This window comes from Streptomyces sp. TLI_185, from assembly GCF_003814765.1.
In the GTDB taxonomy this organism is placed as follows: domain Bacteria; phylum Actinomycetota; class Actinomycetes; order Streptomycetales; family Streptomycetaceae; genus Streptomyces.
Genome location: NZ_RKRB01000001.1, coordinates 343,994 through 573,213, shown reverse-complemented (window position 1 = coordinate 573,213; position 229,220 = coordinate 343,994). Strand labels below are relative to the sequence as shown.

General features: G+C 70.7%; 196 protein-coding genes and 8 pseudogenes (2 of these 204 running past the window's edge). 107 read left to right on the top strand and 97 right to left on the bottom strand.

The features are described from left to right. The 5 genes from EDD92_RS02565 to EDD92_RS02545 all read right to left on the bottom strand — a co-directional run. A protein-coding gene (locus EDD92_RS02565) for a helix-turn-helix transcriptional regulator (RefSeq protein ID WP_123970235.1) crosses the window boundary here: on the bottom strand, nucleotides 1–1,657 show its 5' portion. The gene continues 1,358 nt to the left of window position 1, outside the view; only the first 1,657 of its 3,015 coding nucleotides appear in the window; the start codon lies at nucleotides 1,655–1,657; its stop codon lies off the left edge, out of view. Between the two features lie 204 nt (nucleotides 1,658–1,861). Next, a complete protein-coding gene (locus tag EDD92_RS02560) occupies nucleotides 1,862–2,212 on the bottom strand; it encodes a UBP-type zinc finger domain-containing protein (protein WP_123962765.1) in 351 nt (116 codons plus the stop codon). After that, nucleotides 2,209–3,666: an ATP-binding protein gene (locus EDD92_RS02555; RefSeq protein WP_123962763.1), complete on the bottom strand. Its 1,458-nt coding sequence runs from the start codon at nucleotides 3,664–3,666 to the stop codon at nucleotides 2,209–2,211. The genes EDD92_RS02560 and EDD92_RS02555 overlap by 4 nt, the downstream gene beginning before the upstream one ends. Continuing rightward, nucleotides 3,663–5,339 carry an FAD-dependent oxidoreductase gene (locus EDD92_RS02550; protein WP_123962761.1) on the bottom strand — a complete coding sequence of 559 codons (1,677 nt, stop codon included), beginning with the start codon at nucleotides 5,337–5,339 and terminating at the stop codon, nucleotides 3,663–3,665. The genes EDD92_RS02555 and EDD92_RS02550 overlap by 4 nt, the downstream gene beginning before the upstream one ends. Nucleotides 5,340–5,468: 129 nt before the next feature. Then, nucleotides 5,469–5,822: a VOC family protein gene (locus tag EDD92_RS02545; protein ID WP_123962759.1), complete on the bottom strand. Its 354-nt coding sequence runs from the start codon at nucleotides 5,820–5,822 to the stop codon at nucleotides 5,469–5,471. 61 nt (nucleotides 5,823–5,883) lie between these two features. Here EDD92_RS02545 and EDD92_RS02540 point away from each other — a divergent pair, with 61 nt between their 5' ends. After that, the gene (locus EDD92_RS02540) at nucleotides 5,884–6,756 is read left to right on the top strand and encodes a universal stress protein (RefSeq protein ID WP_123962757.1); all 873 of its coding nucleotides are present in this window, start codon (nucleotides 5,884–5,886) and stop codon (nucleotides 6,754–6,756) included. A gap of 1 nt (nucleotide 6,757) precedes the next feature. On the opposite strand, the gene EDD92_RS02535 is transcribed toward EDD92_RS02540, so the two are convergent. From EDD92_RS02535 to EDD92_RS02525, 3 genes are all read right to left on the bottom strand, one after another. Continuing rightward, entirely contained in the window at nucleotides 6,758–7,993 is a 1,236-nt protein-coding gene (locus EDD92_RS02535) for a DUF4032 domain-containing protein (protein ID WP_123962755.1), read from the bottom strand. A 41-nt stretch (nucleotides 7,994–8,034) separates the two neighbouring features. Next, the gene (locus tag EDD92_RS02530) at nucleotides 8,035–8,781 is read right to left on the bottom strand and encodes an MBL fold metallo-hydrolase (protein ID WP_123962753.1); all 747 of its coding nucleotides are present in this window, start codon (nucleotides 8,779–8,781) and stop codon (nucleotides 8,035–8,037) included. Between the two features lie 172 nt (nucleotides 8,782–8,953). Then, nucleotides 8,954–9,580, bottom strand: a complete 627-nt coding sequence (locus EDD92_RS02525) for an alpha-ketoglutarate-dependent dioxygenase AlkB (RefSeq protein ID WP_123962751.1) — start codon at nucleotides 9,578–9,580, stop codon at nucleotides 8,954–8,956. 122 nt (nucleotides 9,581–9,702) lie between these two features. Between EDD92_RS02525 and EDD92_RS02520 the strand changes: the two genes are divergently transcribed. The 5 genes from EDD92_RS02520 (at nucleotide 9,703) to EDD92_RS02500 (ending at nucleotide 16,132) form a co-directional block, all read left to right on the top strand. Further along, on the top strand, nucleotides 9,703–10,329 hold the full coding sequence (locus tag EDD92_RS02520) for a TetR/AcrR family transcriptional regulator (RefSeq protein WP_123962750.1): 627 nt from the start codon (nucleotides 9,703–9,705) through the stop codon (nucleotides 10,327–10,329). A 56-nt stretch (nucleotides 10,330–10,385) separates the two neighbouring features. Next, on the top strand, nucleotides 10,386–12,056 hold the full coding sequence (locus EDD92_RS02515) for an FAD-binding dehydrogenase (protein ID WP_123962748.1): 1,671 nt from the start codon (nucleotides 10,386–10,388) through the stop codon (nucleotides 12,054–12,056). A 157-nt stretch (nucleotides 12,057–12,213) separates the two neighbouring features. Continuing rightward, the gene (locus EDD92_RS02510) at nucleotides 12,214–12,900 is read left to right on the top strand and encodes a FadR/GntR family transcriptional regulator (RefSeq protein WP_123962746.1); all 687 of its coding nucleotides are present in this window, start codon (nucleotides 12,214–12,216) and stop codon (nucleotides 12,898–12,900) included. Next, nucleotides 12,897–14,279: a hypothetical protein gene (locus tag EDD92_RS02505; RefSeq protein ID WP_123962744.1), complete on the top strand. Its 1,383-nt coding sequence runs from the start codon at nucleotides 12,897–12,899 to the stop codon at nucleotides 14,277–14,279. Before EDD92_RS02510 ends, EDD92_RS02505 begins: the two co-directional genes overlap by 4 nt. Next, nucleotides 14,276–16,132: a GMC family oxidoreductase gene (locus tag EDD92_RS02500; RefSeq protein ID WP_123962742.1), complete on the top strand. Its 1,857-nt coding sequence runs from the start codon at nucleotides 14,276–14,278 to the stop codon at nucleotides 16,130–16,132. The genes EDD92_RS02505 and EDD92_RS02500 overlap by 4 nt, the downstream gene beginning before the upstream one ends. Here EDD92_RS02500 and EDD92_RS02495 read toward each other — a convergent pair. Continuing rightward, nucleotides 16,087–16,446: a DUF488 domain-containing protein gene (locus EDD92_RS02495; protein ID WP_123962740.1), complete on the bottom strand. Its 360-nt coding sequence runs from the start codon at nucleotides 16,444–16,446 to the stop codon at nucleotides 16,087–16,089. The two genes, EDD92_RS02500 and EDD92_RS02495, sit on opposite strands and share 46 nt — an antisense overlap. Nucleotides 16,447–16,596: 150 nt before the next feature. On the opposite strand from EDD92_RS02495, the gene EDD92_RS02490 reads away from it, so the two are divergent. From EDD92_RS02490 to EDD92_RS02475, 4 genes are read left to right on the top strand one after another with little or no spacing between them, the layout of a single operon-like run. Then, the gene (locus EDD92_RS02490; RefSeq protein WP_123962738.1) at nucleotides 16,597–18,021 is read left to right on the top strand and encodes a M1 family metallopeptidase; all 1,425 of its coding nucleotides are present in this window, start codon (nucleotides 16,597–16,599) and stop codon (nucleotides 18,019–18,021) included. A gap of 41 nt (nucleotides 18,022–18,062) precedes the next feature. Then, on the top strand, nucleotides 18,063–18,827 hold the full coding sequence (locus EDD92_RS02485) for a L,D-transpeptidase family protein (protein WP_399181636.1): 765 nt from the start codon (nucleotides 18,063–18,065) through the stop codon (nucleotides 18,825–18,827). A gap of 16 nt (nucleotides 18,828–18,843) precedes the next feature. Further along, nucleotides 18,844–19,542, top strand: coding sequence for a response regulator transcription factor (locus tag EDD92_RS02480; RefSeq protein ID WP_123962734.1), 699 nt, complete (start codon nucleotides 18,844–18,846; stop codon nucleotides 19,540–19,542). Beyond that, on the top strand, nucleotides 19,539–21,365 hold the full coding sequence (locus tag EDD92_RS02475) for a cell wall metabolism sensor histidine kinase WalK (protein WP_123962732.1): 1,827 nt from the start codon (nucleotides 19,539–19,541) through the stop codon (nucleotides 21,363–21,365). Before EDD92_RS02480 ends, EDD92_RS02475 begins: the two co-directional genes overlap by 4 nt. A gap of 12 nt (nucleotides 21,366–21,377) precedes the next feature. Here EDD92_RS02475 and EDD92_RS02470 read toward each other — a convergent pair whose 3' ends face one another. Further along, nucleotides 21,378–21,638 carry a WhiB family transcriptional regulator gene (locus EDD92_RS02470; RefSeq protein ID WP_123962730.1) on the bottom strand — a complete coding sequence of 87 codons (261 nt, stop codon included), beginning with the start codon at nucleotides 21,636–21,638 and terminating at the stop codon, nucleotides 21,378–21,380. Nucleotides 21,639–21,748: 110 nt separating this feature from the next. Next, nucleotides 21,749–22,963 (bottom strand): saccharopine dehydrogenase family protein, encoded by a 1,215-nt coding sequence (locus EDD92_RS02465; RefSeq protein ID WP_123962728.1) that lies wholly within the window; start codon nucleotides 22,961–22,963, stop codon nucleotides 21,749–21,751. 110 nt (nucleotides 22,964–23,073) lie between these two features. Between EDD92_RS02465 and EDD92_RS02460 the strand changes: the two genes are divergently transcribed. The 3 genes from EDD92_RS02460 (at nucleotide 23,074) to EDD92_RS02450 (ending at nucleotide 26,992) form a co-directional block, all read left to right on the top strand. After that, the gene (locus tag EDD92_RS02460; protein WP_123962726.1) at nucleotides 23,074–23,781 is read left to right on the top strand and encodes a TetR/AcrR family transcriptional regulator; all 708 of its coding nucleotides are present in this window, start codon (nucleotides 23,074–23,076) and stop codon (nucleotides 23,779–23,781) included. 99 nt (nucleotides 23,782–23,880) lie between these two features. Next, the gene (locus EDD92_RS02455; RefSeq protein WP_123962724.1) at nucleotides 23,881–25,296 is read left to right on the top strand and encodes a DHA2 family efflux MFS transporter permease subunit; all 1,416 of its coding nucleotides are present in this window, start codon (nucleotides 23,881–23,883) and stop codon (nucleotides 25,294–25,296) included. Between the two features lie 16 nt (nucleotides 25,297–25,312). Further along, nucleotides 25,313–26,992: an MBL fold metallo-hydrolase gene (locus EDD92_RS02450; RefSeq protein WP_123962722.1), complete on the top strand. Its 1,680-nt coding sequence runs from the start codon at nucleotides 25,313–25,315 to the stop codon at nucleotides 26,990–26,992. Here the strand turns inward: EDD92_RS02450 and EDD92_RS02445 are convergent. Then, the gene (locus tag EDD92_RS02445; RefSeq protein WP_221268074.1) at nucleotides 26,950–27,435 is read right to left on the bottom strand and encodes a helix-turn-helix domain-containing protein; all 486 of its coding nucleotides are present in this window, start codon (nucleotides 27,433–27,435) and stop codon (nucleotides 26,950–26,952) included. The genes EDD92_RS02450 and EDD92_RS02445 overlap by 43 nt on opposite strands. 32 nt (nucleotides 27,436–27,467) lie before the next feature. Beyond that, on the bottom strand, nucleotides 27,468–28,391 hold the full coding sequence (locus EDD92_RS02440; RefSeq protein WP_123962718.1) for a LysR family transcriptional regulator ArgP: 924 nt from the start codon (nucleotides 28,389–28,391) through the stop codon (nucleotides 27,468–27,470). Between the two features lie 66 nt (nucleotides 28,392–28,457). Here EDD92_RS02440 and EDD92_RS02435 point away from each other — a divergent pair, with 66 nt between their 5' ends. Next, on the top strand, nucleotides 28,458–29,075 hold the full coding sequence (locus tag EDD92_RS02435; protein WP_030927487.1) for a LysE/ArgO family amino acid transporter: 618 nt from the start codon (nucleotides 28,458–28,460) through the stop codon (nucleotides 29,073–29,075). Nucleotides 29,076–29,169: 94 nt separating this feature from the next. After that, nucleotides 29,170–30,468, top strand: coding sequence for an MFS transporter (locus tag EDD92_RS02430; RefSeq protein WP_185123910.1), 1,299 nt, complete (start codon nucleotides 29,170–29,172; stop codon nucleotides 30,466–30,468). 278 nt (nucleotides 30,469–30,746) lie between these two features. Here the strand turns inward: EDD92_RS02430 and EDD92_RS02425 are convergent, their stop codons facing one another. The 3 genes from EDD92_RS02425 to EDD92_RS02415 all read right to left on the bottom strand — a co-directional run bounded on the left by EDD92_RS02425 (nucleotide 30,747) and on the right by EDD92_RS02415 (nucleotide 33,255). Beyond that, a complete protein-coding gene (locus tag EDD92_RS02425) occupies nucleotides 30,747–31,202 on the bottom strand; it encodes a cyclic nucleotide-binding domain-containing protein (RefSeq protein ID WP_123962714.1) in 456 nt (151 codons plus the stop codon). Between the two features lie 268 nt (nucleotides 31,203–31,470). Then, entirely contained in the window at nucleotides 31,471–32,958 is a 1,488-nt protein-coding gene (locus tag EDD92_RS02420; protein WP_123962712.1) for an aminotransferase class I/II-fold pyridoxal phosphate-dependent enzyme, read from the bottom strand. Nucleotides 32,959–33,045: 87 nt separating this feature from the next. Next, nucleotides 33,046–33,255 (bottom strand): hypothetical protein, encoded by a 210-nt coding sequence (locus EDD92_RS02415; protein ID WP_123962710.1) that lies wholly within the window; start codon nucleotides 33,253–33,255, stop codon nucleotides 33,046–33,048. Nucleotides 33,256–33,507: 252 nt separating this feature from the next. On the opposite strand from EDD92_RS02415, the gene EDD92_RS02410 reads away from it, so the two are divergent. The 5 genes from EDD92_RS02410 to EDD92_RS02390 all read left to right on the top strand — a co-directional run bounded on the left by EDD92_RS02410 (nucleotide 33,508) and on the right by EDD92_RS02390 (nucleotide 36,629). Further along, nucleotides 33,508–33,951, top strand: a complete 444-nt coding sequence (locus tag EDD92_RS02410) for an ATP-binding protein (RefSeq protein WP_123962708.1) — start codon at nucleotides 33,508–33,510, stop codon at nucleotides 33,949–33,951. Between the two features lie 176 nt (nucleotides 33,952–34,127). After that, complete coding sequence (locus tag EDD92_RS02405; RefSeq protein WP_123962706.1) at nucleotides 34,128–34,976, top strand: SigB/SigF/SigG family RNA polymerase sigma factor; 849 nt, start codon at nucleotides 34,128–34,130, stop codon at nucleotides 34,974–34,976. A gap of 25 nt (nucleotides 34,977–35,001) precedes the next feature. Next, a complete protein-coding gene (locus EDD92_RS02400) occupies nucleotides 35,002–35,235 on the top strand; it encodes a DUF5133 domain-containing protein (RefSeq protein WP_123962704.1) in 234 nt (77 codons plus the stop codon). A 94-nt stretch (nucleotides 35,236–35,329) separates the two neighbouring features. Continuing rightward, the gene (locus EDD92_RS02395; RefSeq protein ID WP_123962702.1) at nucleotides 35,330–36,169 is read left to right on the top strand and encodes a DUF1206 domain-containing protein; all 840 of its coding nucleotides are present in this window, start codon (nucleotides 35,330–35,332) and stop codon (nucleotides 36,167–36,169) included. Nucleotides 36,170–36,197: 28 nt separating this feature from the next. Next, nucleotides 36,198–36,629 (top strand): hypothetical protein, encoded by a 432-nt coding sequence (locus tag EDD92_RS02390; RefSeq protein WP_123962700.1) that lies wholly within the window; start codon nucleotides 36,198–36,200, stop codon nucleotides 36,627–36,629. Nucleotides 36,630–36,635: 6 nt separating this feature from the next. Here the strand turns inward: EDD92_RS02390 and EDD92_RS02385 are convergent, their stop codons facing one another. The 9 genes from EDD92_RS02385 to EDD92_RS02345 form a co-directional block, all read right to left on the bottom strand. After that, nucleotides 36,636–38,879, bottom strand: coding sequence for an FUSC family protein (locus EDD92_RS02385; protein ID WP_123962698.1), 2,244 nt, complete (start codon nucleotides 38,877–38,879; stop codon nucleotides 36,636–36,638). Between the two features lie 79 nt (nucleotides 38,880–38,958). Next, the gene (locus EDD92_RS02380; RefSeq protein ID WP_123962696.1) at nucleotides 38,959–40,332 is read right to left on the bottom strand and encodes an NAD(P)/FAD-dependent oxidoreductase; all 1,374 of its coding nucleotides are present in this window, start codon (nucleotides 40,330–40,332) and stop codon (nucleotides 38,959–38,961) included. 232 nt (nucleotides 40,333–40,564) lie between these two features. Then, nucleotides 40,565–42,472 (bottom strand): long-chain fatty acid--CoA ligase, encoded by a 1,908-nt coding sequence (locus EDD92_RS02375; protein WP_123962694.1) that lies wholly within the window; start codon nucleotides 42,470–42,472, stop codon nucleotides 40,565–40,567. Between the two features lie 124 nt (nucleotides 42,473–42,596). Continuing rightward, nucleotides 42,597–43,685 carry a glutamate--cysteine ligase gene (locus EDD92_RS02370; RefSeq protein ID WP_123962692.1) on the bottom strand — a complete coding sequence of 363 codons (1,089 nt, stop codon included), beginning with the start codon at nucleotides 43,683–43,685 and terminating at the stop codon, nucleotides 42,597–42,599. A 63-nt stretch (nucleotides 43,686–43,748) separates the two neighbouring features. Further along, nucleotides 43,749–45,959 carry a 1,4-alpha-glucan branching enzyme gene (glgB, locus tag EDD92_RS02365; RefSeq protein WP_123962691.1) on the bottom strand — a complete coding sequence of 737 codons (2,211 nt, stop codon included), beginning with the start codon at nucleotides 45,957–45,959 and terminating at the stop codon, nucleotides 43,749–43,751. Nucleotides 45,960–45,963: 4 nt separating this feature from the next. After that, nucleotides 45,964–47,325, bottom strand: a complete 1,362-nt coding sequence (locus EDD92_RS02360; RefSeq protein ID WP_123962689.1) for a maltokinase N-terminal cap-like domain-containing protein — start codon at nucleotides 47,323–47,325, stop codon at nucleotides 45,964–45,966. Between the two features lie 22 nt (nucleotides 47,326–47,347). Further along, complete coding sequence (gene treS / locus EDD92_RS02355; protein ID WP_123962687.1) at nucleotides 47,348–49,072, bottom strand: maltose alpha-D-glucosyltransferase; 1,725 nt, start codon at nucleotides 49,070–49,072, stop codon at nucleotides 47,348–47,350. 25 nt (nucleotides 49,073–49,097) lie between these two features. Then, nucleotides 49,098–51,065: an alpha-1,4-glucan--maltose-1-phosphate maltosyltransferase gene (locus EDD92_RS02350; RefSeq protein ID WP_123962685.1), complete on the bottom strand. Its 1,968-nt coding sequence runs from the start codon at nucleotides 51,063–51,065 to the stop codon at nucleotides 49,098–49,100. Between the two features lie 89 nt (nucleotides 51,066–51,154). Then, nucleotides 51,155–51,454 (bottom strand): DUF5133 domain-containing protein, encoded by a 300-nt coding sequence (locus EDD92_RS02345; protein WP_123962683.1) that lies wholly within the window; start codon nucleotides 51,452–51,454, stop codon nucleotides 51,155–51,157. 320 nt (nucleotides 51,455–51,774) lie between these two features. On the opposite strand from EDD92_RS02345, the gene EDD92_RS02340 reads away from it, so the two are divergent. Together EDD92_RS02340 and glgX are read left to right on the top strand one after the other, a co-directional pair. Further along, entirely contained in the window at nucleotides 51,775–52,287 is a 513-nt protein-coding gene (locus EDD92_RS02340; protein ID WP_123962681.1) for a pep a2, read from the top strand. Next, on the top strand, nucleotides 52,284–54,506 hold the full coding sequence (glgX, locus tag EDD92_RS02335; RefSeq protein WP_260326284.1) for a glycogen debranching protein GlgX: 2,223 nt from the start codon (nucleotides 52,284–52,286) through the stop codon (nucleotides 54,504–54,506). The genes EDD92_RS02340 and glgX overlap by 4 nt, the downstream gene beginning before the upstream one ends. A gap of 29 nt (nucleotides 54,507–54,535) precedes the next feature. On the opposite strand, the gene EDD92_RS02330 is transcribed toward glgX, so the two are convergent. Next, nucleotides 54,536–55,339 (bottom strand): VOC family protein, encoded by an 804-nt coding sequence (locus tag EDD92_RS02330; protein ID WP_123962679.1) that lies wholly within the window; start codon nucleotides 55,337–55,339, stop codon nucleotides 54,536–54,538. Between the two features lie 162 nt (nucleotides 55,340–55,501). On the opposite strand from EDD92_RS02330, the gene EDD92_RS02325 reads away from it, so the two are divergent. Next, a complete protein-coding gene (locus EDD92_RS02325) occupies nucleotides 55,502–55,837 on the top strand; it encodes an ANTAR domain-containing protein (protein ID WP_123962678.1) in 336 nt (111 codons plus the stop codon). 36 nt (nucleotides 55,838–55,873) lie between these two features. Here EDD92_RS02325 and EDD92_RS02320 read toward each other — a convergent pair whose 3' ends face one another. After that, nucleotides 55,874–56,668 carry a SigB/SigF/SigG family RNA polymerase sigma factor gene (locus tag EDD92_RS02320; protein ID WP_123962676.1) on the bottom strand — a complete coding sequence of 265 codons (795 nt, stop codon included), beginning with the start codon at nucleotides 56,666–56,668 and terminating at the stop codon, nucleotides 55,874–55,876. 237 nt (nucleotides 56,669–56,905) lie between these two features. Here EDD92_RS02320 and EDD92_RS02315 point away from each other — a divergent pair, with 237 nt between their 5' ends. From EDD92_RS02315 to EDD92_RS02300, 4 genes are all read left to right on the top strand, one after another. Then, nucleotides 56,906–57,358, top strand: a complete 453-nt coding sequence (locus EDD92_RS02315) for a MarR family winged helix-turn-helix transcriptional regulator (RefSeq protein WP_123962674.1) — start codon at nucleotides 56,906–56,908, stop codon at nucleotides 57,356–57,358. After that, nucleotides 57,355–58,215 carry an ATP-binding cassette domain-containing protein gene (locus EDD92_RS02310; protein WP_123962672.1) on the top strand — a complete coding sequence of 287 codons (861 nt, stop codon included), beginning with the start codon at nucleotides 57,355–57,357 and terminating at the stop codon, nucleotides 58,213–58,215. The genes EDD92_RS02315 and EDD92_RS02310 overlap by 4 nt, the downstream gene beginning before the upstream one ends. Next, on the top strand, nucleotides 58,175–59,035 hold the full coding sequence (locus EDD92_RS02305) for an ABC transporter permease (protein WP_099926237.1): 861 nt from the start codon (nucleotides 58,175–58,177) through the stop codon (nucleotides 59,033–59,035). The genes EDD92_RS02310 and EDD92_RS02305 overlap by 41 nt, the downstream gene beginning before the upstream one ends. Before the next feature lie 194 nt (nucleotides 59,036–59,229). Next, on the top strand, nucleotides 59,230–59,754 hold the full coding sequence (locus EDD92_RS02300) for a hypothetical protein (protein WP_099926236.1): 525 nt from the start codon (nucleotides 59,230–59,232) through the stop codon (nucleotides 59,752–59,754). Nucleotides 59,755–59,776: 22 nt separating this feature from the next. Here the strand turns inward: EDD92_RS02300 and hemC are convergent, their stop codons facing one another. Next, complete coding sequence (hemC, locus tag EDD92_RS02295; protein ID WP_123962670.1) at nucleotides 59,777–60,712, bottom strand: hydroxymethylbilane synthase; 936 nt, start codon at nucleotides 60,710–60,712, stop codon at nucleotides 59,777–59,779. A 326-nt stretch (nucleotides 60,713–61,038) separates the two neighbouring features. Between hemC and EDD92_RS49725 the strand changes: the two genes are divergently transcribed. The 5 genes from EDD92_RS49725 (at nucleotide 61,039) to EDD92_RS02275 (ending at nucleotide 66,461) form a co-directional block, all read left to right on the top strand. Then, nucleotides 61,039–61,215, top strand: a complete 177-nt coding sequence (locus tag EDD92_RS49725) for a hypothetical protein (RefSeq protein WP_185123909.1) — start codon at nucleotides 61,039–61,041, stop codon at nucleotides 61,213–61,215. Between the two features lie 1,213 nt (nucleotides 61,216–62,428). Beyond that, nucleotides 62,429–64,600: a SpoIIE family protein phosphatase gene (locus EDD92_RS02290; RefSeq protein ID WP_123962668.1), complete on the top strand. Its 2,172-nt coding sequence runs from the start codon at nucleotides 62,429–62,431 to the stop codon at nucleotides 64,598–64,600. A 132-nt stretch (nucleotides 64,601–64,732) separates the two neighbouring features. Beyond that, on the top strand, nucleotides 64,733–65,434 hold the full coding sequence (locus tag EDD92_RS02285) for a nucleotidyltransferase family protein (protein ID WP_123962667.1): 702 nt from the start codon (nucleotides 64,733–64,735) through the stop codon (nucleotides 65,432–65,434). Next, entirely contained in the window at nucleotides 65,431–65,712 is a 282-nt protein-coding gene (locus EDD92_RS02280; protein ID WP_123962665.1) for a BON domain-containing protein, read from the top strand. Before EDD92_RS02285 ends, EDD92_RS02280 begins: the two co-directional genes overlap by 4 nt. After that, entirely contained in the window at nucleotides 65,709–66,461 is a 753-nt protein-coding gene (locus tag EDD92_RS02275; protein WP_123962663.1) for a metallophosphoesterase, read from the top strand. The genes EDD92_RS02280 and EDD92_RS02275 overlap by 4 nt, the downstream gene beginning before the upstream one ends. A gap of 28 nt (nucleotides 66,462–66,489) precedes the next feature. Here the strand turns inward: EDD92_RS02275 and EDD92_RS02270 are convergent, their stop codons facing one another. Together EDD92_RS02270 and EDD92_RS02265 are read right to left on the bottom strand one after the other, a co-directional pair. Then, nucleotides 66,490–68,016 carry an FAD-dependent oxidoreductase gene (locus EDD92_RS02270; protein ID WP_123962661.1) on the bottom strand — a complete coding sequence of 509 codons (1,527 nt, stop codon included), beginning with the start codon at nucleotides 68,014–68,016 and terminating at the stop codon, nucleotides 66,490–66,492. Between the two features lie 89 nt (nucleotides 68,017–68,105). Next, a complete protein-coding gene (locus tag EDD92_RS02265) occupies nucleotides 68,106–68,426 on the bottom strand; it encodes a DUF3040 domain-containing protein (protein WP_185123907.1) in 321 nt (106 codons plus the stop codon). 125 nt (nucleotides 68,427–68,551) lie between these two features. On the opposite strand from EDD92_RS02265, the gene EDD92_RS02260 reads away from it, so the two are divergent. Together EDD92_RS02260 and EDD92_RS02255 are read left to right on the top strand one after the other, a co-directional pair. Next, nucleotides 68,552–69,028 carry an SRPBCC family protein gene (locus EDD92_RS02260; RefSeq protein WP_123962657.1) on the top strand — a complete coding sequence of 159 codons (477 nt, stop codon included), beginning with the start codon at nucleotides 68,552–68,554 and terminating at the stop codon, nucleotides 69,026–69,028. A 66-nt stretch (nucleotides 69,029–69,094) separates the two neighbouring features. Then, entirely contained in the window at nucleotides 69,095–69,574 is a 480-nt protein-coding gene (locus EDD92_RS02255; RefSeq protein WP_123962655.1) for a flavin reductase family protein, read from the top strand. A gap of 61 nt (nucleotides 69,575–69,635) precedes the next feature. On the opposite strand, the gene ligD (EDD92_RS02250) is transcribed toward EDD92_RS02255, so the two are convergent. The 3 genes from ligD (EDD92_RS02250) to EDD92_RS02240 all read right to left on the bottom strand — a co-directional run bounded on the left by ligD (EDD92_RS02250) (nucleotide 69,636) and on the right by EDD92_RS02240 (nucleotide 72,420). Further along, nucleotides 69,636–70,616: a non-homologous end-joining DNA ligase gene (gene ligD, locus EDD92_RS02250; protein WP_123962653.1), complete on the bottom strand. Its 981-nt coding sequence runs from the start codon at nucleotides 70,614–70,616 to the stop codon at nucleotides 69,636–69,638. Between the two features lie 97 nt (nucleotides 70,617–70,713). Further along, nucleotides 70,714–71,616 carry an SDR family NAD(P)-dependent oxidoreductase gene (locus tag EDD92_RS02245; protein ID WP_123962651.1) on the bottom strand — a complete coding sequence of 301 codons (903 nt, stop codon included), beginning with the start codon at nucleotides 71,614–71,616 and terminating at the stop codon, nucleotides 70,714–70,716. Nucleotides 71,617–71,670: 54 nt separating this feature from the next. After that, entirely contained in the window at nucleotides 71,671–72,420 is a 750-nt protein-coding gene (locus EDD92_RS02240; protein ID WP_123962649.1) for an SDR family oxidoreductase, read from the bottom strand. Between the two features lie 117 nt (nucleotides 72,421–72,537). Here EDD92_RS02240 and EDD92_RS02235 point away from each other — a divergent pair, with 117 nt between their 5' ends. From EDD92_RS02235 to EDD92_RS02225, 3 genes and pseudogenes are all read left to right on the top strand, one after another. Beyond that, entirely contained in the window at nucleotides 72,538–73,230 is a 693-nt protein-coding gene (locus EDD92_RS02235; RefSeq protein ID WP_123962647.1) for a TetR/AcrR family transcriptional regulator, read from the top strand. A 10-nt stretch (nucleotides 73,231–73,240) separates the two neighbouring features. Next, nucleotides 73,241–73,390: pseudogene (locus tag EDD92_RS02230) on the top strand (ferredoxin); the annotation flags it as partial. After that, nucleotides 73,387–74,572 (top strand): annotated as a pseudogene (locus EDD92_RS02225) (NAD(P)/FAD-dependent oxidoreductase). The pseudogenes EDD92_RS02230 and EDD92_RS02225, both read left to right, overlap by 4 nt. Nucleotides 74,573–74,575: 3 nt before the next feature. On the opposite strand, the gene EDD92_RS02220 reads toward EDD92_RS02225, so the two are convergent. After that, nucleotides 74,576–75,430: a DUF3152 domain-containing protein gene (locus EDD92_RS02220; RefSeq protein ID WP_185123906.1), complete on the bottom strand. Its 855-nt coding sequence runs from the start codon at nucleotides 75,428–75,430 to the stop codon at nucleotides 74,576–74,578. Nucleotides 75,431–75,570: 140 nt separating this feature from the next. Here EDD92_RS02220 and EDD92_RS02215 point away from each other — a divergent pair, with 140 nt between their 5' ends. The 4 genes from EDD92_RS02215 (at nucleotide 75,571) to EDD92_RS02200 (ending at nucleotide 78,918) form a co-directional block, all read left to right on the top strand. Further along, entirely contained in the window at nucleotides 75,571–76,251 is a 681-nt protein-coding gene (locus EDD92_RS02215; protein WP_123962645.1) for a response regulator transcription factor, read from the top strand. Between the two features lie 44 nt (nucleotides 76,252–76,295). Further along, nucleotides 76,296–77,786: a cell wall metabolism sensor histidine kinase WalK gene (locus EDD92_RS02210; protein ID WP_123970233.1), complete on the top strand. Its 1,491-nt coding sequence runs from the start codon at nucleotides 76,296–76,298 to the stop codon at nucleotides 77,784–77,786. Beyond that, a complete protein-coding gene (locus tag EDD92_RS02205) occupies nucleotides 77,783–78,298 on the top strand; it encodes a GerMN domain-containing protein (protein WP_123962643.1) in 516 nt (171 codons plus the stop codon). The genes EDD92_RS02210 and EDD92_RS02205 overlap by 4 nt, the downstream gene beginning before the upstream one ends. An 89-nt stretch (nucleotides 78,299–78,387) precedes the next feature. Beyond that, complete coding sequence (locus tag EDD92_RS02200) at nucleotides 78,388–78,918, top strand: MarR family winged helix-turn-helix transcriptional regulator (RefSeq protein WP_123962641.1); 531 nt, start codon at nucleotides 78,388–78,390, stop codon at nucleotides 78,916–78,918. A 13-nt stretch (nucleotides 78,919–78,931) separates the two neighbouring features. On the opposite strand, the gene EDD92_RS02195 is transcribed toward EDD92_RS02200, so the two are convergent. Further along, nucleotides 78,932–80,125 (bottom strand): MFS transporter, encoded by a 1,194-nt coding sequence (locus EDD92_RS02195; RefSeq protein ID WP_185124387.1) that lies wholly within the window; start codon nucleotides 80,123–80,125, stop codon nucleotides 78,932–78,934. Nucleotides 80,126–80,185: 60 nt separating this feature from the next. Between EDD92_RS02195 and EDD92_RS02190 the strand changes: the two genes are divergently transcribed. The 4 genes from EDD92_RS02190 (at nucleotide 80,186) to EDD92_RS02175 (ending at nucleotide 84,283) form a co-directional block, all read left to right on the top strand. Then, nucleotides 80,186–80,989 (top strand): helix-turn-helix transcriptional regulator, encoded by an 804-nt coding sequence (locus EDD92_RS02190; protein ID WP_123962638.1) that lies wholly within the window; start codon nucleotides 80,186–80,188, stop codon nucleotides 80,987–80,989. A gap of 31 nt (nucleotides 80,990–81,020) precedes the next feature. Continuing rightward, nucleotides 81,021–81,398, top strand: coding sequence for a DoxX family protein (locus EDD92_RS02185; RefSeq protein WP_030946497.1), 378 nt, complete (start codon nucleotides 81,021–81,023; stop codon nucleotides 81,396–81,398). After that, nucleotides 81,399–81,866, top strand: a complete 468-nt coding sequence (locus EDD92_RS02180; RefSeq protein ID WP_123962636.1) for a peroxiredoxin — start codon at nucleotides 81,399–81,401, stop codon at nucleotides 81,864–81,866. Nucleotides 81,867–81,943: 77 nt separating this feature from the next. Beyond that, nucleotides 81,944–84,283, top strand: coding sequence for a SpoIIE family protein phosphatase (locus EDD92_RS02175; protein WP_123962634.1), 2,340 nt, complete (start codon nucleotides 81,944–81,946; stop codon nucleotides 84,281–84,283). Here the strand turns inward: EDD92_RS02175 and EDD92_RS02170 are convergent, their stop codons facing one another. The 4 genes from EDD92_RS02170 to EDD92_RS02155 all read right to left on the bottom strand — a co-directional run bounded on the left by EDD92_RS02170 (nucleotide 84,284) and on the right by EDD92_RS02155 (nucleotide 87,366). After that, nucleotides 84,284–84,718 (bottom strand): cupin domain-containing protein, encoded by a 435-nt coding sequence (locus tag EDD92_RS02170; protein WP_123962633.1) that lies wholly within the window; start codon nucleotides 84,716–84,718, stop codon nucleotides 84,284–84,286. Nucleotides 84,719–84,846: 128 nt separating this feature from the next. Then, entirely contained in the window at nucleotides 84,847–85,857 is a 1,011-nt protein-coding gene (gene ligD, locus EDD92_RS02165) for a non-homologous end-joining DNA ligase (protein WP_123962631.1), read from the bottom strand. 6 nt (nucleotides 85,858–85,863) lie between these two features. After that, on the bottom strand, nucleotides 85,864–86,478 hold the full coding sequence (locus tag EDD92_RS02160) for a DNA polymerase ligase N-terminal domain-containing protein (RefSeq protein ID WP_123962629.1): 615 nt from the start codon (nucleotides 86,476–86,478) through the stop codon (nucleotides 85,864–85,866). A gap of 57 nt (nucleotides 86,479–86,535) precedes the next feature. After that, nucleotides 86,536–87,366 carry an aldo/keto reductase gene (locus EDD92_RS02155; protein WP_123962627.1) on the bottom strand — a complete coding sequence of 277 codons (831 nt, stop codon included), beginning with the start codon at nucleotides 87,364–87,366 and terminating at the stop codon, nucleotides 86,536–86,538. A gap of 96 nt (nucleotides 87,367–87,462) precedes the next feature. On the opposite strand from EDD92_RS02155, the gene EDD92_RS02150 reads away from it, so the two are divergent. Then, complete coding sequence (locus tag EDD92_RS02150) at nucleotides 87,463–88,527, top strand: LacI family DNA-binding transcriptional regulator (RefSeq protein ID WP_123962625.1); 1,065 nt, start codon at nucleotides 87,463–87,465, stop codon at nucleotides 88,525–88,527. Here EDD92_RS02150 and EDD92_RS02145 read toward each other — a convergent pair. The 4 genes from EDD92_RS02145 to EDD92_RS02130 are packed head-to-tail and all read right to left on the bottom strand — an operon-like array spanning nucleotide 88,490 to nucleotide 93,097. Further along, nucleotides 88,490–89,872: a glycoside hydrolase family 32 protein gene (locus tag EDD92_RS02145; protein ID WP_123962623.1), complete on the bottom strand. Its 1,383-nt coding sequence runs from the start codon at nucleotides 89,870–89,872 to the stop codon at nucleotides 88,490–88,492. The two genes, EDD92_RS02150 and EDD92_RS02145, sit on opposite strands and share 38 nt — an antisense overlap. Further along, on the bottom strand, nucleotides 89,869–90,723 hold the full coding sequence (locus EDD92_RS02140) for a carbohydrate ABC transporter permease (protein ID WP_123962621.1): 855 nt from the start codon (nucleotides 90,721–90,723) through the stop codon (nucleotides 89,869–89,871). Before EDD92_RS02140 ends, EDD92_RS02145 begins: the two co-directional genes overlap by 4 nt. Nucleotides 90,724–90,737: 14 nt before the next feature. Continuing rightward, on the bottom strand, nucleotides 90,738–91,691 hold the full coding sequence (locus tag EDD92_RS02135; RefSeq protein ID WP_123962619.1) for a carbohydrate ABC transporter permease: 954 nt from the start codon (nucleotides 91,689–91,691) through the stop codon (nucleotides 90,738–90,740). Beyond that, a complete protein-coding gene (locus EDD92_RS02130; protein ID WP_123962617.1) occupies nucleotides 91,688–93,097 on the bottom strand; it encodes an extracellular solute-binding protein in 1,410 nt (469 codons plus the stop codon). The genes EDD92_RS02135 and EDD92_RS02130 overlap by 4 nt, the downstream gene beginning before the upstream one ends. Nucleotides 93,098–93,266: 169 nt before the next feature. Here EDD92_RS02130 and EDD92_RS02125 point away from each other — a divergent pair, with 169 nt between their 5' ends. The 3 genes from EDD92_RS02125 to EDD92_RS02115 all read left to right on the top strand — a co-directional run bounded on the left by EDD92_RS02125 (nucleotide 93,267) and on the right by EDD92_RS02115 (nucleotide 96,620). Then, nucleotides 93,267–94,814 carry a GH32 C-terminal domain-containing protein gene (locus EDD92_RS02125; RefSeq protein WP_123970232.1) on the top strand — a complete coding sequence of 516 codons (1,548 nt, stop codon included), beginning with the start codon at nucleotides 93,267–93,269 and terminating at the stop codon, nucleotides 94,812–94,814. Nucleotides 94,815–94,898: 84 nt separating this feature from the next. Further along, nucleotides 94,899–95,450 (top strand): HEAT repeat domain-containing protein, encoded by a 552-nt coding sequence (locus EDD92_RS02120; protein WP_123962615.1) that lies wholly within the window; start codon nucleotides 94,899–94,901, stop codon nucleotides 95,448–95,450. Between the two features lie 195 nt (nucleotides 95,451–95,645). Beyond that, nucleotides 95,646–96,620 carry a TauD/TfdA family dioxygenase gene (locus tag EDD92_RS02115; RefSeq protein ID WP_123962613.1) on the top strand — a complete coding sequence of 325 codons (975 nt, stop codon included), beginning with the start codon at nucleotides 95,646–95,648 and terminating at the stop codon, nucleotides 96,618–96,620. A 9-nt stretch (nucleotides 96,621–96,629) separates the two neighbouring features. On the opposite strand, the gene EDD92_RS02110 is transcribed toward EDD92_RS02115, so the two are convergent. The 3 genes from EDD92_RS02110 to EDD92_RS02100 form a co-directional block, all read right to left on the bottom strand. Continuing rightward, the gene (locus tag EDD92_RS02110; RefSeq protein WP_123970231.1) at nucleotides 96,630–97,673 is read right to left on the bottom strand and encodes an LLM class flavin-dependent oxidoreductase; all 1,044 of its coding nucleotides are present in this window, start codon (nucleotides 97,671–97,673) and stop codon (nucleotides 96,630–96,632) included. A gap of 99 nt (nucleotides 97,674–97,772) precedes the next feature. Continuing rightward, a complete protein-coding gene (locus tag EDD92_RS02105) occupies nucleotides 97,773–99,278 on the bottom strand; it encodes a metallophosphoesterase (protein WP_123962611.1) in 1,506 nt (501 codons plus the stop codon). Nucleotides 99,279–99,573: 295 nt separating this feature from the next. After that, on the bottom strand, nucleotides 99,574–100,503 hold the full coding sequence (locus tag EDD92_RS02100) for an MHYT domain-containing protein (RefSeq protein WP_123962609.1): 930 nt from the start codon (nucleotides 100,501–100,503) through the stop codon (nucleotides 99,574–99,576). A gap of 834 nt (nucleotides 100,504–101,337) precedes the next feature. Between EDD92_RS02100 and EDD92_RS02095 the strand changes: the two genes are divergently transcribed. The 3 genes from EDD92_RS02095 (at nucleotide 101,338) to EDD92_RS02085 (ending at nucleotide 106,995) form a co-directional block, all read left to right on the top strand. Further along, the gene (locus EDD92_RS02095; protein ID WP_185123905.1) at nucleotides 101,338–103,341 is read left to right on the top strand and encodes an NACHT domain-containing protein; all 2,004 of its coding nucleotides are present in this window, start codon (nucleotides 101,338–101,340) and stop codon (nucleotides 103,339–103,341) included. Between the two features lie 470 nt (nucleotides 103,342–103,811). Beyond that, on the top strand, nucleotides 103,812–104,336 hold the full coding sequence (locus EDD92_RS02090) for a hypothetical protein (RefSeq protein ID WP_123962606.1): 525 nt from the start codon (nucleotides 103,812–103,814) through the stop codon (nucleotides 104,334–104,336). Nucleotides 104,337–104,601: 265 nt separating this feature from the next. After that, nucleotides 104,602–106,995 carry a M4 family metallopeptidase gene (locus EDD92_RS02085; protein WP_185123904.1) on the top strand — a complete coding sequence of 798 codons (2,394 nt, stop codon included), beginning with the start codon at nucleotides 104,602–104,604 and terminating at the stop codon, nucleotides 106,993–106,995. A 51-nt stretch (nucleotides 106,996–107,046) separates the two neighbouring features. Here EDD92_RS02085 and EDD92_RS02080 read toward each other — a convergent pair whose 3' ends face one another. The 4 genes from EDD92_RS02080 to EDD92_RS02065 form a co-directional block, all read right to left on the bottom strand. Then, nucleotides 107,047–108,246 carry a glycoside hydrolase family 64 protein gene (locus EDD92_RS02080; protein WP_123962604.1) on the bottom strand — a complete coding sequence of 400 codons (1,200 nt, stop codon included), beginning with the start codon at nucleotides 108,244–108,246 and terminating at the stop codon, nucleotides 107,047–107,049. Nucleotides 108,247–108,439: 193 nt separating this feature from the next. Next, nucleotides 108,440–109,195, bottom strand: a complete 756-nt coding sequence (locus tag EDD92_RS02075) for a dienelactone hydrolase family protein (protein WP_123962602.1) — start codon at nucleotides 109,193–109,195, stop codon at nucleotides 108,440–108,442. Nucleotides 109,196–109,317: 122 nt separating this feature from the next. Then, nucleotides 109,318–109,938, bottom strand: a complete 621-nt coding sequence (locus EDD92_RS02070; protein WP_180291921.1) for an L-threonylcarbamoyladenylate synthase — start codon at nucleotides 109,936–109,938, stop codon at nucleotides 109,318–109,320. Between the two features lie 9 nt (nucleotides 109,939–109,947). After that, nucleotides 109,948–110,445: an FBP domain-containing protein gene (locus EDD92_RS02065; protein WP_123962600.1), complete on the bottom strand. Its 498-nt coding sequence runs from the start codon at nucleotides 110,443–110,445 to the stop codon at nucleotides 109,948–109,950. A gap of 71 nt (nucleotides 110,446–110,516) precedes the next feature. Between EDD92_RS02065 and EDD92_RS02060 the strand changes: the two genes are divergently transcribed. From EDD92_RS02060 to EDD92_RS02050, 3 genes are all read left to right on the top strand, one after another. Then, complete coding sequence (locus tag EDD92_RS02060; RefSeq protein ID WP_123962598.1) at nucleotides 110,517–111,095, top strand: TetR/AcrR family transcriptional regulator; 579 nt, start codon at nucleotides 110,517–110,519, stop codon at nucleotides 111,093–111,095. Between the two features lie 16 nt (nucleotides 111,096–111,111). Further along, on the top strand, nucleotides 111,112–112,296 hold the full coding sequence (locus tag EDD92_RS02055) for a GDSL-type esterase/lipase family protein (RefSeq protein WP_123962596.1): 1,185 nt from the start codon (nucleotides 111,112–111,114) through the stop codon (nucleotides 112,294–112,296). 112 nt (nucleotides 112,297–112,408) lie between these two features. After that, nucleotides 112,409–113,944 (top strand): helix-turn-helix domain-containing protein, encoded by a 1,536-nt coding sequence (locus EDD92_RS02050; RefSeq protein ID WP_123962595.1) that lies wholly within the window; start codon nucleotides 112,409–112,411, stop codon nucleotides 113,942–113,944. 119 nt (nucleotides 113,945–114,063) lie between these two features. Here EDD92_RS02050 and EDD92_RS02045 read toward each other — a convergent pair whose 3' ends face one another. Continuing rightward, nucleotides 114,064–115,305, bottom strand: a complete 1,242-nt coding sequence (locus EDD92_RS02045; RefSeq protein WP_123962593.1) for a cytochrome P450 — start codon at nucleotides 115,303–115,305, stop codon at nucleotides 114,064–114,066. Nucleotides 115,306–115,623: 318 nt separating this feature from the next. On the opposite strand from EDD92_RS02045, the gene EDD92_RS02035 reads away from it, so the two are divergent. The 7 genes from EDD92_RS02035 (at nucleotide 115,624) to EDD92_RS02005 (ending at nucleotide 137,199) form a co-directional block, all read left to right on the top strand. Next, nucleotides 115,624–115,944, top strand: a complete 321-nt coding sequence (locus EDD92_RS02035; RefSeq protein WP_260326283.1) for an Lrp/AsnC ligand binding domain-containing protein — start codon at nucleotides 115,624–115,626, stop codon at nucleotides 115,942–115,944. Between the two features lie 62 nt (nucleotides 115,945–116,006). Then, nucleotides 116,007–116,243: a hypothetical protein gene (locus EDD92_RS02030; RefSeq protein WP_099926203.1), complete on the top strand. Its 237-nt coding sequence runs from the start codon at nucleotides 116,007–116,009 to the stop codon at nucleotides 116,241–116,243. A 316-nt stretch (nucleotides 116,244–116,559) separates the two neighbouring features. Beyond that, nucleotides 116,560–118,290, top strand: coding sequence for a fatty acyl-AMP ligase (locus tag EDD92_RS02025; RefSeq protein ID WP_123962591.1), 1,731 nt, complete (start codon nucleotides 116,560–116,562; stop codon nucleotides 118,288–118,290). A gap of 151 nt (nucleotides 118,291–118,441) precedes the next feature. Beyond that, nucleotides 118,442–132,778, top strand: a complete 14,337-nt coding sequence (locus EDD92_RS02020; RefSeq protein ID WP_123962589.1) for a type I polyketide synthase — start codon at nucleotides 118,442–118,444, stop codon at nucleotides 132,776–132,778. Nucleotides 132,779–132,841: 63 nt separating this feature from the next. Further along, entirely contained in the window at nucleotides 132,842–135,220 is a 2,379-nt protein-coding gene (locus EDD92_RS02015; protein WP_123962587.1) for a thioester reductase domain-containing protein, read from the top strand. Beyond that, complete coding sequence (locus tag EDD92_RS02010) at nucleotides 135,217–136,356, top strand: alpha/beta hydrolase (RefSeq protein WP_123962585.1); 1,140 nt, start codon at nucleotides 135,217–135,219, stop codon at nucleotides 136,354–136,356. Before EDD92_RS02015 ends, EDD92_RS02010 begins: the two co-directional genes overlap by 4 nt. Nucleotides 136,357–136,416: 60 nt before the next feature. Continuing rightward, nucleotides 136,417–137,199, top strand: a complete 783-nt coding sequence (locus EDD92_RS02005) for an alpha/beta fold hydrolase (RefSeq protein WP_123962584.1) — start codon at nucleotides 136,417–136,419, stop codon at nucleotides 137,197–137,199. A 5-nt stretch (nucleotides 137,200–137,204) separates the two neighbouring features. Here EDD92_RS02005 and EDD92_RS02000 read toward each other — a convergent pair whose 3' ends face one another. Continuing rightward, on the bottom strand, nucleotides 137,205–137,738 hold the full coding sequence (locus EDD92_RS02000; RefSeq protein ID WP_030946407.1) for a DoxX family protein: 534 nt from the start codon (nucleotides 137,736–137,738) through the stop codon (nucleotides 137,205–137,207). 166 nt (nucleotides 137,739–137,904) lie between these two features. Here EDD92_RS02000 and EDD92_RS01995 point away from each other — a divergent pair, with 166 nt between their 5' ends. Next, complete coding sequence (locus tag EDD92_RS01995) at nucleotides 137,905–138,426, top strand: hypothetical protein (protein ID WP_123962582.1); 522 nt, start codon at nucleotides 137,905–137,907, stop codon at nucleotides 138,424–138,426. A 31-nt stretch (nucleotides 138,427–138,457) separates the two neighbouring features. Here EDD92_RS01995 and EDD92_RS01990 read toward each other — a convergent pair whose 3' ends face one another. After that, on the bottom strand, nucleotides 138,458–139,021 hold the full coding sequence (locus EDD92_RS01990; RefSeq protein WP_123962580.1) for a hemerythrin domain-containing protein: 564 nt from the start codon (nucleotides 139,019–139,021) through the stop codon (nucleotides 138,458–138,460). A gap of 155 nt (nucleotides 139,022–139,176) precedes the next feature. Here EDD92_RS01990 and EDD92_RS01985 point away from each other — a divergent pair, with 155 nt between their 5' ends. Next, on the top strand, nucleotides 139,177–140,376 hold the full coding sequence (locus EDD92_RS01985; RefSeq protein WP_123962578.1) for an amidohydrolase: 1,200 nt from the start codon (nucleotides 139,177–139,179) through the stop codon (nucleotides 140,374–140,376). Nucleotides 140,377–140,560: 184 nt separating this feature from the next. On the opposite strand, the gene EDD92_RS01980 is transcribed toward EDD92_RS01985, so the two are convergent. Both EDD92_RS01980 and EDD92_RS01975 read right to left on the bottom strand, forming a co-directional pair. Beyond that, nucleotides 140,561–140,803: a hypothetical protein gene (locus EDD92_RS01980; protein WP_123962576.1), complete on the bottom strand. Its 243-nt coding sequence runs from the start codon at nucleotides 140,801–140,803 to the stop codon at nucleotides 140,561–140,563. Between the two features lie 39 nt (nucleotides 140,804–140,842). Further along, nucleotides 140,843–141,730, bottom strand: coding sequence for an SDR family NAD(P)-dependent oxidoreductase (locus EDD92_RS01975; protein ID WP_123962574.1), 888 nt, complete (start codon nucleotides 141,728–141,730; stop codon nucleotides 140,843–140,845). Nucleotides 141,731–141,802: 72 nt separating this feature from the next. Between EDD92_RS01975 and EDD92_RS01970 the strand changes: the two genes are divergently transcribed. Further along, nucleotides 141,803–142,741, top strand: a complete 939-nt coding sequence (locus EDD92_RS01970) for a LysR family transcriptional regulator (protein WP_123962573.1) — start codon at nucleotides 141,803–141,805, stop codon at nucleotides 142,739–142,741. Between the two features lie 71 nt (nucleotides 142,742–142,812). Here the strand turns inward: EDD92_RS01970 and EDD92_RS01965 are convergent, their stop codons facing one another. Next, the gene (locus tag EDD92_RS01965; protein WP_030946390.1) at nucleotides 142,813–143,028 is read right to left on the bottom strand and encodes a DUF4177 domain-containing protein; all 216 of its coding nucleotides are present in this window, start codon (nucleotides 143,026–143,028) and stop codon (nucleotides 142,813–142,815) included. A 115-nt stretch (nucleotides 143,029–143,143) separates the two neighbouring features. Here EDD92_RS01965 and EDD92_RS50800 point away from each other — a divergent pair. From EDD92_RS50800 to EDD92_RS01955, 3 genes and pseudogenes are all read left to right on the top strand, one after another. Continuing rightward, nucleotides 143,144–143,440 (top strand): annotated as a pseudogene (locus EDD92_RS50800) (IS5/IS1182 family transposase); the annotation flags it as partial. 378 nt (nucleotides 143,441–143,818) lie between these two features. After that, entirely contained in the window at nucleotides 143,819–144,097 is a 279-nt protein-coding gene (locus tag EDD92_RS01960; protein ID WP_123962571.1) for a hypothetical protein, read from the top strand. Between the two features lie 379 nt (nucleotides 144,098–144,476). Next, nucleotides 144,477–144,677: pseudogene (locus EDD92_RS01955) on the top strand (uracil-DNA glycosylase); the annotation flags it as partial. Between the two features lie 185 nt (nucleotides 144,678–144,862). On the opposite strand, the gene EDD92_RS49720 reads toward EDD92_RS01955, so the two are convergent. Together EDD92_RS49720 and EDD92_RS52035 are read right to left on the bottom strand one after the other, a co-directional pair. Further along, nucleotides 144,863–145,033, bottom strand: coding sequence for a hypothetical protein (locus EDD92_RS49720; protein WP_185124507.1), 171 nt, complete (start codon nucleotides 145,031–145,033; stop codon nucleotides 144,863–144,865). Nucleotides 145,034–145,203: 170 nt separating this feature from the next. Then, on the bottom strand, nucleotides 145,204–145,329 hold the full coding sequence (locus tag EDD92_RS52035) for a hypothetical protein (RefSeq protein WP_311736749.1): 126 nt from the start codon (nucleotides 145,327–145,329) through the stop codon (nucleotides 145,204–145,206). A 311-nt stretch (nucleotides 145,330–145,640) separates the two neighbouring features. Here EDD92_RS52035 and EDD92_RS01940 point away from each other — a divergent pair, with 311 nt between their 5' ends. Next, nucleotides 145,641–146,030, top strand: a complete 390-nt coding sequence (locus tag EDD92_RS01940; protein ID WP_260326282.1) for a GNAT family N-acetyltransferase — start codon at nucleotides 145,641–145,643, stop codon at nucleotides 146,028–146,030. Nucleotides 146,031–146,105: 75 nt separating this feature from the next. Here EDD92_RS01940 and EDD92_RS01935 read toward each other — a convergent pair whose 3' ends face one another. From EDD92_RS01935 to EDD92_RS01925, 3 genes are read right to left on the bottom strand one after another with little or no spacing between them, the layout of a single operon-like run. Continuing rightward, nucleotides 146,106–146,294, bottom strand: a complete 189-nt coding sequence (locus EDD92_RS01935) for a YbdD/YjiX family protein (protein WP_123962569.1) — start codon at nucleotides 146,292–146,294, stop codon at nucleotides 146,106–146,108. Further along, a complete protein-coding gene (locus EDD92_RS01930) occupies nucleotides 146,291–148,453 on the bottom strand; it encodes a carbon starvation CstA family protein (protein WP_123962568.1) in 2,163 nt (720 codons plus the stop codon). Before EDD92_RS01930 ends, EDD92_RS01935 begins: the two co-directional genes overlap by 4 nt. Before the next feature lie 59 nt (nucleotides 148,454–148,512). After that, the gene (locus EDD92_RS01925; RefSeq protein WP_123962567.1) at nucleotides 148,513–148,734 is read right to left on the bottom strand and encodes a DUF3311 domain-containing protein; all 222 of its coding nucleotides are present in this window, start codon (nucleotides 148,732–148,734) and stop codon (nucleotides 148,513–148,515) included. Between the two features lie 168 nt (nucleotides 148,735–148,902). Between EDD92_RS01925 and EDD92_RS01920 the strand changes: the two genes are divergently transcribed. The 4 genes from EDD92_RS01920 (at nucleotide 148,903) to EDD92_RS01905 (ending at nucleotide 153,713) form a co-directional block, all read left to right on the top strand. After that, on the top strand, nucleotides 148,903–150,465 hold the full coding sequence (locus tag EDD92_RS01920; protein ID WP_123962565.1) for a sodium:solute symporter: 1,563 nt from the start codon (nucleotides 148,903–148,905) through the stop codon (nucleotides 150,463–150,465). Then, nucleotides 150,462–151,091, top strand: a complete 630-nt coding sequence (locus tag EDD92_RS01915) for an RNA polymerase sigma factor (protein WP_185123903.1) — start codon at nucleotides 150,462–150,464, stop codon at nucleotides 151,089–151,091. The genes EDD92_RS01920 and EDD92_RS01915 overlap by 4 nt, the downstream gene beginning before the upstream one ends. After that, nucleotides 151,088–151,423: a hypothetical protein gene (locus tag EDD92_RS01910; protein ID WP_123962563.1), complete on the top strand. Its 336-nt coding sequence runs from the start codon at nucleotides 151,088–151,090 to the stop codon at nucleotides 151,421–151,423. Before EDD92_RS01915 ends, EDD92_RS01910 begins: the two co-directional genes overlap by 4 nt. A 142-nt stretch (nucleotides 151,424–151,565) precedes the next feature. Further along, nucleotides 151,566–153,713, top strand: coding sequence for an MMPL family transporter (locus tag EDD92_RS01905; protein WP_123962561.1), 2,148 nt, complete (start codon nucleotides 151,566–151,568; stop codon nucleotides 153,711–153,713). A 38-nt stretch (nucleotides 153,714–153,751) separates the two neighbouring features. Here EDD92_RS01905 and EDD92_RS01900 read toward each other — a convergent pair whose 3' ends face one another. Beyond that, nucleotides 153,752–154,261, bottom strand: coding sequence for a hypothetical protein (locus EDD92_RS01900; protein WP_123962559.1), 510 nt, complete (start codon nucleotides 154,259–154,261; stop codon nucleotides 153,752–153,754). 974 nt (nucleotides 154,262–155,235) lie between these two features. Here EDD92_RS01900 and EDD92_RS01890 point away from each other — a divergent pair. Beyond that, entirely contained in the window at nucleotides 155,236–156,063 is an 828-nt protein-coding gene (locus EDD92_RS01890; protein ID WP_260326281.1) for an alpha/beta hydrolase, read from the top strand. Between the two features lie 78 nt (nucleotides 156,064–156,141). After that, nucleotides 156,142–156,498, top strand: coding sequence for an SDR family oxidoreductase (locus EDD92_RS01885; RefSeq protein ID WP_260326280.1), 357 nt, complete (start codon nucleotides 156,142–156,144; stop codon nucleotides 156,496–156,498). Here EDD92_RS01885 and EDD92_RS01880 read toward each other — a convergent pair. The 3 genes from EDD92_RS01880 to EDD92_RS01870 are packed head-to-tail and all read right to left on the bottom strand — an operon-like array spanning nucleotide 156,476 to nucleotide 159,138. Continuing rightward, entirely contained in the window at nucleotides 156,476–157,126 is a 651-nt protein-coding gene (locus EDD92_RS01880) for a dihydrofolate reductase family protein (RefSeq protein ID WP_123962557.1), read from the bottom strand. The genes EDD92_RS01885 and EDD92_RS01880 overlap by 23 nt on opposite strands. 54 nt (nucleotides 157,127–157,180) lie before the next feature. Continuing rightward, a complete protein-coding gene (locus tag EDD92_RS01875; RefSeq protein ID WP_221268073.1) occupies nucleotides 157,181–157,846 on the bottom strand; it encodes a TetR/AcrR family transcriptional regulator in 666 nt (221 codons plus the stop codon). After that, the gene (locus EDD92_RS01870; protein WP_123962555.1) at nucleotides 157,843–159,138 is read right to left on the bottom strand and encodes a CdaR family transcriptional regulator; all 1,296 of its coding nucleotides are present in this window, start codon (nucleotides 159,136–159,138) and stop codon (nucleotides 157,843–157,845) included. The genes EDD92_RS01875 and EDD92_RS01870 overlap by 4 nt, the downstream gene beginning before the upstream one ends. Before the next feature lie 188 nt (nucleotides 159,139–159,326). Between EDD92_RS01870 and EDD92_RS01865 the strand changes: the two genes are divergently transcribed. The 6 genes from EDD92_RS01865 (at nucleotide 159,327) to EDD92_RS01840 (ending at nucleotide 167,545) form a co-directional block, all read left to right on the top strand. Beyond that, complete coding sequence (locus tag EDD92_RS01865) at nucleotides 159,327–160,085, top strand: ABC transporter ATP-binding protein (RefSeq protein WP_123962553.1); 759 nt, start codon at nucleotides 159,327–159,329, stop codon at nucleotides 160,083–160,085. Then, on the top strand, nucleotides 160,082–160,885 hold the full coding sequence (locus EDD92_RS01860) for an ABC transporter ATP-binding protein (RefSeq protein WP_123962551.1): 804 nt from the start codon (nucleotides 160,082–160,084) through the stop codon (nucleotides 160,883–160,885). The genes EDD92_RS01865 and EDD92_RS01860 overlap by 4 nt, the downstream gene beginning before the upstream one ends. Nucleotides 160,886–160,890: 5 nt before the next feature. After that, on the top strand, nucleotides 160,891–161,772 hold the full coding sequence (locus tag EDD92_RS01855) for a branched-chain amino acid ABC transporter permease (protein WP_123962549.1): 882 nt from the start codon (nucleotides 160,891–160,893) through the stop codon (nucleotides 161,770–161,772). Then, nucleotides 161,769–162,989, top strand: a complete 1,221-nt coding sequence (locus EDD92_RS01850; protein ID WP_123962547.1) for a branched-chain amino acid ABC transporter permease — start codon at nucleotides 161,769–161,771, stop codon at nucleotides 162,987–162,989. Before EDD92_RS01855 ends, EDD92_RS01850 begins: the two co-directional genes overlap by 4 nt. A gap of 5 nt (nucleotides 162,990–162,994) precedes the next feature. After that, nucleotides 162,995–164,272, top strand: a complete 1,278-nt coding sequence (locus EDD92_RS01845; protein ID WP_123962546.1) for an ABC transporter substrate-binding protein — start codon at nucleotides 162,995–162,997, stop codon at nucleotides 164,270–164,272. Between the two features lie 852 nt (nucleotides 164,273–165,124). Next, complete coding sequence (locus tag EDD92_RS01840; RefSeq protein WP_185123902.1) at nucleotides 165,125–167,545, top strand: SpoIIE family protein phosphatase; 2,421 nt, start codon at nucleotides 165,125–165,127, stop codon at nucleotides 167,543–167,545. 45 nt (nucleotides 167,546–167,590) lie between these two features. Here the strand turns inward: EDD92_RS01840 and EDD92_RS01835 are convergent, their stop codons facing one another. The 3 genes from EDD92_RS01835 to EDD92_RS01825 form a co-directional block, all read right to left on the bottom strand. Then, complete coding sequence (locus EDD92_RS01835) at nucleotides 167,591–169,207, bottom strand: cation acetate symporter (protein ID WP_123962542.1); 1,617 nt, start codon at nucleotides 169,205–169,207, stop codon at nucleotides 167,591–167,593. Then, nucleotides 169,204–169,662 carry a DUF485 domain-containing protein gene (locus EDD92_RS01830; protein WP_123962541.1) on the bottom strand — a complete coding sequence of 153 codons (459 nt, stop codon included), beginning with the start codon at nucleotides 169,660–169,662 and terminating at the stop codon, nucleotides 169,204–169,206. Before EDD92_RS01830 ends, EDD92_RS01835 begins: the two co-directional genes overlap by 4 nt. Nucleotides 169,663–169,815: 153 nt before the next feature. After that, the gene (locus EDD92_RS01825; protein WP_123962540.1) at nucleotides 169,816–170,868 is read right to left on the bottom strand and encodes an alcohol dehydrogenase catalytic domain-containing protein; all 1,053 of its coding nucleotides are present in this window, start codon (nucleotides 170,866–170,868) and stop codon (nucleotides 169,816–169,818) included. Nucleotides 170,869–171,010: 142 nt separating this feature from the next. Here EDD92_RS01825 and EDD92_RS01820 point away from each other — a divergent pair, with 142 nt between their 5' ends. From EDD92_RS01820 to EDD92_RS01790, 8 genes are all read left to right on the top strand, one after another. Next, entirely contained in the window at nucleotides 171,011–171,715 is a 705-nt protein-coding gene (locus EDD92_RS01820) for a TetR/AcrR family transcriptional regulator (RefSeq protein WP_221268071.1), read from the top strand. Between the two features lie 192 nt (nucleotides 171,716–171,907). Next, a complete protein-coding gene (locus tag EDD92_RS01815) occupies nucleotides 171,908–172,915 on the top strand; it encodes an NADP-dependent oxidoreductase (RefSeq protein ID WP_185123901.1) in 1,008 nt (335 codons plus the stop codon). A gap of 133 nt (nucleotides 172,916–173,048) precedes the next feature. Continuing rightward, nucleotides 173,049–173,525, top strand: a complete 477-nt coding sequence (locus tag EDD92_RS01810; protein ID WP_123962539.1) for a hypothetical protein — start codon at nucleotides 173,049–173,051, stop codon at nucleotides 173,523–173,525. Nucleotides 173,526–173,657: 132 nt separating this feature from the next. After that, a complete protein-coding gene (locus EDD92_RS49715) occupies nucleotides 173,658–173,822 on the top strand; it encodes a hypothetical protein (protein WP_185123900.1) in 165 nt (54 codons plus the stop codon). A 258-nt stretch (nucleotides 173,823–174,080) separates the two neighbouring features. Then, entirely contained in the window at nucleotides 174,081–175,646 is a 1,566-nt protein-coding gene (locus EDD92_RS01805) for a cellulose binding domain-containing protein (protein ID WP_123962538.1), read from the top strand. Between the two features lie 305 nt (nucleotides 175,647–175,951). Continuing rightward, the gene (locus tag EDD92_RS01800; RefSeq protein ID WP_123962537.1) at nucleotides 175,952–177,199 is read left to right on the top strand and encodes an MFS transporter; all 1,248 of its coding nucleotides are present in this window, start codon (nucleotides 175,952–175,954) and stop codon (nucleotides 177,197–177,199) included. 113 nt (nucleotides 177,200–177,312) lie between these two features. Then, a complete protein-coding gene (locus tag EDD92_RS01795; RefSeq protein WP_123962536.1) occupies nucleotides 177,313–178,071 on the top strand; it encodes a hypothetical protein in 759 nt (252 codons plus the stop codon). A 190-nt stretch (nucleotides 178,072–178,261) separates the two neighbouring features. Continuing rightward, nucleotides 178,262–179,332: a YihY/virulence factor BrkB family protein gene (locus EDD92_RS01790; RefSeq protein ID WP_123962535.1), complete on the top strand. Its 1,071-nt coding sequence runs from the start codon at nucleotides 178,262–178,264 to the stop codon at nucleotides 179,330–179,332. A gap of 75 nt (nucleotides 179,333–179,407) precedes the next feature. On the opposite strand, the gene EDD92_RS49710 is transcribed toward EDD92_RS01790, so the two are convergent. The 10 genes and pseudogenes from EDD92_RS49710 to EDD92_RS01750 form a co-directional block, all read right to left on the bottom strand. Continuing rightward, nucleotides 179,408–179,581 (bottom strand): hypothetical protein, encoded by a 174-nt coding sequence (locus tag EDD92_RS49710; RefSeq protein ID WP_185123899.1) that lies wholly within the window; start codon nucleotides 179,579–179,581, stop codon nucleotides 179,408–179,410. A gap of 41 nt (nucleotides 179,582–179,622) precedes the next feature. After that, a complete protein-coding gene (locus tag EDD92_RS01785; protein ID WP_123970223.1) occupies nucleotides 179,623–179,979 on the bottom strand; it encodes a PRC-barrel domain-containing protein in 357 nt (118 codons plus the stop codon). 95 nt (nucleotides 179,980–180,074) lie between these two features. Next, nucleotides 180,075–180,512: a VOC family protein gene (locus EDD92_RS01780; protein WP_123962534.1), complete on the bottom strand. Its 438-nt coding sequence runs from the start codon at nucleotides 180,510–180,512 to the stop codon at nucleotides 180,075–180,077. A 33-nt stretch (nucleotides 180,513–180,545) separates the two neighbouring features. Continuing rightward, nucleotides 180,546–180,989, bottom strand: coding sequence for a helix-turn-helix domain-containing protein (locus tag EDD92_RS01775; RefSeq protein ID WP_123962533.1), 444 nt, complete (start codon nucleotides 180,987–180,989; stop codon nucleotides 180,546–180,548). Nucleotides 180,990–181,236: 247 nt separating this feature from the next. Beyond that, nucleotides 181,237–182,609: pseudogene (locus tag EDD92_RS01770) on the bottom strand (IS1380 family transposase). 218 nt (nucleotides 182,610–182,827) lie between these two features. Then, nucleotides 182,828–183,607, bottom strand: a complete 780-nt coding sequence (locus EDD92_RS01765; RefSeq protein WP_123962532.1) for an SDR family NAD(P)-dependent oxidoreductase — start codon at nucleotides 183,605–183,607, stop codon at nucleotides 182,828–182,830. A gap of 1,076 nt (nucleotides 183,608–184,683) precedes the next feature. Next, a complete protein-coding gene (locus EDD92_RS01760) occupies nucleotides 184,684–185,718 on the bottom strand; it encodes an amidohydrolase family protein (protein ID WP_221268070.1) in 1,035 nt (344 codons plus the stop codon). Next, nucleotides 185,715–185,876, bottom strand: coding sequence for a hypothetical protein (locus tag EDD92_RS49705; RefSeq protein WP_185123898.1), 162 nt, complete (start codon nucleotides 185,874–185,876; stop codon nucleotides 185,715–185,717). Before EDD92_RS49705 ends, EDD92_RS01760 begins: the two co-directional genes overlap by 4 nt. Nucleotides 185,877–186,007: 131 nt before the next feature. Beyond that, the gene (locus tag EDD92_RS01755) at nucleotides 186,008–186,925 is read right to left on the bottom strand and encodes a LysR family transcriptional regulator (protein WP_221268069.1); all 918 of its coding nucleotides are present in this window, start codon (nucleotides 186,923–186,925) and stop codon (nucleotides 186,008–186,010) included. Between the two features lie 167 nt (nucleotides 186,926–187,092). Next, a pseudogene (locus EDD92_RS01750) lies at nucleotides 187,093–187,280 on the bottom strand (IS701 family transposase); the annotation flags it as partial. A gap of 177 nt (nucleotides 187,281–187,457) precedes the next feature. On the opposite strand from EDD92_RS01750, the gene EDD92_RS01740 reads away from it, so the two are divergent. Both EDD92_RS01740 and EDD92_RS01735 read left to right on the top strand, forming a co-directional pair. After that, nucleotides 187,458–187,670, top strand: coding sequence for an SDR family oxidoreductase (locus tag EDD92_RS01740; RefSeq protein WP_221268068.1), 213 nt, complete (start codon nucleotides 187,458–187,460; stop codon nucleotides 187,668–187,670). Nucleotides 187,671–188,319: 649 nt separating this feature from the next. After that, nucleotides 188,320–188,685 carry a hypothetical protein gene (locus EDD92_RS01735; RefSeq protein WP_260326279.1) on the top strand — a complete coding sequence of 122 codons (366 nt, stop codon included), beginning with the start codon at nucleotides 188,320–188,322 and terminating at the stop codon, nucleotides 188,683–188,685. An 87-nt stretch (nucleotides 188,686–188,772) separates the two neighbouring features. On the opposite strand, the gene EDD92_RS01730 is transcribed toward EDD92_RS01735, so the two are convergent. The 5 genes from EDD92_RS01730 to EDD92_RS01715 form a co-directional block, all read right to left on the bottom strand. Next, on the bottom strand, nucleotides 188,773–191,151 hold the full coding sequence (locus EDD92_RS01730; RefSeq protein WP_123970221.1) for a non-reducing end alpha-L-arabinofuranosidase family hydrolase: 2,379 nt from the start codon (nucleotides 191,149–191,151) through the stop codon (nucleotides 188,773–188,775). 185 nt (nucleotides 191,152–191,336) lie between these two features. Continuing rightward, nucleotides 191,337–192,122: a hypothetical protein gene (locus EDD92_RS01725; protein ID WP_123962529.1), complete on the bottom strand. Its 786-nt coding sequence runs from the start codon at nucleotides 192,120–192,122 to the stop codon at nucleotides 191,337–191,339. Beyond that, the gene (locus tag EDD92_RS01720) at nucleotides 192,119–192,649 is read right to left on the bottom strand and encodes a SigE family RNA polymerase sigma factor (protein WP_123962528.1); all 531 of its coding nucleotides are present in this window, start codon (nucleotides 192,647–192,649) and stop codon (nucleotides 192,119–192,121) included. The genes EDD92_RS01725 and EDD92_RS01720 overlap by 4 nt, the downstream gene beginning before the upstream one ends. A 143-nt stretch (nucleotides 192,650–192,792) precedes the next feature. Beyond that, nucleotides 192,793–192,930, bottom strand: coding sequence for a hypothetical protein (locus EDD92_RS49700; protein WP_185123897.1), 138 nt, complete (start codon nucleotides 192,928–192,930; stop codon nucleotides 192,793–192,795). A gap of 1,182 nt (nucleotides 192,931–194,112) precedes the next feature. Next, complete coding sequence (locus tag EDD92_RS01715; protein ID WP_123962527.1) at nucleotides 194,113–194,607, bottom strand: MarR family winged helix-turn-helix transcriptional regulator; 495 nt, start codon at nucleotides 194,605–194,607, stop codon at nucleotides 194,113–194,115. 90 nt (nucleotides 194,608–194,697) lie between these two features. Here EDD92_RS01715 and EDD92_RS01710 point away from each other — a divergent pair, with 90 nt between their 5' ends. Next, nucleotides 194,698–195,834 (top strand): ABC transporter substrate-binding protein, encoded by a 1,137-nt coding sequence (locus EDD92_RS01710; RefSeq protein WP_260326278.1) that lies wholly within the window; start codon nucleotides 194,698–194,700, stop codon nucleotides 195,832–195,834. A 205-nt stretch (nucleotides 195,835–196,039) separates the two neighbouring features. Here the strand turns inward: EDD92_RS01710 and hisD are convergent, their stop codons facing one another. Together hisD and EDD92_RS01695 are read right to left on the bottom strand one after the other, a co-directional pair. Continuing rightward, nucleotides 196,040–197,341, bottom strand: coding sequence for a histidinol dehydrogenase (gene hisD / locus EDD92_RS01700; protein ID WP_123962526.1), 1,302 nt, complete (start codon nucleotides 197,339–197,341; stop codon nucleotides 196,040–196,042). Nucleotides 197,342–197,369: 28 nt separating this feature from the next. Continuing rightward, nucleotides 197,370–197,558: pseudogene (locus EDD92_RS01695) on the bottom strand (oxidoreductase); the annotation flags it as partial. Between the two features lie 106 nt (nucleotides 197,559–197,664). On the opposite strand from EDD92_RS01695, the gene EDD92_RS01690 reads away from it, so the two are divergent. Next, a complete protein-coding gene (locus tag EDD92_RS01690) occupies nucleotides 197,665–198,357 on the top strand; it encodes a haloacid dehalogenase type II (protein ID WP_123962525.1) in 693 nt (230 codons plus the stop codon). A 184-nt stretch (nucleotides 198,358–198,541) separates the two neighbouring features. Here EDD92_RS01690 and EDD92_RS01685 read toward each other — a convergent pair whose 3' ends face one another. Beyond that, a complete protein-coding gene (locus EDD92_RS01685; RefSeq protein ID WP_123962524.1) occupies nucleotides 198,542–199,393 on the bottom strand; it encodes a helix-turn-helix transcriptional regulator in 852 nt (283 codons plus the stop codon). 85 nt (nucleotides 199,394–199,478) lie between these two features. On the opposite strand from EDD92_RS01685, the gene EDD92_RS01680 reads away from it, so the two are divergent. Beyond that, the gene (locus EDD92_RS01680) at nucleotides 199,479–200,270 is read left to right on the top strand and encodes an SDR family NAD(P)-dependent oxidoreductase (RefSeq protein WP_123962523.1); all 792 of its coding nucleotides are present in this window, start codon (nucleotides 199,479–199,481) and stop codon (nucleotides 200,268–200,270) included. 1,102 nt (nucleotides 200,271–201,372) lie between these two features. On the opposite strand, the gene EDD92_RS01675 is transcribed toward EDD92_RS01680, so the two are convergent. Continuing rightward, on the bottom strand, nucleotides 201,373–202,017 hold the full coding sequence (locus EDD92_RS01675) for a hypothetical protein (protein WP_123962522.1): 645 nt from the start codon (nucleotides 202,015–202,017) through the stop codon (nucleotides 201,373–201,375). Nucleotides 202,018–202,444: 427 nt separating this feature from the next. Beyond that, nucleotides 202,445–202,702, bottom strand: a complete 258-nt coding sequence (locus EDD92_RS50780; protein WP_260326277.1) for a hypothetical protein — start codon at nucleotides 202,700–202,702, stop codon at nucleotides 202,445–202,447. Nucleotides 202,703–202,874: 172 nt separating this feature from the next. Here EDD92_RS50780 and EDD92_RS01655 point away from each other — a divergent pair, with 172 nt between their 5' ends. The 3 genes from EDD92_RS01655 to EDD92_RS01645 are packed head-to-tail and all read left to right on the top strand — an operon-like array spanning nucleotide 202,875 to nucleotide 204,024. Beyond that, complete coding sequence (locus EDD92_RS01655) at nucleotides 202,875–203,459, top strand: transcriptional regulator (protein ID WP_123962521.1); 585 nt, start codon at nucleotides 202,875–202,877, stop codon at nucleotides 203,457–203,459. A 14-nt stretch (nucleotides 203,460–203,473) separates the two neighbouring features. Further along, nucleotides 203,474–203,662, top strand: a complete 189-nt coding sequence (locus EDD92_RS01650; protein ID WP_123962520.1) for a hypothetical protein — start codon at nucleotides 203,474–203,476, stop codon at nucleotides 203,660–203,662. An 8-nt stretch (nucleotides 203,663–203,670) separates the two neighbouring features. After that, nucleotides 203,671–204,024 carry a hypothetical protein gene (locus EDD92_RS01645; RefSeq protein WP_123962519.1) on the top strand — a complete coding sequence of 118 codons (354 nt, stop codon included), beginning with the start codon at nucleotides 203,671–203,673 and terminating at the stop codon, nucleotides 204,022–204,024. Here EDD92_RS01645 and EDD92_RS01640 read toward each other — a convergent pair. From EDD92_RS01640 to EDD92_RS01620, 4 genes are all read right to left on the bottom strand, one after another. After that, a complete protein-coding gene (locus EDD92_RS01640) occupies nucleotides 204,005–204,742 on the bottom strand; it encodes an alpha/beta hydrolase (RefSeq protein ID WP_123962518.1) in 738 nt (245 codons plus the stop codon). The two genes, EDD92_RS01645 and EDD92_RS01640, sit on opposite strands and share 20 nt — an antisense overlap. A gap of 601 nt (nucleotides 204,743–205,343) precedes the next feature. After that, nucleotides 205,344–205,667 (bottom strand): beta-galactosidase trimerization domain-containing protein, encoded by a 324-nt coding sequence (locus EDD92_RS50775; RefSeq protein ID WP_260326276.1) that lies wholly within the window; start codon nucleotides 205,665–205,667, stop codon nucleotides 205,344–205,346. Between the two features lie 410 nt (nucleotides 205,668–206,077). Continuing rightward, nucleotides 206,078–206,797: a GH12 family glycosyl hydrolase domain-containing protein gene (locus EDD92_RS01625; RefSeq protein WP_123962517.1), complete on the bottom strand. Its 720-nt coding sequence runs from the start codon at nucleotides 206,795–206,797 to the stop codon at nucleotides 206,078–206,080. 136 nt (nucleotides 206,798–206,933) lie between these two features. Next, entirely contained in the window at nucleotides 206,934–209,258 is a 2,325-nt protein-coding gene (locus EDD92_RS01620) for a sialidase family protein (protein ID WP_399185360.1), read from the bottom strand. Between the two features lie 462 nt (nucleotides 209,259–209,720). Here EDD92_RS01620 and EDD92_RS01615 point away from each other — a divergent pair, with 462 nt between their 5' ends. Together EDD92_RS01615 and EDD92_RS01610 are read left to right on the top strand one after the other, a co-directional pair. Next, nucleotides 209,721–212,696, top strand: a complete 2,976-nt coding sequence (locus EDD92_RS01615) for a glycoside hydrolase family 3 protein (RefSeq protein WP_123962515.1) — start codon at nucleotides 209,721–209,723, stop codon at nucleotides 212,694–212,696. Nucleotides 212,697–212,824: 128 nt separating this feature from the next. After that, on the top strand, nucleotides 212,825–214,207 hold the full coding sequence (locus EDD92_RS01610; RefSeq protein WP_123962514.1) for a condensation domain-containing protein: 1,383 nt from the start codon (nucleotides 212,825–212,827) through the stop codon (nucleotides 214,205–214,207). 275 nt (nucleotides 214,208–214,482) lie between these two features. On the opposite strand, the gene EDD92_RS01605 is transcribed toward EDD92_RS01610, so the two are convergent. Beyond that, a complete protein-coding gene (locus EDD92_RS01605; RefSeq protein WP_123962513.1) occupies nucleotides 214,483–215,268 on the bottom strand; it encodes an AraC family transcriptional regulator in 786 nt (261 codons plus the stop codon). A gap of 82 nt (nucleotides 215,269–215,350) precedes the next feature. Between EDD92_RS01605 and EDD92_RS01600 the strand changes: the two genes are divergently transcribed. Both EDD92_RS01600 and EDD92_RS01595 read left to right on the top strand, forming a co-directional pair. After that, nucleotides 215,351–216,169 (top strand): phytanoyl-CoA dioxygenase family protein, encoded by an 819-nt coding sequence (locus tag EDD92_RS01600; RefSeq protein ID WP_185123895.1) that lies wholly within the window; start codon nucleotides 215,351–215,353, stop codon nucleotides 216,167–216,169. Next, complete coding sequence (locus EDD92_RS01595; protein WP_123962512.1) at nucleotides 216,166–216,441, top strand: hypothetical protein; 276 nt, start codon at nucleotides 216,166–216,168, stop codon at nucleotides 216,439–216,441. Before EDD92_RS01600 ends, EDD92_RS01595 begins: the two co-directional genes overlap by 4 nt. Before the next feature lie 701 nt (nucleotides 216,442–217,142). On the opposite strand, the gene tnpA is transcribed toward EDD92_RS01595, so the two are convergent. After that, nucleotides 217,143–217,571 (bottom strand): IS200/IS605 family transposase, encoded by a 429-nt coding sequence (gene tnpA / locus EDD92_RS01590; RefSeq protein ID WP_123962511.1) that lies wholly within the window; start codon nucleotides 217,569–217,571, stop codon nucleotides 217,143–217,145. A gap of 26 nt (nucleotides 217,572–217,597) precedes the next feature. Here tnpA and EDD92_RS01585 point away from each other — a divergent pair, with 26 nt between their 5' ends. After that, nucleotides 217,598–218,728: an RNA-guided endonuclease TnpB family protein gene (locus EDD92_RS01585; RefSeq protein WP_185123894.1), complete on the top strand. Its 1,131-nt coding sequence runs from the start codon at nucleotides 217,598–217,600 to the stop codon at nucleotides 218,726–218,728. A gap of 73 nt (nucleotides 218,729–218,801) precedes the next feature. Here the strand turns inward: EDD92_RS01585 and EDD92_RS01580 are convergent, their stop codons facing one another. Continuing rightward, nucleotides 218,802–219,479, bottom strand: a complete 678-nt coding sequence (locus tag EDD92_RS01580) for a response regulator transcription factor (RefSeq protein WP_123962509.1) — start codon at nucleotides 219,477–219,479, stop codon at nucleotides 218,802–218,804. Beyond that, nucleotides 219,454–220,623 carry a sensor histidine kinase gene (locus EDD92_RS01575; RefSeq protein WP_260326275.1) on the bottom strand — a complete coding sequence of 390 codons (1,170 nt, stop codon included), beginning with the start codon at nucleotides 220,621–220,623 and terminating at the stop codon, nucleotides 219,454–219,456. Before EDD92_RS01575 ends, EDD92_RS01580 begins: the two co-directional genes overlap by 26 nt. A 180-nt stretch (nucleotides 220,624–220,803) precedes the next feature. Here EDD92_RS01575 and EDD92_RS01570 point away from each other — a divergent pair, with 180 nt between their 5' ends. Next, a complete protein-coding gene (locus EDD92_RS01570; RefSeq protein WP_123962508.1) occupies nucleotides 220,804–221,019 on the top strand; it encodes a hypothetical protein in 216 nt (71 codons plus the stop codon). Nucleotides 221,020–221,024: 5 nt separating this feature from the next. Next, nucleotides 221,025–223,208, top strand: a complete 2,184-nt coding sequence (locus tag EDD92_RS01565; protein WP_123962507.1) for an MMPL family transporter — start codon at nucleotides 221,025–221,027, stop codon at nucleotides 223,206–223,208. 233 nt (nucleotides 223,209–223,441) lie between these two features. Here EDD92_RS01565 and EDD92_RS50770 read toward each other — a convergent pair. Continuing rightward, nucleotides 223,442–223,686 (bottom strand): annotated as a pseudogene (locus tag EDD92_RS50770) (helix-turn-helix domain-containing protein); the annotation flags it as partial. Nucleotides 223,687–223,910: 224 nt separating this feature from the next. Here EDD92_RS50770 and EDD92_RS01555 point away from each other — a divergent pair. The 3 genes in view from EDD92_RS01555 to EDD92_RS01545 are tightly spaced (each overlapping or abutting the next) and all read left to right on the top strand, a layout consistent with a single transcriptional unit that may run on beyond the window. Beyond that, nucleotides 223,911–225,179, top strand: coding sequence for an aspartate aminotransferase family protein (locus tag EDD92_RS01555; RefSeq protein WP_123962506.1), 1,269 nt, complete (start codon nucleotides 223,911–223,913; stop codon nucleotides 225,177–225,179). Beyond that, nucleotides 225,176–228,067 carry an FAD-binding and (Fe-S)-binding domain-containing protein gene (locus EDD92_RS01550; protein WP_123962505.1) on the top strand — a complete coding sequence of 964 codons (2,892 nt, stop codon included), beginning with the start codon at nucleotides 225,176–225,178 and terminating at the stop codon, nucleotides 228,065–228,067. The genes EDD92_RS01555 and EDD92_RS01550 overlap by 4 nt, the downstream gene beginning before the upstream one ends. After that, on the top strand, nucleotides 228,064–229,220 hold the 5' portion of the coding sequence (locus EDD92_RS01545; RefSeq protein WP_123962504.1) for an NAD-dependent succinate-semialdehyde dehydrogenase. Its footprint extends 283 nt past the window's final position; 1,157 of the gene's 1,440 nt are visible here — the first part of the coding sequence; it begins with the start codon at nucleotides 228,064–228,066; its stop codon lies beyond the right edge, outside the window. Before EDD92_RS01550 ends, EDD92_RS01545 begins: the two co-directional genes overlap by 4 nt.

The following is a 229,220-nucleotide window of genomic DNA, read 5'->3' as shown; positions in this document are numbered from 1 at the left end:
CCGCCATGACATGCGTGGCCGCCGCCCACACCCAGGTCCGGGTCGGCGGCTCGGCGGGGATCATGGCGAGTGCCTCGCTGCTGTAGGCGAACGCGGCCGTCAGACTGTCGACGCTCATCAGATTGCCCGCCAGCGTGTACCGGACCCGGGCGGCGAGTTCGGAGTCCGCGTCCTGGCCGATGCCGGCGAGCGCGGCCCGGGTGAGGGACACCGCCCGGTGCGACTCACCGGCGTGCGCGGCCGCCGCCGAGGCGCGCAGTGTGAGCGTCACCCGGTCGATGCCGTCGCCCGAGGGCCGGGCCGCCGGGTCCACCGACACCCACAGGTCGAGGGCGGTCTCCAGGTGCCGCAGCTCCTCGGCGGGCGCGCCCACCCGGTCGGCGTGCCCGGCCGCCTCCAGGGAGGCGGCGAGCGCCTCGGCCAGGTCATGGCTCTCGCGGTAGTGATGGGCGCGCTCGGCGGCGCTCTCGGCGGGGTGCCCGCGTCCCGCGAGCAGCCGGGCGAACGCGCCGTGCAGCCGGGACCGTTCGCCGGGCAGCAGATCCGCGTAGACCGCCTCCCGGGCCAGGGCGTGCCGGAAGGCGTAGGTGTCGGCGTCGCCGGGGACCAGGAGCTGGCGGCCGATGGCCTCGCGCAGGGCCGCCTCCAGCTCGTCCTCGGGCAGCCCGACCGCCTCGCGCAGCAGGTCGTGCTCCACGCGCCGCCCGGCGACCGCGGCGGTGCGCAGCACCTGCTGGGCGGTGTCGGACAGCTGCTCGATGCGGATGAGGAGGACGTCGGCCAAGCCGCTGGGGACGCCGCCCGCCTCCGTGCCTGTGGCCGCGAGCAGCTCCTCCGCGTAGAAGGCGTTGCCCTCGGCGCGCTCGACGATCCCGCGGACCGTGGCCTCCGGCAGCGGGCGCTCCTGCAGCGCGCGCACCAGCCGGGTCACCTCGGCATCCGCCATGGGCCGCAGCTCCAGCCGCTCCACGGCCGGCAGCCGTACCAGCTCGGCCAGGAGCGGGCGCAGGGGATGCCGGCGGTGCAGGTCGTCCGCCCGGTAGGAGGCGAACACCGCCAGCCGGTGCGTGGGCGCACCTCCGGCCGGTCGCTGCAGGATGCCGCGGCTGAGCAGGAAGCGCAGAAGATCCCGGGAGGACTGGTCGGCCCAGTGCAGGTCCTCCAGGACCAGCAGCAGCGGAGCGATCTCCGACAGGTCGGCCAGCAGCCCCGCCATGCCCTCGAACAGCCGCAGCCGCCCTCCGCCACTGTCCGAACGTGTGGGGGGACCCCCCTCGTCCCGCGCCGCGTCCGTGCCCGCACCCCGCAGCCGGTCCACCACCGGATGCGCGGCCAGCACGTCCGCGAACCGCTCGTCGGCCGCCAGCGCGCCCAGGACCTCGGTGAACGGCAGATACGGCAGCCCGACGTCACCGAGGTCGACGCAGTGACCGGTGAGGACCGTCATCCCGGCCCGGGCGGCCCGCCCCGCGACCTCGTCCAGCACCCGCGTCTTGCCCACCCCGGCGTCCCCGGCGAGCAGCACGGCCCGGGCCTCCCCGCCCCGGGCACGCTCCAGCATCCCGGCGAGCCGGGCGATCTCCTCGTCCCGGCCGATCAGCGGCGTGGTACTGCGATTTCCCGGGGGACAACCCCCGGGCCCCCGGCCGGAAGGCATGTCGGCGGGGGTGATTGGTGCGGGCATCGCGAGGCAATCCTGAGTAGATATGGTCTACGGCACGGATCCATCCTGGCACGCGGCACTGACGTGCTTCTGTAACAGGGGCGCTGCAACGGCCCTTCAGGGGCGCGGGGAACTGCGCGACAAGCCACAGACAGCCCGCACCCGTCGCAGCACAGTCCGTCCCAACCCCTTAGGCCATCACCGCAGCTCCCGAGCCCAATCCTCCGGCACCCGCCCGGCAGGGCCCGGCGCCGGCTGGTCCGTGGGATGGCTCACCGGGGGAGCGAGGTCGGGCCCGGACTCGTACAGCTCGTTGGTGTCGAAGTCCCAGAACCAGCCCTCACCCGGCTCGAAACTGCGGATCACCGGGTGGCCGGTGTCCCGGTAGTGGGCGCTGGCGTGCTTGGCGGGCGAGTCGTCGCAACAGCCGATGTGCCCGCACTGCGCGCAGCGTCGCAGATGGAACCACCAGCCGCCGGCCGCGTCGCACTCGACGCACCCGTTGCCGCTCGGGGGGACGGCGGGGTCGATGCCGTTGGCACTGGTCATGCGGGCTCCTCCGGTGTGTCGTCGTCCGTCGCGGTCAGGGGGAGCAGGACCTGGAAGCGGGTGTCCCCGGGCTCGGACTCCACCTGGAGGGTGCCGTGGTGCTTGTTGACGACGATCCGCCAGGAGATGTCCAGACCCAGCCCGGTGCCCTCGCCCACCGGCTTGGTGGTGAAGAACGGGTCGAAGATACGGCCGCGGATCTCCTGCGGCACGCCGGGCCCGGTGTCGCGGAACTCCACCAGCAGCCGGTCGTGATCGAGAGCCGTCCGCACCGTCAACGTGCCCTCCCCGCCTGCGCTGTTGATGGCGTGGACCGCGTTGTCGATGAGGTTGGTCCACACCTGGTTGAGCTCGGCCGGGTAGGCCGGGATCTTCGGCAGGGTGCGGTCGTAGTCCTTGACGACCTCGATCCGCGGGCCGATCTTGCCCGACAGCATCAGCAGCGTGCTGTCGAGGAGTTCGTGGACGTCGGCGTTCTGGTACGGGGCCCGGTCGAGCTGCGAGTACTGCTTGGCCGCATCGACCAGGTGCGAGATACGCGTCGTGGAGTCCTCGATCTCGTCCATCAACAGCTCGGTCTCGACCGTGTAGTTGAGCCAGCCGATCGCCCCGGGCAGGATCTCCGGGTCCACCTCCGCCGCGACCTGGTCCAGCCAGTCGACGTCAAGACCGGCCTGCACGAACGTGGGCGCGAGCCGCCAGCCGTCCGGGATGCCGTGGTCGTCGAGCCAGTCGGTGAGGGCGTCCTCCCGGTCCGAGGCCTCCAGCGGGCTCAACGTCGGTGCCTTGGCGACGAGTTCGGCGGTGCGCTCCTGGACCTCGATGAGGTTCGCCAGGGCCTCGCGCGGATACGGGCCTGCGGAGATGACGCCCAGCTTGTGCCGCATCTTCGCGACCCGCTCGCGCAGCGTCGCGGTGGCCCGCACGGCCGCCGCCGCCGGGTTGTTGAGCTCATGGGTGAGCCCGGCGGACAACGAGCCCAGCGCCAGCAGCCGTTCCCGCTGCCCGATGGCCCGCTGGGTGCTCTTCGTACCGAAGAACAGCCCCTCCAGCAGATGCACCGCCATCGGGAACCACTCCTGCATGATGGCAGCGAACGTGTCGGCGGGCAGCACGAAGAACCGCGTCGGCTCCGTGACGCGCATCGAGTTGTTGTAGCCCTGCCGGACCCGGTCGCCGAGATACGCCTGCATGGCCCCCGAGTACACGCCGGGCTGCGAGGTGCGCGTCACCTCGACGTCGTCACCGCCGACCCGGCGGGACAGCACGACCGTGCCCTCGATCATCACGAAGAAGCAGGTGGCGGGCTCGCCCTCGGTGTACACGGGCCCTGCCTCGAACCGCTCCACCCGCCCCTCGCTGCACAGCCGCCCCAACTGCTCCGGGGTGAGCTTCTCGAACAGGAACAGCGAACCGATCTCCTGCGGGCTGCAGGGCATGACCTGCCCGCTCACGACTGCTCCAGATACCGGTGGACGAGCATCACGGCCATGGCTCCCTCTCCGACGGCGGACGCGACCCGTTTCGCGGACTCGGCGCGGGCATCGCCCGCCACGAACACGCCGGGAATGTTGGTCTCCAGGTGGTACGGCGGCCGGTCCAGCTCCCACTCCGCAGGCGGCCGCCCGTCCGGGGTCAGGTCGGGCCCGGCCAGGATGAACCCGTGCTCGTCGCGCAGCACCGTGCCGTCGAGCCAGTCGGTCAGCGGTGCCGCGCCGATGAACACGAACATCCACTGGGCGTCGACGAGTTCGGTCTCGCCGGTCTCCGTGTCGCGCAGGGTGAGCTGCTCCAGCCGGCCGGAGCCGTGCGCGGACTCGACGACCGTGCGGGCGCGCACCGAGATGTTCGGAGCCTCGTTGATCTGCTGGATCAGGTAGTACGACATCGACGCGGACAGGTCCGCCCCGCGCACCAGCAGCGTCACCGACTTGGCGCCCCGGGACAGGTACATCGCCGCCTGCCCGGCCGAGTTGGCGCCGCCGACGATGTACACGTCGTGGCCCTGGCAGGACGCCGCCTCGGTCAGCGCCGAGCCGTAGAACACCCCGCAGCCGGTCAGGTCGTTGCAGCCCGGCGCGTCCAGCTGCCGGTACGACACGCCGGTCGCCAGGATCACGCTGTGTGCGGCGACCGCCGAGCCGTCGGAGAACCGCACGGTCCGCGCGGCCCCGTTGACCTCGAGTCCCGTCACCTGGCGCGCGGTGAGGATCTCGGCGCCGAACTTCGCCGCCTGCCGCCGCGCCCGATCGGTCAGCTGCGCCCCGGACACGCCGTCCGGGAAGCCCAGGTAGTTCTCGATCCGCGAGCTCTGCCCCGCCTGCCCGCCGGTCGCCGACCGCTCCACGAGCACGGTCCGCAGCCCCTCCGAGGCCCCGTACACCGCGGCCCCGAGCCCGGCGGGCCCGCCGCCGATGACGACGAGGTCGTAGAAGTCCTCGGCCGGCGTGGTCGCCAGCCCCACCCGCGCGGCCAGCTCGGGCGCCTCCGGCTCGACCAGCGGCGTCCCGTCCGGGGTGATCACGAGCGGCAGCCGCTGCCCGTCCTGCCCGGCCGCCGCCAGCAGCCGCTGCCCCTCGGGTTCGTCCGCCGAGTACCAGCGGTAGGGCACCTGGTTGCGGGCCAGGAACTCCCGTACGTCCGAGGAACGCGCCGACCAGCGGTGCCCGACCACCTTGGTGCTGGGCACCGGCCGGAAGTCGCTGCAGCGCCACGCCTCCAGCAGGTCGTCCAGGACGGGGTAGAGCTTCTCCTCCGGCGGGTCCCAGGGCTTGAGCAGATAGTGGTCCAGGTCGACGACGTTGATCGCGTCGATGGCCGCGCTGGTGTCCGCGTACGCGGTCAGCAGCACCCGCCGGGCACCCGGATACACATCCAGGGCCTGCTCCAGGAACTCGATGCCGTTCATCTGCGGCATGCGGTAGTCGGCCAGGATCACGGCCACCAGGTCGCCGCGCAGCTTCAGCTCCCGCAGCGCGTCCAGCGCGGACTCGCCGGACTCCGCGCGCACGATCCGGTACGACTCGCCGTAGCGCCGCCGCAGATCACGGGCGACGGCCCGGGAGACTCCCGGATCGTCGTCGACGGTCATGATGACGGTCCGCGCTGCGTCGGACGCCTGTGCCATACGTCTCCCACCCCGAGTGGTCGGACTGACGGCCGGCGAGCCCTGTCGCAAAGGCAGTCACCACGCCGGCTCCCGCCCATCGTATGTTCGATCGTCCTGCTTCGCTCCGGTATACGGCGCGGCCCCCGTTCAGCGGCGCCTCGACGAGAGCACGCAGAACTCGTTCCCCTCGGGGTCGGCCAGCACCACCCACGGCTGCTCACCCTGTCCGACGTCCGCGTGCCGCGCGCCCAGTGCCAGCAGCCGGGCCACCTCGGCGTCCTGGTCGTCGGGGCGGAAGTCGAGATGGAGGCGGTTCTTGATGGTCTTTCCTTCCGGCACCGGGGTGAAGATCAGTCCCGGCAGGCGGTCCTTCTCGGGCCGGATCTCGTACTCGTCGGCCGCGTCGTTCACCACGACCCAGCCGAGTGCCTCGGTCCACCACCGTCCCAGCGCGACGGGGTCGGCCGCGTCGACGTTCACTTGCTCCCATTCCAAGGCCATGGCAGGAGCGTAGTGAAGACTGGGTCCGAGTGCCCTGACCACGAGACTGGGAGGCAGCCGCATGACCCGCCCCATCACCGCAGGCGTCGACGGAACCGAGGAGAGCATCGCGGCACTGCACTGGGCGGCCCGGGAGGCGGTCCGCCGGGGGCTGGCGCTGCGTGCGGTGCAGGCCTGGCGCTTCCAGCCGTACGAGGCGATCGACGCGGCGGACCCGGACACACAGGCAGGATGGGTCCGGGACGCGCTGGCCGAGGCCGTCCGGAGTGTCACCGCGCTCCATCCGGACCTCGACGTCACCACCGACGTCGTGGCGGGGGAGACGGTCGACACGCTGCTCGACGCGGCCGCGGAGGCCGAGATGCTGGTGCTCGGCTCACGCGGGCACGGGCCCGTCGTCGGCTTCCTGCTCGGCTCCGTCGGCCAGCAGGTGATCGCCGAAGCGACACGGCCCTTGGTGCTCGTGCGCGCGGGTGATCAGCCGACGGGCGAGGCCGCCGGACGTGAGGTCGTCGTCGGCCAGCAGGGCCAACCGGACGACAGCGCCGACACGCTGCGGTTCGCCTTCGAGACGGCGGCCGCCCGCGGTGCCACGGTCCGTGCGGTGCGGGCATGGACGCTGCCGCCGGTGTTCGCGTACAGCCCGGGCTCGATGCACCTCCTCGACGAGGCCGGCGGCCTCGAACCGTTCGAGACGAAGGCACTGGCCGCCGCACTCGAGCCCTGGCGGGAACGCTTCCCCGACGTGCCCGTGATCGAGCATCTGGAGATGGGCAGCGCGGGCCAGGTGCTGTTGTCGGTGGCCGGGCGGGCCCAGCTGATGGTCGTCGGCCGGCGCGCCCACCGCACGGCCGTCGGTGCGCGCATCGGCTCGGTGGCGCACGGCGTCCTGCACCACGCCAACTGCCCGGTGGCCGTGGTCCCGCACGCCTGAGTCACTCGGGGGTGACCGGCTCCAGGGTTTCGCGCGCCTTGGGCAGCACGTTCTCGATGTAGTCCTCGACCGCCGTGTCCAGCCCTATGTCGTGCTGCGCCCGCTCGGACAGGTACCAGCGGTGTTCGAGCAGCTCGTGGTAGATCTCCGCCGGGTCCATCGAGCCGCGCAGTTCGAGGGGCACGGCGCGCACGGTGGGCCGGAAGACGTCCCGTACCCACCGGTGGGCCAGTACCTCGGGGCGGGCCGCGAGGGGGTCGCCGGGCGCGTAGTCGTCCTGGGTGGCCATCCAGCTCTCCAGGTCGTTCAGCAGCCGCCGTGCCTGGTTCTCCTCCGCGTCCAGGCCCGTCAGACGCAGCAGCTGGCGCTGGTGGTGGCCGGCGTCGACGACCTTGGGCACGAAGGTGACGGTGTCGCCGTTGGTGGAGTGCTGGATCTGCATCTCGGCCACGTCGAAACCGAGGTCGTTGAGGCGGCGGATCCGACGCTCGATGTAGTGGTACTTGCCCGCCGGGTACACGGACGTGCGGGTCAGCTCCTGCCACAGGTCCCCGTAGCGGGCGCAGATCTCCATGCCGAACTCGACCGGGTCCACCGACGGGTGCAGCGCCCCGGAGGCCTCCAGGTCGAGGAGTTCACCGCTGATGTTCACCCGGGCGAGGTCCAGGTCGTAGTCGCGCTGCCCGCTGCTGAGCCGGGGGTGCAGGTCGCCGGTCTCGGCGTCCACCAGGTAGGCGGCGTAGGCGCCCGCGTCGCGCCGGAAGAGGGTGTTGGACAGCGAGCAGTCGCCCCACGCGAACCCGGCGAGGTGCAGGCGCACCAGCAGCACGGCCAGTGCGTCCATGAGGCGGTGCATGGTGGCCGGGCGCATCGTCGTCTCGAACATCGAGCGGTACGGCTGTGAGCCGCGCAGGTGCCGGGTGATCAGCACCGGCTCCAGCGGGTCGCCCTCCTGGTCGGCGCGTCCGGTGACCACGGCCAGCGGGTCCACCGCGGGGATGCCGAGCCGGTCCAGGTCGCGCAGCAGCTCGTACTCGCGCAGGGCGGGCCGTTCGGCGAGTTCCTTCACGGCGATCACCTCGTCGCCGGCGCGGGCGTAGCGCACGACGTGCCGGGATATGCCGCGCGGCAGTGGGACGAGGTATTCGTCGGGCCACTCCTCCAGGGGCAGGTGCCAGGGCAGGGCCAGCAGGAGCGCGGGGTGCTCCGGGTTCGTCGCGCTGATCTGCAGTGCCATGGCTCGCGTGTCCTTGCCTCGCGGGTGATCGTCACCTCACCTTAGAGGGCACGCTCCTTGGCCTGAAGTGCCGCTTCACGTACTGGACCGCAGTACAACGGGCCGTGCCCGGGCAGCAGCAGCTCGCCCTCCAGCGCGGCCAGGACGTCCAGCGAGGCCACGGCACGGGCCCGCTCGTGGTGGAACATGTCGGGCAGCAGCTGCGGCCCCTGGATCCGTGAGGTGGGGTGGCCGCTGGCCAGGGCGTCGCCCGAGATCAGCACCCCGGCGTCGGGCAGGTGGAAGGCCGCGTGGCCGTCGGTGTGGCCGGGCGTGTGCACCGGCACGGGGCGGCCCGGCAGGTCCAGCGGGCCCGCCGCCGGGAACGGCTCAGGATCGGCGACCGGCACATGGGCCGTGCCGCCGGAGCGAAGGGCGTGCACCGACCAGGGCAGGACGCCGGGCCGCCAGCTGTTCTTCACGACCTGCCCCACGGTGACCTGCTGCAGGAACTCCCGGCGTGCGTGCGGCACTTCCGCCTCGTGGAGATACACGGGTGTGCCGTAGGTGCAGCGCAGATACTCGGCGGAGCCCAGATGGTCGTTGTGCGCATGGGTGATCAGCACCGCCGCGACCGCCTCCGGTGCACCGCCCACCGCCGCCAGCGACGCGAGCAACTGCTCCCGGTCTCCGAGGTAGCCGGTGTCCACGAGGGTCATCTCGTCGCCCTCGGTGAGGATCACCCAGTTGGTGTTGCTGCCGTGTACCAGGTGAATGCCGTCGGCGACTTGCCGCACGTCTGCCTGCATGATTGCCCCGCGTGGTGAGGTCCCTGCCCGACGGCACCAGCAAAGCAGACCCGGCCCGGACCGGAAGCGGCAGGTCCGCGCCAATCTGCGGGCTCGGAGAGTGAGGGCTGCCTCCGGCACCGTCCGCCGGAGGCAGCCCCCTGCGCGCAGCCGAAGCGGCCGCCTCTCCGCCTCACTGCACGCCGTGCGGGCGGAACTGGATGCTGATGCGCGGTCCCGCCGCGCGTGTGGTCTTCGGGACGGAGTGCTCCCAGGTCCGCTGGCAGGAGCCGCCCATCACGATGAGATCGCCGTGCCCCAGCGGGCGCCGCACGCTCTCGCCGCCCCGCATCGGACGCAGCAGCAGATCGCGCGGCGCGCCCACGGAGAGGATGGCGACCATGGTGTCCTCGCGGGCGCCCCGCCCGATCCGGTCGCCGTGCCAGGCGACACTGTCCCGCCCGTCGCGGTAGTAGCAGAGCCCGGCCGTGGTGAACGGCTCGCCCAACTCGTCGGCATAGTGCGCGGACAGGGCGTCGCGCGCCTCGTCCAGCACGGGGTGGGGGAGGGCGTCGTCCGCTCCGTAGAACGAGAGCAGCCGGGGTACGTCCACGACCTGGTCGTACATCTTGCGGCGCTCCGCACGCCAGGGCACCTCGGCGGCCAGCTGTTCGAACAGGATGTCCGAGCCGCCGAGCCATCCGGGCAGGACGTCGATCCAGGCGCCGAGGCCGAGATGCGTCCGGCGGATCCCGCGGAGAGAGCCGAGACGCAACTCGTCGGTCTGGTCGAAGAGCGAGCCCTGGAGGTGCGTGGTCACAGATTCAGCGTACTCCTATATTCGAAAATCTGTTCCTATCGCGCTCGATCGGAGTGGCGTCGGGTCCACTTTCCGATACATCGATGTATCGGATACATTCTTGTATCGAACGGAGGTCGCAGATGACGACGGAGGAAACGCCCCCACGCGTGACCAGGCGCCGGATCCGCACACGCGCCAACCTCCTCGATGCCGCCTTCGCCGTGTTCGCCGCCAAGGGCTTCGGGCGGGTCTCCATCGAGGAAGTCTGTGAGGCCGCCGGCTACAGCAGGGGAGCCTTCTACTCCAACTTCGACAGCCTGGACGAGCTGTTCTTCGCCCTCTACCAGCAGCGCGCCGACCTCATCGCGGACCAGGTCTCCGGTGCCCTCGCCCTGGACGGGCCCGACCTGGACGTGCCCGCCGCCGTCGACCGCGTCACCGAAGTACTGCTCCTCGACCTGGACTGGCTCCTGGTGAAGACGGACTTCCTGGTGCACGCCGCCCGCGATCCGCAGGTCGCCGAGACCCTGCTGGAACACCGGTCGCGGCTGCGGCGGGCAGTTGCCGACCGGCTCGCCCGCGCGCGGGGCCTCGCCCAGCTGCCCGCCGTACTCGGCGACATCGACGGCGCCGCGCACGCTGTGGTGGCCGCGTACGACGGCGTCACCACCCAACTGCTGCTGGACAAGGACGTCGACAGCGCCCGCGGCTGGCTCAAGCAACTGCTCACCGCGCTGCTGACCGACGGCAGCGGCACCTCCCGATGAGATCTCCGAACGAGCCCCCTCAATCAGACCCCCCAACGAGAAAAGGAATCCTCGCCATGGATGCGGACGTCATCGTCGTCGGAGCGGGCCTCGCGGGCCTGGTCGCCGCGCACGAGCTCACCAGCCGGGGCCGCAGGGTCGCGCTGGTCGACCAGGAGAACGCCGCCAACCTCGGCGGCCAGGCGTTCTGGTCCTTCGGCGGGCTGTTCCTCGTCGACTCCCCGGAGCAGCGCCGCCTGGGCATCAAGGACTCCTTCGACCTGGCCTGGAACGACTGGCAGGGCAGCGCGCAGTTCGACCGCGTCGACGACGAGGACTCCTGGGCGGTGCGCTGGGCGCGCGCCTACGTCGAGTGGGCGGCCGGGGAGAAGCGGTCCTGGCTGGACGGCCACGGCATCAAACTGCTGCCGACGGTCGGCTGGGCCGAGCGAGGTGACCTGCGGGCGGACGGGCACGGCAACTCGGTTCCCCGCTTCCATGTCACCTGGGGCACGGGCACCGGCGTGGTGGAGCCGTTCGTCGACCACGCCAAGCAGGCCGCACGCGAGGGACTGCTCACCTTCCACCACCGCCACCGGGTCGACGAGCTGGTGATCGAGGGAGGCGCCGCCCGCGGAGTGCGCGGCACCGTACTCGCCGAAGACCGCTCGCCCCGGGGTGTCGCCTCCAACCGCGACGGCATCGGCGACTTCGAACTCACCGCCCAGGCCGTCGTCGTCACCACCGGCGGCATCGGCGCCAACCACGACATCGTCCGCCGCTACTGGCCCGAGCGGCTCGGCACCCCGCCCACGGACATGGTCACCGGCGTACCCGCGTACGTCGACGGCCGCATGCTCGACATCAGCGCCGAGGCAGGCGTCCGCCTGGTCAACCGCGACCGCATGTGGCACTACACCGAGGGCCTGCAGAACTGGGACCCGATCTGGCCCGGCCACGGCATCCGCATCCTGCCCGGCCCGTCCTCCCTCTGGTTCGACGCCCTCGGCCGCCGCCTGCCCGACCCCTGCCTGCCGGGCTACGACACCCTCGGCACCCTCAAGTACCTGCGCACCACCGCGGACATCGCGGACCACGACCACTCCTGGTTCATCCTCACCCAGAAGATCATCGAGAAGGAGTTCGCGCTGTCGGGCTCCGAGCAGAACCCCGACATCACCGCCAAGGACAAGGGCGCGGTCCTGAAGAACCGCCTGGGCAAGGGCGCCCCGGCCCCGGTCGAGGCGTTCCTGCGCAAGGGCGCCGACTTCGTGACCGCACCCACCCTGGAGCAACTCGTCACGAAGATGAACGAGTTGACGGACAAGCCGCTGCTCGACGCGGACGGCCTGCGCCGCCAGATCGAGGCCCGCGACCGGCAGATCGCCAACCCCTACAGCAAGGACTCCCAGATCCAGGGCATCCGCAACGCCCGCCGCTACATCGGCGACCGCCTCGGCCGGGTCGCCACCCCGCACCGCATCCTCGACCCGGCGGCCGGCCCGCTCATCGGCGTCAAACTCCACGTCCTCACCCGCAAGACCCTCGGCGGCATCCAGACCGACCTCGACTCCCGCGCCCTGGGCGCCGACGGCAACCCGATCGACGGTCTCTACGCGGCCGGCGAGGTCGCCGGCTTCGGCGGCGGTGGCGTCCACGGCTACAACGCCCTGGAGGGCACCTTCCTCGGAGGCTGCCTCTTCTCCGGGCGAGCCGCCGGACGGGCGGCGGCGAAGCAGACCGCCTGAGCCACGGACGCGCGGCAGGGGCGGTCGGGGAAACCCGACCGCCCCTGCCGCGTCCTCGCGTGAACAGCCCGCTGCTGCAAGGGGATTGACCGACGGACACATCCACTGCTTCAGTGGCTGAGCCACTCATCCACTGCTTCGCTGCGAGGAGGCATCCGTGGAGGCACTGCCCCGCGAGACGATCGTGGACGTTCTCGAGGCCCGGCTGCGCGAGGACATCCTGGCCGGACGCCATCCGGCGGGCAGCTACCTGCCCCCGGAGCGCCGGCTGGCCGACGGCTACGGCGTCACCCGCACCACCCTCAAACACGCCTTCGGCCGCCTCGTCCAGGCCGGTCTCCTGGAGACCCGGCACGGCGTCGGCACCAAGGTCCGCGACTACGCCCGGCTCGGCGGCGCGGACCTCCTGCCGATGCTCGTGCGGCACGACGCGCAATGGATCCGCGAGATCTTCGAAGTGCGGAGGTCCGTGGGCGCGCTGATCGCCGAGCGGGCCGCGGCCCGGGCCACCAAGGCGCACCACGCCGAACTGCGCCGCCTGCTTCAGGCCGTACGGGACGCGGACGGCGCGGACGCCGTGCAGCTGGCCGACGCCGAGGTGCACCGCGCCCTCGCCCGCGCGACCGGCAACCGGGTCTACGTCCTGCTGACCAACACCCTCTTCAACGCCTACCTCCCCGTCCGCGCCGCCCTCCGCGGGCCGTTCACCGACGCCGCAACCGCCCACGGACGCCTCGCCCCGGTGGTGGAGGCAGTGACGTCCGGCGACAGCCGTCAGGCCCACACGGCCGCCGACGCCTATCTGCGCGACACCGAGCGCATCATGCTGGAGGGGCCGGCATGAGGGGCACCTCGTTCACGGAGACCATGCTCGGCACGGTACGGCTCGACGGCCGGAACGCGGTTCGCCGCATCCGCCTCGACCTGCGGGCCCAGGCCGACGAGGTCCTGCGCCCGCACCGCACCACCCGGGCCCGGCTCAGCGGCCGTATACGCATCAGCGGACTGGCCGACGACCCGGACGCCACAGGCGAGTTGGAGATCTCGCCACTCGCCCGCCGCCGCATCCGCTACCGGGTGAACTTCACCGCCGACGGCCGCCGGTTCACCCTGGACGGCTGGAAGTCGGTGACCCCGCGTCATCCGGTGAAGTCGATGACCGTGCTGCCGTTCACGCTGTACGAGAACAGCGCACGGGCCGGCCAGGGCACCCTCCGTTTCCCCGTCACCACCGGGCTGGCGCCCTTCCTCCTGAGCTTCCGCTTTCCCCGGCAGGAGGACCCCGCCCAGTACCTCGCACCGCGCTGGGACGGCAGCCCCGGCCGCACCGAGGTCTGGTACACCACCCTGACCGACCCCACCACCGGCACCGGCATCTGGCTCCACCACGAACTGGTCTCGCCCGCCGACGGATCCGCACCCCACGCCCACGGCTGGGCCGCCGCCTTCCCGTCCGACGGAGAGGTCCGCCACGTCCGCTTCGGGCCCACCCCCTGGAACAACACCGCGCACGGATTCACAGCCGGCGGCGTCTTTACCGCCCCGGGGCAACTGACCGGAAGTGCGGGCGACTTCCACTGGAATCTTGCCGAACAGCCCCTGGCCGAGCCCCTGTTCACCTTTCCCCGCTGGTCCTGGCGGCACCCTCTGCTCCCCGCCGCCCATATGCTTCCGGCGGCCCGGGCCACGTACGACGGAACCTTCAGCGACGGACACCAGACGCTGACCCTGCGCGGCGCGCCCGGCGCCTCCGCGCGCATCCACGGCCACGGCAACGCCCGCCGCTGGGCGTGGCTCCACGCGGAACTGGGCGACGGCGATGTACTCGAGGTGATCGCCGCGGTGTCGACGCGGCCCGTACTGCGACGGCTGCCACCGCTTGTCTTCCTGCGCCTGAGGCACCGCGACCGCACCTGGCCGCGCCGGGCCGAGCGCTCCGCGGCGGGCCTGTTCGGCATCGGACGGTTCCGCGCCCGCATCGGACTGCCCGAGTGGACGGTGACCGGCCGCACGCTGCTGCGCCGCATCCGCGTCGAGGTCAGCCAGCCGGCCGAGCGCACCCTCACCCTGGACTACCGCGATCCCGACGGCGCCCCGGCGGTCTGCCGCAACAGCGAGAGCGCCGACGCGAAGATCCTCCTGGAACGCTGGTGGGGCCACTGGCGCACCGAAGCCTCGTGGGCGCTGCAGGGCACCGCACACGCCGAGGTGGGGGACCGGTGAACGGGCGCGGGATGGTCGCCGCCCTGCTTGCCGACACCGGGGACGAGGAGTGGCTCGCGCGGGTGCCCGGCAGACTCGACACGTTCCTGTCCGCACTGCCCGGTCCCGTACGCGCAGCGGTGCAGGCCGCCGCCACCGCCGTCGACGCCTACGCCGTCCTGCACAGCGGGCGTCGCCTGGCCGCCCTCACTCCCGGCGAGCGCGAGACGGTGCTCGACTCCCTTGTCGCGCGACCCGGACTCGTACCGGCGCTGGACCTCCTCAAGGTGCCCGTGCTGCTCGCCGCAGCCACCGAGCGAACACCCGCCCCACGGGCGCGGATTGCCCCCGAGGACCCGCCCCTGGACTGCACCCCGGCCGAGGAGTGGCCTGCGCGTGCCACCGCGGACGCCGTCGTCGTGGGATCGGGCGCCGGAGGAGCCGTCGCCGCGCGCACCCTCGCCCGCGCAGGACTCGCCGTCGTCGTACTGGAGGAGGGCGAGCACCACACCACGGCCTCCTTCGGCCGCCGCGCACCGCTGGACCGCTTCACCGAGCTGTACCGGGACGGCGGAGCGACCGCGGCCCTGGGCGATCCGCCGCTCCTGCTGCCGGTCGGACGGGCCGTCGGCGGCACCACCGTCGTCAACTCCGGCACCTGCTACCGCACTCCGGATCATGTCGTCGACCGCTGGAGCAGCCGCCACGGCTTCCACCTCGCCCAGGGGTTTCCGGCACGGCTGGACGAGATCGAACGCACCCTGCGCGTCGCCACCCAGCCCCTCGACGTCCTCGGCACCAACGGCCTGCTCGCCCTGGCCGGCGCCCGCCGACTCGGCTGGCGGGCCGGCCCGCTGCGCCGCAACGCACCGGGCTGCAAGGGCTCCTGCCAGTGCGTGGTGGGGTGTCCCACCGGCGCCAAGCAGAGCGTGCAGCTGTCCGTCCTGCCCGAGGCGTGCGCCCACGGTGCGCGCATCGTCACCGGCGCACGCGTGCTGCGGATCCTGCTCGACCACGACCGCCCGGGCCGGCCACGGGCGGCCGGCATCCGGGCCCGCCGGGCGGACGGCAGCGAGCTGGAGATCCTCAGCCCCCTGGTCGTCACGGCCGCGGGTGCCCTGCAGACCCCGCCGTTGCTGCGCCGCAGCGGCCTGGGCGGCCATCCCCGGCTGGGCCGCAACCTCAGTGTGCACCCGGCCACCAGCGTCGCCGGCCGCTTCATGCAACCGGTCACCTCCTGGGAAGGCGTCCTGCAGAGCACCGGCGTCGAGGAGTTGCACGACCGCGGGATCCTGATCGAGGCGACCGCGAGCCCGCCCGGCATGAGCAGCTTCGTCCTGCCCGGCGTCGGTCGCGCTTTGCGCCGTGAGCTGGAAGGGGCCGACCGGCTGGGGATCCTCGGCGCCATGATCGCCGACCGGCCCGGGGGCCGGGTCCTGGGCCGCGACCGCACCGTTGTCCGCTACCGCCTGCACCCCCGCGACGGCGCCCGGCTGATGACCGCCGTACGAGCCATGGCCCGCATCCTCTTCGCCGCCGGGGCGCTGGAGGTGCTCACCGGCATCCCACGGGCGCCGCGCGCCCGCACCCTCCCGGAACTCGACGCGCTGCTCACCGGGATCACCCCGCGCGATCTGCACCTGTCGGCCTTCCACCCGGCCGGCACGGTCGCCGCGGGCAGCGACCGCGAGCGGGCACCGGCCGATGCCGAGGGCCGGCTGCGAGGAGTCGAAGGCGTCCTCGTCACCGACGCCTCCGTCCTGCCGGGCTGCCCGGAGGTGAACCCCCAACTGAGCATCATGGCGGCCGCCCTGGCCGTCACCGAGACCTACTTGGAACGCGAACCCAGCAGCCGCACCAGCACCTCCGCATGACTCTGCTCGGGCTCCTTGGACGCGGTCAGCAGCGTCACGGGTCCCTTGGCCGCCAACTCCCGGACATGGCTGAGGAGTTCGGCCGCCTCCAGGGTGTCCAGCTCCGCCTCGTAACGGTCGGCGAACTCCTCGTACGACCCCTCACCCGCGTGATACCAGCGGCGCAGCTCGGTCGACGGGGTGAGGGCCTTGGGCCACTCGTCCACGTGCGCGGCGTCCTTGGACAGGCCGCGCGGCCACAGCCGGTCGACCAGGACGCGTACACCGTCGTCCGGCTCGGGCGGTTCGTAGACGCGACGCACGCGAACGCTCACGATCAAGCCTTTCTGGGTGGCGGGTGACGTCGAGCGTAGTGCGGAGGCTTCGGATGACGCCGTATCACTTGACCCAATTGAGAAGGAAACCGAGCCGGGCTGCCCATAACCTGGATTTGTGTGATCATCGGCCACCCCCCAGGAGCGCATGTGAGGCAGTCCAGCCGACAGTCCGTCAGACCCACCGCCGTCCTCCGCCGGGAGGCCCTGACCGCGACCGTCCCCGTCGCCCTCGCGGCACTGCTAGCCGCCGCCGGACCCGCGACCGCCGGCACGGGCGGCGCAGCGGGCGTCGGCGACCCGTACTTCCCGCTCGCGGGAAACGGCGGCTACCACGTCGACCACTACGACCTGACCCTCCGTTACGACCCGACGCGCCGTCACCTCGACGGCGCCGCCGTCCTCACCGCCCGCGCCACCCAGGACCTGACCCGTTTCGACCTCGACTTCAAGGGGCTGAAGGTCACCGGCCTGACCGTCGACCACGCGCAGGCGGAGTACCGCCGCGAGGGCCAGGAACTCGTCGTCACTCCGCCCCGCCCCCTGCACAAGGGCGAGGAGTTCCGCGTCACCGTCACCTACAGCGGCATCCCCAAGCAGGTCACGGACCCCGACGGCTCGGCCGACGGCTGGATACAGACCGACGACGGAGCCTTCGTCGCCGGGGAGCCGCAGGGCGCCATGACCTGGTTCCCGGCGAACAACCACCCCAAGGACAAGTCCTCGTACGACATCACGGTCACCGTCCCCGAGGGCCGCACCGCGGTCGCGGGCGGCGTCCTGGTCGGGCAGCGGACCGCGCACGGGCACACCACCTTCCACTGGCGCCAGATCGAACCCATGGCCGCCTACCTCGCCACCGCGACGATCGGGAAGTTCAAGGTCGAGCAGTACACCACCCGCGACGGCATCCGCGTCTACAACGCGGTCGACCCGCGCGAGGCGTCCGAGGCGGCGCCCGTCCTGAAGAAACTGCCCTCCGTCCTGGAATGGGAGAGCAAGCTCTTCGGCCCCTACCCGTTCCGCAACGCCGGGTCGATCGTGGACCACGCGCCGGACGTCGGGTACGCGCTGGAGACCCAGTCGCGCCCCCTGTACGACTCGGCGCCGGACCTGAGCACCCTCGTCCACGAGAACGCCCACCAGTGGTTCGGCGACTCCGTGTCGCTCACCACCTGGAAGGACATCTGGCTCAACGAGGGTTTCGCGACCTACGCCGAGTGGCTCTACAGCGAGCAGCACGGCGGCGACAGCGCCCAGGAGACCTTCGACGACCTCTACGCCCGCCCGGCGAGCGATCACCTGTGGGCGTTCCCGCCCGGCGACCCCGGTAGCGGCAAGAACATCTTCGACACCCCCGTCTACGAGCGCGGCGCCATGGCCCTGCACGAACTGCGCACCGCCGTCGGCGACCGCACGTTCTTCGGCATCCTGCGGGCCTGGGCGGCCGAACACCACGACGGGCACGGGACGACCGCGCAGTTCGTACGCCTCGCGGAGCGGAAGTCGGGCAAGGACCTCGACCACCTGTTCACCTCGTGGCTGTACAGTCCCGGGAAGCCGAACGAAGCCTAGAACCTGACGAGTTCCTCACATGTGTCGGTCACAGTCGATCCGTGATCATGAATAGACCCCGTGTCGCCCTGCTCGCCGCATCCCTGCTCCTCACGGGATGCGGCGGCGGGGCAGTGGCGTCGCCGGGCCACCCGTCCGGCGCCCCCACGGCCAGGACCAGCACACCGAACATCTCCACCCTCGCCCCGCCCTCGCCGGAGATGTCCGTCCAGGCCGCCCCGCTGCACCTGCAGGGCCTGGGGCCGAAGACACTGGCCGCGATCCCCGCCGACGCCCGCCAGACAGTCGTCGTCACCGGACGCGGCAGGAACTCCCCGCAGTCCACGGTCGTGCTGTACGAGCGCACCGCGGCCGGCTGGCGGGCCGGCGCGAGCTGGCCCGCGCACAACGCGCTCAAGGGCTGGTCCGACCACCACACGGGAGGCGACCTGCGCTCGCCCATCGGCGTGTACGGCCTCACCGACGCCGGCGGGCTGCTCGGCGATCCCGGCACCCGGCTGCCGTACCACCGCTCCGGCGCATTCACCTCACCCGGCACCGGCTTCGAAGGCGAGCCCCTCGCGGGCTCCTTCGACTACGTGATCGCCATCAACTACAACCGCGAGCCCGGCACTTCGCCCCTCGACTGGACCCGCCCCCTCGGCGCGGGCCGCGGCGGCGGCATCTGGTTCCACGTCGACCACGGCGGCCCCACCCACGGCTGCGTCAGCGTCTCCGAGCAGCACATGAAGGAACTGCTGCGCGCGCTCGACCCCGGCCTCCACCCCGTCGTCGTCATGGGCGACGCGAAGTCCCTCGCCCGCTGAGCCTAGGATCCGCCGCGTGTGCGCACATGTGCTGGTCGCCGAGGACGACGAGATGCAGGCCGAACTCATACGCCGCTCCCTGCTGGCGGAGGGCCACACGGCCACGGTGGTCCATGACGGCGGGGCCGCCCTGGCCGCCGCCCGCCGGCTCAGACCCGACCTCGTGGTCCTCGACCTGATGCTGCCCGTGGTCGACGGCTTCGGCGTGTGCCGGGTGCTGCGCGGGGGCGAGGAGGACATACCGGTGCTCATGCTGACCGCACGGTCCGAGGAGGACGACGTCCTGCTCGGCCTGGAACTGGGCGCCGACGACTACATGACCAAGCCGTACAGCCCGCGCGAGCTGATGGCCCGCATCCGTACCGTGCTGCGGCGCAGCGGCCGGACGGCCGGCGTGCGGGAGGATCCCGTCGTCCGCACGGCCGGGCTCGCCGTCGATCCGGAACGGCACGAGGTGCGCTGCGACGGCGTACCCGTGGAGTGCACACCGGCCGAGTTCCAGATCCTGCTCGCCATGGCGGCGGAACCCGAACGGGTCTTCACCCGGCGGCAGTTGCTGCAGTGCACCCGCGGTTTCGACCGGGCCTCCACCGAGCGGGCCGTCGACGTCCACATCATGAACCTGCGCAAGAAGATCGAGGCCGACCCGCGCCGGCCGGTGCGGCTGCTGACCGTGTTCGGGGTCGGCTACAAGCTCAGCGGCGGCCGTCCGTGAAGCGCCGCATCCCGCTGCGCAAGCGGCTGTTGGTGCGGCTGCTGATCGCGTCGGTGCTGATCGCGGTGTGCTCCGTGGCGGCGACGGCCTGGCTGGCCGTGGAGACCACCACCCGTGCCCTGCGCGAGGAACAGGGCCAGGACCTCGCCGACGACATGCGGATCCTTGCGGAGCTCAGCGGCTACGCGGCAACCCACCCCGACTGGAAGGGCGTCCAGGCCACCGTCCGGTCCCTGGCCGCCACCATGGGCAGGCGCATCGCCCTGACCACCGCCGAGCGCACCCTCATCGCCGACTCGGCGCGGAAGGGAACCTCGCTTCCCCTCGGTGCGGCCGCCACCGTCGACCCCCTGCACACCGACACCTACACCGAGACCGGTGCACAGCTGAGCGGGATCGATCCCCGTGCCGTGGGCCCCTACCGGCTCACCGCAAAGGAGCGCGCCCAGCTGAAGGCGGTCGCCGAGAAACAGCGGACGTGCTACCGCCGGTTCGGTGTCGAGACCAAGGTCGAGCAGAGCCCGAGCGGCCGCCCCGTGATCGTCGGCTCCGACGGCGGCCCCGCCCCCGACTACCCGACCGTGGACTGCGGCTACGGACTGCTCAGCGACCCCACAGGAACCGAGAAGAAGGCACTCGACGACCTGACCGAAGGCGCTCGCGCCTGTATGCAGCAGCACGGTCTGGGCCTCGGCAGCCCCCTTTACCTGATGCTCAATCCCACCGGCAAGGCCCCCGTGAGCCGGTACGCCATCGCCAAGTTCGCCAAGGCGGGCGACGCGAAGGCGATGAAGACGGCGCAGACCTGCAGCGACGACGCCCTGCGCGCCCAACTCGACCCGTATGTCGCCCCCGTGGCCGAGCTGTACCTCGGCGGCGACGACACCACCCCGCCCCGTTTCGACATGTCCCCGGCCAACAAGGCCAAGATCGTCGGTGCGGCCGGTCTCGTCCTCGCCGTCACCCTCGCCGTCACGGCCGTCGTCGCCACCCGGCTCGTACGGCCGCTGCGGGCGCTGACCGAGGCGGCGCAGCAGCCGCCGGACAGGCATGTGCGGGTGCCGGTGACCACGCGGGACGAGACCGGCATCCTCGCCGAGGCGTTCAACGACCTCACCGAGCGGCGCGCACGCCTGGAGGCCCAGCGCAAGGCCATGGTCAGCGACATCGCGCACGAACTGCGCAGCCCGCTGACCAACATCCGAGGCTGGCTGGAGGTCACCCGGGACGGCGTCGTCGACCCGGATCCCGCGCTGCTCGGCTCCCTGCACGAGGAGGCGCTGGTACTGCAGCGCATCATCGACGATCTCCAGGACCTCGCGGCCGCCGACGCGGGCACCCTGCGCCTGCACCGCGAACCGGTCAGCGCCGACGAACTGCTGGACCAGGTCGCCGCCGCCCACCGCGTCGCCGCCGACGCGGCCGGCGTCACCGTACGCACAGAGGACGACGGCAGCCCGTGGCTCGACGCGGATCCGGTGCGCATGCGGCAGGCGCTGGGCAACCTGGTCTCCAACGCGCTGCGGCACACGCCCGCCGACGGCACCGTCACGCTGGCCGCCCGCCGCGCCGGCGACGAGGTCGTCTTCACCGTGACCGACACCGGCACGGGCATCGCGCCGGAGGACCTGCCGCAAATCTTCGACCGGTTCTGGCGGGCCGAGAAGTCCCGCAGCCGCCGTACCGGCGGCAGCGGTCTCGGCCTGCCGATCGTGCGTCACCTGGTCGTCGCGCACGGCGGAACGGTGGTCGCCGAGTGCGAGCCGGGCGGCGGTGCCGTGTTCACCCTGCGGGTGCCGGGCGCCCCGGCCCCGGAGAGCTGAGCCGTCCCGCGGCTAGCCGTTGCGCGTCGCGGCGGCGCGCCGACGTCGCCTGCGCTGCATGGCGTGCCGTTCCGATTCGCCGGTGCCGCCCCACACGCCCAGGATCTCCCCGTGGCCCAGCGCCCATGCAAGGCACTGCTCCCGTACCGGGCAGCGGGCGCACACCGCCTTCGCCTTCTCGGTCTGCAACAACGCGGGGCCTGAGGTGCCGATCGGGAAGAACAGCTCGGGGTCCTCGTTACGGCACGCGGCCTGGTCTCGCCAGTCGTCCATGAAATGTCACCTGCGATCGAAGTCGTACGTGCCCTCGCGAATGGCTTACTCGGTTTCGAGTCACCTGTCGATGCGCGAGTGAAACGACGGAAATCACGCAGATACGGTGCTCATTGCTCGCGCATGCCCCACGGGGAGCCGTACGCGGTCAGCAGATCCAGGAACGGGCGGGCCGGAAACGCCTCCGGGCCGAGCACACCCGAGCCCGACCAGGCGCCGGTGGCGAGGAGTTCGAGCGCGACGACCGGATTGACGGCGGTCTGCCACACCACCGCCTGGCTCCCGTACTCCGCCATGGACCACTGGTTGTCGACCACGTGGTACAGGTACACCTCGCGCGGCGCACCCTCCTTGACGCCCCGCACCCAGGTGCCCGCACAGGTCTTGCCGTGCATCCGCTCGCCCAGCGTGGCCGGGTCGGGCAGGCACGCGGCGACGACGTCCCGGGGCGAGACGGCGACCCGTCCGGCGGCGCTCGGCACGGTGACCGGCTCGGTGCGGTCCAGGCCCAGCAGGTGCAGCGTCTTCAGCGTCTCGATGAACTCCCGGCCCAGCCCGTACTTGAAGGTGACCCGGCGCGCGTCCACCCAACGCGGGACGAGCAGCACCTCCTCGTGCTCCACGTTCACGCACTCCACGGGTCCGATGCCCTCGGGGAAGTCGAACACCTCCGGGTCGCTGAACGGCTCGGTGGTGAACCAGCCGCGGTCGGCCTCGTAGACCACCGGCGGGTTGAGGCACTCCTCGATCGTGGTCCAGATGCTGAAGGAGGGGGCGAAGTCGTAGCCGTCGACGGTGAGGTTCGCACCGTCGCGGATCCCGATCTCCTCGATCTCGTCGAAGAGTTCGTCGGCGGCGTACCGGGCGAAGACGTCCGACAGTCCGGGCTCCACACCCATGCCCACCAGGGCCAGCGCGCCCGCCTTCTCCCACTCCTCGGCCTGCGCGAACTGGTCGTCGCCGAGCTTGACCCCACACTCGGCATACGGCCGTTCGGCGTGCGGGTGCGACAAGGACATGGCCATGTCGAGGTAGGTGGCGCCGGCGGCGCGCGCCGCGCGGAACAGCGGCATCACGAAGCGCGGGTCGGTGGCGTTGAGGAGCACGTCGCAGCGGTGCCGGCGCAGCATCCCCGCCACTGCCGACTCGTCGCTCGCGTCGACCCGCTCGGCGCTGAACCGGCCGTCGTCCACGGCCGCGACCGCCGCCTCGGCCCGCGCCCGGTCGAAGTCGGCCACCACCATCGCCTCGAAGAACGAACGCCGGGCGGCGATCCGGGTGATGGCGGTGCCGACTCCGCCGGCGCCCACGAGCAGTACACGCATGACAGATCTCCCTGTCCGGAGGGTTGATGACGAGGGGCCCCGCCGGAGATACAACGCCGCCGGTTCGCGTAAGGTCAATGGCGTTGGCATAAGGGCCCGGGAGGTTTGTCATGCCCAAACCGGTGGTGCCCGAGGACAAACGGCGCAGGCGCCGGCCCACCAAGAGCGGCACGGTGCTGTCCGAGCGGCTGATCGTCGAGACCGCGCTGCGGATGCTGCGCGAACACGGCAGCGCGGGCCTCACCGCCCGCCGCCTGGGCCTCGCCCTGGACGCCGACCCGAGCACCCTCTACCGCTACTTCCGCGGCATGGACGAGCTCACCCTCGCCATCGGCGACGCACTCATCGGCCAGGCCCTCGACGGCTGGCGCCCGACGGGCGAGTGGCGGGCGGACCTGCGCTCCGTCGGCCTGCGCATCCACGCCGCCTACCTCGCCCACCCGCAGGCCGCGGTGCTGACCACGAGCCGGGTCACCGGCCGGGCCAACGAACTGGCCGCCGACGAGGCCGTGCTGGACGTCCTGCGCACCGCCGGATTCCCGCTCCCGGACACGGTGCGCATCTACCACGCCTTCATCGACCAGACCCTGGCCTTCGCCGCCCTCGACGCCGCCTCCCTCGCCCTGCCCAGCGCCGCCCTCCGCGCCGACGAGGACATGTGGCGCTCGACGTACGCCCGGCTGCCCCGCACCACCCACCCGCGGATCGCCGAGGCGGCGGCCCTGCTGGCGGCCCGCATGGTCGACAGCGCGTATCCGACGGCCCTGGAGATGCTGCTGGACAGCGCCGCGGCGCAACTGGCGGCACTGGGTTCCTGACGGGATCCGCCCAGTCGATTGCTTGATGCAAGTCACGTCTCTATAGTCGGTCGAGTCGATTGCATCAAACAATCGACAGCGCGGTGACGGAGGCGGAACATGGAGCGTCGCTGGAAGGTCCTTCTCGTCACCTCGGCCGTGGTCTTCATGGCCCTGCTGGACGTCACCATCGTGAACATCGCGTTCACCGACCTCGGGCGGTCGTTCCCGCACGACTCCCTTGCCGACCTGTCGTGGGTGCTGAACGGATACAGCGTGGTGTTCGCCGCCGCCCTCGTACCCGCAGGCCGCCTGGCCGACCGGTACGGACGCCGACGGCTCTTCCTCGCCGGCCTGCTGCTGTTCCTGGCCGCGTCCGTGGCCAGCGGCCTGGCCGCGTCGGTGCCGGTCCTCGTCGCGGCACGCGTCGTACAGGCGCTGGGCGCCGCGACCGTGCTGCCGACCTCTCTGAGCCTGACCCTGCCGGAGTTCCCGCCCGAGCGGCGCGGCACCGCGATCGCCCTGTCGACGGCCGCGGGCGCGGTCGCCGCCGGTGTCGGACCCTCGCTCGGCGGGCTGCTGGTGGACTGGCAGGGCTGGCGGGCGGTGTTCTTCGTCAACCTCGTCATCGGCCTGCCCGCGCTCGGGGCGGCCGCACGGCTGCTGCGCGAGAGCCACGAAGAGCGGGCGAAAGGCGTTCCCGACGCCCTCGGCGCGCTGCTGCTGGTGGGCGCCGTGGGCGGCCTCGCACTGGGCATCGTCAAGGGCGCGGACTGGGGCTGGAGTTCGGGCGGAGTGCTCGCCGCCTTCGGGACCGCCGCCGTACTGCTGCCGCTGTTCGTCGTGCGGTCCCTCGCGCACGCCACACCCGTGGCCGACCTCGGCCTGTTCCGCCTCCGCTCCTTCACCGTGGCCACCATCGGCACGTTCGTCTTCGGCGCCGGGTTCTTCGCCTCGCTGCTGTGCAACGTGCTGTTCCTGACCACCGTGTGGCACTGGCCGGTCCTGCGTGCCGGAGCCGCGGTGACACCGGGACCCGTGATGGCCGCCCTCATGGCTCCACTGGCGGGCCGGCTCACGGACCGGTACGGACCGCGCGTGGCCGCCGTGCCGGGCACCCTCCTCTTCGGCACCGGCCCGCTCCTCCTGGCCCTGACCGCCACGGCCGAACCGCACTACTGGCCGGTGCTGTTCCCGGCGGCGACGATCACCGGCGTCGGAGTGGGACTGTCCCTGCCCGCGCTCGGCGGCGCCGCCGTCCTGGAGCTGCCGCCGCCGAGCCTGGCCACCGGCATCGGCATGACGTCCGCCCTGCGACAACTGGGCGCCGTGGTAGGCGTCGCGGCCCTGGTCGCCCTCCTCGGCACGCCCGGACCCCAGGCCCTCGGCGGCTTCCGCCACGCCTGGCTCATGATCACCGGCGCAGGCTGGCTCGCCGCCGTCGTCTCGCTCGCCCTGGGGCGCGTCCGTGCACCGCGGCCGGAACCCGAGACGCCTGCCCGAGAGCGGACAGCGCCCCTGAACGAAGCACCATGACGTCGAAGGAGAGGTCATGAACGAGACCGACGCCCTGCGTCGTGCCGTGCGCTGGCCCGGCATACCCGACCGGCTGATCGCCGTGCTCGCCCAGCAGATGCTCGCGGCCCGCCAATTCCGCGAAGGCCACGACTACTTCACCGCCCTCAGCGCCGAACGCCCCGAATCGGCCCTGGCCGAAAGCCTGGCGGGCGTCTTCCAGGCCCGTCTCGACGGGCCGGACGAGAAGGCGATCGCCCGCCTCGACGCGGCCGCCGAACGCGGTCTCGGGCTGCCGCAGTACTTCAGGGGAACCGTCCTCGCGGGCTTCCCGGACTGCGCGGGCCGGGCCGACACGGCGATCGCCGACCTCGAGTTCGTGCTCGCCGTGCGGGACCAGTTCCCTGCCGGGTTCCTGCACTCCGTGCACGCCGCCCTGGCCCGTGCCTACGCCTGCCGGGGCCGTACGGAGGAAGCCCGGGCCGCGCTCGAGCGCCTCGGACACGCCCCCGACCTGTCACTCGTCACGGACTACCTGGTCAGCGCCGAGGACGGCCTGCGCATGACCGCACCGCGGCTCGTGGAAATGGCACCGGGCGTGCACGTCGCCCAGGGCTACGACCTCGCCGACTTCGCGTTCGTCGGCACGGACGACGGCATCGTGGCGATCGACGCGGCGAGCCACCCCCGGCACGTCGAGGCGGCCCTGCGTGATCTGCGGGCCGTCACCCGCGCACCGATCACCCATGTGATCCTCACCCATGCACACTTCGACCACATCGGCGGCCTGGAGGCCCTCGCCGGACCGGAGACCCAGGTCGTCGCCCAGGCCGCCTTCCCCGACGAACTCGCGCTGCAGGCCGTGAGCCCGCCGCCCTTCCCGTCCCTGCTGCCGGACGGGCAGGACCGCCGGCCGAACGTCGTCCCGGACCGGCTCGTCGAACAGCCCGAGGCCCTGTCCGTCGGCGGGCGTCGGTTCACGCTCATCCCCATCGCCGGAGGCGAGACCCGCGACGGCCTTCTCGTGCAACTGCCGGACGAGGGCGTGGTGTTCACCGGCGACATGTGCATGCCGTACCTGGGTGCGCCGTTCTTCGCCGAAGGCTCCGCCGAGGGGCTGTTCGACGCCCTGCGGACGGTCCGGGATCTGCGACCCCGGCTGCTGATCCACGGCCACCCGCCGCTGACCGAGAACTTCACCGCAGCGGCGCTGCCCGGCCTGCTCGCCGCACTGCGCGACCTGCACGCCGTCGTCGCGGACGACATCGTCGCAGGCCGCTCACTGACCGACGTGCTCGACCGCGACCACCTTCCCGAGGTGCTGCGCGGCCATCCGGCCGCGATCCTCCCGTACCTGGTCATGCGCGAGGGCTTCGTCCAGCGCCTCCATGACCAGAGGACCGGCTACTGGAAGGCGGACGGGGACGGTGTGGACCCCCTCGGCCGGGCGCAGTGGGCCGCAGCGCTGGATCTGCTGGCCGGCGGCCGGGCGCAGGCGTTCGCCGCGGCGGGTGAGGAACTGCTGGCGCGCGGCGAACCGGCCGCGGCGCTCAGGATCGTCGACTGCGCCCTGCTGAGCCACCCGGACGACACGGCGCTGGCCGGGCTGCGGGGACGGATCCTGCGCGCTCTCGTCGAACGGCACCAGCTCTTCAGCCCGTTCAGGTTCGCCTACTACGCGGGGCTCGCGGGACTGACCGTGGCACCCGCCGGCTGAGCACCGGGCCCGGGCTCCATGTCGCAGTCGTACGGTCCCAGCGGCTTCCCGCAGGCGGAGCAGGTGAGCCCGGGCCGGAGCCGGCCGCCGCAGCCGCGGTGCAGGACCATCAGCGGCGGCCCCTGAGGCGCCCGGTGCCCGTCCCCCCACAGCAGCAAGGACATGATCACCGGCCACAGGTCCAGGCCCGTCGCAGTCACCACGTACTCGTACCGCTCCGGCCGGGTCCGATAGAGCCGCCGCTCGAGAATCCCGGCCTCGCAGAGCTTGCCCAGCCGGTCGGAGAGCACGTTGTGCGCGATGCCGAGACTGCCCCGGAAGTCCTCGAACCTCCGCGTGCCGCGCAGCGCGTCCCGCACGATCAGCAACGTCCAGCGCTCACCCACCACTTCGAGCGACCGGGCGATCGAGCAGACCTGACCTTCGTACGTACGAGGAAGCACGCCCCCATCGTACGTCGATTGCATCACGCAAGTCAGTGAGGGAGGACGCCGCCGCGCAGTGCCCCGGCGGCCGCCTCCGTCACCGCCTCGGCCACCGCCGCGAGCGCCGGGGAGTCCAGCTTCCACTGCTGCCAGTACAGCGGGACGTCGAGGGACCGGTCCGGCGCGAGGTGCACCAGACGCCCGGCCCGCAGCAGCGGCTCGGCCTGCACCTCGGGCACCAGCCCCCAGCCAAGCCCCAGCGCGACGGACTCGGCGTACCCCTCCGAGGTGGGCACGAAATGCCGCACCGCACTCGCGCCCTCCGTGCCGCGCCGAAGCCTGCGCACGAAGGCGTCCTGCAGGTCGTCGCTGCGGTCGAAGGCCACCGTCGGCGCCACCGCCAGCGCCTCCGGCAACGGCCCGCCGAAGTGCTCGTGGGCGAAGTCCGGACTGGCCACCGGGACATAGCGCAGCCGTCCCAGCGCGCGCACGCTGCAGCCCGTGACGGGCTCGGCGGACGACGTCACCGCCGCCATCACCAGCCCCTCCCGCAGCAGTGACGCCGTACGGGTCTCGTCCTCACGGCGCAGCTCGAAACAGAGCCGGGGCTCGTGCCGCACCCGCGTCAGCGCCGGCAGGAGCCAGGTGGCCAGCGAGTCGGCGTTCACCGCGATCGAGACCCGGGTCGGCTCCCCGGCCCCGCTCATGCCGAGCTCCGCGCGCGCATCGCGCTCCAGCCGCGCCAGCTGACGGGCGAACCGCACGACGACCTCGCCCGACTCCGTCGGCCGCACCGGCTTGGTGCGCATCAGCAGCACGCGGCCGGTGCGCTGCTCCAGCGCCTTCACCCGCTGACTCACCGCGGAGGGCGTCACATGCAGCGCCGCGGCCGCGGCGTCGAACGTGCCCTCGTCCACCACGGCCAGCAGCGTCCGCACCTGGTCGAGGGGCAGCTCCGTCAGCTCTGTCTTCATAACTCCTAATGATACGTAAGAATCTTTAGCTGTACGTGGAGTGATCGTCTCCGTAGCGTCAATGCCATGACCAACGCTCTGACCGCCGCAGCCGCAGGCTTCGGCACCGGCCTCTCACTCATCGTCGCCATCGGCGCCCAGAACGCCTTCGTCCTGCGCCAGGGGATCCGCCGCGACGCGGTCCTCGCCGTCGTCGGCATCTGCGCCCTGTCCGACGCCGTCCTCATCGCGCTCGGCGTCGGCGGGGTCGGCGCCGTGGTGGTCGCCTGGCCGGGCGCGCTGACCGCGGTCGGCTGGATCGGCGGCGCCTTCCTGCTCTGCTACGGCGCCCTCGCCGCCCGCCGGGTGCTGAGGCCGGGCGGCGGCGCCCTGCGCACCGAGGGGGAGACGGCTGTCTCGCGCAGGCGGGCCGTGCTGACCTGTCTGGCGCTGACGTGGCTCAACCCGCACGTCTACCTCGACACCGTGTTCCTGCTCGGCTCGATCGCCGCCGACCGCGGCCCACTGCGCTGGACGTTCGGCCTCGGCGCCGCCCTCGCCAGCCTGTGCTGGTTCGCCGCGCTCGGCTTCGGCGCCCGGGCGCTCGGCCGCTTCCTGGCCAAGCCCGCGGCCTGGCGCGTCCTGGACGGCCTCGTCGCCGCAACGATGATCACGCTCGGCGGCCTGCTCGTCGTCAGGGCCTGAAGTCCACCACCTGAGACTGGGCGCCCGAACTGTCTTGCCGGGCTGGGATAGTGGGCCCCGGACCCGAAAGATGTATGGAGCAACCAGGAAGCCCGTGGACACCAGCGAGAGCAGCACCGAACCGCAGACACCGGACCCGGTCGCGGTCGACCCGCCTCGGCGCGGCTGGCGCCGCTGGGCCATGGACACCCGCCCGCTGCGCATTCCGGCCTACCGCCGGCTGTGGTCCTCGACGATCGTCACGGCGGTCGGAAGCCAGCTCACCGCGGTCGCCGTTCCCAAGCAGATCTACGACATCACCGGCTCCTCCGCGTGGGTCGGCGCGGCGAGCCTGGCCGGGCTGCTGCCGCTGATCGTGTTCGCGCTGTGGGGCGGCGCGGTCGCCGACAGCATGGACCGCCGCAAGCTGCTCCTGATCACCAACAGCGGCATCGCCGTCACCTCGCTGCTGTTCTGGCTCCAGGCCTTCACCGGCCTCGAGTCCGTGGCGGCACTGATGGTGCTGCTCGCGATGCAGCAGGCGTTCTGGGGTCTGAACGCCCCCGCGCGCAATGCCTCCATAGCCCGCTTGGTGCCCGAGGGCCAGCTGCCCGCCGCCAACGCCCTCGGCTCGACCGTCATGCAGACCGGACAGGTGGCCGGACCGCTGCTCGCGGGCGCCCTGATCCCGGTCGTCGGACTGCCGGAGCTGTACCTGATCGACGCGCTCGCCCTCTGCGTCACGGTATGGGCGGTCTACAAGCTGCCCTCACTGCCGCCCCTGGCGGGCTCGGCGACGCGACGCGCGGGCCTACGGGAGATCGCGGAAGGCTTCCGCTACATCTCCCTGCACAAGGTGCTGCTGCTGTCCTTCCTCGCCGACATCATCGCGATGGTCTTCGGCATGCCCCGCGCCCTGTTCCCCCAGCTCGCCGCCCAGACCTACGCCTCCTACGGCGAAGGGCTCGCCCTCGGCCTGCTGTTCGCGGCGATCCCCATCGGCGCGGTGCTCGGCGGACTGTTCTCGGGCACGTTCTCCCGGGCCCGCCGGCACGGCTTGATGGTGATCGGCGCGGTCGTCGCCTGGGGCGCGGCGATCGCCGGCTTCGGGCTGAGCGGCAACCTGTGGATCGCGGCTGCGTTCCTGGCCCTGGCCGGCGTCGCCGACATGGTCTCGATGGTCTTCCGCGGGGCGATCCTGCTGTCCGCCGCCACCGACGAGATGCGCGGCCGCATGCAGGGCGTCTTCACGGTCGTCGTCGCGGGCGGGCCCCGCCTGGCCGACGTCCTGCACGGCACCGCGGGCTCGGCCTTCGGCCCACGCACGGCCGTCGCGGGCGGCGGCCTCCTCGTCGTCGCGGTGATGCTGACCCTGGCCGCGGCGATCCCGGCACTGCGCCGCTACCGCATCTGACGTCGGGGCCGGGCCAGGGCCCGCCCGGCGGACCGGCTCGGCGTCGCGGGCCCCGGCGTGCGCTCCTGCACTGCCTCAAGGGCGTGGGGGCCCAGGCGGCGGCGTCGGTTGCCTACGCTTCGCGTCGCCCGCCGCGGCAGCGGCTGATGTCACAGCCTCCTCCGCCTTGCGGCTGCACGCCCTCCACTCTCGGCCTCGCTCGAGCGGGGCTCCATGACCCCGCTCGGGGCAGCCACGACGCGCAGTTCTCCACAGCCGACCTGATCCGCCGTACAGGCCTAGAGCACGCTGCGCCCGCGGCCCGCGTGCTGTTCCATGAGCTTGCCCCGGGTCATCTCCAGGCGGTGCGCGAGGATCTCCGCGACGCTGCGCACCAGCGCGAGCCCGAGCTGGGTGTCCTCCTCGCACAGCCGCAGCACCGCCGCCGCCTCGAACTCGTAGGCGCGGACGGGGCTGAAGGCCTCCGCGCCGAAGTCCCATTCGTGCGGCGGGAACAGCCAGGACCAGCCGAGCAGATCGCCCGCGCCGAGGCTCGCCACGGTCACCCGCTGCAGCGAGTTGACCCGCTGGTCGAGCGAGACCGCGCCCGAGCGGATGACCCAGAAGCGGTCGGCCCTGCCGCCCGCCTCGAAGATCCGGGTGTCCTCCGGGAAGGAGACCTCCTGCGCGAGCGTCATCAGGCTCTGCCGCTGGGGCGGGGGGAGGGCGGTCAGCAGTTTTATCGCTTTGGTCATGACGCGGGGCTCCTCGCCGGGGATCGGTTCCGGTGCTTTCCCTACGCCCATTTCAGCCGCTGCCGGCGCCCCGAGCACCTCGGCGGACAGCAGTTCCCGCCCAGAATCCCCAGGACATGAAAAAGCCCTGGCTGGACGGGGGAGGCCAGCCAGGGCCGTAAGCGGTGGCGTCGGAGGACGATACGGTCGACTCCGTCACCACGTATGGATGAACCGTAAACCATCTGCAGGTGTTTTGCTCACCCACAAGCGGGTCACGTGACCGGTTTCACTCCGTGGCCTCTTCCCCGGCGGCCACGACCCTGATCGTCTCGAGCTCCGGATCGCTGGGGTCCGGCAGGTACATTCCGGCCTCCAGGCCGGTGCGCAGGTAGCGCAGCACAGGTTCGGTGAGCCGCTCGCCGGGCAGTACGGCCGGGATCCCGGGCGGGTACGGCGTGATCATCTCCGCCGCGATGCGGCCTGCAGTCTCCCCGGTGGGCACGTTCTCCGCGGGGCCGAAGAAGGCGTCCCGGGGCAGCGCGGCCTGGGTCATGCGCAGCTCGGACGGCGACGGCACGTCCACCTGCGGGCCCGGTCCGAGTCCCGGCGCCGCGCGGGCCAGGTCCTTGAGCGCGGAGAGCAGTTCCCCGGTCGTCTGCCGGTCGTCGCCATGGGTGATCTGCGCGCCGATGCGGCGGTGGTCCACCAGATGGGCATCCAAGGCCCGCTGGTCCCGCAGCCAGTCCGCGGCCCGGAACCCCGTGATGCCGAGCTCGCCGATGTCGATGATCACCGGCAGCGGGTCGAAGTCGTCGGCCAGGCCCGGACCGCAGAAGTCCTCCCGGCCGTGGACGTGCATTCCGTCGATCTCCTCCACCGCGGCACGGACCTCGGCCGCGAGGTCCAGCGCGGCACCCATGAGCTCCTGCCCGTGCAGGGCCATCTGGCGGCGCCAGCCGTCGAGTCCGGCGTAGATCAGGACCGAGGGGCTGGTGCTGCCCAGCAGGTCGGCCCGCGTCTTCAGCAGCTCCGGCGGGACGAGGTCGCCGCGGAGGTGGAAGACGGAGCCCTGTTCCAGCCCGCTGCCCATCTTGTGGATGCTCGTCACACAGATGTCCGCGCCCGCGTCCATCGCCCACGTCGGCAGATCCGGATGGAACGGCAGATGGGCTCCCCAGGCCTCGTCCACGACCAGGGGAACGGAGCGCCGGTGGCAGACCTCGGCGATCGCCTGCAGCTCTGCGCAGGTGCCGTACGGCGTCGGGCTGGTGACCAGGGCACCCTTCGCGTCGGGGTGAGAGTCGAAGGCCGCCTCGAAGCCGTCCGCGGACGGAGGATGCGCGAGGTGGCGCTGAGCATCCCAGCGCGGCTCGACCCACACGGGCTCGATGCCGGACAGGATCAGCCCCGCCACGACCGACTTGTGGGCGTCCCGGCCGACCAGCAGCTTCTCGTGCGGTCCCGCGACCGCCAGCATCGCCGCCTTGACGGACAGCGAACTGCCGCACGTGGTGAAGAACGTGTGCTCGGCGTGCACGGCATCGGCCATCAGCTCCTCGGCACGGACCAGCACCCTCCCCCGGGTGAGCCGGTCGTCCAGCCCGCCCGATGCCAGCACGTCACCGAGGAACACCGCATCACCCAGCACCTCCCGTACGGCGGGGTCGGCGCCGCGGGCCTGCTTGTGGCCCGGCGGGGTGAACCCCAGCCGCCCACGGCGGCGGTACTCGACCAGGGCTTCCAGAACGGGCGCTCGGCTGTGATCGACTGTCATGCGCACCCGGGTTCCCGGCATGGGGCACGGCCAATCGGGCGCACACCGAGCCGTCGGAGCGGACGCCCGCCCTGTCCGCCGGCCCGGTCAGCCGGCTTTGCCCGGAGTCAGGATCTCGTCCAGCACCCTGAGGACGGCTTCGTAGGCAAGCGTCCGTACGGCGGCCTCGCGCGCCTCCGGCTCGTCCGCCCCCAGGCCCTCGCCCTGCGCCCGCCACCGGCGCTTCTCCTGCTGCGCGCAGGCCCGCGCACGCTGGATGCGCCGCAGTAGTTCGTCTGAGTCCACGACATCGGTCATGACATCCGCGTACCCCCCGATGGCCAAGGCACGTACTTTCGGCCGGGAGGTTTGGCGGGGCCCGCGCAGGTGAGCCGAACAAGGAGACCTGCGGTGCTCGCGCGGCGGCAGGCGACATCGCTGCGAACGGGCGGGGGAACAGCCGTGTCCGAGAGGCTCTTGCCCGGACTGCGGCGGCCGCGGGTGTGGCAGGGTCCGGCTTCCCTCCCGCGCACAAGGAGGCCGGTTCTTCACCGATAAGGGAGCCAGGCGATGTGCGAGGAGCACGGGACCGAATCCGCCCTCGGGCGACCGGGCGCACAGCGGACCGGACCGCCGCGCTCGTGCAAACCCGCCGAGGCGCGCAGGGCGGTCGAGCGGGCGGTCACCGAACGCTGCAGGGCCACCCACACCCACTGTGACGAGGAGGCTCTGGGGGACGCTCTGCTCGTCGCCACCGAGCTGACGACCAACGCGATTCTGCACGGCGGCGGAGTCACGGACTTCTGCGTCGACGTCCTCGGAACGGGCGTGCGCGTCTCGGTGAGCGACCGCAGCGACCGGCTGCCGATGACGAGGCAGCCCTCGGATCCGCGGCGACGGCAGCGCGTCGGCGGCCACGGCTGGCCCATCGTCTGCCGGCTGGCCCGCGACGTGCGCGTGTCCGAACTGCCCGCCGGCGGCAAGTGCATCACCGCCGTGGTCGCCTTCCGCTGAACGCCCTCCACGAGGCGGCGGCGTTTGTTCCCGCGAGGGCAGGGCATACGGATGTTCGTGCTTCGGACCGGAGGCGCGCCAGCGGGAGCGACATGGCTGCCCTGGGCCCTCCAGTCGGTCCGGGTGGCGGCGTTCCCGCGGTAGTCCCTGAAACCCTCGTTCAGGAGCGAATCCGCATGCTCATCGACATGTCGACAAGCAGTTCCGGCACGCAGGCCAAGACGACCGCATCCACCCGGCGGCACGACGACGCCCCCGACACGGCGGACCTCTTCGCCCGCCTTGTCACCCTGGAGGACGGCCCCGAGCGGGAGGCGGTCCGCGACGAACTCGTCACGGCCTGGCTGCCCATGGCCCACCGGATCGCCGGCCGGTTCCGCGACCGCGGGGAGTCCATCGAGGATCTCCGCCAGGTCGCGGCACTCGGCCTGGTCAAGGCGATCGACCGGTTCGCCCCCGAGCGGGGTGCCTTCGAGAGCTACGCCGTGCCCACCATCACCGGCGAGGTGAAGCGCCACTTCCGGGACCGGATGTGGGCCCTCAGGGTGCCCCGCCGGATCCAGGAACTCCGCAACAAGGTGCGGGTGGCCCGCCGTGAGCTGACCCAGACCCCGGGCAGTCCCGAGCCCTCCGCCGCCGACATCGCCGCCCACACCGGGCTCACCGAGGACGAGGTCAACTCCGGCCTGGAAGCCCTCGAAAGCTTCAGCACCCTGTCGCTGGACGCCGAGCTCTCGGGCGACGAGGACGGCTACAGCCTCGCCGACACTCTCGGCGCGGCGGACTCCGCCTACGACGTCGTGATCGACCGCGAGGCCGCCAAGGAAGGCCTGCGCCACCTGCCCGAACGCGACCGCGCCATCCTCTACCTGCGCTATTTCGAGGACATGACGCAGAGCCGGATCGCCGACCGGTTCGGCATCTCCCAGATGCATGTCTCCCGCCTCATCAGCCGCAGCTGCGCCCGGGTGCGGGCCGAGGCACTGGGGCAGTCGGCCGGCGACGGGCGGGCGGCCGCGGCTTGAGCGGCCCGCAGCGAGGAGGAGACCGATGCTGATCCCTCATCCGGCCGTTCTGCGAAGGCTTGTCGAGGAGTACGAGACCGCCCTGGCCGGGGAGGCCGAGCGCGGCGGCCGGGCGAGCCCACGGCTTCAGGACCTGGCCTACACCCTGTGCGTGTCGACCGGCACACGGAACGTGGGACGGGCCCTGGAAGCGGCACACCGGCTGCTCGCGGCCACGCCCTCGAACCGGCCGGAGGCGCCGGAGATCGGCATCCGGTGACATCGGGCATGGGCGACGTCCAGGTCGCCGGCCGGGCGGAGCGCGCCTCGGTCATCGGGAAGCACACCTGCCATACGGACCCCGGGAGGCGCACGTGAACTCCAGTGCCATGGCACGGAACGGCAGGCTCGGGGCCGAGCGGGCGGCGCGCGGCACGGTGACCGAGGGCGCCGCCCGGGCAGGACTTGCCGCGCGCGGCGTGATCTACCTGCTGGTCGGCGTCCTGGCGCTGAAGATCGCCTTCGGCGACGGCAGCCGGCAGGCGGACCGCGGCGGCGCCCTCGCCACGCTGGCCAAGCAGCCGTTCGGCGCCGTCCTGCTGTGGGCGCTCGGTCTCGGGCTGGCCGGCATGGCGGTGTGGCGGCTGTCGGAGGCCGTCTTCGGCTCGGTCGGCCGTGACGGCCGTACGCCACGAAAGCGGCTGCTCGCGGTCGTCCGTTGCGCCTTCTACGCGGTGGTCGCGTACTCGGTGCTGACGTTCGCGGCAGGCCCGCACGGCGGCAGCAGCCGCTCGAGTGACGTGCAGTCCCGCGACGTGACGGCCAGGGTCCTGGACCTGCCCGCCGGGCAGTGGCTCGTGGGCGCGGCAGGGGTCGGCGTGATCGTGGCGGGCGTGTGGATCGCCGCACGCGCGGTGCAGCGCGACTTCCACGAGCAGCTCAAGCTCGGTGAGATGTCCCCATGGGCCCGCCGGCTGGTGGATGTCACCGGCGTGGCCGGCGGCGCGGCGCGCGGCCTGGTGTTCGCCGCAGCGGGAACCTTCGCCGTACGCGCCGCGGTCGATTACGACCCGGACCGGGCCAAGGGGCTCGACGACACCCTGCGCTCGTTCGCCCGCACGCCGCTCGGTCCGTCGCTGCTCGCCTGTGTCGCGGCAGGTCTCGCACTGTTCGGGTTGTTCTCTTTCGCCCTGGCCCGCTGGAGCAGGGTCTGACACGGGCCACACGGGGAACACGAACCGGATGAGCGAATCCGAGTTTCCACCGGAGCACCGGCCTGTCGACCTCTACCTCGGTCTCCTGCGCACCCGGATGGACACGGAGGACTTCCGGCAGCTGCTGGACGTGGTCGAACCGGTCCTGCGGGCGATCGAGGAACAGCGCATGCCTTCCGTGGACTTCGCGCTCGGCGGGGACCGGGGGGAGGGGCTGTCCCAGGAGGTCCGCGACGAGGCCGCCCTGGTCATCGCCGCCGCCGTCACCGGACGGCTCGACAACGAGGTCGTCGAGATCGACCTCGAGGGGACCGGCCCGATCAGAGTGATCACCGATGCGGACACCGCCGCCGACCCGGTGCGGCTGGGGGAGATCGCCGACTACATCAGGGAACGGCACCGCCAGGACGAGGAGCTGCGCGGCATCGCCGAGGTGAGCGGTCTGCCCACCGACTTCTGAGGACGCTCACCGCTTCGGCGCCGCCACCGGCACCTTCAGCGGCCGGGCCAGGCCCACCACCGCCTCGTCGAGGCGCTGCAGATGCCGTAGCACCCGGTCGGTGATGCGGCCGTAGCGTGAGCCGCCGCGCAGATCGGACTCCAGGAGAGCGGCGATGCTCGCCCCTGTCTCGACCTCGACGGCGGCCCGCCCGTCCGCGACACGCGCGGCGATCATCCCGATGTTGCCGAGGATGCGCCGGCCGGCCCGCCGCAGCCGCGGATCCGCCGCGATCGAGGGATGCGTGGGCAGCAGCTCGGCCATCGCGGCCAGCGAACGCGCGTGGTACGCGCAGGTCTCGAGCAGCGCGACGACATAGCGTGCGGTGTTGCGCCGGGCCCGCAGCGGAGTGACCGGGTGGGTGAGCGGCTGGGTGGCGGTGCGCAGATCGGCCAGCGCCTGGTCGAGGTCGCGCGCCTTGTCGAGGAGCTCGGCCGGCTCCCCGCCGCTGAGCTGGTCGATGGCGGCCTCTGTGACGTCGGCGAGCCGGTCCAGGGTCGTGACCAGGAGGTCGTTGGTACGGCGGTCGGTGTGCACCGGCAGGACGAACGCCGCCGCGATGATCCCGCAGGCCGCGCCGAGCGCCGTCTCCTCCACCCGCAGCACCAGCACCGACAGGCTGTAGGTGTGCAGCAGCGTGTACAGCACGCCCAGCGCCGCGGTGACGAAGAAGGACATCAGCGTGTAGGACAGCGGGGCGGTGTAGAACATCGCGAACACGCAGAGCAGCACCAGCGCGAACGCGGTCCAGGTGTGCTGCCCGACCAGCCCCGCGAGCAGCAGACCGGCCACCACACCGAGCACCGTGCCCAGCAGCCGTCGGTAGCCCTTGACCAGGATCTCGCCGGTCGAGGCGGTGTTGATGAACACGATCCAGCAGGTCAGCACTGCCCAGTACCAGCGCTGGCTGGAGAGGAACTCACCGCCGACGATGGCCAGCGCGGATCCCACCGCGACCTGCACGGCAGCGCGCGTGGTGGGCCGCTGCAGCCCCGCCGGCGCCTCCTCGGCGGCCTCCTCGCCCGCGTCGATCGCCGCGTCCTCCGCGTCCAGTTCCTCGCGTGAGCGGGCGGTCGACGGCGTGTCGTCCGTATCGTCCTGCGGGCCGCCGAGCGCGATCCGCAGTCCGAGCACCGCCCGTGCGGCCTCGCCGACACCCCGGAACACGTCCTGGACGGCGGGGGAGGCCTTCGGCAGGTTCTCCTCGTCCCGGTATCCGAGCAGCCGGTTGCGCAGGTGGGCCAGACCGGTTCCCAGGTCCTCGGAGACGGGCCGCAGGACCAGCAGGCGCAGCGCCTCCAGATCGCGGCGCAGGGTCGCGGTCGACTCCTCCTGTACGGGCAGCCGGCCACCCGGCGGGACGGGCGCGCCCGGCAGGTGCAGGGTCAGGGTGTCCGCGCGCTCGGCGCTGCGGGCGGTCAGCAGCAGCAGCCCGAGGCGTTCGGCGGCGATCTCGGCGTCCGCGATGCGGCGCTGCACGAGCCGCGCCACGGCCTCGTCGGCGGTGCCCTCCTCCAGCCGCCCCTGGATCATCATGGCCGTCTCGTTCAGGCGGGCGGTGCCGTCGCGCACGTCCTGAAGCGCCTTGTCGATCTCGTCCGGCCCGGCGTCGAGGAGGGTGAGCTGTGCGGTCACCAGCTGCGCCAGGCGGGCGCGGAAGGCCTCGCGCAGCCGCTGAAGGATGCCCGCGGGCGTCTCGGGTACGAGCGCGAAGCGCACCACGGCGCTGGACGCGACGGCGACGGCGACGACGCCCCACAGCTGCGGCAGTGCCGACACGGTGGCCCCGACGAACAGGGACATGAAGTAGACCTGGAAGCCGATCAGCCCGAGCGCGGTGCCGCGGTCGCCGAAGCGGCGGGCGTAGACGGCGCAGAAGATGAGGGCGACGAAGAAGAGGTCACCGCCCACCACACGGGAGTGCAGCACCGCAGCCAGCGACACGGAGGCCAGCGCCACCGGAAGGCCCAGCGCGAGCGTGACGGCCTGCCGGCCGCGCTGCTTCTCCCGGATGGCGAAGGTGGACACCATCGCCGCGATGGCCCCCGCCACCAGATGGCGTACGTCGGCGCCCAGCAGGGAGAGCACGGCCAGCGTGAGGGCGATGGCGCCCACCGTTCTCAGGCCCGCTGCCAGACGCAGCAGGCCGGGATCGGAGGCCGCGACGAGATCGCGCAGCCGTGCCCGGACCGACCATCCCGCTGCCCTCACGCCGCCGTACTCACTCCCGCTTCACGTCATGATCCGGATCTCAGCATGACACGACGCGACCGGAGCGCCGCCACCCGGCTCACTCCATGCGGTCCGTCCCCTCGACGTGCGCCCGCACCTCGTCCGGCGTCAGATAGGCGTTGGTGTACTCGAAGTCATGCAGTTTGGCCGGCTTGCGGGCCTGGAAGCCGGTGCGGACGAAGTCGTCGCCGGCGAGCGCGTTGAGCGTCCAGTTCGTGGCGACGCGGACCTTGGCGACGTTGGTGCGCAGGGCCGCCCAGTGGTAGCCGCGGGCCGCTACCTGGGCGGGCAGGCCGCGCAGTTCGATGCCGAGCGGCTTGGAGACGGCGTCCGTGCCGCCGAGGTCCACGACCAGACCGAGGTCCTTGTGGACGTACGGCGTCAGAGGCTGGTTGCGCAGAGTCGCGATGACGTTGTCGGCGACCTTCTTGCCCTGCCGCATCGCGTGCTGCGCGGTGGGCGGGCAGACCGCCGCCGCCTCGTCCTTCGCCTTGTCGGGCACCGCGGCGGCGTCGCCGAGCGCGAACACGCCGTCGTGACCCGGCAGTTGCATCTCGGCGTTGACCGCGAGCCGGCCGCGCACGGTCTCCGCGCCGAGTGTGGCGATGAGGGGGCTGGCGACGACGCCGGCGGTCCAGATCAGGGTGCGGGTGGGGACCACCCGGCCGTCGGTGAAGGTGACCTCCTCGGGGCCCGCCTTCTCGATGGAGACGCCCAGTGAGACGTCGATGCCCCGCCGCTTGAGGATCTCCTGCGCACTGCGGCCGAGCTTGTCGCCCAGCTCCGGCATCAGCTTCGGGGCGATGTCGATCAGATGCCACTTGATCAGCGCCGGGTCGATGCGCGGGTAGCGCTTGACCGCGGCGTGCGTCAGCTTCTGCAGACAGGCGGCCGTCTCGGTGCCGGCGTATCCGCCGCCGACGACCACGAACTGCAGGCGCGAGGCGCGCTCCGCCGGGTCGTCGCTGGCGTCGGCCAGGTCGAGCTGGGAGATGACGTGGTCGCGGATGTAGGCGGCCTCGGCGAGGGTCTTCATGCCATAGGCGTGATCGGTGAGCCCCGGGATGTCGAAGGTGCGGGTGATGCTGCCGGGGGCCAGCACGATGTAGTCGTACGACTCGTTGACGATCTGGTCGGTGATGGTGCGGATGACGCAGACCTTGGCCTTCAGGTCGACGCCGATGGCTCCGCCCGGGATGATCCGGGTGCGGTACTTCTTGCTGCGCCGCAGCGAGACCGCGATCGACTGGGGCGTCAGCACGCCGGAGGCGACCTGCGGCAGCAGGGGCAGATAGAGCTGGTAGGCGAACGGCGTCACCAGGGTGACGTCCGCTTCGTCGGGCGCGAGTTTCCGCTCCAGCCGGCGTACGCACTCCACGCCGGCGAAACCTGCGCCAACCACCAGGATCCTGGGTCGTGTCACGGTGTTCATCCCTCTCTGCGGCTCCAGGCGGTCTGCATCCAACGCCCTACGCATGCCCTGGATCGCTGCGTGCACCACATCGATCCCACCGTGGCCTCAGCCGTTCCGCCAGCTGGGTGCGGCAGGCAGACGAACGCGTCGAGCACCACCATGCCCGTCCGCGTGCCGAAACGCACCGGTCAGGAGTGAACCTTTTGGATCACGTACTGCACCGGAAGTGGTGACGATGTGTTCAGCGTGTTCACCGGAACACGTTGTCCGCCTCGTCCCAGCTCGACAGCTCGTCCGGCACGGTCTGCCGGGGAGCGCGGGTGCGTGCCTGGTACATCGCGTCGATCTCGAACGCGTAGTGCCGCACGATCGCGTCCCGGCGCAGCTTCATGGACGGCGTCATGAGCCCGTTGGACAGGTCGAACTGCTCCGCCAGCACCCGGAAGACCCGGATCGACTCCGAGCGCGACACGGCGCTGTTGGCCGCGGCCACGGCCCGCCCGATCTCCTCCCGCAGCGCGTTCTCCTCGCGGGCCTCCCGGCTCGGCATGTCGCTCTGCAGCGACAGGGAACCGCGCCAGTACGCCAGAAACTTCGGATCCAGGGTGATCAGCGCCCCCACACAGGGCCGGTTGTCGCCCACGACGACCGCCTGGTGGATTAGCGGATGCATCCTCAACCGCTGTTCCAGGGCGGCCGGGGCGACGTTCTTGCCGCTGCTGGTGACGATGATGTCCTTCTTGCGGCCGGTGATCGTCAGATAGCCCTGCCCGTCGATCCGTCCGAGGTCGCCGGTGGCCAGCCAGCCGCCGCGCAGGACGGCACGCGTCGCCGCCTCGGCGTTGATGTAGCCCTGGAACACCGAGGGACCGCGGACCAGGATCTCGCCGTCCTCGGCGACGGCGATGTCGTTGCCCGGCAGCGCCTGCCCGACGGTTCCTGACATCTCCCGGCCCAGCGGCTGCGCGGTGACGCCGCCGGCGGCCTCCGTCAGGCCGTAACCGTCGTTCACGTAGATTCCGATGCCCTCGTAGAAGAGGGTCAGTTCACGGCTGAGGGACGAGCCGCCGGACGACGCCCGCATCACCCGGCCGCCGATCGCCGCGCGCAGCTTGCGGTACACCGTGCGCTCGAACAGGGCGTGCTGAAGCCGCAGATCGAAACCGGGCCCCGAACCACCGCCCAGCCGTTGCCGCTCCAGCGCCGCGGCGAAGTCCCGTGCCGTGTCCGCGGCCCGCTCGAACAGCGCTCCGCGGCCCGCCTCCTGGGCGACGCGCAGGAAGTTCTTGTAGATCTTCTCGAGGAGCGAGGGAACCGCGCAGAGATAGGTGGGGCGGAAGGAGAGCAGGGAGGCCGAGAGCGCTTCCTCGCTCATGTCGGGCTCGTGTGCCATCACCATGCCGCCGCGAATGCACAGGGTCTGGACCAGAAGGCCGTAGACGTGCGAGAAGGGCAGGAAGGCGAGCACCGAGGCCTGCTGCTCGCCCGGGGGGATCACGGTGTGGCCCCAGCCTGCCAGCAGCGTGTCGCAGGCGCTCGCCAGGTTGCGGTGGCTGAGCGCACAGCCCAGCGCCCGGCCCGTGGTGCCGGAGGTGTAGCTGATGGCGGCCGTGGAGTCCGGCAGCACGATGCGGCGCAGCGAGTCGACCGTGGCGAGCGGAATGAACCTCCCGCGCTCCCGCAGGTCGTTGAGCGCCCCCGCGTCCAACTGCCAGACGTGGCGCAGCAGCGGCAACGACCCGCACACGGAGCCGACCGTCATCACCGCCTGCTCGTCCTCCACCACCACGGCCACGCAGCCGGCGTCGCGCAGGACCCACTCGACCTGATCGCGCGAGGAGGTGGGATAGAGCGGTACGACTTCGGCACCGACCGCCCACAGGGCGTGGCTGAGCACTGTCCACTCGTACCGGGTCCGCGCCATGATCGCGACGCGCTGGCCCGGCGAAATCCGGGACGCGACCAGCCCCTTGGCCAGATCCACCACCTCGTCCCGCACCTCCACGGCGGTCAGCTCCTCCCAGGTGGTGGAGGACGGGGTGGGGCGGCGCGCGAGCATCGGCAGGGTGGGGTTGAGGGCTGCCGCGTCGAAGATGCTGTCGGCCAGTCCGCCGGTCAGGGGCGAGACGGTGGGGGGAGCGAGGGCGAAGTCGCGCATGCGCTGCTCCTGAGCTGTACGGAGGGTGACCATGCCGACGAGTTCCGTTGTCGACGGTGCTCGAATCTAGCCCAGGTGGGTGCGCATGGTGACCGGAACCTGCGAAGTTGCGGATCCGTGATGATCAGGTCTGGGTGTGGCGCACGCAGGCCGTGACGACCTCCCGCAGGTTGCGGTTGCGCGCCAGGAGTTCACGCTGAACCTGTGCGCCGGTGCCGTCTTTGAGCAGCCGGACGCAGGTCTCCCGGGCACGCTCCAGGTCGCCGGTGTCGGCGAGCGCGCCGTCGATGTGTTCCAGCAGCGCGCGCACCACGCTCTCGGCGGGCAGCCGCCGCATGGTCACGGGGTGCAGCAGCTCGGCGGCGAGACCGGAGCGCGCGGCCTGCCAGGCGGCCAGCCGGAGCAGGCTGACGCTGTGGTCGAGGGGCGGGTGGCCGGCCCACCACTCCCGCGCGGCGGTCTCCACGAGCCCTCGGGTGAGCGTGGCGACGAGGGCGGCCGTGTCGGCGTGCAGGCAGACGTCCGCGACCCGGACCTCGACGGTCGGGTACTGCCGGGACAGCCGTGCGTCGAAGTAGATCATCCCCTCGTCGAGGATCACCCCGCTGGCGACCATGTCCGCCACCCGGCCGTGGTAGCGCTCGGCCGACCCGAAGACCTCGGTGGGGCCGGCCGACGGCCAGCGCTGCCACACCCGGCTGCGATAGCTGTGGTAGCGGGTGTCCCTGCCCTGCCAGAACGGAGAGTTGGCGCTGAGCGCAGAGATCACCGACAGCCAGGGCCGGATGCGGTCGAGGACCGCGACGCCCTCCTCGTCGGAGTCCACGGAGACATGGACGTGACAGCCGAGCACGAGCTGCTGCTGTACGGCGATGCCGTACTGCTCCTCCATCCACTGGTAGCGGCTTCCCCTGGTGACGGACGGGCTGACGGGCAGGGGTGAGGTGGCGAGTGCGGCCACCGTGCACCCGATCTCCCCGGCGTGCCGGGCGGCCTCCCGGCGACAGCGCACGATCTCCGCGTTCAGGTCCGCCATGTCGGCCTGGGGATGCGTGTTGAACTCCAGCATCTGGTTGTACAGCTCTTTCTCGAACACGCCCTCGCACGTGTCGTCCCGCGCCGCACGAGCGAGCACCGCAGCGGACAGCGCCTTGGGCTCGCCCGTCTCCGGGTGCACGAGGAGGAGCTCCTCCTCCACTCCGACGGTGCGCACGTGATGCCGCCTTTCTGTGGCCGGGCTGCGGCTACGACGAGCACCGAGTACCCCGCCGACCGGTCACAGCAACGGAGCCAGCCAGATCGTGGCGAGCGGCGGCAGGGTGAGCGTGATCCTTCCCTCCTCCACCTTGACGTCGTCGGGGTTGGTGACGTCGCTGCCGCCGTAGCGCGCGGCGTCGGTGTTGAGGATCTCCCGCCAGGCGGGCACCTCGTCCGGCGCCCAGAGGTGGTAGTCGTGACGCACGACGGGGGAGAAGTTGGAGACCGCGAGCAGCGGGCCGCCGTCGGTGGCGAACCGCAGGAAAGCGAAGACGTTGTCCTCGGCTGCATCCCCCATCACCCACTGGAAGCCGCAGGGCCGGGTGTCCTGCTGCCACAGCGCGGGGGTGTGGCGGTAGACGGCGTTGAGGTCGCGCACCAGGTCCCTGACCCCGCGGTGGTCGGGCTCGGCACCGTAGCCGCGATCGACCAGCCACCAGTCCGGACCGTGCTCCTGGGACCATTCGGAACCCTGGGCGAACTCCTGTCCCATGAAGAGGAGCTGCTTGCCGGGGTGGGCCCACATGAACCCGAGGTACGCCCGGTGGTTGGCGCGCTGCTGCCACCAGTCGCCCGGCATCTTCGACACCAGCGCCTGCTTGCCGTGCACCACTTCGTCGTGCGAGATGGGCAGGACGTAGTTCTCGCTGTAGGCGTACACCATCGAGAACGTCATCTCGTTGTGGTGGTACTTGCGGTGCACCGGCTCGTGCTCCATGTAGCCGAGGGAGTCGTGCATCCAGCCCATGTTCCACTTCAGCCCGAAACCCAGCCCGCCGCTGTCGGTGGGGCGGGTGACCCCGTCCCATGCCGTGGACTCCTCCGCGATGGTCACCACGCCGGGTGCCCGTCGGTACACGGTCGCGTTCATCTCCTGCAGGAATGCCACCGCGTCCAGGTCCTCGCGCCCTCCGTGCACGTTCGGTGTCCACTGGCCCGAGTCGCGCGAGTAGTCCAGGTAGAGCATGGAGGCCACGGCGTCCACCCGCAGACCGTCGATGTGGAACTCTTCGCACCAGTAAACGGCGTTCGCCACGAGGAAGTTGCGCACCTCGATGCGCCCGAAGTCGAACTCGTAGGTTCCCCAGTCCGGGTGCTCGGCCCGCCGCGAGTCCCCCGGTTCGTACAGCGGATCCCCGTCGAACCGCGCCAACGCCCAGTCGTCCTTGGGGAAGTGGGCAGGCACCCAGTCCATGATCACGCCGATGCCGGCCCGGTGCAGGGCGTCGATCAGGTACTTGAAGTCATCGGGCGTACCCAGCCGCGACATCGGCGCGTAGAAGCCGGTGACCTGGTAGCCCCAGGAACCGGCGAAGGGGTGCTGGGCGACCGGCATGAACTCGACGTGGGTGAATCCCAGGCCGCTCACGTACGGCGGCAGCTGCTCGGCGAGTTGACGGTAGGTCAGCCCGTGCCGCCAGGAGGGGAGGTGGATCTCGTAGACCGAGAAGGGTGCCTCGTGCACCGGAAGGTCACCGCGGTGCGTCATCCACTCATCGTCGCCCCACTCGTAGTGCGAGGCGTGCACGACCGACGCCGTGTCGGGCGGGACCTGCGCGTACCGCGCCATGGGGTCGGCTTTGAGGAAACGGCCGCCGTAGCGGGAGGTGATCTCGAACTTGTACAGCGCGCCCTCCCCGATACCGGGCACGAACAGCTCCCACACCCCCGAAGCGCCCAGGGACCGCATCGGCAGGGCTGTTCCGTCCCAGCAGGTGAAGTCCCCGGCGACCCGGACCCCCTGGGCGTTCGGTGCCCACACGGTGAACCGGGTGCCGGTCACGCCCTCGTGTTCCATGGGCTCGGCGCCGAGCGCCTTCCACAGCTGCTCGTGCCGGCCCTCGCGGATGAGATGAAGGTCGAGCTCACCGAGAGCAGGCAGGAAACGGTACGGGTCGGCCGTCTCGTGCTCACCGTCCGCGTACGTCACGGCCAGCATGTATGCCGGGATCGCATCCAGCGGCAGTACGCCGGAGAACAGCCCGTCGCCCTCAGACGCCAGCTTCGCCCGCTTACCGTCGACGACGACGCTCACCGCGCGGGCGTACGGCCGCAGCGCCCGGAAGACGATGCCGCCCGGGACCGGGTGGGCGCCCAGCAGCGCGTGCGGGTCGTGGTGCCGGCCGGAGAGCAGACGTTCGCGTTCGCCGGGATCCAGGGCGGGCGCGGCCGCGCATCCGGCGGTGAGAGGTCCGGACGGCTCGGGCAGTGAGGTGTCACGCAGGGCCACGGGTTCAGCCTCCTCTTACGGCGAGACGCTCGATCGCCGCCATCGGTACGGGGAGCCAGTCCGGCCGGTGCCGGGCTTCGTACAGGACCTCGTACACGGCTCGATCGGTCTCATAGGCACGCAGCAGTCCGTGCTTCTTGCGCGGGTCCCAGCCGGCCCGCTCGGCATACCCCGCGCAGTAGGCCTCGCGGCAGCGGCGCGCCCACTCCGGGCGCCACGGGCGGCGCTGCCGGGCGGCGTAGTCGAAGGAGCGCAGCATGCCCGCGATGTCCCGCACCGGGGACTGGGTGCTGCGCCGCTCGGCGAGCGGTCTGGACGGCTCGCCCTCGAAGTCGATGACGAACCAGTCCCGGCCGGCCCGCAGCACCTGACCCAGGTGCAGGTCGCCGTGGATGCGCTGGGCGGGCGGCCCCGGGTCGCAGGCGACGAGCGCGCCGAAGGCGGTGCGCAGCCGGGGCACGTACGGGCGCAGCGCCGGTACACAGTGGGCCGCCGCGTCCAGGCGCTCGGTCATGGCCGCCGCCGTCCGCACGCTCTCGTCGTGCGCCCCGGCCGGGAAGGCGGCCGCCAGGGCGAGGTGCACCTCTGCGGTGGCCCGGCCCAGCTCGCGGGCCTGCACGGTGAACTCGTCACCGGCGGCGAGCGCCTGCAGGGCCAGCGCCCAGCCGTCGGAGGCATCGGGCAGGAACGGCTGCAGCACACCGAGCGTCGCCTCCTGCGGATGCGTGGTACGGAACCACGCCACGGGCGCCGGCACCCGGCCGCAGCCCTGCCCGGCCAGTGCTCCCGGCACCTCCAGGTCGGGGTTGACGCCGGGCTGCACGCGCCGGAACACCTTCAGGATGAACTCGTCGCCGTACACCAGGGAGGAGTTGGACTGCTCGGCCTCCAGCACCCGCGGCACCAGCCCGGCGGGCACATGCGCGGACGGATCGGCCTCGAAGCGCAGCGGGCCGGCCGCACCGGGCTGCCGCAGCCGCTCCAGGAGCAACTGCGCCGAGCGGGGGTCCTGCAGCGCGTCGTACACGGTCAGGCCGGCCAGCGGACCCTCCTCCGCCCTGCCGATCAGGGCCCGTCCGAGCCTCGGCGACAGGTGCCGGCGCACGCCGAGCAGCAGCTGGTAGCAGTCACCGGCCGGCGCGGCGCCGCTGGGCGCGGGCACGCCGCTCTGACCGGTGTGCACCAGCAGATGCAGACACCCGGGGAACAACTCCGTCATCGACAGCAGGCCGAGGTCCGTGACAGGCCGGTCCTTGCCCGCGAACCAGCGCTGCCGCGGCAGCCACTCGCGCAGCAGCCCGGCGAGCGAGGCCATCGGCCCGGCGGCGACGCTGGGTCTGGGGCGAAGCGATGCGGTCTTCGGCATGGTGACGCGTCCTTTCCTCGCCTCACGCTCGAGGTCGGCGGCCGATGCGGGATGCGACCCGGGTCAGCCGGAACCAGTAGAAGCCGTGGCCGGCGAGGGTCAGCAGGTACGGCAGCTCACCGATGGCCGGGAAGCGCACCCCGCCGATGAGCTCCACGGGATGGCGCCCGTCGTAGGCCCGCAGATCGAGCTCGGTGGGCTGCGCGAACCGGGAGAAGTTGTTCACGCACAGCACCAGGTCGTCGCCGTACTCCCGCAGGAAGGCCAGCACCGCCGGGTTGGAGGACGGGAGTTCCGTGTAGGACCCGAGGCCGAAGGCCGGGTTCTGCTTGCGGATCTCGATCATGCGACGGGTCCAGTGCAGCAGCGAGGACGGGTCGGACATCGACGCCTCGACGTTGGTGACCTGGTAGCCGTAGACCGGGTCCATGATGGTCGGCAGGAACAGCCGCCCCGGATCGCAGGACGAGAAGCCCGAATTCCGGTCGGGTGTCCACTGCATCGGGGTGCGTACGGCGTCCCGGTCGCCGAGCCAGATGTTGTCGCCCATGCCGATCTCGTCGCCGTAGTAGAGGATCGGCGAGCCGGGCAGGGAGAGCAGCAGGGCGGTGAACAACTCGATCTGGTTCTCGTCGTTGTCGAGGAGCGGGGCGAGCCTGCGGCGGATGCCGATGTTGGCGCGCATACGCGGGTCCTTCGCGTATTCCGCCCACATGTAGTCGCGTTCCTCGTCGGTGACCATTTCCAGGGTCAGCTCGTCGTGGTTGCGCAGGAAGATGCCCCACTGGCAGTTCGAGGGAATGGAAGGGGTCTTGGCGAGGATTTCCGAGACGGGGTAGCGGGATTCCCGCCGTACCGCCATGAAGATGCGTGGCATGACCGGGAAGTGGAATGCCATGTGGCATTCGTCGCCGCCGCTCTGGTAGTCGCCGAAGTAGTCGACCACGTCCTCCGGCCACTGATTGGCCTCGGCCAGCAGCACCGTGTCCGGATACATCGCGTCGATCTCGCGGCGGACGCGCCGGAGGAACGCGTGGGTGGCGGGCAGGTTTTCGCAGTTGGTGCCCTCGGCCGCGTACAGGTAGGGCACGGCGTCGAGGCGGAAGCCGTCGATGCCCAGGTCCAGCCAGAAGCGCAGGGCGGCCAGGATCTCCTCCTGGACGGCCGGGTTCTCGTAGTTGAGGTCCGGCTGGTGGGAGAAGAAGCGGTGGAAGTAGTACTGCCCGCGGACGGGATCGAAGGTCCAGTTGGAGACCTCGGTGTCGACGAAGATGATCCGCGCTTCCGGGAACTGCTTGTCGTCGTCGGCCCACATGTAATAGTCACCGTAGGGCCCGTCGGGGTCTTTTCTCGATTCCTGGAACCACGGGTGCTGGTCGCTCGTGTGGTTCATGACGAAATCGATGATCACGCGCATGCCGCGCTGGTGGGCGGCGTCGACGAACTCGACGAAGTCGGCGAGGTCACCGAATTCGGGCAGGACCGAGGTGTAGTCGGAGACGTCGTAACCGCCGTCGCGGAGTGGTGACTTGAAGAAGGGCGGCAGCCACAGGCAGTCGACGCCCAGCCACTGCAGATAGTCGAGTTTGGCGGTGATGCCCTTGAGGTCGCCGATGCCGTCGCCGTTGCTGTCCTGGAAGGAACGGACGAGGACCTCGTAGAACACCGCACGCTTGAACCACTCCGGGTCCCGGTCCTTGGCGGGAGTGTCCTCGAAGGTGTCCGGGACGGGCTGGTTGACGGTCATGTCGCTCTGAATCTCCGATCGGTGGCTACGCGGACGACTGCTGGACGTGGAGCACGTGTGCCGGGGCCCGCCCGGGATCCAGGCGCACATAGTTGGTTCTGCCCCAGTGATAGGTCTCACCCGTCAGTTCGTCGTGCGCGGACATGAATGCGTGCCACTCCAGACCGAGTTGCGGCATGTCCAACGAGACCGTGGTCTCCTGGGTGTGGTGCGGGTCGAGGTTGACGACGACGAGGACCGTGTCCCGGCCCGTGGTCTTGCTGTACGCGATGACCATGTCGTTGTCGGTGTGGTGGAAACGGAGGTTCCGAAGGCGTTGAAGGGCCGGATGGCGCCGTCGGATGGCGTTGAGCCGGGTGATCAGGGGGGTGATGGTGCGGCCCTCGCGTTCGGCTGTCTCCCAGTCGCGTGGGCGTAGCTGGTACTTCTCCGAGTCGAGGTATTCCTCGCTGCCCTCGCGCAGCGGGACGTTCTCGCACAGTTCGTAGCCGGAGTAGACGCCCCAGGTGGGGGAGAGGGTGGCGGCCAGGACCGCGCGCAGTTCGAAGGCGGGGCGGCCGCCGTGCTGCAGGAACGCGTGGAGGATGTCGGGGGTGTTGACGAAGAAGTTGGGCCGCATGTAGGCGGCCGCCTCGCCGGACAGCTCGGTGAGGTACTCGGTGAGTTCCTGCTTGGTGTTGCGCCAGGTGTAGTAGGTGTAGGACTGCTGGAAGCCGATCTGGGCCAGGGTGTGCATCATGGCCGGGCGGGTGAACGCCTCGGCCAGGAAGATCACGTCGGGGTCGGCGGCGTTGATCTGCGCGATCACCTTCTCCCAGAAGACGACCGGTTTGGTGTGGGGGTTGTCGACGCGGAAGATCCGCACGCCCAGGCCCATCCACACCCTGAGCACTCGCAGGGTCTCGGTGATCAGGCCGTCCAGGTCGGCGTCGAAGGCGATGGGGTAGATGTCCTGGTACTTCTTGGGCGGGTTCTCGGCGTGGGCGATGGTGCCGTCGGGGCGGTGGTGGAACCACTCGGGGTGTTTTTGGACCCAGGGGTGGTCGGGGGAGCACTGCAGGGCGAAGTCCAGGGCCACCTCCAGGCCGTGTGCCTGGGCCTGCTGGACGAACCAGGCGAAGTCCTCCATGGTGCCGAGCTGGGGGTGGACGGTGTCGTGGCCGCCTTCGGGGGAGCCGATGGCCCAGGGCACGCCGACGTCGTCGGGGCCGGCGGAGAGGGTGTTGTTGCGGCCCTTGCGGAAGGTGGTGCCGATGGGGTGGATGGGCGGCAGGTAGAGGACGTCGAAGCCCATGGCGGCGATCGCCGGCAGGCGGCGGGCGGCGGTGCGGAAGGTGCCGTGCGGCTGCTGTTCGGTTCCCTCGGAGCGGGGGAAGAACTCGTACCAGGCGCCGTACAGGGCGCGTTCGCGTTCCACCAGCAGCGGCAGGGTCTGTGAGGCGGTGACGAACTCCCGTAGCGGGTGCCGGGCCAGCACCGCGTCCACCTCCGGCGTCAACGCCGCCGCCAGACGGGTGGCGACCGGCAGCGAGTCGTCGCGCAACGTCTCCGCCGCCGCCAGCACCGCGGCACGCCCCGGACCCTCGGGCACCCCCGCGGCCAGCTTCTCGTGCAGGTCGCCGCCCTCCTCCAGCACCAGTCCGGTGTCGATGCCGGCCGGGACCTTGATGCGGGCGGTGCGTCGCCAGGTGGCCACCGGGTCGCTCCAGGCCTCCACCCGATACGTCCAGTGGCCCGCAGAGGTGGGCGTGACCTCGGCGCCCCAGCGGTCGGAGCCGGGGGCCAGTTCCCGCATCGGCGTCCACGGGCCGTGCTGGCCCTCCGGATCCGTCAGGACGACGTTGGCGGCGACCGCGTCATGGCCCTCGCGGAACACGGTCGCGGTGACCTCGAACGTCTCCCCTACGACCGCCTTGGCCGGGCGCCTTCCGCACTCCACCGCCGGGTGGACGTCCCGCACCGGGATGCGGCCGATGGCCGTAATCGAACTCATGGGTCTCACCTCCGCCGTGCTGGAGACCGGGCCGGTGGCCCGGTCGAGGGATACAAACTGCGACATACGCGTTGAGCCGCAGGGGGGATCTACCTCCCTGCGGCGAAATGCTGTTGTGCCTGCGGGGGCCCGCGCCGGTCGGCCGCACCCGTTCGGGGCCGCTCGTTCTGCTCCCGGAGATAGGCGCCCAGGGTGGACCCCAGATAACGCTCGGCGGCGTCCGCGGCCTCGCGGGCACAGCGCTTGCCCATCAGCACGCACAAGGTGTAACCCGAGTCCTCGAAGGTGGCGCGCACCGCGCGGTCGGAGGGAGACGCGAGCATGACGCGTTCCCAGGCCCGGTACCGCCGCAGTTGCCGGGCCACTTCGGCTTTGGCCGGTAGCAGCATGACGCTCTTCACTTTCTCCGGGGCTCGATCGCACGTCTCCCGACCGTCGGGCGGCGGCCGCGCGTGGGCACGCACGGATCCGTTACGGGTATCGAGGTCTTCACACATGGTGCACGGGCGGCGACTCAGCGTCTTGTTGGATCTTCAACTATGTCTGGCGGGCCTCCGTCACCCCGGGTACGCGCTCGTGTTGCACGAATGGTCTAGTTCACCCACTCTTGAGGTGACTCAGAAGCGATCAACGCTCACGCTTCGCGTTCGGGGCTCGTCCCACAGGGACGAGAAGGAGCGGGAGCTTCGCGGGTGAGGAGCCAACGAAGATGAAGACCGCAGTGCCCTGCTACTACCACCTCGATGTGGAAGTCAGCCCCGAACGGGTCGGACAGGTACGGCGCATCCTGGCCGCGCATCTCCGGCTCTGGGACCTCGAGACACTGGTCGAGCCCGTCTGCAGCGGCGCCGAGCTGCTGCTGAAGGCCATCGACGAGCACGCGACGGACAAGAACACCTCGGTCGAGATGTGGTGGAACGGACAGCATCTGATCACCGCCGTGGGGGAGAACGACTGCGATCTGCGCCCCGACCAGGACCTGCGGGCCTGTCTGCAGCGGATCGCCGCGATGAGCGACGGCTGGGGCTGCTGCGCCACGGACACCGGCAGCAAGGTCATCTGGTTCTCGCAGCGGGCCAGGGCCGGCGAACGGGTGCCCCTGGTGCCCCTGGCGCCCGCACCGAGCCTGCGCGAGGTGCTCCAGGTGCCCCGCGAGATGCCGGCCGTGGCTCTGGCCGGGCAGGTGCGCGAGCCGGACGGCATCCTGGAGGATGCCCGGTGACGGCGAAGCGCCGCCGCAAGCCAGGGGTGCCCGTCTGGAGCGGGCACCCCTACCCATTGGGTGCCTCCTACGACGGGAAGGGCACCAACTTCGCGCTCTTCAGCGAGGTGGCCCAACGCGTCGAACTCGTCCTCGTCGACGACGGCGGCGAGCGCCGCGTCCCGGTGACCGAGGTCGACGGCTTCGTCTGGCACTGCTACCTGCCGGACATCGGGCCCGGACAGCGCTATGGCTACCGCGTGCACGGCCCCTGGCATCCCCAGTCGGGCCACCGCTGCAACCCGGCGAAGCTGCTCCTCGACCCCTACACCAGGGCCGTTGACGGGCAGGTGGACAACCACGCATCCCTCTTCGAGCGCGCACCGCACGGCCGCTCCCGGGCGGACAGCGCCGGACACACCATGCTCGGCGTGGTCACCGACCCGGCCTTCGACTGGGGCGACGACCGGCCGCCGCAGCAGCCGTACGCCGACAGTGTGATCTACGAGGCCCATGTACGGGGCCTGACCCGCACCCACCCCGACGTCCCGCCCGAACTTCGCGGCACCTACGCCGGACTCGCGCACCCCGCGGTCGTCGAGCACCTGACGAAGCTGGGCGTGACCGCGGTGGAGCTGATGCCGGTGCACCAGTACGTCCAGGACGGAGTGCTGCAGGGCCGCGGCCTGTCCAACTACTGGGGCTACAACACGATCGGCTTCTTCGCCCCGCACAACGCCTACGCCGCCCACGGCACCCGCGGCCGGCAGGTCACCGAGTTCAAGTCGATGGTGAAGGCGCTGCACGCGGCCGGCCTCGAAGTCATCCTCGACGTCGTCTACAACCACACCGCCGAGGGCAACGAGAAGGGTCCCACGCTCTCCTTCCGCGGCATCGACAACGCCTCGTACTACCGTCTGGTGGACGGCGACTGGGGCCACTACTACGACACCACCGGCACCGGCAACAGCCTGCTGATGCGGCACCCCTACGTGCTGCAACTGATCATGGACTCGCTGCGGTACTGGGTCACCGACATGCACGTCGACGGCTTCCGCTTCGACCTCGCGGCCACGCTGGCCCGGCAGTTCCACGAGGTGGACCGGCTGTCGGCGTTCTTCGACCTGATCCAGCAGGACCCGGTGATCAGCAGGGTCAAGCTGATCGCGGAGCCGTGGGACGTGGGGGAGGGCGGCTACCAGGTGGGCAACTTCCCGCCGCTGTGGTCGGAGTGGAACGGCAAGTACCGTGACGCCGTACGGGACTTCTGGCGCGGCGGCGAGTACACGCTCGGCGAGTTCGCCTCGCGGCTGACCGGCTCCGCGGACCTGTACGCGCACAGCCGCCGCCGCCCCCGGGCCAGCGTCAACTTCGTCACCGCGCACGACGGATTCACCCTGCGCGACCTGGTCTCGTACAACGACAAGCACAACGAGGCCAACGGCGAGGGCAACCGGGACGGCGAGAGCGTCAACCGGTCCTGGAACTGCGGCGTCGAGGGCGACACCGACGATCCGGGCGTGCTGGAGCTGCGCGCCCGCCAGCAGCGCAACTTCCTGGCCACCCTGCTGCTCTCGCAGGGCATCCCGATGCTCAGCCACGGCGACGAACTCGGCCGCACCCAGCGCGGCAACAACAACGCCTACTGCCAGGACAACGAAGTCTCCTGGATCGACTGGGAGCTGACCGAGGAGCAGCGGGACCTCGCCGAGTTCACCCGTTATGTCATCGCACTGCGTGCGGCCCACCCGGTGCTGCGCCGCCGCCGCTTCTTCCGCGGCGAGACCGCGACCCACCCGCGCCAGCCGCTGCCGGACCTGGTGTGGCTGGCGCCGGACGCGCAGGAGATGACGGAGGAGGACTGGCAGCGCTCCGACGCACACTCCGTCGGCGTGTTCCTCAACGGCGATGCCATCGCCGAACCCGACCCCTGCGGCCGCCCCGTCGTGGACGACTCGTTCCTGCTCCTGCTGAACAGCTACTGGGAGCCGGTGGAGTTCCGGCTGCCGGACGTCAGGTACGGCGAACGCTGGACGACCCTGATCGACACCGCGGAGCCGCACGGGCCGCCGGACGAGTCGGAGTACAAGGCGAACACCGGGCTCCTGGTCGAGCGCCGCAGCCTGGTGCTCTTGTCACGCCCCTCCGTGCATCCCCCCAAGGGGCGCGGGGCTGCCGCGGGGCGCGAGCAACCACGACCGCGCCGCACTCGACCAACGACAGGTGCGGCACATCCGTAGTCGCCTGGCTGACCCGGCGGGGCGTCACCTCAGCGTTCGCGGCGCGAGGTGACCGTGAACTGCGCGCCGTCCGCATCGCGCAGCACCGCCTCGTCGCTGCCCTTCGACAGGACGCTGCCGCCGTGCACCTCGGCGGCCCGTACACAGGCCGCCACGTCCTCGACCGCGAAGTGGATCTGCCAATGGGGCCGGATGGTGGGGTCGGGCGCCGCCCCCAGCGCCCCGGACTCGATGCGCGCCACGATGGCGCCCTGGCTGCGCAGCACCACCTCGCCGCCCTCGTACTGGACCTCGCAGCCGCCGGGCCGCTTGGTGGCCCAGTCCAGTACCTCGCCGTAGAAGATCGCGGCGTCGAAGGCGTCGCGAGTGTGCAGTCTGATGAAGGTCGGGGCCGCGTGCCGCCATTTCTCCCAGTCGGCGATCAGCATCCCCTCCCAGATCCCGAAGGTCGCCCCGTCCCGGTCGGCCAGCAGTGCCGCCCGCCCCGGCGGGAACGAGATCGGGCCGACCGCCGCCGTCCCGCCCCGCTCCTGGGCCCGCGCCGCGGCCTCGTCCGCACTGGGCACGGCGAAGTACGGCGTCCATGCCACCGCCATCTGCCACATGTCGGCGACGGCGGCGATCCCGGCCACGGGTGTTCCGTCCACCATGGCCATCCGGAAGCGGTCGCCGAGTTTGGCGGAGCGCCACTCCCAGCCCAGCACGGCCCCGTAGAAGTCCTCGGTGGCGTCGACGTCGCGACTGGTCAGGCTCACCCAGCACGGCGCCCCGAACACGGAGGCCGAGGTGACGATGCGCGTCACGCCGCGCGGGCGTGAGGTGTCGTGGTTCATGGCAGTTGCGTCCTGGTCTCGTCGACCGGCGGCCACCGGTCTCGTACCAGTGTCCAACCGGAACCGCACGATGCGCCTGCCGAGTACCCCGTGGGTGGGGCCGAAACGGGTGCCGTGGCGGTCGCCGGTGGCAGCGGGCCGGGTGAGTGCCACTATGGATGAGTGGCACCGGTACCGCATGAACCTGCCGACGAGACGGATCGCATCTTCGCGCTGCAGGAAGAAGTCGATCAGCTGAAGGAAGCCGTCGTCTCGCACGCCGTCGTGGACCAGGCGATCGGGATGATGGTCGCGCTGGGCCGGGTGACGCCGGACCAGGGATGGGCAGTGCTGAAGGACGTCTCCCAGCACACGAACATCAAGCTCCGCAATGTCGCCGAACTCATTCTCATCTGGGGGCGCAACGGAGACCTGCCCCCGGAGATCAAGGCCGGGCTGGAAGACGCCCTGGACCGCTACGGCCCCACGCAGATCCCCGAGGCCCCACCGGAGCGGTGAGGCGACGGGGCCGCGTGCGGCCGAACGGTGCAACGCTCAGCCGGTCTCCGCGAGGAGTTCCGCACGGAGCTGGTTGCAGCAGCCGCTGAGCAGCCGGGAGACATGCATCTGCGAGATGCCGAGGTGCTGGGCGATGCGGCTTTGCGTCATGCCCCCGAAGAAGCGGAGATACAGGATGGTGCGCTCGCGTTCCGGGAGCGCTTGCAGGCAGGGTCTGACGGCCACCCGGTCGACGACGACGTCGTAGGCCGGATCGGGGCCGCCGATCGCGTCCGTCAGGGCGTATCCGTCGGTGCCGGGCATCTCGGCGTCCAGCGACAGTGCGGTGAAGCACTCCAGGGCTTCCATTCCGGTGCGCACCTCGCCCTCGCTCAGGTGCGCGTGCCGGGCGATCTCGGCGACGGTCGGTCTGCGCCCCGGGGTCGTCTGGGACAGGTCCTTGGCGGCCTGACGCACCCTGTTGCGCAGGTCCTGGACCCGGCGCGGCACATGCAGCGTCCACATGTGATCGCGGAAGTGCCGCTTGATCTCGCCGGTGATGGTCGGGACCGCGTACGCCTCGAAGGCGTGGCCGCGGGCGGGGTCGTAGTGGTCGACGGCCTTGACCAGTCCGAGGGCCGCGACCTGGTAGAGGTCCTCCAGGGACTCTCCGCGCCCCTTGAACCGGACGGCGATCCGCTCGGCCATCGGCAGCCAGGCCTCGACCAGTTGGTCCCGCAGCTGCCTGCGTTGCGGCCCTTCGGACAGCCGTGCAAGCCGGGCGAAGGCCTCGGCGGTGTCGGGGGCGTCGTCGTGCGGGTGGGGTTTCGTGCTGGCGCTGGCGACACGCATGATGCGCACCTCCCTGAGGCGGTGCATGGGGGGACGGGCGCCATGGGAGGTGCGGGTTCGGACCTGCGGAGACATCCGGGGCCCGACCGGCTCCCACGGACGTGCCTCCTGTCCGAAGCACTTCCTACTGATGCCCGGAATCTGCGCATCACAAACAAAGGAGACATTACGGACGGCCGTCGTGTGCTTGACCGTTCCTTGGGTTCATTACCTCTGCTACAGAGATAACCTGATGATGTGGAACCCGAGACCTTCCCGGACGAGCTGATCGACGCTCTCATCGGCGTCCAGCGACTCGTCCGGCGCCGCCTGCGCCCGCAGATCGCCCCGCAGCTGCGCGGCGCCGAGGTCGAGCTGCTGCGCCTGCTCGTCACCCGGCCCGGCATCGGTATATCCGACGCCGCCAAGGAGCTGTACCTGGCCGGCAATTCGGTCTCGACGCTGGTCAACCAGTTGTCCCGGCAGGGCTACCTGGTCCGCGAGACCGACCCGGCCGACCGGCGTGCCGCCCGGCTGATGCCGACATCCGCGGCCGAGGCCCGGCTCGCCGAGTGGCGCAAACGGCGCGGAGAACTCGTACGCGGCGGGCTGTCCCGTCTCGACGACACGGACCGCGAGGCACTGCGCACGGCGATCCCCGCCCTGCGCAGGCTGGCCGACACCCTGCACGAGGAGGCCGAGGAGACATGACGCGGAACGCCGACACCGGGCAGGCCGAGGCCGTCACCTGCACCGGACTCGCCTACGCCTTCGGTGAGACGAACGCGGTCGACGGACTCGAACTGTCGGTGGGCGAGGGTGAGGTCTTCGGCCTGCTCGGACCCAACGGCGCCGGAAAGACGACCGCGATCCGCTGCATCACCACCCTGCTGCCGGTCCCCGCCGGAATGGTTCGCGTGTTCGGCCACGACGCGGCCAAGGCCCGGATGGCCGTACGGCGCGTGCTGGGCTACGTGCCGCAGCAGCTGTCCGCCGACGCCGGACTCACCGGCCGCGAGAACGTAGCCCTGTTCGCCCGCGTCTTCGACGTGCCCCGCGCCGAACGCGCCGACCGCGTCGGTCAGGCCCTGGCGGCCGTCGGCCTCGGCGACGCCGCCGACCGGCTGGCCGGCACCTACTCCGGCGGTATGGTCCGCCGCCTCGAGCTCGCGCAGGCGCTGGTCAGCGCCCCCCGCCTGCTGATCCTCGACGAGCCGACCATCGGCCTCGACCCGATAGCCCGCACCGGAGTGTGGGAGCACATCAACGCCGTGCGCGCCGCCACCGGCATGACCGTGCTGGTGACCACCCACTACATGGACGAGGCCGACCAGTACTGCGACCGGGTCGCCCTGATGCACCGCGGCCGCATCCGGGCCCTCGGCACCCCGGACGAGCTCAGGGAGGGGCTCGGCGAGCGCCGGCGCGCAGCGGGCGCGGCGGCCACCGACCCGCTGCCCACCTTGGAGGACGTCTTCCGTGATGTCGCGGGCAGCGGACTCGACGAGCAGGCAGGAGGTTTCCGCGATGTCCGAAGCACCCGCCGCACCGCGCACCGCGTCGGCTGACCCCGCCGGCGCACCCGGCATCGACCTGTTGCTGCGGCCGCCCCGGCCGCGCGCAGGCTGGCGGCTGCTGCCCGCCCGCGTGATCGCGATGTGCGCCGTCGAACTGCAGAAGCTGCGCCACGACCGCACCGAGCTCTACACCCGTGCCGTGCAGCCCGCACTGTGGCTGCTGATCTTCGGCCAGACCTTCACCCGCATCAAGGCGATCCCCACCGGCGGCATCCCCTACGTGGACTACCTGGCACCCGGCATCATCGCCCAGTCCGCGATGTTCATCGCCATCTTCTACGGCATCCAGATCATCTGGGAGCGCGACGCCGGCATCCTGGACAAGCTGCTGGTCACGCCGACGCCACGCTCGGCCCTGATCACCGGCAAGGCGTTCGCGGCCGGAGTGAAGTCCCTGATCCAGGCCGTGGTCGTCATCCTCATCGCCGCGGTGCTCGGAGTGGCGCTGACCTGGAACCCGCTGAAGCTGCTCGGTGTCGCCGCGATCGTGATCCTCGGATCCGCGTTCTTCTCCTGCCTGTCGATGAGCATCGCCGGCATCGTCCTCAACCGCGACCGCCTCATGGGCTTCGGGCAGGCCATCACGATGCCGCTGTTCTTCGGCTCCAACGCCCTGTACCCCGTGTCCGTCATGCCCGGCTGGCTCCAGGCCGTCAGCAAGGTCAACCCGCTGAGCTACCAGGTGGACGCCCTGCGCGGCCTCCTCCTCGGCACCCATGCGCACGTGGCCCTCGACTTCGCAGTGCTGCTCGTGGCCGGCGCACTCGGCGTCACCGCGGCCTCCTCGCTCCTCGGCCGGCTGGCCCGCTGAGCGCCGCCCTCGGAACGTGATGTGCCCCACGCACATGTGCGCGTACGTGGGGCCTGTTCCGACCGTTGTTCCTGCGCACGGCTTGATCAGTGATCAAAGGGGGTGAATGCGCTGGCCACAGCGCATTCTGCTCATTTGACAGTGCCCTGAGCGCACAGATAGGAAGCAGCTCTCTGAGGTCGATGAGGTGGACTGTGTACGAGCCGAACGTGGTCGGGGACTGGCAGGAGTACGACGAGCATGCCGGCCTGCGTGTCCGCGTCCACCGTCTGGAAGCTGCCGAGCCCCCACGGGGACGGGACGACGCGGCGGCCGGGCTGACGTACTTCAGCCTCCGGGTCACCGTCGAGAACCGCGGCAGCCGCTCCTTCGGCATCCACCTCGAGGACGGCCAGATCGACGTGCGTCTCGGCCCCGACGGCGAGGCCGCGTTCATCGACTGGCGCAACTCGCAGTTCATCGAGGGCTTCGACGTCTACCCGCTGCGCCGGGCCACCGCCGTGCTGTACGCGGCCGGCCCGGACACCTGCCTCAGCCAGGTCGACGTGCAGATCCAGCTGCGGGTCGAGGAGGAGTGGGCCGACCGCCGGCTGTGGACGGGCGGCCTCGGCCTGCACGAGGAGCCCGTCGGCGCCCACACGAGTACAGGCCGGGACGGCGGCCTGGCGCACCAGGTCAGCAACTTCCTCCGGGACCAGGCCGAAGAGGGCACCGCCTGACCCCGCCCGTCCCGGAGCCCGCTCAGTGCGGGATGCCGTCGATGATCTCGCGGGCACCCTGACGCAGCAGCGCCACGGCCACCGACGTGCCCAGGGTGGCGGGGTCGAGCCGTCCGGCCCATTCGTGGGCGTTCAGGCGGGTCTTGCCGTCCGGGGTGAACACACAGGCCCGTAGCGACAGTTCGCCACTGGCTTCCACGCGCGCGTACCCGGCGATCGGGCTGTTGCAGTGCCCCTGCAGGACGTGCAGGAACATCCGCTCCGCGGTGGCCTCCTGGTGTGTGTGCGCGTCGCCGAGTGCGCTGACCGCCTCGATGAGCTCGCTGTCGCCCTCACGGCACTGCAGGGCGAGGATGCCCGCGCCGATGGACGGCATCACGGTGTCCGGCGACAGCACCTCGCTGATCACGTCCTGGCGTCCGATGCGTTCAAGACCGGACACCGCCAGCAGCAACGCGTCCGCCTCGCCGGCCGCCAGTTTCGCCAGCCGACGGTTGGCGTTGCCGCGGAACGGCACACATTTCAGGTGGGGATGGGTGGCGGACAGCTGGGCCACTCGGCGCACCGCGGAGGTGCCGATGCGGGTGCCGTCCGGCAGCTCGTCCAGGGTGAGACCGCGCGGGTGCACCAGGGCGTCACGGATGTCGTCCCGCTTCAGGAACGCCGCGAACGTCGTGCCGGCCGGAAGCGGCCGGTCGGCGGGCACGTCCTTGAGACAGTGCACGGCGAGATCGGCCTCGCCCGCGAGCAGCGCGGCATCCACCTCCTTGGTGAACGCCCCCTTGCCCTCCACCTTGGACAGGACACCCATCCACTTGTCACCGGTCGTCTTCACCGGCACGACCTCGGTGCGCACACCGGGATACAGGACCGCCAACTCGGTGCGCACACGCTCCACTTGGGCCAGCGCCATGGGCGAGTCGCGGGAGACGATGCGGATCATTTCGGGGACGGACATGCGGCCACGATAGACCGTCGCCGGAGGGTGTTTGACCGCTACCGCCCCATTGGGGAATCCGAATCACTCGGCAGGGATGACGGGTGCGCGCACGGCGGCCGACGACGCCCGGGCCTCCGGCCGTATCAGCAACGCGAGCGCCGCCGTGAGCAGCCCGCCGGCCGGGCCCCCGCCTGCGTCCACCTCGCCTCCCAGGAGGCCGGCTTCGTCACTTCGGAGCCTGTGCCCCTGCCGCGGACCACCGGCACGGAACAACCGTGTACGCGGGCATGGGAGCCGCCGCGGAGGGAACCCGCCCGGCCGTCCGGAACGAGGGAGTGGGATACATGCATGAGGAAGCGCGTCGGCCGCCGCAGCGCATGTGGGCCGTCCGGGCCCGTCACGACAGCGGACACGATGCCTCTGTGGTGGGGCGGTGGCCGGCGGTGGTGCGCAGCGTCATGACGGTGGCAGCCGCCGTCGTGGTCGTGGCCGCGCTGTGGGCGACGGCCGTGGCCCGCTGACAGGCTCTGCAACTGGCCCTGCGGGCCGTGGTCGAGGGCGACGCCGACGAGACGGAACTGGATACCCCGGTCGGCGACGAGGTGCTGATACCCCGCCGGCGTCCCCACCGGAGACCAGGCTCCCGGGACGGTGACTCTGCTCGTCTGTGAGCAGCAGGACGGCACCGAACCGGCGCCGGTGTTCACCTCGCAGGCCCGGATGCAGCAGGCGTTCCCGCGGGACTCCGAGCATCGCTCGATCCGGCTCGGCGCTCTCGCCCACCGCCGGCCGTCCGAGGAACCGGCACTGGCGGGGCAGGGGGTCAGGGAAGCGAGAACATCGCGCGCGCACCCAGCTCGACGGCCTCGTGGGCGAAGACGGGCCGGCGTCCGGCGCCTTGGTGAGGTCGTCCGCCGGCACGGTGGCGGCGCGTTCGATCGCGGACAGGCAAGAGCTGTCCCCGAGCGTGCACTGCGCCTCCGCCAGCCGGGCCGCCGTCGGGTCGCCGGCACACCAGGTGGCACGCACCGTCGAACCGCTCGCGATCGACACGGACGCGCCGCTGACGGGCAGAAGTGCCACGCAGGCGCGGCACAGCGCCTGGGGAACGTCGTCGAGAGCGAGGCCTTTTGCCGCGGCCGCCAACGTCTCGGTGACCCGCGCGCGTTCCTCGGCCTGGGACGGCTCCCTGTCACCGGGGTGCCGGTTGGCTTCATACGCCCTCGGGCCGCGGGGCTTATGCGCACCATTGCCGCACAATGCCCGGGTCTCGATGTCGTGCCGGACGAGTTCCCTGGCCCCCTGCACAGAACGGCATGCCGCCCGGCTGCCGCCGGCAGCACCGGTCGGCTCGCACGCGCCGCACCACCTGCGGACGTTCGTGCCGGCCGCGGAGCCCGCTTCAGACGTGCCCGGGGGAGCCTCCTGCCGTGCCGACGCCTCAAGGTTTCGGCCAGTCGCTGGGCCTGCAGGAGGAGGATGCCGTACGCCGAGGCCTCCTCGGGCTCGCCGAGGACCGAATCCGGCAGCTGCCGGTGCAGGCCGTCCATCGCCGCGTGCATCTCCCCGACAGCCTGCCGCAGAGCACCTTCCCGGTCCTGGCACCCGAGCGTGACGATCGGGCTCGCGGCCCCCGGTACGCCGCGCGTCCCCCGGGGGTCGGCAGCGCTGCCCGCTGCCCTTGCTTTGGGTGGATCCACCTGGGAACTCGTCGGATGTTCGACAGGAGGTGCTGTGAGCCAGAGCGACGCTACGGCGGATGTCGCACCCGAGTCGGTCGACACGGTGCTGCTGGACGTGGTCCGGGACTGCGGTGCGTCCAGGGGTCTGCTGTACGTCCTGCCGAGGAACGGTGACGCCCTGTGGCTGGTGGCGTTGACGGGGACCCCCCGAGAAATGGCCGTTCCGTGGACCCGGGTGGGGCTGGCGGACAGCATTCCGGTGGCGGACGCCGTGCGAGCCGGTCGCCTGGTCTGGATCGGCGACACGGAGGACATGGCCCGCCGCTACCCGCGCACCGCACTCGTGCTGCCGTACGCCTTCGCACTGGCGGCCGCTCCCCTCGCCGCCCGCGGCTCAGTCGTGGGCGGTCTGGTGCTGTTGTGGCCGGCCGCTCATCCGACGCGGCTCAGCGGCGCGGAGCGCGCGGTCATCGATGCCGGCTGCCGGCGACTGGGCCGCCTGCTGCACCACGCGGCGGACCGCAACGCTCTGCGCCCGCCCGGTGAACCGCGGATCCTGTCCCACCCCTCCCGCGCCCGTGCCCTGCGAGCCGAGGGGAGCGAGCAGGCGGCGTTCATCGCCCGGCTGCCGGGCGGTGCCTGCGCGCTGGACGACACCGGCCGGTTCACCTTCGTGACACCCGAGGCGGCACGCCTGCTCGGCGCCGACGCCGACACCCTGCTGGGCGCCCTGCCATGGGAAGCGCTGCCGTGGATGGACGTCCCCGAGATCGAGGATTCCTACCGGTCGACGCTGGTGAGCGAACGGCCCACGACCTTCAGCGCACTGCGCCCCCCGGACACCCGGCTGGTCTTCGCGCTCTACCCGGACCCGTCCGGCATCAGTGTGCGGATCACCCGCGGCGACCCGCGCAACGAACTGTCGCCGGGCGCGGCGAGTTCCCACAGCGCCCCCGCCCACCCCGCCGGGACGTCCGAATCCGGTGCACGTGGACCGAGCCGGGCCGGCTCCCTGTACCACCTGATGCACATGGCCGCCACGCTCACCGAGGCCGTCGGCGTCCAGGACGTGGTGGACCAGGCCGCCGACCAGCTCATGCCCGCCCTCGGCGCCACGGCCATGGCCGTCATGGCACCACGGGGCGGCAGGCTGAGAATCCTCGGCCACCGCGGCTACGACGCCGAGCTCATGGAGCGCTTCGACCGCATGCCCCTGAACGCCGACACGCCCGCCGTGCGCGTGATGGGGAGCGGCAGTCCGCACTTCTTCAGGAGCTTCGACGAACTCCGGCGGTCGTATCCCGAAGCCGTCCACTTCGACGACAAGACGTCCTGGGCCTTTCTCCCTCTGATCGCCTCGGGCCGGGCCGTCGGCTCGCTCGTCCTCGCCTACGACCGCCCCCGGCACTTCCCGCCCACCGAGCGTGCGGTGATCACCGCCCTGGCCGGGCTCGTCGGCCAGGCCCTCGAACGGGGCCGTCTCTACGACACCCAGTTCGCCGTGGCGCATCAGCTCCAGGCCGCGCTGCTGCCCCGGCAGCTTCCCTCCGTCCCCGGGCTGCGAGTCACCGCCCGCTATCGGCCGGCCGGCCACGGCGTGGAGGTGGGTGGGGATTTCTACGACCTCATCCGTCTGAACGACACCACCGTCGCCGCCGCGATCGGTGACGTCCAGGGACACGACATCGACGCGGCGGCCCTGATGGGACAGGTCCGCACCGCCGTACACAGCCAGGCGGCGGCCGGGGCCTCCCCGGGAGACGTGCTCGGCCGGACCAACCGTCTGCTCGTCGGCCTGGACCCCGGCCGGTTTGCCAGCTGCCTCTACGCCCACCTGGATCTGGGCCGCCACGCCGTGTGCCTGGCCAGCGCGGGCCACCCGCCTGCCGTGCTGCGGCACGCAGACGGCCACGCCGACGTCCTGAGCCCCCCTCCCGGGTTGCTCCTCGGCATCGACCACCAGGCCGACTACCTGGCGGCCGAGTTCCCCCTGCACCCCGGCTGTGTCCTAGTCCTGTACACGGACGGGCTCATCGAACGGCCCGGCGTCGACCTGGACGACGCCACCAACGCGCTCGCCGAACTCGTTGCACGCACGGATCCCGAAGACCCCGACGTCATGGCCGACACCCTCATCCGTCACGCCGCCGACCCCGACGACGATCTGGCCCTGCTCATCGTCCACCTCAACGGACCGGCGCCCGACCAGGCAGGGGGCGACTGACACCGCCCGCCGACAGGAGCACGGACCGTGTCGCGAAGGTGGCCCGTGGGTACCCGGACGTACACACGGGCAGGGGGCAGACGGATCCGCTCGTGCCCTGCCCCGACGCCGGGAATCGCGAAGGGAGCGCCCATGGTGCACGACGCGCACGGCGCGGCCCGCGCCGACGACTCGGGACCTCCCGGCCTGCGTCTTGCCCCGGGGGAGCCGTCGCCCGCTGCAGGGCCGGACGCGGACCTGCCCCGTGACCGTACTCAGGCGATCCTGGAGGCGACCAAACAGGTCGCCGCCCTCCTCAAGCAGAAGGAGCACAGATTCGCGCTGGCGGGAAGCGTGGCGGCCTACGCCCATGGCGTCAGCGGAAGGCTGCAGCACGACGTCGACTTCTGCATCCTTCCCGAGGACGCCGACGCCGTGGCGGCCACGCTGCGCGCGGGCGGTCTCACCGTCCACCATGCCCCGGAGGACTGGCTGCTGAAGGCGAGCTGCCTCGGCCAGAGTGTCGACATCATTTTCGAACTGTCCGACCACCCCGTCACCCCGGAACTGCTCGCACGCGCCCGGGAGTTGCCCGTCGACTCGGTCCACATGCCCGTGCTGTCGCCGACAGACATGCTGGTGAGCCTGCTGAAAGCGTTCTCGGAACACCACTGCGACTTCGGGGCCGTTCTCCCCGTCGCCCGCTCGCTGCGGGAGAAGGTCGACTGGCAGGAGGTACGGCGGACCTGCGGCGACCAGCCCATGCCCGCGGCCTTCCTCTTCCTCCTGGAGCGTCTGGACGTCATCGATTCCGAGCCGGAGCATCGAGCCGGAGCCCCGAAGGAACAGCCATGAGCGAGCACGCGGTCCATCCCTCCTCCGGCACCCCGGCAGGCCTCGACTACCGGGTCGCCCACCTGACCGAACGTTTCGCGGCCGGTCTCCCCGGCGAACTGGGCGTACGAGCCGAACTGCGCGGCGAGGCCGTCCTGCTCACCGGCACGGTCCCCTCGGCCCGGTGCCGTGAGGACATCATGCGCATCGCCCGCGAGGCCTTCCCGGACGTGCCGCTGCACTGCGACATCGTCTTGGCGCGAACCGCCCCGCCCGACGACGCGGAGGACCTCGTATGACCCGCGTGGCAGCCGTCGGGGACATCCACCTGGGGCCGGAGAGCCACGGTGTGCTCCGCCCCGCCTTCGAGACGCTGCCCGAATGCGCCGATCTTCTGCTGCTGGCCGGCGACCTCACCCGCCACGGCACACCGCAAGAGGCCCTGGTCGTCGCCAAGGAGGTCGAGGACCTGGCAGTCCCCGTCGTCGCGGTCCTCGGCAACCACGACCATCACGGCGGATGCCCGGACGAGGTGGCCGCCGTCCTCGAGGATTCCGGCGTACGGGTCCTGGAAGGGCGTTTCACCGTGGTGACCTGCGGGGACACCCGTGTCGGGATCGCGGGGACCAAAGGGTTCGGGGGCGGGTTCGCAGGCAGGTGCGCGGGAGAGTTCGGCGAGCCCGTCATGAAGGAGTTCGTCAGGTACTCCCGTCGGTGCGCGGACGGCCTGCGGACCGGGCTCCGGGAACTGGCCCGGGCGGAGTGCGACGTGCGGATTGCGCTCACCCATTTCTCGCCCGTGCCGGACACGCTGGCGGGCGAGCCTCTGGAGATCTATCCGTTCCTCGGCAGCTATCTGCTGGCGGAGGCGATCGATGCCGAGGGCGCCGACCTCGCCGTCCACGGACACGCCCATTCCGGCACCGAGCACGGGATGACCAGCGGCGGAGTGCAGGTGCGGAACGTGGCACAGCCGGTCATCCGGCGGGCGTTTCACGTCTACAACCTTCCGGTGCGGGAAGCGAACCGGGCAGCGGACCACGCGTGACCCGCGGTGAATACCGCAGGCGGGCATCTCAGATGTCCCGCTTCTCCAGCGGCCGTACGGCCGGGCCCTGCAGGATCCGCCCGTCCGGGGCGAATCGGGAGCCGTGGCAGGGGCATTCCCAGGCCTGTTCCGCGCGGTTGAACGCCACAAGGCAGCCGAGGTGGGTGCAGCGGGCCGACACCGCCTGCAGCTGACCGTTCTCGTCACGGTGCACGGCGCACTGCCGCCCGCCCACGCGCACCACGGCACCGCCGCCGCGCGGAATGTCCGCCGTCGGGGGCCCCGTCATCGCGGGCAGCCGGTCGCCGACGAAGTGCCGGGCCACATGCGCCTGGTGCTTGAGGAACGAGGCTCCCTCGCGGACCACGGAGACCAGACGGCGCGGATCGTAGAGACCGGCCCAGGCGACCTCGCGACCATTGATGAGATCGCTGAGCAGACGGCCCGCCATGATGCCGCCGCTCAGCCCCCAGCCGCCGAACCCGGTGGCCACGTAGGTGTGGCGGCTGCCCAGCCAGAGCGGGCCGACGAGCGGTACGGAGTCGGTGGCGTCGTTGTCCTGCGTGGCCCAGCGGTGGCTGATCGTGAATCCCGGGAAATGGTCCTCGGCCCAGGCGGAGAGCCGTGCGAATCTCTCCTCGACATCGGCGGTGCCGGGCGTGAAGTGCTCGCCGGTGACGATCAGCAGGCGTTTCCCGTCACGGTGCGGCGCGCTGCGCACGGACCGTGTGTTCTGCTCCGGCGTGATGTACATGCCGCGCGGCGCCCGCTCCTCGTCGATGGTCCCGGCCACGACCAGTTCGCGGCGCGGGGAGAGCCTGGTGAAGAGCAGAGCACGGTCGAAGACCGGGTAGTGGGTGGCGATCACGACCTCGTCCGCCCGCACCGACACACCCGGGTCCGTCGCCAGGACGCAGGGCTCGCTCTCCGTGAGGCCCACGACGCGTGTGCGCTCGTACACGGCACAACCCCGCCGGCGCATGTCCTCGACGAGGGCCAGCAGGTACTTGCGGGGATGGAACTGGACCTGGTCCCTCACCCGGACCGTACCGGCGACCCGGAAGGGCAGCTCGGTCTCGGTCACGAACTCGGCCGCCAGTCCCGCCTCCCGCGCCGCTTCCGCCTCCGCCTGCAGTTTTCCCACGAGCCGGGGCTGCTCGCCGTAGGTGTAGGCCGCGGCCTCTTCCCAGTCGCAGTCGATGCCGAGTTCGTCGACGATCTCTGCCGCGTGCCGGATCGCAGCACTCTGCGAGTCCGCGTACAGGCGTGCCCCCGTGGGGCCGCGGGTGCGGCGCAGGCGGTCGTAGGTCAGCGTGTGCAGAGCGGTCAGCTTGGCAGTCGTGTGGCCCGTGACCCCGGCGGCCAGCCGGTCCGCCTCCAGTACGGCCACCTTGCGTCCCTGCTGGACCAGCTCCCACGCCGTACTCAGACCCGCGATGCCACCGCCGACCACGGCGACCTCGACGGCGATGTCACCGGACGGCGGGGGAGCGGGTTCACCCGGCGGCGCCGACTCGAGCCAGTACGAGCCGTGGATTTCGGTGTCGGCGGTCATGACCGCCGAGTTCCCGCAGCCATGCCCCGGACACACGGAACCGCCCCCGAACGCCGTCCGTCGTGGAGCCGGGCGGCGCCGTGCGGAGTTCACAGCCACGAGGTGACGCGGTCTCCGCCCCCGCTCGGACGGCACAACAGCCGGAACGCCTGCAACACCGTGAAGGGCCAAAGCCCGGCGAAGCACCAGACGACGACCGGGTCCGCGGTGCGGATTCCCATGACGACGAGGAACAGCGAGCTGCACGCCAGCAGGGCCGCCGACAGCGGGAGCCAGAGCCGCGAGCCCGGGCGGCGGCGCATGACTCGGGCGAGGCGCCGGTCGCAGCTCAGTTCCGCTTCGATACTCCGCAGGGCAAGACGTTCGTGTGACGACAGCACGACATTGTCGGGGTCGGGGTGCTCAGCCATGACCCACGGAGTTCCCCGCACGGGCTGACCGACGCCTTTCCGGGGTACCCGGTGCCACGCACACGCGCAGGAGGCCGGTCGTCCGGCGCGGCCGGCCCCGGCAAGGAGCGGGCAAGGAGGCATCGATGGGCACGGTCAAGAAGGCAGTGGACGTGGGAGTTCCGCTGCACATGGCGTACAACCAGTGGACTCAGTTCGAGGAGTTCCCGAACTTCATGGAAGGCGTGGACGAGGTCAGGCAGCTCGACGACCGGCACAACCACTGGACCACCAGCATCGGCGGAGTACGGCGCGAGTTCGACACGGAGATCGTCGACCAGCTGCCGGACGACCGGATCACCTGGCGGACCGTCGGCGGCGACACGCAACAGCGGGGATCGGTCCGGTTCGAGCGACTGGACGACACGCACACCCGCGTGGAACTCATGATGGAGGTCGAACCCAGCGGGATCGCCGAGCAGAGCGCGGACGCGCTGGGCCTGATCGACCGGCGGGTGAAGGGGGATCTGCACCGCTTCAAGGACTACGTGGAGCACGAGGGCGGCACCACCGGCGGCTGGCGTGGCCGCATCCGTCCCGAGAACCCCGGCACACCGCTCTGAGGGGCGGGCTGCGCAGGTCCCGCCAGGGCTCGCCGGCTCGTCGACGAGGGTGAGGAGCGAGGAGACATGACGGACATCGACGCGTTCATGAGCCGGCTGAGTCCTGACATGTGTGTCGTCACGGCCGCGGCGGGCACGGAGCGGTCGGGCTGTCTGGTCTCCTTCTCCTCCCAGTGCTCCATCCAGCCGGTGCGGTTCGTGGTGTGGATCTCCAAGGCCAACCACACCTACCCCGTGGCCCGTGCCGCAGACCACCTGGCTGTCCATCTGCTCACCCGTGAACAGCATGAGCTGGCAGCGCTGTTCGGCGGGCAGACGGGTGATCGGACCGACAAGTTCGCGCACGTGCCCTGGACGCGCGGGCACGGCGGCTCGGTCGTCCTGGAGGAGGCCGCCGCCTGGTTCGTCGGCAGGGTCGAACAGTGCGTCGACGGCGGCGATCACGTGGGCTTCGTCCTCACGCCCGAGGACTGGGGCAGCCGCACGGACGGACCCCTGCTCCGGCTCGACGACGCCCGGGACATCAGCCCCGGCCACCCCGCCTGACGGCGTACCCACCGGGGGCTCAGAGCAGCCCGGGGCGTGACGGCGTGTCTGGTGGAGGGGCTCAGACGGAGTCGTCAGGGATGTCGGCCGACGCGTCCTCGGGTGCCAGGTCGGGCCTCAGCCGCAGCCAGGACGGCTGGCGCAGCAGTCCCGCCCGGGTGCGGGTGCTGTAGCGGACCTCGCCCACCAGCCGGGGCGCCACCCAGCGGGCCCCCGCGACCGACGGCACGGGATCGAAGGGGCACACGTCGGTCGCGGCGGCCCGCAGCAGTGCGGCGAGCTGCGACCGCTCGGCCTCGCTCCAGCCGGTGCCCACACTCCCGACGTACCGCAGGCGTCCCGCGGCCCGCTGCCCCATCAGGACGGCGCCGGGCAGCCCCGACAGCCGTCCCTTGCCGGGCAGCCAGCCGCCCACCACCACGTCCTCGCTGCGCATGTTGCGGATCTTGATCCAGGCCCGGGAGCGCACCCCGGGCTCGTACGCCGAGTCCAGCCGCTTGCAGACCAGGCCCTCCAGACCGTGCTCACGGGTGGCCTGCAAGGCCTGTTCGCCGTGCCCGACCAGCGCGGCCGGGGTGGACCAGAACGGTCCGTGGAGACCGAGCCGCTCCAACTGCCCGCGCCGCCGGGCATAGGGGAGCGCGGTGAGGTCTTCGCCGCCCAGATGCATCACGTCGAACAGGACGAGGTGCACAGGCGCCTTCGCTGCCTGGCGCGCCGCTTTGCCGGGTGTGTGCGCCAGCCCCATGCGGGGCTGCAGCAACTGGAAGTCGGCGCGGCCCCGTTCGTCCAGCGCCAGCACCTCCCCGTCGAGCACGGCAGGCGTCGCACCGAGCGCGTGGCCCAGCGGTCGCAGCTCGGGATAGGCGCCGGTGATGTCCTCCCCGGACCGCGCCCGCAGCCGGATGCTGCCGTCCCCTTCGAGGTAGGCCACCACGCGCTGGCCGTCCTGCTTGGTCTCGTAGGCCCAGCGGGAGTCCTGCGCGGCGGGTGGCAGGGACCCGGGTGTGGCGAGCATGGGCGGGATCAGGGGGAGCGTCACGGGGTCAGTTGTCGACGGCGTGGTCCGCCGCCATTCGCCCCGGCGGCCGGGTTCCCCTGAACGGCGCTGCCTGCGGGCCGGCTGGGAACGGCGCTGCCTACAGGCTGCTCGTCGGCGTCAGCAGGTCGTCGAGCCCCACCCTGCGGAAGAACTCGGCACGGACGCGGTCGGCCACGGCGGAGACGACCTCGCTGCCGTCGCGGCTGGGATCCACGTGAACCCGGAACGGCCGCCTGCCGGGCGGCAGTTCGACGGTCCGGACGACGGCCTCGGCCACCTCGGCGACATCGGCGTCCGGCGGTATCAGCCCGGCCAGCCGCACGTTCACGTCGTCCATCAGCGCCTTGTAGCGGGCGTCGTAGGCGGCGGCCCGCTCGGCGTCGGCCGGTGAGCCGGCGTGGGCGAAGTGGTTCGTGCCCGAGGTGAAGGCGCCCGGCACAACGATCGAGGTGTCGATCCCGAACCGTATGAGCTCGGCGGCATAGCTCACCGCGAGTGCGTCCATGGCGGCCTTCGCCGCGAAGTACGGGGCGAGGAAGGGCGGGCAGCCGCCGCGCGTGCTGGAGGAGCCGATCCACACGAGGTGCCCCTGCCCCTGCGCGCGCAGCCGGGGCAGGGCCGCCCGGTTGACGCGCTGGGTGCCGAGCACGTTGGTGTCGTAGACGTCCGCCAGCTGCCCCGGGGAGAAGGCCTCGGCCGGGCCCAGCACCATGTGTCCGGCGTTGTGGACCACGACGTCGAGGCGCCCCTGTTCGTCGACGACGCGGGCGACGGCCGCGTCCGCGCTGTCCTGCCGTGTCACGTCCAGTTCCACGGCCTGCAGGTCGACCGCGTGCTCGGCCGCGTGGGCGGCCAGGTCGGCGGCGGCTTGAGCGTTGCGGGCGGCGAGGGCGCGCATGCCCGCGTAGACCGTGTGCCCGCGCTCGGCGAGCGCGCGGACGGTGAGAGCGCCGAAACCGCTGGAGGCGCCGGTGACGAGAATGACCTTGCTGTCGCTCACGACTGTTCCTTTCGAACTATCGAACCTGGGCTTCTCGAAGGACGGCGCGCGCCGTCAGATGATGCCGCCATTGGCCCGCACCACCTGTCCGTTGATCCAGCGGCCCTCGGGGCCGGCCAGGAAGGACACGACGCCCGCGATGTCCTGCGGCGTCCCCAGGCGCTCCAGCGGCGGCTGCGCGGCCAGACGGGCGATCGTCTCCTCGTCCTTGCCGTCGAGGAAGAGCTCGGTGGCGGTGGGGCCGGGCGCCACCGCGTTCACGGTCACGTCACGGCCGCGCAGCTCCCGGGCGAGGATCAGTGTCAGCGCCTCGACCGCCCCCTTGCTCGCGGCGTAGGCGCCGTAGCCGGGGAAGGCGAGACCCACCACCGAAGTGGAGAAGTTGACAAGCGCTCCGCCCGGGCGCAGGCGGCGGGCGGCCTGCTGGTCGACGACGAACGTGCCGCGGATGTTGGTGTGGTACAGGGCGTCGAGCTCACCGAGGTCGAGTTCGGCGACGAGGGAGAGGGGCATCCGACCGGCCGCGTGCACGACCGCGTCGATGCCGCCGTAGGTGGCTTCCGCAAGGTCGAACAGGGCGGCCACCGCTGTCTCGTCGCCTACGTCCGCGCGGGCGGCGTACGCCGAGCCGCCTGCGGCCTCGATGGTCTGTACGACGTCGTCGGCCGCGTCCTTGTTGCCCGCGTATCCGACGACGACCGCGAACCCGTCGGCGGCGAGCCGCTCGGCTACCTGCCTGCCGATGCCGCGCGATCCGCCCGTCACGATCGCGACACGCCGACCCGTGGGGGACTGAGTGGTCATGGTTGCACCCTTCACTGTTAGCGCTGCTACGAATTGCTCGTATCGACGATAACACAGCTTCGTAGCGTTGATGCTGCCTATTTCGTATCGGCGCTACGGATGGCGTACGGTGGACGCATGGATGCGAGGGAAAAAATCCTGGAAGCGGCGACGGACCTGCTGGCCAAAGCGCCGGTCGCCGATGTCTCGACCCGCGCGGTGTGCGAGGCGGCCGGGGTGGGGGCGCCGATGCTCTACCGGCTGTTCGGCGACAAGGCCGGACTGCTGGCCGCCGTCGTCGACCGGGGCTTCGAGGAGTACCTCGCCTCCAAGCGGGCGGCGCGACCCAGCGACGACCCGGTCGCCGACCTCAGGAGCGGCTGGGACAACCACATGCGGTTCGCACTGGAGCACCCCAACCACTACCGCCTGATGTACTCGCCGGAGCTGACGGCCCCGCCCGCCGCGGCCCAGGAGGCGCACGCCTTGCTGCACGGGATTCTCGAACGCTGCGCCGCCGCCGGCCGGCTCACCGTCCCGCCTGCCCTCGCCACCCAGATGATCATGTCCGCCAATGTGGGGGCGGCCCTGTCGATGCTGACCAGGCCCGAGCAGTACCCGGACCCGCACTTCTCCGAGCGGCTGCGCGACAGCGTGCTCGGCTCGCTGACCCGCCCGGCCGGCACGGGAGAGCCGGGAGAGCCGGACAGCGCCGTCCCGGTCGCCGCCGCAACGCTCGCGGCCCGCCTGCGCGCCGCACACTCCCCGGTGTTCACACCGGCGGAGTCCGCTCTGCTGGAACAGTGGCTGGACAAGCTCTCCGCCGGCTGAGCCCGCAGCCTGCGGTGCTCAGTGCTCCGCCGCCGGCGACCAGGACGACGACGGCATCGCGGTCCTGCTGGAGGACACGCCCGCGCCCGAACTCCTCGACGACGTCAAGGAGGCCGTCGCGGTCTGCCCGGCCGCCGCGATCCGGCTGGTCGAGCAGTGAAGCGGATCGCCGTGGTGGGTGCCTCGGCCGCCGGACTCGCGGCGGCCGAGACGCTCCGGCGCCAGGGCTACGACGGTGCCCTCACCCTCGTGGGCGACGAGCGGCAGGCCCCGTACGACCGCCCGCCGCTGTCCAAGCAGGTGCTGGCCGCGGAGTGGCAGCCCGAGCGGCTGGCCCTGCGCCCGCCCGCCGACCTGGCCGCACTCGACCTGGACCTGCGCCTCGGTGTGGCCGCGACCCGCCTCGAACTCGCCGAGCGCACGGTGCAGTTGGCCGACGGCACGGAAGTGCCGTACGACGGGCTGATCGTGGCCACCGGCGTAAGTCCGCGCCGGCTGCCCGGTGCGGGCGCGCACGTGCTGCGCACCCTCGACGACGCACTCCTGCTGCGGGACCGGCTCGGGCCGGGGCTGCGCCTGGTCGTGGTGGGCGCCGGATTCCTCGGCGCCGAGGCCGCCGCCGTGGCCTGGCGGCTCGGCGCCAAGGTCACCCTCCTCGAACCGGCCCCCGTGCCGCTGGCCCACGCCGTCGGTGCCGAGATCGGCGCGATGCTCACCCGCGCCCATGTCGAGCGGGGCGTGGACCTGCGCTGCGGGGGCACCGTGAGCGAGGTGACGCACAACGGGGTGCGGCTCACGGACGGCGAACTCGTCGAGGGCGACGAGGTGTTGGTCGCCGTCGGTTCCCGGCCCAACACCGAGTGGCTGGAGGGCAGCGGGCTGGCCGTCGGCGACGGCGTGGTCTGCGACGAGTACTGCGAGGCCGCCCGGAACGTGTATGCGGCCGGTGACGTCGCCCGCTGGCACAACCCTCTGTTCGGTACGTCGATGCGGATCGAGCACCGCACCAACGCCGCCGAACAGGGCATGGCCGCCGCCCGCAACCTACTCCGGCCCGACGCCCGCAAGCCGTTCGCGCCGGTGCCGTACTTCTGGTCGGACCAGTACGACATGAAGATCCAGGCCTATGGCCAGCTGCGCGGGCACGACGAAGTCGCCGTCGTCGACGGGGACTTGGCCGAGGGCAGGTTTCGTGGCCGCGTACCGCACCGGCGACCGGGTGCGCGGTGCGCTTGCGGTGGGCATGCCGCCCAGGGCCCTCCGGCCGTGGCGGCAGGCGATCGCGGCCGGAGCCGCCTGGGGCGAGGCCGTGCGCACCGACGCGACCGTGACGCGGGCCTGACCCTCAAGGGGCGGCGGGGCCGGTGAGGTACCGTCCCCGCTCGTCGTACGGCCAGACGTTGGGCACACAGCCGTGCATGCCCTTGATCTGCTGCATCATCGCCGGGGCCGGCTCTCCCGGGCCGGGGCAGGTGACGTGGCCGTGTCCGAGGAAGTGGCCGACCTCGTGGTTGATGATCAGCGCGTGGTACGCGGTGACGTCCTTGGCGTAGACGGGGGTGGCGAGCAGCCAGCGTTCGAGGTTGACCATCACCTTGTGGTTGACGCTGCAGTTGTACCTGCCTTCGGTGTCCAGGCCTCCCTCGGCGCACTTCCTGTCCACCGTCCCGGGGGTCGCGACCCGTACCACGAAGTCGGTGGCGCCGCTGGAGACCCGCTGGAACGCCGAGTGGCCGTCGGCTGTCCAGCCTCGCGGGTCGGCGAAGATGCGCTCCACCTCCTTGGCGACGGAGGCGGCGGACAGGTCGATGTCGTCCTCGACCTCGACCCGGTAGCGCAGTGCCGTGCCGGTACCGGCCTTGGCGCTGCCGCCGGCCGCGGTGGTGAACGTGTCCGGCCCCGTGGCCGGGATCTTCGGGGCGGGCGGGGTGGAGGCGCTGTGGGACGGGCCGGGCGAGCTCGTGGCGGGGCGGGGTGAACGCGAGGGCTCGGAGCCCGGCTTCGCGTGTGCGGCGGATCGGGCCCGGTCGTTGTGCCCGTCGGCGGACGTCCAGCCCACGGCCGTGAAACCGGTCACGCTCAGGACGGTCAGCGCGGCCAGACCTCCCCACACTTTCGTCCTCGACCGACGGGCGGCGGCGTGCGAGACACCGTTCCGGCGACGGCGGCTGGGCGAGCGAGTTGCTTTGTGCGCGGTCATGGTCGTTCAGGTTGTGATCGATATGTGATCGAACCTGGCCCGAGCGATAACGAAAAGATAACGCCCTGTCGGCTGCGCCAGCATATGATCATCCGGTAACAGAAACCCGGTCGGCCGGGGGAGATGCCGATACTGAGCCCATGCCGCGAGTTCTGCTGATCGAAGACGACCGTGCCGTGCGGGAGGGCGTCGCCCTCGCCCTGCGCCGTCAGGGGCACGAGGTCGCCACCGCCGTGACGGGGGAGGAGGGGCTGGAGCTGGTGCGCTCCTTCCGGCCCGATGTCGTGGTGCTGGACCTGATGCTGCCCGGCATGCCCGGCCTGGACGTGTGCCGCGCGCTGCGTGCTCTCGACCAGACGCTGCCGATCATCATGGCCACCGCGCGGGGCGACGACGAGGACATCGTCGTAGGGCTGGAGGCCGGAGCCGACGACTACGTGGTCAAGCCCGTGCAGGCCCGGGTGCTGGAGGCGCGCATCCGTGCAGTGCTGCGCCGGGTGGCCGGCGCACCCGGCGACGGCGGCATACCCAAACTCGACAGCTACGGGGACCTGACCGTCGACCGGGCCGGCTTCTCGGTCACCCTGAGGGGTGCGCCGGTGGCGCTCGCCGCCTCCGAACTGCGGCTCCTGATGACCCTGTCCGCCTCACCCGGCCAGGTGTTCAGCCGGCAGCAACTCCTGGAAGCGGTCTGGGAACACAGCTACCACGCGGACGCGCGGCTGGTGGACGCCTGCGTCAAACGGCTGCGCGCCAAGATGGGCGAACCCCGCTACATCGAGACGGTGCGCGGCTTCGGCTACCGGTTCGCCTCCCTGTGACGCGCACACCGAAGGCCCGACGCGCGTTCGCGGAGCGCTTCCGGATGCCCCAACTGCGCGGTCTGCGCACCCGGTTGGTCGTCGCCTTCGCGCTCGTCGCCGCGCTCACCGCGACGACCACCGGCGCCCTGAGCTTCCGCGAGGCGCGCACAGGTCTGCTCCAGCAGAGCCAGGACACGGTGATCGCGCAGCTGCGCGCTCAGGCGAACCGGCTCGCCCCCGAGGTCGTCGCGCCGCCGAACGGGGCCGAACTGCGGCGGTTCGCGGCCGCCATGGCCGCAACCGACCCCTCCGGGACCTGGCGTGTCATGGCCACCTACCGCGGTCTGAGCGCGACATCCTTCGCAGGCGACCGGTTCGAGGAACTCACCCCGGCTCTGCGCAAGGCGGTGGACACCAGACTGGCCACCGTCTTCCAGCGGGTGAACAGCGGCGACCACACCGCGCTCGTCGTCGGCATGTCGGTCACCTTCGCCGGAGGCGTGGGCGACTCGGGCCTCCAGATCTTCCTGATCGTGGCCCAGACCAAGGAACAGGCGTACGTCGACGCCCTGGTCACCGCCATCGAACGGGCCACCGTGCCCGCCCTGGTACTGGCCGTGCTGCTGGCCCTGCTCGCCGCGCGCGGGGTGCTGAGGCCGGTGCGGGCGCTGCGCGGCGCCACCCGCAGCATCGCCGAGGGGCGGCTGGACACCCGGCTCGCCGTCGACGGCTCCGACGAACTCGCCGATCTGTCACACACGTTCAACGAGACGGCCGCCGCCCTGGAGGCGTCGGTGGCCGAACTGCGCGGCATGGAGGCCCGGGCCCGCCGGTTCGCCGCGGACGTCTCGCACGAACTGCGCACCCCGCTGGCCGCCATGTCCGCGGTCACCGACGTCCTCGACGAGGACGCCGCCCGCCTCGACCCGGACACCGCCACCGCGGTCCGGCTGATCAGTGAGGAGACCGTGAAGTTGGCCCGTCTCGTGGACGATCTGATGGAGATCTCCCGCTTCGACGCGGGCGCGGCAGTGCTGCACCTGGACGAGATCGACCTCGCCGAGTCACTGCGGCGCACCCTCGCCGCCCGCGGCTGGACCGGCCTGGTGGACGCCGAGTTGCCGCCGCCCGACGCACTGCGCGGGCGCGTCGACCCCCGCCGCCTCGACGTCGTCGTGGCGAACCTGGTCGGCAATGCCCTGCGGCACGGCGCCCGCCCTGTCCTGGTGCGTCTGACCGAGGCAGGACGGTCCGCAGTGGAGCGCCTGGCGGTCATCGAGGTACTGGACAGCGGACCTGGCATCCCGGAGGCCGTGCTGCCCCATGTCTTCGAGCGCTTCTACAAGTCGGACGCCGCCCGCACCCGCACCGAGGGCAGCGGCCTCGGCCTGGCGATCACCGCTGAGAACGTCCGCGTGCACGGCGGCAGCGTGCGCGCCGCCAACCGGCCGGAGGGCGGCGCCGTCTTCACCGTCGAACTCCCGCTGCACAACGAGCAGTTGTCGCAAGGGCAGGCCGACGGCGGCGCATGGGCACGAGGGAGCAGACCATGAGAGCCGGACGCCGATCCGCAATCCTGATGTGGCTCCCGGCGCTGGGCGCGCTCGCCTCCTGCGGCATTCCCACGACCGGCGTGGTGGAGGCGGGTGGACCCGCGAGCGGGGTCGCGCCGACGCTGCGGGTCTACTTCGTGGCCGACGGTGCGCTGCGGGGTGTGGACCGGAGCATTGCCGGACCGGTCGATCCCGAGTCGGCCGTACGGGTGCTGTTGAAGGGGCCGAACCGGGCGGAACAGGCCGCGGGCCTGTACACAGTGCTGCCGCCCGAGGCGTCCATGATGTCCCGGGTGACGGTGACGTCCCGCGAAGGCCGCGTGACGATCCGGCTGTCCGCCGTTCCGGGGGACTCTGGCGACCTCGCCGCGGCGCAGCTCATCTGCACGACCGTCGCGGCAGAGCGCGTCACCGCCCCGGGAGCCGACCCGCAGCCGGTGACCGTCACCGGGCCGGACGGGCTCGACATCCGGGGAACGGGAACACAATGCCCCGGCGGCCCGGGGGCGTAGTGCAGTCGGCGTCATGCGGCCGCAGCGCGAAGGGGAGACGCCCGCAGTGGATTACTTGAGTTACGCAACAAGATGGTAAAGTTGATCGCATGTCCACTCCACGGCTCCCCGAGATCCCCGACACCCCCGCCTCGGACGAAGTGATCGAGATCGAGCGTGCGCTCACCCGCATCACCTATCTGAGCACGCGCGCCCGGCAGCACGACCGGCTGATGGCCCTGGCCGGTGTACCGCTGGACCGGGCGGCCGTGGCGCTGCTGCGGCAGGTCGCCGATTCGGAGCCGCTGCGCCCGGGGGAGCTGGCCGCCCGGCTGGGAGTGGAGGCGTCCCACGTCACCCGCACCGTGCAGCAACTGCAGAAGTCCGGCTACGTCACCCGCGTCCCGGACCCCGACGACCGACGCGCCCAGCGCATCGAGCTGACCGAGGCCGGACAGCAGGCCATCGACCGCATCCGTGACGCCGGTTCGCGGGGCATGCAGGTGGCCCTGTCCCACTGGGAGCCGGAGGAACTGCGGCAGCTGGCCACCCTCTTCCACCGCATGGTCGACGACTTCCTCGCCGCCGCCGTCGAGGTGGAGGCGCAGGAGCAGACGACCGCGTCGGCGGGTACCGCCTGATCCGACGGCGGCCTCACGCCGAGGTCTCGCGGAAGCGTCCGCGAGGGGGCCGCCGCCCGGCCGCCGACTCCACCGCCGCGGCGGGCTCCCGCAGACCGCACAGCAGGAGCCGCCCCAGGGCGGGCAGCACGATCAGCGGGACCAGGGCGGCCCGCAATGAGGAGACGTCGGCAAGCGCCCCCAGGACAGGGGCGGCGAGCCCGCCGACGCTCACCGTCAGCCCCAGGGTGACCCCGCTCGCCGTGCCCGGCCGCCGCGGCAGGAAGTCCTGGCCGAGCGTGATGTGCAGCGCGAAGGGGACGTACAGTCCGGCCGAGGTGAGCGCCACGAACAGGTAGACCGCAGGGCCGGGTACCAGGATCACGCCTGCGACGGCCAGGACGGTCAGGGCGTACGACCGGCGCACCACCGCGACCCGCCCGAACCGGTCGGCGAGCCGGCCCCCGGCCACCGTGCCCAGCGCACCGCCCCCGTACAGCACGAACAGCGCCACCGTTCCGGCCGCCTCCCCGCCCCCCGCCCGCTGGCGGACGTAGAGCGAGACGAAGGCACTGAGCCCGACGAAGACGATCGAGCGGCACACGATCGCACCGGACAGCCGCAGGAACGAGGCCCAGTCGTCGCTGCCGGTGGATCCGGTCGCACGGGCGACCGCGCCGCCGTTTCCCGATGAGCGCACCGCGGCCGCGCACAGCGCCGCTCCCACCACCGCCGGAACGACCAGCAGGGGAGAAGCGCTCAGGCCCGAGGTGGCGACGACGGCCGCGACAAGCAGCGGTGCGGCCGCGAAGCCGAGATTGCCGCCGAGGGAGAACCAGCCCATCGCCGTGTTGCTGCCACCCGCGGCGGCGCGGGCCGCCCGGGCGGCCTCCGGGTGGTAGGCGGCGACACCGACCCCGGACACGGCGACCGCCGCGAGCGTCAGCGCGTACGAGTCGCCGACCCCGCACAGGGCCACACCGGCACCCCCGGTCAGCGCGCTGACCGGCAGCAGCCACGGCATCGGCCACCGGTCGGTGAGCACTCCGAACAACGGCTGCACCACCGACGACAGCAAAGAGGCGGCCAGGACGACGCCCGAGGCGGCGGCATAGCTGTAGGCACGCTCGGAGACGAAGAACGGCACGAGCGCCGCCACCGCCCCCTGGTACACGTCGACACAGGCGTGCCCGAGGGAGAGCAGGGCGATGGGACGGTTGCGAGGCATGGTCACCCTGCGATCGTCCCGGCGGCGGTACCCGGCCCGCTTTCGATAATCTGCCTACTTGTGTCGAACATCCGCCACTCGCCGAAGGCGCGCACACGCGCCCGGAGCCTGGCCGCCGGAGAGCGCATCGACGCACACCGGCACGACGAGCACCAGATCGTCTACGCCGGCTCCGGTGTCCTCGCCGTCACCACCGACGCCGGTACCTGGTTCGCCCCGGGCACCCGCGCCCTCTGGGTCCCGGCCGGCACCGTCCACGCCCACAGGGCCCATGGCCACCTCGAACTGCATCTGGTGGGCCTGCCCGCCGACGACAACCCCCTCGGCCTGGACGCCCCGACCGTCCTCGCCGTCAGCCCGCTGCTGCGCGAACTGATCCTCGCCTACACCCGCGACCCCGACGACGACACCGCCGAACGCCGCCGTCTGCTCGCCGTCCTGCGCGACCAGCTGCGCGCCTCGCCCCAGCAGCCGATGCGCCTGCCCACCCCCACCGACCCCCGCCTGGCCGCCGTCTGCGCGATCGTCCACACCAACCCCGCCGACCGGCGCACCCTCGCCGCCCTCGGCGCCGCCGCCGGGGCCGGCGAGCGCACCCTCAGCCGCCTCTTCCGCCGCGAGTTCGGCATGACGTTCCCGCAGTGGCGCACCCAGTCCCGCCTCTACCACGCCCTGCGCATGCTGGCCGACGGCACACCCGTCACAACCGTCGCCCACCACTGCGGCTGGTCCTCCACCAGCGCCTTCATCGACGTCTTCCGCCGCTCCTTCGGCTACACACCGGGAACCCACAACCGCCGCACGCCGGGCCCGACTTCCGGACCGGACCCGGCCGCCCGAACCACCCCCTCTACCCTCGGGTAACATCCGGCAGCAGGTCATCAGAGGAGGAACCGTGCCACGGTCCGAACGCTCGCCCCTGCTGCTCGCCGGCCTGCTGGCCGCCGCGGGTGTCGCCCACTTCGCCTCGCCGCGCCAGTTCGACGAGACCATCCCGCAGGCCCTGCCGGGCAGGCCCAGGACATGGACGTACGCCAGCGGCGCCGCCGAACTGGCCCTTGCAGCGGGCATCGCACTGCCCCGCACCCGCAAGCCCGCGGCCCTCGCCGCCGCCGCGTTCTTCGTCGGCGTGTTCCCCGCCAACGTGAAGATGGCCGTCGACTGGCGGCACCGCCCCACCCCGCAGAAGGCCGCGGCCATCGGACGGCTGCCGCTGCAGCTGCCCCTCGTGCTGTGGGCCCGCAGCGTTGCGAAGAACGGGGAGGGCCGGTAGGTGAGCGAGCGTGTGAACGTCGGCGACAAGATCGACGACTTCGAGCTGCCGGACGAGACCGGCACCAGCCGCGCCCTGTCCGAGCTGCTCGCCGACGGACCGATCGTGCTGTTCTTCTATCCCGCCGCCCTCACCGCGGGCTGCACCGCGGAGGCCTGCCACTTCCGTGACCTGGCGGCCGAGTTCGCGGCCGCCGGCGCCCGGCCCGTGGGCATCAGCGGCGACTCCGTCGAGAAACAGCAGGAGTTCACCGGCCGCCACAACCTCGGCATGCCGCTGCTGTCCGACGCGGACGGCACCATCCGCGAGCGGTTCGGCGTCAAGCGCGGCTTCACCCTGGCCCCCACCAAGCGGGTCACTTTCGTCATAGCGGAGGACCGCACCGTCCTGGAGATCGTCCGCAGCGAGCTGCGGATGAACACCCACGCCGACCGGGCCCTCGCGGCCCTGCGCGACCGAAAGAAGTGACGGCAACCGAAACGGAGGGCCCGCCCGGCTCTCCGTTTCGGTTGAAGCGGTGCGACAAAAGAACCATCCTGAACTCTATGGAGCACGCCCCCGCTGCGGCGATCGTCGATGCCCGGGGCATCGTGACCGGGTGGAGCGAAGGTGCCCGGAGGCTGACGGGATACCCGGCCGAGGAGGCCGTGGGCCGCGCGGTACGGGACCTGCTCGCCGAGGGCCCGTCGCCCGGCGCCGTGGCTGCCATGACCGGCACCGTCGTCCTCCGGCACCGTGACGGCTCCTCGGTGCCTCTCGCCCTCCGTGCATGCGCCCTGTCCGGCGGGGACGACTCACCCGACCGATACGTGGTGACCGCCGAGCAGCCCGGCAGGCCGGAGCCGACGCTTGCGGGGCAGGCCTTCCAGCAGGCCTCCATGTCGTTGTCCGTGTTCGACGCCGACCAGCGCTATCTGCGGCTCAATGACGCTTCCTGCCAGGTGATGGGGGTGCCCGCCGAGACCCTGGTCGGCCGGTACTTCATGGACACCGTTCAGGACGTCGGGTACAACCGGGGATTTCTGCGGCATCTGGAGCAGGTCATCGAGACGGGCAGGCCGGTCCGATACGAGAGCTACGCGCACGCACCGTCCTCGAACCGGGAGCACGCCTGGACCACCGAGATGTGGCCGGTCCGGGACGCCGACGGCAATGTCATCGGAACCGGCATCGCGGCCTTCGACAGCACCGAGCAGTACTGGGCCCGGGAGCGTCTGGCGCTGCTGAACGAGGCGGCGGCCTCCATCGGCACGACACTGGACGTGGTGCGCACCGCCGAGGAGCTCATCGAACTGATGGTGCCCCGCTACGCCGACTTCGCCAGCGTCGACCTCCTCGACTGGGTCCTCGGCGCCGATGAGCATCCCGCGTTGCCGGAGAGAGACATCGTGCTGCACCGCGTCGCTCACGGCTCGGTCACCGAGGGCACGCCCGAAGCCGCCGTGCACGTGGGCGACACCGACTTCTACCCGTCGTTCTCGCCGCCCGCGAAAGCACTGAGCACCGGGCGGGCCGTCCTCAGCCACGCGGGCGAGCCGGAATTCATGCGCTGGGTCGCCGAGCGCAACGCGCGAGCCCCCGCGGGCCGCCCCCACCGCACAGGTGTGCACTCGATGCTCGCGGTACCGCTGCGGGCCCGCGGCACCACTCTGGGCGTCGCGGTCGCCGTCCGCATCGCCAATCCGGACGGGTACGGCGGCGACGACGCCGTCCTCGCCGAGGAACTCGCCAGCCGCGCCGCCGTCTGCATCGACAACGCCCGCCGCTTCTGCCGCGAACGCACCACCGCACTGGCCCTGCAGCACAGCCTGCTGCCCAGAGGGCTGCCCGGGCAGGCGGCGGTCGAGGTGGCCCACCGCTATCTGCCCTCCGATTCACTGGTCGGCATCGGGGGCGACTGGTTCGACGTGATCCCGCTCTCCGGCAGCCGCGTCGCTCTGGTCGTCGGCGACGTCGTCGGACACGGCATCCCTTCCTCGGCGACCATGGGACGCCTCTGCACCGCCGTACGCACCCTCGCGGACGTGGACCTGCCGCCGGACGAACTCCTCACCCACCTCGACGACCTCGTCACCCACCTGGCGTCGGACGACACCGGCGACGAGGTCGCGGAGCTCGGCGCCACCTGCCTCTACGCCGTCTACGACCCCGTCTCGCGCCGCCTCGACCTCGCCGCAGCCGGCCATCCACCGCCCGCCCTGCTGCTGCCCGACGGCACCGCGAGCCTCGTCCCCATGACCGCCGGGCCCCCGCTCGGCGTAGGCGGCCTGCCCTTCGAGTCGACGGAGCTGGAACTGCCCGAGGGCTCCGTCGTCGCCCTGTACACGGACGGCCTGATCGAGGACCGCGACCGCGACGTCGACCACGCGCAGGCCGAACTGTGCCGCGCACTGACCGCCCGCGCCGACACCCTCGACACGCTGTGCGACACGGTCCTCAAGGCCGTGCTGCCGGAGGAGCCCAGTGACGACGTGGCCCTGCTGGTGGCCCGCACCCGGGCGCTGGGCGAGGACCAGGTCGCCACCTGGAACATCACCCCCGATCCGGAACGCGTGGCCGCGGCCCGGCAGGCGGCCACCGAGCAGCTGACCGCCTGGGGACTGGACGAGGCCGCCTTCGTCACCGAACTGGTCGTCAGCGAACTGGTCACCAACGCGATCCGGTACGGTGCGCCTCCCGTGCAGCTGCGGCTGATCCGCGACCGCAGCCTCATCTGCGAGGTCTCCGACGGCAGTTCCACCTCACCGCATCTGCGCCGGGCCCACGCCTTCGACGAGGGCGGCCGCGGACTGCTGCTGGTCGCCCAGCTCACCCAGCGCTGGGGCAGCCGCCAGACGGGCCGCGGGAAGACCATCTGGGCCGAACAGACGCTGCCCCCGGTCTGATCACTGGAAGGAGCAGCCCGGGTTGGGCACGTCCTCCGAATACGGCGAGCCGTGCGGAAGGATGTACAGCACGTCGAGGACCAGCGGGGTGTCGCCCTCGTTGCGTCCGAGGTGGACGTCGCTCGGCCCGCCCGGCTCGCGCACCGTGGTCCCCTTCGGATACACGCCGTCCTCGGCACAGTCCGAGTGGTAGTGGCTGAGCGTGCCCTGCTGGACGAAGCCGTAGACCGGGCCGTCGTGGTAGTGCCAGCCGGTGGCCTGCCCGGGCGGGACGGTGATCTCCCGGATGACGTAGTCGGTGTTCCCGATGGTGGTGGTGCTGATCAGCTTGGCGGTCACTCCCGGTCCGGGAGGAGTGGCGCCGGCGGTGCCGCAGGTCAGGACGGTGCCGGCGACGACAGCGCCGACGACGGCGGTACGGAGCGCGTTGCGCATGCGGAAAGGCCTCCCGGGACGAGGGACGAAGATCGAGTACCGCCGTGAACATAGAGGCCCGGGCGGCCTGTTGGGGCCGGAACGACCCAATCCGCCTTGGAATGCCTCACGTTGCTCCGGGCCCCCTCTCAGGCGGCCGGACGCTCCCGCACGACGTCCTCCGGCTTCTTGTCGTCCCGAAGACCCAGGAACCGCGGATGCCGCAGCATTCCGTCCCGCGTCCACTCGGTGAAGTCGATCTGCGCGACCAGCGCCGGCCGCACCCACCTGGCGCCCGCCTCACGCACCCGGCCGTCGAACGGCGGGTCGGCGGTGCGCAGTTCGTCGAGCCGCTCCCGCAGCGAGAGCAGCGTGGCGCGGTCGAAGCCGGTGCCGACCTTGCCCGCGTACCGCAGCTTCCCGTGCTCCTGGTAGCCGAGGAGCAACGCCCCCAGGCCGACCCGACTGCCCGCCGGTTCGGTGAACCCTCCGACGACGAACTCCTGCCCCTGGGAGCACTTGAGCTTCAGCCAGTCCGTGGACCGGCGCGGCTGGTAGTCACCGTCGGCCCGCTTGGCGATCAGGCCTTCCCAGCCGCGGGCGCAGGAGGTGGCCAGCAGGTCGGCGCCGCCTTCGTTGCGGTGGGAGGTCAGCCGCAGCGGAGAGCGGTAGGCCAGGGTGCGGCGCAACAGGGACTTCCGGGTCCTGAGCGGCAGCCGGGTGAGGTCCGCTCCCTCCACCCCGAGCAGGTCGAACACGTAGTACGTCACCGCGACACCGCTCGCCGCGATGTCCGCTCGGCGCGTCAGGCCCATGCGCTGCTGGAGCCGGGAGAAGTCGGTGCGGCCCCGTTTGAACGCGACGACCTCCCCGTCCACGGTGAACTCCGTGCAGGACTGGGCGGCCAGCGCCGCCACGATCTCCGGGTACGTGTCGTTCAGGCGACGCCCCGTCCGCGACAGCAGCGTGACCCGCTCGCCGTCCCGCACCGCCAGCAGGCGTACGCCGTCCAGCTTGCGTTCGAAGATCCACCCGCTGTCGAAGTCCCGGCGGTCACTGAGTGTGGCGAGCATCGGACGGGCGGCGAGTTCCGCACCCGGGCGCGCCTTGTGCAGCAGCTTGCGCTGATCGTCGGGAAGCGAGTCCAGGATGCCGGGCACCGCGGGTCACTGCTCTCCGGCAGCCGCCGCGACCTGGGCGAGCGTACGGCCACTGCTGACCGAGCGGGCCCGCCGCGGATCCGGCGTCCCGTGCCCGTGGGACTTCCCGCCGCCGGCCTTGACCAGCAGCCACGCCTCCCCGCCGGCACCGTCCTTGCCGCCGCGGAACCGCGTGAGCGCATACTCGCCGTGCAGCTTCGACCCCTTGAGCCGGAAGCGGGCATGCCCGTGCTCCAGCGACTCCTCGAAGCCGACGGGCCTGCCCTTGCGGTCGTGGCTCAGCGGTTCATAGCTGCCGTGGTCCCACACGATCACGGTGCCGCCGCCGTACTCGCCCTCCGGAATCACGCCCTCGAACTCCTCGTACTCCAGCGGATGGTCCTCCGTGGGCACGGCGAGCCGCTTGTCCTGCGGATCGTCGGACGGGCCCTTCGGGATCGACCACGACTTCAGCACGTCGCCGACCTGCAGCCGGAAGTCGAAATGCATGGTGCTGGCGTCATGGATCTGCACGACGAACCGGGGTTCCTCGCCCGAGGACGCGGATCCCCCGCGAGGCTCCTCGGTCCGCCCGAAGTCGCGCTTGCGGTGATAGTCCCGCAGCCGGTTCTGCTCGGACACCTCCGGCTCCTTCCCTGCGCCCTGTCCCCGTGGGCCCCCGAGTACCCGCCCGGCGGCTCAGAACTCCTCGTGCACCTCCGGGTCCCCACCGACGCGCCGGTGGACGCGGTCGCCGACGGCCCGCAGCTGTTCCTGGTCCAGCTCGAAGCCGAAGACGTCGAGATTGGCGCGCTGCCGCTCGGGGTCGGACGACTTCGGGATGGGCACCGCGCCCAGCTGGGTGTGCCAGCGCAGGACGACCTGCCCCGGCGTCACCTTGAGCGCGTCGGCCACACTGGTGACGGCGGGGTCGGTCAGCAGGTCCGTGCCCCGGCCGAGCGGGCTCCAGCTCTCGGTGAGGATGCCTTTGGCCGCGTGGAAGGCGCGCAGCTCGTCCTGCGGGAAGAACGGATGCAGCTCGATCTGGTTGACGGAGGGCAGCACCCCGGTCTCCTTCTCCAGCCGCTCGATGTGCTCGGCCGTGAAGTTGGAGACGCCGATGGAGCGCACCAGGCCGTCCTCCTGGAGCTTGACCATGGCGCGCCACGAGTCGACGTACTTGTCGACGCGCGGCAGCGGCCAGTGGATCAGGTACAGGTCGACGTACTCCAGGCCGAGCCGGCGGCGGGACTCCTCGAAGGAGGCGAGGGTCTCCTCGTATCCGTGATGGCGGCCCGGGAGCTTCGTCGTGACCACGACCTCCTCGCGGGGGACACCGCTGCGGGCGACGCCGAGGCCGACTCCGGACTCGTTGCGGTAGTTGGTGGCCGTGTCGACCAGGCGGTAGCCCAGGCCCAGGGCCTCGGGCACGGCGCGTTCCGCCTCTGCGTCGCTCATCGGCCAGGTGCCCAAGCCGATGGCGGGGAGTTGCGTGCCGTCGTTGAGCGTGTGCGTCGGGATGCTGACCACGGTGGGACCTTTCCCTCGACTGTGCCGGAGCTCCAGCGTCACGGATAGGGTGAGGCTTGATCAAACGCACAGGTGGGGATGAGGGCGGCGCACTGCATGGGTGGCACCGAGGAGAAGCAGCCGGCGGGATCCGGGCGCCCCACGTCACGGGACGTGGCCCGGCTCGCGGGCGTGTCGCACACCGCGGTCTCCTTCGTGTTCAACGGCCGCGCCGAGGGCAACCTCTCGCCCGCCACCCAGGAACGCATCCGCCAGGCAGCCGCCCAGCTCGGCTACCGCCCCGATCCCGTCGCCCGCGGCCTGCGCCGCCGCCGTACCGCCGTGATCGGCCTGATCACCGACGAGATCGCCTCCTCGCCCTTCGCGGGCCGGCTGCTGCGCGGCGCCATGGAGACTGCCTGGGGCAGCGAACACCTCGTGCTGACCGTCGACTCCGGCGGCGACCGGGCCAAGGAGGACGCCGCCGTCGCCGAACTCCTCGACCGCCGCGTGGACGGAATCATCTACGCCGCCATGTCGCTGCGCCGGGTCCGCGTCCCCGAGGGCCTGCACCGCACCCACTCCGTCCTCGCCAACTGCCTGCCCGAGGACGACTCCCTGCCAGCCGTCATCCCCGCCGAGCGCGCCGGGGGCCGTACCGCCGCCCGGCTGCTGCTGGAGGAAGGCCACCGCAGGGTCGCCATGATCGGCGGCCACGACGACATCGCGTCGGTGGAGCGGCTGCGCGGCTTCCGGGACGCGCTGCGCGCCGAGGGGATCACCGTGCCCAAGGAGTGGGTGGTGCGCAGCGGCGGCGAGATCTCCGGCGGGTACGAGGGCGCGCTGCGCATCCTCGACGGCGCCTCGGCCGGCCGGCGCCCGACCGGCGTCTTCTGCTACAACGACCGGGTCGCGGCGGGCGTCCTGCACGCCGCGACCCGTCTTGGCATCGCCGTCCCCGGTGACCTCTCGGTGGTGGGCTACGACGACCAGGAGCACATGGCCGCGTTCCTCTCCCCGCCCCTGACCACGGTCGCGCTGCCGCACCGGGCGATGGGCGAGGCGGCCGCCCGGCTGCTGCTGGACGCCATCGACACCGGACGGACGCCGCCCGCGACCGTGCGGCGCCTGGCCTGCCCGGTGATCACTCGCGCGTCGGTGGGACCAGTTCCCACCCGGTGACGGCGTCCGCGTTCCCGGCCACGACCAGCTCGGGCACATCGCCCGGGCGCAGGTAGACCCGCTCGGTGAGGGTGACCCGGTCGTCGACGAACAGCTCGAACAGCGAACCGTCGACGAGCACCCGGACCTGCCGGGCGGGGGCCCGCACCACGATCGGCGCCGACCCGTCGGGCCGGGTCCGCGGCCAGTCGCCGCGGTCCAGTGTCACGGTGCCCTCGTCCGGGTCCAGCCGGACCGTGAGCCGCGCGCCGGCGGCCGACCGCAGCAGCCCCACGGTGGTCCGCCCGCGTGCGGTGACGGTCAGGTCGTACGCCGGCGGGAGCGGAACCCGTGCGGGTGCGGTGACGAACGGCTCGGCGGCGCGCAGGAGTTGGAGCTCCGGTGCCGGTACGACACGCAGCGCGCCGTCCGGATGGACGTCCACGACGCGTGGCGCGGTGAGCACCCCGGCCCAGCCGGCGCGCTCGACCTCGATCTGCGTGCGGGCCTCCCAGGACCAGCCCCACATCAGGGCCCGGTCCGGCTCCTGGAGCACGGCAGGCGCGTAGAAGTCCCGTCCGTGGTCGAGTCGTCCGCCGGACCGCGCAGCGAAGTGCAACTCGTCTTCTCCGTAGGGCTGCAGACGGCCCGTCAGGTAACCCGTGGCACACGGATCGCCGTCCCACAGCGACAGCACGAGCACCCACTGCCCGCTCGCCGTGGCGAACAGCTGAGGGCACTCCCAGCCGACCGCCTTGTCGCCCAACACCTCTGCCGCGACGGGGTCGTTGCCGTCGAGGAGGACCCCGGCGAAACGCCAGTCGAGCAGGTCGTCGCAGTCGTACAGCAGGACCGACGGGGTCCCGTCCGCGTGACCCGCACCGACCAGCGCCCACCGTCGCCCGCCGTGGCGGAACAGGAACGGGTCGCGGAACATCACCACGTCCAGACCGGCGGGCGGGCCGGTCACCACCGGTGTCGGCAGCGGCTTCCAGTCGGTCAGCGTCTCGTCGTCCGGCACCACCGCCCGCGCCAGACAGACGGTGCCCAGTCCCGTGTGGTGGCGGTCGACGCCGGTGTACACGGCGGTCGGCACTCCGTCGTCGTCGACCACGCAGCCGGACCAGCAGCCCGCCTCGTCCGGGCCGCCGGGCGTCGGGGCGAGCGCGACCGGATGGTGCTCCCAGTGCGCGAGGTCGGCGCTGGAGGCGTGGCCCCAGTGGACGTTCGCGTGCACCGGTGCGTCCGGGTTGTGCTGGTAGAAGAGGTGGTAGCGGTCCCGCCAACGGAATGGCCCGTTCGGGTCGTTGACCCACTGTGCGGGCGGTCGGACCCTGAAGCGCGGGGCGTTGGGGTCGTGGCTCAACGATTGACTCCTGCGGACGTGATGCCCTCGCGCAGAGGGCGCTGGCCGACGACGAACACGGCGACGGCGGGGAGCATGGAGAGGACGACACCGGCGAGCACCACCGAGATGGAGCCGGTGCCCAGGTTGCCCTGGAGGGAGACCAGGCCCAGCGGCAGCGTGTAGTTCTGACCGGAGGTCTCCAGGATCAGCGGCCGGAAGAACTCGTTCCAGTGATAGTTGAAGGCCAGCACGCCGACGATGGCGAGGCCGGGCGCGGCCAGCGGCGCGTACACGGAGCGGAAGATCCGCCAGGGTCCGGCACCGTCCAGCATGGCCGCCTCGCCCAGATCCTTGGGCATGCCCAGGAAGTACTGGCGCATCAGAAAGGTGCCGAACGCGGTCGGGAAGGCCGGGATGATCAGACCGAGCAGGGTGTCGGTCAGGCCCATCGACTTCAGCACGAGGAACACCGGCACGATGGTCACCTGCAGCGGCACCATCATCGTCGCCAGCACCAGCCCGAACAGGGGTTTCTTGAAACGGAATTCGAGGCGCGCGAACGCGTACCCGGCAAGACCCGCCGTGACCATCTGGCCGACCGCGATCAGTGCGGTCACCAGCGTCGAGTTCAGGGCGAGCAGCCACACGTCGATCTGGTCGAACACCCCGCGGTAGGCCTCGGCAGTCGGATGCGTCGGGATGATCTTCGGGGGCAGGTCGAAGGACTGGGCCGGGGTGCGCAGCGAGGTCGACACGGTCCAGATGACCGGGCCGAGGGTCAGCAGCGCGCACACCGCCAGGGCGGTGATCCGCGCCCACGGCCCGAGGGAATACCGGGCACGGCTCAGGGAAACGGTTGCTTGGCTCAATGGACTCACCCGGCTCACTGGTAGTGGACGAAACGCCGGCTGAGCCGGAACTGCAGGGCGGTCACCGCCATGATCAGCACGAACAGCAGCACGCCCACCGCGGACGCCTCGCCGAAGCGCAGCTGCTCGAACGCCGTCTCGTAGATGACCATGACGACGGTGCGGGTGGAGTCGCCGGGCCCGCCGTTGGTCAGCACGTACGGCTGCTCGAAGACCTGCAGGGCGTTGATGACGCCGACCACGGTCGCCACCAGCAGCGTCGGCGACAGCAGCGGCAGCGTCACATGCAGGTGCTTGCGCAGGCCGGTCGCACCGTCCAGGGAGGCGGCCTCGTGGACCTCCTTGGGGATGTTGTTCAGGCCGCCGATGAACAGCAGGAACGAGAAGCCGAACTGCTGCCACACATAGACGATGATCACGGTCGCGAGTGCCGCGTGCTCCGAGGTCAGCCAGGGCACCGGCGAGATCCCGACCAGCCCGATCAGCCAGTTCACCACCCCGAAGTCCTGGTTGAACAGGTACTTCATCACCACGGAGATCGACGCGGCGGACAGCACCAGCGGGAAGAAGAACGCCGAGCGGAACACTGAGCGCAGCCACACCGGCATCCGCCCGTTCAGGGTCAGCGCCAGCGAGAGGGCGATCAGCAGCTGCGCGGCGACCGCGAAGACCATGAACGCGAGTGTGTTGAGGAAGGACACCCGCACGGTCGAGTCGGTGAAGACCTCACGGTAGTTCGCCATCCCCGCGAAGCTCGGCGAGTCGATCACGTTCCAGTGGAACAGGCTCAGCACCACCGAGCCGACGATCGGCACGACCGTGAACACGACGATGCCGACGATGGTGGGCGCGAGGAAGAGGGCGGCAAGCAGCCGGGTGCCGCGGGTGCGCAGCGGTGAGGGCCGCGAGACGTCTACGGCCGGCGTGGCGGCCCGCGGCCGTACGGCGGGAACCTGGGTGTTCGTCATGCGTCACGCTCCATGGCCTTCTCCAGGTCGCCCTGCATCCGGCGCAGTGCGGGGCGCACCGAGCGCGGGGAGGCAAGAGCGGTGCCGGTGTGCTTGAGCAGCACCTCGGTCACCTCGGCGACCTGCGGCGGGGCGGGGATCGGCCCGGTGTCGGGGAACTTGTCGAGGGTGTCGTAGAAGACCTGCCAGTGCTTCGGGCCGCTGTCCTTGTAGCGTGCGGCGGTCAGCATCGAGCGGCGGGCCGGCGTGGTCTGGTTGGTGTCGAACAGCCGCATCAGGGTGTCCCTGCGGGCGGCGTACTTGATGAACTCCCAGGCCTCGTCCTGCCTCTTGGAGGTGCGCAGCAGCGCATAGCCCGCCGCGCCGAACTGGTGTCGCTGGGTGCGCCAGCGCGGGAAGTACTGCACGTCGAAGGCGTCCGCCTGCATCCCGGCCAGGTGCAGGCCGCCGGCCCAGAAGCCGCCCGCCGGTGTGACGCCGACCCGGCCGGTGGAGAACACGCCGACGAGGTTCTGGCCGTTGCCGCCCTCGGGGCGGGTGCACAGGCCCTCCTGGATCAGGGAGGCGAGATAGTCGTACGCCTCCTCCACACGCCCGGCGGTCGCCTGCGGCGTCGTCCATCGGAAGCCACCGCCGCGGCCCTTCCGCTGGGCGGCCGGATAGAAGGAGTCCCACAGCCATGCACCGCCCGGTGCCTTGGATTCCGTGAGCAGGTTGGTGCCGCCCGCGAAGAGCCAGGGCACCACGCCGCCCCACAGCCGGTTGGTCCAGAAGTACGGCGTGAACTGCGAGCCGCTCGACTTCTTCATGGCCCGCAGCAACGCGGTGAAGTCGTCGCGGGTCCAGTCGGGAGCCGGGAAGTCCGCACCCGCCCGCTCGAGCACCTGCCGGTTCAGATACATGTCGGCCGCGTTGAACTCGACCGGCAGCTGGTAGAGGCTCCCCTCGTACATCATCGACTCCACCAGCGAGGGGTGGACGTCGGCGAAGTACTCCTTCAGCTCGGCCGCGTCCCGCTGCACATAGTGGTCCAGTGCGACCCCGAGGCTCTTGGCGAACAGCTGCACGCCCTCGGTGGCGACATAGACGAGGTCGGGTGCGGTGCCCGCCGCGATCTGGGTGAGGATCTTCGCGAAGAAGTCCGACCAGTCGACGGCCTGCACCGCGTTGATGCGGAGCTTGATGTCGGGGTGCACTTTCCGGAAACCCTCGGTGAGGGTGCGGATGGCCTCCGGGCCGTAGGCGGGGCCGAGGGTGGCGACGACGAGGGAGCCGTCGTCGCGGCCGGGGATGTCGGCTCCGGTCAGCCGGTCCCAGCTCGCGGCGGTGCCTGCCAGCGCGGCGGCCCCCGCTCCGTAGGCGCCGTACCGCAGCAGCGTGCGGCGGGTGACGTGCGGGTTGGTCATCCAACATGCCTAACTCGTGTTAGATCAGGGTTGATGCCCCAGATGATGTGAAGCCCGCCACGGACCTGTCAAGGGTCGTGCACCCCTTGACCTTTAACGAGTTAGGTCGCACAGTCCTGCACCACAAGAGCCGCCGTTCTCCACTCGACGACGAGAGGAACGAAGCATGATGCGTGGGATGTCCCGCAGAGCCCTGCTGACCGTCACCACTGCCGGGGGAGCCGCCGTGCTGCTTCCTGCAGCGCCGGCCACCGCCAAACCCAAGGCGACCAGGTCGAGTTGCGCGAGTTACCGCGCCGCGTACCACTTCACGGTCCCCGACGCCTGGAAGAACGACCCCCAGCGCCCGGTCTGGATCGACGGTGAGTACCACTACTACTACCTCTACAACGCCGACTATTTCAGCGGCGTCGTGGGCACGGCCTGGCGCCTGGCCACCACCACCGACCTGGTCTCCTTCACCGACCGGGGCGTCGCCGTGCCGAAGGACACCACCCCGAACGGCGACGTCTGGTCGGGCTCGGCGGTGGTGGACACGGACAACACGGCAGGCTTCGGCGCCGACGCGGTGATCGTCATCGCCACCCTGTCGCCCGGCGGCGGAACCGACCACCAGGAGCAGTTCCTGTACTACTCCACCGACGGCGGCCGCACCTTCACCAACCACGGCACCGACCCGGTCCTGCCCAACCCCGGCGTCACCGACTTCCGCGATCCCAAGCTGATCCGCGACGAGGACCGCGACCGCTGGGTGATGGCCCTTGCCGAGGGCACCAAGGTCGGCTTCTACCACTCCGCCGACCTCAAGTCCTGGACGTACGCCGGAGGATTCATCAAGGACGGGATCGGCACGCTGGAGTGTCCCGACCTGTTCCGCATCACCGCCGAGGACGGCACCGTGAAGTGGGTGCTGGGCGTCAGCGCCAACGGCAAGGGCTCGGGGCTGCCCAACACGTACGCCTACTGGACGGGTTCCTTCGACGGCAGCGTCTTCACCGCCGACGCCGCCGGCCCGCAATGGCTCGACCACGGCTGGGACTGGTACGGCGCCGTCACCTTCGAGAAGCGGAACGCAAACGGCACGCAGGACCCCGGCGCACGCTACGCGATGGGCTGGCTCAACAACTGGGACTACGCGAACACCACACCCACCATCGACTGTGACGGCTTCAACGGCACCGACTCGATCGTCCGCGAACTCACCCTGAAGCGTGACTCCGCCGGCACCTATTACCTGGCCTCCCGTCCCGTCGCCGCCCTCGACGCGTACGTCTCCCGCACAGTGGACCTGGGCGACGTGACCGTGGACGGTACCAAGGTGCTCGACTACACGGGCATCTCCTACGAGATCACGACCGAGATCACCTGGAACCGACTCACCGGCGCCGGACTCCAGTTGCGCCGCTCACCCGACGGCGGGCGCCATATCGACGCCGGTATCTACAACGACTATGCCTTCCTCAACCGCCGCACCACCGTCAACCCCGACACCTCCGGCAAGTGGCAGGAGAGCCACACCCCGTTCAGCCCTTCGGCAGGCACGGTGAAGCTGCGCATCCTGGTGGACCGCACATCCGTGGAGATGTACATCGACGACGGCCGGTACGTGCACTCCAGCGAGGTGTTCCCGTACCTGGTCGACACGGGCCTTGCGCTGTTCACGATCGACGGGACGGCGGTGTTCCGCAACACCGTCATACGGGAGTTCAGCGTGTGAGGACGGCCGTCCCGCACCACGGAAAACCCGTTGGAGTCATGGCGGCCGGACGCGCAGACTCGACGAGGGAGGAAGGAGGACGACATGCCGACGGCCGAAACCGTCGCCCTCGTCGACGCACTGGGCAGTGAGCCACGCCGGCCGGACGCCTTTCGTGAACTCCTGCGGCGCGGGACGGAGGCCGTGCCCGACATCCGCCGAGGGCTGAGGCACCCGGTTCCCCGGGTGCGGGAGGAATGCTGCAGGCTGCTGGACCAACTGCTGGTGCCCGAGGCGGTGGACGACCTGACCGCCATGCTCGACGACCCGGACGCCCGGGTGCGGGTGGCGGCGCTCCACGCCCTGTCCTGCGACCGGTGCAAGCCGGACGCGGACGCCTGCCGCCCCGATCGTGCCGTGATCCAGCCGCGCGCGATCCGGATCCTGCGCGACGACCCGGACCCCCAGGTCAGGGCCAGGGCGGCCGAACTCGTCGGACTGTGGGTGCACAGCGACCCGCAAGCCGTCGCTGCCCTGGTACGCGCCCGCGACGAGGACCCCTCGCCGACGGTGCGCAAGAAGGCGGGCTGGTACGCGCCCGGTGGCCCCATCCACCGCCGGACGGCGCCGAAGCCCGCTCGTACGTTCCGGGCCTGATCCACAGGAGGCTTCCCCGGCCGGCAGTTGGGGGCGGACCAGCTTCGCCGGGCGTGTCGGGCCGCGTCTCGGCAGCGATCCCGTCGGGGGCGGAGGAGCCGGGACGGGGGCACGGGACGTCTGTCGCATTCCCTGCGAAGATCGGATACGGCTACCGGCCGAGCGGAGCCGGTCCGGGCGATCAGCGGAGTGCGCATGACGATTGAGCGGGACAGGGTGACGGGTGTCGAACGGACCGCGGGCATCGAGGTGCAACCGGTCGCCGGGCACATCGGGGCCGAGATCACCGGCGTCGACCTGGCCGGCGACCTGGACGACGCCGTGGTCGCCGCGATCAGGGCGGCGGTGCTGCGCTGGAAGGTGGTGTTCTTCCGCGGGCAGCGGCTGGACCACGCCGGGCACGTGAAGTTCGCGCGCCGGTTCGGCGAGCCCGTCGTGCTGCGCAAGCGGGGCAGCGCCTCGCCGCCGGACTTCCCCGAGGTGGAGACCACCGCCGACCGGCTGGAGCTGGGCGGGAAGTTCGGCATGGAGCACGAGGAGTGGCTGCAGCGCCGCCGGCACACCCTGCTGCGCGGCTGGCACTGCGACCACGGCGCCCGCATCGACCCGCCGGCGGCGACCATCCTGCGCGCCGAGACCGTCCCGCCGTACGGAGGCGACACGACGTGGTCGAACCTGGCGGCCGCCTACGCCGGACTCTCCGGCCCGGTACGGGAGTTCGTGGACGGGCTGCGCGCCGAACACCGGCTCGGTGTCGGCTACCAGCCGCGGCCGGGTGACGACGCCTACCTTCGGCACCTGCTGGACCATCAGGTCGCCTCCGTGCACCCGCTCGTGCGGGTGCACCCGGAAACGGGGGAGCGGGTGCTGTTCGTCAACGGCTACTACCTCGAGCAGATCACCGACGTCTCCCGTCCGGAGAGCCGGGCGCTGCTGGACATGCTGCTGGAGCAGACGGTGCGGCCCGAGTACACGGTGCGGTTCCGCTGGGAGGCGGGCAGCGTGGCCTTCTGGGACAACCGGGCCACCATCCACCTCGCTCCCAGCGACAACGCCCACCTCGGCTTCCCGCGGATCATGCACCGGGTGATGCTCACGGGCGACGTTCCGGTCGGCGTGGACGGCAAGCCTTCGGAGCCGGTTGTCGGGACCGAACCCGGCCGCTGGTGACGCAGACTCTCAGGCAGTGGGCCGCCAGCCGAGCGCCGGCCCGAGCCTCGTGGCCATGTCGGTGAGGATCTGCACATAGTCCTCGTGCTCGAAGGTGAACGGCAGCGCGAACGCCACCTCGTCCACCTCGCGGAACGCGGCATGGGCGTGGAGGCGTTCGGCGATCTCTTCCGAGCTGCCGACGATGTCGGGCGCGAACATCAGTCGGGCCGGGCCCTGCGGGGAGGCCGTACGAGGGGTGCGCTTGGCGGCGAACTCCTCGTATTTGGCGCGCTGTTCGGACGAGGCGGAGTCGGTGGGGATGACGACGAGACCCTGTGAGACACGGGCGTTGTCGCCGTCGGGGTGATGGGCGCGGAAGGCGCGGATGTGGGACAGCTGGATCTCCGCGAAGTCGAGGTCCGCCTTCCCGTCCGCTCCCTGCGGGCTCTCCGCCTTGACGACACTGCTGGTGAGGAAGTTCATGCCGTGCGCGCCGGCCCAGCGCGCCGAACCCAGGCTGCCGCCGCCGTACCACAGCCGCTTGCCCAGCCCGGGGGAGTGCGGCTGCACCCGGTCCGAGAACACTTCGAACCCCTCGACACCGCTGAAGTCCGTGGCGCTCTTGCCGCGCACGAAGTCCAGCAGCCGCCGTACCCGCTCGTAGGAGAAGTCCTCGGAGTCCGCCGTGTCCGGGTACAGCGCCTCCTTGACCTGGTCGTAGTGCATCGGCGGGCCGACGCTGACGCCCGGGTTGATGCGGCCCCCGGACAGGATGTCGACCGTCGCCAGGTCCTCGGCCAGCCGCAACGGGTTCTCCCAGCCGAGCGGGATGACCGCGGTGCCGAGCTCGATACGGCTGGTGCGCTGCGAGGCCGCCGCCATGACGGCGACCGGGGACGAGATGCCGTACTGGAGATGCCGGTGGCGCAGCCACGCGCTGTCGAAGCCGAGCCGCTCGCCCAGCTCGATGATCTCCAGAGTGGACTCGTGGCCGCGGCGCGGATCCGCCTCGTCGAACAGACCGATGGTCAGGAAACCAAGCTTGCGCAGGGGACGAGAGGACGGCGGCACGGGCTCCTCCATGGTTGTTTGATGTATCAAGTATTACGGCGGTGCCAACCAGGCGGACGCGGGAACTGTTCCCCGTGCCGGGGTCAAGATCAGGTCATCTCAGATCAGAGGAATGGTGACCTCGTCCTCGACGGGCGGTTCGATCTCCTGCGCGCGGTTGCCGGTGGCCGCGTAGCAGCGCAGGTGGACCGCCTCCGGGGTGACGTCCAGGCGCAGGAACTGCTTGAAGAACGGCGGGCTGTACGTCGCCGAACCGGGCGAGAACAACTGCGTGTAGATCTTGCGCACCGGGAGGCGGAAGCGTGAGGTGCGGTCGGGGCGGCCGCCGGCGCCGAGCAGACTGGCCACGATGCGGATACGGCGGGTGACGCGCACCGCTCCGCCCGGGGTGCGGGTCGGCGGGATGCCGAGCCGCTCGGCGATCACGGCCATCGCCTCGTCCTCGGTGAGGGTGAAGAAGCGGCGCAGCCGCAGCCGCCGCCCGTAGAGCCTGCTGTAGAAGGCGAGGGAATCGCCGCGCAGCGGATAGCAGCGGAAGTCCTTCTCGGTGACGTCCGCGATGCCGATGCGGGGGATGGTGTGCGTGGCGTGCATGAACGCCCCGCCGCCGCCCGAGACGACGTACTGGATGGTGCGGCCGTCCACCTGGACCGGGTAGCGCTGGTAGTTGTGGATGTCGCCGCCGATCGCCGCCACATAGTGGTGGTCGGGATCGCGGACGATGTCATCGACGGTGCCGTTGCCGCCCTCGATGGTGCAGGGGTGGTGTTCACCGTCGACGTACAGGGGTGATCCGGTGATGAGGATCTTGGGGCGGGGGCCCTTGGACACCTCGCGCAGCCAGGCGCCCTGTTCGGCGTCGATGGTGCCGAGCAGGCCGGTGTCGATGCCGATGATCCGCACGGGTCCGGCGTCGATGGCCCAGTACGGGCCCGGCTGGACGGCCTGTTGGGCCTGCGCGGACCGCAACTGCCATGCCTGGTCCAGGTGTTGACCGTCCGTGGGGCGTGGCCGGTGCCACAGGAGCGAGCGCATCCAGGCCCGGCTCAGGGGGCGTGGTGCCGGCTCGGGGGCGAGGGGCGGGGCGTCCGCGCAGAAGACGCGCATGAAGGCGCCGAGGTCCTCGTACCAGTCGTGGTTGCCGGGTATCGCGTAGATCGGGGCCCGGTAGTCCTGGTAGGGGCGGAAGAACTTGGTGGCGTAGTCGTCGGCGCTGCCGACGGGGTAGATCACGTCGCTGGCGATGACGGCGAAGTCGGTGCCCTGACTGATCTTCAGGAACCCTGGTACGACGGAGTACTGGGGATCGTCGCCCTCGCCGGTGTCGCCGATGACCATGAAGGAGAACCGGTCCGCCTCCGCGCGCCGGATCACCTTGTCGGCGGGCGCGCCGGCCGCCTGGCGCTGTGCCACCCATCTGCTGCGGGTGCTGCCTGTGGGGTCCCCGAACCAGGAGGCCAGTACGCCGTTCCGGGCGGCCCACAGCGTCTTGGGATTGAGCCAGGAGAGCTTCTCGACGTGCTGCGGCATCAGCCGCTTGTAGTCGCCGCGTTCTGCGGTGCCCCAGCCGGCGCCGTGGGCGGTATCGCGTGAAGAGTCAGACACCGGTGAACCGTAACAACGATCAAGTGGCGGCCGGGAAGAGGGTGCGGGTGCTCGGCGCGCCGGAGCGGCCGTGCCTGCGCACATCGGGGACGCGCACGGCAGGGAACGGCCTCCCCCGGCGGCAACTCACCGCGGAACTAGGGCAGTCCGATCGCCGAAACCGCCAAGGGGCCGACCTGCTCAGCGGTCTTCCGATCCCGGTTGTTCGGTGCGCCTCGAATCGCCGTCGCGGGTGCAGCCCGGCGCACCCGGCCTGGGCCGGCCGTCCCGTCCGCCCGTGGCACCCGGCGGCAGTTCACCACTCGCGGCTGGGCGGCGGTGCCCACTGCGGCGCGGACGGCGTGGCGGTCCCGTACTGATCCTGCCGAGGCCGTGCGGGGGCGACCCGTCCGCCGAACGGGGCGATGCTGTGCTGCGGTGCAGGCTCTGCCACCTGATCGGCGACGGAGGTTCGCCGCGCCGGGGCGGACTTGTTCCACTCGCCTTCGCCCAGCACCAGAAGCGGGTCGAACATGACCACCACACCGGCCAGCAGCAGGAAGACGGTCGGCCCCAGGAGCATGGGCAACAGTAAGGAGGTGGGCGAATCGCCCGTCCACGCCCCGCTGCCGGCGCCGGCGCCGTGGACATGGACGCTGACAGCCGCCATGGCGGTGTAGTGCATGCCGGAGACCGCAACCCCCATGACCAGACTGGCCCCGAGACTCGTCATGAAGCCCCGGACGCTGACGGCCGCCCACAGCGCGGCGGTCGCGGCGACGATCGCGATGACGACGGACAGGCCGACGGTGAGCGGGTCGTACCGGAAGTCCCCGTTCACCTCCACCGCCGCCATGCCGAGGTAGTGCATCGCCGCCACACCGAGACCGGTGACCACGCCGGCGGCACCTAACGTGACCTTGCCGGCGCCCCGATAGCCGACGATGAACACGCCGATGCCGACCACGACGATGGACACGGCCAGGCTCAGCAGAGTGAGCCCGGTGTCGTAGCGGATCCCGGTCTCCTCGACCTGGAAACCGAGCATGGCGATGAAGTGCATCGTCCAGATCCCACAGCCGATCGAGGCGGCACCGAGCGCCAGCCAACCGGGCTTCCAGGACTCCTCGTTGAGCAGGGACCGAACGATGCAGCGCAGTCCCAGCGCCCCTCCCAGGCAGGCCATCAGATAGGCCGCCACCGGGGTCACCGCACCATAGCGGAACCCGTCAATCGTGCCTTGCATCTGCCAACTCCCCCCAGAGCCCTGGCAATTTGTGGAGCCAGGTCTACGGGTAAGAGCCGCGTAAGTGCAAGGGCTTACCATTGGTAACTGAATAACTCTCAACTACCAGGGGTTAACTCCGGTCGCAAAGGGGCGAGTTCCGGCCAATCATCGGTGGCTTCGCGGTGCATGCGGCTAGCGGGCCAAGACTGAGCAGCTCGGCCACGAGCCCGGCGTGGCGTGCGGCGCCTTCCGCGTGTACGACATCACCGGGCCCGCCCGCAGCGACGACCCCCATCGCGCTTGATTCTCGTCCGACCGGTGGTGGCATGCCGCGGCCCGGCCTCCGCGGGGAAGGATCGGCCGTAGGAGCACAGGGCGCCAAGGCCCGGCCCGTAGGCGGACCCTTGGCCGCGACGATGCGGGCAGGGCAGCACATGCCGCTGACGGGCTACAGTCGAAGGTGATCCCCACCTGGCTCCGCCTGCGGGACAGCGTTCACTCGATCCCCAGTGCAGGCGCCGTCGCCGGGCGCTACGACAAACCGCCGAGTCCTGTCAAACGGCCGTCACCTCGGCTCTCGACGTGGCCGAATGGTCAGAGCCGGGCCGCTGGTCCAGCCACATCGCAGGGGGGAGAAGGAGTCGATCCACCCAGTTCACCATCTGCCTTCCTGGGCGCGGACCGGCGCGGGATGATGGCGGCATGGGGGGATGGGCAAGCGCAACACGGCGAGTTAGTGCGGTCTACTTTGCGCTGGCAGTGGGCGGGATCATCGGCGCGTTGTGGGTCACACACCGTTTTCACCTCGGGGCGGCCGCGACTGCAGCGTCACTGCTTCCTACGCTGGCTCCGTTGTTCTTGTCCTGGGTGACCTTCCGCTCCGGTGCGGAACATGCTGCAGAGCAGCCACTGGAGGAGATCGCGGAGCATCTGGCGCAGGCCGTGCAGAATCAGTGGGAGACCGAGGTTCAGGTGCGGCGCGTGAACGATCCGTATCCCATGACAGTGAAGTGGAGCGCCGCCCCGGACGACCTGGTCGAATCCTGGCCGCTGCTTCAGACGACTGCCGGCGACTGGCCTGGCGATCTGGGCACTGTCCCTGACGGGTGGGCGAATTCCGCAGCAGAGTTGGAAGGCTCTGGGGCGGAAATTACGCGAGTATTCGCAGAACGGGTCCCTACTCGGCGACTCTTGGTGCTGGGAGGACCTGGAGCGGGAAAGACCGTCCTTCTCTCACGGCTGGTGTTGGGGCTGCTTCACCGACGGATGACGAGCGCCGCCAGTCCGCACACCAACGCCGTGCCAGTGCTGTTTCCGTTGGCGACGTGGAATCCCACACGACAGGACCTCTACGCTTGGATGGCGGAGCGGCTTGCCTCCGACTATCCCACCCTGGCTGAGGCCGCACCGACGCGATACGGGCGGATAGATCGCGCCCGCGCTTTGCTCGGCCGCCGTCTGATCCTCCCCGTCCTGGACGGCTTCGACGAGATCCCTACTCCCCTTCGGGCGGCAGCTCTCAGTGGGATCAATGAGGCTCTTCCGATGGGGCATCCCGTCGTTCTGTCCAGCCGAGTCGGCGAATACCGGGACGTGCTGCGCCCTCCCACCGGCTTGCCGGTCAGGTTGGCTGGAGCAGCGGGCATTGAGCTACGTCCTCTGGACGCCGAAGACATCGCAGCGTACTTGCGGCGCGATGCCGGCGCCGGCGCATACGCTCCCGACCGCTGGGGCCCTGTGGCTGCTCAGCTGGGTACCACAACTCCGGTGGGCGAGGCATTGCGTACACCGCTCATGCTCTTCCTGGCCCGGGCCATCTACAACCCCCGCCCTGGCGAGAGTCCCCACGGCTTGCCCAACCCTGGAGAACTCTGCGACACAACACGCTTTCCCACCCGTGTCGCTGTCGAGCGCCACCTGTTCTCCGCATTCGTCATGGCTGCCTACCGCTCCCACCCCCGCTATCCATGCCGGTGGACGCCTCAACAGGCCCAGACAACGTTCGTCTTCCTCGCGCGGTACCTTCACCGCGTCCATAACGCCACCCCTGACCTGGCCTGGTGGAGGCTGCGGCGAGCCGTTCAACGCAGCATCCCCGCGATGGTCACCCAGGCGTTGTGCCTATTCCTCAGCGTTGTTTTTACGGCCATCACCTTCTTCGTCGATCCCGATGCCGGCAACTGGATTTTTGCCCTGGTCGTGGGACCCACCCTCGGAGTCTTCGCCGGCGTAGTCCTGGGGGTGCCAGGCTGGTTGGCTTTCGCCGAAGAACCACGTCGTCCCGCATCGGGACTGCGGTGGGCTCCGAACTGGCCGGGGGCGGCGACAGCTTTGGCCACCACCGTCCTGCTGGCCGCACCCATCGGGCTGCCCCTTGCCTCGGCTGTGGCAGTCGGCCTCGGCCTGTCAGTCGCCTTCGGGCTGGGAGTGACTTCAGCCGACACTGCGGTGGCTGTCGGCCCTGTGGCGCTCTGGTCGCGGGACAGGCGCGTCTTTTGGGCTCTCACCCTCGGCGTCGCAGCCTCTTCGGGTCTCGGTCCGTCGATACTCCTCGTGTTGAACGATGCAAACGCAGTGGCCCAAGCGGCCGTTCTGGCGGGTGCCCTATGGCTCGGCCTGACCATCGCCTTCACTAGGACGGCCTGGGGCCCATTCTCAGCAGCCAGGTTTTACTTGGCCTCACGCCACCGCATTCCTCGCAACCTCATGGCATTCCTCGCCGACGCTCACCAGCATCGGGGTGTACTGAGGCAAGTTGGAGCGGTTTACCAGTTTCGGCACATCGACCTGCAACGGCATCTTGCCAGAGTCGAGGATGGTGGCTCATCAGTTCGGCGGCCAGGTGGCCGGGCGTAGGTGCTGTGGGCCAGATAACCGGCCGTCGCCGGCGGCCCGTTCGCTGAGCCGCTGGTGCTCGGTCTACACATGACCGGACTCGTCTCGGGTCGCGCGGGCTGCGCGCCCGGCTGCACTTCCCCGCGTGGCACCGCCCGCGCAGCGGACAGCCGCCACCCTACGGGCCTCGATGTCTGCCGCGCGGCCTCAGCGGCAGCCGGGGCCCCCGAGCCGGCACCAGGCACCCCTCCCGCCGGGCGTGGCCCAGCGGCCGAGGCGCAGTGTGATCCCCGAAGTGCCGAGCCGAGAGTTACCCCCATGTTATCGAACACCCAAGCGCACCCCAGGTATTGGGCAGCCGAAAGCCAAGGGGTGGCAAGGATTCAGTGAGGTCACTGATTCTTCACTTCCTATTTCTACCCGCATAGACCCGGTGGTGCTGTCATGCACACACCCGCCCGGAACCCCGGGCCCATCGCGGGAGAACCCCCATGCGTGCCATGCGCCGCCTCACCGCCACCACGGCATCCCTCACCCTCTCCGTCGCCGGCCTCATCATCGGCACGGGCTCGGCCGCACACGCGGCCGGCTGCTCGCAGTCCTACCTGCCGCTGCCGGACCCGACCTGCCAGCCCGGCGCCTACAACCCGGACGTCACCCAGTCCACGATCGATACGACGATCTGTGTGTCCGGCTGGACCGCCACCGTGCGCCCCTCCACCTCGTACACCAACGCCCTCAAGGTCAAGCAGATAGCGGAGTACGGCTACTCGGACACCAGCACCTCGGACTACGAGGAGGACCACCTCGTCCCGCTCGAGCTCGGCGGCGCCCCCAAGGACGCGGAGAACCTGTGGCCCGAGCCGCGGTACGGAGACGAGACCGCCTACAGCAAGGACTCGGTGGAGAACAAGCTCAAGAAGGCCGTCTGTGCCGGCACCGTCACCCTCGACGACGCTCGCAGCGCCGTCGCCAGTGACTGGACCACCGCCCTGTCCTCCCTCGGCCTCAGCTGACCCTTCGGCGGCACCACCCGGCGGTCTGCCCGCATTCCCAGCGGGCAGGCCGCCTTGCCGTACAGAGGGATAACCCTCGAATGACCGGAACCCTGCTGACATGCTCTGGTCAATACTGTCATCCTCCTCCCCAACTGCCGCGCACACCCCCCACGTTCTCATCACGCAGTGACGATCCCGCACAGCTCGGCTCGTCCCGGTCAGTACACCCGTCTGCCCGGTCTGTCACCGGCCGCCCCACGCGGCCGCAGCAGTAGGAGAACGAGTGAGACGCATCCCCCGCAAGCGGACCTCGGTCGCAACCCTGGTGTCCACCGCGGCCCTCCTCGCCGTCGGCATCCAGTCGGTCCCGGCGAACGCGCAGCCCGCCGCCCCCCATCCCAGCCCCCTCCGCGCCGGGGGACTGGAGGCAAAACTGTCTCCGGCGCAGCACAGCGCGCTCATCAAGAGCGCCAAGCAGAAGTCGATCGCCACCGCCCGCACGATCGGCCTCGGCGCCAAGGAGAAACTGGTCGTCAGGGACGTCGTCAAGGACAACGACGGCACCCTGCACACTCGCTACGAGCGGACTTACGCCGGCCTGCCCGTCCTCGGCGGCGACCTCGTCGTGCACACCCCGCCGGCCTCCCTGGCCGCCGGCACCGTGAGCACGACCTTCAACCACAAGCGCACCATCAAGGTCGCCTCCACCACCGCGACCTTCACCAAGGCGGCCGCGCAGACCAAGGCCCTCAAGGCCGCCAGGTCCCTCCACGCCGAGCAGCCCACCACCGACAGCGCCCGCAAGGTCATCTGGGCGGGCACCGGCACCCCGAAGCTCGCCTGGGAGACGGTGGTCGGCGGCCTGCAGGACGACGGCACGCCCAGCCAGCTGCACGTCATCACCGACGCCGCCACCGGCAAGGAGCTCTACCGGTACCAAGGCATCAAGACGGGCACCGGCAACACCCAGTACAGCGGCACGGTCACGCTGAACACCACACTGTCCGGTTCGACGTACCAGCTGTACGACACCACCCGCGGCGGCCACAAGACGTACAGCCTCAACAACGGCACCTCGGGCACCGGCACCCTGATGACCGACTCCGACGACGTCTGGGGGACCGGGTCGGGGGCCGGCACCCAGACCGCCGGCGCGGATGCGGCCTACGGCGCCCAGGAGACCTGGGATTTCTACAAGAACACCTTCGGCCGCAGCGGCATCAAGAACGACGGCGTCGCCGCCTACTCCCGCGTCCACTACAGCACGGCGTACGTCAACGCCTTCTGGGACGACGACTGCTTCTGCATGACCTACGGCGACGGCTCCGGCGGCACCCACGCGCTGACCTCGCTGGACGTGGCCGGGCACGAGATGAGCCACGGCGTCACGTCCAACACGGCAGGACTCGAGTACAGCGGTGAGTCCGGTGGCCTCAACGAGGCCACCTCGGACATCTTCGGCACCGGTGTGGAGTTCTACGCCAACAACAGCAGCGACGTCGGCGACTACCTCATCGGCGAGAAGATCGACATCAACGGCGACGGCACACCGCTGCGTTACATGGACAAGCCGAGCAAGGACGGCGGCTCCGCGGACAGTTGGTACTCAGGCGTCGGCAACCTCGACGTGCACTACTCCTCGGGCCCCGCGAACCACATGTTCTACCTGCTCTCCGAGGGCAGCGGCACCAAGACCATCAACGGCGTCACCTACGACAGCCCGACCTCCGACGGCGTCGCCGTCGCCGGCATCGGCCGGGCCGCAGCCCTGCAGATCTGGTACAAGGCGCTGACGACGTACATGACGTCCAGCACCGACTATGCCGGAGCACGCACCGCCGCCCTCAATGCGGCCGCCGCTCTGTACGGCACGAGCTCCACGCAGTACGCCGGTGTCGGCAACGCCTTCGCGGGCATCAACGTCGGCAGCCACATCACCCCGCCCTCGTCCGGCGTCACGGTCACCAACCCGGGCAGTCAGTCCTCCACCGTCGGCACGGCGGTGAGCCTGCAGATCTCGGCCAGCAGCACCAACAGCGGCTCCCTGACGTACGCCGCGAGCGGACTGCCCACCGGCCTGTCGATCAACAGCTCCACCGGAGTCATCTCCGGAACGCCGACGACGGCCGGCACCTACAGCACCACCGTCACGGCGACCGACTCGACCGGCGCCACCGGCACCGCCTCCTTCACCTGGACCGTCAGCTCGGGCGGAGGCGGCGGCTGCACCTCGGCCCAACTCCTCGGCAACCAGGGCTTCGAGTCGGGCAACACCACCTGGACCGCGACCAGCGGCGTCATCACCAACGACAGCGGTGAATCGGCGCACGGCGGCTCCTACTACGCCTGGCTCGACGGCTACGGCTCCACCCACACCGACACGCTGTCCCAGTCGGTGACCATCCCGAGCGGCTGCAAGGCCACGCTCACCTTCTATCTGCACATCGACACATCGGAGACCACCAGCAGCGTCGCCTACGACAAACTGACGGTCACCGCCGGTTCGAAGACCCTGGCGACGTACTCGAACCTCAACGCCGCCTCGGGCTACGCCCAGAAGTCCTTCGACCTGTCCTCGCTCGCCGGCTCCACCGTCACCCTGAAGTTCAGCGGTGTCGAGGACTCCTCCCTGCAGACCGGCTTCGTCGTCGACGACACGGCGCTGACGACGGGCTGACCACCCGCACGAAAAGGGCCTCACTCCGGGAGGGGTGAGGCCCTTTCGGCGTCAGTTGAAGGGGTCGAGCGTCAGATACGCCTGCTGCGGACCGGCGTCGTGCACCAGCGACTCCTGGTTGCCGACGTCGTCGAAGGCGAAGGCGTAGGCCTTGCCGTCGGCCATCTGCGCGTGGATGTTCCGGGCGTACTGGTTGGTCACCGCATCCTTGTAGAAGTTCGCCGTCGAGGTGTCCGGCTGGTTCGCGTTGACCAGGAGCGTGGAACGGTTGAAGCCCGCGCACAGAGTGCGCGAAATCGGTCCGCGCACCTGGTCGTTGGGCGCGTCGAGCAGTTTGTGGCAGCCGAAGATGCTGTCCGCGTCCGGCTTCTGGAAGCTGGTGACGACCGCGCCCGAGCTGTTGGTGAAGTTCATGACGTTGCCCGAGACCTTGCCGTAGTACTTGGTGTTCGGCTGGTCGGCGAACGGCGTGACCGTCAGTGTCGACGTCGCGTACTTCTGCCAGACACGGTTGACGTAGTCGTCCATGACGGACGCCGGCAGGGCTCCGTTCTCCAGGCCGTATCCGGGTGCGAGCGCCCGCAGTACAGTGCCGTCGGAGCGCGTCTGGATGAGCTTGGCCCAGCCGCCCGACTGTCCTCGCAGCGCGCTGAAGAACCCGCTGTAGCCGCCCGACTTGAGATGCCCGGTACTGACCGTGCTCCCGTCGGAGCGCTGCACCCCGACCGCGTAGGGCGCCGAGAACATGTCCACCTGCGTGCTGTTGAGCCACAGGCCGGAGTCGTTGAGCGTGTACTCGGACCAGTTGAACAGGATGTCGCGGTTGGGGTCGCTCGGGTTCTGCACCGCAGGCTGCACCAGGCCGCCCGTGGTCAGCTTGAACACCAGTTTCTGGCCGTACGAGAAGTAGATGCGGCCGGAGAACTTGGGGATGCGGATCGTCTTCGACTGCCCGGCGGCCGGCCCGGCGATGGACGCGTCGGGCGCGGGAGTCGGCGGATTGCCGCCGGCCGGCCACGCGTGGAAGGCGCCGTTCGCGTCCGCCCAGCCCTGCTGCCCGGTCGAGAGCAGGGTGCCGAGCGTGTAGACGTAGACCGGCTCGCTGCGGCCGGAGTTGTTGGTCAGCTTCAGAGGGATCGTGTCGGGCACGGCCGCGTCGGCGGACGAGGGCGCGTGGATGGCGAGGGCCCCGGCGAGCAGGGCTGCCGCAGCAGCCGGTACCAGGAGCCGGCGGGAGAGCTTTCTGAGCACGCTCCACCTCCGTGGGGGGTTGGGAATTCACTTGTTGTGGGGGGATCACCCGGAGAAATTGGTCCGGACCTCTTTGAGAGCGCTCTCAAACTGGCACCGGGATGCGTGCATGTCAATAAGTTGAACAACGGGCAACGGTCGGCGCCCGCGGAAGGAACTCCGCGGGCGCCGTGGCCGGTTCAGTCGATGCGCGTCAGAACGTGCGCTCGAGGAGGTCGAGAAGCGCCGCCCAGTGCCGCTCGTCGCCCTCTTTGTTGTAGGCGGAGGTGTCCGCCTGGGTGAAGCCGTGGTGCGCGCCCGGATAGACCTCGCAGCGGTGCCGTACGCCCGCCGCGGTCAGTGCGTCCTCCAGGCGCTGCATCTGCTCGGGCGGCAGCGAGGGGTCCTCGTCGGCGTGGCCGAAGTAGACCTCGGCGGTGACGTGTTCGGCCGCCAGGTGCGGGCTGTCCGGGTCGTCCGTGGCCATTCGCCCGCCGTGGAAGCCGGCCGCGGCCGCCACCCGGTCCGGATAGTGGCCGGCGGTCAGCAGGGACAGCCGTGCCCCCATGCAGTAGCCGGTCAGCGCGACCGGGCCGTCGGCGACGAGAGGGGAGTCGGCCAGCCACTGCAGGTACGCGGCCGCGTCCCGCATGGCCGGGTCGGGCGTGACGGACTGGACCAGCGGTCCGACCTTGCCCCAGATCTCCGGACGCGCCTCCGGGTCGATGAACTCGGGCAACTCGACAACGGGTGTCCGCCCGTGACGGTAGAACACGTTGGGCACCAGCACGGTGTAGCCGGCCTCCGCGATGCGGTCGGCCATCCCGGTCAGATGGGGACGGATCCCGAACGCGTCCATGTAGAGCAGGACACCGGGGCGGGCGCTGCCGTCCGCGGCGTGTGCCACATAGGCGTCGGCGACACCGTCCTCGGTGGTGATGTCCACAGTCGTTCCCTGTACGGAGGTCATGGGGGCTGCCTCTCTGCGCGCGGCGGCGACCAACTCTGCGGCCCGACGGGCCGGGTGCGGCCATCGTTGCATGCGCCACTCACCTTCCCCGCGGCGCCCCCGGCCTCGTACGACGTGCGAGTTCACTCGAACCGTGTGGTGTCCCCGGCCCCCCGCCGCACGATCTCCGCCTCACCGCCCGAGAAGTCGATGACCGTCGTCGGCTCGGTGCCGCAGTCCCCGGAGTCGACCACCGCGTCCAGCACATGGTCGAGGCGGTCCTTGATCTCCCAGCCCTGGGTCATCGGCTCGTCCTCGTCGGGCAGGAGCAGCGTGCTGGACAGCAGCGGCTCGCCGAGTTCGGTGAGCAAGGCCTGGGTGACGACGTGGTCGGGGATACGCACACCGACCGTCTTCTTCTTGGGGTGCTGCAGCATGCGCGGCACTTCCCTCGTCGCCGGCAGGATGAAGGTGTAACTGCCAGGTGTCGACGCCTTGATGGCGCGGAACACGTCGTTGTCGACCCGTACGAACTGGCCGAGCTGCGAGAAGTCCTGGCACACGAGGGTGAAGTGGTGCCGGTCGTCCAGCTTGCGGATCGTACGGATCCGCTCGATGCCGTCACGGCTGCCCAGCCGGCAGCCGAGTGCGTAGCAGGAGTCCGTCGGATACGCGATGAGCGCGTCCGCCCGGATGCTGTCCGCGACCTGGGCGATGGTGCGCGGCTGCGGGTTCTCGGGGTGCACATCGAAGTACTTCGCCATTCGCCGAGCTTATGCCGTGCCGACCTTGGCGACGAACGCGGCGACGTTGGCCACGGTGCGCCGGATCTTCTCCTCCAGGGTGATCGTCTCGTGCAGCCGCGCCCCCATGCCCGCGTCCCGCAAGCCCCGTACGTACAGCGAACAGGCGAGGTCGCTGCAGATGTAGGCGCCCACCGAGTTGCCCTGCTGCCCGGCCCTGCCCGCCTTGCGGGCGACCATCAGGGAGACGCCGCCGGAGTGGGTGGTCAGGCACATCGAGCACATGCTGCGCCGCGTCTGCCCCACGGCGGGGCCGGAGCCGCGCAGCGCGACGGCTCGGGGCCCGCCGTCGGTCCACTCGGTGACGAGGTAGGCGCGGTCGGGGGCCTGGGGGTCGCGCCAGCCGAGGTAGTCCAGGTCGTCCCAGGGCTGCTCGGCCAGGTCGCGTGGGACGGACAGGCGCTTTGCCTCGCCCTTGGTGCAGTTCACGAACGCGGTGCGGATCTCTTGCTCAGTCAACGGTTCCATAAGGCAACGCTAAATTGCCTAAATGCTTTAGGCAAATGCATAATCGGATCTGGCGAGAGAGGAGGGCGGCCATGGCGCGCGTAGGGCTGACCACGGAACGTGTGGTCCGGGCAGGTGCGGAGCTGGCGGACGAGGTCGGCTTCGACCAGGTGACCGTCTCCGAGCTGGCCCGCCGTTTCGGTGTCAAGGTTGCGAGCCTGTACTCGCATGTGAAGAGCTCCCAGGACCTCAGGACGCGGATCGCCCTGTTCGCCCTGGAGGAGCTCGCCGACCGGGCGGCCGACGCCCTCGCGGGCCGCGCGGGCAAGGACGCCCTGATCGCCTTCGCCAACGCGTACCGCGACTACGGCCGGGAACACCCCGGGCGCGCCGCAGCGGCCCGGCTGCGGATGGACCCCGAGACCGCGGCCGCCAGCGCGGGCGTGCGCCACGCCCAGATGACGCGTGCGATCCTGCGCGGTTACGACCTGAGGGAACCGGACCAGACGCACGCCGTCCGGCTGCTTGGCAGCGTCTTCCACGGCTACTCGAGTCTGGAGACGGCCGGTGGCTTCAGCCACAGTGCCCCCGACTCGGAGGAGAGCTGGACGCGGATCCTGGACGCCCTGGACGCGCTGCTGTGCAACTGGCCCACCACCCCGACCCTTTGACCGACAGGCTGAGGACATGCCCACCGAGCACGACTGGATCACCACGCCCGTCACCGCCGAACTGCTGCGCGGCGCCCTCGACGTGGAGCCCACCGAGCGCGGCGTGCTGCCGCACCGGCTGCCCGCCCGGGCCCGCGCCCAGTGCACCGATCCGCAGCTGGCCAGCGCCGAGTCCCAGCCCTCGGGCGTACGGCTGGCGTTCCGCACGCGTGCGACGGCCGTCGAACTCGACACCCTGCCCACCAAACGCGACTACGTCGGCGCCCCGCCCCGTCCCGACGGCGTCTACGACCTCCTCCTCGACGGCCGCCCGGCAGGCCGGGGCAGTGTCAAGGGCGGCAACACCGTGACCATCGACATGGTCGCCGGCACCGCCGAACTCCGGCCCGGGCCCGTGGGTACGCTCCGCTTCACCGACCTGCCCGACGAAGTGAAGGACGTCGAGATCTGGCTCCCGCACAACGAGACCACCGAACTGCTCGCCCTGCGCACCGATGCCCCCGTGGAGCCCAGCCCGCCCAGCGGCCGCAGGGTATGGCTGCACCACGGCAGCTCGATCAGCCATGGCTCCGACGCGGCGAGCCCCACCACCACGTGGCCCGCACTCGCCGCCTCCCTGGGCGGAGTCGACCTGATCAACCTGGGGCTGGGTGGCAGCGCCCTGCTCGACCCGTTCACCGCGCGCACCCTGCGCGACACCCCGGCCGACCTCATCAGCGTCAAGATCGGCATCAACCTGGTCAACACCGACCTGATGCGCCTGCGCGCCTTCACCCCCGCCGTGCACGGCTTCCTCGACACCGTCCGCGAAGGACACCCCACGACTCCGCTGCTGGTCGTCTCGCCCATCCTGTGCCCGATACACGAGGACACGCCCGGCCCCAGCGTCCTGGACTTCACTTCCCTGAGCGACGGTCAACTGCAGTTCCAGGCCATGGGCGATCCCGGGGAACGGGCGAGCGGGAAACTGGCCCTCGGCGTCATCCGGGACGAGCTGGCCCGTATCGTCGCCCAGCGGGCGGACGAGGACCCGAACCTGAACTACCTTGACGGCCGGGAACTTTACGGCGAGGCCGACCACGCCGAATTGCCCCTGCCCGACCAACTCCACCCGGACGCCGCCACCCACCTCCGCATCGGTGAACGCTTCGCCTCACTGGCCTTCCCCCCGGGCGGTGCCTTCGCCGACCGCACCGCCTGAAAGGCCCGTTCCCCGTCGCACGTACCCGTAGGTACGCAACCACCGGGCACCCTGAGGTAACGTCCCCGACCGAAAAGCCGAGGTCGATGCGATGGACGAGGAGAAGGCCGACATGGCTGGCCGAAAGGACGGGGCCCGCCCTGCACAGGTGACGGGCGCCGACGGCGGCCCGACGTGGGCGCAGGAACTGCTCGAGCACCTGCGGCCCACGGGGCGGGACATCCGCCGGGTCGTCGCCTGGCTCGCGGACGCCGTGCAGGGGACGGCCTGGCTGCAGGACGGCACCGGCCGGCTCATCGCCGGAACACCGACACCGCTGGACGAGAACCTCCTCGCGGACCTCGTCTCCGGCCGGATCGCCTCCGCGGCCTGGGACGACACCGGACGCCATCTGCGGCTCGTCAGGGTGGAGCAGCCGCAGCCCGCCCCGGCCGGCGTCCTGGCCGTGTCCCGCCCGGCCCCCTTCGACCGCCGGACCTCCGACATCGTGACCCACACCGCCCAGGTGGTCGAACTCCTGCTCAGGGCACGCGAGTCGACCACCGCCGGGCGCCGTCTCCAACGCGCCACCTCCGATCTGCGCCTGGCGATCCTGCAACTGCTGATGGTCGAGGACACCGTCTCCGCGCGTCGCGTCGCCGCAGGTCTGTGGCCCGGCCTGCTCGACACCGACACCGCCTGCGTCTACGTCCTCGAGGGCTGCGCCGAGGACCGCGACCACCTCGCCGAGGAGTGCCTGACCGCGACGGAGGAGCAGGTGCTGGTCGTACGCTGCCCGGCCGTCGATGCGCACGTCATCGTCGTCGCTCCCGACGACGCGGCCGCCGCGGAACTGCGCTCCCTGATCGGCCGACGGCCGGGCACCTTCCTCGGCGGCAGCGCCCCGCAGAGCCTGGCCCGCACCGCCACCGCCTACGGACAGGCCGTGAGCGCGCTCGCCGTCGCCCGCTTCCGGCCCGACAAGCAGGCCGTGTACGCCGAGCGCACCCACCCCGAGCGCCTGATGGACCCCGCCGAACTGCACGGTTGGACGACCCACGTGCTGCGGCCGCTGGACACCCTGGCGCACCACACCCGCGCCGAACTCCTCGCCACCACCCGCCTGGGTCTGGAGTTCACCGCCGTCAACGCCGCCAAGGTGCTCGGCGTCAGCCGCAACACCGTCCGTGCCCGCATGGAGCGGGTGGAGGCACTGCTGCAGGCGGACTTCTCCGATCTCGCCGCCCGCGCCGTCGTCCACCTCGCGCTCAACACCTGGATCGGCCTCGCGACGGAACCGCACGAGACCGGCCCCGCAGCGACTGGCCACCCCCGGCTCGGCGAGCTGCTGACCGGCCCCGCCCTGCGCACCTGGGCGAGTGACCTGTTGGCGCGCCTCGATACCGACGCCCGCGATCTGCGCCGCACCCTGCGCACCTGGATCGCCGCCGGGGGCAACGCCGAACGCGCCGCGCAGAACCTGGGCGTGCACGCGCAGACGGTGCGGGAGCACGTGCGCAGCGCGGAGCCTGTCCTCGAACGCCAGCTGCTCGCCGCCGGCAGCGACCTCTACGAGGTAGTGCTCGCTCATCTGGCCCTCGGCGACCTCGACCAGCCCGACCTGCGCCGGGCGAACCGGGACCATCCGGACTCACCTGTGCACGGGTGAGCCGTGCGGACACCGCAGCGGGCACTGACACGGTTCACAACGGATCCACCCGACACGTAAGTTCGACGGACCGCGGGGGCACGACCGGAACGGGGGACCGGTCGGGCCCCCTTGCGGTTCTACGCGCGCAGCCGCACCGGCACCTCCTGCCAGCCGAACGCGATGAACGACGGCACCTGCCGCAACTCGTCCTCGCCGACGGCCAGTCGGACCTCGGGGAAGCGCTCGAACAGAGCCGGCAGCGCGGTCAGTGCCTCCACCCGGGCGAGCGGAGCACCGATGCACCGGTGCACACCGATCCCGAACGCCAGATGGTCGTCGGCCCCGCGCGCCGCGTCGAAGGCGTCCGCGTCCGGCCCGTAATGCGCGGGATCCAGCCCCGCGGCGGCATACGTCGTGATGATGGCGTCGCCCGCCGGGATCGTGACGTCGCCGACCGCGATGTCGGTGACGGCGAACCGCAGCGGCAGCGAGGCGATCGACGGGTGCACCCGCAGCGTCTCGTCGACGACCGCCTCCCAACCGATCTTCCCGGCCCGTACGGCGGCCAGCTGTTCGGGGTGCCGGAGCAGGGCGACGACCGCGTTGCCGATGAGGTTGACGGTGGTCTCGAACCCGGCGCCGATCACCAGCAACAGCGTGTACAGCAGCTCCTCGTCACTGAGCCGGTCGCCGTCCTCGTCCCGCACCCGGATCAGCTCGGTGGTCAGATCGTCCGCGGGGTGCTCGCTGCGGTGGGCGATCAGGGCCGGCAGCACCGTCCCGATCTGCTGCTGCACGAACGCGGCGTGCTCCGGGCTCGGGTCGGAGGTGTCCATGATGGCCGCGATCAGCCGGCGCGTGTCGTCCACCAACTCGTCCGGAACACCGAACAGTTCGCAGATGATCCGCATGGGCAGGGGCTGTGCGAGCGCCGCCTTGACGTCGACCACCCGGCCGTCGGCCCCGGCCGCCGCCAGCGCGTCCAGCAGCTCCTGGGTGACCACCTCCACCCGTGCCCGCATCTTCTCGGTACGCCGGTGCGTGAAACTCGGCGCCACCAGCTTGCGCAGCCGCGCGTGATCCCCGCCGTACGTGGAGAGCATGTTGACCACGCCCACCCAGCCCAATATCCAGCCCCAGGAGGGGTGTTCACCGATCTCGGGCCACAGTTTCCAGTGCAGCCGGGGGTCCCGGCTGACCTGCGGGTCGAGGATCAGGTCCTTGAGCGTGTCGTAGCCGGTCGGTGCCCAGGCGGGGATGCCGCCCGGCAGCTCGACGGGAACGACCGGGCCGAGGGCCCGCAGCCGGGCACTCTCACCGGGGATGTCGGCGCCGAACGGGTCGATGGCAATGCGGTCGGTGCGCTCGGTGACGGTCACGCGCAGCACAGTACACACCGTCACCGATCACTCTCGTACGGTTGAGCGATTCTTCGCCATTCCTGCCGCGCCCTGCCATGCAGTGACACCGGAGCGATGGCAGTCACTCCCCGGCGGTCGTGGCCGTCTGGGGGGTGCCACCGCGATGCCGCCCACCGCGCTGCCGCCCACCTCGCTGACGGCGACCGACGCGACCGGGTGGGCTGTCCGGCCGGCCCGGGCTGTCACAGGCCGGTCCAAGATCCTGGTGAACAGTTACAGCCGGGAGCGGCCCGCCCGGAAACGTCGGCGCTCCCTGCGACGTCACGCTGACCAGCCGTGTCGCGGAATTCCACGAACTGGAACAGCTGGAACGCGAACTCGGCCATGGCCCTGCTCGGCATCGGTATCGGCATGGGTATCGGCGTGGGCGGCGACCTGTATGCGCTCGCCGACGGACTGGCCGGGTGCTCCGAGGCCGTCTGCGCGGTACTGACCTCCGGCGGCTTCGACCTGTTCGCCGAGGTGGTCGCGTCGGGCCCGCGCGAACTGCTGGACTTCGTCAACGACGTCATACGGCCGATCGAAGGGGTCCGGCAGGTCCAGTCGCTCCCGGACATCGGCATCCACACGCACCGTTTCCTCCGGGACGTCGGCTGATTGCCGGGTGCGGGACGGGTACTCGGACAGCTCCGGAAGGACTATCGCTGGAGGAGGTCCGCATGACCAGCAGCACGGAGACCGGCGGCGTGACCGGTACGCCGGACAAGGACTACAACCTCATCTGGTACGTGGAGGCGTGCCTGAGCAATGCCCTGCGCCTGGAGACCTACATCCAGGACGCGGAGCGCGAGAAGGACACCGAGGTGGCCGACCTGTTCCGCAAGGCCCAGGCGGACAGCCGCAAGGGCGCGGAAATCGGCAAGGGACTGCTGCGCGGACGCCTGAACGGCGGCTGACGCCGGCTTCCCGTCCTCAGGCCCGGCCCCGTGCATGCCGCGGGTGACCGGGCCTTCCGCATGCCCAACTCCCGTCTGACACCCAGCGTTTACAGAGTTCGGGTCGACGGGCCGAACAGAGTTGCTACAGTGCTACTCGCCGGTAGCAAGCTGTACGGGGCGCGGGGAGCCGGCGTGTCGCCACTTCCCGGACGGCTGGTCGAGGCGCGCAGTCCGGCAAGGGGGCCGGGCCGCTCGCGGCTGCTGCGCATCCGTGTCGCGCAGTCCTCGAACTCCAGTTCCCCATCCGCCGATTCAGACAGGTGAGACTCTTCCCATGGCTCGTTCCCTGGTCGACTTACTGACCGAGCACGCCACCCAACAGCCCGACCGGACTGCATACCGCTACCTCGTGTCCGGCGACTGCGACGGAGAGATCCAGGAGATCACCTACGCGCGGCTCGCACACCGTTCCCGGGCCGTCGCAGCCTGGCTGCAGGAGCGCGGGCTGACCGGTTCCCGCGCCATGCTGCTGCACCCGCCCGGCCTGGAGTTCATCAGCGACTACCTGGGCTGCCTCGCGGCCGGTGTCGTCGCCGTGCCCGGCGTGCCCCCGCAGGGCCGGGCGCACAACCACCGCGCCCTGACCCGAATGAGGCGTCTGCTGGCCGACGCGGACGCCAAGGTGATCCTCGGCGGCCGGGAAGTCGTCACTGCCCTGGCCGGTATGGCGGAGCACCTGCCTGAGCTGGCCGGCATCACCTGCCTCGCCACCGAGGACATCCCCGACGAGGCCGCCGACGCCTGGCGTGTCCCCGACCTCACCCCCGACTCGGTCGCCTTCCTCCAGTACACCTCCGGCTCCACCTCCGCCCCCAAGGGCGTGGCCGTCACCCACGGCAACCTGCTCGACAACGAGCGGATCATCACCGAACGGATGGGGCACACCCCGGAGGTCATCGAGGAGTACGGCCGCGAACTGATCGTCAGTTGGCTGCCCGTGTACCACGACATGGGACTCATCGGACCGGTCCTGAACACCGTCTACCTCGGCCTCACCACCACCCTCTTCTCCCCGCTGCACTTCCTGCAGCAGCCCGACCGCTGGCTGAAGGCCGTCAGCCACTACCGCCCGCACACCAGCGGCGGCCCCAACTTCGCCTACGAACTGAGCCTGAAGCACGCCACCGACGAACTCGTCGACGGCCTCGACCTGAGTTCGTGGAAGGTCGCCTTCAACGGCGCCGAACCGATACGCGCCGCCACCCTGCGTCGCTTCACCGATACCTTCGCCCCCGCAGGCTTCCGCCGTGAGGCCTTCTACCCCTGCTACGGCCTAGCCGAGGCGACCGTGATGGTCACCGGCGCCTCCGTGGACGTCCCGCCCACCCTTCTCGCCGCCCAGGACCTCGGGCCGCACACCGGCGAGGCGGACGCGGCCGCGGTCGGCTGTGGCCGTCCCGGCCCCGGCCTCACGGTGACGATCGCGGACCCGGAACAGGGCACGGAACTGCCCGAGGGTCAGGTCGGGGAGATCTGGGTGAGCGGCGCCAGCGTCGCCAAGGGCTACTGGCGCAACGCCCTGGCCACCCGCGAGACCTTCCGCGCCACCCTGACCGGCCGCGAAGGCCGCTTCCTGCGCACCGGTGACCTCGGATTCCTGCGCGACGGCGAACTCTTCGTCACCGGCCGCCTCAAGGACCTGATCGTCATCGACGGACGCAACCACTACCCGCAGGACCTGGAGCTGTCCGCCGAAATGTGCCACCCGGCCCTGCGCCCCGGCTGCACCGCCGCCTTCTCCGTCCCCGCCGACGCAGAAGGCGAAGGGGAGCAGATCGTCCTCGTCGCCGAGGTGGCCCCTGACGCCGCGGGCGACTCGGAGAAGATCACCGACCTGATCCGCAGCGCGCTCGGCGAGGCCCACGGCCTGTCCGTACGCGAGGTCGTCCTGGTGCACCCCGGCACGATCCCCAAGACCTCCAGCGGGAAGATCCAGCGCCACGCGACCCGGACGGCCCACCTGGCCGGCTCCCTGTCCCCGGTCACCGCACCCGCGGCGCGCTGACACCACCCCCCTTCACGCGCCGCCCTCCACCACAACACCCGTACGCCGCCCGCCCGTTCGGCCGCCCATGGCTCCGTCATGCCCTCACACCGGCCGTATCGCTCGCACGGAAAAACACCCCGAGCCCGAGTTCACGAGGACACCTGCCCCGATGCCTGCGAACGAGTCCGCGAAGCAGCCCGCCGAGCCGCCCCTCACCACACCGCAGAGCGTGCGAGCCTGGCTGATCTCCTCGGTCGCCGAGGCGGCCGGGCTAGACCCGCTGACCGTCGACCCGCACCGGCCGATCGCGGAGTTCGGCCTGGGATCACGCCAGTTGGTGACCCTGGCGGCCCAGCTGTCCGACCGCACCGGCCGGAAACTGAGCCCCTCGCTGGTCTTCGACCACCCGACCGTCGCAGCGCTGGCCGAGGCGGTGCTCGGCGACCCGCCCGCCGTGACAGGGCCGGCCGGCCCGTCGCGGTCCGAGACGCCCGCGCGCGCGGACGACGACATCGCGATCATCTCCATGGCGTGCCGCTTCCCGGGTGGCGCGGATGACCCCGAGGCGCTGTGGCGGCTGCTGGCCTCGGGTGCGGACGTCATCACGGAAGTGCCGCCCGGCCGTTGGAAGACCCAGGGGCTGTACGACCCCGACCCGGAGGCCACCGGCACGGCCTATTCGCTGCGCGGCGGCTATCTGACCGGCATCGACCGTTTCGACGCGGCCTTCTTCGGGATCTCCCCGCGCGAGGCCGCGGCCATGGACCCGCAGCAGCGGCTGCTCCTGCAGACCGCCTGGGAGACCATCGAGGGCGCCGGAATCGTGCCGGGCACGCTGAACGGCAGCTCGACCGGCGTCTACGTCGGCCTGTACGACAGCGGCTACCTCGCCTCCGCCTCACTGGGGCAGCTCGACGGTCATGTCGGCACGGGCTCGGCGTCCAGTGTGGCCTCCGGACGCATCGCCTACTCCCTCGGCCTGCAGGGACCGGCGGTCACCGTCGACACCGCCTGCTCGTCCTCGCTCGTCGCCCTGCATCTGGCGGCGCGGGCGCTGGCGGGAGGCGAGTGCGACCTGGCGCTGGCCGGTGGTGCGTCGCTGCTGGTGACGCCGCGCGCTCATGTCGAGTTCAGCAGGCTGCGCGGGCTGTCGCCGTCCGGGCGGTGCAGTCCGTTCTCCGCGGATGCGGACGGGGTCGTGTGGGCCGAGGGCTGCGGCCTGGTGCTGCTCAAGCGGCTCCCGGACGCTCGCCGGGACGGCGACCGCATCCTTGCCGTGATCAAGGGGTCCGCGATCAACCAGGACGGGCGCAGCCAGGGACTGAGCGCCCCGAACGGCCCGGCGCAGGAGCGGGTGCTGCGCGCTGCCCTGGACGCGGCCGGACTGCAGCCGGGCGACCTGGACCACGTCGAGACCCACGGCACCGGCACGCCCCTGGGCGACCCCATCGAAGTCCGCGCGCTGGCCGCCGTCTTCGGGCCCGACCGCCCCGCGGACCGGCCCCTCGGCATCGGCTCGCTCAAGTCGAACATCGGTCACGCGCAGGCCGCGGCGGGCATCGGCGGCATCATCAAGACCGTGCTGGCGCTCCAGCACGGCGTGCTCCCCGCGACACTGCATGCCGCTACTCCGACCGGGCACGTCGACTGGGCGGACAGCGGCCTGCGCCTGGTCTGCGGCCCCCGGGAGTGGCCTCGGGACGGGGAGCGGGTGCGGCGGGCCGGTGTGAGTGCGTTCGGGATCAGCGGGACGAACGCGCACGTGGTTCTGGAGGAGGCGCCGCAGGATTCGGCCCAGCCCGGCGCCGACGAGCCGACGGGGCAGACTCTCTTCCCGCTCTCCGCCCGCAGCCCTGAGGCCCTTCGCGGACAGGCGGAACGCCTCCGGCAGGCCCTCGCGCGGCAACCGCAGCTGCCGCTGTCCGCCGTGGCGTCGACACTCACCCACCACCGCACGCACTTCGAGCACCGGGCCGTCCTACGGGCGGGCGGCCGCGACGAACTGCTCGCCGCCCTGCACGGACTTGCGGCGGCGGAACCGGACCCGGACCGGACCGTGGGCCCACAACAGGCGCTCCCGACCGGGAAGTTGGCCTTCGTCTTTCCCGGCCAGGGTGCCCAGTGGGCGGGCATGGCCCGCGATCTGCTCGACAGCGACCCGGTCTTCGCCGACGAGCTCGACCGCTGCGACGCGGCCCTGCGACCGTTCACCACCTGGTCGGTCACGTCCGTCCTGCGGGGCGAAGCCGCAGCCCCCTCGCTGGAGCGTGTCGATGTCGTCCAGCCGGTCCTGTTCGCCGTGATGGTGTCCCTGGCCGCCGTGTGGCGGGCGCGCGGTATACGCCCGGACGCGGTGATCGGGCACAGCCAGGGCGAGGTCGCCGCGGCCTGTGTCGCCGGGGCGCTCAGCCTCAACGACGCCGCGGCCGTGGTCGCCCTGCGCAGCCAGGCCCTGACCGAGCTGTCCGGCACCGGAACCATGGCGGTCGTCGCCCTCCCGCACACCGAGGTCGAGCCCCTCCTTGCCGCGCTGGACGGCCGGGTATCGATCGCCGCCGTGAACAGCGGCCGCTCCACCGTCATCGCCGGCGACGTCGAACCACTCGAGACCCTCCTCGCCGACCTCGGCCGGCGCCAGGTGTTCGCGCGCCGTCTCGACGTCGACTACGCCTCCCACAGCGCCCACGTCGACCCGGTCCGCGCGACGATCCTCGACGAACTCGACGGCGTCATCACGTATCCGACGTCCGTCGCCTGGTACTCGACGGTCACCGGCGAACCGGTCACCGACGAGCTGGAGGCCGACTACTGGTACACCAACCTGCGCGAGCCGGTCCGCTTCGGGCCGACCGTGCAGCGGATGGCGGCCGACGGCTACCGCTGCTTCGTCGAACTGAGTCCCCACCCCTCCCTGCTCACCGCCGTCACCACCGTCGGCGAGGACCACGGCCACGACCTGGTCGCCGTCGGATCGCTGCGCCGCGACGAACCCGGACCCGTCTGCCTGGACCGCGCGACCGCCGAACTCCACGTCCAGGGCCGCCCGATCGACTGGCGGCGCCTGGTCCCCGTCACCGCGGCCGCCGACCTGCCGACGTACGCCTGGGACGCACAGCGCCACTGGACCGAACCCGAGACCGCCGCAGCGGGACCCGCCCTCTTCGACCGCGCCGCCCACCCGGTCCTCGGCATCCAGCTGCAGTCGGCCGACGCCTCCCGCTGGACCTTCCGGGGCGAGTGGTCCCCGGCCACCGCCGCCTGGCTGCCGGACCACACCGTGTTCGGGCAGACGGTGGTGTCGGGCACCACCCTGATGGAGCTGTGCCGCGCCGCGCTCGCCGTCGCCCGCCCCGACGCTCCCGACGACCTGGCCGACCTGCTGCTGCTAGCCCCCCTGACCCTGCCCGCCTCCGGCACGGTCGAGGTGTCGGTCGAGGTGGACGCCTCCGCCCCCGTACCGGAGATCACCGTGCACAGCCGCCCGCGCGGCCGGGAGACGGCGGAGTGGACCCTGCACGCCACCGCGTCGGCGGCCGAACCCGGCCCCGGACCGGGCACACCGCCGCCCGTGTGGCCGCAGGCGGCCGAGGAGGTCTGGGGCGAGGACACGTACGACCGGCTCGCCGCGCTCGGGCTGGGCTACGGCCCGGCCTTCCGGGGCGTGCGCTCGGTGGTCGCGACCGGCGGGGACGAGGTGCTGGCGCGGCTCGCGCTGCCCCCTGTGACCGGTGACGCGGCCGAGGCGTATCCGGTGCATCCGGCACTCCTGGATGCCGCGTTGCAGGCGGCCGCCGCGTTCGACGCGTCGGCGGGGCGGGCTCTGCTGCCGGTGGCGGTGGGCCGCTGTGTCCTCCCGCCGGGCGGGGCGAGCGAGCTGACCGCGATGGTGCGCCGCACCGGTGGCTCCGGGACGGACCTCCTCCTGGACGTGACGCTGTGGGACGCGGACGGCATCCCGGCGGGCCGCCTTGACGGCGTACGGCTACGGGCCGCCGACCCGGCGGACCTGCGCGCGGGCTCGGAGCACGCCCGGCACCTGTACGAAGTGGCCTGGACCGCGCTGCCCGAAGCGCCCGCCGCAGGCGAGCGGGCGGCGTCCTGGACGGTGATCGGTGACCGCTCGGACCCGGACGTCGAGGCGATCGCACGCGGCCTCACAGCGGCGGGAGTCGAACTGCGCGAATCGGGTGCCGACATCGTCGTACGGGTGTGGCCGCGGGCGGCGGCGGACGCCGAAACGGCCGCTGTGGCGGGCGAGTTGGCGGCCCGAGCGCTCACGGAGGTGCAGGAACTCATCGCCCTCGCGACCGACGGGGCGCCCGCGCGGACCCTCTGGGTGACCCGCGGTGCGGTCGCTACCGGTGACGGCGACACGGTGCCGGGCCTGGCGCAGTCGGTGCTGTGGGGCCTGGCCCGCAGCACCCGCAGCGAGCACCCGGACCTGGGACTGACCCTGCTCGACCTGGACGGCGGCATCGACGGGGACGATGCCGCGACTGCGATATCGGCCGCTGTCACTCACGGCGATGAGGGTGAACTCGCTCTGAGGCAGGGCGAGGTGCTGGCGCCACGGCTGGTGCGCGCCCGCCCGGCCGACGTGCTGCGGACCCCGGCCGGGGACTGCTACCAGCTGACCGGCCTTCCGGCCGACGCCACCCTGCGCCCGGCGGCGCGTCGGGCGCTCGGTCCCGCCCAGGTGCGGATCGAGGTGCACGCCGTCGGCCTGCCTCCCACGCACACCTCCTGCGCCGGTGTGCTCACCGAGGTCGGCTCCGAGGTGGAGGGTCTGGCGCCCGGCACGCGGGGCGTCGTCCTGACCGGCGCCACGCCCGGCTCCGAGCTCGTCGCGGACGCGCGGCTGGTCGCCGTGGTTCCGGACGACCTGCCGTTCACGACTGCGGTCGCCGTGTCCCTCGTGCCCGCGGCGCCGGGATGTGGGCCCGGCGCGCGGGGCGACGTGCTCGCCGGCGCCACGCCCGGCTCCGAGCTCGTCGCGGACGCGCGGCCGGTCGCCGGGGTTCCGGACGACCTGCCGTTCACGGTCGCGGCCGCCGTGTCTCCCGGGGCGGCCGAGGGCGAGCGGTTGGCCGAGGCCCTGCGCGCCGCCGTGCACGCACCCGTACATCCGCAGGTCTTCCCGGTCACCGCCGTGCGCGAGGCGGTGCGCCGCCGCAAGGCGTCCGGCCGTCCCGTCGTCCTCGACCTCGTCGGCCGTCCCGCTCTCGTGCCCACCGACGGCACGGTGCTGATCACCGGCGGCCTGGGCGCGGTCGGCCGGCAGATCGCCCGCCTGCTGGCCGAACAGGGCGTACCGCGGCTGCTGCTGACGTCCCGTCAAGGGGCGGCCGACCCTCGGGCAGCCGAGGTCGTCGCGGAGTTGTCCGCACTCGGTGCCGACGTCGAGGTGGGCTCCTGCGACGTCGCGGACGCGACCGCCCTGGCCGGTGTGCTGGCCGGCGTCGGCGAGGCATTGCCGTTGCGCGGTGTGGTGCACTGCGCCGGAGTCCTGGCCGACGGCGTGCTCGCCGAGCTGACTCCCGAACGACTCGCGCAGGTGCTGCGCCCGAAGGTCGACGGCGCCGCCCATCTGCACCGGATGACCGCCGGGCTGCCGCTGGAGCTGTTCCTGCTGATCTCGTCGGCCGCCGGTGTCGTCGGCAACGCCGGGCAGGCCAACTACGCGGCCGCCAACGTCTACCTCGACCAACTGGCGCACCACCGCAGGGCGCTGGGCCTGCCCGCCGTCTCGATCTCCTTCGGCGCCTGGGCCGGCGAGGGCCTTGCCGCCGAACACGCCGACCTGGAGCGGATGGCCCGCCTGGGCCACCGGGCCCTCACCCCCGAGCAGGGCCGCGCCCTCGTGGAACTCTCCCTGCGCCGCCGCACACCGCACCTGCTCGCCTGGCACCTGGACCTGCCCCGCCTGCGCGACAACGCTGCCGCCACCGGCACACTGTGGACCTCCCTGCTGTCCTCGCCCCGCCCCGACCGGCAGATCGGCCGAGGACTGGCCGACCGTCTGGCCCGGCTGACGGACAGCGAACGCGCCGCCCGGGTCCTGGAGTTGGTGTGCGAGGAGGCAGCCCGCGCCCTGGGGCTGCCCTCGTCCCGGTCCGTCCGCCCCGACCAGCCGCTGCGCGACCTCGGCATGGACTCGGTGACGGCTGTCGACCTGCGCAACCGCCTCGGCACCCGCATCGGCGTCCGGCTGCCCGCCACCCTGCTCTTCGACCACCCCACTCCCGCCCGCCTCGCCGATCACCTGCTGGCCACCGCGCTCGCACCGGACGGCGGCAGGCTCCGCCACGCCGCGCCGGACGGGCAGCAGGTCCGCACGACCGCGCCCGCCTCCGACGAGCCGGTGGCCGTCATCGCCACGGCCTGCCGCCTGCCGGGCGCGGCCGACTCCCCGCAGGACCTGTGGCGGCTGGTCGCGGAGGGCCGCGACGCGGTGGGGCCGTTCCCGGCCGGGCGCTGGGACGTGGAGTCGCTGTACGACCCCGACCCGGAGGCGCCGGGCAAGTCGTACGCCCGCGAAGGCGGCTTCCTCGACGACATCGACGCCTTCGACGCGGCGTTCTTCGGCATCACACCGAACGAGGCCGCGGCCATGGACCCGCAGCAGCGGCTGCTGCTGGAGACGGCCTGGGAGTCCGTGGAACGCGCCGGGATCGTGCCCGCCGAACTGGCGGGCAGCACCACCGGCGTGTACGTCGGTATGTTCGCCGGCGACTATCTCGCCGGGGCGCGGCTCGACCAGCTGGACGGCTACGTCGGCACCGGCTCGGCCCTGAGCGTGGCCTCGGGCCGGCTCGCCTACACGCTCGGGCTGAACGGCCCGGCCCTGACCGTGGACACGGCCTGCTCGTCCTCCCTGGTGGCGGTGCACCTGGCGGCGCAGGCGCTGCGCGCCGGCGAGTGCGACCTCGCCCTGGCGGGCGGGGTGACGCTCATGGTCACCCCGCAGACCTTCGTGGAGTTCAGCCGCCTGCGCGGCCTGTCCCCGACCGGCCGGTGCCGCTCCTTCTCGGATGCCGCCGACGGAGCTGTCTGGGCCGAGGGCGCCGGCATGGTCGTACTGAAGCGGCTGAGCGACGCCCGCCGCGACGGCGACGAGGTCCTGGCCGTACTGCGCGGCACCGCTGTGAACCAGGACGGCCGCAGCCAGGGGCTGTCCGCGCCGAACGGCCCGGCACAGGAACAGGTGATCCGCCGGGCCTTGGAGCTGTCCGGACTTGCCCCGGCGGACATCGACTACGTGGAGGCCCACGGGACCGGCACCACACTCGGCGACCCGATCGAGGCGAACGCCCTCGCGGAGGTCTTCGGCGCCTCGCGCCCCGCCGGCCGGCCGCTGTACCTGGGCTCGCTCAAGTCCAACATCGGCCATGCGCAGGCGGCTTCGGGCGTGGCCGGGCTGATCAAGGTGATCCAGTCGCTGCGGCACGAGATGCTGCCCCGCACGCTGCACGCCGACACCCCCAGCCGTCACGTGGACTGGGCCGACAGCGGGCTGCACGTGCTCCGGGAGGCGGTGGCCTGGCCGGCGGGTGAACGGCTGCGGCGTGCCGGAGTGAGCGCCTTCGGCATCAGCGGAACCAACGCACACGTGATCGTGGAGGAGGCACCGCCTGTCGACACACCCTCCGAGCAGGGCGAACCCGCGCCGCTCAAGCGGCTGTTCGTGCTGTCGGCGCGCACCGAGGAGGCGGTGCGCGGGCAGGCCGCCCGGCTCGCGGAGCACCTGCCCGGTGACACGGCGCTGCCGGACGTGGCCCACACCCTGGCGCTCCACCGCAGCCACTTCGAGCGGCGCACGGCGCTGGTGGCAGGTGACCGGGACGAACTGCTGGCAGAGCTGAATGAGCTGGCCGGTGGACGACGCCCCGTGACGGCGCGTCGCGAGGAGCCGTCCGGCAAGGTGGCCTTCGTCTTCGCCGGGCACGGCGGCCAATGGCCCGGTATGGGCCTGCAGTTGGCGGCCGACTCGGATGCCTTCCGCGAGGAGCTGGCCCGCGTGGACGAGGAGGTCCGCCGGCACGTGGGCTGGTCGGTCCTCGACGTACTGCGCGCGCCGGAAGAGCTTGCGCCGCTGGGCCGGACCGAGTACCTGCAGCCGACCCTTTTCGCCGTCAACGCGGCGTTGGCCGCCGCCTGGCGCGCACTCGGTGTCGCACCGGACGCCGTGGTCGGACACAGCCTGGGTGAGATCGCGGCAGCATACAGCGCGGGCGCCCTGACGCTCGAGGAGGCCGTGGCGGTGGTGTGCGGCCGGGCCCGGGCGGCCGTACCGCTGGTCGGCAAGGGCGGCATGCTCGCCCTGGAGCTCCCGCGCACCCGGGCGGAGGAGCTGCTGGAGCCGTATGCGGGGCGGCTGTTCGTCGCGGCGGTCAACAGCGGGCAGTCCACGGCCGTGTCCGGCGACGCGGACGCGCTGAGCGACCTGCTCGGCCAGTGCCAGGAGCAGCAGATCGCCGTCCGGCGGCTGTCCACCCCGTTCGCCTCGCACACCCCCCTGATGGCAGCGCTGCGCGACGACCTGTTCGACCGCATCCGCACCGTCCGGGGTACGCCGACCGGGACGCCGCTGTACTCGACCGTGACGGCAGAGCCCGAGCCGGGAGACGGGCTGGATGCCGGGTATTGGTACCGCAACCTCAGTGAGCCGGTCCGCTTCAAGGACACGATCCGGCGGATGCTGGACGACGGGTACCGGTACTTCGTCGAGCTCAGCCCGCACCCCTCGCTCGGCTCCGCCATCGAGTCGGTCGCCGCAGAAGCCGGAATCGACGCCGTCAGCATCGCCTCCCTGCGCCGAGAGGAGGGCGCTCTCGACGACCTGCTGCGCAGGGTGGGGGAGTTGTACACGGCCGGCCACATCCCCGACTGGCAGGCCCTCTGCCCGGCCGGGCGCCGCGTCGACCTGCCCACCTACGCCTTCGCCCGCGAGCGCCACTGGCGCACGCCGGCCGCCTCGACAGGCGGCCTCTCGCCACTGCTGGGCACACACATCGAGGCCAGCGACGAGGCGGACCGCCACATCTTCCAGACCGAGATCGACCTGCGCGACGGCCGCTTCGCCTATCTCACCGACCACCGCGTCACCGGCGAGGTCTGGCTGCCCGCCGCGGCCTTCCTGGACATGGCGGTCGAGGCCGCATCAGCCGTGCAGGGCGGCGGCGAAGTGGCACTGGCCGACGTCAGGTTCGACCAGCCGCTGCGTCTGGACGCGCAGCGGCCGGTGCGGCTGCAACTGGTCCTGCGGCCCGCCGCGGACGACTCGCGTCACTTCACCATCGCCTCGGCGGCAGCCTCCGCGCGCTGGGAGCGCCATGTCACCGGGCGCGTCACCCCGTTGAGCGGCGACCGAGCGCCGGACGAGCGCGAATCGCCGGCTGCCCTGCGCGAACAGTGCGGCCAAGAGGCCGACCTGTCCGCCGTCTACGCCCAACTCGCCGCCCTCGGCATCGCATACGGCCCCGCCTTCCGCGGTCTGGAGCAGGCCCGTTCCGGCGACTCGACCGCATGGGCAAGGCTTGCCCCGCGGCCCGCCACCGGTCATCTGCTGCACCCGGCCGTCCTCGACGCCGCCTTCCATACGGCCGCCCTGCCGCACGACACACCCGAAGGCCGGGCCTTCGTACCCGCCGGAGCCGGACGGCTGCACTTCACCGGACGCAGGACGACTCCCGTATGGACCACGTGCCGACTGCGCTCCGTGGACGGCGACAGAGCAACCCTCGACCTGCGACTGTACGACGAACACGAACAACTCCTGCTCGCCGTCGAGGAGTTCGAGCTCGCCGCGCTCTCCCCCCTGGACGGCGCACTGTTCGAGACCCGCTGGCAGCCGCGCCCGCCCGCCAAACAGACGCCTGCCCAGGGCAGTTGGCTGATCCTGGCGGACGGGACGGGCGTCGCCGCCGAACTCGCCGACCGGCTCGACGCCGCTTCGGTGCCCCATGTGATCGCCCGCAGGGGCGAGGCATACGGCGTCCAGGGCCCCGGCCGGTACGTGCTCGACCCGGCCGATCCGCAGCACCTGACCCGCCTGTTCGACGACGCCTTCGTGGACGCGGCACCCGAGCGCATCGTGCAGCTGTCTGCGCTCGACGCCCCGCCGATCGGGGATTCACGTACCGAGCAGGAGGCGGCGCGGCTGTGCTGCCTGAGCACCCTGCACCTGGTACGGATGCTCACCGACCGGGCGCAGGGGCCGGCGCCCCGTCTGTTCACGGTCGTCCGGGGCAGTCAGGCCGCCGGCGACAGCACACAGGTGACCCGGCCCGAACAGGCCCTGGCCTGGGGCTTCGGGCTCGCCCTCGCCCAGGAGCACCCGGAGCTGAGGACCACCCTGATCGACCTGCCGCCCACGGACGGAGTGGACTCCCTGTGGACGCAACTGCGATACGCCGACGACGAACGTCTCGTCGCGCTGCGCGGCGCGGACCGCATGGTGCCGCGTCTGGTCCGCACCCGTCCGGACGACGGCGCCCGTGACGCTTTCACCTCGGACGGCGTCCACCTGATCACCGGCGGTCTCGGCGGCCTCGGCCGCGTCGTCGCCGAGCGGCTGGCACGGCGCGGCACCCGGCAGCTGGCCGTGCTGGGCCGCAGCGCGCCGAGCCCGGAAGCGGCGGCCTGGGTCAAGGGGCTGGAAGAGCGCGGCGTCACCGTGCACGTCGCCCGTGCCGACGTCGCCGACCGTGACAGCCTGACGGCCGCCCTGGTTGCCGTACGACGGGAAGCCGGACCGATCACCACGGTCGTCCACACCGCAGGCGTCCTGGACGACGCCACGGTGGCGAACCTGAGCGACGAACGCGTCCTGAACGTCCTGGGCCCCAAGGTGCTGGGCACCACCCTGCTCACCGAACTCGTCCCCGAGGCCGAGAACCTCATCCTGTTCGCCTCGGCGGCCGGCCTGTTCGGCTCGGCCGGGCAGAGCCCCTACTCGGCGGCCAACGCCTTCCTCGACGCCTGGGCCCACCACCTCTGCCTCGCGGGGAGGCGCGCGCTCAGCCTGGACTGGGGCGCGTGGACCGGCGTCGGCATGGTCGCCGCCGATGCCGGCCGGGCCGCCGAAACCAGCCGCTCGGGCCTCGTCGCCTTCACTCCCGCCGAGGGCGGCGAACTGTTCGACCGCGTCCTGGCCACCGAACGCCGCCAACTCGCCCCCCTCGCCCTGGACTGGGAGCTGCTCGCCCTCGACCCCGACGCGGCCCGCACCCGCCCCCTCCTCGCCGACCTGGCCACCGTCCCGACGGGCCCGCAAGGCTCCGACGACCTGGTCAAGCAGGTGTTCACGGCGACGACGCACGAACAGCGAACGGTACGGCTCGAGGCATATGTGCGCGCCCGCGTCGGCCAGGTCTCCGGTGGCGCTGTCGACGCCTCCGCCACCACGGCCCTGAAGGAACTGGGCCTGGACTCCCTCATGCTGGTGCGGCTGCGCAACGCCTTCGCCCGCGAACTGGGCGCCGAACTCCCGTCCGCCGCAGTCTTCTCGGCCACCGACATCCGAGGCCTCGCCCAAGCCCTGGCCACAGCCCTGCCCGAACGCAGCACAGTAGAGACCCAGACCGAAGCGGCCACCGAAGTGCCGGACAGCGAACAGCGCCCGGCCACCCGCGACGTCGTGCGCCTGCTGCGCAGCGCCCGGCCGGACATGCCGGCCGCGGCCCATGCCGTCGGCCTCGCCGTACGGCTCACCACCGCGACCACCCGTGCCACGCTCACCGGCATCCTCACCCGCCTGGCCGCCCGGCACGCAGCGCTGCGCACCGCGATCGTCACCGGCAGCGAGGCAGGCAGGCGGCTGCAGGTGGAGCGGGAGCCCGTACAGCCGCTGCTGCGTTGGACGGCCGTTCCCGCGGCCGACGAACTCGACGCCGCCGACCGGCTGCGCAGGCTGCTCGAGCCGCCGTTCGACCTCGCGCAACCCCCGCTGTGGCGGTTCGAACTCCTCGACGGCGGTGTGCGCGGCCAGATCCTGCTGTACGGCGCCCACCACGCGGTCAGTGACCTGCAGTCCCTGCTGCTGGTTGCCGCCGAGATCGACACCGAACTGTCCGGAACCTCCCTCCCCGCCACGGTCACCAACCGCGACCTGGACCTGTTGATCGAGGCGCAGCAGCCGGGGGAGGGCCCCGGAACCGGTGCGGCCGAGTGGCGCGAGGCATTCCAGGGCAGTGAGCGCCTCGACCTGACGCTCACTCACCCCCGTCCGGCCGCGCGCTCCTACCGGGCCGGCAGCGTGAGCGTGGCGATCCCCGACGGCCTCATGGCACGGGTGGCGGCGGCCGCGAGCAACCTCGCTGTGACACCCGCCGCCTTCTGCCTGGGCACCCTGACCGTGCTGCTGGCCAGGCTGCGGGAGCGGGAGCGCTTCGTCCTCGCCGTGCCGGTCGACACCCGTATCCACGCCGACGCGTTCGACGCGCTGGGCTTCTTCGGCGTACCGGTGCCCTTCCCCGCCGAGGCGAGGGCGCAGGAGCGGATCGAGGACGTGCTGCGCCGCACCGACAGCCGCCTGGAGAAGATCCTCACGAAGGGCGCCATGTTCTCGGACGTCCTGCCGGTGCTGGCCAAGCAGGGCCTGTACCGGCCCGACGCGCCACTGGTGGAGGTGTACTTCAACTACGTCCGTGCCGCGGGCAGCCTCACCGGGCTGGACGTGCTGCCGGTGGGCACGGGCTACTCCGACCTCGACCTCATGATCACCGTGACGCCGGAGGCCGGACGCATCCGGCTCGACCACAACCTCGACATCCTCGACACGGCCGCGGCCACCGGGCTGGGGGAGGAGCTGGTACGGCTGCTCGCGCAGACCGTCGAGGACGCCTCGCCGACGGTGCGTGCGACACCTGCCGCCGAACGGCCGGGCCCCGGCGAAGAGGTTGCCGCGGCAGCCGCCCCGCGCCCCGTACTCGCCCTCGCCGCCACCTTCGCCCTCGGCAACCTGCCTGTGATGTGCGAGGCGGCCCTCGACGACGGGGCGCCGGACGGCACCGCGACGACCATCGCGGAAGCCCCGTACCACCACGTGCTGGCCGGCCTGCGGGATCCGTCCGGTGTCTTCGCCGACCCGGCGACGGCAGTGGGCGTGGTGCTGCTGCGGGCGGCGGACCTGGAGCGGTTCGGGCCGGTGGACGACGCGCTGCTCGCCGAGCTGCGCACCGCCTACCCCGCCGCCCTGCGGACCCTGGCCGAGCGCACCCGTAAGGCGCTGGTCGTCGGCTTCCTGCCCGCCGCACACACCCCGGACCGCCTGCGGCGCTGGGAGTACGAACTCGCCGCCGAACTCGCCGAGTTGCCCGCGACAGCAGTGCTCGGCCCCGACGACTGGACCAGCCGGCACCCCGTAGAGGAACGCTTCGACGAACGCACCGAGCGCCTGGCCCACCTCCCCTTCACCGCGCACTTCCAGGCGGCCGTCGCCCTGCGCCTCGCCGAAGTCGTGCAGGCCGTGCGCCGCCCCGCGCCGAAGGTGATCGCGGTGGACGGCGACGAGACCCTGTGGGGCGGGGTGGCCGGGGAGATCGGCCCCGGGGCGGTGGACCTGACCGGTCCCCGGGCCCTGCTGGCACGCAGGCTGCTCGAGTGGCGTGCGGTCGGCGCGCTGCTGGTGCTGGTCAGCAACAACGACGAGGACACGGTGCGAGCGGTCCTGGACCGCCCGGACAGCTTGCTGAAGCCGGAACACTTCAGCGTGCTCTCCGCCGCCTGGGGCCCCAAGCCGGACCGCCTCGCCGAGGCGGCGCGCACGCTCAACCTCGGCCTGGACAGCTTCCTGTTCCTCGACGACAACCCCGCAGAGATCGCCAAGGTCCGCTCGGCCCTGCCCCAGGTGCTCTCGGTCACCTGCCCGCCGACCACCGAACTCGAAGCGTTCCTGGGCCGGTTGTGGCCGCTGGTGCCTCGCGCGGCGACCGCCGAGGACGCACTGCGCGCCCGCTTCTACGAACAGGAACGGCAGCGGGACACCGTCCGCGAGCAGGCCGGCTTCGAGGAGTTCCTGGCCGGGCTGCAACTGGAGGTCGACATCAGGCCCCTGACCGCCTCCGACGTCCCGCGGGCCGAGCAACTGGTGCGCCGCACCAACCAGTTCACCCTCCATCCGCGCTCCGACGACGGCCTCGACGTCGCCCGCTGGCGCGAGCACGGCGAGGTGTGGACGGCCGCAGCCCGGGACCGTTTCGGCGACTACGGCCAGATCGCCCTCCTCGCCCTGCGTGCGGACGGCGACCGACTCGACGTACCGGCCTGGCTGATGAGCTGCCGCGCCCTCGGCCGGGGCGTCGAGGAACGCCTGCTGCAGTGGCTCGCCGGCCGCGCCGAGGAACTCGGCTGCACCAAGGTCCGGTTGACCGCGCAGCGCACCGAGCGCAACGCACCGGCCCGCCGGCTGCTGGCCGGCCTGGGCGGGGGAGAGCAGGACGACGAGCGCCTGGAGTGCGTGGTCACGCCCGAACACCTGCGGGCGTTCCGCTCCTGGCAGCAGTGAAACGAAGCAGACAGCAAGAGAAAGGGACCGCGGAAATGGTTGCGGACATGGTGAAGGGCACTGATGCGTGAGATGAACGAGGACGCGTCGGCGTACGCCGGTCAGCGGGCGACGGCGGAGTCGATCGAGCGCGGCGGAGGCGGACTCAGCGTGAGCGACCTGCTGGCGAGGGTCGTGCCGGCTGCCGTGCCTGCACACTCCGCCACAGCCACGGACGGGTCGCCCGACGCGGATCCGTCTCCGGATGTCGACGTGCTGGCCGCCGTCATCGCCACGGCGGCCGGCCGCCATCTGCCCGAGGGCCATCTCTCGCCCGACACCGACTTCTTCGACGCCGGCGGCAGTTCCGTGCACGCGGTGGAACTCGTGGCGGAGCTGGAGGAGGCGCTGGGCATCGAGGTCGATCTGGACGAGGTGTTCGCCGACGCCCGCCCGAGCAGCCTCGCCCGCCGCTGGGCACGGATCCCCGGAATCAGGGCCGTTCCCCCCACGCTCACCACCGCGGAACACCCGGCGGCCGGGACGACGACTGCGCTGCCCGTCCCCTCTCCCCGCACGTCACCGCCCCCGGCCGCACGGTTCCCCGAACCTGCCCGCGCGCCGCACACCACCGCCCGCCGCGAAGACCTCGACCAGATCCTGGCCGACCTCGCCCTCGCCGACCGCCTCCCGTTCATCGCCGCTCCCGAGCCCCTGCCGCCCCGCCGGATCCTGCTCACCGGCGCGACCGGCTTCCTCGGCAGCCACATGCTGCTTGACCTGCTGCGCCACAGCGACGCCCATGTGTACTGCCTGGTCCGCGCCGCCGACGAGGAAGCGGCCGAGACCCGGCTCGGCGAGGCCCTGCGCAGCTACCGGCTGCCGTGGTCGACGGAGGTCCGCCGCCGTATCACCGTGCTGCCCGGCGACATCCGCCGCCCGCACCTGGGCCTGAACGAAGAGGAGTGGAACCGGCTCGCCCACGAACTGGACGGCATCTTGGGCGTGGCCGCGGCCGTGGACTTCCTGCGCGGCTACCAGTCACTGCGCGCCGGCAACGTCCTCGGCACCCTCGCCCTGGCCGAACTGGCGGCGGCCGGCCGCCCCAAACCCCTGCACCACATCTCCTCCATCGCCGTCTTCAACGAGGTCGGCATCACCTCCATGGGCGAGGACGACCCCCTGGCCCACGCCGACCGCCTCATCGCGGGCTACGACCAGACCAAGTGGGCGGCGGAGGTCGCGCTGCGCCGCGCCCGCGACCACGGCCTGATCGTCACCGCCCTGCGCCCGGGTGGCATCGGCGGCCACACCAAAACGGGCGCCTACAACCCCCAGGACCTCTCCAGCGGCCTGGTGTCGGCCTTCGGCCGCTTCCGCACCGTGCCCGCCTTCCGTCATCTCAACGTCGCCCCGGTGGACTGGGTCAGCCGGGTCGCGGTCGGCGTCATCTGCGAACCCGACGCCTGGGGCTTCGACTACAACCTGACCGGCGTGCCGAACACGCTCGACGACGTCGTACAGGACATGGCCCTGGGCGGCATGCATGTGCGCGTCAAGGACTGGGACGAGTGGCGCACCGACACTCTGGCCCGTCTGCAGGCCGAACCGGTACCCGAACTGACCTTCCTGTCCCGGGTGTTGCAGAGCCCCACCGCGCTGAAGCTGTGCGAGGCGACACTCAAGGGACCGGCGGCCACCGGCGAACGCACCGCGCACCTCGTCGAGGCCCTCGGCCTGCCACCGGCCACCCGCTACGACGCCCGCGCCCAGCTCAAGACGTTCGAGCGGCTGGCGGGCGACGGCCTGGCCCGGCTGCCGCACAAGGACGACCAGCCCTACCTCTGGTTCACCGAGACCACCGAGGGCCACGTGGGCCCGGTCGCAGCCCCCGCCGACACGCCCTGCTCGATGAACCTCACGCTCTCCATCGCGAGCATGCACCAGCTGGTCACCGAGCGCCGCATCGACGTCCGAGGACACCTCGCCTGCCCGGCCGTACACCCCGACCCGCTCACCGTGGAACGCGGGGACGTGTGGATCCGCCCTGAGGAGGGCATCCCCGAACGGCACGGCATGACCCACCAACTCCTGCGCTACCGGCTGCTGTTGCGCGATGCGGACGGCGGCAGCTGGTGGCTGGAGGGCCGCAAACACGCCCGCGCCCGCCGCGATGTCTGGCGCCAGACCCGCGCCCTGACCGTCGAGATCGGACGCGAGGGCGAACCCGCCCTGCTGGCCGGGGAGTTGGTCGTGCCTGCGGACAGCTACGTACGCGACCAGATCGACGGCATCAAGGTCGACCCCCGGCTGACCGGCCGGGAGCAGCGCGCCGCCAAGCTGACCTGGCTCGCCTGGTTCGGCCTCCAGATGGGCCGCGGCCTGCTCGGCCCCTTCACCCGGGCCGCCGCCGACCTCCTCGACCTGCGCCGCACCCCGCACCCCACGGAGCACAACCGATGATCTTCAAGGCGACGAAACCCACCACCAGGCCGGCCCTCCGCAAGGTCAGAACCACCCCGACCCTGCGCCCCCTGCATCACCGTCTCGACCCGCAGCGGGTCGAGGAGATTCCCTTCCACGCCCCGGACGGCGTCCGCCTCGGACTGACCCGCATCGACACCGGCGAGCGGGACCGCCCCGCGGTGCTCCTGCTGCACGGACACACGGCCTCCGCCGACATGTTCCTGCTGCCCGAGATCCGCAACCTCGTCGACGTCCTGCTCGACGACGGCTACGAGCCGTGGCTGCTGGACTGGCGCGGCAGCTGCCGCCTGCCCTACAACGCGACCGGCCAGAAATACACCTACGACGACGTCGCCCTCCACGACATCCCCGCAGCCGTCTCCCACATCCGCTCCCGCATCGGCGACGACCGTCCGCTGTTCGCCGTGGCCCACTGCATCGGCGCCCTCACCCTCTCCATGAGCATGGCGGCGGGTCTGGTCCCGGGCCTGGCGGGCGTGGTGGCGCAGGGCGTGTTCCTCACCCCGAAACTCGCGGGCCGCACCTCGCTGCGCATGTCCCTGGCCGGAGAACTGCTCAAGTCCCGCCTCGACCACATCCCCGTCGACTTCCGCACGGTGGGTCTGCGCTCCAGGTACACGCCCCTGTTCGCACTGGCCTCCCGCAAGGCGAGCTGCCCGGACCCCACCTGCCAGATCCTGCACCACTCGGCATGGGGCACCGGCGCCTCACTCTTCGTCCACGAGCACCTGACCGAGACCACCCACAACCGGCTGGCCGAACTCCTCGGCCCCGCACCCCTGTGGATCCTGCCGCACCTGCGCCGCATCGAACTGGCCCGCACCGTGGTCCGCTGGCACGACACCGACCACCGCTACGCGGCCCTGCCCGCCAACGCCCTGGACGCGGCCGGCCGCATCGACACCCCGCTGCTGCTCCTGACGGGCAGCGACAACGGCCTCTGGCTGGACTCCCAGCAGCTGTGCCGCGACGTCCTGGCCCGCCGCCACCCGCACCTGGACGTGACCTGCACCGAGATCCCCGGCTACGGCCACCTGGACACCTTCCTCGGCCGGGGCGCCGCCCTCGACGTCTTCGGGCACATCCTCGACTTCCTCGGCGAACGCCGGTGACGAGGGCCCCGCCGACCGCTAACGTACTCGCCAGTAACCGGACCGTTTCCAGGAGGCACGATGCCGCAGCTCGAAGTCGACGGCGCAGCGCTGACGTACGACGACGAGGGCCCCCGCGACGGCGACGGCGTGCCCCTGGTGTTCATCCACGGCTGGACCGCCAACCGCCACCGCTGGGACCACCAGATGGCGCACTTCGCAAAGAAGCGCAGGGTGATCCGCCTCGATCTGCGCGGCCATGGCGAGAGCAGCGGCGCGGGGGTGCCCACCGTCGCGGAACTCGCCATCGATGTCCTCGCCCTCCTCGACCACCTCGAGGTCGAACGGGCCGTCCTCGTGGGCCACTCGATGGGCGGCATGATCGCGCAGACCATCACCCTCGACCACCCCGAGCGCGTCGAGCGCCTCGTGCTGGTCGACTCCATCGCCCGCATGACCTACAGCCGCGGCCGGGGCCTGCTGATGGCGGCCTCGACGCTCGTCCCGTACAAGCTGTTCGTCGCCACCAACATCCGGCGCGCCTTCGCGCCGGGCTACCCCCGCGAGGAGGTCCGCGCCTGCATCAAGGCCTCCGCCGCCACCCCGCGCGAGGTCGTCATGACGCTCTACGGCGCCATGCGCGCCTTCGACGTCCTGGACCGGGTCGGCGAGATCCGTGTACCCACCCTCCTGATCCACGGCTACCACGACATCCAGCTGCCGGTGCAGCAGATGCTGCGCATGGCCAAGGCCTATCCGGACGCCGAGGTCCGCATCATCGACGCAGGCCACGAACTGCCGGTGGAGAAACCGGCGGAACTGACCACGGCCCTCGACCGTTTCCTGGTCGCCGCCCGCGGGTGAGGTGATCAGCGGGCCAGCCGGGCCCGGACACCGCCGACGGCGGCGGCGGGCCGGGCCGTGGCCCGCACGGACCGGCGTACCAGATGGGCATCGCGCCGCAGATCATGCGCGGCATGACGGCCACGCCAGGCCAGCGAGGGAGCACCTGCGGTGTCGTCGGCCGCGATCAGCAGACCGCCCAGCATCGACAGGTTCTTCAGGAAGTGGATGCGCTGCTGGGCGCGCTCCTCGGGGTCGTCCGCCTCCCAGAAACGGTGACCCGCAAGCGTCGTCGGCACCAGCGTGGCCGCGATGGCCAGCGCGGCCGGGCGGGGCAGCCGGCCGCTGCCCAGCAGCAGACCCGCCACCACCTGCACGGCCCCGTTGAGCCGCACGAGTTGCTCGGTGCGGTCCGGCAGGGCCTCGACCCGCTCGGTGACCGGCTGGGCCACGGGCTCGGCCACGGGAGCGACCTCCTCGGGAGCGCGCAGCGTGTTCAGACCACCGGAGACGAACATGGAGGCGAGCATGGGGCGGCCGACCAGACGCAGAAGACTCATGACCCTCTCCCAGGGGTGGGTGCGTGCAGAGACCCACCGGGTTCCCGCGTCGCTGTGGTCGATGCCACGTCACCGGAGCGGATGCGGGCATGTCCCTGCCCGAGCCGGCCAGCTACCGTCTTTCACAAGCCCCTGCCCTCTCCCACGCAGTACGGACGGCCCCGCAGTGCTCGCAGACCTCTCCCCGCTCATTGCGGCGACCGCCCAGTGGCTGACCTGCGCCTACCCCTCGGGCGGCGGTGCACTGGCCTCGGCCCTGTGCGAGGTGCAGGCCCGCCAGGCCGTGACGGTCGCCGCCTGGCTGCGCTACCCCACCCCGGTGGACGCCGCCCTGGTCGGCATGGCGGGCCCCGGAGGATCCGCCCGGCTCGACTGGATCGCCGGCGCGGACGACGCCACCGGCCAGGACGTCGACGCCCACGCCTGGCGTACCTGGGTCGACGAGGTCGTGGCCAGCTGGGCTGCCTGTCTGCTGAGCGACCCGGAACTGGCCGGCCTCGCGGTGGCCGCGGTCGCCGAGGGCAGCCATACCGCCGGAACCCCCGCCGCGTTCCGGCGCCTGGTCGCCCCCGATGAGAGCGACCGGCGGGCGGCGGCCCTGCTGCGCCACCCCGACCTGCTCGCCCCGGTGACCGCACTCCACCAGGACCAGCTGATGACCCTGCTCAAGCCGGGACAGCCGGCCTGAGAGCCGGCCGTCCAGGTGCGGGGCGGTCCCGTCACTCGTGCTTGCCGCGCCCGCTCAGCGCGTCACGCATCCGGTCGACCAGCCCGGCCCCAGGCGCCAGCAGTTTGTTGGCCGGAGGCGTGTCCGGTGCGGAGGGGTGCGGCCGGGTCGGCGCCAGCTTCTTGGCCTGGCGGACCTTGTCTCCCAGCTCGTCGAGCATCTGCGGCGTGCATGCCGTGCGCAGCTGGGGAAAGAGGTTCTCCTCCTCGTCGGCGATGTGCGCGCGGACCTCGCTCATCAGCCTCGCGACGAGACGGTCGAACTCGGCGTCGCCCGCGTCGCAGCTCTCCAGGTCCTTCATGATCTGCTCGGCGCCGGCGTGGTCGTCGATCTCCCTGTCCGCCATGGTGTTCCCGTTGACGAGGTGTTCCCGCACCGCCGGGTAGAGGTACTCCTCCTCGGCCACCGAGTGCCGGACCAGTTCCATCGTGGCCTGGTCGGCGTACACCTTGCGGTCCTTGTCACCGGACGGCAGCGCCTCGATCCGGCCGAAGATCTCCTCGACCTCCCGGTGATCGGTCATCAGCTCGTCGATGACGTTTCCACCGTGTCCCATCCTGTTCACCTCCAGCCAAGATGCGGCGGCTCCCCCTCCGGATCCGCCGGAGCCCCCGAGTGCCCCGTCCCGCAGCGGGTTAACGGTGTGGGAGGCCGCCTTGTTGGAACTCGTACGGAGACACAGACGTACCTGGCAGACCTCGGGAGGCCGGTGTGGCAGACGCGGTGGACGAGGCGCTCGGACGGGTGGTGAGGGAGGTGGCCGCCCGCGCGGAGCGGTTGTGGGAGGTCGCCCTGGCCCTGCACGCCGACCCCGAGTACGGATTCGAGGAACACCGGGCGGTGAGGCTGCTGAGCGGCGAGCTCGAACGCGCGGGGTTCACGGTGCAGCGCGACCTCGCGGGCCTGCCCACCGCCTTCGCCGCGCGGGCGGGAACCGTCCGCCGGCCGGCGGTGGCCCTCCTCCTGGAGTATGACGCGCTGCCCGGGCTCGGGCACGCCTGCGGCCACAACCTGATCGCCGCGGCCGGCCTCGGCGCCGCGCTCACGGCACGGGCCGTCCTCGGGGACGGCGCAGGGGCCGTATGGGCCGTGGGCACGCCCGCGGAGGAGGGCGGCGGCGGCAAGGTCACCGAGACCGAGGCGGGCGTCTTCAACGACGTGGACGCCGCGCTGATGTTCCATCCCGGTGTCCACAACTGGCAGTGGGCGCCGCTGACCGCACAGACGCAGTACCGCATCGGTTTCCACGGCCGAGCCGCCCACCCCACCGGGAACCCCACCGAGGGCATCGACGCCCTCGCGGCCCTCATCCAGCTGTTCAACGCCCTCGCCGCCGTCGGCCCACGCCTCCCGCAGGGGTCGCACGTCCAGGGCATCGTCACCGACGGCGGCCTGGCGACGAACATCGTCCCCGAGTACGCGGAAGGGCTGTTCGGCCTGCGCGCCGCGACGACCACCGCTCTGGAGGACCTGGCGGGCGAGGTGCTGACCTGTGCACAGGGCGTGGCCCGCGCCATGGGCACGACGGTCACCTTCGGACGGGCCACACCGCGCTACGAGCACTTCCGCGACAGCGCGGCCTTGTCCGCACGGTTCGCCCGTCACCTGGCCCGCGCGGGCATCGACCTCACGCCACCGGCGCCCGGCGTGTTCCTGGGCTCCTCGGACATCGGCAACGTCAGCGGACGCGCGCCCGCGATCCACCCCTTCGTCGCCATCATGGATCCGGACGGCTCCGACCACACCCCCGAGTTCGCCGCCGCGGCAGCCTCCGGCCGCGCCCGCCGTGTGATGCTCGCCGCGACCGAGGCGCTGGCCTGCACAGCGGTGGAACTGCTGCTGTCGGCCGAACTGCGCGAGCAGGCCTGGCGCGAGCACGGGGGCAGTGTCGCCGTCGTGGCCCGGCGCTGACGCGCCCCGTCGTCGGGCTGTGCCCGGTGCCGCCCGTCAGCCCGCGAGGGCGGCGAGGAGGTCCTCCCGTGCGGGACGGCCGGCGCGGCTGCGAGGATGTCGAACCGCTCGTCACCGGACCGCAGCACACCCCGTAGCCCCGGTTCGGTCGCGAGGACGTTCATCCGGACGGCCCCGGCCGCCGTCAACTGCCCCACCAGGCCCGCCAGATGGGCCTCGGCCAGCTGGAGCCGGCGGGCCGCGGAAGGTGGGTGAGCCGTAACTGCGGGATCCCGGGACGCCGCCATCGCGACCGGGCAGATTCCGCATCCGCCGGCGCCGGATCCGCGTCGCGTTCCGGGACCGTCACGTCATGACCGTCCGCGGCGAGCAGCAGCGCCGTCTGCAGGCCGCCGAGCGCGGCACCGAGTACGAGGATCGTCGCCATGGCGTACACCTTCCCCGCATGGCGGCGCGCCCCATGACCTCAGGGGGTGAGCAGCCGGTCCTGCTCCACCGGGGGCGTGCCGTCGTGCCAGGGCAGGGCCTTGCCGAAGCGCACCAACTCGCCGTAGAGCGCCGGATCGACGTGCTCGGAGAAGACCAGGTCGAGTACGGCGCGGGCGGCCTGGTCGGGCGACTGGGCGTGGCTGTAGTCGCTGAACCAGGGGCGGGAGGTGGCGGTGTCGACCATGCCGGGGCACACGGACGCGATCAGGGTGCCGGTCGCGAGGTCGCGCTCGCGGCGCCCGGCGGCGACCGCGCGGACGGCGGCGACCTGGGCGACCTTTGAGGGCACGTTCAGCCAGCGGGGCCAGCCCGCTTCCTCGGCGGTCTTGTCGTGGATGCGGCTGCGCCAGGACTCGACGGCGGACTCGACCTGGTCGAGGCTCGCGCCGTCGAACAGGTGGTGCAGCCGCGGGTCGAGGTGGCCGAGGGTGCCCAGGCTGCTGGCCACCACCAGCAGTCGGCCGCCCGGGCGCAGGATCGGGCCGAAGGAGCGCAGGATCGCGTGGGTGGCGGTGTTGGAGACGTCGATGAACTCGTCGGCCCGTGCGGCCTGGGACTCTTCGGGCAGCACGCGGGCGACCGCATTGGAGAACACGACGTCGACACCGCCGTACCGTGTGCGCAGTTCATCGGCGAGTGCGGTGACGGCGCCGGTGTCGCTGACGTCCAGGACCCGGCCCTGAACCTGGCTGCGGGTGCCGGGCAGCTGCGCCACCGCGCGGGCGGCGTCCGCCACGCGCCGTTGGTCGCGGCCGGTGAGCAGCACCAGGTCGGCCGAGCTCAGACGGGCCGCCAGCCCCTCGGTCAGTGCGCGGCCCAGCCCCTGGTTGGCGCCCGTGACAAGAGCGATTCGCGAAGCATTCATGCCTGCCACGCTAGAAACGGCCACATCCATGAGTCCAACGAAAGTTGGGCACAGCTAGTATGCGTAATCGTCATGGACTTCACGGATGTGTCGCTGACCGCGCTGCGGGTCCTGCGTGCGGTGGCCGAACAGGGAACGTTCACCGCGGCCGCCGCAACGCTGGGCTACACCCAGTCGGCGGTGTCCCGGCAGATCGCCGCGATCGAACGGGCGGCAGGCGCGGAGCTGCTGGAACGGCGGCGCGACGGTGTACGTCTGACCGCGGCCGGCCGCGTCGTGATGCGCCGCGCAACGACCGTGCTCGACGAGATCGATGCGACCGCGCGCGAACTGTCCGGCCTGCCCGAGCAGTCCGGCACGGTCCGGCTGGGCTGGTTCCCCAGCGCCGGAGCCGTCCTGCTCCCCACGGCCCTCGCCATGCTGCGCCGCACGGACCCAGGGCTCGACGTCGTCAGCCGGGAAAGCACCACCCCGGCGCTGGTGCGCGCCCTGCGGGCCGGCACCCTGGACCTCGCGCTCCTGGCCTCGATGCCACCGTTCCGCCCACCGGACACCGACTCGCCCCCGCTCGCCCTGCAGACGCTGAGCGAACGTGCCCTGCGTCTCGCGGTGCCCGCCGGTCACCCCCTGGCCCGCGGCGACTTCGTCGACGTCGACGACCTGCGCGGGCAGCGCTGGATCGGGAGCGCCGGTTCAGGTCAGGACCGGCTGATGGGAGTGTGGCCCGGCCTCGACGAGCGACCCGAGGTCGCCCACACCGCCCGCGACTGGCTGGCCAAGCTCCACCTCGTCGCCGCCGGCTGCGGCCTCACCACCGTGCCCGCGACACTCGCTCCAGCCGCGCCGCCAGGCGTACGCATCCTCCCGGTTCGCGGCGGACCCCAGGAACAACGGCGCCTGCTCCTCGCCCGCCTCCCGCACCCACCCACCGAACCGGTCAGACGTGTGGCAGCCGCCCTCCGCGCCGCAGCCCTCAACGCCCCTGACGCGGACGCCGCGCCAGGCGCTTGATGCGCACTGCTGACACGGCATCGGGTCCGCGCACTGCGGACCCGATGCCGGCAACAGCGGTACGGCCGACGCTACGCGCGGGGCCGTTCGAAGGTGAGGAGCAGGCCTTCAACCGCGCCGGGGCCGATACGGCCCTTGACGTCGGCGGAGGTGATCGCCTTCAGGCCCCAGCCGTCCTCGGCATGCTTGTTGAGAACCTTCTCCAGCTTGTCGCTGTCCAGCGCGTCACCGATCAGCGACTCCCTGAAACTGACGACCTTGTACTCATAGGTGTAGCCGCTACTCATACCTGCGTGCCCTCCGGTGTGTTGTTGCACTGCCCGGGGCCAGCCAATCATGCTGCGAGGCGGGCCACACTTGCGGCAGGACGTGTCAGTCCCCCGCCACCAAGTGACCTCTTCCCCCTGGCGTCGACCGCGGCGCAAACCCGACGCGCTCCTCGCCGACCGCGGCTACGACCGCGACGTCTACCGCGACCAGGTCCACGAACGCGGCACTGTGCCGGCCATCGCCCGCCGCGGAAACCGACACGGCACGGGACCGGGCACCTACCGATGGATGATCGAAAGAAGGCTTCGCGTGGCTGCACGGCTCCGGCGTCTACGGATCCGCTGGGAACGCCGAGCCGACTTCCACGAAGCGTTCCTCAAACCCGCCTGCTGCCTGATCACCCATCGACAACTCAGCTCATTGTGTTAGCCGTTGTTAGAGGCACGCGCAGGGCGCAGGGCCCAGATTGGTCTGCATCGCAACGGATCCCCGGGTCGCTGACCTGGGGTTTCGCAATGGAGTGATCGCGCTGGGACCCTGGGCGGACTTGGGTGTTCTCGGTTCGGGTCGGTCGGCGATGCGGGGGTGCTGCCCGTGACGGGGAGATGCCGACGTGTTCGAAGAGGTCGGCGGAGGTGCGCTCGATCAAGGTGGTGTGACCACCACGTCTCGCGGCTCGGGCGATCTGGCCGATCGCAGATCCCGGCGTGTCAATGAATCATATTCCGATTTTTCATATTAACGTCCTGTGGCTATACGGAGTCGATCCCTTACGGATCGCACTGACCTCACTCCATCGGAGATGAAATGCACAAGCTTCTCAAGACTGCCGTCCTGACGGTCGCCCTCGGCAGCGTTGGACTCGTGAGCGCCGGCACCGCCACCGCCACTGGGAACGACGGTCACGGTGGCGGGAACGTCCTGCAGAGCTCCCACTGCAAGTCGCACGACCTGAACGTCGACGTCCTCGGCCAGGTCGGCGTCCTCAACGGCGCGCTGGGCAACGCGCTCGGCGGCGAGGGCAACTCGGGTGGGCAGAACACCCACGTGGGCTCGTCCATGGGCTGCGACAACAGCGCCTTCTAGGCCGTGTCATAGAACCGGGGGAGCGCTGTGCCCTGTTGTGCAGGTCGGCAGGCAGTGCGCATGTCGACGAGGGGCTGATCGACGGGAGTCGCCGGCGGGTGCGGACCAGCGCCTCATGGCGAGACCAACCGGTGGAGCACGGGCCGTGCAGACGGTCTGTGGGTTGTTCCGCTGATGGCAGCGCGCCAGTCTGGTGAGCCGTGCCGACCAGGCTGCAGGCCAATGCCGATGGCACCGAGACGCCTCTGAAACCAGTTCAGGGATCGTGTCCGCTTTCGCGGATCAGGTCCCTGAACTGGTGTTTCTCTGTCGGGGTATCGGGCTCTTGTCGAGTCAGTGGGTCGGGGCACTCTCTGGGCGGGGCTCACCTGGCCAGGGCCAGCCCTTCGATGACGTCCGGGTCCTGATCGTCGGTCAGGACCCCTGTCCCACTCCGAGGATGGCAATCGGGCTGAGTTTCGCGCTCTCACCCCAGGTGCGTTCGTTGCCGGGGCGCTTGGGGAACATCTTCCGAGAGATGCACTCCGACCTGGGTCTGCCCAGGCCGTCGAAAGGCGATCTGACGGCGTGTCGCCAGCAGGTCCTGCCCGAGCCGAAGCCCAGCTCCTTCGGGCGGTACTCCCACTGGATGCTGGGGAGTCCCTCGGCGAGGGCCGCATGCATGGCGTGCTGCGTCGTCGGCCCGAGCAGCGCGAGCAGGCCACCGCCAGTGTTCGTGGCCGTATGTACGAGCAGCGCGCGCAGCTCGTGGAGCTGGTGCTCGCTCTACCCCAGGTGGGCCAGGACGTCGAGGAGTTCGGCCAAGTCCGAGCCAAGGCCGAGGCTGTGCTGACCGTCGGGATCGCGTGCATACACATGCACGAGTACGAGTTGATACCGCTCGCCCGGCAGGACCCGGCGCCGTCGCGCTTCCCACCGGGCGACGGACCACTGCACGCCAGCGATACTGGAAGCGAGGGGCTGCCCGAGCCCGGACGCCGCGTCGATGATTGCCTGCGCGGTGTCCGCGAGGGATCAGCGGCGGGACATCCTGAGCCGCTTCAGTGTGGCGGCGCCGACGCGTCGTTCGTGCGCGGTCATGCCCTCATGATTGCCCGCTGTATGGGTTACACGAGCACGATCAGACGCAGTTTCCCCTGCTGGGCGCCGTAGCTGAGGGTCTGCCGGGTGCCGGACGTGCCTTCGGGGCCGTGCAGAGGGAAGCCGATCACCATGCCGGAGCGGTCGACCATCCAGCAGTTGCGCGCGTGATACGCCGGGGTGCCCAGCTTTTCGGCACCCAGCTCGACAATCTCGTCGATCCGCTCTCGGCACAGCTGAATTGCCTGCCTCGCTTCGGCCGGCTGTTGCGGGAGGCTGCCCGGCGCGACGATCGTGATCTTTGCATTCGAGTTCCCGGCAAGCCACAGCAGGGACAGGCTGTCGATGCCCTTCGCGCTCCCGATGTGGAGGCGTGCTGCCCGTGAGTAGAGTGCTTGGTCCGGCGGTGCTGTCGTAGCTGTCCCCGCAGCGCTTCCGGCCGGTGCATCCCGGTGCGTCGACAGTGGATCAACTGCCCGCCGATGACCGCGAGTTGAGGCGACTGGAAGAGGCGGCAGGAGCCGAGGACGCCCGTGAGACCGGTCTCGACGAGATCACGTCGCCCGCGTTCGTGGTCCGAGAGCACGGTCAGGTGATCGTCGCCGCTGGATACCGAACCTGGCCGTGCAGAACCGCCCACGTCAGCGTGCTGACCGCATCACAGGTGCGAGGGCGCGGACTTGCCCGGGCGACGGGCTCCGCGACGGTCGCACACGCCCTCGCTGCCGGGCTGCTGCCGCAGTGGCGCGCCCGGCGTCCGGCCTCCCGACGCGTTGCGGCCGCACTGGGCTTTGCAGAACCGGGCGCACAACTCAGCATCGAGTTGGCCCGGTACTCCCGCCCTCGACTGTGAACCTCCGCGCACGTGAGGCGGGTGCGCATCACCCATGGATGCGCACCCGTCCCGTGGCGGTGCTTGCCGAAGGCGTCAGCAGCAGCGGCTCTGCGGGTGCTCCTCCCGGTGGAGAGCCAGGAGCACCTGATATTCGCGGCGCGTGGGTACCGGAGCGAGCGGGTGGTGGCGTCGGTGCCGTTCGCAGTAGCGGTCGTACTCCGCCTCCCCGGTCAGCTCACGCAGATACCAGCGCACGCTCCGCGCCCAGCCGCGGGTGTTCATGAGCCTGCCCCCACCAGCGCCTCGCCGGCCTGCTCGGGCCGGTCGATGCGGGACTCGACGTACGGCGACTCGGTCGTCGGCAGCGGATGCGGCGACCGTACGGCCCGGACGCACACCACCGCCGCGTTGACGATCACCACGGCGACCAGCAGCAGGAACAGGGCGATGAGGACGCCGTCGACGGTGGAGTTGGTCACCACGGTGTGCATGTCGGTGAGGCTCTTGGCGGGCGGCAGGACCTGGCCGGCGTCGATGGCGTCGGCGTAGCGCGCCCGCTGGGCGAAGAAGCCGACCTTGGGGTCGTCGGAGAAGATCTTCTGCCAGCCGGCGGTGAAGGTGACCGCTACCACCCAGGCCAGGGGGACGGCGGTGACCCAGGCCCAGCGCAGCCGCCCGGATTTGATCAGGACCGTGGTGCACACGGTGAGGGCGACGGCGGCGAGGAGCTGGTTGGCGATGCCGAAGAGCGGGAACAGCTGGTTGATTCCGCCGAGAGGGTCCGTGGCCCCGGTGTAGAGGAAGTAGCCCCAGGCGGCCACGACCAGACCGCTGCACAGCCAGATGCCCGGCTTCCAGTTGACGCGGCCGAGCGGCTTGAAGACGTTGCCCAGCATGTCCTGGAGCATGAAGCGGCCCACCCGGGTGCCCGCGTCGACGGTGGTGAGGATGAACAGCGCCTCGAACATGATCGCGAAGTGATACCAGAAGGCCTTCAGCGCCGTGCCGCCGAAGACCCCGGAAAAGATCTCCGACATGCCGACGGCGAGGGTCGGTGCACCGCCGGAGCGGGCGATCAGGGTCTGTTCCTCGACGGCCCTGGCGGCGTGGGTCAGCTGGCCGGGGGTGATGGTGAAGCCGAGGCCCGCCACCGCGTGCGAGGCGGACTCGGCTGTCGTACCCAGCAGGCCGGCCGGTGCGTTCATCGCGTAGTACAGGCCCGGCTCCAGGGTCGCCGCGGCGATCAGCGCCATGATCGCCACGAACGACTCCATCAGCATGGCGCCGTAGCCGATCATCCGGACCTGGGACTCCTTCTGGATCAGCTTGGGAGTCGTGCCGGAGGAGACCAGGGCGTGGAAGCCGGAGAGCGCGCCGCAGGCGATCGTGATGAAGAGGAAGGGGAACAGCGCCCCGGCGAACACGGGCCCGGCGCCGGTCGAGGCGAACTTGCTGACGGCGTCGGCCCGCAGCACCGGGGCGGCGACCACGACGCCGACCGCGAGCAGCGCGATGGTGCCGATCTTCATGAAGGTGGAGAGGTAGTCGCGCGGCGCGAGCAACATCCACACCGGCAGGACGGAGGCGACGAAGCCGTATCCGACCAGACAGAACACGAGCGTCGTCGGGCTGAGGGTGAAGACGTCGGCGAGCGAGGAGTTCTGGATCCAGCTGCCGCCGGCGATCGAGAGGAGCAGCAGTGCCACCCCGATGAGGCTGGCCTCGACGACCCGGCCCGGCCGGATGCGATGCATCCACACACCCATGAACAGGGCGATGGGGATGGTCATCGCCACGGAGAAGGTGCCCCAGGGGGAGTGGGCGAGCGCGTTGACGACCACGAGTGCCAGCACACCCAGCAGGATGATCATGATGGCGAACACGGCGATCAGGGCGGCGGCTCCGCCCGCCCGGCCGATCTCGTCACGGGCCAGCTGCCCGAGCGACTTGCCGTCGCGCCGCATGGACAGGAACAGCACCACCATGTCCTGCACGGCACCTGCGAAGATCACCCCGGCCACGATCCACAGCGTGCCGGGCAGATACCCCATCTGCGCCGCAAGGACCGGCCCCACCAGCGGTCCGGCTCCGGCGATCGCGGCGAAGTGGTGGCCCAGCAGCACCCGGCGGTCGGTGGGGTGGAAGTCGACGCCGTCCTCCAGGCGTTCGGCGGGAGTGGCCCGGCGGTCGTCCGGTTGCAGGACGCGGTGGGCGATGAAACGCGAGTAGAAGCGGTAGGCGATGGCATACGAGCCGAGCGCGGCGACCACCAGCCACACCGCGGAGATCTTCTCGCCGCGGGCGAGCGCGAGGACGCCCCAGGCGACCGCGCCCAGCAGGGAGACGGTGGCCCACAGCAGGACCGACCGCGGGGACATGCGGGAGCGGCCCGGGCGTGGGGACACCGGGAGACCGGTTCCGGGCATGGCGGAGTTGGGCATGGCGGCTCCTCACCTCAAGGGTGATCAAAGGGGGCAAGTGACAGAAAGGCGTGTGCGGATCAGGGACCGTGGCGGTCGTGCCTGGTCAGCGCATAGGCGGCGAGCAGACACAGACCGCACCCCGGCACCCAGGCCAGCTGGTACCAGTAGAAGAACGGCGTGCCGGCCAGCCGCGGGCTCGCACCGGCGTACCAGGGCACCCACAGCAGACCCGCGGCGGGTGCAAGGAGCAGTACGGCGATCGCGACGCGCCGTAGCCGGTGATGACCGGTTCGTGCCATGACCTGCGCTCCTTTCCCCACCGCTGTCGGTCTGTGCAAGAGTTGCCCACCCCCCGGAAGTGGTTGACAGCGAATGTCCGGGAGATTTCCCGCCGGTTTTCTGTCATCGGAACGGGCTGCGTGCGCAACTCTCCGGCAAGGGCTCAGGCACACCAAGGACGGTGACCCATGGCGGACGCTGCCATGACAGCGACGTTCCTCGCCGTGATCGGCGGGGCGTCGCTGCTCGCCGTCACCGCACGGCGCCTGCACCCCACCGACCGGCTGCCGTCCTTGGAGGGCTGGGCGCTGGCCGACCGCAGCCTCGGCCCCGTGTGGACCTGGCTGCTGCTGGGCGGCACGATCTTCACCGCGTACACCTTCACCGCCGTACCGGGACTCGCCTACGGCAACGGTGCGCCCGCCTTCTTCGCCGTGCCGTACACGGTGATCGTCTGCCCGCTCGCCTTCGTCCTGCTGAGCCGCCTGTGGACGGTGGCCCGCCGGCACGGCTACATCACCACCGCCGACTTCGTGCGCGGCCGCTACGGCTCCCCGCCGCTGGCACTGGTGGTCGCGCTGACCGGGATCCTCGCCACGATGCCGTATCTTGCGCTCCAACTGCTCGGCATACGGGCGGTGTTGACGGCCGGGGGAGTGTACCCACGGGGCGTGGCCGGTGACCTGGTGATGGTCGCGCTGTTCGCGGGACTCGCGGTGGCCACCTACCGGCACGGACTGCGGGCACCCACGGTCATCTCGGCCCTCAAGGCCGGCGCGGTCTTCGTCTCGGTCACCGCCGTGTGCTGGCTGGTCCTGGAACGCCTCGGCGGGCCCGGCGCGGTCTTCGACGGCGCCGCGCGACGCCTCGGCGGCACGGACGCGGCCCACTCCGCGCTGCTGCTGTCGCCCCAGCAGCAGCCCGCCTACGCCACACTCGCCCTGGGCTCCGCGCTGGCGCTGCTGATGTACCCGCACGTCCTGACCGCAGGTTTCGCGGCCGACGGCCCGCGCACCCTGCGCAAGGTGTCCGTGGCGCTGCCCGCCTGGACCGGGCTGCTCGCCCTGTTCGGCTTCCTCGGCATCGCCGCCCTCGCGGCGGGAGTACGGGCGCCGAAGGGCGGCGCCGAGGCCGCCGTTCCGATGCTCGTGGACCGGCTGATGCCGGCGCCGCTGGCCGGGCTGGTGTTCGCCGCGATCACGGTGGGCGCGTTGGTACCGGCCGCCGTGATGTCGATCGCCGCCGCCACCAGCTTCGTACGCAATGTGTACGTCGAGTACGTCAACCCGACGGCCACACCCAAGCGGCAGGTGCGCATCGCCAGGATGGTGTCGCTGACCGCGAAGGTGGGCGCGGTCGCCTTCGTCTTCGGGCTGCGCGACCAGGACGCGATCAATCTCCAGCTGCTCGGCGGGGTGTGGATCCTGCAGATCTTCCCCGCGGTGGCGATCGGCCTGTTCACCGGTCGCCTGCATCCGCGCGCCCTGCTGGCCGGCTGGACCGTCGGCATGGCGGCCGGCACCTACCTCGTGGTGCGGGAGGGCTTCTCGTCCGTCGTGCCCCTCGGCTTCGGCGCGCGGCCCCTGCAGGTCTACGCAGGCCTCGCGGCGCTCCTGCTCAACCTGCTCGTCGCCGTGGCCGCGACCGCGGCCCTCGAACGCCTCGGCGTCCCGCGCGGAGCCGACGCCACCCACCTACCGTCCCGCCTGACCGTCAGGCGGCGCCCCGAGACGGGAGCGAACAACCCGTGAGACGCAGACAGCACCCCCGCGTGACGGTGCCGCAGGCCGTGGCGGCCCCGGCCACCGAGCCACGCGTCCCGCAGCCCACGGCCGCACCACCCGACGCCCCCGAGGCCCTCACGCCCGCACCGCGTGACCCGGCCGACCTGGAGCGCGAGGCCGCCCTTGCCCGTCTGTTCGAGGTGCACTACGCGTCGATGCTGCGCCTGGCCGTGCTCCTGGGCGCCGACGACCCGGAGAACGTGGTCGCCGAGGCCTACTACCAGATCTACCGCAAGTGGCGCAGGCTGCGGGAACCCGGGGCGGCGGAGGCCTATCTGCGCTCCACCGTGTGCAATCTGACCCGGATGCGCATACGTCACCTGCAGGTCGCCCGCAAGCACGTCGAAGGTCCGCCGAGCGAACTGGTCGCCTCCGCGGAGAGCACCGCCCTGCTCCACGAGGACCAGCGCGCACTGATCGACGCACTGCAGCAACTGCCCGCACGACAGCGCGAGGCACTCGTCCTGCGCCACTGGCTCGGACTGAAGGAGAGCGAGATAGCCGCCGCCATGGGCATCTCCGGCGGTTCGGTCAAGACACACACCGCGCGCGGCATCGCCGCGCTGAGCCAGGTGATGGAGGCCCGGCGATGAACGACACCTCACCGGACCGCACCGACCAGGACCCGACGGGACGGCCCCGGACGGAACACGACGGCACCGAACAGGAGCTGCGCGAGGCCCTGTCGGCACTGGCGGGCGGTGTGCAGGCCGCTCCCGACGCCTACCGCACGGCCCGCGGCGACTGGCTGCGCCGCGAGCGCCGCCGCCGCCTCGTGCTGGCCGCTCTCATCGCGGTGGTCTTCACCCTCGCCACTCTGATCGGCCTGTGGGTCCTCAACCAGACACCGAGCCACCCCGGCGTGATTTTCTCCGGCGCGGGCAGCCCTGGAACCCCGGGAGGGTGGTTGGCCGGGCGGACCTGAGGGCCCAGCCCGCCGAGCGCTCCTCCGCCGGCTCAGCCCGACACGGACACGGATCGCATCAAACTTCATCGATCCGTCTGATAGTGAAGGAAGGGGGCATAGCGCTAAACTCCCGCAACCTATACGTGGGGAAGGTCCGGGCATGCGACGGTGGGCCGAGTTCGTTCTGAGGCATCGCAAGGCGGTTGTGGCGTTCTGGGGACTGGTGCTCGTCGCCGGCATCCTGCTGGCCGGCCGGACGACGGACCGGCTGACGATCGACTTCTCCCTGCCGGGCCAGCCCGGCACGGTGACGGCTCACCGCATCGAGCGTGCCTTCGGCAGCGGCGGTGACACAAACCCCTATCTGGTCTCGGTCACACTCCCCGCAGGACAGACCATCACCGGTCACGAGAGGGATGTCGTGCGGGCGCTCACAGCCGCAGGCACAGCCGTCCCCGGCCTGCGGGTGATCGACGAGGCGAACACCGGGGACAAGGCGTTCCGGACGAAGGACGACCGCACGGCCTACGCCCTGGTCTTCTACCGGTTCAACCCGTCACCCAGCCAGAAGCTGCTGACCGATCCGATCCGGTCGGCGGCGCAGAAGGCCGTCCCGGCGGGCGCTGTGGTCGGCGTGACGGGTGAGGACGTGCTGGCCTCCGGCGGCGACAACGGCGGCGGGCCCGGCGTCCTCGGGGAGACACTCCTCGGCGCTGTCGGCGCTCTGGCCGTACTCGCCTTCGTGTTCGCGTCCTTCCTGGCCCTGCTGCCACTGGTGGTGGCGGCGGTGTCGATCCTCGCCACCTTCGTGATGCTGCTGCCGCTCACCTATGCGACCGATGTGTCGTTCATCGTGCAGTTCCTGGTCGCCCTCATCGGCCTGGGCGTGGCGATCGACTACTCACTGCTGTTCGTCACCCGCTGGCGCGAGGAGCGCGACCACGGCCGGGACAACCACGACGCGGTCGTCGTCGCGATGGAACGCGCCGGGCACGCGGTGGTGTTCAGCGGCGTCACCGTCGCGATCGGTCTGCTGGCGCTGGTGGTCCTGCCGGTCCCGTTCATGCGGAGCATGGGCTACGGCGGAGCACTCATCCCGCTGGCAAGCGTGCTGACGACGCTCACGCTCACCCCGGCCGTCCTGGGCGGCATCGGGCCGAAGGTCGACTGGCCCAAGATCCGGCACGAGAACCGGGCCAGCCGCTTCTGGAGCCGGTGGACCGCCGCCGTCGTACGACGCCGCTGGATCGCGGCCGCCACCGCGTTGGCCGCACTGTTCGCCCTGGCCGGGGTCTTCCTCGGCATCAAGATCGGCCTCGCCTCCTCCGAGTCACTGGCCAAGAGCGGCCCGGCCTACGAGAGCCTGCAGACCCTGGAGCGCGGGGGTGTGCCGACCGGCGCCCTGACCCCCATGGAGGTCCTGGTCCGCACCGACCAGGCCCGCACGGCGGCCGCCAGGCTGGCCGGGATCGACGGTGTGAGCAGCGTGCTCGTGCCGTCCGGGCCGGCCGGCAACCGCGCCGGGCAGAGCATCGTCGTCGTCATCCCCGACCACGAGACCGTGAACTCGCAGAGCGTGGGCGTGGTCAAACAGGTCAAGACCGCCGCCGACGACCTGCCCGGCGTCCTCGGCGTCGCCGGTATCGGCGCGGCACAGATCGACTTCATGCACGCCGTCTACGGCAACTTCCCGCTGATGCTCACGATCATCGCGCTGCTGACGTACGTCCTGCTGGTGCGCGCCTTCCGCTCCCTGCTGCTGCCACTCAAGGCGGTCCTGCTGAACCTGGTCTCGCTCGCCGCGACCCTGGGCCTCATGGTGATCTTCTGGCAGGACGGTCACGGCTCCGACGCGGTCTTCGGCATCGCGGCCACCGGGGCGATCACGTTCTGGATCCCGTTGATGGTCTTCGCGTTCCTGTTCGGGCTGTCCATGGACTACGAGGTCTTCATCCTCTCCCGCATCCGCGAGGAGTACGACACCGGTCGCTCCACCGACGCCGCCGTGATCGAGGGCATCGGCCGCACCGGCCGGCTGGTCACCAGCGCCGCGCTGATCCTCTTCCTCGCCTTCGCTGCGCTCGCCTCCGGCCCCGGTACTGATCTGAAGACGCTGGCGACGGGCCTTGGTATCGGCATCCTTCTCGATGCGACCATCGTGCGGATGTTGTTGGTTCCGTCGCTGGTCTCGCTGTTCGGCCCGTGGAACTGGCACCTGCCCGGCTGGGCGGCCCGGCTGCTGCGTGTGCCGCCGTCGTATCCGCACCCGGAGGCAGTGAAGCCCAGGGCACAGCAGCCCACGAGCTGAACGCAGGCGGAGCAGACGGCTGCCGTGCCGCGGATCCTTCAGGCGTCCAGGCCGGGGGCCTGCTCGTCGCTGCACTCCACGGCCTTGGCGTAGGGCCACTGCGCCAACGAGATCATCCCCATCACCCGGCGGATCAGATAGAGGGCAAGAGGCAGTTCGGCGAACACGGCGAGCGCCGCCGACAGCCAGATTTCCGAAGTGCCGAAGGCGAGGGACACGTCGAACCACGAGTCGCAGATCAACAGCACTGCCGTGGCGAGAGCCGACACAATGACGGCGCGGTGCCGCAGCCACCCGAGAAGCGCGGTGGACGCCATCGCGACCACGAGCAGGACGTCGAATCCCACCCACGTGACGCGCCAGTGATGGACCCGGTACCCGGAGGGCAGCGTCACCGCCAGCAGGACGGTCCAGGGGACGAGAGCGACGGCGCAGACGGTCAGCAGTTCCAGGGTCTGCCGCCGGTGCCGGCGCACCCGCTCGAGCAGGTCGCTGTCCGGAGCCGGTGCAGCGGCCCGTATGCGGTTGCCGGCCTGTGCGTTGCTCATGTCGCCCGTTCCGTTCTCGCCTGTTCCGGGATGACGCCGGTCGGGGCTGTTGTGCAGGCGTCCTGTGGTGCAACAGCAGCACTGCCGGGTTAATGCCCGCCCCGAGGACGGCAGGCGCCGGTCATGGCGCGCGGGAAGCAGGAAGCGGAAGGAAGTAGCCCCTCCTGCGCACGTCATGTCGTGACGTTCGCGCTGCCGCGTGAAGCGTCTTCGTCGGCGTGCGGCGTGACGACACCTCGTCCGCCGGCACGGTCCCTCTGGCGCCATTCGGGCCGCAGTCCCGTGAGGTTCGTCGTCACCAACAAAGACAATGTCAGCCGTCAGATTCGACTGAGCTTCCTGGGCTGAGCAAGAGCGTCCTGGGCGTGGCCGCCAAATCTCCGTACCTTGCGTGTTCGAAACGGCGAAGTCCTGCGCGGTACGGACCTGAACATGATCGAACGCCCCTACGACGGATGCGGGAAGTGCCTGCTCGGCGTGCGACGGCTGTCGCGGATGAAACGCGCCACGTCGTCGCCGGAGCAGCAACACGAGGACGTTCTGACCGCTGCCGCGTCTGTCGCGTCCACATCATCGGTCGGGCCGACGATTGGGAGGCGGCGGGTGCCACTGAGCCTTTTCCAACCTGCCGTTGTTGCTGGTCAGGGGGAGTCGAGGTCGACTCGCCTGGTAGCAGGCAGTAGCTCGCTGACTTGTGCGTCTGTGGTCACCTGCCGACAACAGCACACGTGCCGGCGGGGCAGGCCGGCACATCGGCCGTGCCCGCCGAGCAGATGGGATTAGGGTCAATGCCGAACGTGCCGGGGCCCGTCCGGAGCCAGAGTGAGAGACCCGGCAATGGGCCGCTCGGTGTGCAGCCCCTCGACCGTCGGCTGGCCAAAGCGCTCTCCGACACGTGAAGAACCCCTGATCGAATGTCCGAACTTTGGCTTCAGCAGGAGGTGGTTGTGTCCCTGCCCCGGCACACATATCAGGTGCTGTCCACCAGACGGATGCAGGGGAGCGATGTGCCCTGGCCGCATGACGTGCGCATCGCGCTCCCCCCGTCGTACGAGCACGGTGACCGCAGCTACCCCGTCCTGTGGGTGACAGACGCGTCCCTCAGCTTCCCGCTCACCGTCGGCCTGATGAACTGGCTCCACACCGTGCAGGAGATCGCCGAGCTCATCGTGATCGGCGTCGGCGCTCCCGACGAGAGCGATCCCGCCGAGTTCGGAGCGCGTCGGACACACGACTTCTATCCGATGCCGAGATGGGTCAATGCAGGGCCCGGCGGTGCGCGTATGGAAGCACTGTCCAGCGAAATGCCGACGGGCGGCGGGGGAGCCGATGGGCTGCTGTCGTTCCTGGTCGACGAGTTGCGCCCGCGGTTGGCGACCGAGTTCAGGTTCGACGACGACCACGGTCTCGTGGGATTCTCCGGCGGCGGACACTTCGTCGGCTTCGCCCTGTTCTCCCGGCCGGCGGCCTTCGGCCGCTATCTGGCCAGCAGCCCTGCCCTCAGCGGATGTGAGGATCTGCTGTTCACGCTGGAGGCCGACTACGCCACGACCCACGACGACCTGGCGGCGAAGGTGTTCCTCGGCGCGGGCGAGGCGGAGCTCACCGATCCCTACGTGGCCGCCGCCGACATCGTCGGGTCGATGACCCGCATGTCACAGCTGCTGCGGCTGCGCAACTACCCGTCCCTGGAGCTCACCTCCCGCCTGTACCCGAGGCAGACCCATGGGTCGGCGTTGTCGTACGCGTTGAACGAGGGCCTGCGCACGCTGTATCCCCTCACCACTCCCAGCGGCGAATGAGCAGATCCACAGCGGGCCTGGCCACCCGGGCCTGGATGGGCGAGCACGGCGGCGCCGTCGTCAACACCGCTTCCGTCGGTGGCATGGCCTTCGAGGCGAACATCGGTCTGTACAAACGCCTCGAAGGCCGCGCTGATCCACCTGACCAGGCAACTGGCCCTGGAGCTCTCGCCGAAGGTCCGCGTCAACGCGATGGCAGCAGGCGTGGTGCGCACCAAGCCGGCCGAGGCGCTGTGGAAGGAGCACGAGCAAGCCGTCTCCTCCGCTACGGCGCTCGGGCGCATCGGGGAGCCTGCCGACATCGCCTCGGCGGTCGCCTTTCTCGTCTCGGACGCGGAGAGTTGGATCACCGGTGAGACCATGGTGATCGACGGCGGCCAGCTCCTCGGTGACGCGCTTCCGTTCAGAGCGGCTACGGACGTCCCGCACGGGTGAACGTCAGATGCGTGACTCCGGTGGGCGAGGAGGCGGCCTCGACCTCGTATTCCTTCTCGAGGCCCTCCAGCCCGTCCCAGAGGCGTACGCCGCGGCCGAGCAGGAGCGGGACCACCACGACGTGCAGGTGATCGATGAGCCCGGCGGCAAGGAAGTCGCGGATCACGGTGGGCCCGCCGCCGATGCGTACGTCCTGGCCGCCCGCAGCCTCACGGGCCGCCTCGAGCGCCTCGGCGGGCGAAGCGTCGAGGAAGTGGAATGTCGTGCCGCCCTCCATCTCGATCGACCCACGGGGGTGATGGGTGAGGATGAAGGTCGGTGTGTGGAAGGGCGGGTTGGGCCCCCACCACCCCTCCCACTCCGGGTCCTCGTGCCATCCGGGTGGGCCGAACTTCCCGGCGCCCATGATCTCGGCGCCGATCCCTGGTGTGAACTGTCGCGCGAAGGCGTCGTCGAGGCCGACGGTCCCCCCGGGCTTGCCGGTCATCTCGTGCCAGAACCGGGTGGTGAACATCCACTCGTGCAGCCGTTCGCCGGCATGGCCGAACGGCGCGTCACGGCTCAGACCCTCACCGGTGCCGAAGCCGTCGAGCGAGATGGCGAAGTTGTGGACGCGGGCGAGTGACATGGCTGGCGACTCCTTTCCTTCCGCTGGTTACGACATATCCATGCGCGGGGCGTTTCAGCCAGGCGGCGCCGACAGATGGATCAGGATGCCGCACACCTCGTCCACGATCTCCCGGGCCTCCGTCTCGTCCTGGCAGTCGCCCAGTTCGCGCGCCGCCCCTCCGATGACGGTGGTCAGTACGCTCACCCGGACCCGACCGGCGCGTCGCTGCTCGTCCACCTCCAGGAGCCGGGCGTTGCGCCGTACCCACGCGCGGTCCCACTGGCGACGCAGCGCGTCGAAACCCGCCGGGCCGTCGTCTTCCACGAGGAGTCTGCCGAGCCGCCGGTTGTCCCAGGCGCCCTCCAGGTACGCCCTGGATCCCGCCACGAAGAGGGCGGCGGGGTCGTTCACGCCACGGGCGCGCTCGGCGGTCAGCGTGGCCGCGGTGCGGCGCTCCTGCTCCTCCCGGAACTCCTCCCATAGGGCGAGGTAAAGCCCGCGCTTTCCTCCGTAGTGCTGGAAGAGGCTGCCCACCGGGATGCCGGAGCGTGCCGCGATCTCGGTGAGGCCGGCGTCGGTGTAACCGCGCTCGGTGAACACCTCCAGCGCGGCGTCCAGCAGCGCACGGCGGATGGAGCGGTCCTGACCGGCGTCGCCCTCCGACAGACCCATGCCCGCCTGCTCCTCCGGCAGTTGACGCGCCGGCTCGGTCCCGGCGGACTCCACGATGCCGCTCACTGACGATCCCCGCCTTCTCCGGCCCCGTCGCGGATGGCGAGGGCGACCAGCAGTTCCAGGAGGTCGGCGATCCGGCGCGGATTGCGGCCGGTGCGTTCCTCGATTCGGCGCAGCCGGTAGTGCGCCGTGTTGTGGTGCACCTGCAGCCGGTCGGCGGCCAGCCGCAGGTTGAGATCGGCCTCTGCGAAGGCCCGGATGGTGGCGGCCAGCGTGTCGCCGCGTCTGCGGTCCTCCTCCAGCAGCGCCCGCACACGGGGGTCGACCAGCTGGCGGGCGAGGTCGTCGGCGCGCAGCGCCAGGTAGTCGAACGGGGACAGCCGCGGCAGCGCCGCCACCCCGCCCCCGCTCGGCACCAGGTCGAGGACGGCCCGCGCCTCCGTGTAAGCGCGCGGCAGTTCGGACGCGCCCTGTGCGACCGTGCTGATGCCCATGGAGAGCATGGTTCCCTCCCGCGCGAGCCGCCGCTGCACGGCCTCGAAGTGGGCGCATATGTCCTCCGCGTTCATGCCGGCCCGGACCACGGGCACGGCCACCACCTCGTCGTGGCGCACGACGACCAGGGTTCTGCCGGCCCAGGGCCCGGCAACGCTGATCGACGCGCTGGTCGCATACCCGCTCTCGGCCGAGGTGAGGTCCCCGGTGCGGGTGTCGCCGACGCACACCGCCACGACCGTCATCATCTGCGAGGCCGGTCCTATGCCGTACGCCTGCGCCGCCGCGGACAGCGGACCGCGCGTCGGTGCCACGCCGGCCAGGAGCTGGTCCAGCAGGTCCCGGCGCTCCCGGTCCGCGTCCGCCACCACGTGCTGCTGGTACTCGACGTATGCCTGCGCGGCATGGGTGCTCGCGTAGTCGACATACCGCATCAGCGGTGTGACGAGGGACAGCGCGGCCTGCTGGGCCTCGGCGGACGTGCCCGCGCAGTCCAGCAGCGCGTCCCACAGCACCTGCCGGCCGACTCGGAAGGCACTGATCCAGTCCTCCAGGGCGAACCCCGCGCGGGCTCTGCGCATCGCTGCCCCGCGGCTGAACACGAGGTCTTCGGGGGCGATGTCCCGGTCGCCGGCCAGCGCCGCCAACTGCATCCGGTAGTGCTCGAGCACCTGATCCCGTACGTCGTGGAAGAACCGCTCGTCCTGCAGCGCGTACGACGGGATCTCCGCGCGCATCACCTCGACGGCGGTCTCCGCCACCTCCACGATCCGGTCGTGGACGGCGTGCAGGATCCGCCGCCGCTCCCGGCGGAGCGGTTCGGAGAGTCGGGGGATGCCCAGAGCGGGACCGCGCGGCATGGCGCCGATCGTCGCCGCCCGACTCGTGCTCCGTCAACAGGCTCGGGGTGAGACATACGCCGGAACCTGTGCGCCGCGCACAAGTAGGCGACCGAGAAGTTGGGTGCTCACACCCAATGTGCGCCCCGAACACCCCCACCTACTGTGACGCTCGCCCACCACCCAGCACGTCGGAAAGGGCGTCACTCATGCTCGCGGTCGACGGTATCAGCGTGCGTTTCGGCGGGATCACGGCACTGGACGGTGTCGGGTTCACCGTCGAGCCGGGCACCGCCGTAGGGCTCATCGGGCCCAACGGAGCCGGCAAGACCACCTTGTTCAACTGCCTCACCAGGCGCTGCACCCCCGATGCGGGAACCGTGCTGCTCGAGGGTGAGGACCTGCTCGCCCTTCCGCCGCACGCCGTGGCCGGGCGCGGCATCGCCCGCACCTTCCAGAACCTCGGCCTGTTCCCCCGGCTCACGGTCCGGGAGAACGTCATGGTCGGCGCCCACAGCCGGGGGCGCACCGGACACCTCGCCGCGGCGCTCCGGCTGCCCCGCGTCCGGCGAGAAGAGAGGGAACTACGTGAGCAGGCAGACGACCTGCTACGGCGACTCGGCCTGGCGGACGTCGCCGACCACCCCGCCTCCGGGCTGCCGTTCGGCACGCTCAAACGCGTCGAACTCGCCCGGGCGCTCGCGGTACGGCCCCGGCTGCTGCTGCTCGACGAACCCGTCAACGGGCTCAGCCACGGCGAGGTCGACCAATTCGCAGATCTGGTCAGGTCGGTGCGCCAGGACTTCGACCTCACCCTCGTGGTGGTCGAACACCACATGGGTTTCGTGATGGGCCTGTGCGACAAGGTGGTCTGCCTCGACTTCGGCCGCAGGATCGCCGAGGGCTCCCCCGAGGAGATCCAGCGCGACGCGGCGGTCATCGAGGCGTACCTGGGGGTGGCTGCATGAGCGAGCCCACCACCGACCCCACCGAGTCCGCGGAGAGTGCGGAGCCGGACTTCCTGGAGGTCTCCGACCTGCACGCCGGATACGGCCAGGCCCGCGTGCTCCAGGGCCTCGACTTCTCCGTCGCCCGCGGCGAGGTGTGCGCGATCCTCGGGCCCAACGGCGCGGGCAAGACCACGACGCTGCGGGCCCTGTGCGGCATGGTCCGCGGCCGAGGCTCGATCACCCTGAACGGTACGGAGCTGCTGGGCCGCTCGCCCGAGCAGGCCGCCCGGCTGGGTGTGGCGCATGTGCCCGAGGGCCGAGGCACCTTCAACGAGCTGAGCGTCGAGGAGAACCTGCGCATCGGCGCCCACCTGCGCACCGGTCTCCTGCGGGGCCGTGCCCAGCGCGCGGTCGTCGCGGCCGACCTGGAACGGATCTACGGCTACTTCCCCAAACTGCGCCAGCGGTCAGGTCAGGCCGCAGGCAGCCTCAGCGGCGGGGAGCAGCAGATGCTCGCCATCGGCAGAGCGCTGATGCTGCGTCCCTCGCTGCTGCTCCTGGACGAACCGTCCCTGGGGCTCGCGCCGCTGGTCACCCGCGAACTGTTCGAGATCGTCCGTGCCGTCAACGAGGAGGAACGCACCACCGTGGTCGTCGTCGAGCAGAACGCCCAGCTCGCGCTGGACATCGCGCACCGGGCGCACGTACTGGAGGCCGGCCGCCTGGTGCTGTCCGGACCGGCCCAGCAGATCCGCGAGAACGGACAGGTCGCCGAGGTGTACCTCGGTGTCTCCGTCCGCTCCCGGAAGACCGGGTGAGCGCCGTGACCGAACTTCTGCAACAAGTGGTGGAAGGACTGGGCTCCGGCGCGGTGTACGCCAGCCTGGCGCTGGCCCTGGTGCTGATCCACCGGTTCACGGGGATCGTCAACTTCGCGCAGGGCGAGCTGGCCATGCTCTCCACCTACGTCGCCTGGCAGCTGGTGGCGTCCGGGATGCCGTTCTGGCTGGCACTGCCGGTCACCCTCGCGGTGTCCTTCGCCGGCGGCATGCTCGTCGAGCGGATCGTCATCCGCCCCGTGCAGGGCGCGCCCGAGCTGACGGTGGTCATCGTCACGGTCGGCCTGTTCATCTTCGTCAACGCGCTGGCCGGCCTGATCTGGTCGTTCACCGTGAAGGACTTCCCGCAGCCGTTCCCCGACGGCGGGCTCGACCTGGCCGGGGTGCGCGTGGACTGGTCGACTCTCGGGATCATCGGCGTGGTGGCCGTCGTGATGGGCCTGCTGTATCTGCTGTTCCAGCACACCTCCGTCGGCCTGGTGATGCGGGCGGTCGCCTGCAACCCGGCCTCCGCCCGGCTGTCGGGCATCCGGGTGGGCCGGGTCCTGATGCTCGGCTGGGGGCTGGCCGCGACCGTCGGCGCCGTGTCCGGCGTACTCGTCGCCCCGCTGCTGTTCCTGGAGCCCAACATGATGGGCGGGGTGCTGATCTACGCGTTCGCCGCGGCCACCCTCGGGGGCTTCGACAGCCCCGCGGGAGCGGTCGTCGGCGGCCTGTTCGTGGGCGTCGCCGAGACGCTGACCGGGGCGTACGTCGATGTGATCGGCGCCGATCTGAAGGTGGGCGTTCCCCTGGTGATCATCCTGGCGGTGCTGCTGGTACGGCCCCAGGGCCTCTTCGGACGGGCGGCGGTGGAACGCGCATGAGCACGATCATCGCCACACTCGGCACGGACCGGGCACGGCGCCTGCGCGCCTCGCTCACCGTGCTGCTCGCGGCAGCGGTCGCCGTCGGCGCACCGTTCTACTTCGCCCCCTTCCAGGTCTTCCAGCTGACCATGGTGCTCCTGTACGCCGTGGCGCTGGCCGGTCTGAACCTGCTGGTCGGCTTCGGCGGGCAGATCTCGCTCGGGCACGGCGCGTTCTTCGCGGCGGGGGCCTACACGGCGGCGGTCATGCTCGACCGGTACGACACCGGGCACCTGGCCACGCTGCCGGCCGCGGCCGCCGGATGCTTCCTGCTGGGCCTCGGCTTCGGAGTGCCCGCGCTGCGGCTGCGCGGGCTGTACCTGGCCCTGGTCACCCTCTCGTTCGCGGTGTTCCTGCCGCCCCTGCTGAAGCGGCTGGAACCGGTGACGGGCGGCTCCATGGGCCTGACAGTGGACAAGCTACAGCCGCCCGCGTGGAGCGGGCTGGCCGAGGACCAGTGGATGTACTTCGTCGTCCTCGCCGTCACCGCGGTGGCTCTGCTGCTGGCCCGCAACCTGCTGCGCTCCCGGGCCGGCAGGGCACTGCTCGCCGCGCGGGACAACGAGAGCGCCGCCGAGGTCATGGGCGTACGGCTGTCGCTGCACAAGACCCTCGCCTTCGCGTGGAGCGCGATGTTCGCGGGTGTCGCCGGGTGTCTGTACACCTGGGTGATCGGCTTCGTCTCGCCCGACTCCTTCAGCTTCGTTCTGTCCATCACTCTGCTGGCCGGCCTGGTGGTCGGGGGACTCGCCTCGCTGTACGGGCCCCTGCTGGGGGCGGCGTTCGTGATGTACGTGCCGAGCGTGTCCCAGGACCTCAGCGAGGCGGCACCGGGTGTGGTGTTCGGCCTGCTGATCATCGCGGTGATGTTCGTGGCCCCGACGGGACTGGCCGGTCTGCCGGGCCGTGTCCTGGCCGCTGTCGCCCGTCGCCCGACCCGCACCACGGCCGCCCTCGACCGGACTCCCGAGGCCGAATCCGTGGCCGAGGTCGAATCCGAGCCCGAGGGCGAACCCGTGGCCGAGCGCGAACCAGCGCCCGAGGCCGAACCCGCGCCCGATACAGAGCCGAAGACCCAGGCCACATCCGACCCCTCCGCGCCCCACACCGCCGCGGACCCCGCAGTTGTCGACGCCGAACCCGTGGGCGCACCGCCCCGCACGGAAAAGGAATGAATCACATGCGCAAGACCACCGCTCTGCGGGCGGCCGCGGCCGCTGCCGCCGCCCTGCTCGCCGCGACGGCCTGTGGCAGCCAGCGAGGCCAGGACGACCAGGACACCGCCGCCGGCGGTGCCTGCAAGGGCCAGCAGACCACCGGCATCACCGACACGACCATCAAGCTGGGCGGGATCTACCCGCTGTCAGGACCGGCCTCGGCGTACGGCACGATCAGCAAGGGCGTGGCCGCCCACTTCAAGTACGTCAACGCCCACGGCGGCATAGACGGCCGCAAGGTCGAGTTCGTCGTCCGCGACGACGGCTACCAGCCGCCCAAGGCGGTCGAGGAGGCCCGCAGACTGGTCGAGCAGGAGAAGGTCTTCGCCGTGTTCCAGACCCTGGGCACCCCGTCCACGGCAGCCGTGTGGGACTACCTCAACAAGCAGAAGGTGCCGCAGCCCTTCGTCGCCACGGGCGCCTCCGTCTGGGGCACGGACGACAAGCACCCCTGGACCATCGGGTGGCAGCCCAACTACGTGGCCGAGGCACGGGTGTACGCCAAGTACCTCAAGGACGAGAAGCCGAAGGCCGAGGTCGCGGTCCTCTACCAGAACGACGACTTCGGCAAGGACCTGCTCGGCGGGTTCGAGAAGGCCGTCGCCGGCAGCGGCATCAAGGTGGTCGCCAAGGAGAGCTACGAGGTCACCGCCCCCTCCGTCTCCGCACAGATGGCCAACCTCGCCCGCTCCAAGGCGGACGTGCTGCTCAACATCACCACGCCCAAGTTCGGCAGCCAGGCCCTCGCCGCCGATGCCAAGAACACCAAGTGGAACCCGCTGCACATCGTCAACAACGTGGCCTCGTCCGCCGCCGTGCTCCAGCCCGTCGGGTTCAAGAACGTTCAGGGCGTGGTCTCGGCGACCTACTTCAAGGACCCCGCCGACCCGCAGTGGGCGAATGACCCCGAGATGAAGACGTACACGAACGCCATGCACGAGTACGCCCCCGACGCCGACCCGGCCAACCAGTTCAACGCCTACGGCTGGGCCGCCGCATCCAGCCTGCACCAGGCCCTGGACGCGATGAAGTGCCCGACCAGGGAGGGTCTGCGGGACGCGGTGCGCAACCTGAAGGACGTGAAGGTGAACATGCTGCTGCCCGGGGTCACCCTGTCCACGGGCCAGGGCGACGCCTTCCCGATCGAGACGATGCAGCTGATGCGGTTCAAGGGCGAGCGGTGGCAGCTGTTCGGCAAGCCGGTTGACACCCGCTCGGAGTTCGGACCACTGGCGAAGTGAGCCGGCGGGGGCGGTCCCGGTCGATGCCCTGACCCCTGGAGGACCGCCCCCGCCCTGTCACCGGCGCCCGGAGCATTGCGCGGGTGCCGGTACACCGACGACCGGAGGCTTGCCTGGCCGCTCGGGGGACGTCTCCACCAGGCGTATCCCCACCCGGGATCACTCGACGTGGCACACCGTGCACGAGTCGGCTCCCTTGCGGCCCGGAGGTGCGCTGAGCGGCTGCTCGCCGCCCACCGGGCCGCACGCCCACGGTCACCAACCGCACCACCTCGCAGAGGTCTCGGGGTTCCGACTCGCCGTCGGCGCCGTTCACCGTCGCCCGCTTTCGTGCGCAACGCGCCGTCGAGCTGCGTCAGACGGCGTCACGGTCCGTCCGTTCGTCGTGATCACGGGACGTGGACGTCTGTCCCGCCCGGTCGGCGCGGAGGAGCCGCACCGCGAGCGGTGTCCGCCGCGTCCGTGCCATCGCGCGCTGAGCGCCGGGCGAACCTCCCGTCATGGCACCAGCCGCTCAACGTCTGATCCAGTATCCGGGCGGCTGAGCGTACGCGTTCGAGGCATGAGCGCCGGGCGGCAGACCCTGCCCCAGGCAGGCCCCCTCGAATTCGCTGATGAGCGGGCCATCAGGCCTGCCGTCGGGCTACCCGTGCCCGCCACACCGTGCTTCACGGCGGGCGAGGCCGCGGCCTCACCGGGTTCAATGGGTTTACGTGGCATCTGCAGTCGGCGTTGCATGGTGGAACGCCTGGCCACCGACCCGGACACCGTCACGCCGGGCACCGGCCGTGGCGGACCGAGGCAGATCAGCGGCGACCGAGGACAAGGTGGTGTCCAGCGGTGGAGAAGCGGATGACGGAGCACAGCGAAAGCCACGACGATCCGTTCGCCCTGCACCTCGCCGCTTTGGCGGTGCTCGACGACCGGGGAACCGTGATCGGATGGAACCGGCGGGCTCAGGAACTGCTCGGCTATCCGGACACAGCCGTGATCGGTCGTCCGGCGTCCGAGATCCTTGTCGATCCCCGCGATCTGCCGGCTGTCAAGGAGGCCGCGGCGAGCTGCAGGAGAGCCGGCGGCTGGTCCGGGATGCTCACGGTGCGGCACCGCGACGGGCGGCTCATGGAGCTGGGACTCAGGGCCGATGCGCTCTCACGCGATGGCCGGGTCCGCGAGTGGGTGCTTGCCGGGGCACGTGAGGCTGACGTCCTGGAGTGGCAACGGGACCGCGCGGTCCTCGACGGGTTGTACCGCCGCTGCCCGATCGGCCTGGTCGTTCACGGCCCCGACCTGAGGCTTCTCCGGGTCAACCGGGCCATCGAACGCTTCAGCGGCGTACCGGCAGCGGACTTTCGGGGGCTGCCCACCGGCTGTTTCCTCCTTCCCGATGACGCACGCAGGGCCGTGGACCGTGTGCGCCAGGTGATCGACACCGGAAGGCCATCGGTCTACTCCGAGCAGTTCGTCCGTCTGGAGCAGGACCCTGCGCGAGAGCGGGTGGCGATGGTCTCGTCCTTCCCGATGGAGGATCCTTCCGGTCGCATTCTGGGCGTGGCCGAGATGATCGAGGACATCACCGAACGCCATCGGGCCCAGCGTCGGCTCGCGCTCCTCGACCAGGCCGGCAGCCGTATCGGAACCACCCTTGAGGTGGCGGAGACGGCCCGGGAACTCGCCGAGGTGATGGTGCCTCACCTCGCCGACCATGCGTCAGTGGACCTGCTTCGGCCCGTGACGCGCGGTGAGGAACTGGCGGAGGTCCTGGCAGGGCCGGTGGTACGCGTGGGCGCCTGCGGTGTCGGTGCCCAGGAAGCCGGCCCGCCCCACCCACAGGGCGAGCCGGTGGAATTCGCGCCGGACACCCCCCAGGCCAGATGCCTCGCCGAAGGGCGGCCCGTCCTGGAACCGGTCCTCCCGCCCGACTGGTTCTCGACGAGCGGCCACCAGGGGGCCCATGCTCCTGATGTGGGCGCCCACTCGCTGATCGTGGTCCCTGTGGCCGCGCGGGGCCTGGTGCTGGGCGTGATGACCCTGTGGCGTTCGCGCCGCCCCGATCCCTTCGAGGCGGACGATCTCACCCTCGCCCAGGAACTCGCCTCGCGCGCCGCTGTCGCCATCGACAACGCCCGGCGCTTCACCCAGCAGCAGCAGACCGCGTTCACCTTGCAGAGCAGCCTTCTGCCCCGGGCGGTTCCGGACCAGTCGGCCGTCGAGGTGGCCCTGCGCTATCTGCCGGCCAGCGCGGCCCCGGGCCTGGGCGGTGACTGGTTCGACGTCATTCCCCTGTCCGGGGCCCGGGTCGCCCTCGTCGTCGGGGACGTGGTGGGACGCGGCATCCACGCCGCCGCCACCATGGGCCGGTTGCGTACCGCCGTACACACGCTCGCCAGTCTCGACCTGGAACCGGACGAGGTCCTCTCCCGTCTGGACGACCTGGTCATCCTGCTGGCGGCGGAACAGGAGGCAGCCGGTGAAAGGCCCGTGGGCGAGCAGGTCGTCGGTGCCACCTGCCTCTACGCCGTGTACGACCCGGTCTCCGGGCGGTGCTTCGTCGCCCGCGCCGGCCACCCGCCGCCCGTGGTGACCGCTCCCGATGGACACGTGACTCCGCTGGACCTGCCCGCCGGCCCACCGCTCGGCCTGGGCGGCCTGCCGTTCGAGGCCCGGGACGTCGAACTGGCCGAGGGAAGCCTGCTGTGCCTGTACACCAACGGACTCATCGGCGAACGCAACATCGATGCCGACGTCGGCCTGACCAAGCTGTGCGACGCGCTCACCCGCCCCGCGGACGCGCTGGAACGGACATGCCAGGCGGTGGTCGACTCGCTCGTGCCATCGCGCCCCAGCGACGACGTCGCATTGCTGGTCGCCCGCACCCGCATGCTGCCACCGGACAATGTCGCCTCCTGGCGTTTGCCGCTGGAGCCTGCCAGCGCCGCCCGGGCCCGGGCACTGACCTCGGCCAAGCTGAGCGAATGGGGTCTGGAGCACTTGGCGTTCACGACCGAGCTGATCGCCAGCGAACTGGTCACCAACGTCTACCGGTACGCCGGCGGCCCTGCGACCCTGCGGCTGATCCGTGAACGGTGTCTGGTGTGCGAGGTCAGCGACACCAGCCACACCTCACCCCACCTGCGCCGCGCCCGTACCACCGACGAGGGCGGGCGCGGCCTGTTCCTGGTGGCCCAGATGGCCGAACGCTGGGGTACCCGTTACACCCGCGAGGGCAAGACCGTGTGGACCGAACAACCGTTGGCAGACACGTTCACCTGACCGTCTCGGGTCTTGCCGGGTGACCCCAGGCCCCCGCCGTCGTGGTCATTCGGCTGCGGCGAGCAGCCGTGCCTCGCTCTCCTCGTACAGCCGCCGGTTCTCCAGGCTGTCGGCGGCCCGGCGCCGGTGGTCCCGACGGCTGCCCAGCCAGCCCGCCAGGTAGCCGAACGGGACGGATACCAGGCCGGTGGACTGCATGGGGAAGAGGTCGAAGTCGGCGTTCGGGAAGACGGCGGACGGCGTGCCCGAAACGGCCTTGGAGAAGACCATCAGCAGCAGCGCGCAGGCCGCGCCGCCGTAGAGGGAGGCGAGCAGGCCGCTGCGCGTGAATCCTCGCCAGAACAGGGAGTAGGTGAGCGCGGGTGCCACCGCCGATGCCCCTATGCAGATGGCCAGAGTGGTCAGCACGCCGACGTTCCAGTCCTGGACCAGGGTGGAGAGTCCGATGGCAAGGGTTCCCACGGCCACGCTCGTCCACGCCGCCACCGTCATCTCCGTGCGTGGATCGGCTTGGCCCCGACGCGCCGCATGGGCGAACAGATCGTGGGCGAGTGACGAGGCCGCGGCCAGAGTCATGCCCGCGACCGACGACAGCAGGGTGATGAACACCATGCCCGCCACGGCCGAGTAGAGAATCGTCGTGCCCGCGGAACCGTGTGCCCCGCCGAGTACCTGCGACAGCATGAGCACCGACGTCCTGCCCTGGGGGTCGGCCGCGGTGATGTACTGCGATCCCACCAGCGCCGCCGCGCCCGTACCCATGATGATGACGAGCAGGCAGAACGTGGTGACCGTGCCGACCGCCCACGACAGGGAGCGACGTACGGCCGGCACGTCCCGAGCGGAGTACAGACGCATCGTGACGTGGGGCAGGCAGGCCACGCCGAGGACCACGGTGATCTGGAGACTGATGAAATCCAGCCGGTCAACGGCCGAGGTGCCCAACTGAAGGCCCTGCTGGAGGAAGGCGGGGCCCGCGCCGCTGCCGTGCTGGGCGGCCCTGAGCACGTTGCCGGGGCTCCAGCCGAAGCGGTTCAGCACCAGAGCGGCGACGACGGCGCTGGTGCCGAGCAGGATGACTATCTTGATCATCTGGATGAGCGCGGTGCCTCTCATCCCGCCGAGCGCCGCGTAAATGATCATCAGGGTGCCGATGATGACGATGCACGCCGTCCTGGCGCCGGCCACGTGGGGGAGGTTCAGGATGAACGTGAGCAGTGACCCGGCGCCGGAGAGCTGGACGACCAGGAAGGGCAGGGTCGCCGAAAGCGTCACCACGCAGGCGGCGATGCGCACGGCCCGTCCGGGCATGTTGCGGGCCAGGACGTCGCCCATGGTGAATCGCCCGGCGTTGCGCAGTGGTTCGGCCAGCAGGAACATCAGCAGCACCAGAGACAAGGCGGTGCTGACGGCAAGGACGTAGCCGTCGTATCCGGCGAGCGCGACGATGCCGGTGGTGCTCAGCACGGTGGCCGCGGAGATGTAGTCGCCCGCGATGGCCAGGCCGTTCTTGAACGGGGTGAGCGTGAGGTAGCCGGTGTAGAAGTTCGTCAGGTCGTCGCGGTCCGGTCCTGCCATCACGCACATCAGCAGCGTGACGGTGACCAGCGTGGTGAACAGAAGGAGGACGGTGGCCTGGGTGCCGGAGCTGTAGTCGTTCATCTCGCCGTCCATGCGTTGCGGCCGGCGGGGACCGCCTGTTCCCTGACGGCGCGGGCCAAGGGATCCACCGAGCGTTGTGCGCTGCGTCCGTACCAGAAGACCGCCGCGAAGGTGACGACGAGCTGGAAGACCCCCAGGGCCATACCCAGGCTCAACTCCCCGGCGATCTTGGAGCCCATCAGGCCTGGCGCGAAGCAGGACAGCACGACATACGCCACGAAGGAGCCGAGCGCGGCAAGCGTGGAGGTCCGGCGGAGCAGGCGGTAGGCCGAGCGGAGGGCGGCGAGGTCGGCACTGTGCCGATGAGTCTCCTGCGCATACGGCTCGTCCCAAAGGGCTTGCCCGTACGGGTCGTGGCGAGGGACGTCGTACCCGTACGACTGGGGATCGGTGTGGGGCAGGGGCCATCCCGGTGGTGCTGATGGCCGATACCGGTTCTCGTCGGGGTATGTCATCGCCTGGCCTTCCACTACGGCTCGGATCCGTGGAGGTGAACGGGGAAATGGTTCAGCCGGCGCACCATACCGACTGGTTGGAATGCCTGTAAGTCCGTGGTGGGTCACGTTTCGGGGTCGATGCGGCTGCCCGGATGGGGATCGACTTCTTGGTCAACGGGTAGGGTCGAGAAGGATCTTTCGGACACCGGCGGCGCGGCTGTTGAACAGTTCGTACGCGGCGGGGCCCTGGGAGAGGGCGAAGCGGTGGGAGACCACGACCTCCGGCGTGATCCGGCCGGCCTGGGTGAGGGGGATCAGGGCCGGGAGCTCGTAGTGGATCGAGCACAGCCCGATGGCGAACTGGAGCTCCTTGATCTGGGCCAGTCCCATGTGGAAGGGAAAGGCCTTGTTCTGGCTGACGCCGATGACGCTGACCCGACCTGCCTGCCGAACGGCTTTGAGGGCGAGCTCGATGGTGGCGTCCGAGCCCACGGCCTCCACCACGGCGTCCGGTCCGCGTCCCGCGGTCATCTCCCGTATGGCCGTTCGGGCGTCCTCGCCCTCGACCGGCTCGACGCCGAGGGTGGCGGCGAAGGCACGGCGCTCCGCGACCAGGTCCACGCCCAGCACACGGGCGGCGCCCATCACGAAGGCGGATTGCGCGGCCATGAGGCCGACCGGGCCCAGGCCGATGACCAGGACCGTTTCACCGGGCTGGATACGGGCTCGACGGCAGCCGTACCAGGCCGTGGGGGCGTTGTCCGTCAGGACGACGGCGGCCTCGTCGGAGATGCCGTCGGGCAGATGCACCAGGTTGATCTCGGCATGGGGCACAGCAAGGACCTGGGCCTGACTGCCCGGGAGGCGCGGGCTCACGCCGTAGCAAAGGTCCGTCGGGGCGTGGGCTCGCTCGCACCTGGCGGTGAATCCCCGCGCGCATGTCGCGCACAGTGTGCAGCCGACCGAGGCGGGAACCAGGACGCGGTCGCCGGGCCGGAAACGGGTGACCTGGTCGCCGGTGTCGACCACCACGCCGACGCACTCGTGTCCCGGGGTGTAACCGGTGTCCGGGCTGAACCCATTGCCGCCGTAGATGTGCAGGTCGCTGCCGCAGATACCGGCCATGGTCACCTGGACGACCGCGTCGGTGGGACTGCTGACGGCGGGGTCGGGGACGTCGCCGTAGTGGATGTCGTGGGGGCCCTGGTAGGTCAGTGCCTTCACTGGCTGCCTCCATTCCGGGCGCACGGCGGCGCCCGCGCAGAACAGGGATTCCGGAGTGGGGACGTACAACGCGCCAAGGCGCTTTTATCAGACATTAATGCGCCCGTATTACTTCGGCGTGGCGACGCTAGCATGGGCACCCGTGACAGCACATGAGACGCAGGCCACGTCGCCTCGGAGCCGGAAAGCCGGTGACACTCGCGGCACACTCATCCGGGCCGCCGAGCAGTTGTTCGCCGCGAAGGGCGTCGACGGTGTGTCGCTCAACGAGATCAAGCGGGCCGCCGGTCAGCGCAACGCGATGGCCCTGCAGTACCACTTCGGCGACCGGGCGGGTCTCCTGCGGGCGGTACTCGACAAGCACCTTCCTGCAGTGGACGCCCGCCGGGAGGTACTGCTGCAGCAGTACGAGGACAGCGGTGCTGCCGACCTCCGGTCCCTCGCCGCCGCACTGGTGCTGCCGGTCGCTGCGAAACTCGCAGACCCCGACGGCGGCCGCGAGTTCCTGCAGATCGTGGCCGAACTGCTCAACCGCCCCGAACCCCTGGTCGAGGTCGTCGTGACGAAGGGGTCGAGCATCCATCCCTGGCGGCGCCTGGTGCAGCCCCTGCTGGCTGCCGAGTCGACCACGGTGTTCCACAGCCGCTTCACCGCCATGCGCTTCTGCCACGCCGAACTCGCCGCCCGGGCCGCTGCCCGCCCTCGCAGGGACGACCGGTTGTTCACCAGTCGACTGATCGACCTGGTCACCGCACTGCTGGCCGCGCCGGTGTCCGAGCAGACCGCACGACTGCTGCACGAGCGGGGTGGGAAGGGGAAGGACCAGCCGCAGACCCCGACGCGCTGAACCGTCCGGCCCCGCAGGCGACGACCCCCGCACTGGGCCGGTTCTCGCGGCCCCCGCGCCATCTCACCCGGGGACTTTCCTGCCCACGGTTCGCTGAAGGCAGGGTCACGAATGGCATGTGGTGAACGTCACGCACCGGGCATACCAACTGGTCGGTACCCTTCGGCGGAGCCGCGAACGACAGGAGACGCCATGTCTGCGACCAACCGTCAGATCCGTCTGGCAGCCCGCCCCGTGGGCGAAGTGAAACCCGAGGACTGGGAGCACTGTTCAGGTCCCGTCGAGGAGCCGGGTCCGGGCCGGTTCGCGGGCCGCACACGGGTCCTCTCCCTGGACCCCGCCATGCGGGGCTGGCTGGACGACCGTCCCTCCTATCTGCCGCCGGTGGGTATCGGGGAGGTGATGCGCGCCGGATCGGTCGTCGAGGTCACCGCCTCCAACCACCCCGACTTCCAGCCGGGTGATCACGTGGTCGGCACCTTCGGCGTCCAGGAGTACGTGGTCTCCGACGGTCGGGGCGCCATGAAGATCGACACCTCCCTCGCCCCGCCCTCGACGTATCTGGGCGCGCTGGGCATGCCCGGCATGACCGCCTACTTCGGTCTGCTGGACGTCGGGGCGCTGAAGGACGGCGAGACCGTCGTGGTGTCGGGGGCGGCCGGAGCGGTCGGCACCATCGTGGGCCAGATCGCGAAAGCCAAGGGCTGTCGGGTCGTGGGCGTCGCAGGCGGGCCGGAGAAGTGCGCGTTGCTCACCGACGAACTGGGATTCGACGCGGCGATCGACTACCGCGCCGAGGACGTCAGGAAAGCGCTGCACCGGCAGGCCCCCGACGGAATCGACGTCTACTTCGACAACGTGGGCGGAGACGTCCTCGACGCCGCCCTGACCCGGTTGGCGATGCATGCGCGGGTCGTGGTCTGCGGTGCGATCAGCCAGTACAACAACGACACGCCGGTCAAGGGCCCCTCCAACTACCTCTCCCTGCTGGTGCGCCGCGCCCGCATGGAGGGCTTCGTCGTCTTCGACTATGCCAAGCGCTACGCGGAGGCTGCGCAGGACATCTCGGCCTGGATCGGCGCCGGCCGCATCAAGGTCAGGGAACATGTGGTGAGGGGGAGCGTGGACGACTTCCCCGAGACGTTGCAGATGCTCTTCCGCGGAGAGAACGTCGGCAAGCTCGTCCTGGAGCTCGAATGACCGCAGTCAGGCCGAGCCGGACGTCGAAGACGGTCATCCCGTGCTCAGCCGGGCGGCCGACGGCTGTCCCCGTGGAACATCCACCTCGCTCGCGGCCGAGGAGAACGCGGTGCTGGTTCGGTGCTGACTGAGCGTGTTGCGCCCAGCACCCACTAAGCGCCCGCCGTCTCCCTCCGCCGCCAGGTCGGCGGCGGAGAAGGCATGGGCGGCCAAGAGGGAACGCCTGCGCCGCCGCGCCCGGCCACAGAACAAGCTGCGCATCTGTGACGACGACCAGCTCGGGCAGCGGTTCGAGGACGCCGAGCAGGCCGCCCGGCGGGCCGGCTTCCTCGCCGAGGCGAACCCCGACGACGAGCGGGCCGCCCAGCATGCCGACGAGGCCGCCGCCGCGCTCGAGGCAGCTCGGGCGGCCCTGGACGACGTCTCCGACTTCCTCATGCGCGTCCATGGTTCGGTCGCGACGCCTCGGATCTGGAACACCGTCACCGGCCGCGTTCTCGGACTCGGTCTGTCGCTGCGGGCCGGGGAGTGGGTGGAGTTGGAGACCCGGCCCGGCACCTGCTGGGCCCTGCGCAACGGCACGGTCAACGTCGCGAACGACCTCACCTAGGCCTCCCGCCTCGACCTCTTTGCGATCCCGCGGGGCCGCGCCGAGATCGGCTGGAGTGGCGATGACCCCACCAGTACCGCGCGCCTCGACGTGTTGGCGGTCCGCGTACACCGCCCTGTGAACGGAGCACCAGTGACCCTTGTCCAACCCTCGATGATGGTGCGCGGCGGCCGCCACTCCGCCCGCGCGATGCGCCTTGTGATCCGCGACCTCGCACGCGGCAGGCAGGGCATCGCCGCAGCCGGAGACCTCAAGGTCCGGCCCCTGGAGGCGTCCGGACCCGGGGTTCTGCGGTAGGTCGGCAGCGGGATCAGCGCCCGTGAGAGCGTCCGCCCCCGGCCGTGTCGTCCTCGGCCAGGGCATCGAGGAACACTTCCCGCGCCACCGCCCGCCAGCAGGTTGCACTCGGCAGGTTCCGGGCCGCGATCGTCGGCGCCGGGCGTATGGCTTGACGGCCGTCCCGTCGCTCGGTATGTACATGCCAGAGGATTGGTATGGACCAACTCTGCGGCTTCATGCGCCAAGCCGGCGCCCACCCCCCAGTGGAGGCAGCACATGCGAAGACCGTCGGTACTTCTCACCCTGTTCGCGGGGCTGCTCCTCCTGGTCCTGGCCCCACCCGCTTCCGCGGCGGGCACACCGGACGCCACCTTTTCCAAGACGTCGACGTGGGACGGCGGTTACCAGGGCGCGTACACCATCACGAACGCCGGAAGCACCACCCTGTCGGGCTGGAGTGTCGAGTTCGACCTGCCCTCCGGCACCACCGTCGGCTCGTACTGGGACGCACTGCTCACCCAGAGCGGCAACCACTACACCTTCAAGAACCGTGAGTACAACGGCACATTGGCGCCGGGTGCCTCCACTTCCTTCGGATGGGTGTCCAACGGCACCGGAACGCCCACCGGCTGCAAGCTCAACGGTGCGTCCTGCACGGGCGGTTCGAGCACCGACACCACACCGCCCAGTGTCCCGGCCGGAGTCACCGTCGGCTCCGCGACCTCCTCCTCCCTGACCGTGCGGTGGAGCGCCGCGACCGACGACTCAGGGTCCGTCGCCGGTTACGAGATCTCGCGCGACGGCGGCACGCCCGTCACTGTGACCGGCACCTCCTACACGGCCACCGGCCTGCAGGCCGCCACGAGCTACGCCTTCCGCGTGCGGGCCCGCGACGCCGCGGGCAACGTGTCCGCCTACTCCGCGGCCGTCAGCGGCACGACCTCCGCCGTCGGTCAGCAGCCGAGCGGCGGTCTGTTCACCGCGCCGTACATCGACATGGGGGCGTGGCCCACGCCGAGCATGCCCGACATGGCCTCCGCGAGCGGCGTGAAGAGCTACACGATGGCCTTCATCACGGCCTCCGGCTGCAAGGCGATGTGGTTCAACGCCTACGACCCGCGGGACGCCTGGGCCAAGGACCAGATCGACGCCATCCGGGCCGCCGGGGGAGACGTCAAGGTCTCCTTCGGCGGCGCCAGCGGAATCGAACTGGCCCAGGCCTGTGGCTCGGTGGACGCGCTGTACGCCGAGTACAACGCGGTGGTGACCGCCTACAGCCTGAAGTACGTCGACTTCGACATCGAGGGCGCGGCCTCCGCGGACCCCGCCTCCGTCGCCCGCCGCTCCCAGGCCCTGGCGCGCCTGCAGCAGGCCCACCCGGGGCTGCGGATCTCGCTCACACTGCCGGTCCTCCCGGAGGGGCTGACCTCGGACGGCCTGAACGTGGTGCAGTCGGCGCGCGACGCCGGAGTCGACGTCGACGTGGTGAACGTGATGGCCATGGACTACTACCGCAGCGTCGACTACGGCGACGCCGCCGTCCAAGCCGCACAGAGCACCTTCACCCAGCTGAAGTCGCTCTTCCCGGGCAAGACCGACGCCCAGCTCTGGGCGATGGTCGGAGTGACGCCCATGCTGGGACAGAACGACGACGGCCACATCTACGACCAGGCCGACGCCCGCCAACTGGTCTCCTTCGCCCAGGGCAGGCACCTGGGAGAGCTCGCGTTCTGGGAGGCGACCCGCGACCGCAACGCCTGCACGGGCGCGCTCTACCAGTGCACCAACATCCCGCAGTCCCCCTACGAGTTCGCGAAGATCTTCGCCGCCTACACCGGCTGAAGCTGCCTCCGCACGCTGCCCCGCGCGGGCGCGGGACGATTGATCGACGCAACGGTTCCGGCCGGTCGGACGCGACACGTCGCTCTTCGCCGGCCGGAACCGCCATGACGTAGATCACGTCGGAGTGCGGCTCGATCTTGGAATGCGCGGTCTCCTGCCGCTGCTGCATCGTTCATGGGCTTGCCCTGTTTGGGGGTGCGCAGGGCAATGGTGCTCGACGCGGCCGGCCGTGGGATCTGGACGACCTCGGCGGTTCTCCGCTCCCTCGTCCCTGCACTGCTTGCGTTGAAAGGTTCACCTGCACCATGCCTCTGGCTCTGCTGGCCCTGGCTGTCGTCGCCTTCGGCATCGGCACCACCGAATTCGCCACGATGGGCCTCCTGCCCCAGATCGCCGACGGCGTCGGTGTGTCGGTGCCGCACGCCGGCAACCTCGTGTCGGCGTATGCGCTCGGTGTCGTCGTCGGTGCCCCCGTACTGACCGGCATCGGTGCACGCATACCGCACAAACGGCTCCTGCTGCTCCTGTCGGGGCTGTTCGTGGTCGGCAACATCGCGTCCGCTTTCGCACCCGACTTCGGTCTGCTGTTCGCCGCGCGTTTCCTGGCCGGGCTGCCGCACGGCGCACTGTTCGGCGTCGGCGCGGTCGTCGCCTCACGGCTGGTCGCCCCCGAGCGAGCTGCGCGCGCCGTCTCCAAGATGTTCCTCGGACTGACCGTCGCGAACATCGTCGGCGTGCCGGCGGGCACCGCTCTCGGTCAGCAGCTCGGCTGGCGGTCCGCCTACGGTGCCGTCGCCGTCATCGGCCTCGTCGCCCTCGCCGCGCTGGCCCTCTTCGTCCCCCACCAGCCACGAGGCGGCCAGTCGGGCATCCGGCACGAGGTGCGGGCCATGGGGAACAGGCAGGTCGCGATCGGCCTGGCCACGGCCGTGGTGGGATTCGGCGGGTTCTTCGCCGTCTACAGCTACCTGGTGCCGATGCTGACGCACCTGACGGGCATCTCCGACTCCTCGACCACCCTGGTCCTCGCGCTGTACGGCGTCGGCATGACGCTCGGCACCCTGATCGCAGGCCCCCTCACGGACCGTGCCCTGCGCCCGACGCTCTACGGGGGCCTCGCCCTGCTCGCCGCAGCCCTGGTGACCTTCTACTTCACCGTCCACAGCACCGTCCCGGCCCTGGTGACGATCACCTTCATCGGTGCGATGGGCGCCTTCGTCACCACGCCCGTCCAGATGCTTCTCATGGCCAAGGCGAAGAACGCGCCGACGATGGCAGCGGCCTCCAACCACTCCGCCTTCAATCTGGCCAACGCGGGCGGCGCCTGGCTCGGCGGACTGGCCATCTCCGCGGGCTGGGGCTGGGCTTCCCCCAACCTCGTCGGCGCCGCCCTCGCAGTGGCGGGCCTCGGCCTCGCTTTCACGGGCGGCCTCATGGACCGGGGCGGCCGACGCTCCGAGGTGATCACTTCCTTCGCCGCAGAAGCCTCGACGGAAGCGGGACACGCCACCGCGGCCGCCCAACCCTCGGGAACGCCGGGAGAGCTGGGGTAGCCGCCGGCCTTCGGCGCCCCATGGGTGATGGCCCGTAAGAGCGAGCCAGAAGCAACCCTCACAGGCGGTCCTGGCGTGGTTGTGGGGGAGGGGCAGGCGCGAAGGGGGCGGGTGTGCAGTTCATCGAGGTGACCGGTCTGGCCGGGGTGCGATCGGCCGTCATCAGGTTCACGCGGCCGGAGACGGGGCTGACCTTTGTGCTCTTTCCCATGGTTCACCTCGGGGAGGCAGCCTTCTACCGGGAAGTGGCGGCACGCCTGCGCCGCGACTGCGACCTGGTGGTCGCCGAGGGCGTTGGGGAAGGCTCGCCCGGCGCCGACGCCCTGGTCGCGTCGTACGAGCGACTCGACGGACATGAACGCCTGGGTCTGGTCGTGCAGGACATCGACTACGAGGCGCTCGGACTCCCCGTGGTGTGCCCCGACATGAGCGGAGCGCAGTTCCAAGAAGGGTTCCGTCGGCTGCCACTGAAGGAACGCGCGATGGTGGCCACAGTAGTGCCGGCCATGACGGCCGCCATGCGTCTGCTGGGGACGCGTCGCTGGCTCGCCCGGCACCTCGCCGTCGAGGACCTGATGAGCGAGAGCGAGCAGGCCGTGGCGGACTTCTGGCCGGGCCTGGACGACCTGGTTCTCCGGCGCCGCGACCGATTGCTGGCCAAGGCCCTGACCGACTTCGACCGGGGGTACGCCGGACGGACCGGCCCGTTCGCCATCGCCGTCGTCTACGGCGCCGGGCACATGCGCGCCGCCTCCGAGACTCTGACCGGCCTCGGTTACCACGCCGCGGACGCCGAGTGGATCACCGTATTCACACTCGACCCACCCGACAGACCAAAGCCCCGAGCCGAGCAGAAGGGGCCGGCGAGCTGATCGACCGGACACGGCGGATGCCGTCCTACCCGGTCCCAGTCTGCGGCAGGCGCGGGTCGATGCTGCCGCTCAAGCGTGTTTACGCTGGTCAGAGCGGTCTTTGGAAGGCGCTGTGCCGCACAGGCGAGACGAGGTCGGTATAGCCGCTGGGCGTCGGCTTGAGCGCGCGCCGTGGGGATACCCGGCGGGTATGACCAATCTGCATCTTCCAGGCCGGAAACATCAGGACGGCACCGACGAGGCCCCGGCTTCCCGGGACCCGGTGCCGTCACCGGAGGAGGCAGGACCGGACCGGGAGGTCGAACGGACTGCTCCGGACACGCCGACGAAGCTGCCGAAGGGTGCCTGGGCCGCCGTACTCAAAGGCAGCTTGAAGGAGTTCAAGGACGACGAGCTGGCAGACCGGGCCGCGGCGCTGACCTACTACGGCGTGCTGTCCTTGTTCCCGGCCCTCCTGGTGCTCGTTTCCCTGCTGGGGATCACCGGGAAGTCGGCCACCGACAAGGTGCTGAACAACCTCAGGCAGCTGGCTCCCGGCTCGGCACGCGACATCATCACGCGGGCCGTCGAACAGCTGCAGAACAACGCCGGGACCGGCTCGGTCATGGCTCTGGTCGGCATCGTGCTGGCGGTGTGGTCGGCGTCCGGGTACGTGGCCGCCTTCATTCGTGCGGCGAATGCCGTCTACGACATGCCGGAGGGCCGACCGGTGTGGACGATCCTGCCGATGCGGATCGGTGTGACCGTGGTGCTCATGGTGCTGGCGGTGATGAGCGCGCTGATCGTGGTCTTCACCGGTGCGCTGGCCCACCAGACCGGGCAGGCGCTCGGGATCGGGGACACCGCGCTGACGGTGTGGTCGATCGCCAAGTGGCCCGTCCTGGTGCTGCTGGTCACCGTCATGATCGCGATCCTGTACTGGGCCACCCCGAACGCCAAGGTCAAGGGCTTCCGGTGGATCACACCAGGCAGCCTGCTGGCCTTGGCGATCTGGCTGGCCGCTTCCGCCGGGTTTGCGTTCTACGTCGCCAACTTCGCCTCGTACAACAAGACCTACGGCACCATGGCCGGCGTCATCGTCTTCCTCGTCTGGTTGTGGATCAGCAACCTCGCCATCCTGCTGGGCCTGGAGTTCGACGCCGAGACCGTGCGGCAGCGGGCCATCGCCGACGGCCACCCGCCCGAGGCCGAGCCCTACGCCCACCCCCGCTCCACCCGGACGTGGGACGAGGAGGACATCCGCCGCCTGGACGACATCTGACCGGGCAGAGCCACGGCAGCGAGGGCGAGAGAATGCCGGCCGCAGCCGGGGAATGTCGCGCGGGGAATGTCGCGGTCAGCGCGCCAGGCGGTGCTTTCTACCGCCACGGCGGAAGCGCACGGCGCCGTAGGTGAGGTCGGCGAGCAGCACGACGGCGCCGATGATCAGCAGGTAGAACAAGCCGTGCGCGGCGACTCCGATGATGCCCAGAACGAGGGCCACGAGGATGAGGAACAGAAAGAGACTCATCGGTGCTCCAGTGGCTTCGTCGATTTCTCAGCGGCGGCGGCTCAGCGACGGGCCAGACGGCGTTCACCGCCTGCTCCCGGGGCGTAGTCGAGTTCGTAATGCGCGAAGATCTCCGGCTCGTCCGTGGCAGGCAACTCGCCGTCGGTGTCGATCGCGGGAGCCTTCTTCACCACCTCCTTGGGGTGAGCGATCTTGAGATAGCCCGGCCCGACGGTCGCTCCGGACAGCGGCACGAAAACCAGGCGCCGACGGGTGGGAAGACCCACGGCCACCGTCGCGAAGAAGGGCTGGTCGGTCGCGGTGTCGACGTAGACGGCCTCCAGGGTGCCGATCTTGTGACCGCGAGGGTCGACCACGCCGTGACCCCGCCACTCACGAATGTCGCCTGCCTCGAACATCATGGACCTCCACCAGGGGAGTACCCCTGATCGTGTCCCTGATGTCCCTGCCGACAGGTGGTGTGCGGCCAGTCCGCCCTCGCTGTGGGTTGCGGTCAGTGGCGTTCCGGGTCGAATTCCAGTACTTGTGTGAGCCGGATGTTGTTGCCCGAGGGGTCGCGGAAGGACGTGTCGATTCCATACGGCTGCACTGTCGGCGGGTCGTTGAACTCGACACCTCGGGCGGACAGCTCGTCATAGGCGGCCTTGCAGTCGTCGGTCTCCAGAAACAGCGTCCCGCCCGCACCCTTGGCCACCAGATCGGAAAGCTGGGCACTGCTCGCCTCATCCAGCATCGGCTGCCCCGGTACGGGCATCAGCACCAGCGCCGGGCCGTCGGCACCGGGCGGCGCGACACACAACCAGCGGAAGCTCCATGCCTCCATCGTCACGTCCGCCCTGACCTCCCAACCGAGCTTGGTGGTGTAGAAGTCGAGCGCCTCGTCCTGGTCGTGCACCCAGAACTGAGCATTGGCGATCTTGATCGTGGTCATGGCCGCTCCTTGGTCGATTGCCTGGGAACGACGCTAGGCAGTCGGCGATGGCGTGTCTTCTCGAAACGTGCGGTGCTGCGGCCGCGCATAGGCCATGGCCACACAGCGGGGGATGCGCACATGCCGTGCCGCGGGCGGATGAGACTCCCGATAGGCCTGCGGGGTCACCCCGTACATCCTGCGGAAACTCGTCGTGAACGATCCGATGCTCTGCGCGCCGACGGCGACACCGATCGCGGCCACCGTCCAGTCGGTCGCAAGCAGCAGGGCGGCGGCCCGTTCGAGGCGGCGGGTCAGCAGATACTGGTGCGGCGACTCGCCGAACGCGGCTTTGAAGCGGCGGCTGAAGTGGGCGGGGGACAGCGCGGCGGCCGCAGCCATGTCGGCGACGGTGAGTGGCTCGCAGTAGCGGGCGTCCGCGAGATCCCTGGCGCGGAGCAGATGACGGGCGATCGGAACGTGGACCACACGACTCATTGTGCGGTCGGCGGACGTCGGTGGCGGCGGGTGAGGGCGTAGGAGGAGGTTGGGTCAACCTCGCCTTGATTTCGCCGATCCTGGTGGGAACCTCATTGCTGTTTGCGGTAGACAATGACCCTCGTTGGACCCTTTTGCCTTCCGGAGCTGATGCCGGGCAGCCGGTGGCTCGGCTGTCGCGTCGGGTGGGCGCCGGGTTCCACTGCCCGGGGCGGGTGATGCTGTCGCAGGGACGGTGGGTTGCTGGTCAGCCGGGGTCGGGCAGGAGCGCGAGCCGTTCAAGGGCAGCGGTGATCTCGCCGGTCCAGGGCCAGTGCCGGGCGAGGCGGAGAATCCTGCGCCGACCGGTGGTGACGAGCTGGCCGGCTGCGGAGAACAGGCGGAACCGCAAGCGACGCGGTTCCCAGAGCCTCGCCCGGCCGGTCAGTGCGAGCATGGGCATCCATGCCAGCAGGTCGAGCGCGATCTGGACGATCTCCATCCAGACCCGGTTCTGGGCGGTGTCGTGCAGGGGCAGGTTGCGCAGGCCGGTGGCCCGGGCGGCCCGGATCCGGTCCTCGGCCCGTTCCGCAGCCGGTGGCGCAGCTCGAGCTCGGCGATCGGCCGGCCGGTGGTGTTGGTCGCGAAGCACGTGATCCGCATGCTGTCCGCGTCCGTGATCCTCAACTGGGCGCCGGGATGGGGCCGTTCCTTGCGGACGATGAGCCGCATGCCCTTGAGCCAGCCGTCCAGGAGCGTGCCGGTGAGCTCGGCGGCCCAGGCCCCGTCCCGGGCCTCACCTCGGCCTCGACGGCCGGGGTCCAGGCCGAGGCGGGGACCTTCAGCACATGTTCGTGGATCGCTTCGGTGACCGTCATACCGACCGAGTAGGACAGCCATCGGCCCCGCTTCGCGAGCCAGGACACGAAGTCGTGGGTGCCGCCGGCGGAGTCCTGGCGGTCAGCGTCTGCCGTCCTCGCCGGTAGCGCTTGGGCAGTTGGGCCAGGGCGAGTTGGGCGGTGGTGATGTGGTCTGCGGCGGTGTTGGAGCCCGCGTTTCCCGGTCTGAGGAGGGTGGCGACGGGCTCTCCGGTTCCGCCCGGTCCGTGGCCGACGAAGGCCGTCAGCGGGTGATGGCCGTAGGTCTTCTTCCAGGTCGCGGCCGCGTCCTGCTTGTCGGAGTGGGCGAGCACGAGGACGCCGTCGAGGTCGACGGTGACCTGACCGCCGGCGTCCTGGGCGTTCTCGCCGGCCAACGACCAGGCACGATGACGGACTTCGGCGCGTGCGGACCGGATGGCCTGCAGGGCTTTCTCGCCGGATGCGGCGAGGGCGTCGATCAGGCGGGAGACGGTCGGGTCGGAGGCGACCGGGCCGAAGACGGCCGGCTCACACCGCAGCATGGCGACGTCCGCGAGGCAGTCCCCGCCCAGCGACCGCCATGGCGACGTCCAGGAGGACCTTGCCGGGATCGTGGACGGCCCGCGGTTTGCGCCACTGAGCCAGAGCTGCGGATATCGCCTGGTCAAGGCCCGTCTTGCGGACCGTCTCCAGCAGCAGGACCGCACCGGCCTGGCGAGACCACCAGCCGACTGTCTCCCTGGACACGGACACGTGAGTACGACGAGATAGGCTCTCTCACCTGGAAGTGCTCTTTTCCTTGCAGCCAACAGGACCCTCAGCAAGTCCTATCGTTGCAGGTCAAGGGCACTTTCCGTGGGCAATACACCTAGATCAATGCCCTCTCACAACTGCCGGGTGACGCGTGGTCGGTTGTCATGGGGGTTCCCCGCCGTCGTACGGACTCGGTGCCGGCCAGACTTCCCGGCTCAGCATGGGGAGTTCATCCCGTCGGGGCGGTCAGTAGTAGATGGGACCGAGCTCACCACCGCTGGCGATGATCGGGTCGCCGTTGAGCGCGACGCTGCGCGGGCTGGCCAGAAACGCGATCACTGCGGCGACCTCGTCCGGCGTGACGATCCGGCCGATTGAGATCGCCGCGCTGAACTCGCGTTCGACCTCCTCCACAGTCAGCCCGCGGGACTCGGCGTTGGCCGCCAACGCCGTGGCCATGGTGTCGCTGCGGGTGGGGCCGGGGTGTACGACGGTGACGTTCACGCCACGTGGGCCCAGTTCGTCGGCGAGGTTCTTGGTCAGCGCGGCAACGGCGACATTGCGGATCGAGCCGGTTACCGAGCCGGTGCGCCGCGCGGCAGCGCCGCCGACGTTGATGATCCGGCCCCAGCCGCGCTCGACCATGCCGGGCGCGAACGCCCTCGCACAGCGCAGATAGCCCCGCACCTTGACGTTGATCTCCGCTTCCAACGCTGACTCCGCGATCACGCCGGGGTTGGTCATGGCCGCGTTGTTGACCAGGATGTCGACGCCGCCCAACTGCTCAATGGCGGCCGCGGCCATGGTCGCTACCGAGGCGTCGTCACCGGTGTCCGCGCCGATCCCGATCACGCGCGCCCCGGTGTCGGCGGCGAGCGCAGCGGCCTGTTCGGCCGCCGCCTGCGCATTGCGGCCGACAAGTGCGACATCGGCACCTTCCTGGGCGAGAGCCCGGCCCACTGCCAGGCCAATGCCCCGGCTGCCACCGGTGACCACCGCGCGTTTGTCCTTCAGCCCCAAATCCATGGCATTCTCTCCTCATTTGATCACCTCTCATGCGAGGCGGTGGCGACAACCGAGTTCGCCGCAGGCGGCCCGGACGGTTTCCTGAGCACGCCTCAGTACGATGAGATCGGTACTTTCCTGTCAGCAGTGGGGGCAGTGGCACAGCGCCTGTAGCACCATGTCCCCCATATCGGCGCCAGACCGCAGGGGCACGTTCTCCGAATCGCACCAGCTGCAGCCTCCGCGAGCCGTTCGGCCGGTAGACGATCGTGGGCCAGGCCCGCGCCGGCAGCGAAGCGGATCATCGATCGTGAATCAAAAAAGTGCGGTCACTCGATGCGGAGCCGCCCGGCGATCACTCCCGTGCCGGCAACGCTCGGTTCGCCGTGTTCGGTACGAGGTCGTCGAGACACTCGTCTGGCCCGGTGCGCCCGACAGGTGGCCAGCTGTCAGCCACCGGGCGAGGTGTGGGCGCTAGGGGAAGCGGTCGAGTGCCGCCGCCGGGCGGGCTGGAGAGCCAGAGGCCCAAAGACGTCTCCGTGCCGAAGCGAACTGCGCGGCCGATCTCTTCCCGGCCGCCGACGGCTCCGCAAGACCATGCCTGACCAGCGACTGTGCGGTTCTGCGCCATGCCCTGCGCGAGTACGAGAAGTTCTCCACCTCCCATCGTGCCCGCCAGGGCAGGCGTCAGCAGGTCCCGCTGCGCCCGGTGCCCGCGCCCATCACCGATCCAGACCCAATTGCCCACCTGGAATACTCGGCACGACCGACTCGGCGGCGTCCGACGGAGTCCGGAGACTGGGCCGGCTGCTGGAGCAGATCTTCCGGAAGGCGGTCGAGCACAGGATGCACGGTTCATGAGCTCGGTGCTGTGCACGACCTGGAGCTTGTCACCGGCGATGTCGTCAGCCACGTCTGCTGCCTGGCGCTTACCGAGGATGGTGAACCAAGGAAGGAGCAAGGCGGTACGGCCGAGCCGTGTCGAGCGGGTGAGGCTCACTGGCCGGTGGAGAACGCCTGCTGGGCCGCCAGGTCGGGTACGGCGAGATCGACGTGCCGCCCGTGCGTGACCAGGCGTGGAGCCACCGTGTCCGGCATCAGGGTTGCTTCCCGGGGACCAGCCCCAGCTTCTGTGCGGTGCCGCCGGCGATCGCGGCGCGGTCGGCCGGGTCCAGTCCGGCGGCGTCGAGGCGGGCAAGCGGATCGGGCACGCCCATGTCGAACGGATGGTCGGAGCCGAGCACGACCCGGTCGGCGCCGACGGCGGCGACCAGCGCGCGCAGCGCCTGCGGGCTGTAGACGAGCGAGTCGAACCAGATCCGGCGCAGGTACGCCGAGGGTGCTTCGGCGCACTGCCGGGCGTCGCTGCGCACCTGCCAGGCGTGGTCGGAGCGGCCGAGGTAGGTGGGCAGGTATCCGCCGCCGTGCGCGGCGATCACCCGCAGGTCCGGGTGCCGGTCCAGGACCCCCGCGAAGATCAGGTGCGAGAGGGCGACGGCGTTCTCGACCGGTTGTCCGACCGTGTTGGCCAGGTAGAACCGGTCGAGTCGCTCGTCGAGCGAACAGCCGAGAGGGTGCAGGAACACCACAGCGGCAGTCTCGGCGGCCCGCGCCCAGAACGGGTCGAGCCGTGCGTCCGACAGCTCGACGCCGGGGGCGAACGAGGAGATCTCGACGCCCTTGAGACCGAGACCGAGAGCGTCGTCGAGAGCGGCGACGCACAGCTCGGGATGCTGCAGCGGGATCAGTCCGAACCCCGCCAGCCGGTCGGGAGCCTGGGCGACGACGGCCGCCACACCGCGGTTCGCCGCTCGGCACACCTCGGTCGCAAGATCGGGGTGCGCCCAGTAGTGGTAGTGCGACGGGGACGGCGAGACGACCTGCACGTCCACGCCCGCCGCGTCCATGTCGGAAAGGCGCCGCTCCACAGTCGTCAGTGCGGGCATGGCCGCCCGGACCATCTGCCCCGAAACCGTCATCGATTCCGCGCCGTGGCGCCGTGCCTCGAGCGCGTGGAGTTCGGCGAGCCCCGGCTCGTCGGCGACCAGCGCCTCAACCTCAGCGATGAAGCAGTGGGCGTGCACGTCGATCGCGAGGTCCCTGCCCGGGGCGGGCGTCTGCGGGGTGTTCACGGCTGCTCCACGAGCGGGGAGTCGTGCCGTGGCGTGTGCACGGTCGGCCCGAGACAGGAGAGGTCCCGTCGGCCGGGATCCCAGTGGAGATCAACGGCCAGCGCGGGACGTTCCACGTGAGCGTCTACGACCGTGGCGAGAGCAAGAGGAGCAACCATGAGCGGTCCTTCCGTTTACTGTGACGCCACTACTGTCTGCCCGGCCGACCACATCAGGGAAGCTGAAAATACTGATGCCCTGTATAAGGCAGACGAATGTCGCGCGGGGATCACCACGGCGGCCGGGAACGTCACGTCCGCCGGTCGAGGTGCCGGCTTGTCTCGGTGAGGACCGACCGCAGCCACGCGTGCCCCGGCTCGCGAGTTTGCAGCGGATGCCACCAGAGCGCCTGCACCACCGGCACCACGTCCCAGGGACATGCGAGCACCCGGAGCCGGTGACGGGCAGCCAGCATGTCGGCCAGGTGACGCTGAATGAGTCCGAGTCGACGGGTCCCGACGATGTAGAACGGCAGGGCGAGGAAGCTCTCGACGACCGCCTGGACCCTGGGCTCGATTCCCAGTTGCTCCAGTTGCCGCACCGCGGAGAGGAAGCGGGTCGGGCCGTGGTGGGTGAGTACCCAGGGCAGCTCGGCGACGTCCGTCATGGTCAGGGCAGCGCCGACGGCGTCGTTGTCCTGATCGACCACGCACACCCATTCGTCGGTGAACAAGTCGCTCGATGGCAGGTCGAACACGTATCCGCGTGGAACGATCATGCCGTCCATCCCGCGGAGCCAGTCGGTCGGGCTGTCCGTCACGGTGTTCGGGTGATTCTCGAACCGCAGCATGACACCGGGAGCCCGGTCCTCGAGCACCTGCGCGACCCGCGGACCGAGCACGGCCATGGCGTAGTCCGAGGCGTGCAGGGTGAAGGTCCGCGTGGATGTCGCCGGATCGAACACGGCCTCACTGGCGAACACGCGCTCGACCTCCTTCAGCGCGTGAGCCGTGCGGAGCCGCAGGGCCTGGGCGAGTGGGCTCAACTCGGACGTGTTGCCTGACCGGACGAGCAGCGGATCGTCGAAGTGCCGCCGCAACCGGGCGAGCGCGCCCGAGAGTGCGGGCTGGGACAAGCCGAGGCGAGCGGCGGCGCGCGTCACCGAACGCTCCTCCAGCAACACGTCGAGCGACACGAGGAGGTTCAGGTCCAGGTTCGACAGCTTCACGGCGGCCTCCGCCTCGCTCTCATTGATGTGAGACATCAGCGAATGCAGCCTAACTTTTCACAGGACTCCGTTGGTTCTGTCTCGATCTTGATGCGCTGTGTGTCCGGCTGGGCAGGGGCTGATGACAGGCGGTGCAGGTGCCGGTCCAACACCTCAGGATGTCCTGCAGTGCGTCGAGGACTTGGTCGAGAGTGAGACCGGTTCGGGCGCCTTGGGGCCAGGCGTTGTTCGGTGAGGAAAGCGTGGGCGGCGGTCACGAGGGTGACGTGGTGGTGCCAGCCAGGCCAGGACCGGCCCTCGAAGTGGTCAGGCCCAGGCCGTGCTTGAGTTCGCGGACCCTCCAGCTCAGCCTCCACGACATGGAGTTCGGTGTCCGGGTGCGCGGCGGTCAGCCGGGCGAAGGCAGCGGGCAGCAGCAGCCGGCCACCGCTGGTGAACGTGGCGACGGTGAGCTTCGTCCGGCCCGTGTCGAGCCGCTCGACCTGCCGTCTGGCGTGCTCCCGTACACCCCGGCCCCACCAGCAGCGACACCATGGCCACGGCGTTGGCGGTCAACGCCGAGTCCCGCGGGCTGACTGTGGAGGAGGTCGAACGCGAGTTCAGCGCGGCGATCTCAATCGGCCGGATCGTCACGCCGGACGAGGTCGCCGCAGTGATCGCGTTTCTGGCCGGCCCGCGCAGCGTCGCGCTCAACGGCGACCCGATCATCGCCAGCGGTGGTGAGCTCGGTCCCATCTACTACTGACCGCCCCGACGGGATGAACTCCCCATGTTGAGCCGGGAAGTCTGGTCGGCACCGTGTCCGAACGACGGCGGGGGACCCCGGCACGAACCGACGGCCAACAGGTTGAGAGACAAGCGCCGGGATACCGCGGCTCCTGGAGTCCTGGCAGTGGGGAAGGCGTCGGCGCGGGGCGCCCGGAGCCGAGCCGGTATTGCACCCGGCTGTCGGGCGGTGACCGGGTTGGTCACCCGTTGTGTGGGGGCATCCTGGACGGAAAGTGCGCGCTGTGACGCCAGCTACGAAGTTGCCCCGGCCAGGTCGGTCGCCCCGTGGCGGCCAGCAAGGGCGCTCGGCCCATGTGCCCTGCATAAGGCCAGCAACGGCGCTCCAATGTGCCCTGCCGCACAACCGTGGACTTCCGACGGTGCGGCGTGGCGGCGCGGCCTCGCGGGCCGGAAGCCTACTCCCGTGCCTTAGGGCACCCATCTCGGCGATGCGGCGGGCGAGGGCGACGGTCCGGGTGAGGTCAAGGCCATCAACCGGGTCGACCTGCTCACCCGGTACCTGAACGACTACCGTTTCTTCCTGGGACTGGCAGAACGACACCCAGAAATGCGTCAAGGACTACGCGAGCCTCGGGGCGCAGGACGCCGACATCCTGGTCTCCGACGTGTCGGACCGCGACGCGGGCTGGTACGCACAGCCGGCCCACGGCGGCCGTAACACCTTCTGGACCGACCAGACGGCCGCTGACACGCTGAAGTTCTACAAGACGATGGCCGAGTCCGTGGGCAAGCCGGTGGTCCTGTGGCAGATCCCCCTGGGCAACATGGCGCAGAACAACACCCTCAACCACTACAAGGACGACAAGGTGGACTGGTTCTTCGGACACATGGACCAGGTGGCGAACGCCCATGTCGCCGGCCTGTTCTTCGGTCCGGGGCAGCAGGAACAGACCACGGTCGAGTCCGACGGCGGAAACCTGATCAACAAGACGATCGCCCATCACAACTCGGGTGGTACAGCGCTCAAGTAGCGCTGCAGCACTCAAGTAGGTGAAGATGCCGAAAGGCGCCCCATCTCTTCGATGGGGCGCCTTTCGGCATCTTCGTCGGGCTGAGGGTCAGCGCTTCAGGGTAAGGACACCCGGCCGGTACGGCAGCTTCGCGTAATCGATGCCGTCCGATGAGGGGTTCCTGCCCTGGTAGAGGAACTGCAGGTTGCAGGGGTCGATGGTCATGGTCTGGTCGGGGTTGTTGCGGACCAGGTCACCGTGGCTGATGTCGTTGGTCCAGGTGGCACCGCTGTTGGCCTTGCCCGCGAAGGGGCTGCTCTCGCTGCCGGCCTGCTCGGCCCACGGGCCGTTCAGGCTGGAGGCCGTGAACGAGCGGAAGTAGCGCCCGTTCGCACCCATCGCCTCGACGATCATGAGGTACTGGTTCTGGCCCTGGACCTTGTAGACCTCCGGCGCCTCGAACAGCTTCGCCTTCGTGTCGCTCATGACCGTGGTGTACGAGGAGCCGAAGCTGCCCGGGAAGTTCCCGAGCGGCATGGTCGACTTGTAGATCTTGCCATTGTCATCGGCGAAGAACAGGTACATGTTCTGGCCGTCGGCGATCACGGTCGGGTCTATCGGGGCGCCCACGGGGAGGCTGCCGGTGAACAGCTCCTTCGGCGCGGACCAGCCATTGGGGTCGGTGGGGTCGCTGGACGTGCGGTAGCTGAAGGGCCAGGGGGTACCCCACCCGTTCGAGACCAGCACCCAGATCTTCTTGGGCGCGAAGTAGAACAGTTTGGGCGCCACCGCGGACCCGCTGATCTTGGTCTGGGTGGCCGTCGCCATGTCCGACCAGTTCGTGAACGGACGGAAGGTCATCGCGCCCCACGCCGATCCGGTGGAGGTGGTCGCGTAGACCAGGTGCTTGCCGTTGTACGTCACGGTGGTGAAGTCCTTCAGCGCGACCGACCCGTTCGCCGGCTCCGCCAGCGGGCCCGTCGAGGTCCACCGGTACGTCGACGGAAGAGCACAGGTGTCGCTCTTCGGCGCCGCGGCCGGCTGGAAGTTCCAGCGCTGGTTGGCGCCGCCCTTGGAGTCCCAGATCTGGACGGCAGTGCCGTTGGCGGTCCGGCCGCCGGGGACCTCCAGCGCCCGGCCGCTGGCGACGTTGGTCAGCGTGTAGGTGCCGTCGCTGTTGCGGTGGGCCTTCCAGTGCTGGTGGGCGCCGCCGTTGGCGTCCCAGACCGTCAACTTCGTCCCGTTGGCCGTCCGGTTCAACGGCTCGTCCAGTACCCGGCCGCTGGCGATGTTGGTCAGGGTGTAGGTGCCGTCGCTGTTCCGGCTCGCCCGCCACTGCTGGTTGGAGGCGCCGCTGGCGTCCCACACCTGGAGCGGGGTGCCGTTGGCGTTCCGTCCCGCGGGCACGTCGAGAACGCGTCCGGCGGCCGCGTTGGAGAGCGTGTAGACGGTGCCGGAGGTGATGCCCCCGGCCTGCGTGCCGCCGCTGCCGGTGCTGCCCAGGGCGGTGAGCACGGCGCTGTAGGCGGGCTTCTTGTTGCCGCCCGCGTCGAACAGCAGCGCGTTCTCACCGGTGCGCCAGGAGTCGCTGTCGCGGATGCCCCACACCGTGATGCCCGTGCACCGAGCGACGTTCATGCACGCCTTGACGGCGTTGGTGTACGCGGTGGCGGACGCCTGGGCGATGTCGAGCTCGGTGATCTGCACGTCCACGCCAAGCGCGGCGAAGTTGGACAGGGTGGTCTGGAAGCTGGCCGGCGGGCCGCTCGCGCCGAAGTGGCTCTGGAAGCCGACGCAGTCGATGGGCACACCGCGGGACTTGAAGTCCTTGACCATCTTGTAGACACCCTGGGTCTTGGCGTCCGACCAGTTCTCGATGTTGTAGTCGTTGTAGCAGAGCTTGGCGGAGGGGTCGGCGGTCCGGGCGGTGCGGAAGGCCTCCTCGATGAAGTCGTTGCCCAGTACGTCCTGGAACACGGAGCTGCGGTGCCGGCCGCTGCCGCCGTCGGCGAAGGCCTCGTTGACCACGTCCCAGGCGTAGATCTTGCCCTTGAAGTGATTCATCTCGGTGGTGATGTGGTTCTTCATCACCGTGCGCAGGGTCCTCGCGTCGGTGATGGACTTGACCCAGCCCGGCAGTTGGGAGTGCCAGACCAGGGTGTGGCCGCGCAGGCGCTGGCCGTGCGCGGAGGCGTGACTGACGATCGAGTCGGCGGCGGCGAAGTTGAACGACCCGCGGGAGGGCTCGATGGCGTCCCACTTCATCTCGTTCTCCGGGGTGATCATCTTGAATTCCCGGTCGAGAATGCTGGTGTAGGCCGAGTCGCGGAGCTTGCTCGCGGGCACTGCCGTGCCGAAGTAACGGCCGCTGCCGGCCGCCGCGTCGGCGGCCGTGGCCGGTGTGGCGGCCTCCGGCGTGCGTGCGGCCAGGGCGACCAGTGGTACGGCGGCGCCCGCGGCGGCGAGGACCACGGCGGCGGCGATCACGCGGCGGGTCGCCGGACGGCGACGATGAGAACGGTTCTGATCTGACAACGGTATGTCCTTCTGGCACAGCGGGCCCTGATCCGGCCCCGGTCACCCACCAGTTGCCGCCACGCTCACCAAAGGTTGCCGCGATCAAGGGAAGCCATTCTCACGGCCGTCGTCGTCGCCCTGCCGCACAGCCGCGTTCACCGCGTCGGGACGAACCCTCCCCGGACCGACGCGGAGCCGCCCGTACCCTGTGCGTCGACGCGGTAGCCGTCGCCCGCGGCACTGCGCACGCCGGGGCCGTTGTTGAACTGGGCGGCGAACTCATGGTTCCCGGCCGGCACGGTCAGGCCCGGCTTGAGGACCCAGCGGTAGACCAGCGCGCCGCCGGCCTCCTGGACGGTGACGGTGAAGTCACCATTCGGCAGGGTCTGCCAGGTGCCGGTGCTCTTCGCCCTGCCGGTCTGCACGATCCGGATCTCGACCGTGAGCGAGGTGAGCGGCTGGGTCGTCTTGAGGACGAGGTTGCTCTGCGTCCAGTAGACGGTGCTCTTCGGATCCAGCGAGCCGGCCGACCACAGCGGGCCGTTCTGGTTCTCGCCGGCGGTCGGCGAGGAACTGGTGGCCGGCGGAGTCGGGCGCGAGCTGCCCGGGGTGGTGACCGGGGGCGGCGCGACAGGGGTGGGGCGGGCCGATGTCGGGTGCGGGGAGCTGACGGTCGAGGACGGGGCGGCAGGCGTGGTCACGGTGGGCGACGGCGCCGGGGTCGCGACGATGGCGGCGACGGCGAGGCCGCCGGTCGTCAGGATGCCGCCGACGGCGAGCCCGGCGAGGGCGACCCTGGTGCCGGACCGCGCGAACGGTCGCGCGCGGTGACGGACGGCGGGGCCGGCCATGCCGCGTTCCACCCGAGCCAGCATCCGCGCGCGGTCGGGCCGATGGGCCTCGGCGGCCTCGCGCAGCCGACGGTCGATCTCCTCGTTCACCGGTTCCTCCTCCCTGGCACCAGGTCCCCGGCCGCGCGTGCGCCCAGTAGCTTTTCCAGCTCGGCCATTCCCTTCGAGGTCTGGCTCTTCACCGTTCCGACCGATATGCCCAGCGCTGCCGCCGTCTCCTTCTCCGACAGGTCGAGGGCGTGTCGGAGCACCACGCAGGCGCGCTTGCGGAATGGCAGCCGGGCGAGCGCCGCGCGGACGTCCAGCACGGCCGCCATGTCGGGCCCCTCCACCTTCTCGGGGCTGCGGGACCAGAACAGTGTGATCCGGCGTCGCTCCCGCACCGTGCTGCGGATGCGCCCCCGCGCCAGGTTGGCCACCACACCGCGAGCGTAGGCGAGCGGGTGGTCGGCCTGCCGCAACCGGTCCCAGCGCTGCCACAGGGCGACCAGGGCATCCGCCGCGAGGTCGTCCGCCGCATCGGTCTCGCCGGTCAGTAGGTGTGCCAGACGGGCGAGCTCGGCATAGTGGCGTTCGAAGAATTCGTGGAACTCCGCGGACGCGTCATCGAGGACCATCCCCCCGTCGCCCTCTCCTTGCCATGATGTGCGCGTTAGTTGCGTGTTCAGCAACGGGGGGCGCAGCCTAACAGTGCCCAGCCCGGGATGCGAACGGCGGTCGTGCATGGTTGCGGGGCGGTGCAGGCCGGCCGGCGGGCTGGTCAAGGCCGGGCGAACCGGACGCCGGTCGGCTGCGCGACGTCCGGCTGCACGGCGGCGACGAGCAGCGCCAAGGGATTGCCCGTGACCATTCCGCGCCTGCGCCACGGTTGCGGCGCGGCGTGCTTCGTTGCCCTCATGCCCGTCCATCCGGTAGTTCGAGTCGGCCTTCCGGCTCCTAGTTGCCGCAGAGGACGAGAAGGTTGCCGCCGCGTACTCCTCCAACGGCCTCGGCGCCGGCGGACACGGACGTCGCTCGGTCATCCTCGCCCCCGAAACTCGACACCCCATCGCAGTACGATCGACCCACTCAGCCGTCAGCCCCACCGACCGACGAGTTCAACGAACTACCGGTAGGTATCGCGCTCTATGGGTTTGATTCGTACCGGAATGCTGATCGGTGGCCACGGAACATCACACAGCTTGCTCGCGGCGGGTCACGTACGTCGCACATCTGCAAGTCGTCGTTTCCGTCCAGATTCTGATCGAAAGACTGCACTGTCCAGGGAAATGACGGGTAATCAGTCTGATCGGAGGTCTGCTGCGGGTTCCGGCTGCAGGGAGCTTTGGATCTAGTGTCGAACTCCGGGCATCTCTTGCCTATTTCAGTGCTGTGTCCGTCAAGTCCCCCTGTATTACAGCGAGCAGCCCGTCGCTCGCGCGCGACGCGCTGGGTCGACGGAGGTGGTCGAGAGGGTCATCGCGTCCCGCGCGGTGTCACCTGGCGGGACGCCATCGACGAGAGGCTGGTCGCCGGAGGGCTTGTCCGTCTTGTCGAGCCTGATGACGAAGTGGTCGCGAATCGCGGCTTGTCGTTGATGACGCAAGTGGCACGGCCTGGAACCCCGGGGCATGCGCATCCGGAAGGCCCGCCGTCCGGGCCCTGGCCCTGGCCCTGGCTCTGGCGAGGCAGTTCCGGCCGGCTCGCGGCCAGCGCGGTGGCAGACCAGCAGGATTCGATCGGGAGACCTCCCGTCGGCGCCGGCGCGACACCATCGAGCACTGTGTCAACCGGCTCCATGACTCCCGCGGCCTCGCCATCACATACGAGAAGACCGCCTGGCTTCGTCTATGACTAGCGACAGCACTTGTCGATGAGTTCTGGCAGCGGTCGGGGGTCAGCCGGCCTTGAGGTGTTGATGAGTCTTGACAGCGCTTGTTGATCGGCGCCACCGGACCCAGGACGCAAGTGAACACCTCTCGGCAGGTCGAAGGACGACGACCGTGGCGCAGTCAGTCGGCCGGCGCAGCGCCGACGTCGGACGGCAGCGGCATGTGAGCGCTCCAGGATCGCCGTCTCCCAGTCGGCAGACCGGTGCGCGCTATCTGCGCCGCCAAGGGAGCTCGGCCTGATAGTCGTCCTCGTGGGTGAGGCCCTTGATGATGGCCTCGCCGATCTCTGCGAACTGGCGGACCTGGTCAGGCGTGAGGTGGTCGAACATCGCCCGGCGCGCCGCCGCGATGTGACCGGGGGCTGCGGCGGCGAGGACGGCGAAGCCTTCGTCGGTGAGCACGGCGAGTTGGCCGCGCTGGTCCGTCGGGTCGTCGGTGCGTCTCGCCCAGCCGCGTTTTTCCAGCGCCGACAGTGCGTGCGAGAGCCGGCTGCGGGTGACCTTCAGGTGCTCGGCGAGGTCGCTCATCCGCAGCGACCGGTCGGGGGCCACGGACAACCGGCTGAGCAGGTTGTACGTCGCGTGTGACAGGCCGGCGGCCCGTTGCAGCTGCCGCTCCAGGTAGTCGCCCAGCAGCGTGGAGAGGTCGATGTAGGCCAGCCAGGCGCGCATCTCCTCCTCGGAGAGCCATGGGGTGTCGCTCATCACACCAGCATATCCGAAGGTTTGTACTCTCAAACAGATTGGACTATCGTCGACCCAGATGTTTGAGAGCTCAAACTCTTGGGAGATGTCATGAGGATCACCAGGAAGGCCGGGGCCGCGCTGGTGGCGGCCGTCGTGGCGATGGGGGCAGGCGCGAGCTACGCCGTCGCCGATGCGAGCACGAAGGCAACGGCCGGCGCGTCGGGCGAGCAGGCGAAGTTGCAGGCGCTCTACCGCCAGGCCGAGGCCGATGGCGGCGAAGTGACCGTCTACATGGGCGGCGACAAGCCGGGACAGTGGGATTTCATCGCCAAGGCGTTCGCCGCGCAGTTCCCCGGCGTCAAAATCCATCTGGTCACCGATCTGAGCAAGATCCACGACGCTCGGATCGACAACCAGATCGCCACCCACGACCAAGTGGCTGACGTGGCCGTGCTGCAGACCGTGCAGGACTTCGACCGCTGGAAGAGCGCCGGCCAGTTGCTGAAGTACCGGCCCATCGGCTCCGGCGAGGTCTTCGACAACGCCAAGGACCCGCAGGGCTACTGGACCGGCGTGTTCTACGGCGCTTTCGCCGACATGGTGAACACCAAGGCGGCCGGGTCGGATCCGTCGGCGTTCACCGCGGCCGATCTACTGAAGCCGGAGTTCAAGAAGAAGCTGATCTTCACGTACCCGAACGATGACGACGCCGTCCTTTACGACTTCAAGCTGACCGTCGACAAGTACGGTTGGACCTGGCTGCGTTCCCTGGTCGCACAGAACCCCGCGTTCGTGCGCGGCACGCCGTTCTCGGCCGGACCCGTGGCGGCTGGGGACTACCTGGCGACGCTCGGCACGGCGGGCGATCCGACGCCGAACGCGACCATGATCTTCCCGGCGAACGACCCGTTCAACAGCTGGGTGCAGCACGGTGCGATCTTCAAGAACGCTCCGCACAAGGCCGCCGCGAAGCTGTTCCTGAGCTGGCTGACGTCGCGGACCGCCCAGCAACAGCTGATCGCTCCGTGGACCTGGTCGGTGCGCAAGGACGTCGCCCCACCGGCCGGGCTGCGGCCGCTGGCCACGTATCACCAGACCGATGTGGCCGGGTTTGAGGCGTTCATGAGCGACCGGGACGCGGTGGAGCGGTTCCGCTCGCAGGTGCAGCTCCACGTCGGCCAGGTCGTCGGTCCGGACCCGGCCGACCCGACCAACACCCTCGGCTTGACTCCCGGCAAGTTCTGACCGGACCCGGTTCCGGGTGGGCGCCGACCACAGGGCTGGCGCCCATCGCCGTAGCGGGCCCACGTAGAGTGAACTCTTCAGCCGCCGGGGTAGCAGCTCGGCGCCGATCAGGACCACCCGGGCCCGGCCGCCGCCAGGGCGAGTGCGAAGGCCCGCCCCAGCGGCCCTCCGCCACCTGTGACCAGCGCCGTACGGCCGTCGAGACTCATGCCGTGTTCCAGGCAAGCTCGTCGCCCGCCACCTTCGCGGCCCGGACGTCACCGGAGCGCGCGTGCCCCTCGAACAGCTCCACCCGCGCGGCCCGCCCGCACAGCCGGCCGAGCAGGGTCTGCGCGTCGGTGTTGGTGACCTCCTGGTACGTGACCGTCTTCAGGTACTTACCGACCCACAGGCCGCCGGTGTAGCGGGCCGCGCCACGCGTCGGCAGGACGTGGTTGGTACCGATCACCTTGTCGCCGAAAGACACGCAGGTGCCCTCGCCGAGGAACAGAGCACCGTACTGCGTCATGCGCTCCAGCGCGAGCCTCGGCTCGGCGGTGAGTACCTCCACGTGCTCGAACGCGAACTCGTTGGCGAGCGCGTACAGTTCGTCGACCGAGTCGACGACGTGCACCTGGCCGTGATCCCGCCAGGCGGGCTCGGCGAAGTCCCGGGTGGGCATGGTCGGCAGCAGCCGCTCCACCTCGGCGATGGTCCGCTCGGCGACCTCGCGGGATGTCGTGATGAGCACGGCGGGCGAGTCCGGGCCGTGTTCGGCCTGGGAGAGCAGGTCAACGGCGCATACGAAGGGGTCGGCGTGCTCGTCTGCCAGCACCAGGATCTCGGTGGGACCGGCGAACAGGTCGATGCCGATCTCGCCGAACAACTGCCGCTTGGGCTCGGCGACATACGCGTTGCCGGGGCCGGCGATCAGGTTGACCGGCTCCATGGTGTCCGTGCCGACGGCCATCGCGGCCACCGCTTGGACGCCGCCCAGCAGCCAGATCTCGTCCGCGCCCGCCAGGTGCATGGCGGCGACGGTGGCGGCCGGGATCTCGCCGCGGATCGGGGGCGTACAGGCGACGACCCGGGGCACGCCGGCCACCTTGGCGGTGACGATGGTCATGTAGGCGGAGGCGGTGAGCGGGTAGCGGCCACCGGGGACGTAGGCGCCCGCGGCCTGCACCGGGATGTGCTTCTGGCCGAGCCAGACGCCCGGCAGGGTCTCCACCTCGAACTCCCGCAGCGAGTCCAGCTGGTGGCGGGCGAAGGTGCGAACCTGCTCCTGGACGAAGCAGATGTCGTCGATGACCTGCTGCGGCACCGACGCGACGATCTTCTCGACCTCCTCCTCGCTCAGCCGGAAGGAACCGGGGCTCCACTTGTCGAACTTCTCGGAGTACTCACGCACGGCCTTGTCGCCGCGCTCGCGGATGTCCGCGATGACGCCGGCAACGGTCTCGCGGACCTGCCCGAGGGAGGCGGTCACCTCGGCCTTGGGGACGGCGTGCTTCAGGATCTCTGCCACAACTACGGCCTTTCTCGGAAGAGTCGGATCACACGGGCGGTGCTTCGAAAAACACGTCGGGGTCGTTGAACTGCTCCTTGGCGACCGACTCGCTCATCGGGTCGGCGGTGCCCCACTGGTCCTGGGTGACCGGGTCGTCGACGTCGTGCCGGCCCGGGTGCCACAGGTCCTCTTCGAGGACGGCGAGCTCGGTGGTGTACTCCACGGTGTTGCCGTGCGCGGCACCGTCGGCGATAGCCTCGTCACCATCTTGACTGGTGACGATATTCGGGGCAAGGTCTTTCCCTGCTGAGCTGTTGACACCAGCACGAACAGGGGACCGGATGGCCGGGATCTGCGACATCGAAGTTGTCGTCTTCGACGTCCTCGGAACAATGGTCGACGAAACCAGCGGGCTTCGAGCGGCAATTCGCGAGGCCGTGCCTGCGTCCGACGACGCGTCTGCCGACGAGCTGCTCACCTCGTGGCAGCAGCATGTAGAGCTTGAGCAGCAACGCATCGCGCAAGGGCTTCGTGCGTACGCCAACACCGAGATCATCGATGGAGAGGCGGCTCAACAGGTGGTCGACCAGGCCGGACTCGCCGATCCGGCGACCGTCGCCCGGCTGGCCACAGCGGGTCAGCGCCTGCCTCCCTGGGGCGACTCTGCCGCCGGACTCGAACGGATGGCGAAGCAATTCCCCGTGCTCGGGCTCTCCAACGCCGGCCGCACCGCCCTGCTGCGCCTCAACGCACATGCCGGGCTGCGCTGGCACCAAGCACTCTCCAGTGAAGCCGTCCTGGCCTACAAGCCGGCGCCTGAGGTCTACCAGCTCGCCATCGACACCGCCGGATGTCCACCAGAACGCGTGCTCATGGTGGCCGCCCACGCCTGGGATCTTCGCGGAGCTCAGGCGGCGGGGATGCAGACAGCCTACGTTCAGCGACCGGTCGGGGACCCGCCGACGAGTTCCGATGTCTTCGAACTGCGGTGCAGCGGACTGGACGAACTGGCCACCGCACTGACGGCGAGGTAGGCGGGCAGGTGTTGTCGGTGTCCTGGAGAGGGCGGCGAGCCCGGCTGTCTTGGGCGGCCATCCCGCTCTCGTCCTGTTGATGCGTATGTGGACTCGGCGACCTCCCTGCAATACAACCCGAAACGCCGACTGGATCAGGAAGCCGTCCTGTCGGCGTTGGTGTTCGCGGTGGCCGGCTGTGGTGCTACGGCAGGTAGTGACTGGCCTGTGATCCCAGGACGTTCAGCAGGGCGAGGGCGTCGGCGCCGGGGGAGCCCGGCGGTGCGGTGAAGAGCACGAGGTACTGGTCGCGGTCGGTGAGGGTGAGCGTGTCGCAGTCGACCGTGACCTCTCCGACGGCCGGGTGGCGGAACGTCTTGGTGAGCATCGGCGCAGCCTGTACGTCGTGTCGTTCCCAGAGCCGGGCGAAATCGGGGCTGATGTCGTGGAGTTCGCCGACGAGGCCGGTCACCGCGGGATCGGCCGGGTAACGGGCGAGGGTGGTGCGGAGCTGCCTCACGACGCTCAGCCGGAAGTCGGCGGCGTCGGAGATCCCGTAGAGCGTCGTATCGGCGTGCTGCGGTCCGGGGAAGACTCGGCGGGCGAGGTTGCGGTCCTTGGGGGACAGCGGGGCGAAGTCCTCCATGAGCGCGGCCGCGAGGTCGTTCCAGGCGAGGACCTCGCACGCGGCGGACAGCACGAAGCCGGCCGTCTGCGGCAGCCGTTCCAGGAGCGCGAGGATGCTGGGGCGGACGTCGCGCCGGTGCAGTCCGGTGCGGTTCGGCGCGGTGCCCGCGAGGACGTGGAGGTGGTCGGACTCGGCGTCGGTGAGCCGCAACGCGCCCGCGATCGCGGCCAGGACGTCGCCCGAGGGGCGTGGCGCCCTGCCCTGCTCGAGTCGGATGTAGTACTCGGTGGACATGTGTGCGAGGACCGCCACCTCCTCGCGACGCAGACCTGGTGTGCGGCGCCGCGGTCCGGAGGGAAGGCCGACGTCCTGCGGGCGGAGCCGCTCGCGGCGGCTGCGGAGGAACGCCCCGAGCTCCTGCTTGTCCATACGCCCAGTGTGCCCGCAGCCCGGCGGCGGATCCTGGTACAGGCTGTGCCTGTATCCGGCCGGCAACCGGCCAAAGGCTGTTGCCATGACGAACCACACGAACACCAGCGACAGCGCACCCGTCGGCCTGCTCGCCGGCAAAGTCATCTTCATCACCGGCGCCAGCCGCGGCATCGGGGCGGCCGCGGCCCGGCTCTTCGCGGCAGAGGGCGCCGCCGTCGTGCTCGCCGCCCGCAGCACCGACGCCCTCGAGGCCGTCGTCAAGGAGATACGCGCCGACGGCGGCGTCGCCGACGCCGTCACCATGGACCTCGCCGACAGTGCGAGCATCCGCGCGGCGGTGGACCGCGTCGAGGAGTTGCACGGACAGCTCGACGGCGCATTCAACAACGGGGCGGTGATCCAGCAGCCCGGCCCCGTCGACACCACCACCGATGAGGACATCGACCAGCAGTTCACCGTGAACTTCCGCGCGCACTGGACCGCCATGAACGCCGAGGTCGCACTCATGCGACAGGGCGGCGGCGGGGCCATCGTCAACACCTCCAGCATCGGCAGCCGCCGCGCCAACCCCGCCCTGCCCGCCTACGGGGCGATGAAGCGCGCGCTCAACAGCCTCACCGAGACCGCCGCGGTCGACTTGGCCCCCGCCAACATCCGGGTCAACGGCATCACCCCCGGCGGCACCGCCACCGAAATGATCGACGAATGGGAAGCGGCGACTCCCGGCATCATCGAGGGGATGAGCGCGAGGATCCCGCTGGGGCGGATGGGCGAACCCCGGGAGATCGCCGAGGCAGCCGCCTGGCTGCTCAGCGACCGCGCCTCGTATGTGACCGGCGCGATCGTCCCGGTGGACGGCGGCGCCGGCGCCTGACAAGAGGCCGTCCGGCCTCCGGGCCGCCCCCTTCACCACCCTGCACAGGAACGGCGACGGCATTCCGATCATGGGCGATGTGACCGGTGTTCCTGCGGGGTGGCCCGAGGGCCGGACTGGGGGCTGAGCCATCAGTGAGGTCACCGCGCGGCGGCGACCTCCGCTTCCTCGTGGATCAGGCCGGTGAAGAGTGTCAGAAGGTCTTGGACAGACAGCCGCGCATCCGCCGAGTGCGGCCAAGGGGTCGATGTTGACGGTGTCTTGGTTGCGCCGCTCGGCCGGCTCCGCCAGATGGTGCCTGAACGGCGTGATCTCGACCGGATTCCACTGACTGGGCAGGCGGAACAGCTCAGGGCCTTGTCCGGCGGATCATGGTCGGGGTGTGGCAGGCCATACCCCAAGTGGATGGCGGACCGCAGTGACCGGGTGAGTGCCGGTGCGAAATGGTCGTCCGCATGACAACCACGTCACGACCCACCGGCACCCACGGACGACTGTCACGATCCGCAGGTATCCCTGGTCGCGCAGTTGCTGTGCTCGTCGCTCTTGCCGTGGCCCTCGTCCCGGCTTTCGTCTACGCCCCCGGCCCGTTGGCGGGGAGCATGTCCGGTGGAGGTTTCGGCGACCAGCGTCACCTCAACGACAGCCTCTCCGCGTCGTTCGTCGGCTACTGGAGTTCCGGTGACCTCAACTTTTCCCCGGGCTTGGAGAGGGTTGTTGATTACTGGCGCCATTGCCACCTGGTCAAGGCCGTGATCGCTGCGACCCTGTTGGGGGTGCTGACAGCGCTCGGCGTTCTGCTCTGGAAAGCCTTTCTGCGGGCCGACGGGCTCGGAGCGGGACGTAGGGCCGCTCTCAAGACGGCATGTCGCGACGACCCAGGCTTTCCCGACGCCCGCCGGCGTCAGCCACGAGGCTGTGCAGGCCGTGCCGGGCCGAGATGAGTCCTGCGCGCTGCCCTGCTTGGCGGCCGGACTGTTTTCCCTGTAGCAGCGCGGGCCCAAGGTCTGGGTCACTCACACAAGTTGGACCAGCGCCGCATTGTCATCGACAAAGCCATGCGGTTGCTCCACCGCCGGGAGAGGCCGAAGGGTAACTGTGCTTACTCAGGCTTAGCCTCATCCTGCTGCTGAGATTCGGTCGGGGAAGGTGGCGTGGGCTGGGAGGTATCGGGGGCGATGTAGTAGACGGAGCTGCCCTGCTTGGTGCGCTGGGCCTGGCCCTTGGCGACGAGGTTTTCGAGGGTGGTGCGCACCACGGTGTTCTTGATGCCGCGGTCGGGGTGGGCCCGGTCGAGGGCGGCGGCGACTTCGGCGGTGGAGCGCGGTTCGCTCTGCCCGGCGAGGTGTTGGCGGATCAGTTCGACCAGGGAGGGCTGTGTCGTTGTCGTAGCCGCGGCCGGGGCCTTGGTGGTCGCCTTACGTGCTCGTGTGCGGCTGGACGAGGTGGGGTTTTTCGTGGCCCGGGCGGTGCTACCCGGGGTCGTGGCGGATTTTTTGCGGGGAACGGGCACGGTGGCTTTTTCGGGTGCGGCGGCAGAACTGTCGGGGCGGAGAGTGATGCCGAGTGCCTGCTGCATGTTCATCAGGACGGTGTGATCGTGCTGCAGGGTGGCCAACTGCTCCTGCAGCGCGGCGATTTCTCCGCTGACGCGTTCCTGCTCTTTGAGGTTGCGCTCGAGGTCACTGGTGACCTGGGCGGCGTATTGCGAGGTCAGTTCCGTGGAAGCGGTCGTGTTCTCGGACATGATGCCGACCTTTCGTTGAGGTCGCCGCCGAAACGGGCCTACGGAAAATAGGGCTTGGCGTGTAGTGATAGTACGGACAGCGGGAGCAGATTGTTCCGCAGAGCAACCGCCTATCTGTGGGCCTGACTGATCGTTTGAGAAGGCTGTTGCCTCGATTTTCCTGCTCTCGGCTCATCTCGCCATGACGACCTCGACCTACGCGAGAGTGCTCACGGTCGCGCTCGACTCCGCATCGGCTACGAGATTCGCGCCGATCAAGAGGAAGGCCGATGTGGCCGGTACGGGTCAGCGCGCCGGCAGTCAGGAGCAGCGTGAGGGTGGGGATGAAGGCGCCGAGCAGAGGGATCGACTCGGCCGGGACGGCCGCAGCCACCACCATGTAGGCCGAGGTCGCGGGGGAGGTGGCTGAGGAGGTCGGACAGCGCGTTCACCGCCGCGCCCCGGCGGAGGGTGGCATGGGCTGATCCCCGGCGACGAGGGGGCCTTGGAGTTCCAGATACCGGGCCATGATGCGCTCGACCTCTACCGGACTGAAGTCGGTCAGCGGCAGCCCGGAGACGATCACGTCGTACCGCTCATCGGTGCCCGGCTCCTCGATGAGGACTTGATGCACCTTCACCTGCGCGAGCCCGTCGGCCGCGCCCCGGTGCGCGTCGACGCCTGACCGTCGCAGAGATCGTGGCACTCGGTCGCGCGCCTTACCGCGGGCTGCTCGGCCGTGGCGGACCCGAGGACCCGCGGAGGCGTGCCGGACGCCGACGACCGCTGCGGCGGCCTGTGTGACACAGAGCCACTCCAGAGCATTCGATGCAAAGATTTCATTGCAAGCATTCCTTTGCATCGCTATCTTTGTAGGCATGAACGAGCCCCGGGACTCGCCCGTCCGCAATCTCGATGCCCGATCCCTGCGCGGGCTCGCACACCCGCTGCGCATGCAGCTGCTGGACGCTCTGCGCTTCGGCGGCCCGGCCACAGCGTCTCAACTCGCCGAAAAGTTGGGCGAGTCAAGCGGTGCGACCAGCTATCACCTGCGACAGCTCGCCGTTCACGGCTTCATTGAGGACGCCCCCGAACGCGGCAAGGGCAGGGAACGGTGGTGGAAGGCGGTCCACAAGGGCCTGCGTTTCGACGATGCACTGCTCACGGATGCCAGCCCGGACGTACGCGGGGCCGCCGACATGTACCTCCACGAGGTCGCCACCTCCCAGACCCGGGACCTGTCGACCTGGCTCGGCAACCGCCAGGCATGGCCGGAGGAATGGAACCGCACCTGGGACATGAGCAGTGCGACACTGCGGCTGACGCCCGAACTGACCCGGGAACTCGTCGAGAAGATGCACGCGCTCGTCGACGCCTACCGCGAGCGGGCCGTCGACGAGGACGACGCCGACACCGCCCAAGTACGCATCCAGACGCGTGCGTTTCCCCTCACCACGGACTGAAAGGCAACAGCCCGATGCGCCCCGAGACCCATCTCGTCCTGCACCACGCCTGCGCCGCCGAACTCCGCGCCGAAGCCGACGTGTACCGTCTCGCCGCACAGGCCCGGCATCCCCGGGACCTCCGTATCCGTCTCGGCTGGGCCCTCGTGGAACTCGGCCTGCGGATGGCCGCCGCCCCCAAGGCGGCAGCCGCCATTCCCTAGCGCCGTTCGTGACCGTCGCGGTCAGTGAGGCTGGAGCCGTACTCGGCCCGGGCGACGTGCCGGATGGTGGCGACGAGCAGGCCGACCGGCGCCTTCTGCTCAGGCTGATCGGGACGGTTGGTTTTGTCGACGAGAGCCGACAGCAGCACCTGGACACGAGCTTGGGCAGCACGCGAAGCACCGCAGAAATCGAACAGTTCATGGCTTCGGGCTGCCGCGGGCCTCTGCCGAGTTGGCAGGGGCCCGCGGCACGAACAGCAGAGGAGCGCTGGGACCTGCCCTCGACGAGCAGCATCCTGGCCAACCTGGCCTACCGTCTGCTGATGGCCTGGCGGCCCGGCCTCACTTCAGGTGCCGGGTGAAGAACTGGGCCGCGGTGTCCCCCGCGAACTGCGGAACGCCGGTGTGCCCGCCCATGTTGGCGTGCAGGGACTTCTCCTTGGAGCCGAAGGCGTCGAACAGGTCAAGGGCCGCCTGCCGGTCGTTTCCTTCGTCGTCCCACTGCAGCAGGACGTGCAGCGGAATGGTGACCTGGCGGGCTTCCTCGACCACGGCGCGAGGCACGAAACTCCCGGCGAAGAGACCGGCGGCCACGATGCGCGGCTCGACTGCCGCCAGCCGGATCCCGATGGAGATCACTCCGCCCGAGTACCCGACCGGGCCGCCGATCCCGGGTAGCGACAGGAGGGCGTCCAGGGCGGCCTGCCATTCCGGGACCGCCTTGTCGACGAGCGGGAGGATGAGGGCGTCGATGATCTCGTCGCTGACCGGCTCGCCGGCTTCCCTGGCCCGGCGCAGGTCGGCGCGGGCCTGCTCGGCGGCGGCCCAACGGGGTCGGTCACCGCTCCCGGGGAGCTCGATGGTGGCCGCGGCGAAGCCGTCTGCCGCGGCCTGCCGGGCCCGCGCCACCAGTCGGGGGTACATCCTGCGCAGTCCGAGCGGGGGAGAGCCGAGCAGGATCAGCGGCGTCGGTGCGGATGCGGAGGCGGGCGTCCACAGGATGCCGGGGATCTCGCCGAGGGTGAATTCGCGTTCGAGGACGTCGTCGAGGCGCTGTCGGGACGTGAAGTGAAGGGCCATGATCGTGCCTTTCGGGAGAGCTGTTGAACGGCACTCCCGGACGACCTATCGCCCGACCGTGACCCCGGAGGAGAGCACCCATGTCGATACGTTCACGGGTACCACCTCCTCGTTCTCTCGCACGGTCTCCGCGAAAGTAGCAGGGCCGCCGTGGTCTGCCAAACGGTTTCTTGCGCGGGCTCCGCGGCCGGATGCCAAGGAGCCGGAAGACAACGCAGAGCCCCTGGGGCCCAATCGCGGAGCACGGGCACGCCCTCCGGTGACCGGTAGGTCACCTCCGCAGCCAACCCCGTCTCCGGGGCGTGGAGTTGGATGTTCGGCGTGTGCCAGTCGCCGTCGCTGATCGCGTGGTGGGGCCCGGTGACGAAGGCGCCCGCCGAGACGGGTGTCGACGAGACGGCTGCCCGACCAGCTGCGGCCGTGCCCCGCGGCCGCCACCCTCCACCAGGGGCAGGGACGCAGCGGGGGATCTCTCCGCCTCGCCAGTAGTCCGAAGTGGGGCAGGCGCGGGCTGCCGTTGTCATCGAGGACGATGCCGAGCTGGAGGGCCTCATGCCCCCATGGACAGTCTGCTGTCCCTTGGCCATGGTGGCCTTCCAGGTCAGGGCTTGCGCAGCACCGCGCAGGCACCGGGCGGCACTTCGTGTGCGACGGCACCGGTGAGCAGGTCGCAGGCGGGATCCGGCAGATGCAGGGTGTCGGTGCGGTGGTTGATCAGGACGTGCCAGCGGCGGCCGTCGGGCGCGCGCCGGGTGACGGCTTCGGCACCGGGCGGCAGACCTGGCAGTTCGGGCTCGATGCCGGCCTCCTCGAGCAGCCGGCGGACCAGGGCGCCGTCGTCGGTCTCCTCAAGGCGGGTCGAGAGGTACCAGTCCTGCCCGGTGCCGTAGCGGTGCCGGGTCAGTGCGGGGCTGTCCGTGAGCATGCCGTGGGTGTAGGCGGCGAGCCTCGCGCACGGACTCGCTCCAGACGGTTCCGTGCGACCCGTCCGACAGGGCGATCCGCTCCTCCCGCCGCAGCGGCCGGTACTCCTCGACGCGGATGCCCAGTGCCTCGCGCAGCGGCCCGGCCGGGGTAGCCGCCCAGCCGGGCGTGCAGGCGCACGTCGACGAAGACACTCGCGTGCTGGACGATCAGCGTCCCGCCCCCCTCGACGTAACGGCGCAGGTTCTCGGCGCCCGCGTCGGACATCAGGAAGTGGGGTCATGACGGTGCCTCCCTGCGGAGAGTCGGGCGCTGCTTCCGGGCCGCCCGACCCCCCCGTACGGAGAGCCGGGCGGCGCTTTTGGGCGGAGGGCGGCCGGTCACCGGTCCGCCCTTCGGTTTGCCGCGGCGTCAGAAGCCCGCGACGCCCCAGGAGCTTGCGGTGTAGTTGCCCGGCCCGAACTCCCAGCCGGCCATGATGCTGTTGAGGTACTGGTCGTTGGTGTAGTAGCCCCTGTTGATGCCCCAGTTGAAGAACGGGGTGAGGCTTCCGGACCACCAGCCGGACCTGCTCGTGTCCAGGTAGCTGATGGTGTGGCTGACACCGTCCGGCCAGTTGTACTCGTAGATGTTCCAGGTGCGGCCGCCGAGGCTGACGTTGGTCGCGGTCGGGATCGCGTTGCCGCTTGCGTCATAGGCGTTGGCCAGAGGTTTGGTGTTGGACCAGTTGAGCCAGATCATCAGCTCGTTGTGGGAGTTGCGGTTGGTGGGCGCGGCGGTCTGGTCGATGAAGATGTCGTACGTGGCGTCGTAGTACGAACCGGAGTTCGGGTATGCCGACTGACTGAACCACGTCGTGTTGTTGGGACTGATGGCGCTGAGCTTCTTGGGGAGCGTGGTCACCGGGGACGTATAGCCCCAGTCCTTGCCGTCGACCATGGCGACGAAGCCGGTGCCGGTCGAGGAGTTCACACCCCACGAGGCGTCGTTGCTGTACCAGGTCGAGGCGTTGCCGCCGGTCGCGTAGTGCTTGAACCAGTACGTCGATGACGCTGCCACTGCCGAGTTCGGCAGGGTGAAGACGAGAGCCAGAGCCGCGAGAAGCGCGGCCCAGCCGATACGGAATTTCATCAGCCCTCCTGAATGTGCGCTGAGTGGGGGGATCACACAGGAGAGGAGAAGTCGGTCGTCCTGCCCTGGCGGCAGGGCTACGTCGGTCTCCCCTTCGGGACGGCAGAGACGGAGAGCGGTCACCGGAAGTCAGACCTCACTTGGGGTCGCCGTACATGACTCCGCGTCCGTTGGTCCCGAAGTAGACGCGGCCGTAGACCCGGGGGTCTCCGGTCAGAGTGTTGCCGGTCCAGGCGTACTGGTGGCGGTCGTCGTTGATGCGCGTCCAGGTCCGGCCCGTGTCGTCGAACCGGAAGATGCCGCGCACACCGCGGATCTTGGAACTGGTGTACACGGCGGGGTACTTGGCGCCGGGCGCGGCCTTCCCGAAACCGACGACGTCGCCTTCGTCCACCGCCTCGACCCTGGTGAAGGATGTTCCGGAGTCGGTCGACCGCCATAGCCCGTACGGTGTGGGGGTGGTGGGCTTGGTGGTGCCGCCGGCCAGCCAGATGTCGCCCTCGTGGCCCGGGACCGGCTTGAACCGGACGTTCCCCGCGGTGGGCAGACCGCTCGCCGCCGTCGCCGTGAAGCTCTTGCCGCCGTCCGTGCTGAGGTAGAAGACGCCGGAGTCGTAGCCGTAGAACTTCGCCGGGTTCACCCGGTCCGAGCGCACGGGGGCCCCGGCCGGGAGCCCCTTCGAAGCAGTCCAGGTGGCACCGTGGTCGTCGGACCAGCTGACCGGCGCGCCGGCCGGTGACCAGACGATGCGTCTGCCGTCGGCGCTGATGGCGACGGCCTGGTCGTCGCCCCCGGCCCCGGTGACGCCCGACGGCTCGCTGCCCGAGGGTCTCCAGGTGGCGCCGCTGTCGGTGGAGATGGCGAAGTGCTGGGTCCAGCCGCTGGTGGGGTTGCCGACCCGCACGATGGTGTGCGGTGCCAGCTCCGCGAAGTCCAGGGCCGGGGTGGCGCCGAAGGTCGGGTTGTCGTACATCTTCGTCGCCTTGTGCAGATCCGTGTGCCGGAAGCCGCCGACATCGCCGACGCCGGAGAAGAGGTGCGCCGGGCCGACGGGCGGGCTGATCACGCAGCCGATCGAGCACTCCTCCAGGCCCTGGGCCCGCACGGACAGGTGAACCGTGCCGCCGCTGTCCCAGTCGGTCAGGTTGTTGGCGCCGTAGATCGTCGCGCCGGTTCCGTACATGAAGTGGTCGGAGTCGAAGGGGTCGATCTGGACGGACTCCATCATCCAGCCCAGCTTGGGGGTCATCTCGGGAAGCGACGGGGAGGCGTTCCAGGTCAGCCAGGGGGCGGCCGAGATGTCCATGTCGTAACGCAGGGTGCGCTGGGGACGCGTGCCCCAGTCCCACGCGCGGGTCCAGCTCGCGCCGCCGTCGGTGGAGCGGAAGAGGATGCAGTCGGGGGACCAGTTGACCTGGGTGGACACCATCAAGGTGGTGGGGTTCTGCCGGTCGATGGTCAGGCCGCTGTAACCGTAGGTGTCGTCGGCGCTGGTGGACGGGACCGGGCTGATGCGGGTCCAGGTGTCGGTGGCGGTGTCCAGCTTCCACACGTCGCCCTTGGAGCCGTCGTAGGGGCCCGCGGTGTTGCTGGTCGCCAGGTACAGGTGGCCGCCGACGTGGTCGAAGACCGCGTGGTGCGGGATGAAGCCGGTGGGCTGTCCGGGGACGCGTTCCCAGGTCGCTCCGGCGTCGGTGGACCGGTACAGGATGTTGTCGGTGTCGGCCACGGTGACGTAGAGGGTCCGGGTGGCCCTGCCCGCTCTGCCGGTGCGCTTGTCGAAGACGACTTGCAGCACGCCCAGGTTGTCGCCGTTGTAGCCATTGGGGTCGCTGGGGTCGGGGACGAAGTTGCCCGCGTTGGGGAAGCCGGTCACCTTCGAGAAGGTCCTGCCGTGGTCGGTGCTGCGCCACAGCCCGTGGCCCCCGCGCACTCCCAGGTAGAGGATCCTGTTGCGGTTGGGGTCGATCACCAGCCGCTCGCCGATGCCCCGGCCGGGCATGTTGCCGCCCAGCCGGAACGGCAGGGGAGTGGTCTTCCATGTGCGGCCGCGGTCGGTCGAGCGCAGGATCGCCGCCATGCTTGGGTCCCAGTCGGGAAGGGTGTAGGTGCCCGCCGCCAGGTAGACGCGGTCGGGGTCTACTTCGTCGGTGGCGATGCTGATGATGCCGGTGTGTCCGTACTCGTCCCAGCCGATCCAGTCGGTGAGGGGGAGCCACCGCCGGGACGCCGTGTCGAGGCGGTAGGCGCCGCCGATGTCGGTACGGGCGTACACGAGTCCGGGTTCGCGCTGGTTGAAGACGATGCCGTGGACGAAGCCGCCGCCGACTATCTCGGCGTTGCGGAAGGTGTAGGGCGTGCGTCGGACCGTACCGGCCGCGCGGGCGGACGCGGTGGAGGGGGCGAGCAGAGGGAGGGCGGCCGCGGCCGCGCCGGCGGCCAGCAGTCCTCGGCGGTTCATCTCGATGCTCATGTCGGTGCGGCCCTTCGTTTGCGTGGATCCGACCGGCGGGCGGATCGACCCCGAGTCGTCCGGCCTGAGGTCGGGAAGGCGGGAGGAATCCGAGTCGATGCGCTTCGACGTTTCGGTGACACTAAGGCCGTGTTTCCAGACACGACAACGGGCCGTTCAGGTCACTTTTCGGTAACAGGCGCGGTCGGGAGTGGCGGTGCGCCCCACTCTTCACGCGACTTCGTTCCTGGTGAGCTGCACTCTACGAACTCTCGAAGAGGGGTGCCGCCGCTGGAACAACGGCTTGAGATGGCTGGGTGAACTGTGATTGACACATGACTCAACGTCATGTCAACGTCGAAGCGCTTCGACAACACGACGGGCGATCGTGGAATGCCACACACCGCCCGGGCCGCAGTCGCCCACGCCTCCCGCGCCTTCCCCTTCGACCTCCTGCAAGGGACATCTCAGGTGAGTACCGCTGCCACGGCCCCCGAGCCGCCCACCACCGACCTGCCGTTCCGTGACCCCGCGCTCCCCCTTGCACGGCGAGTCGACGATCTGATCTCCCGGCTGACGCTCGACGAGCGCATCGAGCTGCTCTACCAGTACTCACCAGGAGTCCCCCGTCTCGGACTGGCCTCCTTCAAGACCGGCACCGAAGGGCTGCACGGCGTGTCCTGGCTGGGGCCGGCCACCGTGTTCCCGCAGGCGGTAGGTCTGGGCGCCACCTGGGACGAGGAACTGCTGCACGAGGTCGCCACGGCCGTCGGCACCGAGGCCCGCGCCTTCCACGAGCGCCCTTCCGGTGACGGCTACCCGCACAGCCTGCAGATCTGGGCCCCCGTGGTGAACCTGCTGCGCGATCCCCGCTGGGGCCGCAACGAGGAGGGATACGCGGAGGATCCGCTGCTCACCGGCCGGCTCTCCGTCAGCTACTGCCGCGGGCTGGCCGGGGACCACCCGGTCCATCTGCGGACGGCACCCCTCCTCAAGCACTTCCTCGCCTACAACAACGAGGACGAGCGCGACCTCACCTCCTCCGTGGTGCCGCCCAGGGTGCTGCACGAATACGACCTCGCCGCCTTCCGCCCGGCCATCGAGTCCGGCGCCGCCACCGGCGTCATGCCGGCCTACAACCTCATCAACGGCCGCCCCTGCCATGTCAGTCCACTGCTGGAGACCGAGGTACGGCGCTGGGCCCAGACCACCGGCCACGAGCTCTTCGTCTGCAGCGATGCCGGAGCCGTGACCAACCTCACCGAATCGGAGCACTACTTCGACGACCACCCCACCTCGCACGCGGCCGCGGTACGCGCCGGCGTCGACAACATCACCGAACAGCGCGAGGACGGCAGCATCACCCTCGGCAGACTCCGCACGGCGGTCGACCGCGGGCTGCTCACCGAGGCCGACATCGACCGCGCCGCGCGACGCCACCTGTCGATCCGCTTCCGCCTCGGCGAGTTCGATCCGGACCTCGACCCCTACGCCGGCATCCGCGACGACGTCGTGGACAGCCCCGAACACCGTGCGCTCGCCCTGCGTGCCGCAACCGAGTCGGTGGTGCTGCTGAAGAACGACGGCGCACTGCCGCTCTCAACGGCACCCGGCCGGCGCGTGGCGCTCGTCGGCCCACTGGCGGACACCCTCTTCGAGGACTGGTACAGCGGCACCATGCCGTACCGCATCACGGTCGCCACCGGCCTGGAGACGGCGCTCAAGGAGGGCGGCGCCGAACTGGTCTGTGCGGAGGGAGTGGACCGGATCACGCTGCGAGCCGCCTCCACCGGAGGCCTCCTGCGCGTCCCGGCGTTCGACCCCGGCGGGCCGATGGTGGCCGGCGCCTCCACCGACGAGCAGGAGTGCGGCGACAGCGCCTGCCACGACCTGTTCGACTGGGGCGAAGGCGTACTGACCCTCCGCAACGCGCGCACGGAGCGCTACGTCACCCTCAAGGACGGCGACCTCACTCTCGCCGCCGACCAGACGCAGCCGAACGGCTGGTTCGTCCACGAGACCTTCCGGCTGGAACTTCAGCCGGACGGCACGGAACTGCTGCGCAACATCAGCAACGGCCGATACGCCGCCCTGGACCCCGCCACCGGCCGGGTCACCCTCTGCGCCGAAGCCCCCGAGAAGGCGGAACGCTGGACCCGAACGGCCGTCAGGGACGGAATCGCCGAAGCCGTCGCGGCCGCCGCCTCGGCGGACGTCGCCGTGGTCGTCCTCGGAAACGACCCGCACATCAACGGCCGTGAGACCGAGGACCGTTCGGGCATCTCGCTGCCCCCCGCGCAGGAAGCCCTGTTGCGCGCCGTCGCCACCGAGCGCCCCGAGGCGGTGCTGGTCGTGATGAGCAGCTACCCGTACGCCGTCGACTGGGCCGACAAGCACCTGCCCGCCGTGGTGTGGACCTCCCACGGCGGGCAGGAGACAGGCCGAGCACTCGCCGCGATCCTGCTCGGCGAGGCCGAACCCTCCGGACGGCTCCCGCAGACCTGGTACCGCGGCGACGACCCGCTGCCCGGCCGCCTCGACTACGACATCATCAGTGCCGGCTGGACGTACCAGTACCACGACGCCGCACCGCTGTACCCCTTCGGGCACGGCCTGACCTACACCACCTTCAGCCACTCCCAACTCCGGCTGTCCGCCCGGGAAGCAGCACAGGACGACACCCTGACCGTGAGCGTCGAGCTCACCAACACCGGAACCCGCCCGGGCACCGAGACCGTGCAGCTCTACACCCGCGCGGTCGCCGCCCGCCACCGCGCGCCCAGGCGCAGACTGACGGACTTCCGCAAGGTCTCCCTCGCCCCTGGTGAACGGCGGCGGCTGGAGTTCGACATGCCGGTCGCGGCCTTGGCTCACTGGTCCGTGTCAGCCGGCGCCTTCGCCGTGGACCCGGGACGGTACGAGATCCAGATCGGGCACTCGTCCGAAGCCATCGCGCTGACAGCGCCCCTCACCGTGACAGGGCCGGCCCTCCCCGCCCGCAGCCTCAGCGGTGGACGCCTGGAGGCCGTCGACTTCGACGAGTGCGTGGGCGGCACGCTCGTCGACGCCACCCGGGAAAAGGGGGAGGCGGTCACGCCGGCAACCGGTCATATCCACTGCGGACTGCGCTACCGCTCGGTCGACCTGGGCGGCACGCCAGACGGACCGCGCGTCATCACGGCCGAGGTGTCCCGCGCGACGGAGGAGGACGCGACCGTCGAGATCTACGCCGACGGCGGCCCCGGTACCGGCACCTTGCTCGCCGTCCTCGACGTCCCCGCCGGCACCCACGGCCGCTACGACTGGCGCACGGTCAGCGCCCCGATGCCCGCGGAGGTGACCGGGGTGCACGATCTGCATCTCGTTCTGCGGGGCGGTGTCCACTTGGCCGCGATCGCCGGCGGGACGCGTCCACTGCCCCCGCGTTCCCAGCTTCCCGAGCATTGACGCACCTGGTCCGCGCGGATCTATCCTCTGCCTGAAGATGGGCGCCCGCGCTCCGGCCGAGTCGTCGTACCGCCGCACGGCGTGGAGGATCGGGGGCCTCCACGTACCGGAGGAGGGCCGGGGCGGGTATGCGACAGATCGCACGCCATGATGTCGTCTTCGCCGCCGGCACCGCCGGAGAGCATGAACTGACCTGGTCGCAGAAGGCCCATGAACGCGAAGGATGCCACCCCCATCTCCACGGCCCCCGCAACAGGAACGTACGGATGGGGCGGGCACTCGACGGCCGACCGGACATGGCCGCGGTGCTGCATGCCTTCGCCGCCGTGATGGCCCACTTCGAGGCGCTGCGCACGCTGTATCCACGGGAAGCGGACGGGCACCTGCGCGCGGTCGTCGTGGCCTCCGGGGTGCTCCAGGTCGACGAGTACGCCTCCGACGCCCGGGCGACGTCCGACGAGTTGAGCGCCTTCACCCTTCGGCTGGCCGAGCCCGGATTCGCCCCGGACGACCTGCCGCTACGGGCCGCTGTCATCACCGTGGACGGCAGACCCATTCACATCGTGCTGTCATTGCACCACTTCTCGGCGGACACGACGGCCGCCCGGATCGTGGCCGAACACATAGCCCGACTGGCCGCCGATCCGGGCGCCGACCTCGGCTCGGGGTGGCAGCCGCGGCAGATCGCCAGCTTCGAAGGCAGTCCCTCGGGGCTGCGGCACGCCCATCGTGTCGACACCCATGACCGGGCCATGCTCCGGCAGTCCGTCATGCCCGAACTCCAGACGCCGGCGAGCCACAGGGACACCGTCTACAACTTCGTATGCCTCGACTCGGCGGCGGTCGCGCTCGCGGCAGCCCGTCTTGCGAAGCAGTACCGGACATCCGTGGCCGCCGTCCTGCAAGCCGCATACGCGTGCGCGCTCGCCGAGCTCCTCTCCATCGGCACCTGCGTGTTCAACACCGTGATGGCCAACCGGCAGACCGCCTTCGCCCGCGAGGCGGTGGCCCATGTCGCCGGCAGGGCCCTCGTCCCGGTCGACACGTCCCTGGGCAGCGACCGGTTCCCGGCGCTGTGCCGGGCCGTCGACGCGGCACTCGCCAGATCCTCCTCCGTCAGCCTGCGAGAGCCCGACCGCTACGCCAGATCCCTGGACGAGGTCTCCGCCGAACTGGGCCGCTCCGCCCACAACCCGTACATGGTCAACGTCCGCCCCATAGCGCCCGGCACGCTGATCCGGGCTCGCGCACTCAGGGCACAGCAGGACCTCGAGCGAGCCATGGCATCCAGCCGTTACCGACGATTCCCCAAACCCGTCGACACGTACTCGGGAAAGCTCTGCTTCGATGTGTGGGGTATGTCCGAGACGGCCGGAATCAGTCTCGGGACGGATGCGACGTCGTTCGACGCGACGGATCTCGAACAGGTACTCCTCTCCTTCGAGAGGCGGCTGGTCGGCGCCGCGATCGGCGGTCACGCCGCACAGAGCGGCTCCTTCGCCGGCGCGTAGAGATGCGGCGGGGTGCGGATGGTGGATATCGAGATCCGGCTCCATCTGGAGGAACCAGGTCGGGTCGGGGGGTATCTCGGGGGGACAGAGGAGGTGGATCCACCTGCCCTTGGGGCCCCACAACTCGGCGAGGCGCCGGTGCCGCAGGCACGGGAGCGAGGACGTCTCCGGGTCGAACTTCGGTGCCTCGGGAGGGTGCGCGGCCAACTCCCCGAAGGCCGACGGCATGTGGGCGAGGCTGTCCCGGCCTGAGGTGCAGATGTCCTCCGGCACCCTTACGGTCCTGGGCCGTCCAGCCCCGCAGGGGCAGCCGCACGTATGTCGCGCGGGCTCGCGCCGAGTTCACGGCGGCAGGCCTTGTTGAAGGCCTGGAGGTCGGCGATGCCGACGGCCGCGGCGATGGCGGTGATGGACAGGGTGGAGGACAACAGAAGGTGGCGAGCGCGTTGAAGGCGCCGGTGCCGGATGTACGACACGACGGTGCGGCCGGTTTCGGCACGAAACACGCGCGTCAGATGGGTGTGGGAGATTCCGACGGCGCGGGCGACGTCCGGTACGGACAGCGGTCCGGCCAGGTGCTCCTCGACGTAGGCCTGTGCGGCGGCCACGAAGGGGTGGCGGCGCCCGGCTCCCTCGCCCCTCGGCAACTCGGCGATGCGCCACAGAGCGGCCCAGACCTCCGCCGTGGCTCGCGGGGGAGAGGTCGGCATCGCCGTCACGGCGTGTCGGAGCAGATCGCCCAGGCGGGTGCTCTCGGCTGCGGCGTCCTGCATCACCGGCACCACCCGCGCGGTTCCGCCGTCGTGCAATCGCAGATGGACGTAGAAATGCTCCGACCTGCCCCGATAGTGAAAGTGCACCTCCGTGTTCGGGGGCACCAGGCTGACGTGGCCGGGGCGTATGGGGTGGACCGACTGCCCGAGGGACAGAGCACCTTCGTAGTGGTAGAGGTGCAACTGCCACAGGTCCGGCAGCCGGAAGACGTCGTGGGTGGTGGAGACGCCGTGTACCCCGATGCCGGCAGCGAACACGGTGGGCGCTTCGTCGAGCTGTAGTGTCACCTGCTTCACGAGGATGGAAAACTACCAGCACTGGGCGATTTCAGCCCACGACCGATACGAACAGGGCACGTACGTTCGTCGCATGTCAACCAGCCAGCAACTCCTGACATCGGTTCAGGTGGCGCGCTTCGTCGCGCAGGGATTCCTGCGCCTGGACGGGGTGGTGCCGCAGAAGATCAATGAACGGGCCGTCGTGGCCTTGACCGAGGGCCTGCCGGAAGTGTCCTACGGCACTCCGCTGGGCAAGGCGTTCGCACCGGACACCTTCGTCCACGAACTGCTCGCCCTGCCGGTCGTCGCAGGCGCTGTCGAGAGCCTGGTCGGCCCCGAGCCGACCGTCGACCACCAGGCGGTTCATGTGCGCGAACCGCACCAGGGACAGGCGCAGCCGCTCCACGGGGACGCCATCATCGACGTACGGCCGGACGCGTTCGACATCCAGCTCATGTACTACCCGCACGAGGTGACCGCCGAGATGGGCGGCACTCTCAGTGTGCCGGGCAGCCATCTGCGCAGGATCAACGAGACGGACGTCGGCCGCGTCCAGAACCTCAGGGGGCAGACCCGTCTGACCTGCCCGGCGGGCACGGTCGTTCTCGTGCACCACGGCATCTGGCACAGTGGCCGCCGCAACGACACCGCGCGCCGTCGCTACATGTACAAACTCCGCCTCAACCCGACCGTGCCGCAGGTGCGTCTGTGGGACGTCTCCGACCTGCACGACCCCGCGGTGACCGCGGAACTCAACACGTACTTCCCCTGGTACGAGCAGGCCACGGGCCGACTGGAGATCTACAACCGGGTCCTCCTGTGGCGGGCCCTGACCGGAGACGACTCGTTCGACGTCGAGTACTGGGTCACGCGCGTCAGCAACCGGCCGGCCCTGAGGAGTCACGCATGAGGCAGCAGGTTCTGGTCCTCTATCTCGCGACGTCGGCGCTGGACTCCCACGTGGTGGGCTGGTCCCGATACGACGGGACCGGCCGGACCAGTCCGACGACCGGTGACAGCGACGAACCGCCCTATCCCACAGGGCTCGCCGCGCTGCAGGACGGGTGGCGCCTGTTCCAGGCCTCCCAACTGCTGCCGCCTCAGACCGGTCAGGAGTACGACGTCTCCTTCCTCAAACACGAGTTCTTCTTCGAGAAGGTGGAGGACGGTTCTCGCCCTTGATCCCCGGTGCTCGCGGGAGCCAGCGGCCCCCGTCGTGTCGGACGGGCCCCCGAAGCCGGGCGGTGGAGTCGGAGGCCGTCACACACGGTGCCGCGCAGGCTCTCTTCGGCGATCGGCTCGCTGGCGTTCTCACCACCGCCGGCGCAAGAGGCGGCCGGCAGGTAGTCGCCGGCACCGAGTCCGTCCCACGGCGGCCGGGGGCTGTCTGCAGCACGCGCTCCCGGCTGCAGCCGACGGTGCGCAGACGCTGGTCGTAGGCGGTCCAGACGGCGGTGGCGCACAGGGCGAGCGAGGTCGGCCCGCGCTCCTTGAGCCAGGCCGCCAGGAACCTCGACTGCCGTACCGCCTCGGTCAGTTCACTCAGTCTGACGCGGGCCCGCAGCCGAGTGGCGCGTTCGGCCGGGAAGATGGACCGCAACTCACCGTTGATCATTGGCCAGGCGACGAGCCTGCAAGTCGCTGACCTGCGACATGATATCGGCGTGAGGCTGCTCCCACATGGGCTTTGGAACCCGCAGCACGGCCGTGGGACTCGAGCCGCGGACCTGCGACAGGTGACGTCTGTGCGGCTGGCGCGGCACCGATGCCGGCGTGTGGATTCAGCATGATCTAGCGCGGAACCCCAGGCGTTCACGTCCGGGAGGAGGCGCTTCTCAAGATAGCGGTGACCCGCACGGGTGCACGGGGCCGCACTGGTGGCCTCAGCCGGGACGCTTCTGGTTCTCGATGTACTCCTTGATGATCGCCGGCGGTGCGCCGCCGCAGGACGCGGCGAAGTAGGACGGGGACCAGAAGTGGTCGCCCCACAGGTACTTGCGGATGTGTCCGGGGAACTCCTGGCGGAGCCTGCGGGCTGAGACGCCCTTGCGGGAGCCGACCAGCCGGGAGATGGCGACCTTGGGCGGGTAGTGCACGAGCAGGTGGACGTGATCGCGCTCGCCGTTGAACTCCACCAGCTCGGTTTCGAAGTCGGCGCACACGGCCCGCATGATCTCTTCGCAGCGCGTAAGGATCTCGTCGGTGAACGGGCCGCGCCGATACTTGGGCGTGGAGACCAAGTGAGCATGGAGGGTATAGACGACCGTTCGACCCCTAGGGATGTTGGGGTTTGGCTCCCAGCGTGGTGACATAGACCGATCGCAGTACGATGCCCGGCATGAAGATCGTGACGCAGGTGAAGCTGATGCCGGAGGCCGACCAGGCCGCCGCGCTGTCGGCGACCCTGCGCACAGTCAACGACCTGGCGTGCTGGGTCTCCGAGGTGGCGTTCGCCCATGGTGTGCCGCGTGAGTACGAGCTGCGCAAGCACACGTACCCGCGCCTCAAGGCCGAAGGGCTCGGGGCGCAGCCGGCGCAACACGTGATCAAGAAGGTGCGCGACGCGTACACGACGCTGCACGCCAACATCCGCGCCGGAAACCTCGGCAAGCCGAAGTCGAAGCGCCGGATCAAGGCCGCATCGAAGCCGATTACGTTCCGTCCCGAGGCCGCGCAGCCATATGACGACCGGTGTTTGAGCTGGCAGTACGATGCACAGACCGTGTCCATCTGGACAACTGCCGGACGCCTCAAGAGCGTCCGCTCCGCCGACGGGCTCAAGACACTGCGCGAGTACCGCAAGGGCGAGGCAGACCTGATCAAGCGTGACGGGGTCTTCTACCTGATCGCCACCTGCGAGGTCCCCGAGGCCGAGACGTACGAGCCGGACGACTTCATCGGCGTGGACCTCGGCATCGTCAACATCGCCACCACGTCCACCGGCTACCAGGCCGCCGGGCGCGGTCTGGGCCGCTACCGCAAGCGTCAGCTTGCCCTGCGGGCCAAGCTCCAAAAGGAGCGCACCAAGTCCGCCAAGCGCCGGTTGAAGGAGCGCTCGCGCCGCGAACAGCGGCACGTCAAGAGCACCAACCACATCATCGCCAAGACGATCGTGACCGAGGCTGAACGCACCTCGGCCGGGATCTCCCTGGAAGAACTCAAGGGAATCCGGCAGAGGGTACGGCTTCGCAAGCCCCAACGGGTCGCACTGCACTCCTGGGCCTTTGCCCAGCTCGCAGCCTTCATCGTCTACAAGGCCAAGCGGGCAGGCGTGCCCCTGGTCTTCGTTGATCCCGCGTACACGTCGCAGACGTGCGCCGAGTGCGGCCACGTCGACCAGGGGCCTTTCATCTGCCGGGGCTGCGGGGTCGTTGCCCACGCCGACCGGAATGCTTCCCACAACATCGCCACCCGTGGCGAGACCGTGTGGAACGCGGGGCGTGAGTCACGCGTCCCTGCCACCCCATAGGGGTGTCTGGACGGAGGAGCCAACCCAGCAGCCAGTTGGGCGCTACCTCCAAGCCCGGTCCTTTAGGGCAGGGTCAAGTTGACTCCTTGAGCCAACCGGGGCTGACCATGCGGTACTCGTAGGCCATGACCACGACTTGGGATCTGTCGCGGGCTCCGAGTTTTGCCATGATGCGGCTGACGTGGGTCTTGGCGGTCAGCGGGGAGACCACCAGTTGCGTGGCGATCTCGTCATTGGTGCGTCCGGCAGCGATCAGCTGCATGACTTCACGTTCGCGGCGAGTCAGGGCGTCGAGCCGGTGATCGGGGCCGCGGGTGTTGTCGGGGCGGCGGGCGAATTCGGCGATGAGCCGGCGGGTGACGGTGGGGCTGATCAACGCGTCACCTCGCGCGGCGACGCGCACTGCGTGCAGCAGTTCGGCTGGTTCAGTGTCCTTGACGAGGAAGCCCGCGGCGCCGGCCCGCAGCGCCCCGTACACGTACTCGTCGAGGTCGAAGGTGGTCAGCATGACCACCTTCACCGCCGCCAGGTACTCGTCGGCAGCGATGCGGCGAGCAGCTTCGAGCCCGTCCATGCCGGGCATGCGGATGTCCATCAGCACGACGTCGGGCCGCAGTTCGCGGCAGGCGGCGAGGGCGGCATGCCCGTCGGCGGCCTCGGCGACCACGTTCAGGTCGTCCTCGTCGTCGAGGATGCCGCGGATCCCCGCCCGCACGAGGCGCTGGTCATCCGCCAGCAGGATCCTGATCATCAACTGCTCCGCTGGTCGGCTGGTGGTGGTCTGAGAACGGTAGCCGGGCTCGGACGGCGAACCCGCCCGCGGGGCCGGGCTCCGCGCTCAGTGTGCCGCCCAGTGCGCGCGCCCGTTCCGCCATGCCGGCGATGCCACTGCCGTCCCCGGCGCGGCTCGCGCCCTGGCCGTCATCGGTGACGCTGAGCGTCACTTCCCTTTCGCCGCGGTGGAGGTCGACGACGACGTGCCGGGCGCCGCTGTGCCTGACGGCGTTGGTCAGCGATTCCTGGACGATGCGGTAGGCGGCGAGGTCCACCGCTGCGGGGAGCGGTGAGTGGCATCCGCTGCGCTCGATGCGTACGTCCAGGCCCGCCCGAGCAGCTGAGGAAACCAACTCGTCGATCCTGGACAGACCTGGTGAGGGCGTGGTGGGAGCCTCTTCGTCGACTTGGCGCAAGACGCCGAGGGTGGCGCGCAGTTCTCGCAGACCCTCCTTGCTGCCCTGCTTGATCGCGGTCAGGGCTTCCTGAGCCTGGCCGGGGTCCCTCTGCAGTCGGTGCAGGGCGGAGGACGCCTGCACGTGGATCATCGACATGTTGTGGCCGATCACGTCGTGCAGTTCGCGGGCGATGCGCAGCCGTTCCTGCGTGGCGCGCAGCCTGGCCTGCTCCTCGGCGTAAGTGACGTGTCCGTGGCGCATCGCGCCCAGCGCCACCACCGCGACCAGCCACCCCGTCAGCATGAACACCGCCGTGCCGGTGACGTCGCCGGTGCCCGCCAGAGCTCCCGCGCCCACCCCGATGACCATGACTGCGGCCATGGCGACCGACGCCTGAGTCCGTCCCTGGGCCGACAGCGCGTACAGCGCGGCGATCGGGATCACCACGAGGGGGCCGTCCACTGAGCTGAGCAGGTGGTAGGCGCCGGTGCCGAGCACCGTGAACCAGCCCACCGCCACCGGGTGGCGGCGGTGCAGTGGCAGTGCCGCGCACACCGCCGCGGCCAGAAACCAGGAGCCGATCACCGATGCGTCCGCGTCCCAGTCGGGGCCAAGACGCTGCCCCTCGGCCACTCCGGCCAGCACCAGCACGAACCCGGCGAGGGCCATGTCGGCACGCGGGCCCGTGGGCAGGCGGAGTCGGGTGACATCGAAGTGCGGCACTGCTTCATTCTGCCTGTCGCGCGATCGGACCCGGTGGCTTATGTCCCTGTGTGCGCCGAGGGTGCGTGCCGGCGCAGTACGCGGCGGCCGTGCCGTACATCTGCTGGTGTACGGCACGGCCGCCGACTGTCAGCCGTGGGCCGACGCCCCGCCCTTGGGCCCGCCAGCACGATCGAGGGCATGTCGTCGTCCCTCACTCGCACCCGGATCAGTGCCGCCTTCGTCGGCGCACTCGTGGGTGCCGCCGCCGGAATCCTGCTGGTCACTGCCGCCGGAGCGTTCTCGGTCACGGTCAGTGCTGCGTTCGCCGGACTGGCGCTCGGTGTACCCGCGCTCGCCGGAGCGGTCGTGGGCGTGGCGGTGACTCCCGGCAACACTCGCTCGAATCTGAGGTAGGCATCATGTCTTCCCCCCGCGGCTCCACCGCGCCCATCGCCCCGCCCCCGCCACGAGACGGTATGTCCGCGCCCGTCGGACGGTTCGGCGCGCTGGCCGGCTGGGCGCAACGTCATCGCTGGGCCGCCCTCCTGCTCTGGGTGGCCGTCGTTGCCGCCATCACGCTGGGCTCCACCGCGACCGGCTCCGCATACAAGAACGACTTCTCGCTGCCGGGCACCGAATCCCAGGCGGCCACCGACCTGTTCAAGAAGCACGGCAGCGACCAGTCGGGCGACAGCGTCGAGATCGTCTTCAAGGACACAAACGGCATCAAGGGTGCCAAGGACAGCGTCGAACCGATGCTGGCCAAGGTGAAGCACATGGCGGGGGTCGCTGACGTGCGCAGCCCCTTCGCCGATGCCTCAGCGGTGTCCAAGGACGGCACGATCGCCTACGCGAGCGTCACGCTGGACGGCAAGACGGAGGAGGTCCCCAAGGAGGACGTCGCGAGGCTCATCGACGTCGCGCAGAGCATCGCCACCGAGCACCTCCAGGTCGAGGTGGGCGGCGAGGCCGCGCGCAATGCGGAGGACCAGTCGGCTCCGACCGCCGAACTCGCCGGGATCGTGGCCGCGTTGGTGATCCTCGTGCTGTTGTTCGGTTCGTTCCTTGCGGCCTCGCTTCCGTTGCTCACCGCGCTGTTTGCCGTTGGCGGCGCCGTCGGTCTGATCGTCCTCGCCTCGCACGTCTTCACCGTCGCCGACTTCACCCCGCCCATCCTGATGCTCGTCGGCCTCGGCGTCGGTGTCGACTACGCCCTGCTGATCTTCTACCGCTACCGCCATGAACTCCTGGCCGGAGTTCAGCCGGCGGAGGCCGGCCGCAAGGCCCTGGACTCCGCCGGGCGCACGGTCTTCTTCGCCGGGTGCACGGTCATCGTCGCCCTCCTTGGCCTGGTCGCCCTCGGGCTCGGCTCGCTCCAGGGCATCGCACTCGCGGTGGCCATCACCGTCCTGGTCACCATGGCCGCCTCGCTGGTACTGCTGCCCGCGCTCCTTGCCCTGTTCGGCAAGCGCATCCAGCGCCACGTACTCAAGCAGCAGGCCAAGACCACCACGAAAGGCAGGACCGAAGGCAACAGGTGGCGCGCCATGGCACGCGCCGTGCAGCGCCGCCCGATCCCGACCCTGCTGGTCGGCGTGATCGCGCTCCTCGCCCTGTCTGCACCGGCACTGGGCATGCGCCTGGGCTTCGCCGACTCCGGCAACGATCCCAAGGAGACCACGTCCCGGCACGCGTACGACCTGCTCGCCGAGGGCTTCGGCCCCGGCTTCAACGGCCCCCTCATCGTCTTGGTGAAGGGCGACCAAGAAGCCGGCAAGGCTGTCCAGACCAAGCTCTCCGCCACCGACGGCGTCGCTGAGGCCGGCCCGGCCATGCCCTCCACGGACGGCGCCCTGTCCACCGTCTTCGTCTACCCGACGACCTCACCGCAGAGCGAGGGGACCGTGGACCTCGTGCACCGTCTGCGCGAGGATGTGGCCCCGCCTCTGGAACACGCCACCGGGGCCGAGGTGTTGGTGGGCGGCGCCACGGCCGCCTCCCAGGATGTTTCCGAGACACTCGCCAACAGGCTGCCGCTGTTCGTCGCCGTCGTCGTCGGTGTCTCCTCGCTCCTGCTCCTGGTGGTCTTCCGGTCCATCTGGATCCCCGTCAAGGCAGCCATCCTGAACCTGCTGTCCATCTCCGCCGCACTCGGCGTGATCACCGTGGTCTTCCAGCACGGCTGGTTCGGAGCACAGCCCGGTCCCATCGAAGCCTTCATCCCCGCGCTGATCTTCGCGATCGTCTTCGGGTTGTCGATGGACTACGAGGTCTTTCTCGTCTCACGCATCCACGAAGAGTGGATGCGCACCAAAGTCCCTTCACGATCCGTACGTGAAGGACTGGCTTCCACGGGCAAGGTCATCACGGCCGCCGCGGCCATCATGATGTTCGTCTTCGGCGCCTTCGTCCTCAGCCCCGACCGTATGCTCCAGCAGTTCGGTCTCGGTCTGGCCGTTGCCATCCTTCTCGATGCGGTGGTCATCCGCTGCCTCATCGTTCCGGCCGTCATGCAGATGCTCGGCAAGTGGGCCTGGTGGCTGCCGGCACCACTGGCCCGAAAACTGCCCAAGGTGTCCATCGAGCGCCCTGAGCACAGCTGACCAGCGGCGGCCGGCCCAGCTGGGATCACTAGCATCAACGCCACCTGCGCAGCGCGATGTCGGTGAGATGACCTTGGCGCGGGTCACGGCGCCTGCCGTGACCCGCGCGCGGTCGGCGGAACGCGTTTCCTTCTCGGGCGGCCCGGTGGGGATACGGCTGGGCGGAGCAGGCCAGGTCAGCCAGGGCAGAGAACCGCTGTTCAAGCCGACGCTCGGGTGGGCCACCGAGCCGGTCAACGGGTTCGAAGTACGTCGAGCGCCGTAGGGACCATGTGTGGTTCCGTGCGCTGGACGCCGGATTCGAGGTCGCAGTCGAGGAGACGCTCGACGGTGCGCAGGCGCTGGTCCTGGTTTCGCGGGAGAGGCTGGCCCGGCGGGCGGCGGTGGTCTTGTTGCCGGCGGCCTCGAGGTAGTGGCGCAGGGTCGTCAGCAGCTCGGTGCCGTGTTGGGTGTCGTGGTCGATGAGCCGGTTGAGCTGAGTGCGGGGGGAGTGCCCGGCCGCTGGGACAAGCGTTGCTGACCTGCGCAAGAGCTCTGAGAGGGCCGCTGCGAGCAGGGCGAGCGGGGCTTGGGGCCGGGTGCGGTTGACACAACGTCCAGATACCGCGGAGCGGTCGGACGAATCGAGCGTTGGCGTCATCGAGGTCCGCAGAGATGCTCGACCGGACCGGAGCCAGACCGACGACCCGCCGGGAGACGAACATGACCGCACTGTCGCCGCACCTTCGCCAGGCCACCCCCGTCGTGGCTGCCCGGGGCGAGGGCGTTCACCTGTACGACCAGGACGGCCGCCGCTATCTGGACTTCACCGCCGGCATCGGCGTCACCAGCACCGGGCACTGCCACCCCAAGGTCGTCGCGGCGGCGCAGGAGCAGGTGGGCACGCTGATCCACGGCCAGTACACGACGGTCCTGCACCAGCCGCTGCGTCGCCTGGTCGGCAAGCTGGGCGAGGTGCTGCCGGCCGGTCTGGACAGTCTGTTCTTCACCAACTCCGGCAGCGAGGCGGTGGAGGCGGCGTTGCGGCTGGCCCGCCAGGCCACCGGCCGCCCCAACGTCCTGGTCTGTCACGGCGGTTTCCACGGCCGTACGGTGGCCGCCGCCTCCATGACCACCTCCGGCACTCGCTTCCGCTCCGGGTTTTCCCCGCTGATGAGCGGAGTGGTCGTGACCCCGTTCCCGACGGCCTACCGCTACGGCTGGGACGAGGAGACGGCGACCCGTTTCGCCCTCAAGGAGCTGGATTACACCCTCCAGACCATCTCCTCGCCCGCCGACACGGCCGCAGTCATCGTCGAGCCAGTGCTGGGCGAGGGCGGCTACGTCCCCGCGAACCGAGCCTTCCTGGAGGGCCTGCGCGAACGCGCCGACCGCCACGGCTTCCTCCTCATCCTCGACGAGGTGCAGACCGGCGTCGGCCGCACCGGTCGCTTCTGGGGCCACGACCACTTCGGTGTCACGCCCGACATCCTCGTCACCGCCAAGGGCCTGGCCAGCGGGTTCCCCCTGTCCGGCATCGCCGCCTCCGAGGAGCTGATGACCAAGGCGTGGCCCGGCTCGCAGGGCGGCACTTACGGCGCCAACGCCGTCGCCTGCGCCGCGGCCTGCGCGACGTTGGACGTCGTACGCGAGGAGAAGCTGGTCGAGAACGCCGAGGCGATGGGCAAGCGGCTGCGCGCCGGCCTGGAGGCGGTGGCCGACCGGACCCCGGGCATCGGCGATGTCCGCGGCCTCGGCCTCATGCTGGCCACCGAGTTCGTCACCGAGGACGGCAGCCCCGACCCCGACACCGCCGCCCGCGTACAACGGGCGGCCGTCGAGGAAGGCCTGCTCCTGCTGCTGTGCGGAGCCTGGAACCAGGTCGTTCGCATGATCCCGGCGCTCGTCATCGACGAGACGGCGGTGGACGAGGGCCTCCAGGCATGGGCGACCGCGGTCGAGGTCGGCACCTCGGGAGTGGCGCGGCGATGACGGACCCCGCCACGGCCCTGGAGCCGCTGGTCGCGCGGCTCGCCGAGAGCGCTCCCGGCCTGCGGGTGGAGACCGGCCCCGGCTCGACCGGCGTCTACGCCTACGACGCCTCCAACTACCGGGTCCCGCCGAGGGCCGTGGTCTTCCCCCGCAGCGCCGACGACGTCGTCGCGGTGCTGCGGGCCTGCCGCGAGGCGCACGTCCCCGTCACCGCGCGCGGCGGCGGCACCAGCATGGCGGGCAACGCGGTCGGGCCCGGTGTCGTCCTGGACTTCTCCCGCTACATGAACCGGATCCTCGACATCGACCCGGTGGCACGCACCGCGCGCGTCGAGGCCGGAGTGATCCTGGACGCGCTGCGCGACGCGACCGCACCGCACGCGCTCACCTTCGGCCCCGACCCGTCCTCGCACAGCCGCTGCACCCTGGGCGGCATGATCGGCAACGATGCCTGCGGCAACCGGTCGGTGCGGCACGGACGCACGAGCAGTCATATCGAGGCGCTGGAGATCGTGACGGCCGACGGCGTGCGGGCCGTCGCCGACCGCACCGGCCTGCGGGCCGCCGACCCGGACGACATGGACGCCGTCGAGCGAGTCACCCGGCTCGAAGGGGACGTACGCCGCCTGATCGAGGCCAACCTGGCGCCGATCCGCACCGAGCTGGGCCGCATCCCGCGGCAGGTCTCCGGCTACCAGCTGCACCACCTGCTGCCCGAGCACGGCTTCGACATGGCTCGCGCGCTGGTGGGTACCGAGGGCTCCTGTGCGGTCGTCACCGCAGCGACGGTCCGCCTGGTGGCGACCGCACAGGCCTCCACCCTCCTGACCCTCGGCTACGACGACGTCGTCGACGCCGCCGAGGATGTTCCGGAGATCCTGCGGTGGAATCCGACCGCGGTGGAGGGCATGGACGAGGCGATCGTCGCCACCATGCGGGCCCGGCGTGGTCCGGACTCCGTCACCGGGCTGCCCGACGGGCGGGCCTGGCTGTACGGGGAGCTCGACGGCGACGACCAGGGCGCGGTCGACGCCCGCGCCGCCGAACTGCTGGACGTGCTCAAGGCCCGCGGCCGGATGACCGGCGGACGGGTCGTGCACAGCCCGGCCGAGCGACGCTCGCTGTGGCGGGTCCGCGAAGACGGCGCCGGGCTGGCAGCCCGGCTGGTCGACGGCGGGGAGTCCTGGCCCGGCTGGGAGGATTCGGCCGTCGCGCCCGAGCACCTGGCCGCCTACCTGCGGGACTTCCGCAAGCTGCTGGCCGCGCACGGCCTGACCGGCGTGCTCTACGGCCACTTCGGTGCGGGCTGCGTGCACGTGCGCATCGACTTCGATCTCGCCACGGACACCGGCCGGGCTGCCACCCGCCGGTTCCTCGCCGAAGCAGCGGCCCTGGTCGTCGAACACGGCGGAACCCTGTCGGGCGAACACGGCGACGGGCGGGCCCGCGGCGAGCTGCTGGAGGTCATGTACAGCCACCGGCTGATCCGGGCGTTCGCCGCCTTCAAGGAGATCTTCGACCCGGAGGGGCTGCTCAACCCCGGAGTCATCGTGGCCCCGGCCCGCCTCGACTCTCACCTCGCGCTGCACACGCCCGAACTCCTGCCCGTCGACACGCTCTTCACCTTCCCGCACGACCAGGACGGCTTCGCGGGCGCGGTGCGCCGCTGCGTCGGCGTCGGCCGCTGCCGCAGCGACGCGGGCGGCGTCATGTGTCCCAGCTACCGGGCCACGGGAGAGGAGAACGACTCCACGCGGGGCAGGGCCCGTCTCCTCCAGGAGATGGTGCGGGGCGGGACCGTCCAGGACGGCTGGCGCTCGACCGAGGTCAAAGACGCCCTCGATCTGTGTCTTTCGTGCAAGGCGTGTTCCAGCGACTGCCCGGTCGGCGTCGACATGGCCACGTACAAGGCGGAGTTCCTGCACCAGCACTACAAGGGCAGGCTCCGGCCCCGCTCCCACTACTCGCTGGGCTGGCTGCCCCTGACCTCCACGCTCGCCGGATACGCCGCCCGTCCGGTCAACGCGCTGCTGCGTGGACCCGTCGGGAAGCTGCTCGCCCGCCTCGGTGGCGTGACCATCAAGCGCCGGATCCCGGCCTTCGCCTCCCGGTACGCGCTACGCCGGGCCCTGCGTACGGCGAGCACCGGTGAACCGGCGAAGGCCCTGCTCTTCGTCGACAGCTTCACCCGCGCCTTCCGCCCCGAGGTGGCCGGCGCGACGGGCCGCGTACTCGCCGATGCCGGCCTCCCCTGCACGGCGGAAGAAGGCCTGTGCTGCGGCCTGACCTGGGTCAGCACCGGCCAGCTGTCCCTCGCGCGCCGCATCATGGCCCGTACGGTCGCCCGGCTGGACAACGGCGACGACCGGCCCATCGTCGTGGCGGAACCCAGCTGCGCCGCAGCGCTCAAGCGTGACGTGCCCGAACTGCTCGGCACCGACGCCGCCCAGCGCGTCGCGGCCCGCGTCCACACCCTCACCGGCGCCCTGACCGACCTCGCCGCGCCCGGCTGGACGCCCCCCGAGCTGCCGGACAACGTCGTACTCCAGACCCACTGCCACGAGTACGCCACCTTCAAGGGCCATCACCCCCGCGACCTGCTCGGCCGTCTCGGCGTACGGAACGTCGACGAGGCCGAGGGCTGCTGCGGACTCGCCGGCAACTTCGGCTTCGAGGCCCAGCACTACGACACCTCGATGGCCGTCGCCGACCTGGCCCTGAAGCCACGCCTCGACGACATCGACCAGGACACGCCCACGGTCGTCGTGGCCGACGGTTTCAGCTGTGCCACCCAGATCGACCACCTCGCCGGTGACCGAGGCATCCGCGCCCTGCATCTCGCGGAACTGCTCGACCCCGCCGCCGACCAACCAGGAGGAACCTCATGACCGACACACCCACGCAGTTGTTCATCGGTGGTGCCTGGGTGGACGCCGCGGACGGAGCCACCATGCCTGTCGACGACCCCGCCACCGGCGACGTGCTCTGCCACGTGGCCGACGCCGGCCCGAAGGACGCGGGGCTCGCCGAGGAAGCGGCCGTGCAGGCGCAGGAGGAGTGGGCCCGTACGGCACCCCGCGTGCGCAGCGAGATCCTGCGCCGTGCCTACGAGATCATCGTCGAGCGCACCGACGAGCTCGCCCACACGATGACGTCCGAGATGGGCAAGCCGCTGGCCGAGGCCAGGGGAGAGGTGGCGTACGCCGCCGAGTTCTTCCGCTGGTTCTCCGAGGAGGCCGTCCGCGTCGACGGCGGCTACGGCACCCTGCCGGACGGCCGTAACCGCATGCTGCTCTCCCGCCGCCCGGTCGGCCCCTGCCTTCTGATCACCCCGTGGAACTTCCCGCTGGCCATGGGCACCCGCAAGATCGGCCCGGCCGTCGCGGCCGGTTGCACGATGGTGCTCAAGCCGGCCCCGCAGACCCCTCTGTCCAGCCTGGCCCTCGCCGCGATCCTCAAGGAGGCCGGGCTGCCGGACGGCGTGCTGAACGTCGTCACCACCTCCCGTGCGGGGGAGGTGTGCGAACCGCTCCTGCGCGGCGGGCGGATCCGCAAGCTGTCCTTCACCGGCTCCACGGCCGTCGGGCAGCTGCTGCTCGCCCAGAGCGCGGAGGCCGTCGTACGGACCTCGATGGAGCTGGGCGGCAACGCGCCGTTCATCGTCTTCGAGGACGCCGACCTGGACAAGGCCGTGGACGGCGCGATGATCGCCAAGATGCGCAACATGGGCGAGGCGTGCACGGCCGCCAACCGCTTCTTCGTCCACCGGTCGGTGGCCGAGGAGTTCGGGCGGCGGCTGGCCGAGCGAATGGGCGCGCTGGTCGTGGGTCCCGGCACACAGGACGGTGTCGACGTCGGCCCGCTGATCGACCGGGCCGGACGGGCCAAGGTCGAGGACCTGGTCGCCGACGCCGTGGAGCGCGGTGCCCGGGTGCTCGTCGGCGGCCGTACCCCTGAGGGACCGGGCTGCTTCTACCCGCCGACCGTGCTCACGGATGTCTCGGCCGGGAGCCGTCTGATGCAAACGGAGATCTTCGGCCC

Excerpts from the sequence above, each read along its gene's own strand:
- EDD92_RS01830 (WP_123962541.1), bottom strand. The coding sequence starts at position 169,662 with ATGACATACCCCGACGAGAACCGGTATCGGCCATCAGCACCACCGGGA.
- EDD92_RS02415 (WP_123962710.1), bottom strand. The coding sequence starts at position 33,255 with ATGACCGATGTCGTGGACTCAGACGAACTACTGCGGCGCATCCAGCGT.
- EDD92_RS02375 (WP_123962694.1), bottom strand. The coding sequence starts at position 42,472 with ATGCGCGACTTCGCCCTCGCTCCCCCCACCGTCTCGCCCCTGACCGGC.
- EDD92_RS02465 (WP_123962728.1), bottom strand. The coding sequence starts at position 22,963 with ATGCGTGTACTGCTCGTGGGCGCCGGCGGAGTCGGCACCGCCATCACC.
- EDD92_RS01835 (WP_123962542.1), bottom strand. The coding sequence starts at position 169,207 with ATGAACGACTACAGCTCCGGCACCCAGGCCACCGTCCTCCTTCTGTTC.
- EDD92_RS01860 (WP_123962551.1), top strand. The coding sequence starts at position 160,082 with ATGAGCGAGCCCACCACCGACCCCACCGAGTCCGCGGAGAGTGCGGAG.
- EDD92_RS01935 (WP_123962569.1), bottom strand. The coding sequence starts at position 146,294 with ATGAACACCCGCGGCTGGGCGCGGAGCGTGCGCTGGTATCTGCGTGAG.
- EDD92_RS02130 (WP_123962617.1), bottom strand. The coding sequence starts at position 93,097 with ATGACCAACCCGCACGTCACCCGCCGCACGCTGCTGCGGTACGGCGCC.
- EDD92_RS02310 (WP_123962672.1), top strand. The coding sequence starts at position 57,355 with ATGACGCGGAACGCCGACACCGGGCAGGCCGAGGCCGTCACCTGCACC.
- EDD92_RS01570 (WP_123962508.1), top strand. The coding sequence starts at position 220,804 with ATGTCGTCGTCCCTCACTCGCACCCGGATCAGTGCCGCCTTCGTCGGC.
- EDD92_RS01910 (WP_123962563.1), top strand. The coding sequence starts at position 151,088 with ATGAACGACACCTCACCGGACCGCACCGACCAGGACCCGACGGGACGG.
- EDD92_RS02330 (WP_123962679.1), bottom strand. The coding sequence starts at position 55,339 with ATGAACCACGACACCTCACGCCCGCGCGGCGTGACGCGCATCGTCACC.
- EDD92_RS02440 (WP_123962718.1), bottom strand. The coding sequence starts at position 28,391 with ATGAAGACAGAGCTGACGGAGCTGCCCCTCGACCAGGTGCGGACGCTG.
- EDD92_RS01880 (WP_123962557.1), bottom strand. The coding sequence starts at position 157,126 with ATGTCACTCGCCCGCGTCCACAACTTCGCCATCTCGCTCGACGGCTTC.
- EDD92_RS01960 (WP_123962571.1), top strand. The coding sequence starts at position 143,819 with ATGCACAAGCTTCTCAAGACTGCCGTCCTGACGGTCGCCCTCGGCAGC.
- EDD92_RS02025 (WP_123962591.1), top strand. The coding sequence starts at position 116,560 with ATGGCTCGTTCCCTGGTCGACTTACTGACCGAGCACGCCACCCAACAG.
- EDD92_RS02470 (WP_123962730.1), bottom strand. The coding sequence starts at position 21,638 with ATGGACGACTGGCGAGACCAGGCCGCGTGCCGTAACGAGGACCCCGAG.
- EDD92_RS01815 (WP_185123901.1), top strand. The coding sequence starts at position 171,908 with ATGTCTGCGACCAACCGTCAGATCCGTCTGGCAGCCCGCCCCGTGGGC.
- EDD92_RS49705 (WP_185123898.1), bottom strand. The coding sequence starts at position 185,876 with ATGGTTGCTCCTCTTGCTCTCGCCACGGTCGTAGACGCTCACGTGGAA.
- EDD92_RS02125 (WP_123970232.1), top strand. The coding sequence starts at position 93,267 with ATGCGTGGGATGTCCCGCAGAGCCCTGCTGACCGTCACCACTGCCGGG.
- EDD92_RS01845 (WP_123962546.1), top strand. The coding sequence starts at position 162,995 with ATGCGCAAGACCACCGCTCTGCGGGCGGCCGCGGCCGCTGCCGCCGCC.
- EDD92_RS49725 (WP_185123909.1), top strand. The coding sequence starts at position 61,039 with ATGCATGAGGAAGCGCGTCGGCCGCCGCAGCGCATGTGGGCCGTCCGG.
- EDD92_RS02055 (WP_123962596.1), top strand. The coding sequence starts at position 111,112 with ATGCCCACCGAGCACGACTGGATCACCACGCCCGTCACCGCCGAACTG.
- EDD92_RS02390 (WP_123962700.1), top strand. The coding sequence starts at position 36,198 with ATGAGCGAATCCGAGTTTCCACCGGAGCACCGGCCTGTCGACCTCTAC.
- EDD92_RS01785 (WP_123970223.1), bottom strand. The coding sequence starts at position 179,979 with ATGTTCGAGGCAGGCGACATTCGTGAGTGGCGGGGTCACGGCGTGGTC.
- EDD92_RS02215 (WP_123962645.1), top strand. The coding sequence starts at position 75,571 with ATGCCGCGAGTTCTGCTGATCGAAGACGACCGTGCCGTGCGGGAGGGC.
- EDD92_RS02050 (WP_123962595.1), top strand. The coding sequence starts at position 112,409 with ATGGCTGGCCGAAAGGACGGGGCCCGCCCTGCACAGGTGACGGGCGCC.
- EDD92_RS01600 (WP_185123895.1), top strand. The coding sequence starts at position 215,351 with ATGTCAACCAGCCAGCAACTCCTGACATCGGTTCAGGTGGCGCGCTTC.
- EDD92_RS01975 (WP_123962574.1), bottom strand. The coding sequence starts at position 141,730 with ATGAATGCTTCGCGAATCGCTCTTGTCACGGGCGCCAACCAGGGGCTG.
- EDD92_RS02560 (WP_123962765.1), bottom strand. The coding sequence starts at position 2,212 with ATGACCAGTGCCAACGGCATCGACCCCGCCGTCCCCCCGAGCGGCAAC.
- EDD92_RS02280 (WP_123962665.1), top strand. The coding sequence starts at position 65,431 with ATGAGCGAGCACGCGGTCCATCCCTCCTCCGGCACCCCGGCAGGCCTC.
- EDD92_RS02100 (WP_123962609.1), bottom strand. The coding sequence starts at position 100,503 with ATGCAAGGCACGATTGACGGGTTCCGCTATGGTGCGGTGACCCCGGTG.
- EDD92_RS02205 (WP_123962643.1), top strand. The coding sequence starts at position 77,783 with ATGAGAGCCGGACGCCGATCCGCAATCCTGATGTGGCTCCCGGCGCTG.
- EDD92_RS01555 (WP_123962506.1), top strand. The coding sequence starts at position 223,911 with ATGACCGCACTGTCGCCGCACCTTCGCCAGGCCACCCCCGTCGTGGCT.
- EDD92_RS02115 (WP_123962613.1), top strand. The coding sequence starts at position 95,646 with ATGACGATTGAGCGGGACAGGGTGACGGGTGTCGAACGGACCGCGGGC.
- EDD92_RS02550 (WP_123962761.1), bottom strand. The coding sequence starts at position 5,339 with ATGGCACAGGCGTCCGACGCAGCGCGGACCGTCATCATGACCGTCGAC.
- treS (WP_123962687.1), bottom strand. The coding sequence starts at position 49,072 with ATGACCGTCAACCAGCCCGTCCCGGACACCTTCGAGGACACTCCCGCC.
- EDD92_RS02260 (WP_123962657.1), top strand. The coding sequence starts at position 68,552 with ATGGGCACGGTCAAGAAGGCAGTGGACGTGGGAGTTCCGCTGCACATG.
- EDD92_RS02005 (WP_123962584.1), top strand. The coding sequence starts at position 136,417 with ATGCCGCAGCTCGAAGTCGACGGCGCAGCGCTGACGTACGACGACGAG.
- EDD92_RS01720 (WP_123962528.1), bottom strand. The coding sequence starts at position 192,649 with ATGGTCCTCGATGACGCGTCCGCGGAGTTCCACGAATTCTTCGAACGC.
- EDD92_RS01930 (WP_123962568.1), bottom strand. The coding sequence starts at position 148,453 with ATGCCCAACTCCGCCATGCCCGGAACCGGTCTCCCGGTGTCCCCACGC.
- EDD92_RS01965 (WP_030946390.1), bottom strand. The coding sequence starts at position 143,028 with ATGAGTAGCGGCTACACCTATGAGTACAAGGTCGTCAGTTTCAGGGAG.
- EDD92_RS02320 (WP_123962676.1), bottom strand. The coding sequence starts at position 56,668 with ATGCGTGTCGCCAGCGCCAGCACGAAACCCCACCCGCACGACGACGCC.
- EDD92_RS02400 (WP_123962704.1), top strand. The coding sequence starts at position 35,002 with ATGCTGATCCCTCATCCGGCCGTTCTGCGAAGGCTTGTCGAGGAGTAC.
- EDD92_RS02070 (WP_180291921.1), bottom strand. The coding sequence starts at position 109,938 with ATGGCGAAGTACTTCGATGTGCACCCCGAGAACCCGCAGCCGCGCACC.
- EDD92_RS01840 (WP_185123902.1), top strand. The coding sequence starts at position 165,125 with ATGACGGAGCACAGCGAAAGCCACGACGATCCGTTCGCCCTGCACCTC.
- EDD92_RS02285 (WP_123962667.1), top strand. The coding sequence starts at position 64,733 with ATGGTGCACGACGCGCACGGCGCGGCCCGCGCCGACGACTCGGGACCT.
- EDD92_RS02060 (WP_123962598.1), top strand. The coding sequence starts at position 110,517 with ATGGCGCGCGTAGGGCTGACCACGGAACGTGTGGTCCGGGCAGGTGCG.
- EDD92_RS01790 (WP_123962535.1), top strand. The coding sequence starts at position 178,262 with ATGACCAATCTGCATCTTCCAGGCCGGAAACATCAGGACGGCACCGAC.
- EDD92_RS02200 (WP_123962641.1), top strand. The coding sequence starts at position 78,388 with ATGTCCACTCCACGGCTCCCCGAGATCCCCGACACCCCCGCCTCGGAC.
- EDD92_RS02065 (WP_123962600.1), bottom strand. The coding sequence starts at position 110,445 with ATGGAACCGTTGACTGAGCAAGAGATCCGCACCGCGTTCGTGAACTGC.
- EDD92_RS50775 (WP_260326276.1), bottom strand. The coding sequence starts at position 205,667 with ATGCTCACGGACAGCCCCGCACTGACCCGGCACCGCTACGGCACCGGG.
- EDD92_RS01920 (WP_123962565.1), top strand. The coding sequence starts at position 148,903 with ATGGCGGACGCTGCCATGACAGCGACGTTCCTCGCCGTGATCGGCGGG.
- EDD92_RS01690 (WP_123962525.1), top strand. The coding sequence starts at position 197,665 with ATGGCCGGGATCTGCGACATCGAAGTTGTCGTCTTCGACGTCCTCGGA.
- EDD92_RS01620 (WP_399185360.1), bottom strand. The coding sequence starts at position 209,258 with ATGAACCGCCGAGGACTGCTGGCCGCCGGCGCGGCCGCGGCCGCCCTC.
- EDD92_RS02275 (WP_123962663.1), top strand. The coding sequence starts at position 65,709 with ATGACCCGCGTGGCAGCCGTCGGGGACATCCACCTGGGGCCGGAGAGC.
- EDD92_RS02210 (WP_123970233.1), top strand. The coding sequence starts at position 76,296 with ATGCCCCAACTGCGCGGTCTGCGCACCCGGTTGGTCGTCGCCTTCGCG.
- EDD92_RS01775 (WP_123962533.1), bottom strand. The coding sequence starts at position 180,989 with ATGAGTCGTGTGGTCCACGTTCCGATCGCCCGTCATCTGCTCCGCGCC.
- EDD92_RS01925 (WP_123962567.1), bottom strand. The coding sequence starts at position 148,734 with ATGGCACGAACCGGTCATCACCGGCTACGGCGCGTCGCGATCGCCGTA.
- EDD92_RS02505 (WP_123962744.1), top strand. The coding sequence starts at position 12,897 with ATGAGGGGCACCTCGTTCACGGAGACCATGCTCGGCACGGTACGGCTC.
- EDD92_RS01980 (WP_123962576.1), bottom strand. The coding sequence starts at position 140,803 with ATGGCGACGATCCTCGTACTCGGTGCCGCGCTCGGCGGCCTGCAGACG.
- EDD92_RS01970 (WP_123962573.1), top strand. The coding sequence starts at position 141,803 with ATGGACTTCACGGATGTGTCGCTGACCGCGCTGCGGGTCCTGCGTGCG.
- hemC (WP_123962670.1), bottom strand. The coding sequence starts at position 60,712 with ATGTCCGTCCCCGAAATGATCCGCATCGTCTCCCGCGACTCGCCCATG.
- EDD92_RS02380 (WP_123962696.1), bottom strand. The coding sequence starts at position 40,332 with ATGAACACCGTGACACGACCCAGGATCCTGGTGGTTGGCGCAGGTTTC.
- EDD92_RS02170 (WP_123962633.1), bottom strand. The coding sequence starts at position 84,718 with ATGCGCAACGCGCTCCGTACCGCCGTCGTCGGCGCTGTCGTCGCCGGC.
- EDD92_RS01585 (WP_185123894.1), top strand. The coding sequence starts at position 217,598 with ATGAAGATCGTGACGCAGGTGAAGCTGATGCCGGAGGCCGACCAGGCC.
- EDD92_RS02270 (WP_123962661.1), bottom strand. The coding sequence starts at position 68,016 with ATGACCGCCGACACCGAAATCCACGGCTCGTACTGGCTCGAGTCGGCG.
- EDD92_RS01680 (WP_123962523.1), top strand. The coding sequence starts at position 199,479 with ATGACGAACCACACGAACACCAGCGACAGCGCACCCGTCGGCCTGCTC.
- EDD92_RS02015 (WP_123962587.1), top strand. The coding sequence starts at position 132,842 with ATGCGTGAGATGAACGAGGACGCGTCGGCGTACGCCGGTCAGCGGGCG.
- EDD92_RS02075 (WP_123962602.1), bottom strand. The coding sequence starts at position 109,195 with ATGACCTCCGTACAGGGAACGACTGTGGACATCACCACCGAGGACGGT.
- EDD92_RS02150 (WP_123962625.1), top strand. The coding sequence starts at position 87,463 with ATGGGTGGCACCGAGGAGAAGCAGCCGGCGGGATCCGGGCGCCCCACG.
- EDD92_RS01870 (WP_123962555.1), bottom strand. The coding sequence starts at position 159,138 with ATGCCGCGCGGTCCCGCTCTGGGCATCCCCCGACTCTCCGAACCGCTC.
- EDD92_RS02195 (WP_185124387.1), bottom strand. The coding sequence starts at position 80,125 with ATGCCTCGCAACCGTCCCATCGCCCTGCTCTCCCTCGGGCACGCCTGT.
- EDD92_RS01905 (WP_123962561.1), top strand. The coding sequence starts at position 151,566 with ATGCGACGGTGGGCCGAGTTCGTTCTGAGGCATCGCAAGGCGGTTGTG.
- EDD92_RS52035 (WP_311736749.1), bottom strand. The coding sequence starts at position 145,329 with ATGGTCGACCGCTCCGGCATGGTGATCGGCTTCCCTCTGCACGGCCCC.
- EDD92_RS02535 (WP_123962755.1), bottom strand. The coding sequence starts at position 7,993 with ATGGCACTGCAGATCAGCGCGACGAACCCGGAGCACCCCGCGCTCCTG.
- EDD92_RS02405 (WP_123962706.1), top strand. The coding sequence starts at position 34,128 with ATGCTCATCGACATGTCGACAAGCAGTTCCGGCACGCAGGCCAAGACG.
- EDD92_RS01850 (WP_123962547.1), top strand. The coding sequence starts at position 161,769 with ATGAGCACGATCATCGCCACACTCGGCACGGACCGGGCACGGCGCCTG.
- EDD92_RS02030 (WP_099926203.1), top strand. The coding sequence starts at position 116,007 with ATGACCAGCAGCACGGAGACCGGCGGCGTGACCGGTACGCCGGACAAG.
- EDD92_RS01800 (WP_123962537.1), top strand. The coding sequence starts at position 175,952 with ATGCCTCTGGCTCTGCTGGCCCTGGCTGTCGTCGCCTTCGGCATCGGC.
- EDD92_RS02120 (WP_123962615.1), top strand. The coding sequence starts at position 94,899 with ATGCCGACGGCCGAAACCGTCGCCCTCGTCGACGCACTGGGCAGTGAG.
- EDD92_RS01610 (WP_123962514.1), top strand. The coding sequence starts at position 212,825 with ATGCGACAGATCGCACGCCATGATGTCGTCTTCGCCGCCGGCACCGCC.
- EDD92_RS02540 (WP_123962757.1), top strand. The coding sequence starts at position 5,884 with ATGACCCGCCCCATCACCGCAGGCGTCGACGGAACCGAGGAGAGCATC.
- EDD92_RS02135 (WP_123962619.1), bottom strand. The coding sequence starts at position 91,691 with ATGACGAACACCCAGGTTCCCGCCGTACGGCCGCGGGCCGCCACGCCG.
- EDD92_RS02010 (WP_123962585.1), top strand. The coding sequence starts at position 135,217 with ATGATCTTCAAGGCGACGAAACCCACCACCAGGCCGGCCCTCCGCAAG.
- EDD92_RS01640 (WP_123962518.1), bottom strand. The coding sequence starts at position 204,742 with ATGGCCCTTCACTTCACGTCCCGACAGCGCCTCGACGACGTCCTCGAA.
- EDD92_RS02460 (WP_123962726.1), top strand. The coding sequence starts at position 23,074 with ATGCCCAAACCGGTGGTGCCCGAGGACAAACGGCGCAGGCGCCGGCCC.
- EDD92_RS01550 (WP_123962505.1), top strand. The coding sequence starts at position 225,176 with ATGACGGACCCCGCCACGGCCCTGGAGCCGCTGGTCGCGCGGCTCGCC.
- EDD92_RS02090 (WP_123962606.1), top strand. The coding sequence starts at position 103,812 with ATGCGTGCCATGCGCCGCCTCACCGCCACCACGGCATCCCTCACCCTC.
- EDD92_RS02410 (WP_123962708.1), top strand. The coding sequence starts at position 33,508 with ATGTGCGAGGAGCACGGGACCGAATCCGCCCTCGGGCGACCGGGCGCA.
- tnpA (WP_123962511.1), bottom strand. The coding sequence starts at position 217,571 with ATGTCACCACGCTGGGAGCCAAACCCCAACATCCCTAGGGGTCGAACG.
- EDD92_RS01650 (WP_123962520.1), top strand. The coding sequence starts at position 203,474 with ATGCGCCCCGAGACCCATCTCGTCCTGCACCACGCCTGCGCCGCCGAA.
- EDD92_RS01990 (WP_123962580.1), bottom strand. The coding sequence starts at position 139,021 with ATGGGACACGGTGGAAACGTCATCGACGAGCTGATGACCGATCACCGG.
- EDD92_RS02520 (WP_123962750.1), top strand. The coding sequence starts at position 9,703 with ATGACGACGGAGGAAACGCCCCCACGCGTGACCAGGCGCCGGATCCGC.
- EDD92_RS01675 (WP_123962522.1), bottom strand. The coding sequence starts at position 202,017 with ATGTCCGAGAACACGACCGCTTCCACGGAACTGACCTCGCAATACGCC.
- EDD92_RS02450 (WP_123962722.1), top strand. The coding sequence starts at position 25,313 with ATGAACGAGACCGACGCCCTGCGTCGTGCCGTGCGCTGGCCCGGCATA.
- EDD92_RS02220 (WP_185123906.1), bottom strand. The coding sequence starts at position 75,430 with ATGACCGCGCACAAAGCAACTCGCTCGCCCAGCCGCCGTCGCCGGAAC.
- EDD92_RS02020 (WP_123962589.1), top strand. The coding sequence starts at position 118,442 with ATGCCTGCGAACGAGTCCGCGAAGCAGCCCGCCGAGCCGCCCCTCACC.
- EDD92_RS02515 (WP_123962748.1), top strand. The coding sequence starts at position 10,386 with ATGGATGCGGACGTCATCGTCGTCGGAGCGGGCCTCGCGGGCCTGGTC.
- EDD92_RS02340 (WP_123962681.1), top strand. The coding sequence starts at position 51,775 with ATGAAGACCGCAGTGCCCTGCTACTACCACCTCGATGTGGAAGTCAGC.
- EDD92_RS01740 (WP_221268068.1), top strand. The coding sequence starts at position 187,458 with ATGGCCACGGCGTTGGCGGTCAACGCCGAGTCCCGCGGGCTGACTGTG.
- EDD92_RS02000 (WP_030946407.1), bottom strand. The coding sequence starts at position 137,738 with ATGAGTCTTCTGCGTCTGGTCGGCCGCCCCATGCTCGCCTCCATGTTC.
- EDD92_RS01595 (WP_123962512.1), top strand. The coding sequence starts at position 216,166 with ATGAGGCAGCAGGTTCTGGTCCTCTATCTCGCGACGTCGGCGCTGGAC.
- EDD92_RS01900 (WP_123962559.1), bottom strand. The coding sequence starts at position 154,261 with ATGAGCAACGCACAGGCCGGCAACCGCATACGGGCCGCTGCACCGGCT.
- EDD92_RS01580 (WP_123962509.1), bottom strand. The coding sequence starts at position 219,479 with ATGATCAGGATCCTGCTGGCGGATGACCAGCGCCTCGTGCGGGCGGGG.
- EDD92_RS01780 (WP_123962534.1), bottom strand. The coding sequence starts at position 180,512 with ATGACCACGATCAAGATCGCCAATGCTCAGTTCTGGGTGCACGACCAG.
- EDD92_RS01710 (WP_260326278.1), top strand. The coding sequence starts at position 194,698 with ATGAGGATCACCAGGAAGGCCGGGGCCGCGCTGGTGGCGGCCGTCGTG.
- EDD92_RS02435 (WP_030927487.1), top strand. The coding sequence starts at position 28,458 with ATGACCAACGCTCTGACCGCCGCAGCCGCAGGCTTCGGCACCGGCCTC.
- EDD92_RS02240 (WP_123962649.1), bottom strand. The coding sequence starts at position 72,420 with ATGACCACTCAGTCCCCCACGGGTCGGCGTGTCGCGATCGTGACGGGC.
- EDD92_RS01805 (WP_123962538.1), top strand. The coding sequence starts at position 174,081 with ATGCGAAGACCGTCGGTACTTCTCACCCTGTTCGCGGGGCTGCTCCTC.
- EDD92_RS02345 (WP_123962683.1), bottom strand. The coding sequence starts at position 51,454 with ATGCTGCTACCGGCCAAAGCCGAAGTGGCCCGGCAACTGCGGCGGTAC.
- EDD92_RS02305 (WP_099926237.1), top strand. The coding sequence starts at position 58,175 with ATGTCCGAAGCACCCGCCGCACCGCGCACCGCGTCGGCTGACCCCGCC.
- EDD92_RS02530 (WP_123962753.1), bottom strand. The coding sequence starts at position 8,781 with ATGCAGGCAGACGTGCGGCAAGTCGCCGACGGCATTCACCTGGTACAC.
- EDD92_RS49700 (WP_185123897.1), bottom strand. The coding sequence starts at position 192,930 with ATGAGGGCAACGAAGCACGCCGCGCCGCAACCGTGGCGCAGGCGCGGA.
- EDD92_RS01715 (WP_123962527.1), bottom strand. The coding sequence starts at position 194,607 with ATGAGCGACACCCCATGGCTCTCCGAGGAGGAGATGCGCGCCTGGCTG.
- EDD92_RS01865 (WP_123962553.1), top strand. The coding sequence starts at position 159,327 with ATGCTCGCGGTCGACGGTATCAGCGTGCGTTTCGGCGGGATCACGGCA.
- EDD92_RS02265 (WP_185123907.1), bottom strand. The coding sequence starts at position 68,426 with ATGGCTGAGCACCCCGACCCCGACAATGTCGTGCTGTCGTCACACGAA.
- EDD92_RS02545 (WP_123962759.1), bottom strand. The coding sequence starts at position 5,822 with ATGGCCTTGGAATGGGAGCAAGTGAACGTCGACGCGGCCGACCCCGTC.
- EDD92_RS01765 (WP_123962532.1), bottom strand. The coding sequence starts at position 183,607 with ATGGATTTGGGGCTGAAGGACAAACGCGCGGTGGTCACCGGTGGCAGC.
- EDD92_RS02425 (WP_123962714.1), bottom strand. The coding sequence starts at position 31,202 with ATGACCAAAGCGATAAAACTGCTGACCGCCCTCCCCCCGCCCCAGCGG.
- EDD92_RS02235 (WP_123962647.1), top strand. The coding sequence starts at position 72,538 with ATGGATGCGAGGGAAAAAATCCTGGAAGCGGCGACGGACCTGCTGGCC.
- EDD92_RS01655 (WP_123962521.1), top strand. The coding sequence starts at position 202,875 with ATGAACGAGCCCCGGGACTCGCCCGTCCGCAATCTCGATGCCCGATCC.
- EDD92_RS02175 (WP_123962634.1), top strand. The coding sequence starts at position 81,944 with ATGGAGCACGCCCCCGCTGCGGCGATCGTCGATGCCCGGGGCATCGTG.
- EDD92_RS02350 (WP_123962685.1), bottom strand. The coding sequence starts at position 51,065 with ATGAGTTCGATTACGGCCATCGGCCGCATCCCGGTGCGGGACGTCCAC.
- EDD92_RS01565 (WP_123962507.1), top strand. The coding sequence starts at position 221,025 with ATGTCTTCCCCCCGCGGCTCCACCGCGCCCATCGCCCCGCCCCCGCCA.
- EDD92_RS01685 (WP_123962524.1), bottom strand. The coding sequence starts at position 199,393 with ATGGACAAGCAGGAGCTCGGGGCGTTCCTCCGCAGCCGCCGCGAGCGG.
- EDD92_RS02455 (WP_123962724.1), top strand. The coding sequence starts at position 23,881 with ATGGAGCGTCGCTGGAAGGTCCTTCTCGTCACCTCGGCCGTGGTCTTC.
- EDD92_RS02255 (WP_123962655.1), top strand. The coding sequence starts at position 69,095 with ATGACGGACATCGACGCGTTCATGAGCCGGCTGAGTCCTGACATGTGT.
- EDD92_RS01625 (WP_123962517.1), bottom strand. The coding sequence starts at position 206,797 with ATGAAATTCCGTATCGGCTGGGCCGCGCTTCTCGCGGCTCTGGCTCTC.
- EDD92_RS02360 (WP_123962689.1), bottom strand. The coding sequence starts at position 47,325 with ATGCCGAAGACCGCATCGCTTCGCCCCAGACCCAGCGTCGCCGCCGGG.
- EDD92_RS02420 (WP_123962712.1), bottom strand. The coding sequence starts at position 32,958 with ATGACAGTCGATCACAGCCGAGCGCCCGTTCTGGAAGCCCTGGTCGAG.
- EDD92_RS49710 (WP_185123899.1), bottom strand. The coding sequence starts at position 179,581 with ATGAGTCTCTTTCTGTTCCTCATCCTCGTGGCCCTCGTTCTGGGCATC.